Origin of the sequence: Streptomyces sp. NPDC091272 (genome assembly GCF_044757485.1) — a bacterium.
Taxonomy (GTDB): domain Bacteria; phylum Actinomycetota; class Actinomycetes; order Streptomycetales; family Streptomycetaceae; genus Streptomyces.
Window position 1 is genome coordinate 113,888 of sequence record NZ_JBIVVC010000010.1, and the last position, 176,072, is coordinate 289,959.

The following is a 176,072-nucleotide window of genomic DNA, read 5'->3' on the forward strand; positions in this document are numbered from 1 at the left end:
TTAAAGGTATGGACTCATGCGAGGTCGCTGACCTCACCGACGAACTCCAGCGCGCGGTCACCCGGATCTACCGTCGTGTGCAGGCCGAACTTCCGCACCGTCAGCTGCCCAACACGCAGCGATACGTACTCAGACACCTGATCAAGGACGGCCCGGCGACCGCCCGAGCGCTCAGCGACCGCGAACGGATCAGCCAGCCGGCGATGACCCAGACCATCAACGCACTGCAGGCGGCGGGCCTGGTGACCCGGAGCCCCGACCCCAGCGACGGCCGGAAGTTGCTGGTCTCGGCGACCGATGCCGCCCATGAGCTGAACAGCACGTCCCAACGCGTGAAGCACGCATGGCTCCACGAGCGGCTCTCCGAGCTCTCCGACGACGAGTTGCAGGCGCTGGACATCGCCAGACGAGTCTTCGACACGATGGCGGACTCGTGAGCGGCTGACCGAGCGAGGGTGCCGTGCTTGCGCAGGTACACCACAGATAACCAACGGGGTTTCTGCGCTGACGAGTTCAGACGTCGAACACCTCCCTCAGCGGCACCTGTGGTCAGGCCATGATGAGCGAACTCGCACATCTCCCCCGGCTGGATCCCGCGGTCGAGGAGGATTACATCCGGTCCGCTCCCGGCCTCGATCAGCGTCCGAAACTGCGCACCGTCGGCAGCCTGCACGACAACAGCGATGCCATGGGTCGACTCCTTGGCCGCGGCCATGGCCGCCCTCACAAGGGTCGGGCCGCCGGCAAGTACTGCGGTATTCATGAGTGGCCTTTCTTCTTCGAACGGCAGCCTTCCGTCGTCCGGTCGCAGACGTTCCGCAGTGTGGCCTCGCGGGTGTGCGAACACCTTCCGGGCCGGGACGGTCCTTGAGCGCGTCAGCTGTCGCGGGGAGCGTGGGGCAAGCGGATGGTGACGGTGGTCCCGACGCCCACTTCCGACTGCACATGTACCTGGCCGTGGTGTGCGTGCACGATGGCTTCCACGATGGCCAGGCCAAGCCCCGAGCCTCCGTAGGCACGGCTGCGGCTGGCCTCGGCGCGCCAGAAGCGTTCGAAGACGCGTGGCAGGTCCTGCGGGGAGATGCCAGGCCCGTTGTCGATGACGGACAGTTGTACGTCGTCCCGGTTGTGGACGAGTCGGACCAGTACGGCGGTGTGGGCGGGGGTGTGCTGGACGGCGTTGCCGACGAGGTTGTGGAGGGCCTGTTGCAGGCGATTGGCCTCGCCGACAACGGGAGCGGGGGGAGCGGGGTTCATGGTGATGTTGCGCTGCGGGTAGATGATCTGGGCATCCTCCACGACGCTCGCAGCCAGCGCGGTGAGGTCGAGGGCGTCCTGCTCGACCGGGCGGCCGGCGTCGAGGCGGGCGAGCAGGGCGAGGTCTTCGACGAGCAGGCGCATGCGGCCCACTTCGTTCTCGATGTGTTCGAGGGCTGTTTCCAGGCCCGGACCCGAGACGCCGCCCTGGCGGTGCAGGTCGAGCCAGCCGGAGATGGTGGACAGCGGGGTGCGCAGCTCGTGGGAGGTGTCGGCCGCGAGGGAGCGTACGGTCGCCTCCGCCCGTGCCTGCGCGTCGAAGGCCCGGTTGACGGCTTCGGCCAGCTGGTCGGCTTCGCTGCCGTTGCGTTTGGTCGGCAGCCGTTCCGTGAGATGGCCCTCGGCGATGGCGTCGGCGGTGCGCGCCATGCGGGCCAGCGGGCGCAGGCCCAGGCGCAGGACGAGGACGGCCAGTCCCAGCAGGAGCAGCAAAGCGGCTCCCACCAGGGCAAGTTGGCGTTGGATGAGGGCGCCTGTGGTGGCGTCGTCGACGGAGGTGTTGATGGTAAGGATGAGGGCGGCCGGCTTGACGAGGTCTTGGGCAGGGCCTCGGTCGACGACGAGCCCGGGACTGGCGATCCGGATGACGGCGAGGCTGTCCTGCTTGCCACGCCCGTCGTACCCGACGATGGTCCCGGTCGGCACGGTCGTGCTGAGCTCGGCGACCTGATGTGCTGCCGAGGCGGCGGAACCGGTGCGCAGCAGCACCTTGTTGTCCGCGTCCACGGCGACCAGGCCCATCGGGGGCCCCAGGAGACTGCCGAGCTGGTCGGCGTTGGCGGTCTGCGGGCCACGTTTGATGACCTCGGTCAAGCCATCGGCGCTGGTTCGGAGAGTCCGCTCGTAGCGTTTGTCCAGGTAGTCCTCCACGAGGATGGCGCTGATGACGGCGCTGGCCGTCAGACCGGATACGAGCAGGACGGCCAGGCCGGCGAGCAACCGAGAGCGAACACTGGAGAAGAACCAGGCACGTCGGCCGCGAAGTGTCACTTCTTACCCTGCTCTCGGAGGGTGTAGCCGACGCCGCGGACGGTGTGCAGCAGCGGGGTGTAGCCGTGGTCGATCTTGCGGCGGAGGTTGGAGACGAAGCGCTCGACCACGAGGGTGTCGCCGCCGAAGTCGTACTGCCAGACGGCTTCGAGGATCTGGGCGCGGGAGAGGACCTGGTCCTGGTGGCTCAGGAAGTAGCGCAGCAGGCGGTATTCGGTGGGTGAGAGTTCAACTGTGTGGCCTGCGCGGCGAACCTCGTGACGAAGATCGTCCATCGTAAGGTTCCCGCAGTTCAACGGTGCCGCCTCAGGGACAGAACTCCCACTGCGGGCCCGTCGGAGCAGTGCCTGCAGGCGGGCACCGACCTCGACCACGCTGAAGGGCTTGGTGACGTAGTCGTCCCCGCCCAGGCGCAGTCCCCGCACCCGGTCCTCGACCGCGTCACGTGCCGTGAGGAAGAGGACCGGTACGTCGATGGCGCGGGCGCGCAGCAGCTGGAGGATCTCGAAGCCGTCCGCCCCCGGGAGCATGACGTCCAGGACGATGACGTCGGGGAGTCGGCGGGCGACCTGTGCGAGGGCTTCGGTCAGGTCGCCCGCCACGTCGACCTCGAAGCCGGCGAAGCCGAGTGCCGAGATCAGCAGGCGCCTGATACCGGGGTCGTCATCGATCACCAGCACCCGGTCGGTGGCGCCCGGTGCGTCGACGGCGTTCATACGTACTCCTTGTACGGGCGGGGTGGGCAGCCCGACATCCACGGCTTCTGTCGGCGATGTGCTAAGTACGCACCAGTATCAGCGTAATGATTCATGGCGTCACACACCCACTGAGGTGGGAGTCTTGACGGGGACCTGCGGACCCGCGTCGGGTGCGTCGATCACTTCGACGTTCTCACCCTCGACGTCGAGATGGGGCAGGAGGCGGTCCAGGCGCCGGGGCAGCCACCAGGCGCGGTCGCCGAGCAGGGCCAGCACCGCCGGCACGAGGGTCATGCGGACCAGGAAGGCGTCCACCATGACGCCGAAGGCCAGGGCGAGCGCGATCGGCATGATGTCGGCGTTGTGCGAGAACAGGAAGCTGATGAAGACCGAGATCATGATGAGGGCGGCGGAGGTGACCACGCGGGCGGCATTGCGGCCTCCGGTGAGGATGGCGGCGTGGGCGTTGCGGTGGTGTACGTAGTCCTCTCGCATGGCGGACACGAGGAACACCTCGTAGTCCATGGCGAGGCCGAAGAGTACCGCCATGACGATGATGGGCATGAAGCTGGCCACCGGGCCCGTGCTTGCGACCCCCAGCAGTCCGGCCAGCCAGCCCCACTGGAAGACCGCCACGGTGGCTCCGAACGCGGTGCCGACCGAAAGCAGGAATCCGACGGTCGCCTTGATGGGGATGGCAACGGACCTGAACGCGATCATCAGCAGGAGTATGGAGAGTCCGACCACGACGATCGCGAAGGGGACGAGTGCGCCGCTGAGCTTTTCGGAGACGTCGATACTCACGGCGGTCAGTCCGGTGACGGCGACGTAACTGCCGCTCGACTCGGCCAGCGGCTTCATCTCGGTGCGCAGGTGCGACACCAGCTTGCTGGTCTCCTGAGTCCGCGGGCCGGTGTCAGGGATGATCTGGATGCGTGCGGCCGTCCTGTCCCCGGCGACATCGATACCGCTGATGTCCGCGATGCCCTTGACGTCCTGCAGTTCCTTCTCGACAGCGGAGGCCGTCGACCTGACAGTGGCCGCCTCGTCACCTTCGACCAGGATGACGAGCGGGCCGTTCGCCCCGGGTCCGAACGCGTCACTGACCATGTCGTATGCCTGGCGGCTCGACGTGTTGGTGGGGCTGTTGCCCTCGTCGGTGACGGCGAGCTTGAGCTGCAGAGCCGGAAGGGCCAGAGCGATGAGAGCCACGGTTCCGATCACCAGCGTCTTCACTGGCCGGCGCAGCACACCCGCGACCCAGCGCTCCCCCATGGGAGCCTGACCAGCGGATGCCGCTCCGCGGCCGCGGCCGCTACTCGTTCCAGGAATGACCTTGCGAAAGGTGCTGCCGAGTGGAGCGTAGACGTAGCCCAGCACGTGTATCGGACGGCTCAGCAAGCGGGGACGAAAACGCGACAGGCCCATGGACCGGCCCCTGCAACCGTGCGAGCGCTCACCGGCCACGTGCCGGTCACCCACGGGCGCACCATGCTTACGACCGCTCCTGGGCTTAGGGGTGAGCTTGCTACCGACCATGCCCAGCAGGACGGGCAGCAGCCCCAGCGCCAGGACGACGGCGACGGCGACGGCTCCCGCGGAGGCGAGTCCCATCGAGGTCAGCATCGGGACGCCGGCCACCGACAGGCCGGCCAGCGCGATGACCACCGTGGCGCCCGCGAACACCACTGCACTGCCCGCGGTCGCGTTGGCCTTGGCAATGGACTGCACAACCGGCATACCCGCAGCGAGCTGGGCCCGGTGACGCGAGACGATCAACAGGGCGTAGTCGATACCCACAGCGAGTCCCAGCATGATCGCCAGGGTCGGCGCGCTGTCGGTCACCCCGGCCACCGTGGCCGCGCTCGTCATGGCCGCCATGGTGGCGATGACGCCGAGGATGGCGGTGAGCAGCGGCAGCCCCGCGGCAAGCAGCGAACCAAAAGTGAGCACGAGAATGACCAGGGCCACACCCAGGCCCACCATCTCTGGCGGTCCGAAGGGCGATGTCGAGTACGCATAGGCGTCACCGCCGTAGGCCGCCTTGAAGCCTGCCCGCTCGGCCTGGCTCCCCGCCTTCTTGACCGCGTCAAGCGTGCCGACCGGCACGTCCTTGTCCTTCTTCGTGGTGAAGCTGATTTCCGCGACCGCGGTGCGCCCGTCCTTGGAGACCGTCCCGTCCTCGATCGGATCACTGACCTCCGTCACGCCGCGGACGTTTCCTGTCGCTGCCAACGTCGATGCCAGTGCCTTCCGCAGGGCGGGATCAGTCGCCTTCTGGCCGGAGGGGCTCTGGAACACGATCTGCGCGGACTGCACCTGCGGAGAGGGGAAATGGCGGTCCATCTTCGTCAGCGCGGTCTGCGCCGGCGACCCAGGGATGGAGCCACTGTCCTGGAAGGAGCCGGCGAGCGAAAACCCCAGGCCGATCACCGCGCAGAGCGCCACGAGCCATCCGACCAACATCGTTCGCCACCGTCGAGCGCCGAAAGCGCCCAGCCGGTACAAGAGCCTAGCCATGCCTGCATCCCTCATCGGTAGGTGGTGGAGATGCTGATCCTGCTCGGCGAACTTGACGGCAGCCCTACGGTGAACCTGACGGTTTCTTGATGATCGTCCTGCGGTCCCCTCAGGTTCGCAGCGGGCGCGTCCACCACAGCGTGGAGGTGCGCCAAGGACCGCTTCACGGCCTCCGCGCCGGCGTCGCCGCTCGTAACAGCCAAAGTGTCGGGCACCGCCGCAGAGCGCACCGCAGCGGTCTGGACACTTTCCCGCGGCAGCGGGCAACCCGGCCAGGCCCGTGTGCTGTTCGCGGGTAACGGGCGGCAGGCCATCACCGCCGCACTCGCGGTGCTGGTTCCCCGAGGGTGCCGTCTGGGCGTGGAGGAACTCACGTATCCGGTTCTCCGGTCCATCGCCGGCCGTCTGGGCATTACGGCGGTGCCGCTGGCCATGGACGGCCAGTGGGCTGCTCCCAGGAGCCGTGACCGCGGCGCACAGAAAGCACCGCTGTGTGCCGTATACGTGCAGCCGATTTCGCCCCCCTCTTCGTGACCATGGCGGCCCAGAGAAAAGCGGAACTCAGCACTGTGTTGCGGGAGTTGGATGCCAAGGCGGTTGAGGCGGTCATCACCGGTGGCCGGTCCCCGAAGCGGTATGGAGGTGCGGGCACCACTGCGGCAGCGCGGTCGACGGTTCAGGCCGCCCGTACCCACGTGTCCCGTGCCCGAGTCCTCGTCGCGGGGAGCGCCTCGTCGAGACTCGTCGAAACTCGTTGAGATCGGACTAGCGAACGGGGGCTGTCTCTCAGCCTTCTGTGCCGACGCCCTCGCGCATCGAGCCCTGCCGACGGGCGTTGCGTTCCCCGGGCACCATCTCTCGATCCGGGGGGAGTGCCCGCCCGGAGGGCGGGTGGAGGTCAGCCACGGGTCTTTTGCTCGGCGACCTCACCGGCGTAGGTGTTCATGGTCGTGCAGATCTCTTCGAGGAAGTGGGTGAAGGCGGCCAACTGCTGGGGCGGATAGGTATCGGCGAGGGCCGACATCCGCATGACGAGCGGGTCGAAGAAGCGGTCGACGAGGGCTTCCGCGCTGTCGGTGGAGTGAAGGGTCACCAGGCGTCGGTCGGCGCTGTCGCGGGCACGCCTGACGTGCCCGGCGGCTTCGAGGCGGTTGAGGAGGGAAGAGGTCGCGGCGGTGGTCAGTCCGATCCGCTGGCTGAGCTGTGTCTGGGTCAGCGGCCGGCCGCTGTCCTGGGCGCCGAGGATTTCGACGAGGGCGCTGGCGTCGGTGACGTGGAGCCCTGCCTGCGCGCCAAGCCGACGCCCCAGTTCGTTGAAGGCGATGCCATGGGCGCGCAGTCCCTCAAGGAGTCGGCTGTGTTCCGTCTGCGGACCCGGTGCGCTGCCGTCCATTCTGCCCTCTTCCTCAGCGGTCTCGATCACCCTCCGATCCTACGCCTATCTAACGGTTTGGCCCTGGAAAGATTTCACTGTCTACTAGTTCCACGCTGATACTGTTAGATCGTGGAACCAAATGAAGGGAAGGCCAGGGCTATGCAGAGCCAGGCAGTGGGGCCCCGCCAGTGGTGGGGCCTGGTCGGGATCGCACTCGGAGTCTCGATGATCGTGGTGGACACCACGATCGTGAACGTGATCACGCCGTCGGTGATCGACGACCTCAAGATCAATTCGACGCAGGCGCAATGGATCCAGGAGTCGTACGCGATAGTCTTCGCGGCGCTCCTGCTGATCTTCGGGCGCCTCGCGGACCTGCTCGGTGCCCGCCGGGTATTTGTGGTGGGGAGCGTCCTGTTCGGGGCGACGAGCCTGCTGGCGGGGCTCGCTTCCAGCGGTGAGGTCCTCATCCTCGCGCGGTTCCTGCAGGGAGCGGCCGGCGCGATGCTGTTGCCTACGTCGTTGTCACTCCTGAACCAGACCTTCACGGGCAAGGCCCGCGGGCAGGCGTTCGCGGTGTGGGGGTCGACGATCGGTGCGGCGACCGCAGTGGGTCCGGTCCTGGGCGGCTGGCTGTCGGAGCACGCGACCTGGCGGTGGGCCTTCGGGATCAACCTCCCGCTCGTGGCGGTGATCGTGGCTCTGACGCTTGCGTTCATCGCCCCCTCTCCGCGTACCAGCGGCCGGGTGGACGTGCCCGGCGCGGTGCTCTCCGCGCTGGGACTGGCGGCCATGGCCTTCGGCCTGGTCGAGGGGCGGACCTACGGCTGGGTGACCAGCACCGAGCCGTTCGACGTATTCGGACTGTCCTGGGACGGCGGGCTGTCGCCGGTCTTCGTGGCGCTCGCCACTGCGGTGATCCTGCTGGTCTGGTTCGTGCGACGGCAGGTGAACCTCAGCCGGTCCGAGGGTCGCGTCGAGCCGTTGATGAACACACGCCTGTTCTCGATCTCCTCCTTCCGTAACGGCAACATCGCCACCGTGATCATCGGGCTGGGTGAGTTCGGCATCATCGCGGTGCTGCCGCTGTGGCTGCAATTCACTCTCGACTACTCCGCCCTCCAGGCCGGTACGGCACTGCTGCCGCTCGCTCTGGGCAGCTTCTTCGCCAGCGGCATGAGCTTCGTCCTGGCCGAAAAGATGTCCGCGCTCGGCCTGGTCCGCATCGGTCTGGCCCTGGAAGCCGTGGCGCTGGCCGCGCTCGGCGTGGTCGCGGCCACCACGTCGGCACCCTGGTGGTCGATCGCGATCCCGCTGTTCGTCTACGGCATCGGCGTGGGCTTCGCGACGGCGCAGGTCACCAACGTCGTCCTCGCCGAAGTCCCCAACAGTGCCGCCGGTCAGGGGTCGGGCATCCAGTCCACCTTCCGCCAGGTCGGCTCCGCCCTCGGGATCGCGGTGCTGACCACAGTGTTCTTCTCCACGCTCAGCCAGCACGTGCGCTCCACGCTCACCGACGCACACATGTCCGCCGCACAAGCCAACCGGTACGCCGCAACCGTCACCGACAGCGCGGGCGCCGCCATCGCCCCGCTCGCGGCGAACCCTGCGACCGAGAGCGTCGCTCACGCCGCCCGCGAGGCCATGGCAAGCGGAGTCGCCCTGGGCTCCTACATCGCCGCGGGCCTCCTGGCCCTGGGCGTCCTCGCCACCCTGCTCATCCCCGCCCAGCGACCCCGGGCCACGAGCGAAGCCGAACCGGCCGAACAGCTCACCCACTGACACGTCACTGCCGCGGGGCCGGACGGCACGTCCCTCTCCAGCCCGGCGTCCGCCCGGCCCCGCGCTCCGCCCCGCGAAGGACACCGTGACCATGACCCCGGCCGACCCGTGCGGTGCCGCACAGCGGGTGATTCACATCGCAGGCACCCGCACACACAATCTCAAGAACATCAGCGTCGACATCCCCAAGCACGCACTCACCGTGTTCACCGGTGTCTCCCGCTCCGGTAAGAGCTCCCTGGTCTTCGGCACGATCGCCGCCGAGTCGCAACGCATGCTGAACGAGACCTACCCAGCTTTCGTCCAGGGCCTTCTGCCGCAGATGGAACGCCCGGACGTCGATGTCCTGGAAGGCGTCACCGCGGCGATCATCGTCAACCGCACGGGCAGCTCACGCTGGTCGGGGTCGACGCGGATTCGGTCACCGTCCCGGCAGCCCAGCTGGTCATGAGCGGGCGGGGCTTTCAGCGCCGCGGAAGCGGACCAAAGACTCTGCGGTGTCACCACCGCGACCTGTTTGAGTGGGAAGTCGTGCCCGTGATGTGTCGTAAACGATCAGCCCTGACCGTCTTCCCCGGGCGGGAGAAGGCCACCTCCGGCCAGAAAGTCAGCTTTTCATGCCTGCCCTTCCCCCAGACAGCCTGCTGAACGCCCGCCTCGTCGTGGATCTTTCGCCGGGTGCGGCGTGCGGTGGCCCGATCCTCGACGCGGACGCGCGGGCCTGTGCGCTGCTGGGCGACACAGCGGACGTGCTGCGGTCCTGTACCTTCGCCGACCTCGCCGTGCCCGACCAGGCGCAGGCCGCGATGCGGTTGCTGAGGGAGACCGCGTCGGCCACCGGCGCATCCGCGGCAGACGCCGTACCCACGCCGGAGGCGGTCACCAGGCGGCCCCTGGTACTCGGCGTGCGGGGTGAGCGGGTGCTGTGTGTGGTCACGGCGACCCGGGAACGGGCCGCCGACGGCCGGCTCGTCGCCACCGTCGAACTCACCCGCCCGGGACCCGGCTGGGAGAACTGGGCCGTACTGCACGCCGCGGCCGGTCTGCGCGGGCAGTCGGTGTGGGCGTACGACGAAGAGGCCGACCGGTTTCGGTGGATCTCCAACGACCTCGTGCACAGCCGCCACCACGCCGCGGGCCACCTTCCGCTGCAGACCGTCATGGATCAGCTGCACCCTGACGACGTGTCCGGGGTCGCCGAGGCGTTCTGGAAGCTGCGGCGCGGGGAGAGCGACTTGGTCGACATAAGCTTTCGTTACCCCGACGGCGAGGGCGGCTACCGGTGGCTCAGCTCGCTCTCCGGCATCATGCGGCTCGGTTTTGAGGGTCCGCGCCAGATCGTGGGGTCCACCGCGGACCACACGCACGCGGTGCGACGCAGGGAGGCCCTGGCGGAGGAGCACAGTCGGCAGAGCCGGCTGGTCCGTGAACTCGCGGCTGCTTTCATCGCGGCCAAGACGGAGGAGGAGCTCACCGAGGCGATCCTGCACAAGGTGGCGCCCGCGTTCGCCGGTACCGGAACCCTGCTGGCCTTCGTCGAGGAGGGACGCCGGCTGCGGGTCACCTTCGGGGACGGAATCGACCCCGCCATGGCCCACTCGCTGGACGGCATGGCGCTGGACGCGCCGAAACCGTTGGCCCACGCGATCCGGAAGAACCGCATGGAGGTCATCGACTCGCGGGCCGACTATCGAGCGGCATGGCCCCAGGCCCACCACCTGCTGGACGCGACGACGGCGGAGTCGTTCCTGATGGTTCCGTTCGCCGCCGAGGCGGACGTACCGCTGGGCGGTTGGGTCATCACGTACGACCGCCCGCACCGCACGACCGAACAGGAGCGGACGCTGCTGAACCTCACCGCGGAACTGGCCGGGCAGGCCTGGGCACGGATCCGGCTCAGCTCGGCGCGGGTGGAACTGGCCGGTGTGCTGCAACGCGACATGCTGCCCGCCGTGCTGCCGGCCACCGACGGCTACGAGATCGCGACCCGCTACCTGCCCGCCCACGAAGGGCTGGAGGTGGGTGGCGACTGGTACGACGTCATCGCCTTCCCGGACGGTTCGGTTGCCTGCATCATCGGCGACGTGCAGGGCCACAACATCCAGGCGGCGGCGCTGATGGGGCAGGTGCGCACGGCGATGCACGCGTACGCCTGGCAGGACCCCTCGCCCGACCGGGTGCTGCGCCGGACCAACGAACTGATGCTCCAGATGGGCACTCCCGGATTCGCCACCTGCCTGTACGTCCTGCTCGACCCCCAGGGACGCATCCGGTCGGCGCGCGCCGGTCACGTACCCCCCGTACGTCTCTCGGCGGGCGAGGCCTACACCGACGAGACGCCGGGAGCGCTGCCCCTGGGTGTCATGCAAGGCACGCGCTACCCGCTCTCCCGCGGTGTCCTGGCCGAGGGCGAAACCCTGGCCCTGTTCACCGACGGCGTGGTGGAGGGGCCCCAGCTCGGTGTGGACAGTGGCACGGCACTGGTCGCACGGGCCATGGAGGAGCTGCGGGGCCGGCCGGTCGAGGAGGTCGCCGACGCACTGATGAGCTGCGCGGTCTGCACCGAGCACCAGGACGACCGGGCGGTCCTGCTGGTCCGCCGTACGCAGCGGTCCCTTTGACGCCGCCGCGTGCCGGGGGGTGAGAAGAGGCGTCGGCGCGGAGTCGGAGAAAGGGGCGCAGCGCCTCCCGATGTCCGTCCCCAGCCCGGCCTGGTGGCGAGCGGGTTCGGCAGCCGTGGCGGAGTCCGGCCAGTAGGGCGAGGTACTGGGCGGCGTCCGCACGCGTCGGTCTACGTCAGGACGTCAGGACCGAGTGCGGGGCCCGGCCGGTGAGGGCGGAGGTCGCTGACGCGGACGCTCAGGCCGACGCCGCCCCCGGGCCGGTCCTGCCGGTCTCCGCGCTGCCCGGTGCGCGGGCATTGACCAGGACGAAGGCGGTCGCGGAAGCGGCGAGCATGATCAGGGCGGCCCAGCCGGTGGCCACCGTGAATCCGTGAACGACACCGGAGTTGACGATGTCGGTCTTCTCCTGCGGGGTCAGCCGGCCCGTCCGGGCCGCTCGGCTCAGGTGGGACGCCACGAAGGAGGCGGTGGCGGTGGTGGCGATCGTGTTGAGCAGCGCCGTGCCGACGGAACCGCCGATCTGCTGGGCGGTGTTGACGCTTGCGGAAGTGACGCCGGCGTCCTGCGGAGCCACGCCGGTGGTGGCCGTGGCCATGACCGGCATGAAGGTCAGTCCCAGCCCCAGACCCAGCAGCAGCATTCCTGGCAGGAGGTGTGCCGCGTAACTGGAGTGGGTGCCCAGGAAGGTGAGCGTGAACAGGCCTGCCGCACCGAGCAGGAGTCCGGGGCCCATGAGGAACCGCGGCGGTACACGGTTGAGGAGCCGGGCGGAAATCTGCGTCGATCCGATGATGATGGCCAGGGACATGGGCAGGAACGCGAAGCCGGTCTTCACCGGCGAGTAGCCGAGGATGTTCTGGAGGTAGTAGGTCATGAACAGGAACATCCCGAACATGCCGATGGTGGCCAGACCCATGGTGAGCATCGAGCCGCCCCTGTTGCGGTCCTTCACGATGTGCAGCGGAAGCAGGGGGTGCCGGGCCCGTGACTGCCACCAGGTGAACACCCCCAGCACCACAAGGCCTCCGAGGAGCAGCGTCAGCACCAACGGCGAGGTCCAGCCGCGCGACTCGGCTTCGCTGAGTGCGTAGACGACGGCAACGAGCCCGCCGCAGCCGAGGACCACCCCGGGGACGTCCAGGCTTGCCTCTCGGTGGCCTGCGGCGTCGTGGAGCAGGTAGAGCGCGCCGACGACTGCGACCACGGCGATGGGTACGTTGACGTACAGGCACCAGCGCCAGTCCAGGTACTCCGTGAGGATGCCGCCCAGCAGCAGGCCCAGGGCACCTCCGGCTCCCGCGATGGCGCCGTAGATGCCGAACGCCCTCGCGCGCTCCTTGCCGTCCGTGAAGGTCGTGGTGAGCAGTGACAGGGCGGACGGCGCGAGTACGGCTGCGAAGACGCCTTGCAGCGCCCGGGCCCCGAAGAGCATCGCGGGACCGGTGGCGGCCCCGCCGAGCGCCGATGCGGCGGCGAACCCCACCAGTCCGATGACGAACGTGCGCTTGCGCCCCACCAGGTCCGCGATCCGGCCGCCGAGGAGCAGCAGTCCGCCGAAGGCGAGGGTGTAGGCGGTGATGACCCACTGCCGGTTGCCGTTGGTGAGGCCCAGTTCGCGCTGGGCGGAGGGCAGGGCGATGTTCACGATGGTGGCGTCGAGTACGACCATCAGCTGAGCGAGCGCGATGACCGTCAGGGCCCACCAGCGGTGTGCGCCAGGGCCTCCGCCGGTGCTTGCAGGCTCACGCCGGACTGCGGAGGCTCCTGCTTCGTGGCTACTCACACCCCACACCACACCACGCCGGGGGTGATTCCGCCCGCGGAGATGTCCTTCCGGCACGAAGGGCCCCAGACCTCGCAGGGCTGGTACCAGGAGCTGATCCACCGGTGCTCGGGCGTCCGCGAAGGTGGAACTGGTTCAGGAGTCGATGCGTTCCCACCCGCGCCGGTCCGGGCGGGGTCCCAGCTGTCCCTGGTCCCGGCTGCGGTAGACGATGTAGGGGCGGAAGAGGTACTGGACCGGTGCGCTGAACATGTGGATCAGCCGGGTGAACGGGATCAACGCGATGAGCGTCAGCCCGATCACGACGTGGATCTGGTAGGTGAGCGGTACACCGTCCATGGCTGCCGCGTCGGGCTGCAGGACGAAGATGCTGCGCACCCAGGGCGCGATGGTCTCGCGGTAGTCGTAGCCGCTGCTCACCGAGGAGTTGGTGAGTTTCGCCCACATCCCCATCACGATCGCACCGAGCAGTACCAGGTACATGAGCTTGTCGTTGCGGGTGGTGGCCAGGAAGACCGGTCCGTTGGTGCGCCGGCGGTACAGGAGCAGGCCGATGCCCAGGACGGTCAGGACGCCCGCTGCGGTGCCGCCGAAGAGGGAGACCAGGTGGTAGTTGTGCTCGGAGAGTCCGGCCCACGCGGTCCAGGCTGTCGGCACGAACAGGCCCATGAGATGGCCGGCGAACACGAACAGGATGCCGTAGTGGAAGACCGGTGAGGCCACGCGGAGCAGTCTGGACTCGTAGAGCTGTGAGGAGCGCGTGGTCCAGCCGAACTTGTCGTAGCGGTAGCGCCAGACGGTGCCCGCGATCAGCAGTGCGATGACGACGTAGGGCAGGGCGCTCCACAGCAGGCGGTCCGCGATGCTCATGAGGGTTCTCCGGTCAGGACGGGCAGCAGGTCGAACTGTCCGTAGGGTTCCAGGCCGACGTCCTCACGCGGAGGACCGTTGCGGATCATGGCCATGGCAGCCGCACGGTCCCTGGGTGAGGGGCCGGGCAGGGTGGCGCACACCGCTTCGAGCAGTTTCACGTACGGGGTGTCGGCCTCGGTGAGGGCCAGCCGGAGAAGTTCCAGTCCCGGCCGGTGTTCGTGCAGGAGCTCCAGATGACCGGTGGCGGCGGCGAATTCGAGGACGGCGGGGAGGTAGTCCGGCAGTTCCTCGTCCGTGAATTCGAGTCCGTGCGCCCGGTAGACCTGTTTGAAACGCACGAGGGACATGCCGCGCCGGCGGGTGTCGCCGTCCGCCCACCAGCTGAGGTAGAGGCAGCGACGGTTCTTGAAGTCGAAGACCTGGACGTAGTGGGCGGCAAGCTCCTGCGGCGGTGTCGCGGCCGCGTGGGCGACGAAGTCGCGCAGGAGGGTGGCAGCCGGCACACGCAGGGGCGCCAGGGCGGCGTCCAGCATCGGCAGGTCCGCGCGGCGAGTCTCGTCCGGGTAGACGAGGCAGCGGGCGGCGGCCTGGTGCAGCAGGGCGGTTTCGCGACCGTCGTCCCGGCTCATCGGCTGGTCTCCTCGTCGTTGCCGGGCCGGTCGGTCCCGTCCGGGCGTTCCGGTCCGTCGGTGGCTTCGGGGTCCGTACGGGGGAAGAGGCCTGCGGGGCGCCCGTTGCCGTCCCAGTTGAGGAGGTTGACCCGGCCGCGCGTGCCCGAGGTGTCGGCGGACTCGTCGGCGCTCTGGCGGTCGCGCAGTGCGTGGAAGTTCTCGACGGCCACTGCGGGGACGGCGCCGGACGCCTCTCCGAAGGGGCCTGAGCCGCCCATGCCGGGGCCGTCCTCGAAGTCCAGGCTGCAGGTGTCCGGGACGGCGGACTCTTCGAGCCGCTTGGCGTCGCCCATGGCCGCGGTGGGGATGACGTAGCGGTCGTCGTACTTGGCGATCGCGAGCAGGCGGTACATCTCCTGGATCTCCCGGCCGCTCATCCCGACCGAGTGCGCGAGGTCGTCGTCGGGCTCGTCACCCAGGTTGATCGCGCGCATGTACGAGCGCATTGCCGCGAGTTTCTCCAACGAGGCACGCACCGGCCCCATGTCCCCGGCGGTGAAGATCTCCGCGAGGTATTCCAGCGGGATGCGCAGGGCGTCGATGGCGCCGAAGAGGTTGTTCGCGTCCTCGCCGTCGAAGCCGGTGTCGGAAAGGGCATCGACGACCGGGGAGAGCGGCGGGATGTACCAGACCATGGGCATGGTGCGGTATTCCGGGTGCAGGGGCAGTGCGACCTTGTACTTGCTGATCAGAGCGTGCACGGGGGAACGGCGGGCGGCTTCGATCCAGTCGTGACCGATGCCCGCGCGCTCGGCCTCCCGTCGCACCTCGGGGTCCTCCGGGTCGAGGAAGACGCCCAGTTGGGCCTCGTAGAGGTCCTTGTCCTCCGTGGTGGAGGCGGCCGCGGTGACCTTGTCCGCGTCGTAGAGGATGACGCCGAGGTAGCGCAGCCGTCCGACGCAGGTCTCCGAGCAGACGGTGGGCAGACCCACCTCCAGGCGCGGATAGCACAGGGTGCACTTCTCGGCCTTGCCGGTGCGGTGGTTGAAGTAGACCTTCTTGTACGGGCAGGCCGTGACGCACTGCCGCCAGCCTCGGCACTGGTCCTGGTCGACCAGGACGATGCCGTCCTCGCTGCGCTTGTACATCGCGCCGGACGGGCACGAGGCGACGCAGGAAGGGTTCAGGCAGTGTTCGCAGATCCGCGGCAGGTAGAACATGAAGGTCTGCTCGAAGGCGAACTGCACCCTTTCCGCGGCTTTCTCGCGGGTCCTGGCCACCATGGGGTCGAGGTCGCCGTGCTCGCTCGCGCCACCGAGGTTGTCGTCCCAGTTGGAGCTCCACTCGATCTTCATGGGTTTGCCCGAGATGAGGGAGCGGGGCTGCGCCACCGGGTAGTCGTCGCCGAGGGGCGCGTTGGTGAGGTTCTTGTAGTCGTAGGTCCAGGGTTCGTAGTAGTCCTTGATCTCGGGCATGACCGGGTTGGAGAAGATCGACGCGAGGCGTCTGAACCGGCCGCCCGAGGTCAGCTTGAGCTGACCGCGCCGGTTGAGTTCCCAGCCGCCGCGCCACTTGGCCTGGTCCTCGTAGCGCCGCGGGTATCCCTGTCCCGGCCGGGTCTCGACGTTGTTGAACCAGACGTACTCCATGCCGCTGCGGTTGGTCCACGCCTGCTTGCAGGTGACCGAGCAGGTATGACACCCGATGCACTTGTCGAGGTTCATGACCATCGCGATCTGAGCCATGATCCTCATCAGTACTGAACCTCCTGGCTGCGCCGCCGGATGACGGTCACTTCGTCGCGTTGGTTCCCGGTGGGACCCAGGTAGTTGAAGGCCCAGGAGAGTTGCGCGTAACCGCCGATGAGATGGCTGGGTTTGAGGATCAGCCGGGTCAGGGAGTTGTGGATGCCGCCCCGTCTGCCCGTGGCCTCGGCCTTGGGGACGTTGACGGTGCGCTCCTGGGCGTGGTGCATGTAGACGGTGCCGGCGGGCATCCGGTGCGAGACGACGGCCCGCGCCACGACGACTCCGTTGCGGTTGACCGCTTCGATCCACTCGTTGTCCTTGACGCCGATGGCTTCGGCGTCCTGCGGGGACATCCAGATGATCTGGCCGCCGCGCGAGAGCGACAGCATGAAGAGGTTGTCCTGGTACTCGGAGTGGATGGACCACTTGTTGTGCGGGGTCAGGTAGCGGACCGTCACCTCCTGGTGCCCGCCGGGGCCCAGGGCCGGTTCGCCGAACAGCCGGTGCATGTCCAGCGGCGGCCGGTAGATCGGCAGCGCCTCGCCGAGCTCGTGCATCCAGTCGTGGTCGAGGAAGAAGTGCTGGCGGCCGGTGAGGGTGTGCCACGGCTTGAGATGTTCGGTGTTGAGGGTGAACGCGGTGTAGCGCCGGCCGCCCGACTCACTTCCCGACCACTCGGGCGAGGTGATGACGGGGACTGGTGCGGCCTGCGTGTCGGCGTAGGAGACCCGCTTGCCCTCGTGCTCGGAGGCCAGGTGCGCCATCTCCTGCCCGGTGCGCTCCTCCAGCGTGCGGAAGCCCTGGGTGGCCAGCCGTCCGTTGGTGGTGCCCGACAGGGCCAGAATCGTGTTGGCGGTCTTGACGGCGGTGTCGAGCAGGGGGCGGCCGTCGGCGGGTCCGCCTCGTGCCGTGCCGTTCAGCCGGCCGAGGGACACGACCTCCTCGTCGGGCCGTAGCGCGATGCCCTTCGCCGGCAGCCCGAGCTCCTCCGCCAATGGTCCGAGCGCGGCCATCTTCGCCCCGACGGCCGTGTAGTCCCGCTCCACGACCGTCAGGCTCGGCATGGTCCTGCCCGGCACGGGTTCGCATTCGCACTTGCGCCAGTCCAGCATCACTCCCCCGGGCTGAGCGACCTCGCCCGGTGTGTCGTGTTGCAGCGCGGTGGCCACGAGGTCCCGGCGCGTGCCGAGGTGTGCGCGGGCCAGTTCACTGAGCCGCCCGGCCAGCGCGTGGAAGGCGTCGAAGTCGGTGCGCGCCTGCCACGGCGGGTCGACGGCGGGGGTGAAGGAGTGGACGAAGGGGTGCATGTCGGTGGTCGACAGGTCGTGCTTCTCGTACCACGTGGCGGCGGGCAGCACGACGTCGGACAGCAGGGTGGAGGAGGTCATTCGGAAATCCATGGACAGCAGGAGGTCGAGCTTCCCTTCCGGAGCCTGCTCGTGCCACTTCACGTCGCGCGGCCGTTCGTCCTCGGAGGCTTCCTCCGCGCGCAACGAGGAGTGCGTGCCCAGCAGGTGCTTGGTGAAGTACTCGGCCCCCTTGGCCGAGGAGCCGAGGAGGTTGGCGCGCCACAGGGTCAGGACGCGCGGCCAGTTCTGCGGCGCGTCGGGGTCCTCGCAGGCGAACCCCAGAGTGCCCGCCTTGAGCTCGTCCACGACGTGCTGGTCGGGCGTCTTGCCCGCCGCGTCCGCCTCGTCGGCCAGGTCGAGCGGGTTGCGGTCGAAAGTCGGGTAGGAGGGCATCCAGCCTGCTCGCGTGGACGCGGCCAGGACGTCCGCGCCGGTCATGCCCTCGAAGCGGCCTTCGCCCAGCGGGGAGGCCAGCACGTCCGCGGAGAAGCGGTCGTAGCGCCACTGGTCGGTGTTCAGGAACCAGTAGGCGGTGCCGATCATCTGGCGCGGCGGGCGGGACCAGTCGGCGCCCGACGCGAGGGTGGCCCAGCCCGTCACCGGCCGGCACTTCTCCTGGCCGACGTAGTGCGCCCAGCCGCCGCCGTTGCGCCCCTGGCAGCCCGTCAGTTGCAGCAGGGCGAGGAAGGCACGGTAGATGGTCTCGGAGTGGAACCAGTGATTGGTGCCGGCGCCCATGAGGATCATGCACCGGCCCTTGGACTTCTCCGCCGTCTGCGCGAACTCCCGCGCGATCTTGACGACCCGGGCGGCGGGCACCGAGGTGTGCACCTCCTGCCAGCCCGGGGTGCCGGGTGTCTCCGTGTCGTCGTAGCCGTCGGGCCACTGTCCGGGCAGCCCGTCACGGCCGACCCCGTACTGGGCGAGGAGGAGGTCGAAGACCGTGGTGACCAGCGGGCCGTCCTGCCCGCCGAGACGGGTGGCCGGTACGCCACGGCTGACCACGTCTCCCCGGCCCTGCCCGTGTTCACCGCCCTCGGTGTCGAACCGCGGCAGCAGCACCTCCACCCCGGCGGCGCGCCCGTCGCCGTACAGCGACAGCAGGGGGCTGATCTCCTGGAGGTCGAGGTTCCAGCTGCCCTTGCCCGAGTCGGTCCACCGGAACCCCAGGGACCCGTTGGGAACGGCCGGCCGGCCGGTCTTCTCGTCCAGGACCGCGGTCTTCCACTCGGCCCCCTCCTGCGTGTCCCCGAGGTCCGCCGAGCGCAGGAACTTGCCCGGGACCCACGCACCGTCCTTCTCCGTGAGGGTGATGAGGAACGGCAGGTCCGTGTACTGGCGTACGTAGTCGGTGAAGAAGGGGACCTGACGGTCGACGAAGAACTCCTTGAGCACCACATGCCCCATGGCCAGCGCGAGCGCGCCGTCGGTGCCGGGATGCGGGTGCAGCCACTCGTCGGCGAACTTGGCGTTGTCCGCGTAGTCAGGTGCGACCACCACGACCTTCTGGCCGCGGTAGCGGGCCTCTGCCATCCAGTGGGCGTCGGGGGTGCGGGTGACCGGGACGTTGGATCCCCACATCATCAGGTACGCCGCGTCCCACCAGTCGCCGGACTCCGGGACGTCGGTCTGGTCGCCGAACACCTGGGGGGAGGCGATCGGCAGGTCGGCGTACCAGTCGTAGAACGACAGCATGGGAGCGCCGATCAGGGACATGAACCGTGCGCCGGCGGCGTGCGACACCATCGACATCGCCGGGATCGGGGAGAATCCGGCCACCCGGTCGGGTCCGTGGGTCTTGATCGTGTGCACGTGCGCGGCGGCGACGATATCGACCGCCTCGTCCCAACTGGCCCTGACCAGTCCGCCCTTGCCCCGGGCCTGCTGGTAACGGCGGCGCCGGTCGGGGTCGGCCTGGATGTCGGCCCAGGCGAGTACCGGGTCACCGAGCCGGCCCAGCGCCTCCCGGTACATCTCCAGCAGGACACCCCGGATGTACGGGTAGCGGACCCGGGTGGGCGAGTACGTGTACCAGGAGAAGGCGGCACCGCGGGGGCAGCCGCGCGGCTCGTACTCGGGACTGTCCGGCCCCACCGACGGGTAGTCGGTCTGCTGGGTCTCCCAGGTGATGATGCCGTCCTTGACGTACACCTTCCAACGGCACGAGCCGGTGCAGTTCACGCCGTGCGTGGAGTTGACCACCTTGTCATGGCTCCAACGGTCCCGGTAGAAGACGTCTCCTTCGCGTCCCCCCTTGAGCTCCACACTGTGCAGGTCCGCCGCGGCGGTTCCCGGCCGGAAGAACCTCCCGGTCCTGAGCAGCAGCGCCCCTGGCTCTGACGTCTCGTCGGGCACGGCGGATCCTCCCTCGTGTGATGGGTGTCGCCCCCATCAGACAACTCCGCGGAACGCTCCGTGGACGTGTCCTGCCACACCGCTGGGCCATTTGGCGCAGTGACGGGCACCCGAGGCGGCCCGGCTGCCGGGTCCGCCTTGGGCCTGGGCGCGAGCGGGTGACATTTGCGCCCTTCGGTTGAGGCGCGCACCGCCGGGAAAGGGCCCGCCGGGGTGCCGCCCTCGGACGGGTGAGGTCCGCACTCCCGTCCCGGAGGGGGTAGTTCGCCTTGGCCGGTCCTGCACGGCCGGTTCCGCGCCCGGCTGCTCGTGGTTCCGACAACAACCCGCAGCACCTCTTCAGCGGGTTGCCGGCCGTAGCAGCCGACGCACGGCTCCGACCGCCACCACCACGAAGACGCTCAACGCAGGCCAGTAGAGAACCTCTCCGAGCGTCCACAGCCCGGGAATCCCCAGCGCCCCCGCCGTGGACAGTGCGGCCACGGCTGTCATGGCGAGCGGGAAGACCGTCGACCAGCGGCGGACGTCGTAGTGCGGGCGCGGCCAGCGCAGTTCGCAGAGGAGCAGGACCGCGTACCAGAACAGCGCCACACCTAGTGCCGCCAGGGTGATCACCCGCAGAGAGCTGTGCAGCACGCCCTGCCAAGATGGCTGGGTACCGGCTGTGACGACCACCAATTTGGAGCCTGCCAGCGCAGAAACAGCCATGGCTCCCGAGACGATCCAATGGTCGCCGGCCCCGGTCCTGAGCTGATGGAGGTCGAAGCGCCGCAGCACGAGCGCGTACAGAACGAGTCCGTCGGCAAAGAACGCGAGCGCGGGCCACAACAGCCAGCGCATTCCGGCGGCCCCCGCCACCACGCAGGCCAGTACGACGATCGCCTGCGTCGCCACGCAGACGAGGTAGGCGGCACCCGGCACCTTGTGCTCCCAGTGGCGCAGCACATGAACCATCAGCAACGGCCACAGCAGAACCGAGGCACAGAGCAGAGTCACCGACAGCGGTTGGTTGCCGAACAGCGCGATCCGCGTACCGAGGACGGCGGTCGCAGCAACGGTGGTCAGAGCGGGTGGTGTATCAGCCTCCTGCCGCCACTTGTTCCGTTCGTAGAGCAGGTGTCTGCCGAAGACCGCCGCGAGCACCGACCACGCCCCCAGCCCGAGGCAGAACAGCACCGCGGACGCCCACCGCGCCCCGAGCAGATGCAGGCCGACGGAGAGAATCGCGCTCGCCATGACAACAGCACCGGCGGCGGGCGGCAGTGCGTCGAGACCGCCGGCCGCACGGGCGGCGGCGCGGGTGAAGCGGGTCATGCTCGGCTCCTGAGGGCGGGCTGCGACGGCAGCTCGGCTCCTGATGGCGGGCTGCGACGGCGTGAGCACGTGCCTGTGATCAGTACCACGCACACGGCCCAGCGGCCGGGCCGCCCGGGCGGCGACGCGCGGTCCCGCCGCACTCGGCGGCCGGGCCGCCGTCAAGGGCCCCGCGGTCCGCCCGCCATTGGTGCCATCCCGTGGATTCGTCGCTGTCCTTCGCCGCGCCGCACAGGCCGGTCGGGGTCGCGTCAGTACTGTCCCGGCCGTGGACACACTCATCTTCGGCGGTCTGCTCGCTGCCTGGTTCGTGCTTCATCAGCAACGGGCGCGCGCCCTGCTGCTCGGTGTCTGGGCGCTCACGTTCGTGGCGGTGCTCTTCCTGCTGGCGCATCACATCACCAGCGGCCTCTCTCTGGGGCTGAGCTACTGACATGGCTTCCTCGACCACACCCACGGCCGTCCCCGGCCCCGTGGCGCACACGTTCCTCGGCACGATCCAGTACTGGTTCGCCTGTTTCTTCGCCGCCGGATGGACCGCGATCGTCTGCTGCGGTCTCGGCGTGCAGTTCCTCAGCTGGGACTACCCCTGCCCGCTGTGCATGATCCAGCGGATGTTCATGCTGCTCGCCGCGCTCGGAGCCGGGTACATCGTCCGAAGGGGCCTCACCGGCACCCTCTCCGGCAACGACTACATGATGGGCTGGGGACTGGCTCTCGTCGCCTGCATCGGCGGCGGCTTCACCGCCTGGCGTCAGACCATGCTGCACATCCTGCCGGGTGACAAGGGATACGGCGCACCGGTACTCGGTCTGCACATGTACGTCTGGGCGTGGATTCTCTTCATGGCCTCCGTCGTCGCGATCGGCGTCGTCATGGCACTCGCCCACCTGACCGCGGGACGTGACACCCCGGGGTCCAAGCCGTACCGCACGGTCGGCAACCTCGTCCTCTGGTTTCTCGCGCTGATCATCGCCGTGAACCTGGTGGCCGTCTTCCTTGAAGAGGGATTCCACTGGTTCCTTCCGGACGACCCGACGCGCTATCAGTTCTTCCACGACATCGGCCTTCTCGGCTGAGCCCGTGCTCCGAGCGGCACGGGGACCACGGTGAGCCGGGACCGAGCACCCGTACACCTGACTCCGTACGTGCACCTGACTCCGCACTGCACGACCCGTCCAGCGGGCACGTGCCTGCCGAACCGTCAGCAGCCCATTGGCCTCGGGGAGATCGTGACCTTCTGCCCTGCACGAGCGCGCGCCGATTCGCCGCGCGCCGAACACCCGTCCTCCGCCCCCCGCTCCCGCAGCACCCATGAATTCGGTGGGCCATGCGGCTGTTGAGCGGCGTCGTGGGAATCCTCGTCCTGGTCTTCGCGTTCACCTCGGTCACCCGGGACCTGATCACACCACGTGCCACGCGCTCCGCACTGCCCCGCGCGGTGCGCACCGTGGTGCGCTGCGGCTACCAGTTCATTGCCGACCGCACCTCGACGGAACAGTTCAAGGACCGGGTTCTCGCCCCCGCCTCACCGGTGGCGATGCTCGTCCTCCTGCTCATCTGGCTCACCCTCTTCGTCTTCGGTTACGGCCTGCTCGAATTCGCGCTGTCCCGCATGCCGCTCGACATCGCGCTGCGGGAGGCGGGTTCATCGGTACTCACCCTCGGCTTCGCGAGCGACGCGCGAAGTCAACTGACGTTCGTCGACTTCCTCGCGGCGGCCACGGGGCCCATCGTCATCGGGCTGCAGATCGGCTATCTCCCCACCTTCTACGCGGCCTACGCCCGACGGGAATCGGACGTCAGCATGCTCAGGTCGCGAACCGGCGTACCTGCGTGGGGACCGCAGCTTCTGGCGCGGCACGCGCAGCTGCACGCACTGGACACCCTTCCCGATCTGTTCAGGGACTGGGAACGCTGGTCCGCGGAGGTCGCCGAAAGCCATGCCAACCACCCGGCCCTGATCCACTTCCGCTCGCCCAGCTGGGAGCGGAACTGGCTGCTGAGCCTGCTGGCCGTACTCGACGCGGGAGCGCTCTACCTGGCCTTCAACCCGTCTGCCTCACCCCATCAGTTACGGGTGACCCTGCGCGCGGGGGCGACCTGTCTGCAGGAACTCGCCGACGAGGAGCACATCCCGTACAACTCCGGTCCCGGTCCTGGCGCGGATGACACGATCCGGCTGACCTACGGCGAATTTCTCCAGGGGGCTGCCCGGCTGCGCGAGCACGGCGTCCCCATGGAGCGAACTCCCGAGCAGGCCTGGACGCACTTTCGCAGCTGGCGGGCCCATTACGAGTCCGCCGCCTACGCCCTTGCTCTGCGCATCGACGCCGTTCCTGCCCCGTGGTCGGGCCCGCGCCGCCGGGTACGTGCGGGCGCCCGCGGTCGCCAGGGACGTTCGGCCCTGGTTTAGAAACGACGCATATCGTTTAAATACAGCTATGAACACTTCGCACGGCGCTGACGACCCCGGCCTGCACCGGGCCCTCGCCGTCCCTTCCCGCCGAAAGCTGCTCGCGCTGCTGCGGGAAGCGGCCGGCCCGCTGGGCGTGAGCGAGCTGGCAGAGGCCTCCGGCCTGTCCGTCGCCACCGTCCGACACCACCTGGCCGAGCTCGCCGACGCCGGCCTGGCCGTTTCGTCACCCTCCCCCGGTCCGGGAAGGGGCCGTCCCCGGCACCACTGGGCCCCTGGGCCGGGCGCCGCGCACGACGAGGCGCACCGGGACTTGGCCAGGGCCCTCGCCTGTGGATGGACCGGAGACGGACGCTCGGCCCGGGCCGCGGGCCGCGCCTGGGGAGAGAGACTGCCGCAGGTCGCGGGCGACGGTCCCACCGAGCGCACCCTCGCGGCCTCCGCGCGGATGGGCTTCGGTCCGGTCAGAGCCTCGGGGCCGCCAGGCGGAACCCGGGTGCTGCTCACCGCATGCCCCTACCGCGATCTCGCCCGAGCACGCCCCGACGTGATCTGCGCGCTGCACCAGGGTCTCCTCGACCACACCCTCCGGAGCACCGGCACCCGGGCGCTGCTACGTCCCTTCATCGCCCCGGACCTCTGCGCCGCAGAGCTCACCACCGCCTGACCGAAGAACCAGAAGGAGAAAGCCATGTTCCCCATCGCCATCGGCGACCAGTACGTACGCGGCGAGATGCCCGTGGCACGTATAGACCCGCTCGACGGACCCTTCACCCAGCTTGCCGCCGCCCGGATCCAACTCGTGCCCCAGACAGGGCTCGAAGCCCAGGTGTACGGCGAATCCGAAGTCCTCCTCACCGCAGTCGCCGGGGAGGTCGAGGTCGCCACTCCCGACCGTGGCGAGGTCCCTCTGGTACCGGGCGTCTGCGTGATGCTGCCGCGAGGGGAACCGTTCACCCTCGACAACCGTTCCACCGCCACCGCGACGCTCCTCGCCGTCCTCACCCGGTCGGACCTCGTCGACACCCTTCCCCGCACACACCTGGGCGAATGCCACGACCGCCACGATCACGCGCGCTCACCGCGCGGGCTCCACGCGGCGGCCTGACCCGCTGCTCTCTCTCCCCCCCGCTGACGCCCCGGGCCGGCCACCACACAGTGTGCCGGGGGCCGCGTCTCCCGCGACGCCCGGCGGGCACCAGGAACTGCGCCGCCAGGAACCGTCAGCGCATCAGGCGGAGTTCGCTGACGGTCGCCGGTGTGGTGGCTGATTCCGCGATGAGCCGCACCTCCCGCACAGCTCCCGGCGCGGCGACGGCCATACGCAGCGTGCCACTCTCCGGGGCTGCCGTGTCCGCGGTGAGGGGCCGCCAGCTTCCGTCCGGAGCGCGCCCTTCCAGCCGTACGCTGTCTGGACGCCCGGCCCCGAAGACCACCTCCGCGTGCGTGACACGGGACGGCTCGGCCAGCCGCACGGTCAGGGCGGACCTGGGCAGGGTGGCTGTCCAGGCGGTGGCCGTCGAGCCGTCGACCGCGGCCTCCGCATATCCGCCCGCCGTCTCGGAAACCGCGGAGGCAGGGCGGCAGCGAGCCAGGTTGTCCGTCGCGGCCAGATCCGGTCGACGGGTGGGAGTGGTGAGCGTGCCGCCCACCTTCAACGGATGCGCTCCGTCCGGCAGCCGCACGGTCATGGACGGCCCGGACCGCAAGGTGATGTCGGTCGTGCGCGCACCGACCCGCACCGCGAGGTCCCGCCCTTGCCAGGCGATGTGTTCGAGGCGCACCCCGTGGGACAGGCCGGGTGTCAGTACGGGGTCCAGGCGGAGCGCGTCAGCATCCCAGCGCAGACCGCCGATTGCGTAGGGCAGCGTCTGCAGGAAACCGCCCGCACCGGTCAGGAAGGTGAAGGCCGGCGCTCCCGCGTTGTCACCCGCCTTGTCGCCGCGCGCTTCGGAGAACTGCAGGAACGGCCCTTTCACGAAAGGCCGGTAGGAGCGTTCCAGGTAGGTGTCCGTCTGGCAGCCGTCCGCCCCGACCTGCGCGGCGATCACCGCGTGCGCCGAATCCGTCATCGCGGGGCCGTCCGGGTCGGTGACCGGTGCGTAGCGGTCGAGGTCGGCCTGTGCGGCAACCGGATCGGTGACGTATCCGTAGGGGTAAGTCAGCAGGACGGTGTCCGCCTGCTTGATCTTCTGGCCCTTGTATCCCGCGTACTCGGGGTGTGAGCCGTCGGCCTCCTGCGGCACGTACAGCTGCTCCGCCACCTCCTCCCAGGCGGTCGGCACCGGCTTGCCGAGGCGTCGGGCAGCCTGTGCGGCGTGCCGAAGGGCGACGATCGCGCCTCCGTTGGTGAGCGCATGGTCATCGACCCCGTGCGCGTACTCGTCCGCGCCGCTCACCTTGTTGACGTGATACTTGCCGTCCGCGCCCTTGACCGCGCGGTCGGCCCAGAAATCCGCGACCGCCGAGAGCACCGGGAATCCCCGTTCACGCAACCACTTCGCGTCACCGGTAGCTGCGTAGAACTGCCACTGCGCGAGCGCGATCTCGTTCTGCAGGTGGTCCTGGTAGTCCTTGCAGGGCCCGATTCCGCTGCACAGACCGCTCGGGCCGGCCGTCCAGGGCCAGACGCCGCCCTTGCGGCCGACGGCTGCGGCGTTGCGCCGGGCCTGGCCCAGGGTCCGGTAGCGGTACTCGACGACCGAGCGGGCGAGTTCGGGGTGCGTGGCGAGCAGGGCGGGGAACATCCAGGTGTCGGCGTCCCAGTAGATCTGCCCGGCGTAGTTGTCCGAGCTGAGACCGGACGGCCCCAGACTCCAGGGCTGGCCCGCCCGGACGCTCGAATACAGCGCATACAGGGCGGAGTTGGTGGACTTCTGAAGGTCGTCGCGGCCCGGCGTCAGCGGGGTGGGACGCCACAGCTCCGCCCACGCGGCGCGGTGTTCCCTCATCAGGCGCGGCAGCCCGGCCCGGCGGGCCTCGGTCACCGTGCCCCTCGCCGCGGTGGGCGTGGCGGCGACACCGATGTACTTCACCACCTCGTAGGTCCTGCCGGCCTCGACCTCGATCCCGACGCGCTCGCCCGCCGTCTGCGGGGTGCTCTGCGGCAACACCGCCTTCCGGTCGGCGAACCTGGTGCCGGGCCCCGCCACCAGGGCGGCAGTCTCGGTGATCCGCCGGCCACTGCCCTCGGCTGCGACGGTCACCTCCCCGGCGGAGCGGGCCACGGGGGTCGTTCGCCGGGCCCCCGCGCCGTCGAACAGCCCGCTCACGTCGAGCCGGCCGGACCAGGACGGAGTGACCCGCAGCCGCACGAGCCCCAGATTCTGGCGGGAGCGATGGCTGAGGACGTCATAGGCGACCCGGGTCGCGCGTCCCGCTCGCGGGGTCCACGTGTAGGTCGTGGAGACCGTGGCCCCGCGCAGGTCCAGGCTTTGACGGTAGCGGGAGATCCGCTCCACCGCCGTGCCCGGGGTGAGGGAATCGGCGCCGTCGGAGAGAGTGAGGGTGGACCAGGTGGGCAGGGCCGCGAGGAATTCGTCGTCGCCGCTGCGGTGATGGAACCCGGCGGCATGAGCGCCCGCGTACCGCTCGTCGTAGAGCGGCCAGCCGGTCTCTCCGAGCCCGCCCTGGTATCCGGTGCCGGTCGCGGGGAGCCGCTGGGAGAGATAGCCGTTACCGACATAAGGCTGCCTGCGGTAGTCCGCCGGAACGTACGCGCCGGTGCCCAACTCCCATACGGACTCGGTTTTCGGCCCCACCCGGTGTTCACCGACCGCGGCTGGAGTGCCGAGAGCCAGGAAGATCGCGAGTGCGGCAGCAGTGGTACGCGCCCAGAAGCCAGGTTGCGGAAACGTCATGGCTGCGACTGTCCACGGGGCCACGGATGCGCGTAAATGGACCGGCGCGGCGGGGACTTGGACTCTTTCCCGGCCTCGGCGATTTCAGCGCTCTCGGCGATCTCAGCGCCCTCGGCGACTCGGCGCCCTCGGCGACTCGGCGCCCTCGGCGACTCGGCGACTCGGCGACCCGGTGACCCGGTGACCCGGTGACCCGGTGACCCCGCCTGGCCGGCGGGGCCACCGGTATGAGCCGAAGGCTGCTTGGCCGTTCAGCCGGTGCCCGGCTGACGCTCACCGGCCCGGTGGGGTACGCCCGGAGTGCGCGCACGCACGCGGTCTTGGAGCGTTCAACGGCCTGTTACTTTCGGGCGGTTACGGTTCCGTCGTGGGTGTGGAGGGTGTAGGTGTAGCCGTGGGAGCGGGCTGTCGGGTGGGCGGTGTCGAGCTGGGCTATCCGAGTGCCGTGGAGGGTGATGGAGGCCTCCCACTGGCCCGGACGCGGCTCGCTGATGTGGGCCACCGCCCCTCCGGGCAGCTTCACGTCCCGGACAGCGACCCCGGAGGGCCTGGCGTTGCGAGCGGCGGAGTGCGCCTGTGCCTGCCTGGCCCGCTGCTCCTGCACCGGGCGCTGCTGACCCTGGCCGTGGATGCGGTGGGTCGGGGTGCCGCGGTCGTGGTGGACCGGAGCCGACTTGTCGTGGTGGACCGGGGCCGACTTGTGGTGGATGACCGGGCGGGGGACGTCCGACTCGCTGTGCCAGCCGGACGGCTCGGTGACACCGACGAAGCCGTTGGCCTGGTTGAGTGCGTAGGTGTAGCCGTGCACACGGGAGGTGGCGTGCGTGGAGTCCAGGCTGGCAACGGTGTGGCCGTTGCGGGTGACCTGTGCCTTCCACTTGCCGCCGCCGAGGTCCGTGACGTGAGCGATGCTGCCGTCGCTCAGGTGCATGTCCTGGCTCTGGGACGACGGGGAGCCGGCCGGGGCTGAGGCGGTCCGGCCGGGCACGCTGCCGGCGGGGGCCGGAGCAGCTACGGCGGCCGAGGCCAGACCGGTGACAGCACCCATCCCCAGGATCGAGGAGACCAGCACGGTGCGGAAGACTCGTGAGTTCGACATCTGAGTGCGACCTTTCCTGCGAACTACGTCGAGTAGGTACATACCGAACGTAGATCCCCGAAATGGACACAAGCAAGACTCGGAGGGGTCAATAGGTCGTTAAATCCAAGGGGCATGCCGACATGGGCTTTGCATTCGAAGGAACACTTGCGGTTCCCAGTAGTCTTTCTTTGGGATGCCGAGGTACCGTCGACGCGGACCGCGCGGTGGGGCGACGGCGGCCCCCTCGACAGCACCCAACCAGCACTGCACCCGCTGTGCCCACTACTCGGGGGACGCTCGACCTTCAACGGCCGCCCCCAGGAGCGGAGTTCGAGCCTGGCTCTGGCTACTCCGGCGTCGAACGTCGCGTCGCGCAGCCGCACATCGAAGCCCCCATGACGCGCAGCCGCTTCACCGCTCACATCGGCGCCGGCGAACGTCACGACATGCGCGTTGGCGCGACATGCGCGCTGACGGGGGCACCCCTAGGGTTCATCCCATGGAAATCAATGCCCTCGGGCCACTCGCTGACGAGCTGCTGGACAAGGCGTCCCAGGCGCACTCGGGGCGCAGCGGAAAGACCGTGTACGGCGGACACGGCAGCTCCCTGGGGCAGACTCTCATCGCGCTCACCGCCGGGACCACGCTCTCCGATCACGAGAATCCCGGGGAGGCGACCGTGCTCGTCGTCCGCGGACACGTCCGCCTGACCGTGCAGGACCGCGCCTGGGACGGCGTTCCGTACGACGTGCTGCCGGTCCCCGACGCAATCCACGGTCTCGAAGCCGTCGAGGACTCTGTCATCCTCCTCACCGTCGCACGCCAAATCTGAGCGACCCTCTTCGTCCTTGTCTTCGTCGTCACGCTCACACAGCTGACCGTGGCGCTCGCCCGCGACCTCTCTCCCGCCACCGCGAGCCGCGGTGCGTAGCCACCTCGCGCACCGCACGGTCCAACGGAGGACGCGGGGACGATGGTGCACACCTACTACACCCACCACGACGGCCACGGCGAACGGCAGTTCCCGCAAGACGACGGCCAGGTGGAGGCCCAGTCCTCCGGTGGCCAGACGGTCAAATTCCGGCACGATCCGCGCCGGCACGCTCGGCCCACAACGGCCGGCCGAAGCTTGCCCAGGTGGTTACGGCTTGCCCAGTGCACCGTGGACCCGGTCGGTGAAGAGCATCCCGTTGAGGTGGTCGGTCTCGTGCTGCAGGCAACGAGCGAGCCACCCGGTTGCTTCTACGGTGACGGGGGCGCCATGCAGATCGAGGCCGTCCACTACGGCGTACTCAGGTCGGGCGAGCACGGCGAAGAAGTCAGGCACCGAAAGGCAACCTTCATCGCCGTCCGCCACGCGCTGTCTGCCGAGTTCGACGGTGCGCAGAACCGGGTTCACGACGTGCCCAAGTTGCCGCTGTCCGTCGGCGTTCGGGCAGTCGTAGACGAAGACACGCCGGGGCACGCCGATTTGGTTGGCGGCCAAGCCCACGCCGTCCGCCGCGTACATGGTGGCGAACATGTCGTCGATGAGCTGCGTCAGGGCGGTGTCGAACGAGGCGACGGGCCGGCACGGCTGGTGCAGGACGGGGTTTCCCCGAAGGGTGATGTCGTGCACTCTTCCTGTGCGGGCCTGCTGTTCCACCTGTTGACCTGCCTTCTGCGCTTCGGGGCAACTTCGGTTACGTGTGTTTGCCTGTTCGTTCGGCCCAGCGTGTCGTGGCCGGTACCAGCAGTCCGGAGATCACGAAGAGGGCGGCCAGGACCAGCCATCCAAGCTTTCCTGCGCTGATGACTGCGATCAGGAGGATCGGGGCAGCCACGCTGGTCGCGGCGCGTCCGGTGGCCAGCATTCCTTGGTACTGACCGTGCGCATGAGCGGGCGCGAGTCTGAAGCTGAGACCCCATTCCCCCGAGACCTGATGCATCTCGCCCCAGGTGTGGGCGGTCATCGCCAGAATGAGTATGGCAGCGGCGAGCAGCGCGCCTACGTCGCTGCCGGCTGCTGCGTAGAGCAGGCAGGTGGCCGCCAGGAACACCCCGGCCCATCGCGAGGAGCGTGCCGCACCGGCCAGGCTGTCCCCGCGGGAGCTGGTTTTCAGTTGGAAGAGCACGACCAGGACGGTGTTCATGACGATCAGCGCGCTGAACATCCAGGCTGGGGCGTCGGTGTGCATGACGATCCACAGAGGGAGGGCGATTTCCATCAGCCCGCTGTTCAGTGCCAGAAGGGCGTTCAGCCCGGTGAAAGCCAGGAAGGGAAGGTCAGTGAGCACCAGGGACATGCGGGCGCGTTGTGGGTGGTCTGCGGCCGCAGGTCCCTTCGGGATACGGGTCAGGACCGCCGCTGAGGCGACGTACATCAGCGCGGCGCCGACGACGAGGGCCTGGTACGCGGTGCGGGTGTCGATGAAGAGGGCGATGCCGGCGGCGCCCGCACCGACGGAGATTCCGACGTTTGTCACCACTTGGAGGTGAGCACGAGCGCTCACCCGGTCGTCGGGTGCGGCGATGTCCGCGATCAGTGCTGGAAGCACCGTCCGGCAGCCTCGCTGAAGCACTCCCACGACGCAGGCGACGATGACGAAGAGCCAGAACGAGCGGACCCACAGGTAGCAGAGGATGGCCGGTATAACGCCTGTGGTCAGGAGCAGCAGGACACGGTGCGCGCCCTTCCGGTCGGCCACGTGCCCCAGCGGGATGGCGAACAGCAGGCCTGCCAGGCTCGCGATGGTGAGTCCGAGTCCTACCTCGACCAGGCTCAGCCCCACCACGCGTGTGAAGAACAGGGTGCTGACGGTAACGAACAGTCCGTCACCCATCGTCGTCAGGAGGGTGGAGAACGCCACCTTGCGCACCGGGCCCGCTGCCGGCACAGCGCGGGAGACGAGACGCTGCATACGGGATGCGGGTGCGGGAGCGGTCATCGGGCCGTCTGCTCCGTCGAATTCTCGGCGGTGAAGGTGACGGGCAGCGTGTCGAGGTACCGCATGGTCGCGGTGCGCCGACGGACCGGTTCTGCGGCAAGCCGCAGCGGGTTGGGGCGTCGCAGGAGGCTCTTGATCAGCGCCTGCAGGGTGACCTGGGTGAAGAGGTTGCCGACGCAGGTGTGCGGACCACGGCCAAAGGCCATGTGCTGGTTGGGCTTGCGGTCCAGGAGCAGTTCGTCGGGGTTGGCGAACTGGGCGGGGTCCCGGTTCGCCGCGCCGAAGAGCACCAGCACCACGTCGCCGCGTTCGATGACGGTGTCACCGATCGTGGTGGAGCGCGTGGCCATACGGCTCGTGCCCTGGACGGAGCAGTCGTACCGCATCAGCTCGTCGAAGCCAGTGGCGAAAAGGTCTGGATCCCGCAGCTTTTCCACTGATTCGGGGTGCTGCAGCAGTGCGAGCATCGCATTTCCGGCACCCGAGACTATCGAGCTGTATCCGGATTGGAAAACAACGCGCACAGTATTACGCACGAAATGGTCCGGTACCGCGACAGAATCCCGCTTGCTCGTCACGTCGGCCAGCATCCCGGGGTTCGGGTCGGCCTCGAACCAGGACTCGACCAGAGAACTCAACTGGGCTCGCGCTTCGATGCCCTGCTTGCGTAGCTCTGCGCGGACTTCGTCGTCAGGTTCCAACGCCGCGTCCATACTCCGGACAATGGTGTCGGAGATGCTGGAGAATGTGGAAAGTTCAGGGCATTGAATGCCCAGGAGGTCCGATATGGTAGCCAGTGCGAGCGGTGCGACGACTTCGGGAATGAGGTCGAATTCGGCCCTCTCGCTCAATTTGTCGAGCAGGGAATCGACCAGGGCCTCGCCCCGCGCGCCGATCGCGTCCAGGTCCCGGCCGCGGAGCGCGTTCATGAACAGGCTACGGAGCGGGGCATGCTCCGGCGGATCCAGGGTCTGCAGGCTCAGCCAGGGCTCGGAGACCGTTTCACCTGCTCGGCGCCAGTCCGTGGCGAACACCTCGGGGTTGAGCAATACCGACTGGCAGTCCTTGTAGCGCGTCAACACCCAGCACTCCATCTGGTCGTGCCAGGAGATCGGAGTCGTTGAGCGCAACTCCGCGTAGACCCGGTACGGGTCGGCGAGCGTCGCAGCGTCAAGAGGGTCATACCGCACCGAAGTGGTCATCGCTGTGCCCCAGCATTTCTCGGTTGGACGTCATTCTCTATATGAATGCACGCAGAGAGCCGGGCTCGGATAATCCCCGAGCCCGACTACTCAAACGCGGTCGCTGGATTCAGAACTGAGTTCTGTCCGCAGACTCGCAGGCGGTCACTGGATTCAGATCAAATATCTGTCCGTGACTCGCTGGAATTAGTCGTTGTAACGCATGCCGCCACCCCCGTTTTATCAGGCGAGTTGGACGTTTCCCCCCGCTCGTGATTACGAAGTTACACCCCGCAATGAGGGGTGTCCACGGAATTACAGCGTCGAGTTCCAGTCAGATAGCCGATTCGCGATGCCCATACGTCGATATGACCGATTCGGCTGAGGAATACCATTCGAACGATTCGCTCGGTAGATTGCCCTTCGCCCATACATGAATACGGGGCGTATACGGGCGAATACACGGCTCTCCCGCAGTCGCTACGCCAATCGCACGCACATCTCGGAACAAGGGGCTGCAAACCGGGCCTACCGGAGATTCGGCACGGTCACACGGTCACACAGACACACGCGGCGTCCGCCGCCCGCCCCCAAGCATCGACGACGAGGACGGAACCCACGGACAGCCAACGAGGCACCGCAGTCTCGGGCTTCGCGCGGGGACAGCGAACGAAGGACAGCGAACGAGGAGCTGCGCGCATGCTGATGTGGGGACTGGTGGACTTCCGCCTCAGTTCGCTGGTCGTCCTGGTCGTCCAGAGCGTCTGACAGCTGTCCGCGGACTGTGCGGTGTCTTCGTCGCGCTCACTTTGTGCGGATGCCATGCGTACACGGCGACGGCCGCTACCACCTCGACGGAGGCCGTGTCGTAGTCGGCGCATGAGGTGGTCGGGATCCCGCACGACACCGTGCACATCTCCGAGAAGTTCGCCTCGTCCGCAGCAACCAATACAGCGAGGAGGCCTGGGCGACCACTGCGGCGTAAGAGAGGTGGGCCGGCACGCTGGGCTCAGGTCTCGGCGTCGTGGTGCCGGTCGGGGGTGAGGAGGTAGGCGATCGCCATGTCGCCGAGCTCGTCGGCATAGCGGCGCCTGTCCGCCTCGTCGGTGGCGGCATCGGGGCGTACGGAGTTGTGGAAGCAGGCGCCTAGGAGGGCGCGTGCTGCGGTATCGAGGGCTTGCTGGGGCTGGGTGCGGCGGATCTGGTCGGTGTAGGGGTCGGCTGCTTCGAGCAGGAGACGGTGGAGTTCGGTGATGGTGCGGGCCCCTCGGTCCAGTGACCTGGTTCCGCGGCTGCGCAGGAGCTCGGGGAAGAGGCCGCTGTCGGCGAAGGACTGCAGCAGGGCGTGCGCGTAAGCGTGCATGACGCCGGCGAGCGAGGGCCGGGCCGTACGCAGCTGTTCGGCTACGTACTCCTCGCGGCGCTCCAGCATCCGCTCTGTGAGTGCGGTGATCAGCTGTTCCTTGTCCTCGAAGCGGCGGTAGATCGTGCCGACGGCGACGTTGGCGCGTTTGGCGACACCGGCGATCGTCATGTCCTCCAGGCCGGAGGTGGACGCGATCTCCTCGGCCGCCCGCAGGACGCGGCCCAGGGTCGCGGCGCTGCGGGCCTGCTGGGGTTCCCGGTGGAGCACTGGGCGCTCCGGCTCGTCGTTCATGTCCCGCAGGGTATCCGCGCGGTTCTCCGCGGGGTCTTTTGACAACTGGCGCACTCCTCGGCATATCCTCGTGATGCGAACGTGAATTCACATTCACATCCTATCGGAGGTTTCATCATGCCCGAGGACCAGATGACTACGCCTGTCACCGTGACGCTTCAGGCCGGACCGGCCGGCACCGGGAGCATCGACGACTTCGAGCTGTTCTACGCCCGCCGCGCAGTCAATCGCTTCCGGACGCTGCTGGGCCGCCAGGGGCTCCTCGACCTCCTGGCGGACGAGATCGCGGAAGGCAACGCCTTCCTGCGCGAGAGCGCCCGCGCCTCCGGCGGCGCCTTCAAGGGAGGTACCACCGTGCTCACGGCGGAGGGGTTGACCTCGGGTGAGTTCCTGGCCTGGATGGACAAGGCCTTCGCCGGCGACGAAAAGCCGCTTCTGGCGGCGCATCCCGAGCACTACCTGATGGGCACCGACGAGATCGGCGCACGCGTGGTGGAGAACATCGGCCCCCACGTCAGCGACTTCTACATGGGCGGCTGGGGCACCGACGCGCTCGACTGGGCCAAGGACGCGGCCGAGCTTCTCCCGGAGTCGGAGTTCCCGCGCAAGATGTCCTCCAACCTCTTCCTGGCCGACGGCACCGTCGTCGGCCGAGCCCTGATCCAGTTCGGTGACACGGCCGACGGCTTCACGGCAAACCTCACGGTGTACTTCCCCGTCACCTGCCCGGACGACGTCCTGGACCACCACCTGCGGCACTACGCCGTCGAGTTCCGGAACTGGATCACCGCCGCCGCGGCCGCCCGCACCTGAAACCCCCGGCCCGACGCCGGGGCGGTCCCTGCGTCCGGTCCCGGCGTCCGGTCCCCATCTCCACGGGACACGGGACCGCTTCGGTATGCAGCCCTGCCGGAGAATTCAGATTCGACCGAACAGCCAATTGCCTGCCGCGTCGGGGGCTTCGCTCGTGCAGAACTCGTGGATCGCCCGGGGTGCCCTTCCGTGGGCCTCTGACGGGCCGGGAGCATTCCTCCAGTCCAGCCGCGAGGGATCAGCGGGGGGCGACCGTGGTGGCCGGAGTACGTGTGGCGAGGAGGAGGTCCTCGTAGGTGTGATGGCGGCGGGTGGTGGTGCGGTGGTTCAGCAGGCCGGCCGCGCGATCGGGCTCGCCCGCATCGACGAGGGCGCGGGCGTATGTGTCCTGGATGATTTCGCGCTCCACCCGCACTCCGCCGATCCGTTCCGTTTTCTCTCCCAGGCCGCTCAGCAGGTCCACCGCCGCGTGGGGGCGGCCCGCCGTGACCTCTGCCAGCGCCTCGACCACGGGGGCCAGGACGTCGCGGTAGTCGGGTCGTTCGTCCGCGGCGGCCCGGCGGGCCAGGTCGTGCAGGTCGTCAGTGGCGGCCTCCACGGCCAGGGCCAGAGCGAGGTTGAAGGTGTGGAAGACCTCCGCCATCCCGCCCGGTGCGGCGAGCAGTTCCCTAACCTGTGCCGGATCGCTCTGGCCGGCCGGTGACTGGCCGACCAGGAGCAGGCGCCAGTTCGTCGCGGCCCGCATTCCGACATCCGTACGCGCCAGTGCTGCGTCCGCCCGTCGGCGCGCGTCCGGGAAGTCGCCGCAGGCGATGGACTGCAGTGCGGCATGCCAGTTCAAGTGCCGTGACTGCACCGCCTGGGGGTCCGCCCGGAGCCACTGGTCCAGGAATTCGGCCGAGGCGCGGCCGGATCCCAGCTCGTGCTCGGCGTGCGCGAGGGCGTGCGCGGCCACACCCGAGCGGGGATACAGGACCAACGCCTGCCCGGCCAGCTCGTGCGCCTCCCGCACCCGCCCCTGCTCCGCCCTGGCCGACGCCAGCCAGCTCATCCACGGCCAGCTCTCCGGGCCGGCCAGCGCCGCCTGCCGCTCCGTCAGAGCATCGCCGTGCGCACGGTAGGCGGCGTCCCCGCAGGAGGAGAACGCGCCCAGCAGGAGACCGGCCAGCTCGTCCGCGGGCCAGCGGGCGAAGTGCCCGACCAGGTGATCGGCCGTCAGCGAGTACTGCCGGTGGGTATGCAGGAACACTCCGTACACCAGACTCGCCTCCCGCTCACCGACAGCCAGCGCGTCCCGGTGCGCGATCACCAGCTGCTCCTTGAGCGCGGCATCACCCCAGCGGTCACCGGTCGCCAGTGCCAGCAGCGCCCGCGCCACACCACAGCCCGGATCCGAGCCGACCCACTGGCGCAGGAGAGTCAACGCCCGCCCGCTCAGGGCCAGCAGTGCATCCACCGCCCGCTCCTCCACGGACATGGCCGCCGCTGCCCCGCCCACCGTCGTCCGGCCGGTCACCCGCAGCTCACCGGCCCGTTCATAGGATTGCCCCGAACAGAGCTGTGCAGACGATGCCGCTGTTACCGCAGTGGTTGCGCGGCAGACTCAGCGGCAAACCAGCCTGGTTGCCGCTCGCTACCCCGCTCCCGGCCACCGTGGCGCCCGCAGCCCGAACACCGCCCTGGCTGACGCAGGTGTTGCCGAACACCGCGTTCCCGATCCCGATGACGCTCGCGTCAGCGGCACCAGCCGGAAGCAACGCGGCCCCGGCCACCGCACCCAGCAGCGCGGCCCGCACACCTACACGTCCCGCACCCCCGCTCGTACCTTGCGTCTCCACGCCCATGGCGCTCCTCCTTCGTCGGAACCGCATCCTGGCACCCGTACAGATCGCGCCCGGCCGGATGAGAACCCGGGCCGCAGTCCCACCAACGAGAAAACCCTGGTACCGACACGCAGACGCCCCGGGGTCTCTCTGAAACACGCGTCGACGAGAAGTGAAGGATCAGCCATCCCCGCGGGACCGGGCCCGACGCCACTGCCAGGAGCACGTCGCCGCGCCACGCCGGTGCCCTCGCATGGCGCGAACCTTGCCACTCGGCCCCTCCCCGAGGGACTGCGCGCCCCAGCCCCTCGTGAGGAGTCAGTCAGCGGTCCGTACCGGTTGTCCGTCCTTCATGACCAGGCGCGGGCGTCCGGTGGCGAGGATGTCGGTGAACGGGTCACCGTGCAGGGCCACCAGGTCAGCGGTGGCGCCCGGGGCCAGGCGTCCCAGGTCGGTACGGCCGAGGAGGTCGGCCGCCACGCTCGTGGCCGCGAGCAGGGCGCGCAGCGGGGTCAGGCCGTGTTGGACGAGGGTGGGGAACTCGCGCCAGTTGTCCCCGTGCTGGAACATGCCCGCGTCGGTTCCGAAGGCCAGCGTGACTGTCGAGCGGGCCGGGCGAAGGAGTCCCTGGCGCATCTGCTCGGCGTGGGCGCGGTAGTGCTCGCGGGTGGTGGGCCGGCCGATCCAGAAGTCGTCGTCGTCCAGATGGTCGAGGAAGTTGCACTGCACGAACATGGTCGGTACCAGGAACGTCCGCTCGCGCTCCATCAGGGCGTAGGTATCGGCTGTGGCCAGCGTGGCGTGTTCGACGCTCCGCACGCCGGCTCGCACGGCCCGTGCCACGGAATCGTCGTCGAAGGCATGGGCCGCGCACGGCAGTCCGAGGTCGCGGGCGGTGCTGACGAGGACGTCCATCTCCTCCTGCGAGTACTGGGTGCTGGAGGGGGTGCCGACCGGCGACGAGAAGCCCCCGCTCGCGGCGAACTTGATCCAGTCCGCGCCGTCCCGTGCCTGCTCACGCACCCGTCTGCGGATTTCCGCGGTGCCGTCGGCGACGCTGCCGATTTGCGTTCCGTACCGCTGGGTGAGTTCGGGCGCCTTGTCACCGTGGCCTCCGCGCGCGGAGATGATGTTGGGCGCGGCAAGTATCCGAGGCCCCGTCAGCAGGCCTTCGTTGATCGCCCGCCGCAGGGCGACGTTCAACGGCAGGTGAGCGCTGCCGAGGTCGCGGACGGTGGTGAAGCCGTTGTGCAGGAGTGTGCGCAGCGCCGGCAGCGCGGTCAGGGTCTGGTACCCGGCGCTCTCCTGTTCCGCGCTCTCGTCGAGGAGGTGGACGTGGCAGTCGATGAAGCCGGGCAGCAGAGTGCAACCGGGCAGCTCGACGACCGTGGTGTCCTCGTCGGGGAGCGGCGGTGGCTCGCCGTACAGCCGGACGACCTGTCCGTCGCGTACGAGGACCTGTGCTCCTTCCGTCGGTGTGTCGGAGCAGCCGTCCCACACCCGCGCGGGACGCAGCAGGAAGGAGCGGGAGACATGAGGGGGCATCTTCGGGGCCCTTTCTGGAGGCGTGGCCGGGCGGGGCGCTACCCGGGGGTGTCGGCACGTCAGAGGTCGAGCTGGATGGTGCGGCGCTACCCGGGGGGGGTGTCGGCACGTCAGACGTCGAGCTGGACGGGCTGGTAGTCCGGGTGCGCCCACAGGTCTCCCGGCCCCGGATTGCCGGGTTCCGCGGCGCCGCCCAGAAGGGTGAGGACGCCCCAGGCGGCGTTGATGCCCGAGGTGAGCGCGTGTTCGAGCCACCCCGGGGACCACGAGGTGTCGTCCCCCGCGAGGAAGAGCGCGTTGCGGGGCTCGCCGGGAACGGCGGGGCTGCCGCTGAAGTCCTTCATGAAGTGGTTGAAGAGGTCCCGCTGGTAGGGGTGCTCACCGGGACGCGAGAAACGCGCGATGCCGCGCACGTGCCGTTCCTTCTGCCAGGAACAGGTGACGGCCTCACCTTCGGCGAGCGCACTGCGCAGGGCGTCGGCCACGGCGGGATGGATGCGGATGAGGTCCCGCACGAACAGTTCCGCGCGTTCCTGTGCGCTGGAGGCGGAGACCTTGCCCGCGTCGTGGGACCAGGTGAAGCTCAGGTCCAGGACGCCCCGCCGGCCGCCTGGGCCGCGCGGCGGCCCGTAGTCGGAGGTATATGTGGCGCGTGGCAGCCGGTCGGTGAGGGTGACGCCGTCCAGGGTGGTGCCTTCCCAGAAGGGCTCGCGCACGACCAGTGCGGTCTTGGCCGCGTCCCAGTACGTCACCCGGCGCACCGCTCGCCACATCCGGGGCCCCAGGGGCGAGGAGCCGGAGGTGGTCGAACGCAGGTCGACGCCGGTCTCCAGCAGTTGGACCTGCGGTGTCCAGATGGCCGCGGCAAAGTGTTCGCTGCGGCCGTCGGCGTCATGGACGACGACACCCTGCTCGGCGTCGTCGGGGATGTCGAGGCGGTGCACAGCGGGCCGCGGGGACCCCCCGTTGGCTTCTTCCAGGCTGGTCGCGCGCCCGTCGGGCCCTGTGGTGCGATGGCTCCAGAATCCGTGTGCGAGCGCGCTGATTCCCTCGTGGGGACGATATTGGGTGGCGCCTTCCGAACTCAGCAGCAGCCGCAGGACTTCGACGGCGCTCAGTTCGAAGAAACAGTCCCAGGCGGCGGGTCCGATGCCTGCGGTTCCCAGTAGCCGCGCTTCCTCGTGGCTCAGCCCGGCCCCGCCATCCGTCTCGCGCAGCAGGCGGTAGAACGTCCAGGGCTCGTAGCGGGCGAGGATGGTCTGCCAGCGCCTTCGTACCGCGTGCACGTCCCGTGCGGCGGTCTCGCGGCGCAGCGCGAGGATTCCCATCCTCTCCAGCGTCTGCTCCCAGCGGGTGTGGGCCCGGTGGAACGCCTCGTGCTGCGGGTACAGATCGGTGATCTGCTCGGCGCTGTACTGCCGGCCGTCGACGTCCCACACCGTCAGTGGGGTGGTGCCCTTCTCGTAATTCTCCCGGAAGGGCTCCCAGTGCAGGCCGAACTCGGCGGCGTACGCGCGCAGTAACCGCGCCGAGTCGGGGAACCGCATACAGCCCAGTTCGACGACCGCACTGTCGGCCGGATCGAGGCGGACGCTGTGCATCCGTCCGCCCAGACGCCGGCCGCCGGGGCCGTCCGGTGAGGTCTGCGCCTCGTACAGCACGGGCCGGCAGCCGGCGCGCAGCAGTTCGTACGCAGCGGCCAGTCCGCTGCCCCCGGTGCCGATGACGGCGACCGGAGCGCCGAGACGGTTCACCGGGAGCCGGCCGATGCGCCGTCCGTCGGCGAGGTGGGCGGCGTAGTCGAACGGGAAGTCGACCACGAGGTCGCAGGCGGGGGGCTCCGTCGGACTCATGCGGGATTCCTCCGGTCAGGGCGGTGGGATGCGGATGCGGTCGGTGCGAGGGGATTGGATGCGGTCGGGGTGGTGGGGCTGCGGATGCGGTCGGGGCGGTGGGGTTGCGGATGCGGTCGGGGGGTGGCGCGAGGCGCCGGGTGGGCGTCGCGGGTCGGTAGCACCGCTACAGCGGTTACGGCAGTCCTTACGTCGTGCGTCGTGCCGCAGGTGTCGTGAGAGCCGGCCCATCACCCCGTCCGGCGGCGTCCGTGCGCCTCGGGCGGCCCCGGGGCGTGCTCACTCGTGCGCGGGGCGAAGTGCGGCTGCCCGATCGCAAGGTGTCGGGCAGCCGGCCCCCTCGTGGGTTCCTTGGCCTTCAGTTCGGCGTCTCGGCTCGCGGCGCGGATGCCGCGGGTGTCGTCATCGCCGGAAGTGCACGGTCGACGGTCGCTCCGGGACTTCCCTGGGTGCCGAAAGACCGTCAGTTTCCTCTCCGTCCGTGGACACGGCGAGGCTGTCGACGAGTGCGAGGTCTCCCAGCGCAGCGTGCACGGCGCGTTGGCGGTCGGCGCCGGTGCCGTGCGTGACGGAAGCGTCCAACCAAACGCTCACAGTGCGCCGTTCGCTGTCGGAGTGGTACCAGTCCTCGGTTCTCCCCCGCAGTTCTTGCACCCGCCGCGCCATGGTCGAGGCCCCCGCGCGACCCGACAGGTCCAGAGCTCGCCCCCGCACCCCCTCCTTGGCCGCCTGCCAGCAGGCGGCTGCCAGCAGGGTCCCGTCCACCTGCGGCACCGGCCTGCCCTGCCGTATGTCGTCGAGGGCCGCGGTCACCAGGGCGCGTACGACAAGCGCGTAGGCCACGGTCTCCCGAGCGGTCGGCATCACGTCGGCGAGGCGTACTTCCACCGTGGGAACGTGGCGGGACGGACGGGCGAACCAGAACAGCATCGCGGGGTCCAGGGCGGCCCCGCTCTCGGTGAGGCCCGACACCAACTCCTCGTAATGGGAAGCCGATTCGAGGTACGGGGGTGGTCCGGCGGTGGGCCAGCGTCCCCACACCGAGGTGCGCCAGGAGGCGTAACCGGTGTCCTCACCCCGCCAGACGGGCGAGTTGCAACTGAGGGCCAGCAGCACCGGCAGCCAGGGCCGCAGGTGATTGACCACCTGGACCGCCTCTTCGGGGTCCGGCACTCCCACGTGTACGTGGCAGGCGCACACCGCCTGATCATGGACCAGCGGTCCGAACCTGCGGGCCATGGAGCGATAGCGTGTGTCGTCCTGGAGCGGCGGCGGGCCGCCCTCTCCCAGTGGGGGGACGCCGCTCGCGACGAGCAGACATCCATGTCTGGCAGCCTCCTTGGACGCCCCGCGCCGCAGCCGGGACAGCTCGCGTGAGAGCTGGTCACCGTCGTGACAGACGGCGCTGACCGTCTCGATCATGGTCCGCGCGATCTCCGCCGCGACGTGCTCGGCGCCCAGCCGGTCCCGGCTCGTCCGGACCACCTGGGTGGCGCGATCCGCCGGAAGCCGGGTGCGGCGGTCAACGAGGAAGAACTCCTCCTCGACGCCGATCGTGGTGCCGTCACTCATGGGAGAACTTCATGGCTGCATCCTCCGCGCTCATGGGGCGAGACAGATATGACCATTGCCAGGTGATGTCTACCCCTGCCGGGGGACGTTCAAGTGGTTGCTGTCTTTCCGGTCGGGCAACTTGTCCGAGGGTTCTGCGCGAGATCGTTCACGGGATGGACCAATCGGCGTCTGCGAGGCGGTGAAGGCGAGCACTTTCGGCTGCCGTTCCGGTCACCCGCGCCCCAACCAACCGTGCACAACGGAGGCGACCACCGCAGGAAGAACACCGGAAACGGCCACCACCGGTGGGCACTGCTCCACAGCCACCGATTGTCCCCCGGCCGTCCGGGTCTGGGGCGGGTGGACGTCGAAATTGCGCCAGGCGTGTGCCAGTTGGTGGCCGGGATGCCTGACGGCGTGCAGGAGTTGCGGGGCCACGCAGACCTAGCCGTTGGGTCCTTGCGGCAGGGGGCGGGAGGAGTGCGGGGTTCCCGCCGCGGGCCGGGTCAGCCGCAGGCACTGGTGGTCACGCCCGTCGGACTGTCCCCGGACGGACAGGACCTCCGCGGTGATCCCGTCCCGGGTGAGGTGCGAAAGGAGTGCGGACAGGTCGGGGTAGGGGGTCTGTGCGCTCCCATGGCCGGCCCGCCCGCGCACCACAGCAACACCCATCGAGCCTCGACCCGCCCCGCCCGCTTCCGCGGGACCGGGCCGCAACGATCTTGGCGCTGGCGCGTTGAGCAGGAACCGGTGACCAACCGGACGACTGTCGACCACCGACCAAGGAGACTGACCTTCATGCGTCCCCTCGCCCACACCGCCGTCCTCACGATGGCAGCCGCAGGTGCACTCATCGGCGCGACCGGAACCGCCTCGGCGGACGCCGACGCACAGGGGGCCACCGGCAACGCGCCCGGCATCCTGTCCGGCAACCTGGACCAGATCCCCGTACACGTGGCGGTGAACGACTGCGGCAACACGCTGAACGTCGTCGGAATTCTCAACCCCGCCTTCGGGAACACCTGCGCCGCGGAGTAACAGGTCTGCTCGTCCGGCGGCCAGGACCGGCTTCCCCTCGGTGCCCTGGCCGCCAGACGTATGAACACAACCGGCCCTGCCTTGACGGGCCAAGGCCGGGGATTGTTCGGATGCGTCCGGCATGACGGCTGAGCGGCCGTGCCTTGCGGTGCCTTGGCTGCGCGACAGCGGCGTCACCGTTTCAGGTGACGAGAGTTACCTGCCCCGGTGCCTTTGCCGTTACGGTTCGGGCGATCTTGCCGGTGAACGCAGGGAAGCCGAATGGGAACGCCTGTCGAGGATGCGCAGTGGTTGGCCAGTGTTCTGGGGCGATGGGAAGGCGACAGTTCCCTCGCCCACCGCTATGTCGCGGCGGACCACGAGGTTGTTGAGGTTTCCCGCAGCGCACTGCTCGGGGCCGCGCGCGGACGCGCCGAGGCACTGGCGCGTTCCCGGGTGCTCCCTGGGGACCGAGTGGCTCTGGTCGCGCAGGAGCCGGCTCCCTTCGTTGCCGCCTTCCTCGGCGCCCTGTGGGCGGGGATGGTGCCGGTGCCGCTGCCGCCGCCGCCCATGGGCTGCAAGGAGGGGTGGCAGGAAGAGATCGCTGCGGCCCTGGACGTGGTGCAACCCACGGTGCTGGCGGCGTCCGAGGAGCACCTGCGGCTGTTGCCGCGAGTACGGCCGCTCTTCCTTGCGTACGAGCAACTGGACGTGGTCGCCTCCGGCGTGGTTCCTGCGGCGCCCTTTGATCCGGAGCGTGTCGCCTATCTGCAGTTCAGCAGCGGCAGCACCGGGCGTCCACGGGCGGTCGCGGCCACCTGCGCCTCGGTGACGGCCAACGCGCTGGGCATCATGGGCGCCCTGCGCGCGGGTCCCGAACGGGACCACGGCGTCAGCTGGCTGCCGCTCCACCACGACATGGGCCTGGTCGGTTTCGTCCTCGCACCGCTGACCATCGGACTGTCGGTGTCCCTGATGGCACCCAGCACCTTCATTCGGGATCCCGGCCTGTGGATGCGGACGATGTCCCGGACGCGAGGGACGATCACTGCCGCTCCCAACTTCGCCTACGCACTCGCGGCGCGCCGCTCCCGTCCGCAGGACGTGGCGGAGCTGGACCTCTCTGCCGTGCACAGCCTGCTGTGCGGGGGTGAACCGGTCAACAAGCGCTCGCTTGAGCACTTCACCGCCGTCCACGGGCCCGCCGGGCTGGACCCGGCCTCGGTGCGGTGCTGCTACGGGCTGGCCGAAGCCACGCTCGCCGTCACCTTCACCGAGCCCGGCGTCGGGGTGGTCGGTCGAGGTGTCAGCCGCTCGGTACTGCACGAGCAGGGGCGCGCACAACGCGCCGAGGGCGGGGAACCGGCGGTGGAAGTCGTCTCCTGCGGCCGCCCGTTGCCTGGGCACGAGGTGTTGGTCGCCGATGGAGGAGCGATGCCGTGTGCCGCGCGGGAAGTCGGCGAAGTCTGGGTTCGCGGCCCTTCCGTGGCCCGTGGGTACGTGGGCGACAACGCGGCCACCACGGAGACGTTCGGCCGGGACGGGTGGCTGCGCACAGGTGACCGGGGCTATCTCGACGACGACGGGGACCTGTATGTCACCGGGCGGTCCAAGGACGTCCTGGTGGTCAACGGACGCAATGTCGACCCCCAGCACGTCGAGTGGCTGGTCGAAACCGTCGCAGGCGTGCGTCCGCACGGGGCGGTGGCGTTCACACGTCCCGGTGTCGACACCGAGGAGGTGGTGGTGCTCGCCGTGTGCGGGGCCGACCGGGCTGCGGAATTGGCGGGCAGGGTGCGAGAGCTCGTAGCCCGACGACTGTCACTCCACGTCGCCGACGTCGTCGCTGTCGCACCGGGCGCGGTGGCGAGAACGACCTCGGGCAAGCCCCGGCGACAGCAGATGCGGGCACGCTACCTCGCGACACGGGCGGCATCCGCGGCCGCAACCGCAGTCGCAACCGCGGATGCGGCCGAACTGAACGGAAGCCTCGTATGACCACCGAGGACGAAATCCTGCGGGTGCTGCACCAGGCGTGCGAAAAGGTCACGGCGCAGCGGGTAGCGGGCATGAACGCCGACACGCAGGTCCACTCCCTGGGCCTGGATTCCGTTCAGCTCGTCGAAGTCGTCGTCATCGCGGAACAGCAACTGGGAGTACGGGTGCAGGACGCCGCACTCGGCCAGGCACGCACGGTCGCAGACATCTGCGCCGCACTCACGGCGTCCGCGTGCGTCGCACCTCGTCCCGGCCGGCGCCCTGCCGGGACGCTCCCCTCGGGAGGCCTCGTCGCCCCCGCTCCCCCGGCGGCACAACTTCCGCACCAGGCCGTAGGCCTGGCGGAACGGAGGCACGAGACACCCACCGGGCTCGCGAGGATCGCCGACGAGCTCGCGCAGCACGAGGTCAACAACCCCTACTTCACCGTGCACGACGGACTGACCGCCGCCACCATGCTCGTCGACGGCACCCCCATGACCAATTTCTCCTCCTTCGACTATCTGGGACTGGCAGCCGACCCCCTGGTGGCCGACGCTGCGAAAGCAGCCATCGACCGGTACGGCACCTCCGTCTCCGCCAGCCGCGCGGTGTCGGGCGAGCGCCCCGTCCACCTGCAACTGGAGGCAGCTCTCGCCGAACACGTGGGCACCGAAGACGCGTTGGTCTTCGTCGCGGGCCATGCGACGAACGTTTCCGTCCTGTCCCACCTTGCCGGACGCGACGATCTGATCGTCCACGACGAACTCGCCCACAACAGCATCGTGCAAGGGGCCCAGCTGTCCGGCGCCCGGCGCCGGTCGTTCCCGCACAACGACCTGGCAGCGCTCGACCACATTCTTGATGCGGAGCGCCCGCACCACCGCACTGCGATCGTCGCCGTCGAAGGTGTCTACAGCATGGACGGTGACCTCGCGGACCTCCCTGAACTGCTGCGGCTCTGCCGACGGCACCTGGCCAAGCTCTACCTGGACGAGGCGCACAGCGTGGGTGTGCTCGGCGGGCGCGGAGCCGGGGCGGCCGAGCACTGGCAGGTGCCGCCCCACGAGGTGGACGTGCACATGGGTACGTTGTCCAAGGCGTTGGCCAGCTGCGGCGGCTACATCGCCGGCAACCGTGAACTCATCACTCATCTTCGGCACACCGCACCCGGTTTCATCTACGGCACCGGCATCGCACCGAGCGCAGCGGCTGCCGCGCTTGCGGCCCTCGGCCAGCTGCGAGCACGGCCGCAACTGGCTGCCACGGCCCGCCGACGGGCCGATCTCTTTCGCACGCTGGCCCGGGAGAGGGGGCTGGACACGGGACGCAGTACGGACGGCTCCGGTGTGGTGCCGATCATCACGGGCGGGGCGGGCTGCGCGCTGCGGCTCGCCGACCGCATGCGCCGGCGCGGAATCAGTGTCGCGCCTTTCATCCCTCCCGCCGTCGAGGAGTCCCAGTCCCGGCTGCGATTCTTCGTCACCGCCGGCCACAGCGAGGAGCAGATCCGCGAGGCGGTCGCAGCCCTGGCCGTCGAACTGCCCCGGGCACGCACCCGAACAGAGCCCACCGACCGGGCCGCCGGTCTGTCCTGACAGCGGGACGGGAGACTTCCGTCGCTGGCGGGACAGGGGACTTCCGCTATTGGCGGACAGAGGACGTCCGCCGCCGGCGGGACAGAAGACGTCCGCCACTGGCAGGACAGAGGACTTCCGTTACTGGCGGGACAGATACCGAAGCCCCTGCCGCACCTCGATCGGAGGCCCCAGGGCAAGGTCGCGCCGGGCCTTGTCGTGGGAACACGTCCACCACTCGCAGGCGAGTTCCCTGGCCTTGTCGCGGGTCAGTGCGGGAGGAGCGCCACGCATCCTGCCCAGCGTCTGTGCTGCTGCGGACGCTGCCTTGACCACCGTCACGGGCACCGGTACCACGCGCGGAACGCGGCGCTGTCCCAGCGCCTGTGCGACCGCGCGGCCGAAGCTCCCCCAGGAGTGGGTGGCGCCGTCCGAGAGGTGGTAGATGCCGCGGGCCGGGTCGTCGGGGTGTACGCGGTCTCCGCGCTGTGCGGCGGCGAGAAGGGCGGAGCACACGTCGTCCACGTGCACCAGGGAAAATCCCCGCGCGCCGAAGCCTGCCTGGAGCAGCAACCCTGTACGGACCATCGGTCGCACCGACGGCATCAGCAAGGCGTCCCCCGGCCCGTACACGACGGGCGGGCGCACGATGGTGACAGGCATCGGACCGGCCCACGCGCGCGCAGCGAGTTCACCGGCGAGTTTGCTGCGCCCGTACCAAGAGACGGGCGCCGGGTGGTCCCGCTCGGTGCGAGGCCTGTCCCGTGAGGAGGGTCCCGCCGCCGCGAGGGAGGAGCACAGCACGAAGACCGGAGGCGAGGTCGCGGCGGCCGCCGCGCGCGCGAGCCTGTCGGCGCCCTGCGCGTTGCATCCCCAGTACTCCTGATGTGACAGCGCCCTGGTGACCCCTCCGAGGTGGATGACCACCTCCGCACCCCTGACCGCCTCGTCGAGGCCCTGGCCGCTCACCAGGTCACCCTGCACGGTGCGTACGCCGATCTTGTTGATCGCACCGGTGTCGGTCGTCGGCCGGACAAGCGCGGTCACGGTGCCGCCCGCGGCGACGAGGCGTCGGCAGAGCCGGCTTCCGACGAACCCGCTCGCACCCACCACCGTGTACCGGGTCCCCCGGGCCGGGGCGGGCGGCCTTGTGTGCGAGCTGTGCACGGGAACGTCAGACATGTACGGCTCCCTGCGCCGTGTGCGCCTCACGCACCGGGGACGGCGGACACGTCGGGATGATGCGGGTGTTGCGGTGGAAGGCCAGCAGGCTCAGCGCTGCCGCTGCCGCGAACCAGGCCAGCTGCAGCAGCAGGTAGGACGGGAGCGCGGTGGAGGAGAACCCCGCTGCGACGGCTGCCTGCATGGCCCCGTAAGAAGGCAGGAACCGCACGATGTCGTCGTCGGAGGATGCGCTGGCGACGGGGTTCTGCAAGATGATGTCCGTGACGGTCAACATCACGATCGCGAACATCCCTTCGACCTCGCGCCGCAGGAGTGATCCCAGAGCGACGCCGAACGCGCCGTACGTCAGCGCCGTACAGAACAGCGCGGCAGCCAGCATGCCCGGCTGGCGCGGCGACCAGAAGATGCACAGCAGTAGGGTCGCGTAACCCACGAGTGCCGCCGAGGCGAGCACCAGGCAGGCCACCTTGGCCAGCACGAGGAGGCCCCGGGGGAACCCGGCCATCACCAGACGCTGATCGAACGCACCGTTGGCGAACGTCGAGGCGAACATCATGAACCCGACGATCGCGGTGATCGCGTTCATCGCTCCGGTGATCTGGGTCAGCTCACTGCTACGCGCACTGAGCAGGTCGCCGGTCGCATGCAGCCGGAACCGCGCCGGTGCATCGCCCACGGTCAGATGTGCCAGCGTCACCCACAGGGGTACGAACACCAGCATCAGGACGACCGCCAGACGGTTGCGTCCGTGCTCCACCAGGGCGTAGCGCGTCGCGGTGAAAAACGTCGGAAAAGTCCGCACGGCTGAACCACTTCCTTCCTTGCCATCAGGCGACGGGCACCTGCGCCGAGGCCGGGCCGAGGCGGTTCACATGGAGAACGTCCAGTCGGCCACCGCGCTCAGTACCAACGAAGCGGGACCGGGATAAGCAACGCCAGAGCTGCCGTCGGGCGTTGTGCGTGCGTTGTGAAAGACGTGCCTTCTGCGTGCCTTGCGCGTGCTTTGTGCCCACGCGAATCGTTGAGTCAGCACTCCCTCATCGCCCGCCCCTGCACCGGTTCAATTAAGACGAGGACTCCTTGTGACCGTGACGACCGTCCCCCGCACCGGCGGGCTCGACATCACCGCCGTACGGACCCGGAGCGACCGGGCCGCCTTCCTGGAACTGCCTTACCAGCTGCACCGGGAGAGCGCCCACTGGGTCCCCCCGCTGCGACACGAGCAGCGGGCGTTGCTGAACCCCAGGAAGAACCCGTTCTTCGAGTACGGCCAGGCCGGACTCTTCCTCGCTCGCCGGCACGGGCGCCCCGTCGGCCGTATCGCGGCAGTCAGCAATCCCAGTCACACCGCTCATCACGGCGGCCGTGACGGCTTCTTCGGTCTCTTCGAATCCACCGACGACCTGGAGGTGGGGGAAGCGCTGTGCGCAGCCGCGGCGGGGTGGCTGCGTGAGCGGGGCCTGGAGACGATGCTCGGGCCCGTCGGATTCACCACCAACGACGAATGCGGGGTGCTCGTCGAGGGGTTCGCCGAACGTCCGGCGATCATGCTCCCCCACAATCCCCCGTACTATCCCGCCCTCCTGGAGTCCCTCGGGTTCGAGAAGGCCAAGGATCTGCTCGCGCACGAGTTCCCGACCACGCTCCACGAAGACCGGGGACTACAGCGTGCCGCCCGGTACATCACGCGGAACACCGCGCTGACGGTACGGCCGGTCGACCTCGGCCGCTTCGACGAGGAGAGCCGCCTCATCCGGGAGCTGTACAACTCGGCACTCGGCGACAACTGGGGGTTCAGCCCGGCGAGTCCTCGCGAGTTCACCGCGCTCGCACGCCGCCTCAGGCCTCTGTTGCGCGCGGATTTCACCCTGGTCGGCGAAATTGACGGCCGCCCCGCAGGCTTCGCCATCCTCCTGCCCGACCTCGCCCCCGCACTCGCTGCCGCCGGCGGCCGGCTCTTCTCCTACGGCGCCCCCGTGGGACTGCTGCGCCTGCTGCGCGCCAAGCGGCACCTCACGCGCGCCCGGCTGCCCGCCATGGGGGTGCGCAGGGAGGACCGCGGGCGGGGCCTGGAACTGCTGATGTACCTGGCGCTCTCGCGCGCGGCCCAGGCCCAGGGCCTGCACACCGCCGAGGCCTCGTGGGTTCTGGAGGACAACGCGCAGATCAACAGTGTGATGAAGCGCATCGGCGCCCGTACCGTCAAGCGCTACCGCATGTACACACGCGCCGTACTCCCGCCGCGGCCACCGGGCTGTGCGCACTCGTTCGCGCGCGACCACGCCCCAGGGTGACATCCCACCCGTACGCGCGGTGTTCGCGCTCTCGCGCCACAACGTGTCACCTGGCAGCAGTGCGCGACGCAGGTGTCTCCTCCCGTGCGCCTCTCGGGCCCGGATCGTCCGCGTGGATGACCCCGTCACGCAGATGGTGCAGGACGTCGAAGCGCCGACGGTCCGGCGCCAGGTGGGAAACCACCAGCACCGACCGGCCACGGTCGCGAAGGGTCGCGGCCAGGTCGAAGAACTGCTCGTGGGTCTGCCAGTCGAATCCCTGGTACGGCTCGTCGAGCACCAGCAACGGCGGATCGTGCATCAGCGCGAGCACCACATTGACCTTCTGCTGGGTCCCGCCGCTCAGGGCCCCCGCCCGTTCCCGCAGGAAGGCACCGCACCCCAGGATCTCCACCAGTTCGTACGCCCAGGACAAGTCGCGCAGACGATACGCGGCCTGGAAGAACCGCAGGTGCTGCTCAAGGCTGAGATGCGGGCTGAACACCGGCGCTTGGGGGCAGTACCCCAGCCGCCCACACCGCCGCACGGTTCCCCGGTCAGGAGCGAGCCGCCCCACCATGATCTTCAGCAGGGTCGACTTCCCCGCCCCGTTCTCACCCAGCAGACCCACGACGGAGCCTGGTGCGACGGACAGCGAAACCCCTCGCAACACCTGCCGCGGGCCGTAGGACTTCTCCACCTGGTCGACTCTCAAGAGACAGTCCTTCACTTACCGCGCTCCGCTCTTTCGACCGTCAACACCACGTCAACGATCCGGGGGCCGGACCGGCACTGTGCGGCAGAAGCATTGCCGGGACTCAGGTATCTCTGATCGTGTGCACGGCACCCGAGTGTGTTCCGTTCTTCCGCGGCAGCGACTGTGCATAACCTGACTGCGGCCCGGTACGAAGGCGAGCCGGGCACACGGAGCGGGAACGGGGCGTTCGCATGTGGCACGACCTGATGCACTCGGACGTCTCCTTCCTGGAGAAGGGCGCCCGCACTGTCCTCGTGTACCTCCTGGTGCTGGTCCTCCTGCGCCTGGGCGGGAAACGGGACCTGGCGCAACTGAACACCTTCGACCTGGTCGTCATGCTGTTGCTGGTGACCATCCTGCAGAACGCGGTCATCGGACCCGACGACTCGGTGGCCGGAGCCGCCTTCGGCGCGCTCGTGCTCATCCTCGCCAACGGCGTCATGGTGAAGGCCACGATGCTGTCGGACCGCTTCAGCCGTCTCGTGGAAGGCGTCCCGGTCACCCTGGTACGCAACGGCACCTGGCTGCCCCAGGCGATCAGCCGCACCAGGCTGCGTCGTTCGGACCTTGAGGTGGCCGTACGCAGCCAGGGCGGCGACGGAGGCATCGAGGCGGACGAGGTGACGCTCCAGCCCAGCGGCATGCTCCTGGTCACCCTCCGCAAGGGCGACCAGGCAGCCGACAAGAACGACGTCGCCCACCTGCGCGCCGAACTCGCAGACCTACGGGGCGAACTCGCCGCACTGCGCAGCGAACTCCGTTCGAGCTCTTGACGTCGACGCGCCGGCACGCATCGCGGCCTCCGCCATGGTGCCTGCGGGCATCGTGGCCTCCGCCATGGTGCCTGCGGGCATCGTGGCCTTCGCCGCCATCCTCACGGAGCCAGTCCCTGAGGGAAGCCGACACCCTTTCCAGCGCGAAGCGCGGTGCCGCGACCACCGCGACACGGACCGACACCCCGTCACCTGGTGGCCACCGACCCACCATTCCGCCCCCACGTGCAATTGCCCTTCCATTCCCGAGCGTTCGCCCACCCCTCGTTGTCCGTGTCCGGGCCGCCGGACGGGTCTACGCTATGGGCACGCCCTTGTCCGTACGCGGGAGGTACTTGTGGACGCACCGCACCGGCCGACCTACCCGCCCAGGACGGAGCCGCCACCCAAGCGGCCCCTGCCGCCGCCGGACCCGCCGCCGAAAGCCACCGCGTCGTGGATGCAGACACGGATCGCGGACCGGCGCGGCAAGAACTGGCCTCTCGAATCCCGGCCTTGGACACCGCGCGGTGCGAGCCGCCGGGTGGCGGAAGCCCTGCATGCCTGGGGGTACCAGCACTTCGACGAGGAGACGGTGCGCACGGTCGTCGAGCTGCTCGTGACGGCGGCCGTGGACGACGGGGGTGACCACCTCAGCGTTCACCTCGCCGACCACCAGGAGCACGCCATGGTGCTCGTCCTCAGCAGCGGCCCCCACGCCGACCGACCCGACGACGGTTCGCTCCTACGGGCCGTCGCCTCCCGAGGATCGGCGGACTGCGGGGTGGAGAACGCCGGAGACGGCCACCGCCGGTGGGCACTGCTCGACCTCGCGCCCCCCACCCCGGCGGCACTGCCCCGGCCTGCCACCCCCAGCACGGAGCGGTAACACCCACACGACCGAAATCCGTCCCACGAGGCGGGCACCCACCGCGGGTGCCCGCCGAGGGCGAGAGGTTGATCGACACAGCGGGGGGCACGGGGACTGTCAGACCGCGGTGCCAGCAGGCGGTCGACGACCCTGCTCGCGCGCAGCGTGGACTGCTCGGCATCCGCGACTACAACGGCCGGCCCGCCGGCCGTCAGCGACGCGTCGATCTGCGTGACCGTGCCGCGGCCTGTCCGGTGCCCGGTGCCCGGTGCTCGGTGTCGCGGGCCGCGCCCGCGCCTGCTCAGGCATCCGCGGGTATGCCGAGAACGCGGCGTGCCGTGCTCACGAGCGTGTGCCTGATGTCAGCGTCGGAACATCCGGAGGCTTTGAGCGTGGCGATGAGTTCGACCTGGAGTCCCCCCAGAAGCAGGTGAGCCGTGTAGACCGCCGACTGCGCCCGGAAGCCCGCCTGTTCCAGCAGGTCGCGCAGCACACCGTGAACCCACACGTAGTGCGGGGCCGCCAGCAGGCTCGTGCTGTTCATCTCGCGTGCCGCGATCAGGGCAGGGTTCTCCAGCTTGAAGTTCAGCAGCTGCTCCAGGATCGCCACGACCCGCTCGGCCGCCGGCACGCCGGGGCCGATCGGGGACCCGGCGCGGTGGAGCTCCTCGCGCCAGGGTTCCAGGCGCGCCGCGAACAGGGCGTCCAGCAGGCCGTCCCGGCTTCCGAAGGCCCGGAAGAGCGTTCCCTTGCCGACCCCGGCCGCTGCCGCGATGTCGTCCATCGTGACCGCGCCGGGGGTCCCGGAGGCAGCCAGCAGCTCGTCGACGGCTCCCAGGATGCGATCGCGGGGAACTGCGGGGCGCCCCCGCCGAGCCTTTTCGGACTGGGAGTCCGTAATGGTGGTACGCTTTTGAGGACTCATAGTCCGTAATTCTAGAGGAGCCCCCATGGACGACGAAGCGGAATTCCCCGTCTGGCTGGCGGAGGCCGCGATCGGCCTTGCCGACGGCGATGTCGACACCTGGCTGCGCATGTACGCCGATGACGCGGTCCACGAGTTCCCGTTCGCCGCGTCCGGCGACGTCCGCAGGCTCGAAGGCAAGCCCCAGATCCGTGCCTACATGGCAGCGATGGACGGCAGTGTGCAGTTCGGCGGCCTGGACGACATCACCGTGCGCGAGCTGGGTGAGGACGTGATGATCGAGGCCGAAGGACATCACTTCGACGCGGCCACCGGCGACCCCTTCGACATCCGCTACCTGTGGATCATCGAGCGGCGCGACGGCCTCGTGACCCGGCTGAAGGACTACATGGGGCCGCGGCGTCCCGCTGGTGAGGCAGCCTGATGCGCGTCTTCGTCACGGGCGGCACCGGCTTCATCGGTTCCGCGGTCGTACGCGACTTGATCGAGTCGGGGCACGAAGTCCTCGCCCTTGCCCGCTCGGAAGCTTCCGCCGCGACGCTTCGAGCGGCAGGGGCCACGGCGCACCCGGGCAGCCTGGAAGAGCCCGAGCGCGTGCGCGAGGGCGCCGCCCTCAGCGACGCGGTGATCCATACGGCGTTCGACAACAAGAGCATCGCCAGATTCCCCCACAACAGCCGCATCGAGCGCGCCGCCCTGCAGGCCGTCGCCGAGGTGTTCGCCGGCACGGACCGGCCCCTGGTCGCGGCCGGCGGATTCGCACCCGTCATCCCGTCCGGACCGGTCTTCACCGAGGACGACCCCGCTTCCACCAAAGCCGGCCCCGTCGGACGCAATGTCGAGCGCACGATCATGGGCCTGGCGGAATCGGGCGTCAACGCCTCGATCGTGCGGATGCCGTGCGTACACGGCGACGGCGACCGGTTCACGCTCCCGCGCTTCATCGAACTGGCCCGCAAGCACGGCACATCGGGTTACGTCGGCCAGGGCGAGAACCGCTTGCCGGCCGTGCACCACACGGATGCCGCTCGCGTGTTCCGGCTCGCGGTCGAGCGGGGCACCCGCGCCGGCCGCTACCACGCCGTCGCGGAAGAGGGCGTGCCCTACCGGTCGATCGCCGACATCATCGGCCGCCGTCTCGGAGTACCGGTGGTCAGCATGTCCCCGCTCAAGGCCCGCCGCCACTTCGGCCTGTACACGGCCTACGCGGAAGGAGACGGGCCCGCCTCCAGCGCCGCCACCCGCCAACTCCTCGGCTGGGCGCCCGAGGGACCGGGACTGCTGGAGGACCTCGACCGTCCGGAATACTTCACCAGCTGAGCACGTCGGCAAGCACACCCGCACGCCTGAGCCGCCCACACCCACAGCACCCATCCGGGAGGCGATGAGCCATACCGCGGGCAGGTAACCAGCCCGGTTCGTGCAGGGCTCGGTGACCTGCTGAACGCCACAGCGTCGGAGGAGCAGACCGCACCAGAATGTGTCGCGCTCGTACTGCCGACGAATGGCATGCAGCTCAATCGCCTCCAGGCGGCAGCATGCGGCGACGCTCTGACTCACCTCCTGTGGACTCGTTCGGCGTCATGCTCGCTCGGCAGCGACGACCCGGATGCGGCACAGAGCAGGTACCTCTCCCGGAGTCCCACGGAAGCGCTTCCGTCTACCAGGGTCACAGGGAGTGGACCAGAGCTCAGGCTCATGTTCATAGCCGGTGATCACTCGACGCAGGTGTACGGGTCGGTCCCGGCGAACCCGCAAGGTCCATGACCTCCTGGGCACCGCACAGTCCGGGTCTCAGACAGTCGGGACGAGCTTGCCCTGGAGGTGCCCGCCGTCGAGCAGCCGATGTGCGTCGTGAAGGCGCTCGAACGGGAATGTCTCCTGCACGTGGACCCGGAGCCTGCCCTGCTCGACGAGTGCCACGAGACCGCCCAGGGCGACCGGGTCGGGAGCGACCGCGATGCCGCTGAAGCGCATGTCGGCCGCCTCGTACTTGGCGACGAGCTCCACATCGTCCTCGGAGACCGCCGTTACCAGGTGGCCACCGGGGCGGAGTAGGTCGAGGGACCGCTCGACGCTGCGGCCGCCGATCGTGTCGAGGACGACGTCGACGTCGCGGAGCGCCCGGGTGAAGTCGACGGTCGTGTAGTCGTCACCTCGTCGGCGCCGAAGCTTTCGACGAACTTCCGCTTGCCGGCGCAGGCGGTCGTGATCACGTATGCGCCGAGCGCTTTCGCAATCTGGATGGCGACGTGGCCGACTCCGCCACCGCCGCCGTGGATGAGGACGCGGTCGCCCTCACTCACGTCAGCAAGGTCGACGAGGCCCTGCCACGCGGGCAGCCCGACCGCCGGCAACGCCGACGCCTCGACGTGCGAGAGCGAGGCGGGCTTGCGAGCCAGGTCCAGGGCCGGCGCCGACACGAGTTCGGCGTATGCGTTCGCCGCCCGCGGGAACAGCGGCATTCCGAACACCTCGTCGCCGGCCTTGAACCACCCCGTGTACGCCTTCTCGACGACGCCGCTGATGTCCCAGCCGAGGATGAACGGCGGCTGTCCGAGCAGCGGGAACTCGCCGGCACGAAGGCGCGCCTCCAACGGGTTCAGGCCGATCGCCTTGACGCGGACCAGTACCTCGGTCGGCAGGGGATGGGGCTCGGGTGCATCAACGATGGTGAGGACCTCGGGACCGCCGAGCGTCTGCTGGGTGATGGCTCGCATGACTTTCCTGTGCTTGAAGCGCTTGCAGGGGGAGAATCCACGCTAGATGTCCGACAGGAACCAGCAGGTACCTTTGGCCCCATGAGCGGTTTCGGTCCCGGTGACCCCTTTCTCTCCGACTGCCCGGCACGTCTGGTGGTCGAGCTGATCGGCGACATCTCCCGCAAGATGCTCACCCAGACGCTCCGTCGGCTCCAGGCGCACGGACTCGTCAGCCACCACGCCTACGCCGAGGTGCCGCCCCGGGTCGAGTACGAGCTCACCCCGCTCGGAGCGACGCTGATCGAGCCGATCCACATGCTGACCGAGCGGGGGAGGGCGAACGGCGACACAGTGCTCGATGCCCTCGGCGGCGATCCTGAGCAGGGCGTTTAGCAAAGAAGCCCTGGGCGCCGCCCGAGCTCATGCCGGCAGGGGCGAGGACAGCACGGGCGGCACCCCACCGGCGAGGAGTGACCGCTGCTGAGCGTTACTCGGGGCCGTTGCGGAAGTGAGTTGAGCAGGAGCCTTCCGATCATCTGTTCGTGGGTCCCGCTATGTCGTTGACTGGCGCCTTGGCGCTTTTCACGCTCTCGAAGCCGTCGCACACGCGTGGGCCCGCGTCGGCCCTGCGGACACGGCCGTCCCTCGTAACCGCTGAGTGCACGGTCATCGCGTGCCGCTTCCTGACGGGTCCTGCGCCGTGTCCCACGCGACGTCAACCGCCGTGACATGACACCGCCTCAGTCGCACAAGGCTGCCCTCTGCGCCTTTCCCAGTCCCTCACTACGCGGTACCGGCGGCTCCTCCTTCAGTTCCGCGCCGAGGTCGTAGACATTGGCGGCTAGGACCAGTTGTCGCTCACCGTCGGCCGTGGAGAGGGACACGCTGGTGAAGCCAGGGCCGGCGCCGTCGGTCTCCCAGGCGCTGACCTGCTTGGTGTCCGGTCCCGTACCGCAGGACACGTCCATGCGCTGCACGCCCAGTCCGTACGCCGGCGCTGCGGGGAACTGCACCGTCGTCACGAGTTCGCGCTGCTGGGCCGGGCGCAGCAGCTTGCCGGTGAACAGGGCCCGGTGGAAACGGGCCAGGTCGTCGACCGTGGAGATCATGGCACCTGCGGTCCAGTCGTACGACGGGCTGAACCGGGTCATATCGCGTCCCGCGAGGTCGTAACCGTGCAGATGGGGGCCGTGAATGGCCGGGTCGGTCACCGGGAAGGAGGTGTCCTTCAGGCCGAGCGGGCCAAGAATCCGCCGGTTGATTTCGGAGGGCGCGCTGTGACGGGTGGCTGCCTCGATCACCAAACCGGCGACCAGGTAGTTGGTGTTCGAGTACGCCCAGTGGTCGCCGGGCGCGAAGAGCGGCTTGTGCCGGACGGCGCGGGCGATCACCTCCCGAGGGGTGTAGACGTGGTCCCATTCGTGGCGCTCCAAGTAAGGGGCGAAGAACTCCGGCTCGTTGGTCGGGTCGTACATGCCTGAGGTGTGATTGAGCAGTTGCCGGACGCTGATGTCCTTGCCGGCGTTGCCGTTCCCCTGGACCACGCCGGGCAGCCACTTCTCCACACTGTCGTTGAGCGAGAGCCGTCCTTCGCCCTCCAGCTGCAGCAGTACCGTCGACACGAACGACTTGGTGTTACTGGCGATCCGGAACCGCTGGCCCGGCCGTGCTCGCTCACCCCTCGCCGTGTCCGCGAGCCCGGCCGCCATCCGTGACTCCAGCTCTCCGCGCCTGGCATACGCCACTACACCCGGGAAACCGTCCGCGACCGTCTGCTCGATCGCTTCCTCAAGGCCGGCGGGCGGCGGGGGCGACCCCCGTTCCGCCGCGACCGTCGGGAAGATCCCTGATACCGCCACCGCGCAAATCCCCGCCAACAGTGCTGCTGCCCCCGCACGTGCCTTCACCGATTGCTCCTGTTTCTGTTGCCTGTGCTGCTGTTGCTATTGCCGTTGCCGTTCCTGCTGCTGTCCCAGCGTGCCGGGCCGCCACTCCTGTGGCCCATCCTGCTGACGCCCGGCTTGATACGGGGGCGTTCCCCACCCCGTCCCGTCCCGCCGCTCGGTAAATCGAGCCTCCGGATGCAGAACAAAAGGTGCGGGCACGGGCGTCGTGGCCGGGCTCGCGCAGGTTCCGCGACGGCCGGCGTCCGCCACCGAACAACCGGTAATGCCCAAGCGGCTCAGCAACTGAAGGGAGGATCCGTGTCCGACGTCGCGACGGCCCGGGACAGCCGACGAGCGCGGACCCTGCTGCCCGTCCTGTGCGGAACGATCGTCCTGGAGGGCAGCGATGTCGCCATGCTGGCCGTTGCCGGGCCCACCATTCGCGCCGCTCTCGTACTCGGGAGGCCCGCGGCGCGACAAAGCCCTGCTGGTCTTCGCCAGCGCCGGCGCCGGCGGCTTCTCGCTATGCCTTGTCCCCGGCGGGCTACCGACCGAACTCGGTTGCCGCTGGGTGTTCTTCGCCCCGGTGATCCTGGTCGGCACCCTCCTGCTCGCGGCGCTCAGGCTGCCGCCGGCCGAGGTCCGCCCCGAGCCCGCACGGCAGGGGCTTCGACCTGGTCGGCGCGGCCACCGCCGCCGCGATGCTGCGGCTCGCCTACGGCATCGCCCGGCTCGAACACCGCGGCGAAGGGCTCGGGCTGACCCTCGGCGCGTTCTTCGGCTTCCAGTTCATCGTCACGCTCCACCTGCAAGAGCTGCGCGGCTGGTCCTCACTGCGGACTGCGATCGCGCTGTCGTCATGGGCTGTGACGCCGTGCTGGCACCCACCCTCACCCCCGCCTGGTGAACCATCACGGTGACAGCCGGGTGATCTTCGGCGGCTTCCCGTAGGCGGTAGCGGCCTGCGGACTCTTCCTGCCGGTCGGGCGGGGCTGGTCGTACGCAGTGATGTTTCCGAGCCTCGTCGTCGTGGGCACCGCATTCGCCCTCGCCCACGCTCCGCTCACCATCGCGGCGACCGACAGCGTGGCCAAGGAGGAACAGGGCTTGGCCGGCGGACTGCTGTGCACGTGCACCCCGTTCGGCTCAGCGTCGGGATTTCCGCGGTGACCGCGGTGTACGGGATCACCCTGGCCGACACCGACGGAAAAGCGCGCGGCGCCGACGGCCCGCAACGAGGTCAACGACAACACCCCACGCTAGAGGGTAGTTCCTACTGATACTTCGCCCTGCTCCGAAACTAGCAATGTTTCAAGGACGTACGGCAGTCCGCGACGGAGAGCCACCGAGTGCCGTCCGAGGCCCTCCGGAAGTTGGTCACGAGCTGGTGCGCGTTTTCGTTCTCAGGGCCCTGGACACTCAACTGCCAACTGTCTCGTGGGCTTCCTGAAGCTGGAGATGGGGAGATGGCTGCGTACCAACGACAGCGAACGCATCGCCCGGCGCCTGCTGGTATCCATCCCGGTCGACCTGGCCAGGGGCGGACCTGGCACAGGCACGGGTTCGACGGCGAATCCGGAAACGGTCAGGCGGTGACCTTGCCGAAGATGTGGTTGGCGGGAGCTTCGGGGTCGTTGCCGTAGAAGAACTCTTCGAGCGCCTGGTGGAACTCGTCGCGGTCCAGTCCGCCGGAGCCGTCGAGGTCCAGAGCGGCGAAGACCGCGGCGCAGTCCTCGCCGGGGACGGCGGCGACCGAGTCGAACATCTGCTGGAACTCGGCCTGGTCGATCTTGCCGTCTCCGTTGAGGTCGACGAGGTCGAAGAAGCAGTTGGTGACCGGCGCGATCTGCTGCGGGTAGAGCGCGCGGTCGGTCAGGACACTCTTGAAGCCGTCGGTCATCTCCCGCACGTCGACCTTCCCGTCACCGTCCTGATCCATCGGGGCGATGACGTTCGACCAGAACTGGTCCATCCCCTCGGTGAGCCGGCGGGCGGTCTCGGCGTCAGGGGTGGTGGCGCGGGCGCCGATGTAACGCTCGCTCATCCTGCGGACGTCGTGCTGGGTGATGAATCCGTCGCCGTCGACATCGGCGCCCCTGAACCACTGGCCGTACTTGAGTTCTTGCAGTGCAGTCATGACGACGGATTGTATTCAAGCGGTTACGGTGCCGCGAAGGTTCGAGGGCGGGCCGGACGCCCGGCCCGCCCTGCCAACCTGGCACCCGCAGCAATGAACACGGCAAACTCGCCTGCCCATGAGTCAGCTTCGTTTCAGTGTTCGAGGTGTGGTGGTGTGAAGGCGAGTACCTCCTCCACGGGTCCGTCGTAGACCTCGACGTCGACGAGCGCGCTGTGCGCACTGGGGCCCTGGGACAGGCGCGAGCACCCGCGGTCCCCGGTGAGGGTGTTCGGGTTGCCGTGCCGGTCCAAGGTTCCGCTCCGGCCCGGCTGGGCCGGGTCCCACCACGCTCCGGTGGACAGCTGAATGACGCCGGACATGACGGTGTCCGACAGGATGGCCCCCGCCAGGCAGCTGCCTCGGTCGTTGAAGACGCGCACGATCATGCCGTTCTCGATACCTCGTGATGCCGCGTCCTGGGGGTTGATCGTTACGGGCTCGCGGCCACGGATCTTTGACTTGAGGCTGTGGCCACCGTTGTCGTACTGGCTGTGCAGGCGGGAGGCGGGCTGGTTGGAGATCAGGTGCAGTGGGAAGCGGCCCGCGAGATCGGCGCGAAGCCATTCCACGGGTTCGAACCACGTCGGATGTCCGGTGCAGTCGTCGTAGCCGAACGAGTCGATCCTTTCGGAGAAGATCTCGATCCGGCCCGAAGGTGTTGTCAGGGGGAAGCTCTGCGGATCGGAGCGCAGTGCCTCGAAGCTGCCGGCAAACGGCCCCTTGAGCGCCGGCAGCTCCACACCGGTGGCGCTTTGCCAGAAGTCGTCGAATTCCGGCAGGGCTGCGTCGGAGCCAAGGCCGGCCCTTGTCTGTTCGTAGAGGTGGCGGACCCATTCGATCTCGGAGCGCGCCTCGGTGAACTCGCGCTCGTAGCCGAGCCGGGCGGCCAGGGCGGCGAAGATCTGGTGGTCGGTGCGTGCCTCGCCGGCCGGCTCGCGGACTTTCGGCATCGCGACGAGGTGGGGGTCGGAGAACCCCGCGGCGAAGTCGTCGCGCTCCAGGCTGGTCGCGACGGGGAGCACGATGTCGGCGAACTTCGCCGTGGTGTTCCACCAGGCCTCGTGGACCACCACCGTGTCCGGACGCTGCCAGGCACGGGTGAGACGGTGGAGGTCCTGGTGGTGGTGGAAGGGGTTTCCCCCGCACCAGTAGATCAGGCGCAGGTCCGGCAGGGTCAGGCGCCGGCCGTCGTAGTCGATGATCCTGCCCGGCTCCAGCAGGGTGTCGGCGATCCGGGCGACCGGGATGAAGTCGGCCACCGGGTTCGCCACCCGCGGCACCGATGCCACGGACGGCCGGCCCGGGGCGACACCGGTCGCGTCCATCGTCGCGTAACCCGAGCCCCAGCCGCCGCCGGGCCGCCCGAGCGAACCCGCCATGGCCGCCAGTACGACCGACATCCAGATCGGCTGCTCGCCGTGGTCCGCCCGCTGTATCGCGTAGTTGACCATGATGAGAGAACGTTGCGCGGACAGGCGTCGGGCGAGATCGGTGATCGTGTCGCGGCTGATGCCCGTGATTGCCGACGCCCAGCCGGCGTCCTTGACGACGTCGTCCAGGTCGCCGGTCAGGTACGAGGCGAAGCGGTCGAACCCCACGCAGCAGCGGGTGAGGAAGTCTTCGTCGTGCCATCCGTTGACCAGCATGGTGTGCGCGATACCGAGCATCAAGGCGGTGTCGGTGTTGGGGACGACCGGCAGCCACTCGGCGTCGAGGAAACCGGCGGTGTCGCTGCGGATGGGGCTGACGTTCACGAACCGCACCCCGGCCTCACGGCACTTGCGCTGCAGGTCCCGCGTCCGGTGCCGGGCCAGTCCGCCGGGGTTGATCTGGCTGTTCTTCAGGGCCAGCCCGCCGAACGCCACCACGAGCTCACAGTTCTCGGCTATCTCGTCCCACATGGGCATCCGGGACTGGTAGCTCCACGGAGCGCCGCCGATCACATGCGGAAGAATGACCTCAAGAGCTGCGGTGCTGTACGTGTTGCGCGAGTCCGTGTAGCCCCCGCCCAACGCCAGGAATCGCTGGAGCTGCCCCTGCGCGTTGTGGAACCCACCCGCACTGGCCCAGCCGTACGAGCCACCGAACACCGCGCTGTCCCCGTGCTGCGCACGCACCCGGCGAAGTTCCTCGCTCACCAGCGTGAGCGCGTCGTCCCAGCTCACCTCCACGAAGGCGTCCACGCCCCTGGCCGTGTCATCGGCGCGCGGCACACCATCGAGCCACCCCTTGCGCACCGCGGGCCGCAGCACACGCGCACTGTCCTCGGCAGCCGCCACCATGCCGGGCCCGATGGGCGAGGGCGCGGGGTCATCACCCCGGGGCTCGATGCGCACCAGCCGGCCCGAGTCGACCACGGCTACGAAACTCCCCCAGTGCGTCGCCACCGGCATGCGTCGTTCCACCGTGCATCAACTCCATCCCTGAAGTCTTTCCGGCTCTCGCGCAACGGCCGCTGCATCACAGAGGTTCCGCGTCAATCTGCGGTCCGCAGGACACAGGCTCCCCCTGACGGGCGCCGCCCAACCCTGACTGCGCGCACGAGTGCGCGCCCGCAGCCCGCTCCCCTTTACGGGCAACACATCCGCCGACCGCGCGTCAACGAGGATCACCGACCGTGAAACCGGTACCGACACTGCCCACGTACCGCCGGCCGCCGTTTCCCGGCGGTTCGCCCACCGGGAGCACCGGGATCCACCCCCTTCTCCACCCCCTTCTCCACCCCCGTCTCCACCCCCGTCTCCACCCACGGGTCCAGGAGCGAAAGGCCCTGTCGCGGCAGCCTTGAAGGCATGACAACAACCGACTGGCTCATCGACATCGCCCTCGTCCTCGTCGTCTTCCGGCAGCTGCGGGAAGGCCGTCTCGACCTGAAGACCTTCCTGATCCCGCTGGGCATCGTGGCCTTCGTGGCCCACAACTACCTCGATTCCATCCCCACCGCGGGCAACGACCTCCTGCTGGTGGGCGCCTTGGTGGGGCTGGGAGCAGCCCTGGGCATCGCCGGCGGCATCTACACCCGGATCCGTTCCGTCGACGGACACCTCTTGATCAAGGCGGGCGCGGTGTCGGCGGCCCTGTGGGTACTCGGCATGGGAGCCAGGATGGGCTTCCAGTTGTGGACCGAGCACGGCGGTGGCGCCGACGACGTGGCCCGGTTCAGCCTCGCGCACCACATCACCAGCGAACAGGCCTGGGTTGCGGCGTTCGTGCTGATGGCTCTCACCGAGGTGATCACCCGGCTCGCCACGATCTTCGTACGGAGCCGGATGACGGCCCACGCGAAGCCGGCCACGCGAGCCGCCCACAGCGTGTACGCCTCTGACCGCGCGGTCTGACCGTGAGCTATGGTCACGCCGTGCCGGAAACCGACAACGCATCAGGCCCCGGACCGACCCCACATCCGGAGCGGGACTCCCGGCCGTTCCCCGTGCGTGACTCCTGGGGGCACCGGGTCGCGACGGTCGGGGTCATCGTCGTCGGGGTCCTGACCATCCGGCCGCTGGGCGTCAGCGGCCGTGGGCTGGCGGTTCTCGCACTCGTCGTGCTCTGCAGCGTGGGACTGGCGGCCCGTGCCCTGCCCGCGGAAAAGGTGTCGAAGCGCGCCGCCGTGGTCTGGCTGACGCTCGCGATCGTCGCGGCGGCAGCCCTGGTCGGCGTCAGCAGCAGCGGGACCGGCTATCTCTTCGCCTTCTTCCTCTCCGGCCATGTCGGATACCGGTTGGAGACCAGGCCCGCCCTCCTGCTCGCGCTGCTCTGCAGCCTGCTGTGCGGCGGCGTACTTTACTTCCGGCTGGGCCCGGGTTACCACGAGTTGCCCTGGCTCCTCGGCCTGACCACGGGCGCCCCCGTGCTCGCCGGCATCGCCAGCCGCAACCGCCGACGCGCCATCGAGTCGGCGCTCGCGGCGGCGGCGTCCGCGGAACGGGCCGCCCGCGCCGAGGCGCAGGCCATCGTACTCACCGAACGCAGCCGGATCGCCCGGGACGTGCACGACGTCCTGGCACACTCCCTCGCCGGGATCAACATGCAGCTGGAGCTGGCGGACGCGCTCCTCGACATCGGCGACCTGGACCAGGTCCGCCAGGCCAACCACAAGGCGCACAGCATGGTCAAGGAGAGCCTCAAACAGGCCCAGTGGACCGTCCACGCCCTGCGCGAGGACGCCCTGCCGCTGCTGGAAAGCCTGACCGCGATGCTCGAATCCTCCGGGCATCGTGACGTCCTGACCGTCACCGGCACCGTTCGTCAGACACCGGCCCACGTCACGCAGAACCTGCTGCGGATCGCCCAGGAGGCACTGACGAACGCGGCCAGACACGCTCCCGGCGGCCAGGTCACGGCGGAGCTGTCCTACGCGGAGACATCGACCACGCTGAGGATCCGCAACGGTCCCGCCACCCGCGCGGTGCCGCATGATGTCGGCAGCGGGATGGGGCTGATCGGAATGCGCGAACGCGTCGCCCTGCTGAAGGGCACCATCACCGCCGGGCCGGTGACCGAAGGACCGGACCGGGGCGGCTGGCAAGTGGAGGCAGTGATCCCAGGATGAACGAACCGACCGACAAACAGGAGCCGTTGCGCGTGGTCGTCGCCGACGACCAGGCCGCGGTCCGCGAACCGCTGGCCGCGATGCTCGGACTCTCCGCGGGCATCGACGTCGTCGCCGCCGCGGCGGACGGGCATCAGGTGCTGGCCGCCGTGGCGACGTCGACCGACCGCCCGGTCGACGTCGTACTGATGGACCTGCGTATGCCGAACATGGACGGAATCGAGGCGACCCGGCGCCTGACCGAGCAACACCCGGAGGTGGCCGTGGTGGTACTGACCACCTTCGCCGACGACGAATCGATCCTGGCCGCGCTCGGCGCAGGCGCCCGCGGCTACCTGACCAAGAACGCGGTCCGTCAGGACATCGTCCGGGCCATCCGGGCCGCCGCCGCCGGCCAGTCCGTACTCGACCACCAGGTCCAGCAACGGCTGCTCGCCACCGCACGGGCCACGTCGCCGGCGCCCTCGCAGTCGCTGCCGTCGGACATCACTCCCCGCGAGCGCGAAGTGCTGACGTTGATCGGCCAGGGACTGCCGAACCGGGCGATCGCCGAGAGACTCTTCATCAGCGAGGCCACGGTCAAGACCCACATCAACAACCTCTTCGCCAAGGCCGGAATCCGCGACCGGGCCGAGGCCGTACGCCGCGCCATCTTCGCGGGTCTCGCCTGATCGGTCACGGCGTCGTCGGCACCGTGGAGCTGCTGGGGCGTGGTCTTGGCTCCGGCGTCCCGATGCTGATCGGGGGGGGCGGCTCGGAGATCGCGGGGCCCCACGGCGGTCTCCGCTACGACGGACCGGTCGCGAATTCGTAGGTGCTCACCTTCTTGCGCCAGGTGCTCAGGCCTTCCCGGGGAGGTGGGCGGCCAGGGCCCGCAGGCCCTCAAGGACCTCGTCCGCGGTGGGGGCGTTCTCGGGGTCCGTGAGGTGCTGCATCATCAGGCCGCCGACCAGCGCGAGTTGGACCGAGCCGAGGGTGCGGATCGTCGCCTCGGAGAGATCGGACTCGGGAGTGCCGGTGACCTCCCGGGCCATGCCGCTGCGGCCCTGTCGCAGCCCGGCGGCCATCTGTTCGCGCAGGTCAGTGTCGCGCTGCGCGCGCAGGACCGTCTCCAGGTTGGCCATCCGGAGGGTCTTGTCGGCGGAGAACGCCTCGATCAGCCTGCCCCACAGCGCGCCGAGGTCGGCGTCGCCGTGAGGAGTCGTGCCGGCGGTCTGGTCTCCCGCGTCGAGTGACGCGAACAGCGCCTCGTTGAGCAGGGCTTCCTTCGAGCCGAAGTGGTAACCGATGGCCGCCATGCCGACCCCAGGAGTCCGCATGAGCAGCACCAAGAAGTCCCGCGTCAACGCCCTTGCTTCGGCCGCCGCACTGGTGACGCTCGCCGCCACCGTGAGCGCAATCGGCGGCACGGCCCGGGCGGACTCCGGCAGCTCCGCCGCTCCCCTCCAGGTGGCAACCGCCGAGGGCGTCGTGCGGGGCAAGGCCGCAGGTGCGGTGCGTACCTTCCAGGGCATTCCGTACGCCGCCCCGCCCACCGGTTCGCGGAGGTGGAAGGGACCGCAGCCGGCGCAGCCCTGGGCGAAGACGTTGGACGCCCGGACCCCGGGGAGCGCCTGCGCGCAGCCGGACAGCCCACCCGTCTCGATCCCCGGCGGCGGTAGCGAGGCCTGCCTCCATCTGAATGTCACGACTCCGGCCGTGCGGACGGCAGGACAGCTGCCGGTCGTCGTCTGGATACACGGCGGCAGCTTCACGTACGGCGACGGAGCAAGCTACAAGGCTGCCGGACTCGCCGCCGCGCGGCAGGGCGCGGTGGTCGTGACGGTCAACTACCGGCTCGGGGCGTTCGGCTTCCTCTCCGCGCCCGGCCTGCGCGCACCTGCCAACCTCGGCCTCCTCGACCAGCAGGCCGCGCTGAAGTGGGTCAGGCGCAACGCCGCCGCCTTCGGGGGCAACCCTCGCAACGTCACACTCATGGGGCAGTCCGGCGGCGGATACAGCGTCTGCGCCCAGCTCGTGTCCCCCGGTGCCCGGGGGCTCTTCCACAAGGCGATCGTGCAGAGTGCGGGCTGCGTCGGCCCGGACGGCTCGTTCACCCGCACCCAGGCCGAGGCGAAGGGGCGCGCCGTCATCGAGGCCGCGGGCTGCAAGGACCCCCGTACGGTCGACCCCTGCCTGCGGCGTACCTCCACCGCCGGCCTCGTCCAGGCGAGCGGCGCCGCACCCGGCCCCGCCCCCGGCTCCGACCCCGACGCCGCGTCCGAGCACAACGGGTACCGCCCGATGGTGGACGGCAAGGTACTCCCCGAGGCCCCGGCGCAGGCCGTCACCGCCGGGCGGTTCGCCCGGGTGCCGGTGCTGCACGGCTCCACCCACGACGAGATGAGCGGGCCGGCCGGGCTCGTCGAAGCCACAACGGGTAACCCGCTGACCGCCGACAGGTACGCCGCCGAGGTCACCAAGAGGTTCAAGGAGAAGGCACCGGCCGTCCTCGCCGAGTACCCGGCCTCGGCATACCCCGCACCGGGCGCGGCACTCTCGGCGGTGCTGACCGACTCGGAGTGGTCGACCGCGGCGCTCGACACACAACGGGCGCTGGCCCGCCACACCTCGGTGCACGCATACGACTTCGCGGAGACCAGGTCTCCGTACTTCAGGAACGCGCCGAGGCCGAAGAGCTTCTCGCTCGGCACCGGCCACATGGTCGACCTGGCCTACCTCTTCGAGAACGACATCTACGAGTCGCTCGACGCCAGGCAGACCGCACTGTCCGACAAGGTGACCGCCTACTGGAGCCGCTTCGCCGCCACCGGGACGCCGAACGGGCCCGGCCTGCCCACCTGGAAGTCCTTCACACCCCGCACCCCGCGCGTGCAGTGGCTGGCGTCGAATCGCATCGGGGCCACCGACTTCGCGGCGGACCACCACCACACCTTCTGGAAGGCTCTCGCCACCTCGCGCGGCTAGCCGCCGGCGGACCGGTTCCGCGCACGGGAGGCAACCGCCGTCAGCCGGGCCACGCCTTGACGTCACCGCTCACGCATGTACGGACAGCGCGCGAAAGAAACTCCCCGTGATTCCGCACGCCCCGCCAACGATCGCTGCACACCCTCTGTGAACGGGAACACTTGCCTCGCAGTGTCGGCGCATGCAGAAGGAAGGGCGCAGAAATTCGGACTTCGGTCCTGCAGGCCGAGTTGAGGAGTCGTACCGTGTGGGTTCCTGTTCTGACGTCGAAAGATCTCGGAAAAACTCCCGAGCGCGTATTCTACTGGGGATCGCCCGTGGCTGTTTTCCGTGATGCCAAGGGGCGGGTCCGCGCACTGGAGGACAAGTGCAGCCATCGTGGCATTCCGTTGTCGCGTGGAACCGTGAAGGGCGACACCCTGCGGTGCGACTTCCACCATTTCCGGTTCGACGGACTGGGCCGTTGTGTCGACATACCCAGGGAGTTCGAAGCGAGTGAGGAGTTCAAAGCCCGTTGCGCCGTCCGCCGTTACTACACACGAGAAGCCCTCGGACTCGTCTGGATTTCCGTCGAGAACGACCCGGACGCACCCTTCCCCGTCGATCAGCGCCACCTGGAGAGAGGTGACTTCTACGCCTGCGGACAATTCAAGGTGAAAGGTGACGTCCGGGTCTGGATGGACCATTTTCTCGACATCCCGCACTGCCTCTGGACGCACGCGGAGACCGCCTACTGGGGTAAGCCGGAGCAGGCGGCAGAGCTTGAGTCGATGAACATCCGCATCACCCCGCGAAGCATTTTCCCGGTCACCGGGGCCGTCGACATGGTCTTCCGGGCCGAGAAGCAGCGGCCTGTCTCGTACGACTGGAAGATGGGGCTGATGTCCGCGACGTCCCTGGCGCTGCGCAAGGCACGCAAGCCACTCGGCCGGACGGACCCCTTCCACCTGGAGGTGGTGGCCGACCTGGCCACCCCCGTGTGCCAGGTCAGCCATATCTCGCTGGGGGCACTGGGGGTCAAGGTCACGGGGTGGACCTCCATCAACCCCACAGGAAACGGGGAGCTGGTCTATTTCTGGGGAGCCGCCGTGCAGGCCGCAAAGCGAGGGATCGGTCGACGGAAGTTCCTCAGGAAAACGGTCGCAGATTTCGCAGAACAACACCTCGGCGTCGAAGACGGACTGCTCCTGGCGGAGGCCGTTCATCTGGAGGACGACGAACTGAAGGAGACGAGGTTCGAGCCGACGGTGATGGCCATGCGAGGAATGTTCGCCCGGTACCAGAGCGAGAAGGCTCATCTCTACCCGGAGAACTCCCTGATGCGCAGCCTTAGGTACGGGGCAGCCCCGTCGGGTGCTCCAGAAATCTGACCGGGAGGACCTGGCATGCCGGAACGCAAGGTGCACGCCCAGAAACTCGTACAAGCCCCCGCATCCCGGATCTTCGACGTACTCGCCGACCCGAGGAATCACGCTCGTCTGAGCGGCGACGGGTCGGTGAGGGACGCGCACCCCGGGAATCCGGAACGGCTGTCCCACGGAGCGGTCTTCCGCATGCGTGTCCACATGGTGATTCCCTATTGGATCACCAACGAGGTGGTCCTCTTCGAGGAGAACCGCGCGATCGCCTGGAAGCACTATGCCGGGCACACCTGGCGGTGGACCCTCGACCCTCGTGGCCAGGAAAGCTGCCTCGTCACCGAGACGTTCGACTACTCCACCACCCTGACCCCCAACCTGTTCGCGGCCGCCCGCGTACCCCGAAGAAATCTCCGGAACATGGAACAGACGCTGGCCAGGCTCGCGAAATGGACGGAAGAAGCGCGGTAGCAGGCTCCACGGGCCCAACGCGCCCTCATGCTCTGCCCGGCGGGCCTTGCCCGGCGGGCCTTGCCCGGCGGGCCTTGCCCGGCGGGCCTTGCCGCGGCTGGGCACCGTTCGCACGCCGTCGACCTACCCGGTCACGTCGCGCGACGCGGGCGGGCGGTCACACGGTGAGGACGGGGCCCACCGCGTGATCTGCCGCGGGGCAGAACCACACCGCGGCCGGGCCGGTACGGGAGGGGTGCAGGCCCGATCCGTGGTCCGGGCACAGCGGCCAGATCAGTCGGTCCCGGTCGGCCAGCAGGCACTGAAAACCCTCCGCGGCCTCGACGACGATCGCGGGGGCGTCGACCCCGTGCACGGGCTCGTCGCCCACGCGGACCTCGCCGGTCGGTTCGTACGGCGTCGGCGCGTTGACGCGCACGGGGACCGGGACGGGGATCTGTCGCCCCGTCTGCCGGCGGACCGTGGCCGCCAAGGTGTCGACCGTGTGCTGGGCGAGGGCGCGCCGGCGCTCCATGAGCAGGGGAACGAAGTACGGGGGCGGCATCGCACCGTTGCTCTCGAAGGCCGACCGCAGGAACCCGCGGACCTCCTCCTTCTCCAGTTCGGCTTCGAGATCCAGGCCGAGGGACCGGTCGAGCAGGCGGACCCAGTTCTTGAAGTGCGCGTGCACGGTCTCTCCAGGTGGGGTCGTTCGCATACCAGCCGGGCTCCGCTTCGTCGGGCGGGCCTGGCTCGACCGTGCCGTAGGGCGCCTCAACAGCAGTATGTTGCATACTTGTTCGGACATGCTTCACATATTCAGCGGGTCACGCACGGGCCGGGGCGGGCAAGAGGCGTTCGTCACGGCCGCCGCGCTCATGCTCCTCACCGCCGGATGCGTCGGCGCCGGCGGCGGCGAGAACAAGAACCGTGACCCCGGGCCCACCTCCACCCCGTTCCGCGCGGCGGACCTCCGGCCGGGTACGCCACTCCCCCTGGTCGGCGTGACCTGGAAGTTCAGAGATACGCACGACGGCAGCGGTGACGGCAAAGCCGGGTTCGAGAACGGTGCCCGCATGGTCATCTCCAACGACTCCTCCGTACACGGGTACACCGGCTGCAACGACTTCACCGCCCGGGTGTCCTTCCCAGGCCTCACACCGGAACAGAAGGCACACCGCGAGGACGAGTCCCCGAATCCGATCGCCTTCCACGACGTGACCGTCGAGGGGAGTTCGAAGTGCCGCACGGAGCTCAGCGCCAGTCTCGAAGGGGTGCTCCTGGACACGCTCAAGACGCCCGGACTGACGTACTACCAGGAGCCGTACAAGAGCTTGCTGTCGATCAACACCCCGGGGGCCCTGGCCGCGACGTACATCAACGCCGAGGTCGCACCGCTCACCCCGGACGAGCTCGGCCCGCTCACCGGTACCAAGTGGTACCCGGACAAGCCCAATTGGCCGGTGGGCGAGGACACGGCGCCGTACTTCTGGATCGAGGAGAGCGGTGCGGTACGCGGGCACACCGGTTGCCGGGATTTCACCGCCCGCGCGGAGATCGACCCCGCCGGCCGTCGCCTGACGTTCTCGGAACCGCGCACGCAGGGGCAGCGCCGCTGCGGGGCCGAGGGGCAGACGTACGAGACGGCCTTCCTGCGGAGGTTCGATGAGGTCTTTTCGTACGAACACGAATTCCACCAGATCCTCATGCGGCGGGAGTCGGACCGGAAGATGTTCTTCGCCTACACTCCCGGGCCGCCGCAGACCAACGAGGATGCGGCCACCGGCACTTCACCCGCCGACAGGTGGCAGGACGACCACGAGCTGACCGGTCCCCGTTGGGCGGTGGACACGCTCGTCCCCGCGCCGGGGTCCGGAGGTGCGCGCATCCGCCCCGGGGCGGGCGCGTATCTGCGCATCGACGAACGAGGTTTCGTGATCGGCCACACCGGCTGCGAGGTGTTCACCGCACAGGCGAGCATCACGGCGGACCGGGTCGCCGTCCACGACGTGGCCGAGGTGACGGTGAACGCCGCCGGATGCTCCGAGCCCGACCGGACGGCCGGCCACGAGTTCCTCACCCGTTTCGCTTCCGGGTTCCGTTACGGGCGCGACGCCTCGGGCACGGGGTGGCAGGCCGAACCCCTCAGCGGCAGGCCAGGTTTCACTCTGGCCGCGCAGTGATCCCGCGACCCTGGGGTCCCGGGGTCCCGGGGTCCTGGGGTCCCGGGGTCCTGGGGTCCCGGGGTCCTGGGGTCCCGGCGAGCGAGATCCCGTGTTCCCGGCGGGCGGGATCCCGTGTTCCCGGTGAACGTACATCGGCCGGAGGCGGCCCCGGCCCTCACCGCCGTACGTACCCGTGGGCCGGGAAACGCGCAGGATCGTCGTGCATCACCCCCGTAACGAAATGATCCATTTCCTTGTGCGGGCCGCGTCCACGCCCGTGAAGTGGGCTGATGCACTTTCCGACAGCAGGCGGCCCGTTCCGCCACTTGCGTACGTGGTACGCCGTGGTGGCCTTCCTCGTAGTGGTGGCAGCGGTGGCGTTCCTCGTTCTTCGGCCGTCCGGTGACGCGCGGGCGGTGCCCAACAGTGCCTGTCGGGCGGTCGATTCGGTGCGTGGGTCCGCTCCCGCGGCGTCCTACCCCCGACACGGGCCGGGACCTCGACCTCGACGGTGACGGCTTCGCCGATCTGGTGCACGAGATCTCCGCGACGGAGAACTTCGACCTGTTCGTCGTGCCCGGCTCCCAGCAGGGACCTAACCCAAGCCGCACGACCGTCTTCGCCCACGACCAACTCGGTGTGCCGCACGACGTCCAGAGGGGCGACGACCCGGCGCAGCCCACGGTCGCCGATCTGGACGAGGACGGTCACCCCGACCTCGTCGTGAGCGGCGCAGCCCAGATCCTGTGGGGAGGCGCCGACGGCCCGCGGATCGGCGGGGCGCACGGGCGTGTGCCACTGCCGGGCAGCGGCTACAGCACCGCGCCGGTCGCCGGCGACTTCGACGGGGACGGGCACAGCGACCTCGCGGTGTTCAGGGGCTCGAACGAGGCTGCGGAACTGGTCGTGCTCAAGGGGCCGTTCAGGCGCTCCGGTGCCCCGGCCAGGACCGTGGAGATCCCCAGCCCGGTCCACAAGGGCGCATCACCCACGCTGGTCGCGGGGGACGCGAACGACGACCGCTCCACCGATCTCTCGCTCTACGGCTCTCCGTGGGATCCGCCCCTGCTGTTCACCGGCGGCGCCCGTACCGCCGGTGGCCTGAGCACGGAGCCCGAGCGGTTGCCGGAGGGCGAGAACGTCGTCTTCGGCGACTTCGACGGCGACGGGCGCCAGGACATCGCCATGGGTCGGAGCTTCGTCGACAGTTACGACGAGGTCGACACACCGCACCGGCGCGGCCAGGTCAGCGTCCGCTACGGGAAGGAGCCGGGGGTGTGGGTCACCATGGACGGCGGTGACTTCAAGGAGGGCTTCGGCGCGAGGCTCGCCGTCGGGGACCTGAACGGCGACGGCTGTGACGACCTGGCCGTACAGCTCACCAGGAAGAAGGAGGCGGGAGACGCCCGGATCGAGGTGTTGCGGGGCGGGTCCGAGCACGGCCTCGGATCGAAACCCTGGCGCTCCACCAAACCGTTCGTGCCGGGTGTCGGCGGCGTCGGTGGCCAGGGCGGCCCCGACGGCTCTGGCGGCCGCGACGGCTCTGGCGGCCCCGACGGCTCTGGCGGCCCCGGCAGCGGCACGCTCTTCGCCGTCCACGACTGGGACGGCGACGGCCGCGCGGAACTGACCCTTCTCGGCGAGGACAGGTGGTGGATCACCGACGGCACGGGTCGCGGCGAGAAATCCTTCCCGATCACCCCCAGCAAGGGTCAAAGCGGTTGATGATCATCAGCAGATAGGGTGTGCTCATGTCACGCGTACGGCTTGCCCTCGTCACGGCCCTCGTCGGAATCACAGCACTCGCTGCCTGCTCGTCGGGCAGCGACGTGCCCGACCCCGCGTCCGGCACGAAGGACGGCAACAAGCCTGGCGCGGCGCCCGCCCCGAAGCCGATCACCAAGACGCTCACCCAGGCGCAGCTCACGCAGGCCCTGCCCGGTGACGGCGAGATGCTGCCCGGCTGGTCGTTGCACGGCGACAAGGACGTGACCGACGGTCCGTACTGCAACGGCTCCGACAACGACTCCACTCCGCCGGGCTGGGTGCGCGGCGGTGACTCCTCGTACGAGTACAACGGCTCCACGAACAACATGGCCCACGTGGCCATCTGCCTCTTCGACTCGGCGGAGCACGCGCACACCGCCTACACGGGGTGGAAGGGCACCGAGACCGACAAGGAGCAGGCACCGAAGCCGTCGGTGGGTGACGAGAGTTCCCTCGTCGTCAACCCGGGTGCCAGCGAGGACACCGTGTACGGGTACGTCCGCTCGGGCCGGGCGAACATCCGCGTGCGGATCGAGGGCGGCACGGGAGATGACCCCTCGGGTGCGCAGGCCACGATGGCCGCGACGCTGAAGCGCCTCCAGCAGCTCCAGGACAACAAGGCTGCGACGGTGACGGCGCCTGACGAGCAGGTCACCGCGACGAACTAGGTCGGTGTCGCGCCGCGCACCTGAGTCGGTCGCCCGGGTCAGCGCTGCGGGCATTCCTGGGGGAGGTGGTTGCCGCGGCAGCGAGCCCCGCCCAGGAGGAGATGCCGTCCTCACTGTCGACGGCGCGCACTACCTCCCACCGACTGCCTCGTACGAGCCGTCTGCCCGGTTCCGGGGCCACGGGCGGTCTTGCCGGGAGTCAGCGGGCGAGTGAGACGGCGAACGGTTCGAAGCCGTGCCTGCGCAGGATGTGGGGCACGACAAGGATCATGGCCTCGGTGGCGCGGGCCGTGGTGATGCCGCCGAGGTCCTCGATCCGTTCGGGCTGCCAGCCGAGGTCGCCGAGCAGGCCGGTGACGGTCTTCTTCGCGTGTTCGTCGTCGCCTGAGAGGTAGGCGGTCGGTGGGGTGACGAGGGAGTCCGGCGCGGTCATGACCATGAAGAGCATGGTGTTGAGGGTCTTGACCACCTGGGTGTCGGGGAGCGTGGCCTGGAGCTTCTCGGCGAGGCTGCTGCCGGGATAGCACAGCTCGCCGGGCAGGCCGTCGTCGTCGTCACGGGTGGCGTTGGAGACGTCGACGAGGATCTTGCCGGCGAGTTCGGTGCGCAGGCCGGTGAGGCGGTCCAGGGAACTGTCGCCGGGAGTCGCGTTGATCACGATGTCAGCGGTACGGGCGGTGGTGCGCTGGTCGGCGAGGGGGACCCGCGGAACGGCGGGCGCCGAGGTGCCGGCAGCGGGATCCTCAGGACTGCGACCGGGACCACGCTCGGTTTCGCGAACGCCGAGGGTGACGTGGTGTCCGGCTGCGGAGAGCTTACGGGCGAGGTTGGCGCCGACGCGGCCGGCTCCCAGGATGCCGATGTGGGTCATGCGGTGATGCTCCTTGCGGTGTCGGGTGGGAGGGGTGGGCGGTTACGTCCGCTCAGGCGATCGTCGCCAGGACCTTGAGGGTTGCGGCGTGGATGCCGGGGGCGGCGGCCAGGAAGTCGCGGGAGGCGGTGGTCCAGGGGTCGCCGGCCAGGTCGGTGACGGTGCCTCCGGCCTCGGAGACCAGCAGGGCGCCGGCGACCAGGCCGGAGCGGACGTCGGAGAACTGCCAGAACGCGTCCATGCGTCCGGCGGCGACGTGGATGAGCTGCATCGTGGCGGGCACGGACACCCGCACGACCAGGCCGTTGATGAGCATGGCCGTGACGGAGTCGCCGATCCGCCGGAAGGTGCGCTCGTCCTCCCTTGGCCTGGCTTGACCGGTGCCGATGAGCGCGGCGTCCAGGCCGGTCTTGGCGGACACCGTCAGGGGGCGGTCGTTGAGGCGGGCGCCGCCGCCGGCTACCGCGGTGTAGGTGTCGCCGGTCAGCGGCAGGTGGACGACGGTGAGTACCGGCTGGTTGTCGCGGACCAGGGTGGCGGTGACGGCCCAGTCGTCCATGCCGTGCACGTGGTTGATGTTGCCCTCGGCGGGGTCGACGATCCACCACTCACCGGCCGGGAGCGCGCCGCCCGCCAGTTCGTCCTCCGCCCACCGGGCCCCCGGCCGGGCGGCAAGCAGCGGTTCGCGCAGTACGTCCAGCACCGCGCCGTCGTTGGCGTGGATCTCGTGCACGATCTCGTCGAGGCTCACGCCCCGGGCGTACGGGGTGTAGCGGTCCCGCAGCGTGGCACCGGCGGACTTGACCGCGGCCGTCACGTCGGACAGAAGCGTCGTGCCGGCGGCGAAGGGCCTGGCTGTACTCATGGTGGGCTCCCTGGAGTAACTCGAAGTGGGCTCTTGGCGGGGGAAGTTGTTCTGTCCCGCACTTCGAAGGTAGGCCGCCCGACCATTAACAACAAGTGCATGCTTGTCACTTGTAGAGTTACCGTCATGCAACTGGATTTGAACTTGCTCACGGCTCTGGACGCCCTGCTGGAAGAGGGCAGCGTCGCGGGCGCGGCAGCCCGGCTCCATGTCACCTCACCGGCGATGAGCCGCACCCTGGGCCGCCTGCGCAAGGCCACCGGGGACCAGATCCTGGTCCGCACCGGCCGCAGCATGATCCCCACCACCCGCGCGCTGGCCATGCGCGCCCAGGTGCATGTCCTCGTCCAGCAGGCTCACCAACTCCTGTCCGCGCAGCAGGACTTGGACCTGTCGACTCTGGACCGGGTGTTCACCGTGCGCTGGCACGACGCCCTGACCACGGCGTGCGGCACCGCCCTGGCCACGGCAGTCCACCGGCAGGCTCCCGGTGTGCGGCTGCGCCTGTCCGCCGAACCCGGGTCGGACGACGCCGAGCTGCGCCGGGGTGAGATCGACCTCGAATCGAGCTCCGGGCGGCCGACTCTCCCCGACATCCGCCACCGACTCGTCGGCAGGGACCGGCTGGTCGTCGCCGTACGCCCGGGGCACCCCCTCGCCGACACCCCGATGGGCCCGGAGAGTTACGCGGCGGCCGAACACCTCACCGTCTCGCGGCGCGGAAGCCTGCGCGACCCGATCGACAACGCCCTGACCGCGCTCGGCCTCGAACGGCGCGTCGTCGCCGCCGGACCCGCCGCGGCCTTTGCCCTGCAACTCGCCCTCGGCACCGACCTGGTGGTCACCCTTCCCGAAGCGGTGACCCGCACAGCACGCGAGCAACTCGGTTTGGTCACCCTGCCGTTGCCCCTGTCGTTGCCCGATGTCCCGCTGTACCTGCTGTGGCACCGGCGCCACGACGAGGACCGCGCCCACACCTGGCTGCGCGAAACGGCCGCGGAGACCGTCCAGGCACTGTTCACCCCGCCGACCACCTCCCCACAGCCCCTCGCCGGCCGGTCCGGGCAGTGACGGCGGCCCGGGGCCTCAAGAGCTGACGCCGTGGCCGTTGGAGCCCCGGTCGGTCAGGGGCGGGTCGCGACGGCCGCGGTGCGTGCGGCCGGCAGGTCGGGCAGCAGGTTCAGGAAGGGGGCGACTCCGGTCACCGTCAGGAGCCGTTCCAACTGGGCGGAGAGAGGGCCTGCGATGAACAGCCGGTGGCTGTGGTGGAGGCGCAGGAGAAGGTTCAGGAGGGCGGAGTCGGCGAAGCCAACGCCCCCGAGGTCCGCGATCACCGCCAGCCCGGTACGGGACGCCTCGTCGAACGCACGGGACGCCTCGTGGGAGTTGTCCAGGTCGAAGTCCCCGGTGAGCACGACTGTCGCTGCCACGTCGTCGATGTGGCAGCGGGCGTCTGACCTGTCGTCGGAAAACATCTGCCGATGGTCGCACAGGCGTGCGAAGGGGGTCGCGGGGAGGGCTGCCCCCCTCCGGCTACTTGGCGGGCAGCTTGAGCTTCTGGCCCACCGCGATCAGGTTCGGGTTCTCGATTTTGTTGAGCTTGGCGATCTCACCGTGGCGGTCGGCGTTGCCCAGCTTCGACTGCGCGATGGCGGACAGCGTGTCTCCCGGACGGACCGTGTGGAACGAGGCCGCGGAGCTGGCGGTGGCAGCCGGCGACGACGCCTTCTTCCGGGCGGCCGCGGGCTTCTTGGCCCCGGCCTTCGCGACTCCGTGCGAGGCGAGATAGGCCAGGGGGTCCGTATGGCCGTTGTACTCGTTCCGGGTGCGGGCCTCGAAGTGGAGGTGGGGCCCGGTGACGTTCCCAGTCACGCCGGACAGTCCGAGACGCTCCCCTGCGGACACCGCCTGCCCGGGCTTCACCGCGAGCGAGCTCAGATGCGCGTACAGCGTGAACCGGCCGTCGTCCATCCGTACGATCACCGCATTGCCGTAGGCGCCCTGGTCGCCCGCCGTGACCACCGTCCCGGGTCCCACACAGTCGACCGGCGTACCCGACGGCACCGCGAAGTCGACACCGGTGTGGAATCCGGCGGCCCAACCACCGGGCTGCCGGTACTCGGCGCTGATACGCCCCCTGCCGACGGGCATGTTCCAGGTGCCACTGCTCATGAATCCGTTGTAACCGCGTCGGACAGGTCCCGCATTTTCTCGGTGCCTCAGGGCCGCAGGGCGATCTCCACGAGTTCGGTCGCCACCCGTACGGCGCCCGTGCCGACGGCCAGGAACAGCACGGCGCGGCAGCGGTCCGCGAAGGAGCGGGCCAGGAGCAGGGTCAGCAGCACGCCCACGGCGATGTAGCTCCAGCGCCCCGGCCACCGCGGCGATCCCCCGGCGGGGCCGGGCCGGCAGGCCCGCGAGAAACGCCACCATCACCCGTGGGGCCCCGGAATTCACCAGGCTGTGCCAGCCACCGCTCAGGACGCTCTGACCCACGGACGTCAGCCCGCCACCGGGGAAACCAAGCACCGCCGCACCCAGCAGGATCGCCAGGACCGGACGCGAGCCTGTCGGCGAGGGGCCGACGAGCGTGCCTGCGCGAGGGGCGCCGTCCGAGGCCGCGTCGGCGGCGATGCTGCCCAGGCCCGACTGCTCGGTGTCCTGCGTTCCGGTGGCCCGTACAGAGCCGCCCCCTGACCAATCCGTCAGGGGGTCAGCTCCGAAGAAGCAGAAAAGGAGAGCGAAGTCCGGATGCGGCATCCGGAGATGGTGCGTCGGCGGGGCCCCGGCGGGGCCGGATCGGCACGACGGCGCGACGCCGCGAAAGGGTGGGAGTACAACTCCTACTCCGGGGCAAAGTACTACAAGAGTGATACTTCGGACGAATTTTCGAGATGGGGCGGTGGTCTGTGCCGGACGACAAGGAACTTCCCAACCCGACGGGCCGCACGATGACGGCAGTGCTGCACCGCACTGGTGACGAGCCCATCGGCGCTGCCCGGGAGGCCGCCGCATGCTTCCTGCACGAGGCCCAGCAGGAGCACGGCGTGGCCCTCTACGAGGAGACCGAACCCGTCGTCCGTCTGGTGGTCAGCGAGCTGATCACCAACGCCTACACCCACGCCCCCGGACAGTGCCGTCTCGATCTGGAGATCCGGGACGACACCATCGAGGTCAGCGTGTGGGACCACCACAGCCACCTGCCCACCCCGCTCGCCACGGACCCGGCGCGCGTGGGCGGTCACGGACTCGAAATCGTCCGCGCTCTCAGCAAGGCACTCACCATCAAGCCCGACAACGGCGGTAAGCGCATCAGCGCCAGCATCGCGCTCGCCGCGCCGCCCGCAGCCATGGCCAGCTGACCACGGGGGTAGCCGCGCAAGGCTAGGTGCCACCCGCTTCGGCGGCTGCCGTGAGCACGTTGAGTTCCGTCTCGGTCAGGTTGACCCTGGTGAACTCCGTCAGTGTGGAGAGTTGCTCGGTGGTGCGTGCGCTGGCGAGCGGTGCGACCACAGTGGGACGGGTGGCGAGCCAGGCGAGCGCGATCGCGGCCTGGCCCACGTCGTGGGCGGCGGCGACGGCATCCAGGGTGGTGAGCACCCTCTGTCCCTGGGGAGTGCCGAGGTACCGGGTGGCTTGCCCGCTTCGCACGCTGTTCACCACCCCACCGGGCCGGTACTTGCCGGTCAGGAACCCCTTGGCCAGGGCGAAGTACGGCACAGCGGCGAGTCCGTGCTCCCGTACCACGGCGGCCAGAGCGCCCTCGTACCGATCACGGACGACGAGGTTGTAGTGCGGCTGGACGGCGCAGTAGCGGGCCAGCCCTTCACGCCGGGAGAAGGCGAGGGCCTCCTGCAGCCGGTCGGCGGAGGTGTTGGAGGCGCCGATCTCGCGGACCTTCCCCGCGCTCACCATCCCGTCCAGCGCGGTCAGGAATTCCTCCACCGGAACGGTCTCGTCGTCCGTGTGCGTGTAGTACAGATCCAGGTGGTCGGTGCGCAGCCGCTTGAGGGAGGCTTCCACGGCCCGGGTGATGGTGGCGCCGGCGAGTCCCTTGAGTTCCGGATGGGCGCCCACCTTCGTGGCGACGACCATGTCCTGGCGATTGCCGCGCGACTCCATCCAGTTGCCGATGATCGTCTCGGACTCTCCCCCGGTGTGGCCGGTTTCCCACGCGGAGTAGACGTCGGCGGTGTCGATGAAGTTCCCTCCGGCCTCCGAGTAACGGTCGAGGAGGGCGAAGGATTGTGCTTCGTCGGCCGTCCAGCCGAAGACGTTGCCGCCCAGGGCGAGCGGTGCGACCCGTAGCGAACCGATCCGCTTTCTGTCGTGCAGGGGCACAGTGATTCTCCTTCTCCGGGACCTTCTGCGAAAGGGACGGGCGGGGCATCGTCGCGGCGGGTATGGGGGCGGGCGGCGGGCGCGGGGCTCACGCACGGCCGCCGCGCTCACGGTGTGCGCACGTACCGTCCGGGAGCGGGAGCCAACGGGGGGTGGTGCGCGCTTCCTGGCGGCCGGCTCCGCGTACCTGGTCCCGAGCGCAGGCCCAGCCATCGCGTCCAGGCCGGCCACCAGGATCCGGGTACGGGGCAGGAGCGGCCCCACCAGTCCTGGGGGTGGGCCGACAGCCGGGCCGGTCCGGTGCGGTAGAGGGCCCCGGGGCGCGGCGGGCTGATGACGCTGCCCGCGTGCCCGGACGGGATCAGGTGGAAGGCGACGTCACCGCCGAGCAGCCGGGCACTGCTGTACACCGTCTCCCACGGAACGATGTGGTCGCGTGAACCCGCCACCATGAAGGTGTCCTGGGTGACGGCCGCGAGATCGATGTCCCGGCCGTGGAGGCGGAGTTCGCCCCTGGCGAGGGTGTTGTGGGTCGCCATGTGCAGCGTCTGGTGGAAAAGGGTCCTGGGCACGTCGATCGCATCCTCGCTCCAGGCCCAGATGTCGAAGGGGTCCGGCCGCTCCCCCAGTAGCCAGCCGGCCACCAACGGCTGCCAGACGGTGTCCCTGGCACGCAGCAGGTCGAACAGGAGGCTGATCCTCCTGCCGTCGACCAGTCCCCCGCGCCGGGAGAGCAGACGGGTCAGGGCCCGCAGTTCCACGTCCGGTGGCTGCTCGGAGCCGGCCCGGTCCGGATGGTCCAGCGAGGACACCAACGACGTCAAAGTCGCCACCGGCCTTTCCCCGTCGGCCGCGTGCCAGGCCGCGGTGGCCGCCGCCAGCATCCCTCCCGCGCACACCCCCGCCAGGTGGGCGCTGGGCGAGGCGGTGATCTCGCGGACCACGTCCAGGGCGCGCAGTGGAATGCCCGCGAAGTACTCGTCCAGGCCAAGACCGGCCTGTGCGGGTCCGGGGTTGCGCAGGCTGACGGTGAAGACGGTGAAGCCCTCGCGGACCACCCACTCGACGAGGCTGCGTCCGGGGGCCAGGTCGTTGATGTAGTACTTGTTCACCCAGGCGGGGAGGAAGAGCAGGGGTACCTGACGGACCCGGGCGGTCTGCGGCTCGTACTGGATCAGTTCCATCAGGTCGTTGCGGTACACGACCTGGCCGGGGGTGGCGGCCAGGGTCTCCCCCAGCGTGAAGGCACCCGGTCGCATCTTGGCGGGGCGGCCACGGCGGTGGCGCAGATCGTCAAGAAGGTTGCCGGCGCCGCGGAACAGGCTCGTCCCGCGGGTGAGCGCGGCGCGGCGCAGTACGGCGGGGTTTCCGGCCAGGGTGTTGGTGGGTGCCGTCGCGTCGGTGAGGAGCGTCGCGAGCAGCCGTACCTGCTCGCGGCGGCGCGCCGTCAGGTACGGCGTCTCGGCCGCGGCGAGGACCAGCCGGCGCCAGGTCAGGTAGCCGGTCAGCAGTGCCCGGTAGCCGGGGTCGGTCACCCAGGCCGGGTCGTCGAACCGTCGGTCGTCGGGGTCGAGGTCGCGGTCGAGGTCGCGGTCGCGGTCGCGGTCGCGGTCAGGGCGGACACTGCCGAGCCGAGGACCTGCGAGCCGCCCCTGAAGGCCGCTCGGTGCCTTCGGGCGTTTCGCGCTCGGTGCCTTCACGCGTCTCTCGCTCGGTGCCTTCTGGCGTTTCTCGCTCGGTGCCTTCTGACGTTTCGCGCTCGGTGCCTTCACGCGCTTCTCCGGAGTCGCGTCCGCTTCGTCGTCGTAGGCGTAGGGTTCGCTGCCGCACGGACTCACCTGTCACCTCGTCTTTTCACTGCTTCGCGGTTCGGCTTTTCCTGCTTGACGGTTCGTCCTTTACTGCCTCCTGAATCTAGGCAGGGGTCGGCCGCGCGGGCAGGCGTGTTCGCGTTCGGTGGCAACGACCGGTCGTGGCGCATGCGCGCGCGGGGTGCGGCGGGGGTGCGGTCCGGGCGGGTGCCGCTCTCCCACCACCCCTGCCACACCCGCGCCTCACCTGCGACAACAGGCCTCCCTCACCCGCTCGGCAGGTGCCTCTGCGCGGGCATACCTTCGACGGCAGGCGATTCGCCGCCCCGCGGCGTTCCGGCCGGCATCCACGTCGACGACACACCGTATGGAGGGCTCCATGCACAGCACCATGCCCGACGTTCCGCTGAACATCGCCCGCGTCCTGCGCCACGGCTCCACCGTCCAGGGCTCGTCCACCGTGGCCACCTGGAACGGGGCGGAGTTCGAGCACACGTCGTACGCCGAGGTGGGACGGCGGGCCGGCCGCCTGGCGCACGCACTGCGCGACCGGCTGGGGGTACGAGCGGCAACCCGGCCGGGGAGCGCGCAGAGCGTCGTCGCCACCTTCATGTGGAACAACTCCCGTCATCTGGAGCTGTTCCTCGCCGTCCCCGCCATGGGCGCCGTCCTGCACTCCCTCAACGTACGCATGGCGCCCCAGCAGTTGGCCTACATCATCGACCACGCCGGCGACGAGGTGATCGTCGTGGACGCCGACCTCGCGGAGGTCCTGGCGGGCGTGCTGCCCCTGCTGTCCGGCAAGGTGCGTCACATCGTCGTCGCGGGGCCCGGTGGCCGCGAGGCACTGGCCGGCTTCGCGGGGGAGGTGCACGACTACGAGGAGCTGACGGCCACTCAGTCCCCCGACTATCCGTGGGAGGAGGGCCTCGACGAGCGCACCGCCGCGTCGATGTGCTACACCTCCGGCACCACCGGCGATCCCAAGGGGGTCGTCTACAGCCACCGGTCGATCTATCTGCACTGTCTCCAGGTCGCGGCGCCGAACCGCTACGACCTCACCTCGCGCGAAGTCCTTTTCCCCGTCGTCCCGATGTTCCACGTCAACGCATGGAGCATCCCGCACGCCGCGTTCCTCACCGGCGCCGGTCTGCTGATGGCGGACCGGTTCTCCGGAGCGGCGTCGTACGCACGGATGATCGTCCAGGGACGGCCGACCTTCGCCGCCGCCGTGCCCAGCGTCTGGGCCGCGCTATTACAGGAGTTGGACACCCGGTCGTACGACATCACCGGCCTGCGCCGTGGAGTGGCAGGCGGAGCGGCGTGTCCACCCGCTCTGATCTCCGCCTACAGTGACCGCCACTCGGTCGAGCTCCTGCACGCGTGGGGCATGTCCGAGACCTCCTCGCTGGTGAGCACGGCGTTGCCGCCCGCCGGGGCGGAGGACCGCGCGGCGTGGGCCTACCGCGTCAGCCAGGGGCAGTTCCCCGCGTCGGTGCGGTTCCGGCTCGCCGACGCGCAGGGCGCTTGCGTGCCGCACGACGGCAGGGCCACCGGTGAACTGCAGTTGCACGGCCCGTGCGTGACCGGCGCCTACTACGGTGGCGAGGGCTCGCCCGTGACCCGCCCCCCGGAGAACTTCACCACGGACGGCTGGCTGAGGACCGGCGATGTCGGACGGATATCCCCTGACGGCTATCTCACCCTCACCGACCGGGCCAAGGACATCGTCAAGTCCGGCGGCGAGTTCATCTCCACCGTGGAACTTGAGTCGCACCTGATGGAGCACCCGGCCGTGGCCGAGGCCGCTGTGGTCGCCGTGCCCGACGACCGCTGGGGTGAACGACCACTGGCGGCGGTGACACTGCGCGGGGGCGACGGGTGCCGGCCGGAAGACCTGCGGGACTTCCTGGCACGGCACGTCGAGGCGTGGACGGTCCCCGAACGTTGGACGGTCATGCCGGTGATCCCGAAGAACGCGGTGGGAAAGTACGACAAGCGCAGGATCCAGGAGGAGTACGCGACCGGACGGCTGGATGTCGTCCGTGTCGGCAAGGAGCCCCGCGAGGGATCCGGCGAGGAGCCCGGCAGGGGATCCGGCGAGGAGCCCGGCAGGGGATCCGGCGAGGGATCCATCCAGGAGTCCGGCGAGGGGACCGTCAAGGAGTCCGGCACGCCGTCGGCACTCGCGTAGGGCCCGCTCGGCGACGGCGGCGGAAGGCCTTGTGCCTGCCGCGCGCGCACGGCCGCCGTCGGGGTCCGCTCAAGAGGGTTCCCGGTCCGCGACCGCCGCCCGCCCTGCGCCCCGCGCCCCGCGCCCCCGACCCCAACCGTGGCTCCCGCGTCTGCGTGCTCGTGCGTGCGTATGCGCGTGCGTGCCTCTGTCTGCTTACGCGTCCGCTGTCTGTTTACGCGTACGCGTCCGCGCAGCCTCGCACGCGGGGGCCGCCACGAGTCCGACACCGCGAGAAAGGACACAGGTATGACCTCCATCCCCACAGACGGACGACCCACCGTTGTCGACCATCTGCTCGACCGGCTCAGCGCCCTGGGTGTGCGGCACGTGTTCGGCATGGCCGGCGACTACAACCTGAAGGTGCTCGACCGTGTGCTCGACCATCCGGACGTGCGGTGGATCGGCACCGCGAGCGAACTCGGTGCCGCCTACGCCGCCGACGCTTACGGGCGTACCCGCGGCTTCGGGGCCCTCCTCACCACGCTCGGTGTCGGCGAACTGAGTGCGATCAACGGTGTGGCCGGAGCGTACGCCGAGCGTGTTCCGCTGCTGCACATCGCCGTCGGGCCGACGCGGGCCACCGAGCGTGCCGGGGACGCCGTCCACCACACCATGGGGGACGGCGACTTCGACCGCTTCGCCCGCGCCCATCGCCACGTGGTGTGCGCCGACGCCGTTCTGCGGCCCGACAATGCCGCAGCCGAGATCGACCGGGTGCTGACCACCTGCCTGCGCGAGAGCAGGCCCGGATACCTGCGGGTGCCCAGGGACGTTGCCCTGGCGCCTCTCCCGCCGCACATTTCAACCACTTCCCTCGTGGGCCCAACCGCTGACACCGACGCCGACAGCGTCGAGGCCTTCCGCGCGGCGGCCCGTGCCCGGCTCGCCGTCCCTGGCAGCGTCGCTGTTCTGGCCGACTTCCTCGTGGACCGGTTCGGCGCACGGGACGAGCTGGCCGCGCTGCTGACGGCGAGCTCCTTCCCCAGCGCGACCCTGGGGACCGGCAGGACCGTCATCGACGCACGCACACGCGGTCATCTCGGCCTGTACGCGGGGGCCATGAGCGGGGAGCCGGTCCGGTCGGTCATCGACGACGCGGACCTCCTCATCCGCGCCGGAGTGCTGCTCGCCGACGCCAACACCGGCAAGTTCACGCACCGTTTCAACCCCCGCGAGGGCATCGACCTCCAGCCCCGGGAGGCGACGGTGGACGGCGTCGCCTTCCCGGGCGTACCGCTGGCCACGGCGCTGGCGGTACTGACGGAGCTGGTCGGCGCCCGCGCGGGTACGGCGGCCCCCGAGGGCGCGCCCGGTCCCGAGAGCGCACCCGGCCCCGGACGGCCGCCCGAGGACCCGGCAGGCACCCAGGCCGACCGCCGGCCCGCCACGGGCACGCCGGCCACGGGCACACCGGCCACGGGCACACCCGCTACGGGCAAACGCATCGTCACCGCCCTGCGTCGCCGCTGCCCGTTCGGACCCCGGCTGACCCAGGCGCAGCTGTGGAAGGCCGTCGGCGATGCGCTGGAACCGGGTCACAGCGTGGTCGCCGACGAGGGGACCCCCCTGTTCGGCGCCGGCGGCCTTCCCTTCCCGAGCGGCACCCGGTTCGTCGCGCAACCGTTGTGGGGCTCCATCGGCTACGGACTGCCCGCCCTGCTCGGCGTACAGCTCGCCGATCCTTCCCGGCGGGGGCTGCTGGTGATCGGCGACGGTGGCGCGCAGCCCACCGTCCAGGAGCTCGGCACCATCGGCCGGCACGGCCTCACGCCGGTCGTGCTCCTGGTCAACAATCACGGGTACACCGTGGAGCGGGTCCTCAACGGCGCGCGGGCGGTGTACAACGACGTCGCTCGCTGGGACTGGTCCCGGCTCCCCGCCGCGCTCGGCGTGCGAGACCCGCTCGTGCTCACCGTCCGCTCCCCGGCCGCGTTGCGGCGTGCGCTGGCTCGCGCCGCCGCCACCCCCGACCGGTTCGTCCTGATCGAGGCGATGACCGGCAGGCTCGACGTTCCGCCGGGCATGAAACGTCTGTCAGCCAACAGGCCGGACAGGACACGGTGGGTTCCCTGACGCCTCTTCGTGGCGGCCGGGGTTCCGTGCGGCCTCTTCGTAGCGGCCCGGGTCTCCTGAGGCCCCATCGTGGCGGCCGGGCGTCCGCAGACGTAGCCGGAGGCTCTCCAGCTCCTGGGAGCAGCGGACGGAGCGGACCGTGCTGAGCAGCTCGGCGGCGTGCAGTGCGCTGGTACGGCTGTCATCAGGCGATCCGAGTCGCAGCTGCACCGCGCCCAGGAGCAGCAGCCGCAACACCCGGCGGCGGGTTCGCTCCGGCGGGGTGCAGCGCAGTGCCTCCTGCGCCCACTGCGCTGCTTCCTGCGGCCGGTCGAGGTCCTGGTTGCAGCGGGCCAGTTGTTCGGCCACGTATCCGCGGTCGACCTGGCTGCCCGGACCCGGATCCTCGCCGGGTGCGCTGCGCTCCAGTTCCTGGAGTGCCTTCTCCGCGTTCGCGTCGCAGGCGCGCGGGTCGCCCATGAGGGCGTAACCACGTGCCTCGGCCGCGCGCGCGAGTATCTGGATCGCCGGGCCGCCCTCCTCGCGTGCTCCCTCCCTTGCCACGCGGGCGAGTTGGACCGTCTCGCGCGGGTTGCCCAGGGTGAGCGCCACCTGGCTCATTCCCGCCGCCAGCACATAGCCGCCGAACCTGCGGTCGTCCGCGGCCTGGGCCAGCCGCAGCGCCTGGATGTAGTAGCGCTGGGCGAGCCCGAGAAGCCCGGTGTCGGCCGCCATGTAGCCGGCGAGCTCCGTAAGCCTCGCCGCCGCGCCCAGCAACGGGCGCCCGGTGGCCTCCCCGTACGCACCGCCGAGCAGCCCCGCGACGACGCCGTCGAGGTAGCGCACCGTGACCATGCGCGTGTGACCACTGCCGAATCGGTGATCGAGGTCCGCGAACGCCTCGGCCATGGCCCGCACCGCTGCGACGTCCCCCGGGCCGACAGGGGTCGGGCCGTCGCCGGTGGGGGCGGGGTCCGGGTCGGCTATGAGCCAGTCGCGGCTGGACTGGACGAGCACGGAGGTTGCCAGTTTCTCCCCGGCCGGCGATGCGGCGGTGAAGTTGGCCTCGCTGCGCCACAGGGCGCACACCTGCTGGAGCGCGTCGGCGGCCTCGGCCTCGAAGCGCAGGCCGATGGCCGACGCGGCGCCCTGCTCCGTGCGCATGCCGATCTCCTCGGCGGTCACCACCCGGCCGAGCTTGCGTTCCAGTGCCTCGGCGATGATCACGGGCGCCCGGCCGCGCGGCTGTTGGCCGCGCAGCCACCGGGCCACCGACGTCTTGTCGTAGCGGAGGTCCAGTCCGCGCTCGGCGCCGCAGAGGTTGACCCGGCGGGCCAGCCCCGTGCTGGAACACCCCGCCTCCTCCATCACTGCCCGGAGCCTTTGGTTGGGCTCCCGGTTGCTACACGTTCGCACCGTCATGGATTTCCTTTTCTCTTGCTCCCCGAAACCGAAACCTGCTTGTACCGCCGCGGAATTACCGCACCCCGAACCGCACTCCGACATACGACATTTGAATGCATATCGGTGGTTGAGGACACGGGCTGCGCACAGCACGAAACAGGCCATTTATATTTCCCGCACGCGTGCTTCGAGTGGGACCGTGAAAATGCACCCGAAACACCTGCTGCTCCACCTCCACGAAGCGTCGCTCCACGGACAAAGGTTCGACGAGGGGGAATCCGATGGTTTTCCGACGAGGATGCTTTCAGTCACCACTCAGTGCACGCCAAGGCTGGGGCGGGGTCAATACGGCACCGGGGGTGCACCGGGGGAACTCCGCATGCATTCGGCGCACTCACACTTTCCCGGTGCCGCGTGCACGCCTACGGACAACGCGCGTGAAGCACAGGCGGCGCACGGCGATTCCGTTCGCCCCGAACCACGGAGAAAGACGCAAACAAAACACCTGCCGGCCCGCGGCCGCATTCCCGGGACTTAACCGGTTTCAAGCACCCCGGCCGGTCCCCCGCTCTCTCCGGGGGTGCCCCAAGTGGCCCCCCGCACCACCACTGCCCCGGTGCACGCCTGCCGGTGCTCCCGTGGCCCGTCCTACAGTCCTGAGGGCAGAGGAGGAACGGGCACGCCGCAAGCACCGCGGCGTCCCGCGCCGCGTGACCCGGACCGCGGAGCTCCCGTACCGCGTGACCCGGACCGCGGTCTCCCGTACCGCGTCATCCGGCGCCTCCGCCTCCACCTCCCGGTCCCGCATCGACCCGGCCCCATCCCCAAGACTCGGCCGCCGCCTCTCCCCAAGGCACGCCCGTATCCCTTGCGCGACAAGACAAGACGAGACGAGTCCAGACGAAAGAGCAGGAGACCGTGATGAAGACACCCACCGCCGCCACCGAGCAGATCTGGGAAGAACGCCGGACCGAGGTGGCCGGGACGTCGACCCGCTACCTGGAGAGCGGACGAGGCACCCCCGTCCTCCTGCTGCACGGCGAGGGCAGTGTCTCCGAGATCTGGTCCGAGGTTCTGGAGGGCCTGGCGGACACTCACCGGGTCGTCGCCGTGGACCTGCCGGGATTCGGCCACACCGAGAAACTGCCCCATGTCGACGCCGCCGCCCTGGCAGCCTTCGTCTGGAAGTTCGCCCAAGCGCTCGGCATGCGGAATCCTTCGGTTGTCGGGCACTCGCTGGGCGCCGCCGTCGCCGTGCACATGGCCCTCCAGCAGCCGTCCCAGGTGCCCGCGCTGGTGCTTGTCAGCTCCTCCGGGATGGGCCGTGTCCTCAGCCCGGTGCTGGCGCTCCAGGCGGGCACGCCGCTGGGTGACCTCACCGCGCTCGTCCCCCGGCTGCCACTCGGCCCGCAGCTGCTGGTGGCGTCGAGCGCGGTGATGGGAGCCTGCCGGCCCTGGCGGGTCTCGCCCGCCTGGTTCGCCAGCCAGGTCAAGTCGATCGCCGTGCCCGAGACGCTGAGGACCACCCTGCGCTTGCAGCGCTCGTCGGTCGGCCTTCTGGGCCAGCGGAACCTCCTGCTGGACAAGCTGTCCGAACTGCGTATGCCGACGCTGGTGGTCTGGGGCACCCAGGACCGCCTGGTGCCGTTCTGGCAGGCGTTCGGCGCGCGACGACGGCTCGGCCGCGGACGACTGAAGCTGATCGGCTGCTGCGGGCATCTCGTACCGCAGGAGGCGGCCGGCGAACTCCTCTCCGCCGTCCGCCCCTTCCTCGCGCGGGCGGGCGACCGGGCGGACAACGGCGCTGCCGAGAGGGGGCGGTGACCGTGCGCACGGACGCAGACGTGATCGTCGTGGGAGCGGGCCTGGCCGGGCTGGTCGCGACGTACGAGCTCGTACGTGCGGGCCGGCGCGTGCTCGTCGTCGAGCAGGAGAGCGAGGCCAACCTCGGCGGGCAGGCCCACTGGGCGGAAGGCGGCCTGTTCCTCGTGGACAGTCCCGAGCAGCGACGCCTGGGCATCAAGGACTCCTACCAGCTGGCGCTGTCCGACTGGCTGGCCTCGGCCGGGTTCGACCGCGCCCACGACGACCGGTGGGGACGTGAGTGGGCGCAGGCGTACGTGGGGTTCGCCGCCGGCGAGAAGCGCGACTACCTGCGTGGGCTCGGGCTGCGGTTCGCGCCCGTCGTCGGCTGGCCCGAACGGGGCACGGGGGCCGCCGGCGGGCACGGGAACTCCGTACCGCGCTTCCACATCGCCTGGGGCACCGGACCCGACCTCGTACGTGTCTTCCGCGAGCCGGTGCTCGACGCGGCCGAGCGCGGGCTGGTCACCTTCAAGTACCGCCACCGGGTCGACGAACTCGTCGTCGAGGGCGGCACGGTGACCGGGGTCTCGGGTGCGGTGCTGGCGCCCTCGCACGAGCCGCGGGGCGTCCCCTCCTCCCGCGAGGAGACCGGACACTTCGAACTGCGCGGGCAGGCGGTGCTCCTCACCACCGGCGGCATGGGCGGCAACCACGAACTGGTGCGCGCCCATTGGCCGGTCGAGCGGCTCGGCCCGGTGCCCTCGTCGCTGCTCAGCGGGGTGCCCGCACACGTCGACGGCCGGATGCTGGAGATCACCGAGCGGGCCGGAGGCTCCGTCGTCAACCTCGACCGGATGTGGAACTACCCCGAGGGCCTGGCGAACTGGTCCCCCGTCTGGCCCCGCCACGGGGTGCGGGTCATCCCCGGCCCCTCACCACTGTGGCTCACCGCCGAGGGGCGGCGCCTGCCCCCGCCCCTCTTCCCCGGCCACGCCAACACCCAGTCGCTGGGACACATCGCACGCACCGGCCACAGCCACTCGTGGTTCCTCATGAACCAGACCGTCGCGGACAAGGAGTTCGCCCTGTCCGGCTCCGAGCAGAACCCGGACCTGACCGGCAAGCACTACCTGAGGGCCCTCGCACCGAGCAGGAAGACCAGGTACGGGCCCGTCCGCGCCTTCCTCGACCGGGGCGAGGACATCGTGATCCGCCGGACCCTGTCCGCCCTGGTGGACGCCATGAACGCCCTGACACCCGACTCGCCCCTCGATATCGCGCGGGTGGAGCAAGAGGTGATCACCCGCGACCGGCAACTCGTCAACCACTATTGCAAGGACATGCAGTTGATGTCCGTGCGCAACGTGCGCAGGTACCTGCCGGAACGACTGACGCGCGTCGCAGCGCCGCACCGGCTGCTCGATCCCGCCCACGGACCGCTCATCGCCGTACGCCTGCGCCTGATGACGCGCAAGACCCTGGGCGGGGTCCAGACCACGCTGGACTCGCAGGTGCTGCGGCCGGACGGGCACGTCTTCGACGGCTTGTACGCGGCGGGAGAGGCCGCCGGGTTCGGCGGCGGGGGCGTCCACGGGTACCACGCGCTGGAGGGCAGCTTCCTCGGCGGATGCGTCTTCTCCGGCCGGACCGCCGGCCGGGCGCTCGCCAGGGACCTGCTGTAACCCACAGTCAGGACACATCCAGGCAACGGATCCAGGCGGCGATCTGGGCATCGATCCACGCATCGGTCCACGCATCGATCCAGGCATCGGAAAAGGAGCCTCACATGAGCACAACCGCCTTCAGCACCCCCACGGCCCACCTCGCTCACAACGCGTTCGAGCACGAACAACTCCTCGTGCACCAGGACCCGTTCTCGGGCCTGAAGGTCGTCATAGCCCTGCACTCCACGGCCATGGGACCCGCCCTGGGCGGGACCCGCTTCCTCGCCTACGCCCGCGACGAGGACGCCGTCAGCGACGCGCTGCAACTCTCCCGCGGCATGTCGTACAAGAACGCCCTGTCGGGAGTGGCCTACGGCGGTGGCAAGGCCGTCATCATCGGCGACCCGGCACGTGCCAAGACCGAGGAACTCCTGCTCGCGTACGGCCGATGTGTGGCCTCCCTGGGAGGGCGGTACATCACCGGGTGCGACGTAGGCACCTTCGTGACCGACATGGACGTCGTGGCCCGCACCTGCGAATGGGTGGCGGGCCGTTCGCCCCGTAGCGGCGGGGCCGGTGACTCCTCCATCCTGGCGGCGTTCGGTGTCTACCAGGCGATGCGGGCGGCAGCCCAGCACCGGTGGGGCGACGCCTCGCTGCGGGGCAAACTGGTCGGGGTCTGCGGAGTGGGAAAGGTGGGGCACCTGCTGGTGGGGCACCTGGTCAAGGAAGGCGCCCGCGTCACGGTCACCGACATCGACCGGACAGCGGTTCGCAAGGTGTCCGAGGAGTTCCCCACCGTCACGGTGGCGGCGGACACGGCGGCTCTGGTCCGCACCGAGGGCATGGACGTCTACGCCCCCTGCGCCCTGGGCGGCGCACTGGACCGGAGCACGGTCCCGGCGCTCACCGCCGAGGTGGTGTGCGGCGCCGCCAACAACCAACTGGCCTACGCCGAGGCGGACATCGACCTCGTCGGCCGCGGCGTGCTCTACGTTCCCGACTACGTCGCGAACGCCGGCGGGGCCATCCAGGCCGCCGGCGCCGTCGACGGCGCGGATTTCGAGAAGCGCCGCGCGCAGACGGAACGGATCTTCACCACCACGCTGACGGTCCTGCGGCACGCGGAGGCCAACGACCTGCCGCCGGGCGCCGCCGCGGACCGGATCGCCGAGGAACGCATCAACGCCGCGGCGCATGCGCGGGTACGGGACCGAGGGGCCACGGCGCGGTAGCGCGGCCCTGCTGCGGCACACAGGCCCGCGCGCCGCACGGCGTTGATCCCGTTCACGGCCGGCTTCGTACGGGAGAGCCGAAAGGGCCGGCTCCCCTCCGGGCCGGCCCTGTGACCTTCGGGCGGTCAGGCCGCCGCATTGAGGAGGAGTCCACCGTCGACGACCAGGGTCTGTCCGGTGATCCACCGCGCCTGGTCGGAGATCAGGAAGGCAGCGGCGTCCGCGACGTCCCGGGGCTCCCCCAGCCGGCCGGTGGGGTAGCGAGCCACGGCCTCCGCCTCGCGGTCCGCCAGGAGGCCGGCCGTGAACCTGGTGCGCACCACCGCGGGAGCGACGGCGTTGACCCGTACCGCGGGAGCGAACTCGTGGGCCAGTTGCAGGGTCAGGTTGATCATCGCTGCCTTGCTGATGCCGTACCCGCCGAGCGAGGGAGAGGCGCTGATTCCGGCCAGCGAGGCGATGTTGACGATCGTCCCGCCGTGTTCCCGCTGCCAGGCGTGCCAGGTCTGCTGGGCGAAACCGAGCGCGGAGACGACGTTGGTCTCGAAGACCTTGCGGACGACGTCCAGCGGGACGTCGGCGACGGGTCCGACCACCGGGTTGGTGCCGACGTTGTTGACCAGGTGGTCCACCCGGCCGAAGGCACGTACGGCCTGTTGTACCGCGTCGGCCCGGTGCTCCTCGTCGTGCGCCTTGCCCGCCACTCCGATCGCGCGTCCGGCACCGAGCCGCTCCACCGCCGCCTTCAGCGCCTGCTCGTCGCGCCCGGTAACGCAGACCAGATAGCCGCGCCCGACCAGTGCCTCCGCGATGCTGAAGCCGATGCCCCGGCTCCCGCCGGTGACCAGAGCCACCTCGTCGGCAGGGCGGGGGCCCTCGTCCGTGGCATGCCGCTCATCCATCCGTTTTCCGCCTTGTCGGTGAGTGCGTTGTCGGTCAGTGCCTTGCCGATGAGTGCTTTGTCGGTCAGTGCTTCGTCGGTCAGTGCGTTGTCGGTCAGTGCCTTGTCGGTCGGTGCCTTGTCGCATAGCGGCCGGGGGCGCTGTCGAGCGGAGGGTGGCGCAGGCTGCCAGGGAGGCGGGCGGGTACGGAGGGGCCGGAACGGTCCGCCAGCCACCGGCCCCAGCCCTCCCACCACGACTCGTCCCTCGGGACGGCTGTCCGAAGCCAGTCGCTGCTGTCGGGGGGCAGCGGGCCCTCGCGGGCCAGGTGCCTGGCGCCGGGCCGTGGGGGGTTGACGATCGCGCCCATGTGTCCGGAGGGCACGAGCCGGAAGGCACAGCCGTCACCGAACAGGCGTGCGCTGCGGTAGACGGTGTCCCAGGACACCAGGTGATCGCGTTCCGCGGCCACCACGAACGTGTCGGCCGCCGGGACCGCCGAGGGGCGTACGGGCGTACCGGCCAGGGTGAGCTCGTTCCTGGCCAGCCTGTCTTCCACGGTCATGCGCAGTGTCTGCTCGAAGACGGCACGCGGCATGTCGATGGTGTCCTCGCTCCACGCGAGCAGATCGAACCCGGGCGCCCGCTCCCCGTACAGCCAGCCGTCTGCCAGCGGGCCCCAGACCGTGGCGTCCCCTCGGAGCAGGTCGAAGAGCAGCCCGAGACGCCGGCCGCTGATCAGGTGCCGGTTCCGTGACAGCAGGCGGGACAGGACGGCGATCTCCACCGGGGAGGCGCTGCCCGACAGTGGGCCCGCGTCACCGGGGCCCGGAGCGGCCAGCGGGGAGTTCAGGAGGCTGAGCGAGGCAGCACGCGGTTGCCCGCTCCCCTTGAGCCGGGCGGCCAGGGAGAGAGCCAGGAGGCCGCCCGCGCAGACGCCGGTCAGATGGACCCGCGGCGAAGCGGTGAGCTCCTGGACAACTTCGAGCGCGGGCAGGAGGAGTTGCGTGAGGTAGGCGTCGAGGTCCGGCAGCACGCCACCGTTCCCGGGGTCGCGCAGACTCAGGCAGAACACCGTGTGACCACCGCGGACGAGGAACTCCACCAGACTGCGGTCGGGGGCCAGGTCGTAGATGTAGTACTTGTTGACCCAGGCCGGGATGAGGAACACGGGGACGGTACGGACGGTGGGGGTCTGCGGTGCGTACTGCAGCAGTTCCACGTACGTGTTGCGGTGCACCACCTTGCCCGGGGTGGCCGCCAGCGTCACGCCGAGGTGGAAGAGGCCTGGGCGCATCTTCGCGGGGCGTCCGTTCCTTCGGCACACGTCGTCCAGGAAGTTCCTGGCTCCGCGCACCGCACTGGCGCCCCTGCTGTCCCTCGCTCTGAGCAGCGCCTCGGAGTTGGTGAGCGGGAAGTTGGCCGGCGCCGACGCGTCCGACAGGAGTTGTGCGGCCACGCGCGCCTGTGCGCGGCGCGCGGCGGGCACCCAGGACGAGTCGGCCGCGGCCAGCAGTTGACGGCGTGCCAGCGCATGGCCCTGGGCGAGCAGCCGCCACGGCAGTGCGCCGGTCCGGAACGCGCCGGGCGTCGCCTTGTCGTTCTTGTCATTCGCGTACGGGTCGACCGGCGGGTCACAGGGGGTCACCGTTCGCCTCCCTTCGGCGCGGGCCCGATGACGGGCGGGTCCTGGTTGTGCTCACACCACGCTCCGAGTGGTGTGCTCACACCACGCTCCGGGCCAGTGCGCGGCCGGCGGACCGGCCGGAGAAGACGCAGCCGCCGAGGAAGCCGCCCTCAAGTGCGCTGTAGCCGTGTACGCCTCCGCCGCCGAACCCGGCCGCCTCACCCGCCGCGAACAGGCCTTCGAAGGTCTCGCCGTCGGGGCGGAGCACCTGGCAGTCCAGGTCGGTCTGGATGCCGCCCATCGTCTTGCGGGGCATCGGGCGCAGCCGGACCGCGTACAGCGGACCGTGCGCCGGGTCGAGCAGCCGGTGGGGCGGGGCGCTACGGGTGAGCCGCTCCGGCAGGAAGGCACGCGCGTTGCGCAGGGAGTGGAACTGCGCGTCCTTGGCGTAGGGGCGGACGAACTGCCGGTCCCGGGCCGTCACTTCGTACTCCACCCTGGTGTGTTCGAGGGGTGTGCCGGGCGTGAGGGCGTTCATGCCGTCCACGAGGGCGCGCAGGGTCGGCCGTACGACGACGTCCTCGCCGTGGTCGAGGAAGTCACGCACCGGGGGGATCAGACTCTTCTTGCGGTCCAGCAGCATGAGCAGCGGATTCTTGCCCGTCAGTGCGGGGTTGAGGTCGGAGCCGGAGAGCGCGAACTCCCTGTCCACCATCAGCTGGTTCATGAGGAACCAGCTGTGCTCGTGGCCGGCGAGGCCGAGGTGGGCCACCGCCCGCAGGTTGGCGTGGCCCGGCAGGTACGGAGGCAGGAGCCGCTGCCCCGCGGAGTTCAGCCAAAGGGGCGAGGGGCCGGGGATGAGCCGTACCCCGTGATCGGGCCACAGGGGGTCCCAGCGACCCAGGCCCTCCGGGTAGGTCCACATCCGGTCGAGGTTGACCAGCCGCCCGCCGGCCCGCTCGGTGATCTTCAGCATGCGCCCGTCGACGTGCACCGGCACCCCGCGGAGCAAGGTCCGTGGCGCGGGCCCCAGCCGGCCGGTGGGCCAGTGCTCGCGCACCATGTCGTGGTTGCCGCCCATCCCGCCGGCCGTGACGAGCACGGCCTGGGCGCGCAGCTCGAACTCGCCGGTCTCCTCACGTGAGGAAGGCCTGCCCCGAGGCCCGTCGGAGGGCACGAGCACCGCTCCCCGTACGCCGACGGCGACCCCGTTCTCCACGACGATCTCGTCCACGCGGTGGCGGTGCCTGAATTCGACGAGCCCGCGCGCGGCGGCGGCGAGCACCGGATCACGGAAGGCACGGACGAGGCCGGGACCGCTCCCCCAGGTGAAGTGGAACCGGGGTACCGAGTTTCCGGAACCGGTCGCACTGCCCACCCCTCGCTCGGTCCAGCCGACCAGAGGCGCCAGCCGCAGGCCGAGCCCGCGCAGGTAGTCGCGCTTCTCCCCTGCGGCGAAGGCCACGTACTTCTCGGCCCACCTGCGCCCCCACAGGTCCTGCTGCGGCCGGTCGAAGGCGGCCGACGCCATCCAGTCGGCCAGCGCGAGGTCGTGGCTGTCCTTGATCTTGACCCGTCGCTGTTCGGGGCTGTCGACCAGGAACAGGCCGCCTTCGGCCCAGAACGCCTGCCCTCCGACGTGCGCGTGGTTCTCCTGGTCCACGACGAGGACCCGGCGCCCGGCGCGCGTGAGTTCATGGGTGGCGACGAGCCCGGCGAGCCCGGCGCCTACCACGATGACGTCGGCGACCTCGTTCATCGCCGGCCGCCGTCGTCGGCTGCGACACGGCGCTCCCGTGGGCCGCCGGCAGCACCCGGGTGCGCCGGTCGGGCGTCGGACGCGGTCCGGTACTCCCGTCGACCGGCCCGTCCGTCGTGCGGCCCGGGGGCCTGCTCGCGGGAGGCGATGCGGTGCTCCGCGATGAGATCGGCGGCCCGGAGCGTGGAGACGCCGTCGGACTCCGCCTTGCCCAGCACTTCGAGTCCCACGTCGTAGATTGCCTCCGCCCGCTCGCGGCACTGCGAGGGGGTGAGTTCGTGCAGTTCGGCGGCGACCTGGATGACGCCGCCGGAGTTCACCACGTAGTCCGGCATGTAGAGCACGCCCCGCTCGGCGAGCCGCAGCTCCAGCCCCGGGCGGGCGAGTTGGTTGTTCGCGGCGCCACAGACGATGCGGGCGGTGAGCACGTCGGCAACCGTCTCGTCGACCGCTCCGCCGAGCGCGCAGGGGGCGTAGACGTCGAGTCCGGGCGTACTCACCAGTTCCCTGGTCGACGCGACGGCCCGCACACCGGGGTGACGGCGCAGCACCCGGTCGACGGCCTCCTGCCGTACGTCCGTGACGCTGACCGTCGCTCCCTGCTCCACCAGGTGGCCCACCAGCAGTCGGCCCACCTTCCCCACCCCGGCCACGCCCACCGAGCGCCCCCGCAGCGAGTCCACGCCCCACAGCCCCCGGGCCGCGGCCTGCATGCCGCGCAGCACGCCGTATGCCGTGAGGACGGACGAGTCGCCGACCCCGCCGTTGTGCTCCGACCTGCCGACGGTGAAGGGGCTGGTGCGGGCCACCACGTCCATGTCGGCGGACGCGGTTCCCGCGTCGCAGGCGGTGATGTAGCAGCCTTCGAGCGCGGCGACGCAGCGCCCGTACGCCAGCAGCAGCTCCTCCGTCTTGTCGCGCTCCGGATCGCCGATGATCACGGCTTTGCCGCCGCCGAGGTCCATGCCCGCCAGGGCGTTCTTGTAGGTCATGCCGCGGGACAGCCGCAGCGCGTCGGCGAGGGCGTCGTCGGTGGTGGCGTAGGGGTGGAAGCGGGTGCCGCCGAGTGCGGGGCCGAGGGTTGTGGAGTGGATCGCGATGACCGCGCGCAGGCCGGAGCCGGGGTCCTCGCACCACACCACCCTCTCGTGGTCCTTCGTCTCGGGCGTCGCCACGTCGGTCAGGATCGGGGCAGCAACCATGGCCCCTCCTTACTGTCGGACTTACTGACGGATTTCCGGTGGGCCGGTCGGGCTTCCGGTGAGGCTGGGGGTTTACGGGGAGGGGCGGTCCGGCTCCCCGTGGGGCTCTCGGGCTTCCGGGGGGGCTCTCGGGCTTCCGGGGGGCTCTCGGGCTTCCGGGGGGCTCTCGGGCTCCCCGTGGGACGGTCTGGCTCCCCCCGAGACCTCAGGTGCCGACCGGAAGCGTCCGCGCGGGCGCTCGGCGTGGGCCCAGCGTGGTGAAGGGGAGCGCGTCCCTGGCGAACAGGTCCCGCAGTGCTCGCTTGTCGAACTTCCCGATGGGGGTTTTCGGGATCTCCTCGACGGCCGCCCAGTGCTCGGGCAGCTGCCAGCTCTCGACCCGTTCACCGAGCCAGTCGCGGAGCTCGTCGAAGCCCGTTTCCCGGCTGTCGCGCAGGGCGACGACCGACAGCGGGCGCTCGCCCCAGCGGTCGTCGGGAACCGCGATCACCGCCGCTTCCCGCACCCGGTCATGGGCCATCAGCGTGCTCTCCAGCTCGACGCTGGAGATGAACTCGCCGCCCGACTTGATGACGTCCTTAGTCCTGTCGCTGAGCCGGAGGTACCCGTCGGGAGTGATGCTTCCTACGTCCCCCGTACGGAACCAGCCGTCGGCGCGGAAGCTGTCGGACGGCGTCTGCGGCGGGGCCTCGTGGCCCGCGTAGTACGCCCCGGTCACACCCGGTCCCGCGACTTCGAGCTCCCCCGTGGCGATCCCGTCGCAGGGCACCGGCGTACCGTCCTGGCCGACGAGCCGGTAGCGGACGGAGGCGGGGAACTGCCCCTGCGTCGTCCGGTACCGCCGGACCTGCTCCTCGCGCGCCGGGTCTTCCTCCCTGTCCGGCACCGGATCCACCGCGAGGGTGGCGAGCGACGACGTCTCGGTCATGCCCCAGGCGTGCAGGAGCGTGAGGGAGTGCCTGTCCCGGTAGGCGGCGAGGAGGGAAGGAGGGCAGGCGGCCCCTCCCACCACCCCCAGCCGGAGGCTGGAGACGTCGTACGGGTGGCGGTCCAGCTCCTCCAGGAGCGAGATCCAGACCGTCGGCACGCCCGCCGCCAGGGTGGGCCGCCCTGCTTCGATCATCCGCGCGACGGCCCGTGCCTGGGTGTGCCGGCCGGGCAGCAGCAGGCCGGCGCCGCTGAGCAGTGCGGCGTGCGGAATGCCCCACCCGTTGACGTGAAACATCGGGGCGAGCGGCAGGAGCCGTTCGGCGGCGGAGAGGTGGTAGCGGTCCGCCGCCGCCATCTGCAGCGCGTGGAGGTAGAGGGAGCGGTGGCTGTAGACAACTCCCTTGGGAGCACTCGTCGTTCCGGACGTGTAGCAGATGACGGCGGCGGTCCGCTCGTCCAGGTGCTGTTTCCACGGGTACCCGGCCGGGGCTGCGGCCAGCAGTTCCTCGTAGTCGTGCACCTCGGCCGCGCAGCCCTCCGGCGGTGACCAGGCCGGCCCGCCCGCGGCGGTGCGGGCGATCACGACATGGCGCACGCTCCCGGCGGTCAGGGGCAGCACCTTGGTGAGCAGTTCCAGCAGGTCCTCGTCGACCACCAGGACCTCGTCGCCCGCCTGGTCGATGGCGTGCGTCAACTGGCCGACGCTCATGCGCGGGTTCAACGGGTGCAGCACCGCACCCATCGCAGGTACCGCCCAGAAGAGCTCCACGTGCCGGTGGGTGTTCCACATCATGGTGGCCACCACGCTCTGCGGGTCCTCCAGCCGGTTCGCCGTGCGGACCCCCAACGCCGCCAGTCCTTGGGCCAGCCGGCTCGCCCTGCCGCCGAGTTGCCCGTAGGTCAACGGCTCGAAGCGCTCTCCCCGCCAGGTGGCCGCGGTGGCACGGGCATGCACGGTGGTGCCGTGGCACAGGAGCCGGCCGACGGTGAGCTGCACGTCCTGCATGGTGCTGCGCATGCGTGAATTCCTCTCATGGACTTTCGACGCGGGGTCATCCTCGCTTCGGCTTCGGGTCCTGCGCGGTGAGCAGTTCCGTCTTGCGCAGGAACTCGGCCAGCTGCTGCTGGACGGCGCGCCCGGACTCGTTGATCACCAGATGGCCGCTGCACGGCATGAGGTGAAGATCGCTGTGCGGGATCCGCCGTGCCGCGCGGACCCCGTGCCAGAACGGCACCATGCGGTCCTGCAGCCCCCAGAGCACCAGTACCGGCATGGAGAGTTCCGGCAGCCTGCCGAGGATGCTCTGGTGCTGGCCCCAGAGGCCGACGGTGGCGCGGAACGTCGACAGCGCGGTCCTCAGATCGCGGTAGGAGCTCGCGGCCTTCAGCTGCGACTTCCACCAGGACATCGGCAGTCGCCACGGCCGGGCGGCGCCCACGGCGGCCACTCCCGTCACGAGCAGCTGCGGTCCGCCGGGCACCGTGGCGAGCAGCGGTGTGAGGTCTCCCAGCGGAGTTCCGGCCTGGATCGCGGCCACCGGGCTGATGGCCCGGCCGAGGCCGCCGGCCGCGACCGCGACCACGCCCCGTACCTGCTCCGGCCGTTCGAGGGCCATCAGCAACGCCAGCAGGCCGCCGAAGGAGTGCCCGACGACGACGTGCCGGCCGAGGCCGGCGCTCTCCGCGAACCGCCACAGGAACGCGACGGTCGCCGCCGGGTCCTTCCTGTCCAGCGACGCGGTGTCGCCGTAGCCCGGAAGATCGACGGCCACGACCCGGTGCTCACCGGAGAGGGACTCGACCGTCTGCAGCCAGTTCCCGGAATTCGCCCCCGCGCCGTGCAGCAGGAGCACCGGGCTGCCCTTTCCGCTTTCGATGTAATGGGTGGCGGTGCCGTCCACATCGATGTGGTGATGAATGACGGGCGGTTTCTGATTGCGAGCCGAGGAAGGCGACATGACGATCCCTACTGTCGGGTGCGAAACTGTCGGACAGGGAAACTGTCGGGCGCGAATCTGCCACACCGCGAGGCAATTTCCCCTTCGGCACGAAAGACAATAGGGATTGCCGACCTGCGCACGCAATGAGTACTTTTTTGCGCGCTCGGAAGTCATGGGGGCGCAGACGGAGTCGTCACGGGGCGCGGGCGGTGCGCCCGGCGCACTCGTATCGACAGACGTGCGCCGTGGCGGGAGGATTTATCTCCCGCGCGCCCGACCGCACACCCCGCCCGCCGGTCGGATTCCTCCGGAACGAACCCAGAACGGCGCCCGGACGTAAACAACTTCTTTGGTACCCGTAGAAAGGTACTCGTTGCCAGGTGCCGCGGAGGACTTCTACCTTGAATTGCCACGGCAGAAAGCCCTCCCCCACTCCGACGGGTGCACCATGCGGCTGGTAAGGAATTTGATTTCGCACACGGCCTCGCAGGCCGGGATCCAGAACCCCCCAGGGACGGAAACCGGCCGGTGGGGAAGGAAGCGCCACTGGGTGCTCAGCAAGGACGGTTATCCGCTCGATGTGGAGGTGTGGGGCAGCGTGCCGCACACCGGGGAAGCCGTCGTCCCCCTCGTCGTCCTGCCGGCCAGCTGGGCCGCGTCCGCGAGCAGCTTCGCGTGGCTCCTGGCACGGCTGGCCGACTCCGGCTATCTGGCGGTCGCGTACACCCCGCGTGGTTTCCACAGCTCCGGCGGCCGTGTCGAGGGGGCATCCCACGCGGACGTGCAGGACTTCAGCACGGTCGTCGACTGGGTCGCCGAACACTATCCGGGGGCCGACACCCAGCGGGTGGCCGCCGTGGGCCTCTCCTACGGCGCGGGCATCAGTCTGCTCGCCGCCGCGTTCGACCCGCGCGTCGCCACCGTGGCCGCGATCGACGGGTGGGCCGATCTCGGCGCGGCCCTCATGGGCGGGGACACTCCCCGGCTGAGTACGGTCCTCCTGATCGCCGGCGCGCTCAGGGGCCGCCTCTCCACCGACGTCGCGGCCAAGTCCCTGCTGCTGTACAGCGGGTTGCGACGCGGCGAGGTCCGCGCCTGGGCGGACCGGCGTTCCGCCGGCCGGCACATCGAGCGGTTCGACCGTCCCGGACTGTCCGTGCTGCTCGCCGCCGGCTGGAACGACACGGTCCTCCGACCTGAGCAGGTCGTCGCCTTCCGGGAGGAGTTGCCCTGCCGCTCCCTGCTGCTGCTGCATCCCGACGACCATCCCGTGCTGCCCTGGGCGCAGTTGACCAGCGTCTCGGGGCGTGAGATCTGGCACCGCGTCAGCAGCTGGCTCGACTCCGAGATGCTGGGGCTGCCGGACGACTTCCCCAGGGAGGGGGTCGAGGTGCTGGGCGGCCCGGTCTGGCAGCGCCCGCCACCGAACCGCCCGGCGGGCCGCCACGCCGCACCGGCCCACCACCAGGTGTACGAACTGGGCCCCCCGCGGCGACTCGGCCCCGGTCGCATGGGCGCCAAGGGTTCCGCCTGGCGCGCGCGGCTGCGGGGGCTGGTGCCCTCCGGGGCGGTCGACCGCGTTCCCGTGCTGTCCCGGCTGGCCGAGCGCGTCACCGGCCACACCCCCTCGATCTTCTTCCCCCTCATCCCCGGTACGGCGGCTGCCTCGTGGACGACGACCGTGTTCGACCGGCCGAGGGAACTGCGCGGCTCCCCGGTGCTACGGGGCGCGGTCAGCTGCTCGGCGCGCAAGGTGACCCTGACGGCGCACCTCTACACGGTGGAGCCGTCCGGCATCGGCAGACTGTGCAGCCAGGGCGCGGTGACCCTGACCACCGGCGGGGAGGGGCCCGTCCCGTTCTCCCTCACCCTGCGCACCGCGGTGTGCGACGTGCCCGCCGGTCACCGGCTGGGGCTGGTCGTCGGGACCTGGGACGCCACCTGCCGCGGCTCGACGCGTCCGCTGAGCAAGGTGGTCCTGCACTCCTCGGAGGAGCTCCCGGCCTCGCTCACCGTGCCGCTGCACTGACGCCCGCGTATCGCCCCCATGACGCCCGCGCACCGCCCCGTGCCGGCATCGCTTCGCCCCCGTGCCCGCATCGCTTCGCCCCCGTGCCGGCATCGCTTCGCCCCCCGTGCCGACATCGCCTTATGCCGGAGCCGAACCGCAGGAGAGGCCCATGGACACGACCGCCGACGGAGAATCGCGTGCTCTCACCACATCGGAAGCACTCTTGTGGCAGGCCGAGGAGTCGGGCCACCGGCTCCCGGTGGTCGGTGTCGCGATGCTGGACGGCACTCCGGATATCGCCGCGCTGTCCCGGTCGGTGCAGCGGTGCGTCCGTCTTTACCCCTTGCTGAGCTGCCGGGTGACGGCTCCTCAGCTCCCGGTGTCGGCTCCGCGCTGGGAGCCGCTGGCGGAGATCGACCTCTCCTACCATCTGCGGCGCACGGCGCTGCCCGCGGGGACCGGCTGGGCCGGACTGCTCGGTTTGGCCCAGACGGCGGCGACATCCCCCTTCGACAGGAACCGCCCGCTCTGGGACGTGCTGCTCGTGGAAGGGGTGGACGGCGGGAGCGCCGCGCTGGTCATGCGCCTCCACCACGCGATGGTGGACGGGCTGCGCGCACTGGAACTGTTCTCGTCACTGTGCGACGAGGGGGCGCGCCGGCCTCGACCGGGCAGGCTGAGTCTCATCTCCCCGGCGGGGGGCGGGCCGGCCGTACCCGATCCGAGCCCCTTCCTCGGCATGCCGTCGCGGAACCCGTTCGGCGCGGCGGTGGTCGGCAGGGGTCAGCAGCTCGTGGCAACCGGGCTGCGCCGCGTGACGAGTGCGGGCGCCGGGCTGCGGGCCTCCCGGAACGGCCTCTGTCTTCCCGCCAAGCACTCCCCCGCCCTGCGCGGGCGCTCCCAGGACCGGAGGCTGCTGACGCTCAGCGCCCCGCAGGAAGACCTGCGCCGCTCGGGGCGGACCGTCGGCGGAACTTCCCATGACGCCTTCCTGGCGGCTGTCATCGGCGGCGTGCACCACTACCACCGCGCCACCGGCCTCAGTTGGGACCATATCCCCATGGCGGTGGCGGTCGCGCTCCCCGCGCGGGCCGACGAGGCCGTCAACCGCTTCTCCGGAGTGCGGCTGGCGGGCGCCACGGGAGAGGAGGACCCGCGTCGGCGCCTGGAGCAGATCCACCGCGCGATGCGTGCGACGAGAGCCCTGCCCGCGATCGATCCCGACGGGCTCGGCCCGATCTCATCGATGCTGGCGGCCGCGCCGGTGAAGGCCGTTCGGATATTGACCGACGTCGTCACGGAGAGCGACGCGCATTGCACTTACGTACCAGGACCCGAGGAACGCAGGAACATCGCGGGAGCGGGCGTCACCAAACTATTCGCCTTTGCGCCCGCAGTGAACAGTGCATTCTCGGCAGCAATGTGCTCATACGACGCAACGTGCGCCATCGGGGTGAATGTTGACCCGAGAGCAGTAAAAGACGTCGAGCTGCTACACAGTTCCCTTCGAACAGGCTTGGAAGAAGTCCTGTTCCTCGGTGGCAAGTGACATCTCAAACCTTCGCCATCACTCGAATCCATATATGCGCCTACTTTGAACCGGCGCGAAAGGAATATCATCAGTGGAAACGCAGGGTGTTCGCCCCCCTTGGGAACCGACGGACCAAGCCGACCCCAACAGGCAGAGTCTCGACGACCTCCTCACCGCTGTCGGGAGGCTGGCGGAGACCGTCGAGCAACTGCACTCCAACCTCGCTCACTTGATGCCGCCCGGAGCACGCCTCGCCGATCGGGTCCCCCCGCCGGCCACCTGCCCGGACGACCGCGGGACGTCCGCTCCGGAGCAGCCCTGCGTCCCGGAACCGGCGCTCAGCCCGCAGGAGATGCGGGTACTCCAGCTCACCAGCCGCGGCTTGTCCAACCGGCGGATCGCGCGCGAACTGGGCCTGTCCGAACAGACGGTCAAGAACTACATGTCCGCGGTGTTCCGGAAGATCGGGGTCCAGAGCAGGACCGAGGCCGCCTACTACTGGTCCCGCAGGAACGGGCAGCTCCCGGACCGTACTCCGTGACCCCCGGCTCCCGGTACGCGTTCCGGCGGCCGGTAACGGTACCTAGGTACCTGACTGCCACCGCGCATTTCTTGGAAGAATGGAAGAGCAACGTGAAAGGGGAGGACATGGAAGCGCCGGTCGACATCCCGCTGACTGCACCACACTTGACGAAGGACAAGGAACAGACGTCTCAACCGGAAGAAATCGCGGTGCGAGCGGTCGAGGCCCCACGTTCTGATGTGTGGGTGCTGAGTCACCGAAAGAACGGCGGGCGTCAGGCGTTCTTACCCGACGCCGAGTCCCTCGAAAAGCTCGACACCAGCAAGTGGAATGTGACCGGTATCCTTCCGGGGGTCTTCCCGGAATGGCTCGGTGACCCCGGATTCACGGAGCACCACGGTGTGCGATTCCCTTATGTGGTGGGCGAGATGGCCAACGGGATCGCCACCACGGACATGGTCGTCGCGGCGGCGCGCGGTGGCTTCCTCGGGGTGTTCGGCGCCGCCGGGCTGACCGTGCGGCAGACCGAGGAGGGCGTGGGACGCATTCGGCGGGAGCTCGGCCCGGGGCCCGGGTGGGCCGTCAACCTCATCCACAGCCCCACCGAACCCGGCGTGGAGCGCGGCGTCGTGGACATGCTGTTGCGCGAGCGCGTCCCCAGCGTGTCGGTCTCCGCCTTCATGGAGCTCACCCCTTCCGTGGTGCGGCTGGCGCTGTCCGGGATCAGTGAGCGTCCCGACGGTTCGGTGCACAGGCCCGTACGCCTCATGGCCAAGGTCTCCAGGCCGGAGACCGCCACCGCCTTCATGTCCCCCGCGCCGGCCGCCCTGCTGGAACGCCTGAGGGGTCAGGGGCTGTTGAGCGAGGACGAGGCGCGACTGGCCGCGCGGATCCCGGTGGCCGAGGACATCACGGCAGAGGCCGACAGCGGGGGCCATACCGACAACCGGCCCCTCACCGCGCTGCTGCCGAGGCTGCTGGCACTGCGCGACAGTGTCGCCCGACTGCACGGCTGCACCGTGCGGGTGGGAGCCGCGGGCGGCCTCGGCACGCCGCACGCGGTGGCCGCCGCCTTCGCCACGGGCGCCGCCTACGTGGTCACCGGCTCGGTCAACCAGACCGCCCGCGAGTCCGGCATCTCCGAGCAGGCCCGCACCATGCTGGCCGCCGCCGACCTTCCCGACATGGTCATGGCACCGGCGGCGGACATGTTCGAACTCGGGGTCCAGGTTCAGGTTCTCGGGAAGGGAACCATGTTCGCCCGGCGGGCGCGGCTGTTGTACCGGCTCTACGACCAGCACGACGCTCTGGAACAGCTCGACGAGAAGACCCGCGCCCGGCTGGAACGCGACGTCTTCAGGGCTCCGCTCGCCGACGTGTGGGCACAGACCGAGAAGTTCTGGTCCGAGCGCGACCCGGGCGAGATCGAGCGGGCCGCCGCCGATCCCAAACACCGTATGGCGCTGCTGTTCCGGTGGTACCTGGGCCAGTCGAGCCACTGGGCCATCCGCGGCGAGAAGGACCGGACGCTGGACTACCAGCTGTGGTGCGGCCCCGCGCTCGGCGCGTTCAACCAATGGGTCTCGGGGAGTTTCCTGGCGAACACGGCGGAACGCTCGGTGGTCCAGGTGGGCCTCAACCTGCTGGAAGGCGCCGCCTCGCACACCCGCGCCCAGCAACTGCGCAGCCACGGCGTCCGATTGCCGGCCCGCGCGTTCTCCTTCCGGCCCCGGCCACTGAGGCAGTCGGCGTAACCGGCACATCCGCACGGCCGCCCGGCCCTGCGCCACAGAGCGCCAGTGCCGGAGCACACGGACAACCGAGGGCGCGGACGGCCCCCTGAGGGCTCGGACGGACAGCTGACGTCCCGGACGACCGGAGCACACCGGCCGGCCCCGCCGCACCGGGGCCCGCCCCCCCGTACGTCCCGCGGTTCTGCCGCGCCCGCCCCTCCCGTACATCCCGCGGGTTCTGCCCGCGCCCGCCCCTCCCGTACGTCCCGCGGGTTCTGCCCGCGCCCGCCCCTCCCGTACGTCCTGAACGCCGAATTCTTCGCAGTCCCGCGAGGTGCCCCGGCCGGCCTCCAGCGCCGCCCGCCCTCGTCCTCGGCCCGCACCGCTCGGCACGGCCGACACGTGAGCATTCGCCCCCACGACGGGGGACTCACCCGCCGCGCCCGGACACCGGTGCGCACCCGCAACCGCACACCCGTCAGTGACATCCGGCCCCTCGCGGGCCTTCATCCCCTACGGAGCTCCCATGCCCGCCGCCTCAGTACCGGACGCCCCCGCCGCCTCTCCGCCACTCTCCGCCCCGCTCGACATCGCCGTGGTCGGCGTCAGCGCGCTGGTGCCGGGCTCCCAGTCGGTGACAGGCTTCTGGCGCACCGTCGCCTCCGGCCGCGACCTCATGCGGGAAGTACCCCCTTCCCACTGGCTCGTCGACGACTACTACGACTCGGACCCCGACGCCCCCGACCGCACCTACGCCACCCGGGGCGCCTTCCTGGACCCCGTGGACTTCCACCCCATGGCGTACGGCATCCCGCCGAAGATGATCCCGGCGACGGACACGACCCAGCTGCTCGCGCTGATGACCGCCGAACTGGCGCTGTCCGACGCCTTCGGGAAGGACCTGTCCTCCCTCGACAAGACGCGTACCGGTGTCATCCTCGGCGCTTCGGGCCTGGAGCAGCTCTCCGAGATGGGGTACCGGCTGCAACGGCCCGTCTGGCGCAAGGCGATGCGCGAGCACGGAATGGACGACGCGGAGGCCGACCGGCTCTGCGACGCCATCGCGGACCACTACACGCCCTGGCAGGAAGCCAGCTTCCCCGGACTGCTCAGCAATGTCGTCGCGGGCCGCATCGCCAACCGGTTCGATCTCAACGGCCCCAACTGCACCGTGGACGCGGCGTGCGCCGGGTCGCTCGCCGCCCTCTCCATGGCGGTGAGCGAACTCCAGCTGGGCAAGTGCGACACCGTGCTCACCGGTGGGGTGGACACGTTCAACGGCATCGCCATGTACATGTGCTTCAGCAAGACTCCGGCGCTCTCCCGCTCCGGTGACTGCCGGCCGCTCTCGGACACGGCCGACGGGACGATGCTCGGCGAGGGGCTCGTCATGTTCGCCCTGCGGCGGCTGGCCGACGCGCAGCGGGACGGCAACCCCGTGTACGCCGTGCTCAAGGGAATCGGTTCGTCGTCGGACGGCCGAGGGGGCGCGATCTACGCGCCGGTCCCCCGGGGCCAGAAGATCGCTCTGGAACGCGCCTACCAGCAGGCCGGCTACGGCCCCTCGACCGTGGAACTCGTCGAGGCGCACGGCACGGGCACCAAGGCCGGTGACGCCGCCGAACTCACCGCCCTGATCGACGTGTTCGGCCAGGACCGGCCCGAGGGCCGGGACGACGAGCCGTGGTGCGCCGTCGGCTCGGTCAAGTCCCAGCTCGGCCACACCAAGTCGGCCGCCGGCGCGGTGGGCCTCCTCAAGGCGGTGCTCGCACTGCACCAGGGTGCGATCCCTCCGACCATCAAGGTGTCGGCGCCCAGTGAACTCCTGGCGGAGCGGCGCAGCCCGCTGTACGCCAGCACGGAACTGCGGCCCTGGGTGCGTGACTCCCGCCACCCACGGCGGGCATCGGTGTCCAGCTTCGGGTTCGGCGGCAGCAACTTCCATGTGACGGCGGAGGAGTACCGGCCCGACCGGCAGCGGTCGGCGACGCCGATGCTGCGGACCACGTCGAGCGAACTGCTCCTGCTCGGCGCCGGCTCCAGCGAGGAACTGGCCGCGGCGGCCCTCAAGCTCTCCGGTTCCACCGCGCCCCTCGCCGAGGACGCGCGGGCCGGCCAGCTCTCGTTCGACGCCGGCCTGCCCTACCGGCTGGCGGTCCTGGCGTCGGACCGCGCCCAGGCGGTGGAGCGGCTGCGCTCGCTGGCCGAACATCTCCGCGACGCGCCGGAGCGCAGCGTCTCGCACCCCGGCCGTGCGCACTACGCGGGACCGGTCACCGAGCCGGGCAGGATCGCCTTCCTCTTCTCCGGTCAGGGCAGTCAGTACGTGGGGATGGGTGCGGCTCTCGCCCTGCACAGCCCACAGGCGCTCGCGGTCTGGGACCAGGCCGCCGACTGGGGCGCCGAGCTCGGCTGCGCCCCGCACCGGCTGGTGTTCCCGCCGCCGGCCGTCGGCAAGGACGCGGTCCGCCGGCAGGCGCGGGAGCTGGCGCAGACCGACAACGCCCAGCCCGCGCTGGCCGTTCAGTGCCTCGCCCAGCTGTCTGTACTGACGTCGCTCGGTCTGCGTCCCGACTGCACCGGTGGACACAGCTTCGGCGAGCTCGTCGCCCTGCACGCAGCCGGGGTCTACGACGGGTCCACCCTTTTCCGGCTGGCGGTGCGCCGGGGTGAGCTCATGGCGGAGGCGGGCGCGGCGCAGCCGGGGGGAATGCTGGCCGTCGAATGCTCGGCCGACCGGCTGCTGAGCCTCCTGGGGCCGCAACTGCCCGAGGGACTGTGGCTGGTGAGCCACAACGCGCCCGAGCAGGTGGTACTGGCCGGGGAGCACGCGGCCGTCCAGGCCGCGGCGGACGCGCTCGGCAAATCCGGTGTGCCCGCCACCAGGCTGGCCACCGGCGCCGCCTTCCACAGCCCCGCCGTCGCCGCGGCCGCGACTCCCTTCGACGCCTTCCTCGACGTCACGGCCCTGCGTCCGCCGCGCATCGACGTGTGGTCCAACGCGAACGCGCAGCTGTACCCACGCGAGCCCGGTGCGGTACGGCGGCTGCTCGGGTCCCAGATGGTGTCCCCGGTCCGGTTCGCGGAACAGGTGGAGGCCATGTGGCTCAGCGGGGTGCGCGACTTCGTCGAGCTCGGTGCGGGCGGCGCCCTGACCCGCCTCGTCTCCCGCAATCTCGGTGACCGGCCGCACCTGGCCGTCGCGGTCGACCAGCGGGGCAGCGACGGGTTCGCCGCCCTGCAGGACGCCCTGGCCCGTCTCACCGTGCACCGGGCCCGGCCGCTCGACCTCACGGCGCTGTGGGCCCCGTTCGCGGACGCGTCCGCGGCGCCCACGGGGAAGCCCGCGGGGCGCGGGCCCACCGTGGCCATCCGCGGCAGCAACTACGGCAAGCCGTACCCGCCTGCCGGCTCGGCGAGGGACCGCCGTGCCGCGCGTCCGCAGCAGGCCGCGGTCGGCGCCGCCACCGGCGGCTCCCGGTCGACGGCTTCCTGACCGCCCCTCCCCCGCGTCCGCAACCGACCGACCCGGCAGGAGGTGGCTGTGCCGCCCTGATGCGCTCTGCCGCCCTGAGGTGCTGTGCCGCCCTGATGCGCTTGACCGGCGCCCCGGTGTGCGATTCCCGGCACCACCCTCACTCGCGTTCCCGTCCCACCTCACACCCGTCCACACCACTCACGGAGTTCTCATGACTTCTCTCTCGCACCACGGCATCTCCCCCTACGCCAACGGCAACGGCGCTGCCGGCCCCGCGGACAGCGGTGACCGCGCGGTCATGAGCGACCTGGTCAGCCAGATCACGTCGCTCCAGGAGCAGCACAGGTCAACGCTCGCGACCCTGGACCGGCTGAACGCCCTGGTCACGGAGGTCTCCGACCGTACGGCTCACGCCCCGGCTCGCGACGAAGCAGCTGCTGCGTCGGCGTCCTACGGCACGGCGACCGCTCCGGCTCCCCAGGGCGCGGAGCAGCCGCAGACCGGGACCGTACCGTCCGCACCCTCCGGCGAGCAGCACATGGCCCCGCCTCCCGGGGTCGCCGTCGCCGCCGCCCACTCCCCGGCCCCGCCCGTGGCCAGTACCCCTGCTCCCCCTGCCTCCGCGGACACGGAAGCCGCAGTAACCACTGACCCCACCGACGCCACTGACGCCACGGCAGCGGGTACGACGGACTTCCTCCCGCTCCTGCTGAAGGTGATCGCCGACGTCACGGGCTATCCCGAGGACGCGCTCACCGAGGACATGTCCCTGGAGGAGGAGCTGGGCATCGACTCCATCAAGCGGGTGCAGATCCTCGCCATCGTCCGTGACCAGGTCGCGGGGCTCGACGACGCGGACGGGGCGGAGATGGCCCGGCTGCGTACCATCGCCGACGTCGCCGGCCGCCTCGGGGAGCTCACCGGCGCCACGGGCGGGCAGAATTCGTGAACGACGCCGGGGAGCACCTCACCCCGAACGAGCTGACGCGGCTGGTCCTCGTACCCCGCCCGCAACAACCGCCCGGCTTCGCAGTGCCCGGCCTGTCGGGGCGCGTACTCGTCACCGATGACGCGCACGGTGTCGCCGACGCGGTCGTCAAGGCCCTGACCGATCGCGGAGTACGGGCCGAGACGGTGCACGGCCTGCCGGCCGAACTGCCCCCAGACACCGGCTGTCTGATCGTGCTGGACGCCCTGCGCGAGGTTGCCTGCCCGGCGAAGGCGTCGCCCGCGCTCCACGGTGAACTGCTGAGGCAGCTCGGGCTGCTGGCCCGCGGGTCCGCGGGCGTCGGCTCGGTGGTACTGGTCCAGGACGGCGGCGGGGACTTCGGGCTCTCCGGCCGCCAGGGCGCGCACGCCTGGCTGAACGGCGGGGCGGCGCTCGCACGGACCGCCGACCGCGAGTGGCCGCAGACCCTCGTCAAGGCCGTCGATCTGGAGCGCACCGGACGCTCGTCCGCCGAAGCCGGCCGTGCTCTCGTGCAGGAACTCCTGCTCGGCGGCGCCGAGAGTGATGTGGCGCTCGCCGCCGACGGCGAACGGTACGTCAGGGCGTTCGTGCCCGCTCCTGCCGTCACCCCGGGTCGTGGCTCCGCCGTCAACGCGGCCTCCTTCCTGGTGGTGACGGGCGGGGCCCGCGGGATCACCGCGGACTGCCTGGCCGCGCTGGCGGCCGGGCGCTCGCCACGGCTGCTGCTGCTGGGCCGTACCGCCCTGGTGTCGGAGGACTCCAGGCTCGCCGCGCTGACCGACGAACCTTCGCTGATCAGGGCCCTGTTGGAGTACGACAGGTCGGCGGGGACGACACGGCCGCTGCCGCAGGTGCGGGCGGCTGCCGCGCGGGTGCTCGCCTCGCGGGAGATTCGCGCCACGTTGCTGAGGCTGGAACGGGCCGGGGCAGCCGTACGTTACCGGGCCGTCGACGTCAGGGATGCCGAGGCCTTGCAGGCCTGCCTGCGCGAGGCACGGGCCGATTGGGGGCCGGTGACCGGCCTCGTGCACGCGGCGGGAGTGATCGCGGACAAGGCGGTGGCGGAGAAGACTCCCGAGCAGTTCGCGCGGGTCTTCACCACCAAGGTCGCCGGCTTGCGCAATCTGCTCGACGCCACCGCGGACGACCCCCTGCGGACCGTGTGCCTCTTCTCGTCGGTCAGCGCCGTGGTGGGTAACCCCGGCCAGAGCGACTACGCGATGGCCAACGCGGTCATGGACCAGCTGGCTCCCCACCTCGCCGAGGAACGGCCGACCGCACACGTGGTGTCCATGGCCTGGGGGGCCTGGTGCGGCGGCATGGTGGGGCCGCAGCTGCAGGAGCACTTCGCCCAGCAGCAGGTGGCGCTGATCCCGGTGGAGGAAGGCGCCCGTGCGTTCGCGGCGGAGCTGGTCGCCGGATCGGGGCCCGCGCACGTGGTGCTGGTGCCCGACGAACGACAGGTCCGTCGCTGGGGCGGGCCGTCGGAACCGCCCGGCGAAGGGCCCGAGGCGGCCCCGTTCACCGCCCCGTTGCTGACCCACGGCTCCGTCCAGCCGGAACTCGCGGACCACACGATCCTGGGCAGGACCATCGTCCCGGTGGCCACCGCGGTCGAGTGGATGGCACGCGCCGTCGTCCCGCCGGGGAGCCGCAACGGCGCCTTCGTGCTCCGGGACCTCCAGGTGCGGAGCAAGCTCGCGCTGGACAGCTATCCGCGGGCGGAGTGGCTCGGCGTCGAGCGTGCGCCCGCACCCGGTGGGGGTTACGCACTGCGGCTGGGCAGACCGGGCAGCCATCCGCAGTTCACGGCGGTGGCGAGGGCCGGTGCGCTGCCGCCGCGGGGGGCTCCGCAGGAGCGGCCGGGCCTCGCGGAGGGCGCCGGCAGGCCCGCCCCGTACGGCGGCGAGAGCCTGTTCCACGGGCCCAGGTTCCAGGTACTCCACGAGATCACCTACTGCGCTCCCGACGGAGCCCGGGGCGCCGTGCACGGACTGTGCGAGATGGGCTGGGACACGGGAGAGCCGTGGCGGACCGACCCCGCCCTGGTCGACGGCGCGCTCCAGCTCGCCCTGTTGTGGGGCCAGGAGGCCATGGGCCGGGCATGCCTGCCGGTCGGCGTGGACCGGTGCGAGGTGTACCGCCCGGGTGCGGCGTCCGGTCCTGTCACCTGCCGGGTGACGGCGTGCCGCGCCGATTCCGTGCGCGCCGAGTGCGACGCGGTCCTGCTCGAGCCCGACGGCGGGCTGCGCGCAGCCCTGGACGGCATCCAGCTCGTCGCCCGCCCGCGGTGAACCTCCCGCGTTCCGTACGGGACCCGGCTCGTCGGCCGCCCACGGCAAACGACTCCCGTTCCGTACGGGACCCGGCTCGTCGGCCGCCCACGGTGAACGACTCGCGTTCCGTACGGGCCTCGGTCACGGCGCCCTGTAGCGGCCCCGCGCGCACCACCTCCGACCGGATTTTTCCGGCTTACCGGCCCCCGCTCGACGAACGAGGCTATTCATGAGTTTTGCGCCGATCGCCGTGGTAGGGCGCGGCTGCGTCCTGCCGGGCGCGCTCGACCCTGCCGCGCTGTGGCAGACGGTGGTGTCAGGTTCCTGTGCCATCACCCCTGTCCCACAAGGGCGATGGGGCCTCGACCCCACTTCGCTCCGCTCCCGGGTACGGCCCTCCCAGGACCGCGTCTGCAACGACGTGGGCGGTTACGTGCAGGGCTTCGACCGGATCTTCCGCCCCTCGGAGATCGGCTGGAGCGACGACGAGGCGGCGCGCCTCTCGCCGCTGTTCAGCTGGACCGCCCATGCCGTCGACGCGGCGCTGACCGCCGTACCCGGTGCGAGGAACAGCCCCAGGAGCGGACTGGTCATGGGCAACCTCTCCTACCCCACCTACGAGTTGGCCCAGCAGGTCATGGACCACCGGCGGACGGGACGGCTGCCCACGGGCTCCGGCCACCAGCCTGCCACCGATCCGCGCAACGCCTTCTGCTTCGGCCAACCCGCCGCGCAGACAGCCAAGTTGTTCGGTCTGGGCGCGGGGGCGCTCACTCTCGACGCCGCGTGCGCGTCCTCGCTCTACGCCGTCAAGATCGCCTGCGACCGGCTCCAGGACGACGAGGCGGACGTCATGGTCGCGGGCGGGGCGAGCTACGCGGACAACCTGTTCCTCCATGTGGGCTTCACCGCGCTCTCCGCCCTCAGCCTGGAGGGGCGGAGCCGGCCGCTCGACCAGGCGTCGGACGGCCTGGTGCCCGCCGAAGGGGCCGCGTTCGTCACCCTCGTACGGCTGGCGGACGCGCTCGCCGAGGGCCTGCCCGTGCTCAGTGTCGTACGGGGCGTCGGCTGGGCCAACAACGGCCGTCGCGGCAGTTTCGTCGCTCCGAACGAGGACGCCCAGGACTTCGTGATGCGGCAGGCCTACCAACAGGCGGAGCTGGCGCCCGAGGACGTGGGCCTCCTGGAGTTCCACGCCACCGGCACCCCGCTCGGGGACACCGCGGAGATCCACAGCACGGCCCGCGTGTTCGCCGGCGCGGACAGCCTTCCCATCGGTGCGGCCAAGGCCAACTTCGGCCACACCCTGACCACTTCGGGGATGGTGGGGCTGCTCAAACTGACAGCGGCCCTGGCGGAGGGCGTCATTCCGCCGGTGTGCGGGGTGCGGACGCCGTCCGGCGCGCTGGAGGACAGCCCGTTCCGGCTGCCGTCCGAGCCAGAGCCGTGGACAGGGCCGCGGCTCGCCGGGCTCAGCGCCTTCGGGTTCGGCGGAAACAACGCACACCTCGTACTCGAAGGCCCGCCCGCCGACCGCTCGGCGCCCACCGGACACCCGCCCGCTCGAACTCGGCCGCCGCAGGCCGCGCACCCCACGACGCGCGCGGTGACTCCCCGCCCGCACCTGCCCCAGCAGAGAGGACCCGTGATGCCCACAGAACCGGACCGCGCAGTGCACTCCGACCCCGTGCCTCCCGCCCGCGATTCCGCCGCCCAGCCCGACGCCCCGCGCCGGGGGGCGTCCGAGAGCGGCCCGCCCGGGTCGGCCGACATCGCGGTGGTCGGCCTGGGCGCGCGCGTGGCGAGCGGCCGGTCGGTCGAGGACCTGGTGCGCCGCCTCGCCACCGGCGACCGGGACCGCTCCACGGCTCCGGCGCAGGTCGAACTCGCGCTCCAGGGACTGCACTTCCCGCCCACCGACTACGCCGAGGGCCTGCCCCACCACGCCCTGCTCATGAGCGCCTGCCAGGAGGCGACGGCCGGGATCCGGCTGCCGCGGGCGCACACGCTGGTGCTGGTGGGCGTGGAGGCGACGCCGGAAACCGTCAAGTACCGGCGGCGCTGGAACACGCTGTACGCCGAAGGCACCGACACGGCCGCACCGGACGCGGCAGCCGAGGACCCCGGCACCGGAGCAGGGCCCGCCCAGGCCGGACGCACGGCCCCTGGCGCGCCCGGCGAGGCCTCCGGCACGGAACCGGGCGGCGCAGGGTCCGGGCCGCTCACGGCGAACACCGTGCTGCGGCACACCGCGGCCACGCTCGCCAACCAGATCAACGTCTCCCTGGACCTCACCAGCAGTGGTTTCGCGATGTCGGACCGGGAGGCGTCGGGCCTGGCCGCACTGCGGCTGGCCGCGCGCTCGATCCGGGCGGGCGAGAGCGACGCCGCGATCGTCGGGGCGGTGGCGACTCCCGACGAACCGTTCCACCGCGACGTGCTGACGGCGCTCGACCGGCCGGCGGAACCGGTCGACGCGGCCGTGGTACTCGTACTGAAGCGCGCCGACCTGGCCGCGCGCGACGGGGACCACGTACTCGCCCTGCTGCCCGACGCCCCCGCTCCGGCCACCGTCGCACCCGAGGTGCTGAACGCCGACGCGGACGCCGCTCCGCTGACGGTGGGGGACGTCCCGGCCCACCAGGACTCGCGGCGCACCGCCCTGGACGTGGCCGAACTCCTCGGCCACGCGGACTGCGCCCACGCCCTGGTGTCCGTCGCCGTCGCCGTGGTCTGCCTCGACCGCGCACTGCTGCCCCGGCCCGGCACGGCTGCCTGTCCGTGGCTGGGGGAACGCGTGGCGGACGTCGTGGTGCGGCCGGCCGGGACGGGCGAGACCCACCGCCTGCGGCTGCGGGCGGCGGCAGTTGCGCCTCGTGCCGTTCTCACCGAGCCGCCCCCGCGGCTGCACGTCTACCGGGGGTCCGGAACGGCCACGCTCCTGGACAACGCGTCCGCCTACCACGAGGGCGGGGACGGCCCCGCGCGGCTCGTCGTCCAGGCCCAGGGGGAGAGTCAGCTGTGCGCACGGGTGGCGGACGCGACCCGCTGGCTGCGTGAGGGCGGGGTGCGCCCGGTGGGGGTGCACCATCGGGAGAAGCCGCTGGAGGGCACGGTCGCCTTCGTCTACACCGGCGGCGCGGCGGCCTACCCGGAGATGGGCCGGTCACTGATGCTGGCGCTGCCCGGCTCCCTGAGCGCGCTCGCGGAGCGCTGCGGCGGACCGCTGGGGCCGTTGGTGCAGTGGCTGTTCGACCGGGACCACGCCGGGGAACTGACCGCCATGCAGCGGATCTGGGCGGCGTCCACCCTGAGCGCGGTGCACACGTCGCTCAGCCGCGACGTGCTGGGATTGCGGCCGAGGGACGTCATCGGCTACTCGTCGGGCGCGACAAGTGCGTTGATCGCGCTCGGGTACTGGCAGCGGCTTGAGTCACTGATCGCCGACTCCGTCACCGACCCGTTGTTCGCGGGCGCGCTGACCGGCCCGTGCACCACCGTGCGCGCCCAGTGGCGCAGGAGGGGAATCACTGGCGAACGGTGGGCGACCCATGTGGTCGGGGCGTCGCGCAAGCAGGTGGAGGAGGCGCTGGCCGGCGAGGAGGCCGTGCACCTCGGTGCGGTCAACAGCCCGCACAGCTGCACGATCGGCGGCGAGGAGGCCGGCTGCGAGCGGGTGCTGAAGCGGCTGCGGCCCAAGTACGCCTTCCGCCTGGCGTACGACGTGGCGGTGCACGCGCCCGAGGTGAAGGAGGTCGCGGCGGCCTGGCGGGCCTTCCACCACCGTCCGCTCAGCCCGCTGCCCGGCGTCTCCTTCTACGCCTGCGACACAGGCACTCCTCTGTCACCGACCGAGGACTCCCTGGCCGACGCGCTGACGGCGCAGGCCACCGGCACCGTGGAATTCGCGGAAGCCGTGTCCGAGGCCTACGCGCGCGGTGCTCGCGTGTTCGTGGAGCACGGCCCCAAGCAGGTCTGCACGAACTGGATCGGCGAGACGCTGCAGGGCAGGGAGCACCTCGCGGTGGCAATGGACGCGTCGCCGGAGCGCTCCCTCACCCAGGTGTTCGACGTCACCGCGCAGTTGGTCGCGGCCGGGCTGGAGGTGGACCACCAGGCTCTGACCGCGCAGTTCTCGCCACCGCCCACCCACCTCGCCACGGCCGCCCGAACCGTTCTCGTATCGACGGGAGGGTCACGGCCCCGGGCGGACGAACAGAAGCAGGACGGCGGTACCGAGCGGGACAGCGGTGCCGAGCGGGACCGCGGTACCGAGCAGAACCGCGGTACCGAGCAGAACCGCGGTGCCGAGCGGGACCGCGGTGTCGAGCGGGACCGCGGTGTCGAGCAGAACCACGGTGCCGAGCGGGACCGCGGTACCGAGCAGAACCACGGTACCGAGCGGGACCGGGCACCCGCGCCACAGCCCTCGCCCGCCCGCGCGACACCCCGCCCCACCACCGCGCACGCGCGCGAACACGCCACCGCAACGGCACCCGCACCCGCGAACCGCCCCGGGCCCGCGAATCAACCTGAGCCCGCGACAGCCACCGCCCCGACGGCCACCGTCTCCACCGCAACACCGCTCGCACCAACGACCACCGCCACACCCCCCGCCCCAACGACCACCACCCCCAACGCGCCCGGGTCCCCCACCGCCGACACGTCCGAGCCCGCCAGCACCAAAAACACACCACAACCCTTCCCCCCGGGCGCACCCACCCCCGAGCCCCCTCACCGGCCCGCCGCACCAGGCGCCTCGCCGGTTCTGTTCGACCGGTCGCAGCTCGAATACCTTGCCGAGAAGCCGGTGTCACACCTGTTCGGCCGGCAGTTCCGCGTGCAGGACGGCCGCCGTCGGCAGACCCGGCTGCCCAAAGCGCCCATGCTGCTCGTCGACCGCGTCACCTCCATCGACGCCGAGCCGGGCACCATGGGCACCGGGGTGATCTGGACGCAGACCGACGTCACGCCCGACGCCTGGTACCTCGATCCCGCCGGGCGCATGCCTCCGGCGCTGATGGTGGAGGCGGGACAGGCCGACCTCCTGCTGATCAGCTGGCTCGGCGTGAACCTCGGTCCCGTCGACGACCGTGTCTACCGGCTGCTGGGCTGCGACCTGAGTTTCCACGGGCCGCTCCCCACGCCCGGCGAGACACTCACCTACCGCATCGAGATCACCGGACACGCCGAACACGCGGGTGTGCGCCTCTTCTTCTTCCAGTACGACTGCTGGGTGGAGGACGAGCTGCGGATCCGGGTACGCAACGGCCAGGCGGGCTTCTTCACCGACGAGGAGCTGGCGGATTCCGCGGGCATCCTGTGGCAGCCGTCGGAGCTGCCCCCGGCCGTCAGGCCGGGGCCGCTGCCGCCGGACGGAGAAGCGCCGCGGGCGTTCTCGGCCGGCCAGGTGCGGGCCTTCACACAGGGCAGCCCGGCCGACTGCTTCGGACCCGAGTGGGAACTCACGCGCACCCACCTGCGGACCCCGCGCACCAGCGGAGGTTACCTCCAACTCTTCGACGAGGTAACGGACTTCGCTCCGCGGGGCGGGCCCACCGGGGCGGGCTACCTGCGCGCCGAACTCGACCTCACCCGCACCGACTGGTTCTTCGACGGGCACTTCCACGAGGACCCGTGCATGCCGGGCACCCTGATGCTCGAAGGCGGGTACCAGGCCATGGCCTTCCACCTGGCCGCCCTCGGCCTCACCACCTCCCGGGACGGCTGGCGCTTCGAGCCCGTACGGGAGGAGACGTCGCCCATGCGGTGCCGGGGGCAGGCGGTGCCGGGCAACTCGCTCCTGGTCTACGAACTCTTCGTCACCGAGGTGGAGGACGGACCGGAGCCCGTGCTCCGTGCCGACCTGCTGTGCACCGTCGACGGCAGGGCGTCCTTCCACGCCTCGGGGCTCGCCCTGCGGCTGGTCCCCGACACCCCGCTCGCCCACTGGCAGGGCCAGGCACGCGCGCTGCCGGCGGAGCAGTGCCCCCCGATGCCCGTGGACCCGCGCGAGTTGGCCGTGGTGGAGCCTCAGGGTGCGGCGTACGTGCTGGAGGGCAGGCCGCTGGACCGCGAGTACATGCTGGGCCTGGTCTGGGGGGCGGCGGGTGAGTACTTGGGGCCGGCTTTCGTCGGCGACGACGACGGCCGCAGGATCCCACGGCTGCCGGGGCCGCCGTACCTGTGCATGGACCGCGTCGTGGCGCTCGGGGCGCAGGCCGCTCGGCCGACGGAAGGCAGCTGGACTGAGGTCGAGTTCGACCTGCGCCCGGACGCCTGGTACTGGCGGGAGAGCGGCGGCACCCTCCCGTCGGCCGTCCTCATGGAGATCGCCCTGCAACCCTGCGGCTGGCTCGCCCAGTTCACCGGCTGCGCCCCGAACAACGGGCGCGATCTGCACTTCCGCAACCTGGACGGCGCCACGACACTCCTGGCGGCCGTGGACCAAGGCGCCCGGACGGTACGCACCCGGGTCAAGCTCACCGGGCACACCGTGGCCAACGACATGGTGCTCACCTTCTTCGACGTGGAGTGTCTCGCCGACGGCGTGCCGGTACTGCGCTGCACCACCAGCTTCGGGTACTTCCCGGCCGGCGCCTTCGAGTCCGGGGGTGGTCTGCCCGCGCCCGCCTCCGCCGACGGCACGGCGCAGCAGGACGCGCCCGACGGGCCCGCCCCCGTCGACCTCACGACCCGGCCCGAGGCGTACTGCGAAGGCCCTCTGACCATCGGGCACCGTCGCCTTGTGGTGCCCCAGCAGGCCACCCACCGCGACGTCCACGGAGGCGCGGCCGGACTGGGCAGCATCCACGGCGAGAAGAACGTCAGCGCCGACGACTGGTACTTCAAGGCGCACTTCTTCCAGGACCCCGTGCAACCGGGCTCACTCGGCGTGGAAGGCCTGTACCAGCTGCTGCGCGTCCTGCTGATCGACAAGGACTTCGGTGCCGGAATGCGCGCACCGCGCTTCGAGGCGGTGAACATCGGCAAGCCGCTGACGTGGAAGTACCGGGGACAGGTCACCCCCGCGTCGCAGCGTGTCCACTTCCGGGTGGAGATCACCGAGACGGGTGAGACGGCGCAGGGGCGCTACGCCGTCGCCGACGGCTGGCTCGCCGTGGACGGCAAGTGGGCCTACCACGTCAAGAACATCACCCTGCTCGTGCTGGACACCGAAGCTCCCACGCTGCCGGGCCACTTCGCCGCCAGGACCCTCGACCCGGCCGTCGACACCTGGCTCCGCGACCACCGGCCGACCTTCGCCGACCCTTCGGTACCCGGCACCGTGATCGCCGACCTCCTGGCCTCGGCCGCCGAGCGGCACACCGGCCGCCCCTGCCACTCGCTGGAGGACCTGGTGCTCGACACCTGGGTGGTGGTGCGCGGCCCGCGTCCCCTGCTGACCGAGGTACGGGCCACGAAGGACGGCGCCGACGTCGAACTGCTGGCCTGGCGCGACGCGGGGCGGCCCGCGCTCTCCCGGTACGAGCGGGTCGCACGGGCGAAGGCCCGCCACGAACCGCCGCCCCCGCCCGCGGCCCCCGTGCCCCTGTCCGGCTCCCGCCCGGTGCTCTCGTTGCCCTACAAGGCGGGCCACCTCTTCCACGGACCCGCGTTCCACTCACTGGTCGCACTGCGCATGGCGGACACCGGCAGCAGCGGGGTGCTCGACGCGCGCCGGTGCACGGTGCCGGAGAGCACCCTGCACCCGGGCCTCCTGGACGGGGCGCTGCACATCGTCCCGTTCCAGCAACTGGAGAGGTGGGACCCCCGGATCCCGCCCGGTCACGTCGGCTATCCCCGCCGGTTCGTGCACCTGCACCGGTACGCGGCCCTCCCGACGGACGGCGCGGTGCGCGCCGAGGCACGGTACGCGGGCCTCGCGGACGACGACACGGCCCGGCCGATGCTCGACCTCGGGCTCTACCGGGGCCGGAGCCCGCTGATCACCATGCGGCTGGAGGTGCGTCTGCTGGACCTGGGACGGCTGGCCCAGCACCCCTTCGAGGACCGCGTGGCCTTCCTGCGCGGGGACGCCAACCTGCCCGGCGAGGGTCTCAGCAGGGTGCGCGGCCCCGTCACCGAACTGGCCGTCGACGACCTGCGGTCCATCGACTGGTTCCCCCGTACGATGACGCACGTCTTCGGGCTGCCGGACGGCACGACGAAGCAGGAGCTCCCCCGCGCGGTCGCGGTACGGGAGCACGTCGCCCGGCGCAGCGCGATCCACCCCCGCCTGGTGACCGACGCCGCGACGGGGGCCCACGCCCCGAACCTGCCCATGACCACGCACCACCTCTCCGTGCGGCGCGCCGACGGGAGTGTGCGCGTCCGCGACGCCGCTCCCCCCTCGCTCGACCTCACCCGCCCCGCCGCGTGGTGGGCGGCGCAGAACGGCGCCGACTGGCCGGCCCTGGACCTGCTGTCAGGACTGATCCACGGCTTCCTCGGCGGCGTGTGCCTGTCGCAGGACCTGGTCGGGCCGCGCCGGCCGGCCCGCGCCCCCTCCCCCGGGCGGCTCTATCTCTGCGGCCCGCACCAGGAGCCCGCCCCGCTGGTCCTCGCGGCGGTCAACTCCGCCCTGCGCGGGCAGAACACGCTGCTTCCCACGCCCTCTCACGCCACTCGGGGACTGCTGAGCCTCCTCTACGACGCCCCGGGCACCCGCATCGACATGCGCCGCTGTCCGTGCGCGTCGGACAGGGCCTCCTTGACGCAGCGGGTGCTGACCCATCTCGCGCACGGCGCCGACGTGGTCGTGCCAGCCGGCCGTGAGCGGTCGGACGGCGAGCAGTGGCGGACGGTGCTCGGCGAGGCCGTCCGCGCCGGGGTGCCCGTACACCCGGTCTTCTTCCGGCCGGTGCGGTGCGCCGACGGGCTGGAGGAACACGTCGCCCTCGGCGCCCTGCGCGTCGCCACGACGCACCATGTGGCGACGGCCCTTCCCCCTGCCGCGCTCCGCGAGGACGCGACCGCCGCCGTGGCGGCAGCGTTGTCGGCGCTCGCCCTGGTCCCCCCGCCGCCCGCGGTCGTCGTCTCCGCCGCGCTGGACGACGCGCGGGGCCGTGCGGCCCGGTTCGCGGCACCCGGGGGCCTCGATGCGGACGACGCGCTGCTCCTGGCACTCGTACGGGGGCTGCCGCGGCCGACGGGAACCTTCGACGCCGTGCTCGCCCGGAACTTCTCGGGGCCCGACACGGCCTGGACGCACGGAGTCCGCAGCCGATTCGCGGGCCTGGACACGGGCGAGGCGCGAACCCGAGAGGGCGGGACACCCGCGCTCGGTGGACTGGTCTCACAACCCGTGTGACGCCCGGCCGCCAGGCCACCCGCACGCGCCCGTCGCACGCACGCCCCGCGCCCTCGGCGAACACGCCGTTCCGGCACTCGCGTTCCCGACCCCACCCGGCGAACAGGAAGAAGCACCGCATGTTCAACCGCCGACGCACAGCCCTGGTGGACGCCGTCCTGCGGCACCCCCAGGCGTCCCGCGAGATCCGCGCACTGTCCATGCGCACCGGCGCCGACGCCGTCGACGCGCGCCGCCGCGTGCGGCGGTGCCTGCGCGAGTTGGTGGCCACGCGGGGGGCGCCGTGGACCGACCTCTTCGCGCGTGCCATGCGCCGCGCACTCGTGCCCCTCTGGCGGGTGGAGATCCTCGACGAGGACCGGCGGATGCTGCGCGGACCGGCCGCGAGCGACGCCTGCCTGATCTTCCTCCCGCAGCACCAGGCGTACATGGACCCGCTGTTCGTCTCCCAGGCCCTGCGGGACTGCGGCAGGCCCCGGCCGCTCTGGTTCGCCGGTGACAATCTGCGGCTTCCCCTCCTCGCCCCGCTCGCCGCCCGTGCCGGAGTGGTCTTCCTGCGCCGCGCCTCGCCCGCCGACGAGGACTACCGCAGCGCGCTGCGGCTCTATCTGCGCCATCTCGTCGACAGCGGCGAGACGCTGGAGTGGTACCAGGAGGGCGGCAGGTCCCGTACGGGGCTGCCGGGCCCGCCCCGGTACGGGCTGCTGGAGCACACCGTGGCCGCGGTGCGCGACAACCCGGGCAAGCAGGTCTGGCTCGTCCCCGTCGCCCTGTCCAGCTCCGTCCTGCCGGACGCGGCCGTGCTCGCCGGGGAGGAGCTGGGGCAGCCCAAACGCCCCGAATCCCTGCGCTGGTTCTGGCGTTACGTCCGCGCGCAGCGCCGGACCCGGGGGGTGGTCCAGGTGCGGTTCGCGCCCCCGCTGTCGGTCGGTGCCTACGTCGGGCACCGGGGCGGTGCGCTCACCGACGCCTCCGGCGCACGGGTCCTGGCGCGGGAGGTGCGCCGCGCACTCTGCCAGGTCACTCCCGTCACCGGGCAGGCGCTGGTGGCTCTCGCCGTGTCGGCGGCGGGACCGGGCTGCACGACCGCGCAGGTGCACCGGATGACGCAACCGCTCCTGGAGGCGGTGGAACGGTCGGGCGCCCCGACACTCGACACCCAGCACCTGCGTACCGAGCGGGGCGTACGGGAGATCCTGCTCCGGCTGCGGGACGTGGGGGCGGTGTCGCTCAGGGGGGTCGACGCGTCCCCACCGGATGCGTCCCTGCCGGTCGCGTCCCCGCCCGATGCGTCCCTGCCGGTCGCGTCCCCGCCGGTCGCGTCCCCGCCGGTCGCGTCCCCGCCCGATGCGTCCCCGCCGGTCGCGTCCCCGCCCGATGCGGAGGACACCGTCCCGGGGCAGCGGCCGGCGGCTCCGGGCGACAGCGCGCGGGCGCGCGCACTGTCCCGCCCCGCGACGGCCCCCGTGCTGCACAGGCGCGTCCACGAACACCGTGCGGTGGCCACCCTGTACCGCAACCAGGGCATCCACTGGCTGTGGCCGCGAGCCGCGGCGGAGGTCGCCGCGCTCCGTGCCTCCCGGGTGGAGACCGCGGGCGCGTGGGACACGGCCGTACAGGAACTGCGGGGTGTGCTGAGCGCCACCGCGACCGGGACCGGGCTCGGTGTCGAGCCGGGCCTCCTGGCGACGGCGGTGGTCGAGTTGAAGCGGCTCGCCACGCCCACGAGCGGCGCGGACGAGAGCCCGTGGACGTTCCCGGCCCCGCTCGTTCCCGCGGGGTCGCTCATCGCGCCCGCCGTGCTGGCGGACGTGTCGGCGGGACAGCTCCTGGCGTTCCAGGAACTGGCACAGCAGCCCCACGGCCTTCCCGTCGACGTCGACCTGGTGCTCACCCGCGTGCTCGCCCGCGCCAGGTCCTGGGCGGACAGTGCCGTGGGCCTCCCACCGGTCCCGCCGCGCGCTCCGGGTTTCTACCGGTCCCTGTTGCTGGACGTGCGGCGGTCGGGGCTGCTGGAGCCCGGTCTCGAAGCGGCTCAGCGACGCCGGTACGCACATACCGAGGCCCGCCAGCTCCACGCCGACCTGCTGACGCTCGCCCGGCAGCGCGCGGACGCGGACGCGGCCCCCGAGTCCGGCCTGCCCCACGGAGGACCCCGATGACCAGGCCGACCCCCCTCACCACGCCGGCCACACTCACCAGGCGCGAACTGCTGGATGCCATCGACAAGTCGCCCCCCGGCCCCGCCACCGGGGCCTATTTCGACTTCGACGGCACCCTGATCCGAGGCCACTCCTCCTGGGCCTTCTGCGTCAACCGGCTGCGCCACGGGGAGTGGCCCGCCGAGGCCTGGCACGCGCTGACCTCCGCGCCGCCGCACCGCGTCGCCGCCGACCTGTGGCGGGCCCGCTCGGGCGTGGAAACCCGCGCCGCCGCCCGGCTGGGCGCCGCGGCGGCCGCCTGCTGGCACGGGCGTACCGAGGACGAACTGGCGGTGCTGAGCGAACGGGTCTTCGTGGAGGAGATCGCCCCGACGATCGACCGCGACATGTGGGCACTGGTCCGTGCCCACCAGGCCCGCGGACACTCGGTATGTGTGGCAACCGCGGCGAGCCACAGCCAAGTGGCGCCGCTGGCACGGGCGTTGGGGGTCTCCGAACTTCTCTGCACCCCCGTCCCGGTGAAGGGCGGGCGCGTGGTCACCGACACACCGCCACCCTTGTGCTCGGGAACGGACAAGCTGGAGGCCGTACAGGCGCACGCACGCCGCCGCGGCGTGGAGCTGGCGGACAGCTACGCGTACTGCGACGGCTACGAGGACCTTCCTCTGCTCGGGGCGGTCGGCCGGCCCAGGGTCGTGCGCCCCAAGGCCGCCCTGTCGGCGGAGGCGGTGAACAGGGGCTGGCCCGCGGTACTGGTCGACGGCGCCCGGGGCTCGGCCCTCGGCCGGGTACGGGCGACGGTGGCCGCCGCGGGCGCGGCAACACTCGCTCTCGCTGCCGCGGCGGGCGCCGCGGGTGCCGGGTGCGAGCCACGTGCCGTCACCGCCGGCACCAAGCGGCTGGGCAGCGCCCTGGTCCTGCGGGCCGCGGGCGTGGAGGTGGTGGTCCGGGACGGGGGCGGACCCGCCCCCGCCGGGCCCGCGGTGTACGTGGCCAACCACACCAGCCCGCTGGACCCCCTTGTGCTGGCACGGCTCGTCGAGGGCGACTGGTGCGCCGTGGCGAAGCGCGAGTTGGGCCGCGTCCCGGTGATGGGGGCGTGTCTGCGGTTCGCGGACACGCTGTTCGTCGACCGTGACGGGCCACCCCGGTCGGCCGAGTTCCTGGACGCCGCGGCGGGTCGGCTGGCCTCGGGCCGCTCCGTCGTCGTACTCCCGGAAGGCACGCGGTCGTTGACCCCAGACGTCGGGCCGTTCCGCAGCGGTGCGTTTCGCATCGCCGCGCGCGCCGGCGTACCGGTGGTTCCCATCGCGATCCACAACGCCACGGACGTGATGACCCGGAAGGGGCTCACCCTGGGGCCCGGCCGGATCGAGGTCACCATCCTGCCCCCGGTGGACACCCGCGACTGGGACCCCGCACAGATCCGTACGGAGGCCGACCGGGTGCGCCAGTCACTGGTGGAAGCCCTGCGCGCCTGAGGTGCGGCGCCCCGAGTACCAGTAAAAAAGTACTCGTTGTGAGGGATGAGAATTTCCCCTAGCGTCGTGATATCGGGATATCACGATCAGAATGTTCGGAATTCCCGAAGCAGCAGGAGGAAAAGTGTTTCTGCGCGGCCGTAGCCCCATCTTCTGGCTACTCTTCATCACCACTCTTTACCTGATTCTCACCGTCCCGGAATCATTTGCCGAAGCGACGCAGAATCTATTCTCCGGCCTCGTCGACTTCCTTCGGGCTACCCGGCGCTACTTCGAGCAGCTCAGTTCATGACCCATAGGTGCGAGGAAATTCATGGCCTCGCGGGCAAGCTCATGACCCCCGGTTGCAAGAATTCGTGACCCCCGGTCGCGAGAAAAAGGGTTTCCATGTCCGTACGACAGATGATCACCGCGTTCGTGGTCTCCTTGGCCGGGTTGCTGACCGCCGTGGGGTACCGGATCCAGCACCCGGCGCCGGCCTCCCCGCAGGGCGTCACCATCGTTCTCCCCACGACGGCGAGCACCGGAGGGCCTGCCTGGCCGACAAGGCCTCCTGAACCGCCCTCACCGGCGGCTACGGCCCCCGGCGGGACACCTTCAGCATCCGCGAGTCCACCCACCTCCCGTGAACCGCAAGGTGCCGCTCCCTCGCAGGAGACACCTCGCGGCACGCACTCGCCTCCGGTTTCCCTGCCGGTCGCACTCGCTGATCCGTCGCCCGCCGGCGCTTCCTGCGCACCGGCCGGACAGCCCTCCGGGGCCCCGGAACTGGTGGCACGGACACCGGCGGAACCGGGCCGGCAGGACAGCGGGCCGAACGCCACGCCGGACAACACCGGGACGGGAGTGGGTGAGGACTGCCTACCGGTGCTGGAGCCGTGCGAGCGGACGCCGCCCGTCTGCGGCACGCCTGTCGCCTCCGGCCCTGCCTCCCGTACCGCCTCACCGTATTCGGCCACGTCCGGCCCGGCCGGAATTCCGGCGCCGGGCGCCCCGACCGAAGCCGACACCTGCGCGGGTTCCGCACGTACGGGGCGGTGAGACCTACCGCCGAATCGGGCGGTCGTGGCATCGAACAGCAAGCATCCCGGGCTCAATCGTCACAGTTTGGGTGGTTCCCTGTGAAGTACCGAGCAGCAGATGTCCAACCGGCGCGCGACTACGGGTTCTTCGGTCCCGATTCGGTCTCGTGGCGGGTCTGGGGCCATATCGGGAGCACCTTGATGGGGTTCTCGCGGTCGGTCACGATGGAACAGCTCGACCTCGGCCTGGCCGCCGCCACCGCCGGGACCGGCAAGATCATCAACAATCCCCGCGGTCGCGCCGCCAACACCCTGCAGTACTTCTACACGGTCATCGCAGGCGATTCCGCTGCCGCCACCGTGTCCTCGGCCACGCTCGTCAGGATCCACCTTCGGTTCGGTCAGGGGGTCGAGCCGCTGTCGGGCCTGCGCTACGACGCCAACAGTCCCCGCAGCCAGATGTGGATCCTGCTCTGCGCATGGCACTCCAGGCTCGTCTGTTACGAGCAGTTCGGGCCCGGCAAGCTCTCCGAGGAGGACGAGAACCGCTACTGGGCAGAGTGCGCCGTGTTTTCCGAGCTCCAGACCGTCGACTCCGCAGCGGTACCACGGAACCGGGCCGAGGTGGAACTCTACTTCCAGCAGAAAAGAGGCCATGCGGCCGTCAGCGAGGTGTCGCGGAACGCCATGCACCACATGGTGGATTTCAGGGAGATCGCTCCCCCGGTTCCGCGGTATCTCCTGCCACTGGAATGGCTGCTGGCCGGAGTCGGACGTGCCGCCGTCATTTCCTCGCTTCCTGGCTGGGCCCGAAAACTGGGCGGTTTTCGTCAGCCCCGGATCGTCGGATCCCTGGCCACAGGCCTCTGCCGGTTCCTCTTCCGTCGCCTGGAGAAGAAGCCCGCCGCCAAATTGCGGGTGATCGGGTCGATCGCACCTACCGCGGCCAGGGTGATGGCACCGGTGCTGTTCAAGGTTCCCGCCGAGCGGGAGGTGGTCCTCACTCCGGGAGAAGCCTTCGCCCACTACGGAATCGACCCGCCGGCGGAGCTACGCGCACAGCTCTCCCCTCAGGAGGGCTGGACGATCGCCCCCTTCCCTCCACCTGACGGCCCTGCCGGGCACACCCCACGGTCCGAAGCGGGCCCACAAGGTCTTACGGGAGTCGACGATGGTCCAGGCTGACGGGTTCTTCGCCTACGCGACCGGAGCCGCACTGGCTCTGTGCGTGCGCCGATCCGCATACCCCCGGCACACCGTGCACGCGGGGCGCGACGCTGAGGGTGCCCGGCCCCCCGTACACGCGCGGCGCGACGCGGAGGGCGCCCGTGGCGGGGCGCACCATTTCGCAGTGGCCCTCGCGTACTTCGCACTGCTTTTCGTCCCGTGCGAGCTGTGGCTGCTGTGGAGGTTCCCGGGCTGGGAGACCATGTACGCGGGCATCACCATGACAGGCTGGCCCACTGCCCTGTTCGCGGCGTCCCTGCTCGTCCTCGGGATGCTCGGTTTCACGGTCACGCGACGGCTGGTCCGCCGCGGCCGCACGCGGTTGGCGCTCGTTCAGGGCGCGGCGAGCTGCTCCCTGTTCGTCTTCGTCATGGTCCACGGCTGGGACGGGAGCGGGTACCAGAGGTTCCTGGAGACCGACCCTCGCGTCTTTCACCGGTGGGGCGAGGCGGATGACGTCCTCGACCACGTGTGGCTGTGGCTCGGCACCGAACTGGCCCTGACGCTCGGGATCATGGCGGTGGTGGCCGGGACCACGGGGCTGGTCATCGGCTCCCGCTGGTTCGCCGGAACCGATGGTCGTCCGCCGAAAGGCACCTGGGGCGTACGAGGAGGCCGCCGCTCAAGCACGTTGTTCGCCCTCAGCCTCGGCGGCACCCTCACGGCGCTCGCCGTTGCCTGGGCCGCGATCGCCTTCTGTCTGTTCAACCTGTTCGGCGGCGCACTGGGTGGCGCGGTCGCGGCGGTGGTGTTCCTGGTTACGACCGTGCCCCGCCGGGGAGTTCTGGCGCACCTGGCCCGCCGGCTGGACCCGGAGACCCGCGCAGAGGGCGCGAAGCCCGAGGCGTGAGCGGAGCCCGCCTGCCTGCGGCACTCTCGGTTCCGCTCGTCGCGGGAGGGCTCTTCGCGCCCGCCGTACCGCCCCCGCCGATTTCGAGGCCGCTCAGGTGATTCAGTCGATACAGAACTCGTTGCCCTCGATGTCCTGCATCGGGATGCACGAGTCATCGCCGTCGTACAGCGTCTGCACGTGGACCGCCCCGAGCGGGACCAGCCGTGCGCACTCGGCCTCCAGCACGGCGAGGCGCTCCTCGCCCACGAGCCCGGTGCCGACCCGCACGTCGAGATGGACCCGGTTCTTGACGGCCTTCCCCTCGGGGACGCGCTGGAAGTACAGCCGGGGGCCGACGCCCGAAGGGTCGACGCAGGCGAACCAGGCGTCCCGTTCCTCCGGAGGCTGCGCGCCCTTGAACTCGTCCCACGTGGCGAACCCCTCCGGCGGGGGCGGAACGACGTAACCCAGCACCTCGCACCAGAAACGGGCCAACCGCTCGGGTTCCGCGCAGTCGAAGGTGACCTGGAACTGCCTGATCGATGACATCGGCGCACCGTAGCAAAGGGGTTCAGCTGCCCGGTTCCCCGGGGGGGGCGAGCTCGGTCACCGGACAACCCTTGGTCGGCTACGGGACACCGCCGCCCACCAGTTACGCATGGGGAACGCCTGTGCCCCGCCTGATTCTGCGCCGGACCCGCCGGGGTCTGACATGCTCCGTACGTGGGGGATTGCGCAGAGCGTCTTGACGACGGGCTGACCGTGCGACACGGCCGGAACGACATTCCGCCTGCCTGCATCCTCACCCTGACCGGCACCGCCGAGGCATGGAACGCCGAAGCCCTGGCCGGTCATTTCGAGCGCACCGCGGCCGAGGGGACGGCGCTCGTGGTGGACCTCAGCGGCCTGCTCTTCGGCGGCTGGGACCTCGTCGGGCTCCTGCTGCACGCCCGTACGCAGCGTCCCGTCGTACTGGTGGGCCCGCTCGGGGCACACCTGGCGGGCCGGTTGGCGCTCACGGGCGCCGGGGCCCTCTTCGCCGTGGCGCCCTCGATCGCCGAGGCCCTGGCCGTCCCGGCCGCTCCCTGACGCCACCCGCCGCACCGGGGAGCAGCTCGGTCAGGCGGTGCGTGCGCCGTCGGGACCGTGCGCAGCGGCCGGCAGCAGGGTGGGGCCGGGGGTGACGGAGCGCAGTGCGGGCCGGCCGGTCAGGGCGCGGTGGAGGGTGTCCAGGGTGGTGCTCAGGCTGGAGTGCTCGACTGCGGGCAGCCCGTCAAGGGCCTCTGCCAGCAGGTGTTCGCGGCGTTGGCGGACACGGCCCAGATGGGCGCGGCCCGCGGGGGTGAGCGTGAGGGTGACTTCGCGGCCGCTGTCGGGGTGCGGGTGGCGCTGGACGAAGCCGAGGGCCTGGAGGCGGTCGACGAGCCGGCACACGGAGGGCGGCGCGGCGGCGAGCCGGCGGCCGAGGGTGCGCATGGGGATGTGGTCCTGGCCGTCGATGACGCACATCGCCCGCAGTTGCGGGGCGGGCACCAAAGGGGCGGGGATGTCGTGGCGGGCCTGCTCGAAGAGCAGGTCGAGGAGTTCGGCGAGGCGGGCGGTCTGGTGGGCGGTGTGGGCGCGGGAGTTGGCGGTGTGAGCGTGATCGGTGCGCTCGTTCATTACGGGTTCCCGTCCGGAGGAAGCGGGGTTTTCTGCGGGGCGGAGGCGGTTCTGGGTGACGGGTTCAGGCTGTGGTCTCCGGTTCTGCGGGTCGCGGCGTCGGCCCGCCGGCTGGGTTGTGGGCGGATATCGCCTCCTCCGCGCCGTGCGGGGCGGACTGCTGTTCCCGGCGGGCGGCTGCCGGGTCGAGGTAGGCGAGGGCCCCGGTGATCGTCAGGACCCGTTCCAGGGCCGGGGTGCGGGCATCGAGGTGGAGGGTGACGCGGGCAGCGGTGGTGCGGCGGTGGAGCATCAGCAGGACGGAGAGGCCCATCGAGTCCAGGCCGTCGAGATGCGTGAAGTCCAGGTGCAGGTCCCTGATGCCGGGGTGGGCGGTGAGGAGTCCGGTGGCCTCGTCGAGGAACTCGTCGGCGTTGTCGTGGCACAGATACCCGTGCACGGCCAGGTGCAGGGACTCCCCGTCCGTCGCGGGGTCCGTGGCCAGGCGCAGGAACGGTTCGAAGGAGTGCGGCGGTCTCATGCGTGCTCCCCGGCGAGGTCGGCGGTGTCCGTACGGGTGAGACGCCCGCAAGCCTGCTTCAGCATGTCCGTGGCGCGGGGGAAGTCCCGGAGTTCCACGCCCAGCAGGTGCAGGGCCGGGATCAGCGAACGGGCGGGCACCCGGCGGGCGGTGAGGATACGGGCCGTCCAGGCGAGGAAGACGGTGAAGAGTTCGGCGTCGTCCACGTAGAGGGCGGTGCCCAGGAAGTCGACGATGTGCGCGATGTCCTCGGCGGTGTGCCCCCGCTGGGCGGGCGTGTAGGTGCGCATGGCGGGGAAGCGGTCTTCCAGACCGTCCATGACGGTGCGCACCAGCTGGGGGCGGGTGCGGGTGACCATCGTGTATTCCTGGTCGCCCAGGTGCGGCAGGTCGTCGATGGGCTGGTGCGCCTGGGCGGGACGCCGCAACGGGCCCTGGTCGAGGCGGTCCGCGGCTGCTCCCGCGTCCGGCGCCCACGCGTCCGCGCCGAGGAGCGTGGCGTACTGGCCGTGCTCCCCGAAGGCGGCCCCGCCCACCAGCACGGGGGTGCCGGTGGCCTGGACCGCGGTGATCGCCGCATGGGCGGTCGGCAGCCGCGTCGCGATCGAGCTGGAGAGGGCTACCAGATCCGGGCCGGCCCGGTGGACGTGCTCGATCAGGTGCTCGGTCGTCACCTGGGCGCCGAGGTAGTCCACCGTCCACCCGCGCAGTTTGAGGACCTCGGCCAGCAGCCGGGCGGGCAGACCGTGCCACTCGCCGTCCACGCACGCCACGACCACCTTGCCCTTCCGCTCCGGTCCGCCCACGGCGGAGACCTGGTACGAAAGGGCGGCGATGGCCCGGTCGTTGATCGCGGACGCGGCGTGCTCCTGCGCGACGGTGAGCCGGTTGGCCGCCCACTCCTCCCCCACCCGGTGCTGGACGGGGGCGATCAGGTCGAGCAGTACGCTCTGCGCCGGGACGCCCTGGGCGAGGGCGTCGAAGACGGTACGGGTCGCCTCGTGCTCGTCGCCGGCCGCCACCGCCCGCCACAGCAACTCCTGCCGCCGCGAAGGGGGAAGGAGGGTGGTGCTGGTCATGCCGTGAACCTGCCTTTGGTGTGTCCGCCCACCATGCTCAGGTGACGGGACTTCGGAGCGGCGATGATCATGACCGCCATGTCGTCGTGCCGGCCCGAGCCGACCCACTGGGAGGCGAGCATCTGCACGTGCTCGACGACCGCCTCGGCCGGCATTCCCGCACACCGTGACAGTGCTTCCTGGAAGCGTTCGTCGCCGAACATCTCCCCGCCCATCGGGCCGCCCCTGGCCTCGACGAACCCGTCGGTGAACAGCGCGCAGAAGTCTCCCGGCGCCAACACCTCGTCGGCGGTGGTGGCGTGGGCCCCGGGGAACGCGCCGACCAGGGTGCCGCGCGACGTTCCTTCCTCGACCGTGCCGTCGGCGCGCACGATGAGCACCGGCGGATGCCCGGCGCTGGTCACCCGCAGCCGCACCGCTCCGGCTTCGCGCACCGCGGAGGCCATGACCAGGGTGGCGAAGCGGGTGTGGTGGGAATCCAGCAGGGCGCCGTTGAGAAGTTCCAGCATGCGCTGGTGGTCGCCCGCCATCGGCAGCAGCGCGTGCAGGGTGTTGCGGATCTTGCCCGTCAGCACGGCTGCCTCCAGGCCCTTGCCGCACACGTCACCGAGCACCGCGAAGGAGGGTTCGCCCTCGACGCTCGCGGGGTGCACGTCGTAGAAGTCGCCGCCGATCCGGTCCCGGTCCTTCGACGGCCGGTACCCGCCGGCGAACTCCACCCCGGAGATCTGGTGCAGCACCGGCGGCAGCAACTCCCGCATCAGTACCTGCGACACGCTGGACTGCTCCGCGTACATGCGGGCCGCCGACATCGCCGCCCCCGAACGTGCCGCGAACAGCCGGGCGAACACCTCCTCCTCCTCGCTGAACGCTGCCACCCCGCTGCGCCGCAGCAGGATCAGCGCGCCCGCGGGCACCCCGTGGCCCGGCAGCGGTGTCACGACGATCGAACCCACCTCGCCGAACCCCTCGGGGATCAGCCAGCCGGGAGCGGCCACCGGGTCGATCCAGCGGGAGGGCACCGGCGGGAACCCCTGCAACGCCTCGGCCAGACCGGGCACCTCGTGCGGGTCGATGGCCCAGCGGTCCCGGTGCGGCTGTCCGCCGCGCAGACATGTCACGACCGGCAGCCGGTGGCCGCTGCCCGGGGCGATCACCACGGCCGCGTCCGCGAGATGCTCGGCCGCCAGTTGCGCCGTCACATCCATGCACCGCTCCAGATTCAGCGAGGACAGCAGGGCGTTGGACGCCTCCGCCAGGAAAGCGGTCCGCTCCCGCTCCATGCGCAGCGACTGACGGGCCAGCCGGTGGTCGGTGTCGTCCAGCAGCCACCACACCACATCCCCGTCCTCCTGGAGCGTGGGATGGGCCTCGTAGGAGCGGTCGGCGATCTGCCCGGAGGCCACCTCGTCGTCGTCCGGGCCCGCAACCGTCCTGCGGTCGTGCGCACCGGCCAGCCAGGCAGGCGCACACTCCGCCAGCGGCACCCCGCAGCCCGCCGCGGGAAACAGCCCCAGGGCATAGGTGTTGGCGTGCCGGACCGTGCCGGCCCGGTCCACGATCAGGACGGGGTAGGGCACGGACGTCCACGCCAGTGACGCCGGAGCGGCCTCGCTCACCGCGTGTTCCTGCCGAGTGGAAGTCACAAGCACCAGGGCCCGCGAAGCGAACCCCTCACCTTCAATCAGTCGAGAGAACGTTCAATCAGCTGAGAGAACGTTGCCGTCCGGCAACCATCCACCACCGGTCGTCCTTCTGGCAAGCCACGTCTCACCCGGTTGCCCCCGAGCAGGCAGAACACCCGCGCCTTCACCCGACGGGGCACGGGAACACCACACCGAGCACTCACCGCAAAGAGCGACACGGATACGAAAGGCCCAGGTCACACCCTTGCACCTCCCCCACAGCGCCTAGCGACCGAACACCGCGGCCCCCAGGACCGGCCAACGGTGAAGAGACCGGGGAGAAGTTGAGCAGCCGCGGACACATACCGGGCCGGGCCCGACCGCGAGGCCTGTGCCGAGTACTGCTCACGCAGGCCCGGGTGTCCGTCGCACGGGTGCCGATCACCTGTCGGCAGAACGGCAACCCGCGCTCCCGGAGCGGCCGGACAGCCCGTCCGCCTCGGTCCGCGGCGCGGGGACCGGACGGCGATCCTGCTGAGCAGTCATGTTCCGCGTCACCCCGCGGCGGCGGACGGACTCCGCGGACACAAAACGGCTGTTGCGTCGCGCCCCCGGCTGATGAGAATGAGCCGGTGAAACGCATACGCACGATGATGAGCGCCCTGACCCTGCTCGTGGCCGGATCGGTGGGTCTGGTCGCCCCCGCGCCGGCGTCCGCCGCGGAAGCTCCGCGATCCTCGACCGGCCAGCGCTGGGCCCTCCAGATCACGAATGGGGTCACGGGCCAGGACTACTACGTGGCCGCCGAGTTGAGCGCCGAGCTCGACACGACCCAGAAGGGAAGGCTGCGGGCCATGACACCGGCGTCCTCGCCGTCCGCGATCGGCTCACGGGAGACTTTCACCCTGCACACCGCCGACAACGGCGCGACCGTGTCCCTGCGCAACGAGGACAACGGCCTCTACGTCTCGACCGAGAAGAACTACGCCACCCCCTACACAACGATGCTGCGGGCACGCGCGGCCTCCATCGGCACCAGCTCGACGGCCTACGAGAAGTTCCAGCTCGTGAAGGACCCGCAGGTGGCCGGGGCCTACAACCTGAAGGCCAGGGCGAACCAGCAGTACGTGTCGGCTCGCTTCAGCCGCGCCGTCGGCGAAGGCCCGGGGATGCTCCTGGCCGCGACCGAGGCAGCCACCGGATCGTGGGAACGCGTGCGGCTGGTGGAGGTGCCGGGCACGGGCCAGTACGGAGACACGGCAAACCCACCTGCGACCGCGAACAGCCCGGCGGGAACCGTCAGGAACGTCGTGTCGTGGAACGCCTGCTCCAACCACAACGCGGACTGTCTCCTCTCCGACGCGACCGTGGCCACCGTCGGTAACACCGTCGCCGCGCGGGCCGCCGCCGCCGATGCCGACGTGATGTTCGTGCAGGAGTTCTGCGAGAAGTCCGCCGTCCCGCTGGAGAGCAGCCTGGAAGACCGTGCGGTGGGCGGCCTGGCCGACTGGGACGTGCGCTTCACCCCCACGTACCGCAAGCTCACCGGCACCGGCGTCCTGGCCCAGAAACAGTGCGCGAACTCGAACGGCGCGGACCGGGGCGCGTACGGCACGGCCGTCGCGGTCCCGAGTGAGAACACCTGGTACCGCTCCGTGGTGCTGCCCTCGCGGGACACCGCGGAACAGCGCCCGATGCTGTGCGCAACGGTGCCTTCGCAGGGCACTGCCTACTGCGGCGGCCACTTCAGTGCCGGCCTCACCGGCGACGACGTGGAGGAGAAGCCCGCGAACCCTCACCCCACCGGGTACTTCAGGAATCTGCAGGCGCAGCGGGCCTTCGCGGAGGCCTCGACGCTGCGGGCCCAAGGCTACGAGGTCGTCTTCGGCGGCGACCTGAACGCCACCCCGCCCGACGCGCCACAGGGCCCCGGCTCGGCCCCGGCATCGGTGCTCGCCCCGCTCTACCACCAGCCGGGAGCTGCCGACGACCGCTTCGAGGAGTGCGACCAGCAGGCCCACGGCGGCTCGCGCACCGGAGCCCCCACGCATGTGAGCCCGTCGTCCAGCCTCAAGCTCGACTACGTGTTCGGCCCGCAGAGCGCCGACTACGCCTGCTCGATCACCACCACGACCCAGTCGGACCACTACCTGATCCGCGCCGCGGTGAGCTTCCACTGAGCCCGCCGCACCACCGCGTGCCGCCGTCCGTCGCTCAGGCCGGTGGGTCGGCGACGGCGGTCACCGCGTCGTCAACGGTGGGATAGATCCCGCCTGCCAGGTGGGTGTTCAGCGGGTGGTGGGCGATCTGTTGCGCGACGTCGGCCCGTACGCGTGCCAGGACCAGGGAGATGCCCCGACGGGCGAGTTCGCCGCGGAGCTCGTCGAGGGAGTCCATGACCGGCAGACCGAGCTGGAAGCTGCTGGTGAGGTCCAGCACCACGGCGTGGGGGGCCGGGTCGGCGGCAGCGACGCGGTCCTGGACGGCGAGGGCGACGCGGTTGATGTTGCCGAAGAAGAGACTGCCGTCGGGGCGCACCACCAGCACGCCCGGAGTGGCTCGGGCCCCGGCGTGGTCGTCGGCCGCGAAGAGGCGGGTGCCGGGCACGCGGCCCAGGACGGACACGTGGCGGCGGGAGGCGGCGGCGATGAACAGGACCAGGGAGAGCGCCACCGCCAGCAGCAGACCGGGGAGGAGATCGAAGAGCAGGACGCCGAACAGTGCGGTGAGCGCCACCCACAGGCTGCGCCGGTCCCGGGCCAGGTACCGGCGCAGTTCGCCGGTACGCAGGAAGCCCCGGACGGCCACGATGACGATGGCGCCCAGTACGGGCTCGGGCAGGTCGGTGAAGAGCGGAGTCAGGAAGGCGCCGGTGAGCAGGATGAGCACGGCGGCGACGACCGACACCATCGGGCTGCGCCCGCCCGCCCCGGCAGCCGCGGCGCTGCGCGACGCACTGCCGGAGACGACGAAACCGCGGACGAGTCCGACCAAAATATTACTGAGGCCGACGGCGGCCATCTCGCGGTTGGCGTCGACCTGCTGGCCGTTCTCGCGGGCGAACCTGTTGGCGATGCTGAAGGCTTCGGCGAAGACCACCAGGGCGACGCCGAGCGCCCCGCCGGCCAGTGCGATCCAGTCGGCGGCCGCCACGCCGGGCAGTCGGGGTACCGGGATCGCGGAGGGGATCTTCCCCACGACCTCCACCCCCTTGTCCTCCAGCCGCACGGCCGCGGAGAGGATCAGCGCCAGCACGAGGACGACGAGGGCCGCCGGCAGGCGGGGCATGAAGTGTTCCAGAAGGAACAGCAGGGCCAGTGCGCCCGCTCCCACCGCCAGGGTCACCAGCGACCAGTCCGCAATCTTCGACAGCACCGTCCACAGCCGCTCGAAGAAGTTGCCCTCGCCGCCGGACACTCCGACGATCTTGGCGGCCTGGCGCACCACGATCGTCAGGGCCATGCCGAACAGGAAGCCCAACAGGGCGGGTTCGGCGAGGAAGTTGGTGATGAACCCGAGCCTGGCCAGACCCGCCACCAGCAGGATGGCGCCCACGATGACGGCCAGTGCGGCGGAGAGCCCGGCCGCGTCCTTGGCCTCACTGCTGAGGGCCGAGACCGTCGCGGCCGACAGCACGGCGGCTGCCGAGGTGGCGCCGACGATGAGGAAGTTCGACCGCCCGACGAGTGCGTAGACCAGCAGGGCCACGGGGGCTGCGTAGAACGCGTTCTGCGGTGGCACCCCGGCGATCTGCGCGTAGGCCACGCACTCGGGAACGATCAGCGCCCAGGCGGTCAGCGCGCCCAGCGTGTCGCCGCGCAACCACCCCTTGTCGTATCGGCTCAGCCACCCGGCGACGGGCCAGGTCCGCCGGTGGGCGGCGGGGGCGTGCTGCGGGCCGGTGGGGCGTTCCATCGCGGCGGCTCCAGGATTCGGACGGCGGGTGGAGACGCCCGACCGCACCCGTCCCGGGAGGCGACCCGGGGGACGGACGCGGGCGGGCCGTTCGGCGTGGCTGGGGCAGAACGTGGGGCAGAACGCCTCCTCAGTACATCGCTCCTTGTTCCGTTGCGCGAGCTGATGATCACGGCCGGGCCGGGCCGCCCCGCGCTGTGCCCACCCGGCCACCCCGGGCGCGTGGCGCCCCATCTGCGGCGGCCCCCGTCACCCGTCCGGCCCAGTCCCGGGTGTCGCCAGGCCCGGAGTGGCCGAAGACTGACGTACCGGCCTGATCAGGTCATTCGCCGGATGAAGGAGTGCTTCGTGGCGCAGTCAGCTTCCCCGCACCGCTCCCTGGGCGAGTGGCCCCGAGGTGATGCCGGCGGCGGCCGGCCCCGTCGTCAACCTCATGTGGCCGCGCCGGTGCCCCCGTCCAGGAGAGTCGCGTGACGACGACACCAGGCATGCTCCCCGAGGAAGCCCGCACCACCGCCGCCGAGGCGTGGATCTGGGGATATCCGCTGCTGGAGAACTACCGCACGATGTACCCCCAGGCCATCGACCTCGACGATCGCCGGTCGGTCGGGGGGTTCGGCCGGTTCCGGCACTACTCCGAACCGTTCACCCCCGCCAACACGGACGTGGTGACGCCCAACAACGACACCCCGTACTCCTGGGCCTGGCTGGATCTGCGGAGCGAGCCGTGGGTGGTGTCCGTGCCCGCGATCGACCGGTACTACGTCCTTCCCTTCCACGACCTGGACACGTCCTACGTGGGATTCGTCGGGGCCCGCACCACGGGTCAGGACGCCGGTGACTACCTGCTGGCGGGTCCCGGCCACGAGGGCGACGCCCCGGCCGGCATGTCCGGGGTGCTGCGCGCGGACACCCACCTCGTGGGGGTCCTGGGCCGCACCTACCTGGCGGGCGCCGACGACGTCGACGCCCTGCGGGAAATCCAGCAGCAGTACCGGCTGCGCCCGCTGTCCGAGTTCGAGGGCAGGCAGCCCCCGCCCGCCGCCGCCGAACCCGTGTGGCCCGCCTGGGACGAATCCGCCCTGGACGGACCGGAGTTCTTCGCCCTCCTGGACTTTCTGCTGGGCTTCTTCCCGGTCCTGGACCAGGACCGGGACCTGCGGGCACGGCTCACCGCTCTGGGCGTCGACGGCCGGGGCCGGTTCGAACCGTCCTCCCTCGCGCCGCAACTGCTGGATGCCCTCGTCGAGGGCATCCTCGACGCGCGGACGGCCCTGGAGGAGGCCAAGCGGGACGCCACGGACTCCACCGGCTGGTTCGGCACCCGTGCCGAGCACGGCGCCGACTACCTGACCCGAGCGGTCGGCGTGTCCAAGGGCCTCTACGGGCTGCCCTCCGCGGAGGCCTGGTACTCCGGCTGGGCCCAGGACGACCAGGGCAACCGGCCGCCGGACGCGTCGGCCCGCGACCACACTGTCCACTTCCCCGCCGGAAAGCTGCCACCGGCCCGCTTCTTCTGGTCCGCCACCATGTACCGCCTCCCCGAAAGGCTCCTGGTCGACAACCCCGCCGACCGGTACTCAATCGGCGACCGAACGCCGGGCCTCGTCTACGACGAGGACGGGGGACTCACCCTGTACGTGTGCCGGGACCGCCCCCAGGACCCGAAGGAAGCCGCCAACTGGCTGCCGGCACCGGACGGCCCCTTCACCATCGCCGTCCGCGTTTACGGACCGGACGCCTCCGTGCTCGGCCACAGCTGGACGATGCCCGAACTCGCCGTACGGCAGTGAGCGTACGGACCTGACCTGCCCCCGCCCGAGCCTCGGACCCGGCAGCCGGTCGCACCACCAGGACGCCACACAGCTCGGACCCGGCAGCCGGTCGCACCACCAGGACGCCACACAGAGCGAACGAGACAGGTGAGCACATGACCGCCGAGGCCCAGCCCCCTCCTGCCGACCCATTCGCCACGGAAGGCGACCTCCCGCGCCGCGAGGACCTGGGGCACATCTTCGACGAGCTCGACCACCAGATGGCCTGCCAGGCCTACCTGTGGGCGCTGCCCCTGGTCGCCTACGCGCAGTGGCAGAAGGTCCACCGGGAGACCTTCGGTGCAGGCCCCTGCGACCTGGTCCGCTACCTCTCCTACCAGGACCGGCTCGGTCTCATCACGGCCAACGCCACCACCCCCTACATCCTCAACTTCATCGACCTGTCGGAAACCGGCCCGCTGGTGATCGAACTGCCTGCCGGGCCCACGGCAGGCGGGGTGTCCGACTTCTGGCAGCGGGAGATCGGCGTCATGGGGGAAATGGGCCCCGACAAGGGCGCGGGAGGCCGCTACCTGATCGTGCCGCCCGGCCAACAACCGCCGGCCGACGCCGGAGACCTGCGCGTCCTCGTCTCCACCGGCGTCAACATCATGTTCGGGTTCCGCACCCTGGACCCCGACCCGGAACGAGCCCAGGCCCTGGTCGACGCGGTACGCATCCACCCCCGTGCGGCGGACCCCGACGAGAACCCGACCCGGCTGGTGTCACCGCAGGGACGGCCGTGGTCCGGGGACCAGCCCCGCGGACTCGAATACTGGGAACGGCTGTACGGCATCTACCAGACGGAGATCGTCGACGAACGCGACCGCTTCTACCTCGCGATGCTCCGCCAGCTCGGGATCGTCAAGGGTGAGCCCTTCACCCCCGACGAACGGCTCACCAGGATCCTGGAGCGCGCGAGCGCCGTCGGCGAACGGATGGCCCAGGCCAACAGCTTCGCCAAGCGATTTGCCGGCGCCCGCTACTGGCCCGACCGCCAGTGGGACCTCGTGCTGATGCTCGACCGCTCCGACCAGAGGGCCGAGCACCACGACCAACTCCTTGAACGCGCGGCCTGGTTCTACGAGGCCGTCAGCTTCTCGGCCGCCATGAAGTCGCAGACCCCCGGACTCGGCCAGGCCTACCTCGCCACCTACACCGACGCGCACGGTCAGTGGCTCGACGGCGCGAAGTCCTACACGCTGCACGTCCCGGCGAACCCGCCCGCCAAGCTGTTCTGGTCCGCCACCGTCTACGACATCACCACCCGCTGCCTGATCGACAACCCCCAGCAGCGCGGTGACCGTGGCTCACGCGACCGCGACCTCCAGTACAACGACGACGGCTCGGTGGACCTCGTCTTCGGCCCCGAACCCCCGAGCGGACCGGTGGGCGAGTCGAACTGGGTGCAGACCGTTCCCGGCCGGCACTGGTTCTCCTACTTCCGCTTCTACGGCCCGCTGGAACCCTACTTCGACCGCACCTGGTGCCTGGGAGACATCACCCCCCTCTGACGCCCCCTCGCCGCGCCCGGAATTCCGGCCGAGGCCGCTCCGGAACCGTGCACCCCACCCCCGGCAGGAGGAATCCATGGGCAACGCCATCGGACAGATGCTCACCTCGGCAGTGGGCATCGCCATCAGTCCCGTTCCGCTGATCGCCGTCGTCCTGATGCTCGCCACACCACGCGCCAAGGTGAACGGCACCGCCTTTCTGCTGGGTTGGCTCGTCGCTCTCGCCGCCGTCACCACCGTGGTGGTCCTGGCGGGCTCCGGCGCCGGAGCCAATGACGGCGGCTCCCCGGCCGGCTGGACGTACTGGCTGAAGCTGGTGCTCGGCCTCCTCTTCCTCCTCATGGCCGCCAAGCAGTGGAGAACCCGGCCGCGCGAAGGCGACGCGCACGAACTGCCTTCCTGGATGCGGGCGGTCGACAAGTTCACCCCGGCCAAGGCGGTCGGACTGGGCGCCCTGCTGGCAGCCGCGAACCCGAAGAACCTGGTGCTCGCCGTCGGCGGAGCCGCCTCCATCGCCGGCAGCCCGGCGAGCACCGGCGGCAAGACGGTCGCGGCCGCGCTGTTCGTCGTGATCGGCTCCCTCTGCGTCCTGGTACCCCTGCTGGTGTACGTCTTCGGCGGTGCCAGGTCCGCGCGGGTGCTACAGGAATGGAAGGCGTGGATGGGACAGCACAACGCCGCGATCATGACAGTGCTCCTGACCGTGCTCGGCGCGAAGTACGTGGGGGACGCCATCAGCGGGCTCACCAACTGAACTCCCGCGCTGTTCACCTTGAACCCCGCCGGCCGAGCGAACCGGTCACCTTGGACCCCGAGCACACCGCCCGCACCGGCGGCTGTACCGCCGCCTCGCCACAGCACTCTGGCCCGGCCGCACCTCAGCGTCCGGTGTGGTCCAGGATCGCTGCGGCGAGCGGCCGGTGCACCGCACGGGGGAGTGCGTGCCCCATGCCGGGAACCTCGATGACGCGTGCGCCCTGGATCGTCTGGGCCAGGTGGTCGGGGTGCGGCGGCGGGAAGACCTGTTCGGCGGGGGCGGAGATGACGAGGGTGGGCACCGTGGTCCGGGCGAGCTGCTCGGTGCGAGTCAGGCCGGAGACGTCGGCGCGGGCATGCGCGGTGCTGGTGGCGTGGTGCCCGGTGTGCTCGACGATCCGCTGCTCCAGGGCGCGGGCGTGTTCCGTGTCGAAGGGAAGCTGGTCCCCACCCAGGACCCGCCAGTGCTCGACCCGCCGGGCCAACTCCGCCTCCAGGCCGTGGTCCGTCACGGGACGGGACCACATCTCCAACAAGTGGGGTGCGACACCGGGGAGTTCCTCGGGCGGGATCACGGTCCCGTCCGGCTGGATGTACGGGGCGGTACTCAGCGCACTCGTGCCGATCAGTGTCGCGCTGAGCAGCCGGTCGGGGTGATCCGCGACGAGGAGTTGGGTGAGTATCCCTCCCATCGACATACCCACCACGTGGGCGCGTTCGATGCCGAGACCGTCCAGCACCGAGAGGGCGTCTTCCGCGAGTTGCCCGAGGGGACAGGGCCGTTGGTCGAACGCCCAGGTGGAGCGGCCGGTGTCGCGGTGGTCGTAGCGGATCACCTGGTGGCGGGGGGTGAGCATGTCCACCAGCTCGTCCGGCCAGCCCAGGCCCGGCGCCTGCGCTCCCATGATCAGCAGCAGCGGAGATGCGTCCGGGTCGCCGCGCGTCTCCGTCCAGAGGCGCACGCCGGGTGCTGCGTCGATGAAGCGTTCCACGGTGTCCTCCGAAAGGTGTGCGAGCGAGACGAGACGTACCGTATCGCATTGTGGCCGACCGTTCGCGAGTTCGGACCGACCGGCGGGGGCGCCCGAGCCCTTCCGGTCGGGACCGGGTCACCGGCGCGCGCGATGCCGTGAGCAGAGCCCCCAGCAGTACGTCATCCGTGCCGGTCCTGCCGCAGATCGAGCAGCATGGTGTCGGCCTGGTCGTGGCTCTCGACCACCTGGTAGCCCTCCACTCGGTAGAGCGCGGCAGCGGGATTGGTGCGTTCCACGCTGAGGCTGAGGTAATCCAAGCCGTGCTGCCGGGCGGTGTTGGCCAGCGCCCGCAGCAGCGCGCGGCCCACGCCGCGCCCCCTGCGGTCGGCGGCCACGCCGATCGTCACCTCGGGGATGTCGGCGCGGACGAAGCCGTAGGCCGGCTCGGCCTCGGTGAAGAACCTCAGCCATGCCGCACCGACGGCGCGCCCGTCGGCCTCGGCCGCCACCACACCGAGGTCGGTGCCCCGCGGCCAACCGCTGACGTAGCGCGCGTTCTCCGGTGCGGCCAGGGTGTCCGCCCGGCTCCACCCCGGCCGGCTGGGCGTGTTGGCCGCCGCAACGAGCATGTCCTGCAGGAACGGTGCGTCGGCGGTCGTCGCCGTACGTATCACGAAGGCGTTCATGGCCCCGAGTGTTGGGGGCGCGCGAGGTTCGTCGCAACCGGGTTGATCCGCGGCCCCCCGAGCGTTCGGCTCCCGGCCCGGGCCCCGGCCCGGCGCTCCCACCGCCACCGTCCGGGCCGACGACGGCGCCGCGCACAGCGCCGAGTTCGGCCCGGCAGCCGACTGGTGGACCACCTCCACGACCGCGGGTGCGGCTGAACCTGCGGGCGGGCACGGGCAACCGCGTCACCATCGCCAATCCGTCGGGCTGGGCCCCCGACATCGACCGGATCACCGTCGACCGACCGGCCACGTAGCCCGGCCGGTCACGGGCCGGCAGGTGGTCTGCGCGGCCGCGGGACCGCCGGGAGCAGTTCCCACAACGGGCGCGCCCCGCAGGCCCACACGGCGAGGGTGTGGCGGTCGACGACGTGCAGTCGCTGCTGCTGGGCGAAGGTGACCGCGGGCGCGGTCACCCGCCCGTTCGTCACGATGACCGCGACATCGGCGTGATGGACCGGGCGTGCGGTCCCGTTGAGGACCTGGAGGTCGGGTGTGCCCACTGCGGCTCCGGCGGCGCCGTGACGCCGGTGTTTGCACTGGATGACCCACAGTCTGCCGTAGGGGTCGGTGGCCTTGACGTCGGCGCCCTGGTCCCCGCCACCGCCCACCCGGACCGCGTCCCGGCACCCGTCCCGGTGCATCAGATCCCGTACGGCGTCCTCGAACCGGGAGTGGTGGAGCGCGTCCAGTTGCGGCATCGCGTACCGCAGCGCCCGCACCCGTACCGCCTCTTCGCGGGCCCGCTGCTGCCGGCGGTACAACCAGGCTCCCCCGGCCGCCGCCGCCGTCAGGCCGAGGACGACGAGTAGCCACCGGTTCGCCAGCAACCAGTTGACGGCCGACACCACCAGGCCCGCCCCCACGACGACGGCAGCGACCACGCCGATCAACTGGTCGCTCTGCCGCTGCCGTCGCATGCCGGGCCTCCGTGTCCGTGGCCTTGAGCCGGTACGCCGGCCGGCGGCGGGCCGCCTTCGGCGGGCGGGGGCGCTCACTGGCTGCCCTGGGTGACACCCTGCGCGAGCTGCTCCAGGAAGTCCCCGATGCCCTGCCCGACGGGGGTGGGCGCGATCAGGATGCCCAGGAGCAGGACGATCAGGGCTGTCGTCCGCTCCTCGACGCGGCTGCGGGCCTGCGTGCGCCGCCGCAGCCGGAAGAACACGACGACGGCGAGCAGCACCGCCACGTTGATGGTCAGAATCACCCAGGCCCTCCCCCACTACCCGTCGGGTCACCCGCGACGGCGCAGCCTTGCTGCGGCTCTCCTGTGTAGCGGCGCGCGGGGGGTGGTAACGGTGAGTTTCAGGTAAATGGCACAAAGTAATATGTGGGCCGTCCGAATACCCGCCGTCGGAATGCGCGCGCCGCAGAGGACCGTCCGACTGCCGTTCGAGCGCCACAGGTCCCCGCGACCGCCGCCAGGTGCCCACGACCCCCGCAGGTGCCCACGACCTCCGTGACCCCCGCAGGTCCCCAGGACCTGCGCTCAGGCCGGCTCCTCGACGGAGTGCGAGTCGGTGAGGGTGAGGGCGCCGCCGACCGCGATCAGGCCGACGAGCACTGCCAGCACTGCGTAGGTGACACGCTCGCCGTGGAAGAAGGACTGCACGAGGCCGCTGCTCCACACGCCCGAAGGCAGCTGGGTGGTGACCAGGGCGGCGATCATCGTCCCGACGACGGCGGTGCCGACGCTGGTCCCGACCTCCTGGGCCGTGTCGTTCAGCGCGGTGCCGATCGAGGTGCGGTTGGCCGGCATCGCCTCGACCAGGGCGATGGCGCAGATCGTCATGACGGTACGCAGACCGATGGTCAGCACCACCATGCACACCGCGATCGCGGCGTACCCGTTGCCGACGCCCCAGGCGAGTCCGGCCAGCGCGAACGTCATGCAGGCCGCGCCCACCAGGCAGGCGACGCGGTGGCCGAACCTCGCCGCGAGCCACTCCGACAGGGGGGTCGCGAAGATCATGGTCACGATGATCGGCAGGTTCGCCAGACCGGCCCGCACGGGGCTCCACCCGTAGGCGTACTGGAAGTGCAGGATGAGGCCGAACATCACGCCCGCCATCGCGACGGACGTGCCGACCTGTGCGATGGCCGCGCCCCGGACAGTGCCGTTGGAGAAGACCTTGAGGTCCAGCATGGGCGCCTTGCTGCGCCGCTCGTGCCACACGAACGCGATGCCCGCGGCGGCGGAACCGAGGATCGAGGCGAGCGTGGGCACGGAGAGCCAACCGTGCTCGATGCCGCTGGTCAGCGCGTAGCAGGCGAGGCCGATGGTGAGGACGCTGAGGACGGCGCCTGGCAGGTCGAGCTTGTCCTTGGTGAGGTCTTCGGGCCGGTCGGCCGCGACGCCGAAGCGCACACCGATGCCCGCGATCAGCGCGATCGGTGCGTTGATCACCAGCAGCCACTGCCAGCTCACATGAGCGAGCGCGGTGCCGCCGAGCACCGGACCGAGGACGAATCCGGACATGCCCACGATGATCATCAGGGTCATCGCGCGCATCCGCAGCGCCTGGTCGTCGAACAACCGGAAGACGAGCGAGTTGGTGATGGGCGCCATGGCCGCGGCGGCGATGCCCAGCGCGGCACGCAGTGCGATGAGCTGGCCGCCGGAGTTGACGGCGACCACCCCCAGGCTCACCAGCCCGAAGACGGCGAGGCCGACCAGCAGCACGCGTCGGCGCCCTAGGCGGTCGGCCATGGACCCCGCGGTCAGCAGGAGGCCGCCGAAGGTCAGCGAGTAGGCGCCGGTGACCCACTGCAGGGTGGTCGTGCCGCTGCCGAGATCGCGGCCGATGGTGGGCAACGCGATCGACAGCAGCGTGTTGTCGACCATCTCGACGAAGAAGGCCAGGCAGAGCGCGGCCAGGGGTATCCAGGCCGCGCGTAGCGAGGGATAGGTACGGGACGAAACGGGCTCAGCGGTGACGGCAGTCATGGCGGACCTCCTCTCTGAACGTCGCCGGGACATCGCACGACGCTCAACGTAGAACGCGATTCGATGAACGAACAGCGTTCGATGATGGAACCTGGTTCTACAGTAGAACGTCGTTCGATGACGGCGCAAGTTGTGATTGGATGGACGTCATGACGTCCCCGCGAACTCGTCCAGGTGAAGGCCCCTCCCGAGGTCGCAGGCGTGCCTCGCACTCCATGGAGGCCGTACTCACGGCGGCCGTGGCGCTGCTCGACGAGGCCGGCGGATCCGCACTGACCTTCCGCGCCCTCGCCACCCGGCTCGGCACCGGTGTCGGCACCATCTACTGGTACGTCGCCAACAAGGACGAGCTGCTCGACCGCGCCACCGACCACGCGATCGGCGGTGTACTCACCGCGGTCCAGGCGCAACCGGCCGGCGACGACCCGATCGCGGATCTGCGCGCGATGGCTGTCGCCCTGTTCGACGCGATCGTGGACCGGCCGTGGCTGTCGGCCTACTTCATGCGCAACACCGATGTCCAGGGCAACTCGCTGCGGCTGTACGAAGAACTCGGGCAGCAGACCCTCCGTCTCGACCTCACCTCGCGCCAGCGGTTCCATGCCGTCTCGGCGATCACGGGCGTCGTGGTCGGCGCCGCCGCCGACCTCGGCGTGGAAGTCCCGGAGGAATTGCTGGCCGGCGAGGTGAACCGTGACGAGTACCTCGACCGCTTCGCCGAGTCGTGGCGCGCGCTGGACGCGGCCGAATTCCCCTTCGTCCACCAGATCGCCGAAGACTTCGCCGGCCACGACGACAGGGACCAGTTCCTCGCCGCCCTGGACCTGACCCTCGCGGGCCTCCGTCTCCAGGCGGAGGGCTGACACCTGCCGCAGACTCCAACCTGGCACCTGCTCCTGCTCCAGACTCCAACCTGACACCTGCCGCAGCCTCCGACCCGGGGGGGGGCGGCCGGCCCGCCGTCGGCCTTGCCCCGTCGTTCAGCGTCCGGCGCCTGCGGCATCACGCAGTCGAGCGCTCGGGCAGAGGTAGAAGAGTTCGGGATCTCCCTCGTCGAGGCCGTGAACCAGACCGGTCGGTTGCCAGCCGGCGCGTTGCAGCAGCCGCTGCACGGGGTGGTTGGAGACGTTGGTCGAGGTGAACAGCTTCGTGGTGGTGCACGCCCTCTCGACGGCCGTGAGCAGCCGAGCGCCCACACCTCGCCGGCGGGCGCCGGGGGCGACCGTCAGCATGGTGAGGAACCCCTGCTCGAAGAAGCTGTACTCCAGCACGCCGTAGCCCAGAGGGCGGCCGGCCGGGTCTCGGGCCACAAGGACCGCACCCTGTGCGCACCAGCGCCGGATGCCGGCTCGTCGAGCCTGGTCGCCAGCTGCCGCGACCGGATCGAGCTCGGCCAACGCGGTCCAGTCCGACGGGTCCGCACGGTCCACTCGCTGCCCGCTGAGGTTCTCGGCATTCATGGGATGCATCGTCGCAGCGCGGAAGCGCCCGGCGCTCGCCCATTACGCGCGGGTCAGCGACCGCGGCGTGCGTGGCCTTCGGTTGCGTGCCAGGCCTGGTCTCCCGCCCCTCTTGCCGTCCTCCCACCTGTACCAAAGTCGTACCACCACCCCTACCCGGGTCGAATACGGACGGACCACCAGGCGGATGTGCGGGCCGCGGCCACCGGACCAGACTCGTTCACGTGCTGGGACAGCCGGACACACGGCGCGACGCGCGATGAGGGCCGGACCGGCCGGTTCGACACACGGCGCGATGCGCGGCGAGGGCCGGACCGGCCGGTTCGACACACGGCGCGATGCGCGGCGAGGGCCGGACCGGCCGGTTCGTTCGACCTCGACCCGCGGCTGCGGCTGCGGCTGCGGCTGCGGCTGCGGCTGCGGCTGCGGCGGGCGTTCTCCGGTTTCCCGGGCCTTCCACACCTTCCAGGAGGACATCAGATGAAACGAGTTCTGCCTCTCGCCCTCGCCACGGTCGTGGTGGCGACGGCGGCGGTGACGGCCACGACCGCGCTGGGGCAATCCGCGACAGAACCCCGGACCCCCGCGGCAGCCCCGGACGCCCCGGACGCCCCGGACGGCCTGCGATGGGGCCCGTGCCCCGAGGATGCCGGCGCACCCGGGCTCGCCCGGCTCCAGTGCTCGACACTCGACGTCCCGCTGGACTACCGAGATCCGGACGGCCGGCAGATCAAGATCGCGGTTTCCCGGCTCGCCAGCAAGAAGCCCTCGCAGCGTCGTGGCGTGCTGCTGACCGATCCGGGCGGCCCCGGCGCCACCGGCCTCGACTTCCCGGGTGTCCTCGCCGCCACGGGGCTGCCGCAGCAGGTGCTGGACGCCTACGACGTGATCGGTTTCGACCCGCGCGGCGTCGGCCGCAGCACGCCGGTGACCTGCGACCTGACGAAGGAGCAGCAGGCCAGGGGCAACTTCCCGCCGTACGCGCACTCCGCGGCCGACGTCGCCCGGGAGGCGGGGAACGCGCGGAGGATCGCCGAGCAGTGCGCGAACTCGAAGACGTCCTGGATGCTGCCGCACACCACCACGGCGAACACCGCGCGGGACATGGACCGGATCCGGGCGGCACTGGGCGAGCGGAAGCTCTCGTACCTCGGTCACTCGTACGGCACCTACCTCGGTGCGGTGTACACGACGCTGTTCCCCCGGCGCAGCGACCGGATCGTGCTCGACAGCAACGTGGGCCCCGGCGGCTACGACGTCACCGCCATGCGGATGTTCGGCCGTGGACTGGAGGACCGGTTCCCGGACTTCGAGAAGTTCGCCGTCGCACACCCCGAGTACGAGCTGGGCACCACCCGGGAGCAGGTGAGGGCCAAGTTCTTCGAGCTCGCCGGCCGGCTGGACAGGAAGCCGGCCCACGGCATCGACGGGACGATGTTCCGTGCCCTCACGTTCGGCAGCCTCTACGGTGACGGAGCCATGCCGCATCTGGCCGAGGTCTGGCAGGCGCTCGACACGAACCGGAAGCCGCCGCCGGAGCCGCCGGTGCCGAACGCGGAGAACTTCATGTCCTCGCGCTTCTACGTGGTCTGCGGTGACACGCGTTGGCCGAAGGAGGTACGGGAGTACCAGCGCAACGTCTCGGTCGACCGGCTGCAGTACCCGATGCTGGGCGCGTCGTCGGCCGGCATCGGTCCGTGCGCGTTCTGGCCGGACGAGCGGGTCGAGCCGCCGGTGCGGATCAGTGACCGCGGCCCGGCGAACGTACTCATGGTGCAGAACGAGCGCGACCCGGGATCACCGCTGGTGGGCGCCCAGAAGCTGCGGCGGGCATTCGGTAACCGGGCCGTCATGGTGACGGCCGACCAGGGCGGACACGGCATCTACCCCTGGGGTCGAAACACCTGCGCCAACGACTCGGCGACCACGTTTCTGACCACCGGGAACCGGCCCGCACGGGACCTCGCCTGCGCGGCCCGGCCGGCCAGGTAGAGCCGGCGGCCGGGCGGAACCGCCTCGTCCACCGGGCGCGGTGGGCCGGGCCAGGAGGTGGCGGGCAGGCTGGTGACGCCCAGATGCAGGAGCATGCCGAGGATGTCCTCGACGAAGTCCCCTTCGGCGATCCTGCCGTCACGGAGGCGGTAGATCCCCACGCCGTCCCACCGCGCGGACCTGTGAGTGGCGGGCATGCGCATGAACGGGCCGGTGTTGCTCCCCGCTGTTGGTGAACAGGGCGACGACCGTGTCGCCGTCGGCCAGGAGCCGGGGTCGAGCGAACCGACGGTGAACGGGGCGACGGTACGGCAGTTCACCGACGTCGTCGCGGGCTCCTCTCCGAACAGCGCGCGGCCGTGGCCAACGTCATCGACATCGCCGCACTCGTGCGCCGGCTTGCGCGGGCGCGCGACCGGCGCACGAAAAGGGGTCCCAACACGCCTTGATGCCGCTGCGTTTCCCGCTTTGTCATGGAAGTTGGTTACGGGAGGCAATTGCTGGGAATTCATGTGCTGAGCGCATTATCAGTGGCCCCGTCGGCTTGTCCACGTCACCTTTAACAGTCCCCATCCGCGGGTGCGCGCTGCGCCGGAATGTCAGGACCCCCTATGCCTCGCCGTGCAATTCCCCTGTCCGTGACACCGCCACAGCCGCCCGGTACACCCACCACTGCGAAAAGAGAAATGCCACTCGGCGGGCAAGAACTCACGCTCGGCGTGGAGGAGGAGTTCATCCTCGCCGACCGGCACACCCGCCACGCCGTGCGCCGCGGGGCGGCGGTGGTCGGAGCCGCGCAGGGTGTGTGCGGTTCCGCGCACGTGGAGCCGGAGATGGCACAGGCGCAGGTGGAGTGCGTGGGCGCGGTGTGCCGGGACCGGGACGAACTGCTTGCCGAGCTGCTCCGGTTGCGCCGCGGTGCGGCCGCTTCGGCTGCCGCCCACGGATGCTTGCTCGTCGCCAGCGGCACCTCGATTCTGGGCGATCCGGGACCGGCACCCATTCTCGACAAACCCCGGTACGCGCGGATCGGCGAACGTTTCGGTCTCCTGGTGGAACAGCAATGTGTGAATGCCTGCCATGTGCACGTGGGAGTTCCTGACCGGGAAGAGGCGGTTCAGGTGGCCAATTACCTCCGCCTGTGGACCCCGGCGCTTCTGGCGCTTTCGGCCAACTCCCCTTTCTGGCTGGGCACCGACAGTTCGTACGCCAGCTGGCGCTCGACGCTGTGGGGCAGATGGCCGACCTCGGGCCCGCCGCCGTACCTGCGTTCGGTCTCCCACTACGAGAACGTGGTGGACCAACTCGTCGACACCGGAGCGGCGTTGGACCCGGCGATGCTGTACTGGCATGTCCGCCCCTCCCGGCATGTGCCCACGGTCGAGGTGCGGGTCGCGGACGTGATGCCGGACGCGGTGGCCACGACGGCGTTCGCCCTGCTGGTACGCGCCCTGGCCACGGACGCGCTGATCAAGGTGCGGGCCGGCCGGGCCGCGCCGCCGGTCGACGACGTCGTTCTGCGTGCGGCCTGCTGGCAGGCCTCCCGGGAGGGAGCACGAGGCCGGATCCTCGACACCGTCGCGGGCACCGCCGATGTCTCCGTATCGCTGCCCGTGTGGGCCCAGTTGGCCGGGGTGCGCGCCCCTGTCGGTGACGCTCTCGACATGTTCGGTGACCGGCCCGCGGTACTGCGCTGGCTGCACTCGGTGCGACGGCACGGCACAGGTGCCGACCGCCAGCGCGCGGCGCGGGCGGGGCCGGGCGGGTTCGCCGCTGTCGTCGACTGCGTGAGCGTCTCGCCGGCTGCGCCACCCGTGCCCGCCTCTTGACCTGCCGGCCCTCCCCCTCGAAGCCGAAGCCGAAGAGAGAACCCGAGCGAAGTCCGAGAGATCCCCGCGCGAAAGGTGATCGCCAGATGTCCGAGAACATCCTGTCCGGCCGGGCCCTCCTGCCCACCCACATGTACTTCACCACCGCGACCGGGGAGCACCCCCGCGAACTGCAGGCGCACGACCTGATGTACATGGAAGCGGGGCTGGGCCGGGTCAACCGGGTCCAGGTGAGTAGCAGGGTCCCTCCGGGTTGCACTCTGATCCCCGCTGAGCTCGGCGGCCGGCTTCTCCAGGACGGCCAGATCCTGTTCGCCATCCAGGCGCTCGCCCGCACGAACGAACCAGGCGCGCGCATCGCGACCGCCGTCGGCGTGGCCGTCCCCGAAGACGGGTCGGTGGGTTGCGTGGCCGAGGTGCACGAGGACGACTCACAGGGGAAGAACGCCCAGGAAGCCCGGGACAAGGCGGTGCAGATGGCATTGACCGCCATGGCGCTGGAGTGGGGCGATCCACACTTCGACGCCCTGGCCGCCTACAGTCCCGGCGCGCAGGAGTACCTCATCGACGGGCGCAGGGTGTTCGTCCACAGTGCTGCCGCCGAGGCGACCGGACCGGCGAACGGAGACTTCGTCAAGATCGTCGCCGCTCTGGTCTTCCTGTTCTGATCGCAGAGTTGAGGCAGGTACACATGTCTGAATCCGACCCTCCTGACGTGCTCCTGTGCCCCGCGCAGGTGTGGGACGGCGCCGAAGACGAGCCCAAGGCCGGTCTGCTGGTACGTACCCGGGGCGACGAGATCGTCGAACTCGGCACGGAACTGGAACCGGGGCCGGCGACCCAGGTGGTGCCGCTCCCGGGACTGACGCTGCTGCCGGGCTTCATCGACTGCCACGTCCACCTCATCGATGACGAACTCGACACCGACACGCCCGGGTACCAGCTGCTCAACGCCGTTCCGCTCCTGCGCACGCTGCTCGATCACGGCTTCACCACCGTACGGGATCTGGGCTCGGCGGACGGCGCCCTCAACGTGGCGCTGCAACGGGCCGTCGAGGACGGGCTGGTCCCGGGACCTCGCGTGTTCGTGGCCCCCAACATCCTCTCCGCGCGCGGTGGCCACGGGGACAAGACACCGGCCCTGGCCGAGCGGTACGGGCTGGAGGTGGGCACCGTTGCCGACGGCGCCGACGGGGTACGCCGGCTCGTGCGCGAGCAGAGCCGCTACGGAGCCGACTGGGTCAAGTTCGCGGCTGGCGGCGGTTTCTCCTCACCCGCCGACGACCCGCTGCACTCCGGCTACACACAGGAGGAGATGAACGCGCTCGTGGCGACGGCCACGGACCGAGGGCTGCCCTGCGCCGCCCACGCCTTCTCGGACGAGTCCGTGCAACGGGCCGTACGGGCCGGAGTCCGTAGCATCGAGCACGGATGCCTGGCCGGTGCGGAAACCCTCGCGATGATCGCCGAGGCCGGGGTGTATCTGGTACCCACCCAGTACGCCCAGTCCTACTACCTGGACCGCTTGGACGACGACGAGTTCTGGCGCGACAAGGCGGACTATTTGCGCGCCGCCTACCGACGCCACGCCGACACACTGCGCGCCGGCGCGTCGCTCCCCGCTGCCAGCGGTGCCCGCATCGCCTTCGGGACCGACGCGGGAATGTTCCCCCACGCGGAGAACTGGCGCGAGTTCGCCGCCCTCGTGAAGAACGGCATGACCCCCCTGCGCGCCCTGCGTTCCGCCACCACCACCGCGGCGCGACTGCTGCGACAGCCCCGCCTGGGACGCATCGCGACCGGCCTGGCCGCCGACCTCGTCGCGGTGGCCGGCGACCCGCTGACCGACATCGGGGCCACCGGGCGGGTCCGGTTCGTCATGTCACGCGGCCGCGTCCACCGCGCCTGAGGCTCCGCCCGCCGCATCTGTGTTCCGCGGCGGGCCAGGTGGAGCCCCCCACGTGACTCACCCGCCGGCCTTCAGGCCCGCATGCCGCCGTCGACCCGCAGGACGGTGCCGGTCACGTAGGACGAACGGTCGCTGAGGAGCCAGGCGGCGGCCTGGGCGATCTCGTCGGGCTCGGCAGCACGCCGCAGTGGGGTCTTCGCGTTGAGCCGGTCGATGACGCCGGGCGTGTTCGCTTCCCAGGCACGGATCATCTCGGTCAGCGTGGTGCCGGGGGCGATCGCGTTGACCCGGATGCCCTCCGGGCCGTAAGTGACGGCAGCCGACTCGGTGAGGCTGTTGAGCGCCCGCTTCGTCGCACCGTAGGCGGGCAGCTCGGGGTTGCCCCGCAGGCTGCCGACGCTGGAGTTGTTGACGATGGCGCCCGTTCCCGCGGTGGCGCGGATGGCGGCGACCTCGGCGACCATGGCCAGCCACGGGCCCTTGAGGTTCACGGCGTAGATGTGGTCGAAGTCGGCCTCGGTGACCTGGTCCATGGGGCCGGGAGGGATTCCCGTCGCGGCGTTGTTGAAGGCGACGTCGAGCCTGCCGTACAACTCCACGGCGCGGTCGACGGCCGCACGCACGCCGGCCGCGTCCGAGATGTCGCACACCGCGTAGTCCGCGGTGCCGCCTGCCGCCCGGACTTCCTCGGTCACCGCCTTCAACTCGTGCTCCGTCCGGGCCGCGAGCAGCACCTTGGCACCCTCCCGGGCGAACAGCCGGGCGGCTGCGGCGCCGATACCTCGGCCGGCTCCCGTGATGAAGGCGACCTTTCCGGCCAACAGGCCTGACTCGGTAGTGCTTTGAGGCGTGCTGGCCGTAGGTGTGTTGTCCATGGGAGTGATTCTGCACCGGGCGGTGGTGGTGATGGATGAGGGGTGAGGTCGTACCGGTGGTCCGCTCCGGCCCCCTGACGGCGGACGAACGGCGCCGCGGCCAGGGGTGGCCGCGGCGCCGTTCGACACACCCGGGCCGGGCAGAGCGGTGAGTAGCACGAGAACATCGCTCGGCGGGGCGGGGGGGGTCAGGGGATTCAGAGGATGGTGATGGTGATGGGCCCCGCGCTGCTGGTCAGGCCCGTGGGGCTGAGGCACGCGGTGATGTCGGTGCTGAGGAGGGTGATGGTGTTGATGACTGTCTTGCCGGCGTAGTCACCCGAGGTGACCTGCCCGGTGAGAACCAGAACGGTGATGCCATTGGGTCGTAGCGAGACACCTCCGGTGAAGTTGAACTTGCTGTCGGTGGTGCCCGCGTTGACCCAGTCGATCTTTCCGGTCCCGCTGGAGTTGCCGCCGAGGCAGTTGAGGGGGCCGCTGCCGTTGAAGGTCACGGCTCCGGCGGTGTGGTTCAGGTCGAGCGACACGCACGGGCCCACGGTGCCGGTCGCGCTGAGGGAGACGTTCGGGGCCGGGGTGGACGGGTACTTCAGGCCGGGCGAGTAACTGATGGTCTCGGTGCCGAGCGGGCAGGTGACCAGATCGACCGACGCGTGCGCGGTACCGGCACCGGGCAGCACGAGCGCCGCCGCGGCCAGGGCCAGCGCGGACACAGTGGTGGTCGCGCGCCGTCTGAGCGAAGTGAGGGCCATGGGGGAACCTCCGGGGTTGATGGGCGGGGCCGGTCGTGTGGCGATGCCCCGCCTGTCGAACAGCAAGCTCGTAGGAATGTCTGGGGGGACGCCGTACGAGCCTGCTGCGGTAATCCCGAGTGTGGGCCGGGGGTTCACCGGTTGCCTAGAGGTGTGCGCCGCGTCCAGGAGCGCACCGAGTACACCCCGTGCGCGCTCGGCGTCCCCGTGCGCACTTCACATCCCGTGCGCACTCGACGTCCCCTGTGTGCCGTTGGGGCCGCGGCCCTGAACGGACGGCACGCCGCGGCCGGCCGACGGCTCCCGTCAGGCCGGGTGGTGGTCGGCGACGGCGTTGAGCTCGATACCGTGCTCAAGCAGGCACTTCAGCGCGCACAGGACCGTGGTGAAGCCACCGACGGTGTCGTTGACCCAGCGGACGGTGTCATCCTTCGAGCCCTGGAATCCTGTCTCGGTCACCTCGACGAAGGTGCTCCCGGCCGCGCGTGGGGTGCACCGCAACTCGACCGTGGTCGGCTGCTCGTAGTTGCCCCACTGGAACCGGATCAGCCGCCCCTCCTCCACCTCTTCGACCCGGACCTCGGCCGAGGCACCGTAGCGCTCCCACTCCCAGCGCACCTCGGCCCCCGCGACCATCGGCCCACTGCTCCCGCTGTACCAGAACCGGGTGGCGACCGCGGGGTCGACGAATGCCTGCACCACCTCTTCCGCGGGCTTGTGGATGATCATGCATGCGTACGCGGCGGGATCGCTCGTGAGCGGAGGTGTCTCCATACGTACGATCATGCGCTGCCTCCGTCCGTCCCGGACCGAGGCTCGCGGGGACGGGGAGACGGCTGCCCTGACGTCAGGCGTCGAAGCGGCGGCGGGCCGCTTCGATGTGGCTGAGGTGCTGGTGCGTCCAGCCGCACATTCCGTCGACCGTCGCCCGCAGGCCCTGGCCCGACTCGTTGAGGGTGTATTCGACCCGCGGCGGCACGGTGGGATGCACTGTGCGCTCGACCAGCCCGTTGCGCTCCAGCATGCGCAGGTTCTGCGTGAGCATCTTGTGGCTGATGCCTTCGACCTTGTTCCGCAGCTCGCCGAAACGCAGGGTGCCCTCGCCCAGGGCCTCAATGATCAGGAACGCCCACTTGTTGGCGACATCGGAGAAGATCTCCCGCGCCAACGAGTCCGCGCGCCGCAGGTCCGCCTCCTCGGGCAGGTCCGCCTCCTCGGGCAGGTCCCCGAACTGCTTGGTCACCATAAGGTTCCCCAGTTACTAGAAAGTGCGTTCTTCCAGGTCAGGCTCCACTCTCCTATGGTGCCTTGGTAACCACAAGAGACCACGGGCGTCCCCGTAGGACGAGAGTCCACGGACGCGCACGAACAGGAGGCGGACAACATGGCCATCACCCTGGTGAATCCCGACGGATTGCCGCAGATCCCGGTGTACCGGCAGGTGTCGATCGCGACCGGGTCGAAGCTGGTGTTCCTCGCCGGGCAGGTCGCCTGGGACGCCGAGGGGAACACGGTCGGGGAAGGCGACCTGGCCACCCAGGTCGAGCAGTGCTATCTCAACGTCGGTACCGCGCTGGCCGCGGCCGGCGCCTCCTTCGACGACGTGGCGAAGCTGACCGTCTACGTGGTCGACTGGACCCCTGACAAGATGCCGCTGTTCCTGGAGGGAGTGGCGCGCGCCTCCGCGGTACTGGGCATCACCCCGATGGCGCCCGGCACGCTGATCGGCGTGGCGGCGCTGGACGTACCTGAGCATCTCGTGGAGGTCGAGGCCACCGCGGTCATCGACTGAGCAGTTGTATGGCGCGCGTACCGGCGGCCGGCCTCAAAGAGCGAATTGATGAATCGTCAGGACCCAGTGGACACTGACTCCTTTGCAATCGGCGTCAGTTGGGCCCGGCCCCCGGTTATTCTTCGGCGTCAGCATGCGAATCAAGGGATGCCACCGTGACAGAACCGTCCTCCCCGCCCGGAGCCAAGGACACGCCTCGTGCCCACGGTCTGGGTCCCCGTGCGGCTGCGGCGCTGGTGTTCGGGTCATCGGCCGCGGTCCTGGTGGTCGAGATCGTCGCCCTGCGCCTGCTTGCTCCGTATCTCGGACTCACTCTTGAGACCAGCACGATGGTGATCGGAATCGCCCTGGCCGCCATCGCCTTCGGCTCCTGGCTGGGCGGGCTGGTCGCCGACCGCATCCAGCCACGTCGGCTCCTGGGACCCGCACTGGGAGTGTCGGGAGCGGCCGTGGCGCTCACCCCCGCCGCGCTGCGCGCCTCCGCGGAGTGGGCACCTGCGTTGCTCCTGCTGATCGCGTCGCTGACCATTCTCGTGCCGGGCGCACTGCTCTCCGCGGTGACGCCGATCGTGACGAAGCTGCGTCTCACGACGCTCGCCGAGACCGGAACCGTGGTCGGCCGCCTGTCCGGGGTCGGCACCGTCGGTGCCATCGTCGGCACCGTCCTCACCGGCTTCGTCCTCATCTCCCGGTGGCCGGTCAGCGGCATCCTGATCGGCCTCGGCGCGCTGCTGCTGGGCGGGTCGGCGCTGGTCGAGTGGAGAACGCGGGGCTGGACCGGCGCCCCCGCGCTTGCCCTCGTGGTCGTCGCGGGCGGTCTGGCCACCACGGTGGTGCCCGGCAGCTGCGACACCGAGACCAGGTACCACTGCGTACAGGTCACCGCGGACCCGGGTCGCGAGGGCGGCCGCACACTCGTACTGGACGGCGTGCGGCACTCCTACGTCGACATCGACGACCCGACGTTCCTGGAGTTCACGTATGTGCGCGCCCTCGCGTCGGTGGTCGATGCCGCCTTTCCCGAGGGTGAACCCCTGACGGCCCATCACCTGGGCGGCGGCGGGCTGACGTTCCCCCGCTACCTCGCGGCCACGCGGCCCGGGACGCGCAGCGTCGTCTCCGAGATCGACGGCGGAGTCGTACGGGTCGACCGCGAGCGGCTCGGTCTGCGGCCGGGTTCCGGGATCGAGGTACGCACCGAGGACGGCAGGCTCGGCCTGCGGCGGCTGGAGGCCGGCAGCCGTGACGTCGTCGTCGGTGACGCTTTCGGCGGCGTCAGCGTGCCGTGGCCCCTCACCACCGCCGAAGCGATGGCCGACGTGCGGCGCGTGCTCACCGAGGACGGGCTGTACGTCGCCAACCTCATCGACCACGGTGAACTGGCTTTCGCACGTGCGAAAGTAGCCACCCTCAGCGAGACCTTCGAGCACGTCTCCCTCATCGGTGAACCGGCCGACATCGGTGTGCGACCTGGCGGCGTCGCGGAAGGCGGCAACCTGCTGGTGCTCGCCTCCCAGCGGCCCGTCGACCTGCCCGCCGCCCAGGCGGCGCTGGACGCCCGGCAGACCGGCTGGAAGATCACCACCGGCGCCGCCCTCACCTCCTGGGTCGGTGACGCCCGACGGCTCACCGACGACTACGCACCCGTCGACCAGCTCCTGCGGCCCAGCCGGTAGCACAGACCCGGCCGCGGCCGGGTCGACAATGGCCGACACGCCGCGTCACACCTCGACGGGTGTGGGATTCCCAACGTCCGTCAGCTGCTTCGCAGTTCAGGCACACGTGCCATCATGCCCGCCTACGCAGTGACGGGGGACGACCGTACCGGGTGGCCCCCGTGGCGGAAAGGGGCAGGGTGTGGCGGGAATTGGCGGCGGGGACGAGGCCCGCTCGGGAGCTGTGACGACCCGGTTCAACGACCGGGTGCGGGTGACCCGGCCCTGGCGGCAGGAGCTGCGGCCGTACGTGCACTGCTATGACGGTTACCGGGTGGCGGCGGCGACCTCGTACCGGGTGCGGCTCGTCCCCAGGGGGCGGGCCGTCGTAGTGATCAATCTCGGGGAGCCGTTCGCCCAGGTGTTCCGGCTCAGTGAGGCGGACCCCGGTGTGCGCGTGGTCGGCTCGCTCGTCGCCGGGCTGGAGGACGGGCCCCGGGTGTGCGACCACCCGGGCGGTCAGGAGGCGATTCGCCTCGAACTGACTCCTCTCGGCGCGTACCGGCTTTTCGGCGTGCCCATGCGGGAGTTGACGAACACCGTGACCGAACTGCGGGACGTGCTCGGCCCCGAGGCGGACGAACTGGTGGAACGGATGTCGGCGACCCCGGACTGGGCCCGCCGGTTCGATCTGCTGGACGCCGCGTTGCTGACCCGGCTGGACGGCGGCCCCGACCCCTCCCCCGAGGTCGCGCATGCCTGGCGACTGCTCACACGTTCGGCGGGAACGATCCCCGTGGCCCGCATCGCCACCGAAGTGGGCTGGAGTCACGGCCACTTGGTACGCCGTTTTACCCAACAGGTCGGGCTGACACCGAAGATGTCGGCCCGGGTGCTGCGTTTTCACCGGTCGGTGGAGCTGCTGTCCCGCGAGGGTACGGACCTCGGGGACTTGGCTGCCACCTGTGGCTTCTACGACCAGGCCCATCTCAACCGGGAGTTCCGCGCCCTGGCCGGTGTCACCCCTCTCGGAATGGCGGCTGCGCGCCGTGTGGAGGGCGCCCACGAGCTGTGAGCGACGAAGACGACGGAGACGGCGACGGCGACGGCGACGGCCGAACCGGGCAGCGACATCAAATTTTTCCAAGCCGAGCCGCCTCCCCCGTCCCTAAGGTCCCTGAGCAGTGCGCAGTCGTTGCGTACGGCCACATCAGGGGGATACGTATGTCGCTGCCGAATCCGAGGTCGGGCAACCAGCCCGCGCGTCGCGGCCGGTGGGAGCGCTTCAAGCTGACGCGCCCGTTCTCGTCCCGGGACCTGGCCGGTCTCTGGGGCTCGATCCTGGGCGTGCTGGCCCTCGCCCTTCTGCTGGGTTGGGCGCTCGACATGAAGGGCGGTGTGGTGATCGTCGCGGCGATCCCGTTCATCTCGTCCTGGTTCGACTCACGTCGCATCCTGTTCCAGTTCGACGCGGCCGGCGTGCGGGTCGCCGACGTGCTGCTGCCCTGGAGTGACGTCACTCAGTTCGTCGTGGCGAATCCCGAGGGTGCCGAGCAGGTGCTGATCGGCGTACGGCTGCGTCAGGGGGCGGTGGTGCCGGCCGGCGCGGGGGGCCGGCCGGCACATCCGGCGATGCCCGCGCCGCTGTACGTGTCCGTGCAGCGCCACAAGTTCGACCTGGCCAAGATGCTCACCAAGGCACGCAAGTACGCCCCGTCCCACCTCCAGGTGGTGGTGGCCGAGCCGACGGGAGAGCGGGTGGCGTCCTGAGCCGTGGCGGCTCCCGCGCCGTGGGACGCCCGCGGCCGTCACCGTGTCCGAACCACACCAGCTGCACCTGGAGATCAGCCCGATGAGCTACGACCAGCCCGGACCGTACGGCGGACAGCCTCAGCAGCCCGGACCGTACGAGCAGGGCCCGCCGCACCAGCCCGGACTGTACGGCCAGGGTGGGCCGCAGTACCCGGGCCCCTACGGCCAGGTACCACCGGTTCCCCAGGGCGCGCCCTCGCAGGGTTACGGCCCTCCGCAACAAGGCCCGCCGGACGCGTACGGTCCGCCTCAGCAGCCCGGTCACCTCGACCCCCAGGCCCCGCCTGCGCCCGGTGCAGGTGGCGGCAAGAAGGCCTGGCTCGTCGTGGGCGCCGTGGTGGCACTCGCCGTGACGGGTGGCGGTATCTGGTACCTCACCGCGGGCAGCGACGAGGGCTCCGGTCCGAAGAACGACGGACCGCACCGGCTCACGGCTCCGGCCGAGGTGCTGGGCGGCAAGTACAAGAGCGTGACCAAGAAGGCGGACGAGCCGCGGCCCCTTGACGCGTCCAAGGCGAATTACCTGGCCGGCACCGGCATCTCCGCGGACTCCCGATCGGTCGTCAACGTGTACTCGGCCGCCACCGAACTGCACGATGCGCCACGGGCGGAGGGCCTCACGTTCCTCGGTGTCCACGGCGAGGTGGCGGACCCCGCGAGGACGCTCGACGCCGTGTTCGCCGAGCTGAGGCAGCGGCCGAACGGCAACTTCCTGGGGGCGGCCCAGGCGGTGGCACCCGACGGGTTGGACGGCGCCGTGATGAAGTGCCAGAAGTCCGAGCGCGAGACCCCCGCCCTGCCCCTGCACCGGCAGCCGACCGTGACTTGCGTCTGGGCCGACCACAGCACCGTTGGCGTGGTCACGCCCAGCAAACCCGACGCTGTGTACTCCGTGGAGGAGGCCGCCCAACTGGCCGCCGATCTTCGCAAGGCGGTACGAGTGGCGGGCCGGTAAGCCGTCGGGCGCGCGCCATGGTCCCGCCCGTGATCCGGGCCCGTCACCAGCAGCCCCGCCCGGGACTGCAAGGGTCAAGCCCCTGCCCACCACCGGGCACAGGACCAGGACGAAGTGGGCGGTACGGGACCTGCCGCAGCAGGGTGAACCGGGAGTAGATTGGGTGGAGGGCCCCTCCGGAAGGGCGATGCGATGCCGTGGTTCGTCTGGCTGCTAGCGGCCTCGGCACTGGGTGCCGTGGAGTTCCTCACCCTGACGCTGGTGTTCGGCCTGCTCGCCGGGGCCGCGCTGGTGGCCGCCGTGGTGGCGGGGATCGGGGTCGGTCTGCTCGGCCAGCTCGTCGCGTTCGTCGTGGCGGCGGCTGCGGGGCTGGTCGTCCTCCGTCCCGTGGCGCTGCGGTACGTGGCACGCCAGCCGCTCACCCGCGACGGCAGCGACGCGCTGGTGGGCAGGCGTGCGGAGGTGGTGCAGGAGGTCACCGCGACCCGGGGGCTCATCAAGCTCGCCGGCGAGGACTGGTCCGCCCGAGCCCTGGACGAGACTCTCGTGATTCCGGCCGGATCGCTGGTGGACGTCATGGAGATCGAGGGCGCGACGGCCGTCGTCCACCCCCGCGAGCTTCTCCCGTAGGGCTCGCCCGTAGCAATGGAGGACGCAGTGGATCCCGTGCTCATCCCCATCCTCGTGGCGGCCCTCGTCGTCGTCCTCCTCGCGGCGTCCGCCGTGCGGATCGTCCCGCAGGCGCGTCGCTACAACGTCGAGCGGTTCGGCCGCTACCTCCGGACCCTGCAGCCCGGACTGAACCTGGTGCTGCCGGTGGCCGACCGCATCAACACCAAGCTCGACGTGCGGGAGCAGGTCTACTCCTCCGACCCCAAGCCGGTGATCACCGAGGACAACCTCGTGGTGAACATCGACACCGTGCTCTACTACCAGATCACCGATCCGCGTGCGGCGGCCTACGAGGTCGCCGACTACCTCCAGGCGATCGACCAGCTCACGGTGACCACCCTGCGCAACGTCATCGGCAGTCTGGACCTGGAAGGCACGCTCACCTCGCGCGAGGAGATCAACGCCCGCCTGAGGGCCGTCCTCGACGACGCCACCGGCAAGTGGGGGATCCGGGTCAACCGCGTCGAGATCAAGGCCATCGATCCGCCGCAGAGCATCAAGGAGGCGATGGAGAAGCAGATGCGGGCCGAGCGGGACAAGCGCGCGGCCATCCTGCACGCGGAGGGTGAGCGGCAGGCCAAGATCCTCACGGCGGAGGGCACGAAGCAGAAGGACATCCTGGAGGCGCAGGGCACGCAGCAGGCCATGGTCCTGCGGGCGGACGGCGAGGCGAAGGCGGTGGAGCTCGTCTTCCAGTCCGTCCACCGCAACAACGCGGACCCGAAGGTCCTGGCCTACAAGTACCTGGAGACGCTCCCGCACCTGGCGGGCAGTGACAACAACACCTTCTGGGTGATCCCGGGAGAGCTGACCGAGGCGATCCGGACCGTCACCGGCGCCTTCGGCGACCGGTCGGGCAGCGGTCCCTCCCCGGCGCCTCCCCCCTCCGTACGGCCGGACCCGGCGGCCACCGGCGACGACACGCCGGACGCGGCACCCGCTCCGGGGCCGGCGGCGGGCCCGACGGGTTCGCTCGACGCCGCGGCGGTCGCCGACGAGGCGGTGAAGCAGGCTGACGCCGCGGTGAGCCAGGCCAAGGCGGAAGCGGCCGAGGCGGCGAAGTCGCCACGGCGCACCTGACCGCACGCCACGCCATGTCTGACCGCACACACGCGTGCCGTCGCCCAGGAGCCGCTCCCCCGTACGGCTACCGCTGCCGCTCCTCCTGCGCGCCGTCGCGCCCCGGCGCACCGTACGGGACGGCGCGCGCCTCGGCTCGCGCGGCCGCGGTCCGTGCCTGCACGAGCTGCCCGATGCGGGGCCCCAGCCTGCGTTTGAGGTCACGCAGGGCAGGCAGGCGGCCGACCGCCCGGTCGAGGTGGTAGTAGAGCTGCGGGGGCACGTGCGGCAACAGGGGGGAGTGCCGCTGGCCCAGCAGGGCGAACATCCGGGAGGGCGGCAGCTGGATGTAGCGCGGGAGGTTCTCGTACCACTGGGCACTGAGGCGGGCCGCGCTCTGTGTCGCGAGCAGCGCGGACTTCCGTTCCTGTTCGTAACGGCGCAGCGCCTCGGACCGTTCGGGCTCGGAGTGCACCGCGGCGGCGAGGGCGATGGCGTCCTCGATCGCCAGCGTGGTCCCCGCGCCGATGGAGTAGTGCGTGGTGTGCGCGGCGTCGCCGACCAGGACGAGGTTCCCGTGGTGCCACCGGTCGTTCGTCAGCGTGCGGAAGGTCTGCCAGCGGATGCGCCCGTCGGCCTCGGCGCGGCCCATCAGCGGGTGGCCCCCCAGTGGTTGGGCGAACAGTCGCTCCAGCAGCGCCAGTGCGTCTGCCTCGGGCGCCGTGTCCAGGCCGAGTCCGCGGTGCGTCTCGGGCGAGCACTCCACGATGAAGGTGCTGCGGTCCGCACCGAACCCGTAGGCGTAGCACCAGATCCAGCCGTGCGGCGTCTCCACGAAGCTGAAGGTGAAGGCGTCGAAGCGCTTGGTGGTGCCCAGCCAGATGTAGGTGTTGCGGCCGCCGGCCTGCCGGGGACGGAAGTGGTCGGCGAAACGGTCACGCAGCGCACTGCGGACCCCGTCCCCTGCGACGACCAGGTCGGCGTCGGGCAGCGGGTCGTCCGGCGTCCACTCACGCTCGAACTCGATCCGGGCACCGAGCGCCCTGGCCCTCTCGGTGAGGATGTCGAGCAGGCGGTGGCGGCTGATGGCGAACCCGTCGTCACCGTCGCACACCGTGGTGTCTCCCCCGACATGGGCGACCCCGCCGCTCCAGCGGACCGAACCGGCCAGGATGGCCTCCGCGCTCTCCGGGTCGCAGACCCGGAGCCGGTCGAGCAGGCCGCCCCAGTACGTCACCCCCCAGCCGTACGTTGACCCGGCGGCATTGCGTTCGTACACCGTGACCTCGTGCGCCGGGTCCTGTCGTTTCATCAGAATCGCGAAGTACAGACCGGCAGGCCCGCCTCCGACACATACGACCCTCACAAGCACTCCCCGAAGTAACCACAGGTGTTCGATCGACGACGCAGAGTAGCAAGAACATCCCGTTCCACAGCGCCACCTGACCCCTTCCGGGCGGGGTGCCGCGCGTGTGTGCGATTGAAACGACCGCATGCCGGAGACGCGCGGGTACTTGGACCCGGCCGCGGTCGGCAGGCGCCATATGACGGCGCGCGGAATCTTGACTGTTTGTACGTGCGCGTCCGATGTGGTTTTAATCGGCCACCTGAGAAGGTGCACTCATATTTTTCGTCCGATCGAACCCGGAGTACTCACATGCGGAAGTCAACAAGTGCTGCGACGCGCGACACTTGGCGCCCTCCGAGCTGCGCCGTGAATATCTTCATACAATTCTGATCGACTGCCTCGCGGAGGCGCAGGTGAAATAGGCGAGATATCGTCCCCCGCGGGCTAGCATGCAAAACACGGGAGCGCCGGGCCAGTTGGGCGCAACGAGATTTCCGGACACCTGCACCTCTGACAACGGCCTCCCGTCGAGAATTCGTTCCCCCACACCTGTCACGCGACGAGCTGCGCCAGGCGATCGCGCGCGAGTCGCGGGTACCGCCGCGCCTGACCTACGACCGGAGGCGGTGCCGACTCCGTGGGCGGGCCCCACCCGGGACGGTCCGGGCCCGTCGGACAGGTCCGCCCCTCCCGCGCATGCGACCACCGGCGAGCGGGCGCGTCACCCCGTCGGAAAGCCACAGATTCCCTCGCGCGCGCCGGCGTGAGCCCAGTGGCAACACATCCGCGCCAGTTCAACTTCCACGCACAGAGGGAGCCGCCCGTGATGCAGGAACACAGGACAGGGAGCAGCCGGCTGACGGTTCTTCACCTGGTCCAGCCCGTGGACGGCGGAGTCGCCCGGGTGGTCGTCGACCTCGTCAGGTCCCAGGTGCAGAAAGGGGTACGCGCGCTCGTGGCATGTCCGCCGGACGGCCCGCTCCCCGGACAGGCGGCCGATGCCGGGGCGGACGTACTGCGCTGGCCCGCCGGCCGCGCACCCGGCCCCGGGCTCGCCTCCGAGGTGCTGACCGCAGCCGGGCTGATCCGCAGGAGCGCCCCCGACGTCCTGCACGCGCACAGCGCCAAGGCCGGGCTCGCCGGCCGGCTCGCGGTGCGGGGCCGGGTGCCGACGGTGTTCCAGCCGCATGCGTGGTCCTTCGACGCGGTGGACGGGCGCCCCGCGGAGCTGGTCCGGCGCTGGGAGCGCTACGGCGCCCGGTGGAGCACCCGGACCTTGTGCGTCAGCGAGGCCGAGCGGCGCGCCGGGGAGGCGGCCGGCATCTCCTCCCGCTGGGCGGTGATCCGCAACGGCATCGACCTCGATCGGTTCGGTGCCGGAGAGGCAGACGGAGACGGAGACGGCCACGGGGATGGGGACGGCGACGGTCACGGGGGTGGGGAGAGCGTCGGCGCGCGCACCCGTGCCGAGGCCCGCTCCGAGGAACCTCTGCTCGCCGCGTTGCCTCCCGCCACCCCCCTGGTGGTGTGCGTGGGGCGGCTGTGCCGGCAGAAGGGGCAGGACGTCCTGCTGCGGGCCTGGCCGGAGATCTCCCGTCGCGTCCCCGGTGCGCGGCTGGTGCTGGTGGGCGACGGCCCGGACGCGGAACGGCTGCGCGGCTCGGCGCCGCCCGGTGTCCTGTTCGCCGGGGCAGTCGCGGACACCCGACCGTGGCTGCGCGCTGCCGACGTCGCCGTACTCCCCTCGCGCTGGGAGGGGATGGCGCTCGCTCCCCTCGAAGCAATGGCCTGCGGCACGCCCGTCGTGGTGAGCGACGTCAGCGGCGCCCGGGAGAGCCTGCCCCCGGGCCAGCGGTCCCACTGCCTCGTACCGCCGCGGGAGCCCGCGGCGCTGACCGACGCCCTCGTTGCCCTGCTGTCCGACCGGGCCCTCCGGGAGGAGCTGGGAGCGCGGGCCCGGACCCATGCCCGCACCGCGCACGACGTACGGGCCACCGCGGCGGCGGTCCTCGATCTCTACCGGGACGTCCTCGGACCACCCCGACCCTCGACGAGCCCGCCCCGACCCTCGACGAGGGAGTACATCCAGCCATGACGACAGAGAGCGCTCCCGCGCCGCAGGCCTCCCCGGCTACGGCCCTGTTCAGCTCGGCGCTGCTGCACGCGCCGCGCCGATCCGCGCGGGGCCGGGCCGCCCCGCCGGCCCGTCGGGCCTCCCACGGGCGCGGGCACCTCGCCGCTCTGCTCACCGGGGACGCGGCCGCCCTGACCACCGCCCTGGTGCTGGCCCCCGACGTGGCCAGGCCATGGCTCGCGGTCGTCGTGCTCGTCGCCGCCCAACTCCTGCTGCTGGCCCACCGCGGCCTCTACCGTCCGCGGCTCTCCCCGTCCGCGCTCGCGGAACTGCCCACGCTGTTCGGCATCGCGCTGCTCCAGTGGTGCGCCACCACCGAGGCCTTCACGGCGTACGACTCCCGGTACGCGGCCGAATGGACGACGACGGTGTGCGCCGCCGCCGCGCAGGCGCTGCTGCTCTGCGGCGGGCGGGCCGGGAACTACCAGCTGAACCGCCGGCGGCTGGCCCGCCACCCCGAGTCGACGCTGATCGTCGGCGGCGGCCCGCTCGCCGAGCGCATCACCGTGGCCCTGTACGGGCGCCCCGAGTACGGCATACGGCCGGTGGGCCAGACCGACGCCGCGACCGACGACCCGCCGTCGGACACCGCGCCGCTGCCCGTCCTCACCACCACGGAGGAGGTCGGCCGGGCCGTCGTACAGGCAGACGTGCGGCACGCCGTCTTCACCCGGCCGTACGCCCCCGACCTGGAGACCGAGGCGCTGGTCGAGCTGCTCGACGGACACGGCTGCAGGCTCTGGGTCGTCGACGGCCCGGCCCCGGCATCCCCCGGGCCGGGTACGACCACGGGCTCCGACCACCTGTGGGGCTTCGCCGTACGGCCTCTCGGCGTGCCCGGCACCCCGGTGGCGCGGACGGTCAAGCGGGCGATGGACATCGTCCTGGCCGGCGTCGCGCTGGTGCTGGCCGCGCCCGTGATCGGTGCCTGCGCGCTCGCCGTCCGGCTCTCCGACGGCCCCGGTGTCCTGTTCCGTCAGGAGCGCATCGGGCTGCACGGACGCCCCTTCGTCCTGCTGAAGTTCCGTTCCCTGCGGCCCGCGGACGAGCACGAGTCGGCCACTCGCTGGAGCGTGGCCCTCGACCGCCGGATGAGCCCGGTCGGCAGCCTGCTGCGGCGCACCTCGCTCGACGAGCTGCCACAGCTGTGGAACGTACTGCGCGGCGACATGAGCATGGTCGGCCCGCGTCCCGAACGGCCCTTCTTCGTCACCAAGTTCGGCCAGACCTACCCCGGCTACCGGGCACGCCATCGGGTACCGGTCGGCATCACCGGCCTCGCCCAGGTGAACGGGCTGCGCGGCAACACCTCCATCGAGGACCGGGCCCGCTTCGACAACCACTACATCGAGACCTGGACGCTCTGGCAGGACCTGTGCATCCTCGTGCGCACCACCGCCTCCCTGTTCCGGCTCGGAGGCAGTTGAGCATGAACGTCACCCGGGCCGCCGCCACCGCGCCCCCGTTCACCGTGCCCCCTCGTGCCGTCGGCGCGTTACGGGCGGTGGCGCGCCGGTGGCCGCTGCTGCCTGTCCTCGCCACCGTGCTGCTGCTGGCCGCCCCCGTCCAGGGCGAGGAGTCGGGGGCTGCCGCGCACGTCACCCCGGCCGACCTGGCGTCGGGTGTCATGGTGCTCTGCGCGCTGGTCCGTGTGCTGCGCCTCCGGCAGCGGCCGTTGACCACGGCGGCGGTCGTCGTCCTCGGCGGTCCCGTGGTGGGGCTGGCGATCGCCACGGTCAGCTCGGCCGACCTCCCGCTCAGCCTCACCGGCTTCGTGCGCTACCTCCAGGTGTTCGTCCTGGTGCCGCTGGCCGTGGTCCTCCTGGTCCGCGACGCGCAGGGCTTCAGGATCGTCACAGGATGCCTCGCGGTGCTCGCGCTCGTCCAAGGCGTCATCGGTGTCCACCAGTACGCGACCGGCACCGGCGCGTCGTACATGGGCGAGGACATCCGCGCGGTCGGGACCTTCGGGCCCGCCGACGTGATGGGCATGGCCACCGTGGTCGCCTACGGGCTGCTCGCAGCCGCGGCGCTCGCCCTGCGCACCCCCGCCGACGCGCCGCCCTGGCTGCGGCCGGCGGCGACGGCCGCGGCAGCCGGGCTCGTCGTACCGCTGGCGCTGTCCTTCAGCCGCGGGGCGTGGATCGCCACGGTGCTCGCGGCGATCGCGGTACTGCTGCTGGCCGGCCGGCGTCTGGCGATGCGCACCCTGGCGGTCCTGGTGCCCGCATCGGTGGTGCTGGTCGCGGGCTTCGGCGTCGGCTCCGAGATGATCTCGCAGCGCCTCACCAGCATCACGCAGGTGACCGACGCCCCCGACCGCTCCGTCAACGACCGGTACACCATGTGGGCCGCCGCGACCAGCATGTGGCGGGAGCAGCCTGCCACCGGCGTCGGCCTCAAGGGTTTTCCCGCGAACCGCGACGGCCACGCGTCGATCGGGCTTTCCTCGGGCAGCGACACGGCCGGCGCGGGCCGCGCCTTCGAGAAGCAGCCGCTGCTCTCGCCGCACAACATGTATCTGCTCGTGCTCAGCGAGCAGGGGCTGATCGGCGTCACCGCCTTCGTCGGCAGCTGGGCGGCGGTGCTGGTGGGCGGCGTGCGACGACTGCTGCCCGGCCGGGGGCGGGCCGTGGTGGCCGCCGACTGCGGACTGGTCGCCGTGGGGCTGACGATCTGGCAGATCGTCGACTTCCTGTACGCCGACATCGGCGGTCCCTCGACGGTCCTCACCGGGATCGTCTTCGGACTGGCCGCCTGGTGGGCGCTGTCAGCACCGGCCGGCCAGGCGAGGGAAGCCGTGACGCGGCTGTCGGCCGGCGTCCGGACGCCGGACCCGGCGGTGTGGCCGCCAGGCGGCCGGGACCGGCGGGCGTCCGGCCCGGGGGCGAACACCGCCGCACGGCCGTCGGCCGGTCCGGAGGCGGACACCACCGCGCCACCGTCAGCCGGCCAAGCACCGGACACCGCCGAACGGCCGTCAGCAGGCCCGGCCCCGGACACCGCCGCGCCACCGCCAGCCGGCCAAGCACCGGACACCGCCGAACGGCCGTCAGCAGGCCCGGCCCCGGACACCGCCGCATCACCGTCGGCCAATCCGGGGGCGGACACCGCCGCGCCGCCACCAGCCGACCAAGCACCGGACACCACCGCACAGCCGTCGGCCGCCCAAGCACCGGACACCGCCCCGCCGTCGTCGCCCGCCCGGGTCGTCCACGTACCGGCTCCGGCGGAAGCGCGGGAAGACAGGTGAGCGACACCAGGGCCGGTACGAACCCGCCCGACGAGGTGCGTCCCGGCGCCGCCGCGCCCGTCCTCCCCGCCAAGGCCGAACCGCCCCGGCTCGGCAGGCTGCTCGTCCGCGCCGCCTGGGCCACCGCCGTGCTGACCGCGGCCGGTTCCCTGTTGGGCCTGGTACGTGACCAGACCATCGCGCACCTCTTCGGCGCGGGCGTCGAGAGCGACGCCTTCCTGATCGCGTGGACCGTGCCCGAGATGGCCTCGACGCTGCTCATCGAGGACGCGATGGCGCTGCTGCTGATCCCGGCCTTCAGCCACGCCCTCACACGCCGTGCCGCCGGGGCCGCCGACGACGACGGTCCCGGGCAGGACCCGGTCCGCGCGCTGGTCACCGCGACCTTCCCGCGTCTCTTCGGACTGCTGGCCTGTGTCGCCGCGCTGCTGATGGTCGGGGCGCCCTGGGTCGTCCGGATCCTCGCCCCCGGGTTCGAGGACCCCCGGCTCGCCGTCGACTGCACCCGCCTCACCGCGATCACCGTCCTCACCTTCGCCCTCACCGGCTACTGCAGTGCGGGGCTGCGCGCACACGGCAGGTTCCTGGCGCCGGCCGGGGTCTACGTCGCCTACAACGTCGGCATCATCGCCACGATGCTCGCCCTGCACGCGGTGTGGGGGGTTCGCGCCGCCGCCGCCGGGGTGGCCCTGGGCAGTCTGCTGATGATCCTGGTCCAACTGCCGGGGTTCGCCCGGCTGGTGTTCCCGGTACGCCCCCGCCGGAGCACCCCGCGACCGTCGGGCACGGTGCGCCCCCGCCGGAGCACCCTTCGGTCGTCGGGCGTGGTGCGCCCCCGCCGGAGCATCCCGCGACCGTCAGGCACCGCGCGCCCCCGCCGGAGCACCCCGCGGCCGTCGGCCACCGCGCGCCTCCGCAGGAGCATCCCGCGACCGGCCGGCCGGCCGCGGGCCGCGACCGTCCGGCACCTGGGCATCGCCCTCCTGATGCCCGTCATCCTCTTCACCCTCAGCCGGCAGTCGCAGGTCCTGGTCGAGCGTTTCTACGCGTCCGGGCTGCCCGCCGGGGCGATCTCCCACCTGAACTACGCGCAGAAGGTCGCGCAGATGCCGATGGTGCTGTCGCTGATGATCTGCACGGTGACCTTCCCCGCGGTCGCGCAGGCCATGGCGCGCGGCGACCTGGAACGCGCGCGCCGCCGGGTCGAACGCGATCTGGGCATGGCCGGGACCATCGTGCTGCTCGGCACCGCCGTGGTACTCGGCTACGCCCCGCAGATGATCGAGGTGCTCTTCCAGCGCGGCGCGTTCGGCGCCCAGGACACCGTGGCCACCGCCACTGCCATGCGGGTGTACTCGCTGGGCCTGCTCGGCCACTGCCTGGTGGGCGCCCTCGGCCGGCCGTTCTTCTCCGCCGGCCGCCCCACCTGGTACCCGGCCGCCGCCATGGGCGCCGGGCTCGTGGTGACCACCGCGGCGGGCGCGCTCACCGTGAGCCCCTGGGGCGTCTACGGAATCGCCGCGGCCAACGCCGTGGGAATCAGCACCACCGCCCTGCTGCTGCTCGCCGGTATCGGCTCGCGCGTGCTCCCGATCGACGTACGCGCGGTCAGCGTCGCGCTCGGCCGGCTGACGGTCGCGGCGGCGGCAGCCGCCGCCGCTGGGTGGCTGGTCGGCCCGCTGGTGGCCGACCCGCTGCTGAGCCTGGCCGCCGGCTGCCTCCTGGCCCCCGTCACTTTCGTCCTCACGGGGCTGGCGGTCAAAGCCCCCGAAGTCGTCCACCTGCTGGCTCTCACCCGACAGAGGTTCTGCCATGACCGCTGACCCGGCCCGGGGCGTCCACCGGACCACCCCTCACCCCCGTCCCCACTCCCACTCCCCCTCCCCGACGGCCGCACCTCCGTGGATCCTGATGTACCACTCGGTGGCCGATCCCCGGGACGACCCGTACGGCATCACCGTCGCCGCCGACCGCCTCGACCACCAACTGAGCTGGCTGCGCCGCCGTGGGCTGACCGGTGTCGGTGTCGCCGCCCTGCTGCGCGCGCACGCCGCAGGTCACGCGCGCGGCCTGGTCGGCCTGACCTTCGACGACGGCTACGCGGACTTCCTGCACGAGGCACTGCCCACCCTGCGGCGGCACGCGTGCACCGCGACCGTCTTCGTCCTGCCCGGCAGGCCCGGTGGCTCCAACGAGTGGGACCCGCTCGGCCCGCGAAGACCGCTGCTGACCGAGAGCGCCGTGCGCCAGATCGCCGAGGCGGGGATGGAGATCGGTTCGCACGGACTCGTCCACCGCGACCTGACCCAAGTGAGCGACGACGAACTGCGGCTGGAGACACGGCGCAGCCGAAGGCTGATCGAGCGCGTCACGGGCGAGGCCCCGAGCGGCTTCTGCTACCCGTACGGCGCCATCGACCAGCGGGTCGCCACCGCGGTGCGCGACGCGGGTTACTCGTACGGCTGCGCCATCGACCCGGGTTCGCTGACCGGTGCCTACGCCCTGCCCCGTACGCACATCAGCCAGGCCGACCGCGCCGCACACCTCTGGGCGAAGAGGCTGCGCCCTCGCCGCGGGCGCCTGACGCCACCCGAGCCCGAGCCCGTGGGCGTGCCGCGGTCCGCACGGGTCGGCGGCGGGCGATGAGGGCACTGCACGTGATCACCGGCCTCGGCGTGGGCGGCGCCGAACAGCAGTTGCGGCTGGTGCTGCGGCATCTCCCGGCGCACTGCGACGTGGTGACCCTGACCAACCCCGGACCGGTCGCCGACGGGCTGCGCGCGGACGGGGTGCACGTCACCCATCTGGGGATGCACGGCAACCGTGACCTGACGGCGCTCCCGCGGCTGGTCCGGCTGATCCGCCGGGGCAGGTACGACCTGGTCCACACGCACCTCTACCGCGCCTGCGTGTACGGCCGGATCGCGGCGCGGCTGGCGGGCGTGCGGACCTGCGTCGCCACCGAACACTCCCTGGGCCGGGCGGAGATCGAGGGACGTCCGCTCGGCCGCGGCACCCGCGCGCTGTACCTGGCCACCGAACGGCTGGGTTCCGCGACCGTCGCGGTCTCCGGCACCGTCGCCGCACGCCTGCGCGAATGGGGCGTTCCCGCCTCGCGCATCCATGTCGTGCCCAACGGGATCGACGCCGCCCTCTTCCGCCACGACGCCGGGAGCCGCGCGTCCACCCGTGCGGCTCTCGGAGTGCCGCAGGACGCCTTCGTGGTCGGTGGGGTGGGCCGGCTGGTACCGGGAAAGCGCTTCGACGTGCTGGTGCGTGCGGTGGCCGCGCTGCCCGGCGCACAGCTCCTGCTGGCAGGTGACGGCCCCGAGCGGGAGTCCCTGCGGTCCCTGGCAGCACGGCTGGAGGCCGCGGACCGCGTTCATCTGCTCGGCGAGCGCGACTGCGCGGGCACCGCCGCGGCGCCCGGCGTGCCCGCCCTGCTCGGCGCCATGGACGTCTTCGTCTCCACCTCCCGCGAGGAGGCCTTCGGATTGGCCGCCGTGGAGGCGCTGGCCGCCGGGCTGCCGGTCCTGCACAGCGACTGTCCCGCGATCGAGGATCTGCCCGCCGGTCACGCGCCCGGCGCCCGGCGCATCAGCGGCGACGTCGCCGAACTGACCGCCGCCCTGCGCGCCACGAGAGAGACCGGGGCGCCCCGGCTGGTTCCGCCGCAGGCCGTGCACCACTACGACATCGCGCAGAGCGGCGCCCGGCTCATGGACGTCTACGCGCACGCCCTTGCCCCTTCGACCTCAACCGGGAGAGACCGCCCATGACCGAGACGCCCGAGCAGCAGCACACCGCGCCCGGAAGGATGCGCCGACTCGTGCCGTGGTCCGTGCCGTTGCCCCTGCCCGCCTGGTGGCCCGTACCCGCGTGCGCACTCCTCGGCGCCCTGTTCGCGGGCACCTACGGGATGCTGCAGGAGCCGGAGTACCGGTCCACCGGCTATCTCATCGCCTCGCCCGTCGCGGGGGCCACTCCCGACTCCGCGCTCGGCTACGCGCAGGCGTACGGGCGGATCACCACCAGCGACTCCACCCTCGCCTACGCGAGCGCGACAGCCGGTGTCCCCGCGACGTCGCTGCGCGCCATGGTGCAGACCGAGACCTCTCCGGACTCGCCGATGATCGCGATCACCGGCACGTCCGACCGCCCGGCGCGGGCCGCCGACATCGCCAACGCCGTGGCGGACGCCCTCCTCACGAGCAGCAACGGCATGTCGAAGAGCACCGGGGTCAAACTCGTCAACTTCTCCCGGGCGGTCGCACCCCTCGCCTCCGCAACCCAGTCCGTGCCCCTCACCGCGGCGGTGGGCGTCTGTGCCGGCGGGCTCGTCGGAGGGCTCGTCCTGCTCGTGCGGCCCCGGCGCCGCTGGGCGCCCGGCACCTCCGTACCGGCTCCGGCGCACTCCCCCGGCCGACTCGGCGCCGACCGGGAGCGGGTGTGAGCGACATGAACCGCGACACCCTGCGCGTCTCCCTCTGCCGCGACCCGGACGACTTCGCGCAACTGCGCACCGGGTGGGACGCCCTGCACCGCCGCTGCGCCGCGGCCACGCCCTTCCAGAGCCACGCCTGGCTGCACTCCTGGTGGCTCTCGTACGCCGCCGGAGGCCGGCTCCGTACGGTACTCGTCCGCCGCGGGGACCGGCTGGTCGGCGCGGCACCGCTGATGCTCGTCCACCGGCCGATGCCCCTGCTCGTCCCGGTCGGCCTCGGCATCTCCGACTACTTCGACGTGCTGGTCGACGACGACGGGGCGCAGGAGACCCTGCGCGCCCTGCGGCACGGCCTGGGCCGCGCCGCCCCGCACGCGGTGATCGACCTGCGAGAGGTACGTCCCGGAGCGGTGGCGGAGGAGCTGTACGAGAGCTGGTCCGGCGCCCGTGACCGCCTCCAGGACTCCACCTGTCTTGAGCTGCCCGCCACGCCGATCGACGAGCTCACCAAACGGATGTCGGGCAGCCGGGCGCAGCGCGTCCGCGCCAAGCTCCGCAAGATCGACGCCATGGGAATCGAGGGCCGTGCGGTCGCCGAGCACGAGGTGCCCGGCGCGGTCGGCCACCTGCTGCGGCTGCACGAACTCCAGTGGCAGGGCAGGGGGGTCAACGTCGAACATCTGCGGCCGAGGTTCGCCGCCCACCTGGAGCGGGCGGCCCGGCGCATGGTGCGGGACGGGGACGCGGCGGTCACCGAGTTCCGCATGGGCGGGGAGGTCGTCGCGGCGAAGATGACCGTGCACTCCGGCAGTCTGGTCGGCGGGTACCTCTACGGCGCCGACCCGGTGCTCAGGGAGAAGAAGGTCGACGTGGTGGCCATGCTGCTGCGCCACGACGCGCACCTGGCGGCGGACTCCGGGGGCAGCGTGCTCAGCCTGCTGCGGGGCTCGGAGACGTACAAGGAGCACTGGCGTCCCCGGTCGGTGACCAACAGCAGACTGCTGCTGGCGCGCCCGGAGCTCCGGCCGCTGCTGCGACTGCGCACCACGCAGGTGGCGTCGCGGCAGTGGGCCGCCAGGACCGTCGTCGAGCGGATGCCCGCCGCACGCGACTGGCGGACCCGTCTGAACAGCTGGCGGGCGAACGGCCACGCGTACTGAACCGTCCGCCGGCACCGGAACCGTCCACCGGCACCGGGAGGCCTCGCCGTGTCACATCGGCGAGAGCCTCCCGGGCGGGACGGAACTAGGTCGTTTCTGATGGCTCTTGGTGGGCTGGGTGGATCTTTCGGTCGGGTGGGAAGTGGCTTCGTATGGTGCGACGACATGAACTCACCGACG

Annotated in this window: 137 protein-coding genes and 4 pseudogenes; 77 read left to right on the forward strand and 64 right to left on the reverse strand. The window is 70.8% G+C overall.

Going from position 1 to position 176,072, the window contains the following annotated elements:
- Positions 1-8: 8 nt before the first annotated feature.
- Complete coding sequence (locus ACIQM4_RS25650) at positions 9-437, forward strand: MarR family winged helix-turn-helix transcriptional regulator (RefSeq protein ID WP_401595922.1); 429 nt, start codon at positions 9-11, stop codon at positions 435-437.
- A 119-nt stretch (positions 438-556) separates the two neighbouring features.
- Complete coding sequence (locus tag ACIQM4_RS25655) at positions 557-871, forward strand: hypothetical protein (protein WP_401595925.1); 315 nt, start codon at positions 557-559, stop codon at positions 869-871.
- A gap of 5 nt (positions 872-876) precedes the next feature.
- Here ACIQM4_RS25655 and ACIQM4_RS25660 read toward each other — a convergent pair whose 3' ends face one another.
- The 4 genes from ACIQM4_RS25660 to ACIQM4_RS25675 form a co-directional block, all read right to left on the reverse strand.
- The gene (locus ACIQM4_RS25660) at positions 877-2,256 is read right to left on the reverse strand and encodes a sensor histidine kinase (protein WP_401595928.1); all 1,380 of its coding nucleotides are present in this window, start codon (positions 2,254-2,256) and stop codon (positions 877-879) included.
- 47 nt (positions 2,257-2,303) lie between these two features.
- The gene (locus ACIQM4_RS25665; protein ID WP_401595930.1) at positions 2,304-3,023 is read right to left on the reverse strand and encodes a response regulator transcription factor; all 720 of its coding nucleotides are present in this window, start codon (positions 3,021-3,023) and stop codon (positions 2,304-2,306) included.
- Positions 3,024-3,122: 99 nt separating this feature from the next.
- A complete protein-coding gene (locus tag ACIQM4_RS25670) occupies positions 3,123-5,471 on the reverse strand; it encodes an MMPL family transporter (protein WP_401595932.1) in 2,349 nt (782 codons plus the stop codon).
- A gap of 952 nt (positions 5,472-6,423) precedes the next feature.
- Positions 6,424-6,948: a MarR family winged helix-turn-helix transcriptional regulator gene (locus ACIQM4_RS25675; RefSeq protein WP_401595934.1), complete on the reverse strand. Its 525-nt coding sequence runs from the start codon at positions 6,946-6,948 to the stop codon at positions 6,424-6,426.
- Between the two features lie 111 nt (positions 6,949-7,059).
- Between ACIQM4_RS25675 and ACIQM4_RS25680 the strand changes: the two genes are divergently transcribed.
- The 3 genes and pseudogenes from ACIQM4_RS25680 (at position 7,060) to ACIQM4_RS25690 (ending at position 11,303) form a co-directional block, all read left to right on the forward strand.
- A complete protein-coding gene (locus ACIQM4_RS25680) occupies positions 7,060-8,682 on the forward strand; it encodes a DHA2 family efflux MFS transporter permease subunit (protein WP_401595937.1) in 1,623 nt (540 codons plus the stop codon).
- A 91-nt stretch (positions 8,683-8,773) separates the two neighbouring features.
- A pseudogene (locus ACIQM4_RS25685) lies at positions 8,774-9,064 on the forward strand (excinuclease ABC subunit UvrA); the annotation flags it as partial.
- 235 nt (positions 9,065-9,299) lie between these two features.
- Entirely contained in the window at positions 9,300-11,303 is a 2,004-nt protein-coding gene (locus ACIQM4_RS25690) for a SpoIIE family protein phosphatase (protein WP_401595939.1), read from the forward strand.
- 238 nt (positions 11,304-11,541) lie between these two features.
- Here the strand turns inward: ACIQM4_RS25690 and ACIQM4_RS25695 are convergent, their stop codons facing one another.
- From ACIQM4_RS25695 to ACIQM4_RS25720, 6 genes are all read right to left on the reverse strand, one after another.
- Complete coding sequence (locus tag ACIQM4_RS25695) at positions 11,542-12,975, reverse strand: MFS transporter (RefSeq protein ID WP_401596265.1); 1,434 nt, start codon at positions 12,973-12,975, stop codon at positions 11,542-11,544.
- Positions 12,976-13,224: 249 nt separating this feature from the next.
- Complete coding sequence (gene narI, locus ACIQM4_RS25700; RefSeq protein WP_401595942.1) at positions 13,225-13,959, reverse strand: respiratory nitrate reductase subunit gamma; 735 nt, start codon at positions 13,957-13,959, stop codon at positions 13,225-13,227.
- Positions 13,956-14,591 (reverse strand): nitrate reductase molybdenum cofactor assembly chaperone, encoded by a 636-nt coding sequence (gene narJ / locus ACIQM4_RS25705; protein WP_401595946.1) that lies wholly within the window; start codon positions 14,589-14,591, stop codon positions 13,956-13,958. Before narJ ends, narI begins: the two co-directional genes overlap by 4 nt.
- Positions 14,588-16,327, reverse strand: coding sequence for a nitrate reductase subunit beta (gene narH / locus ACIQM4_RS25710; RefSeq protein WP_401595949.1), 1,740 nt, complete (start codon positions 16,325-16,327; stop codon positions 14,588-14,590). The genes narJ and narH overlap by 4 nt, the downstream gene beginning before the upstream one ends.
- A complete protein-coding gene (locus ACIQM4_RS25715; RefSeq protein WP_401595951.1) occupies positions 16,327-20,025 on the reverse strand; it encodes a nitrate reductase subunit alpha in 3,699 nt (1,232 codons plus the stop codon). The genes narH and ACIQM4_RS25715 overlap by 1 nt, the downstream gene beginning before the upstream one ends.
- A gap of 339 nt (positions 20,026-20,364) precedes the next feature.
- Entirely contained in the window at positions 20,365-21,339 is a 975-nt protein-coding gene (locus ACIQM4_RS25720; protein WP_401595953.1) for a tellurite resistance/C4-dicarboxylate transporter family protein, read from the reverse strand.
- 268 nt (positions 21,340-21,607) lie between these two features.
- Here ACIQM4_RS25720 and ACIQM4_RS25725 point away from each other — a divergent pair, with 268 nt between their 5' ends.
- The 5 genes from ACIQM4_RS25725 to ACIQM4_RS25745 all read left to right on the forward strand — a co-directional run bounded on the left by ACIQM4_RS25725 (position 21,608) and on the right by ACIQM4_RS25745 (position 24,863).
- Positions 21,608-21,772: a DUF5993 family protein gene (locus ACIQM4_RS25725; RefSeq protein ID WP_401595954.1), complete on the forward strand. Its 165-nt coding sequence runs from the start codon at positions 21,608-21,610 to the stop codon at positions 21,770-21,772.
- Position 21,773: 1 nt separating this feature from the next.
- A complete protein-coding gene (locus ACIQM4_RS25730; RefSeq protein WP_401595957.1) occupies positions 21,774-22,418 on the forward strand; it encodes a disulfide bond formation protein B in 645 nt (214 codons plus the stop codon).
- Between the two features lie 251 nt (positions 22,419-22,669).
- Positions 22,670-23,755: a hypothetical protein gene (locus tag ACIQM4_RS25735; RefSeq protein WP_401595959.1), complete on the forward strand. Its 1,086-nt coding sequence runs from the start codon at positions 22,670-22,672 to the stop codon at positions 23,753-23,755.
- 28 nt (positions 23,756-23,783) lie between these two features.
- On the forward strand, positions 23,784-24,422 hold the full coding sequence (locus tag ACIQM4_RS25740; RefSeq protein ID WP_401595961.1) for a helix-turn-helix transcriptional regulator: 639 nt from the start codon (positions 23,784-23,786) through the stop codon (positions 24,420-24,422).
- A gap of 24 nt (positions 24,423-24,446) precedes the next feature.
- The gene (locus tag ACIQM4_RS25745) at positions 24,447-24,863 is read left to right on the forward strand and encodes a hypothetical protein (protein WP_401595963.1); all 417 of its coding nucleotides are present in this window, start codon (positions 24,447-24,449) and stop codon (positions 24,861-24,863) included.
- A gap of 115 nt (positions 24,864-24,978) precedes the next feature.
- On the opposite strand, the gene ACIQM4_RS25750 is transcribed toward ACIQM4_RS25745, so the two are convergent.
- Entirely contained in the window at positions 24,979-27,615 is a 2,637-nt protein-coding gene (locus ACIQM4_RS25750) for a glycosyl hydrolase family 65 protein (RefSeq protein WP_401595965.1), read from the reverse strand.
- 340 nt (positions 27,616-27,955) lie between these two features.
- On the reverse strand, positions 27,956-28,714 hold the full coding sequence (locus ACIQM4_RS25755) for a hypothetical protein (protein ID WP_401595967.1): 759 nt from the start codon (positions 28,712-28,714) through the stop codon (positions 27,956-27,958).
- A 481-nt stretch (positions 28,715-29,195) separates the two neighbouring features.
- Between ACIQM4_RS25755 and ACIQM4_RS25760 the strand changes: the two genes are divergently transcribed.
- Entirely contained in the window at positions 29,196-29,528 is a 333-nt protein-coding gene (locus tag ACIQM4_RS25760; RefSeq protein ID WP_401595968.1) for a LuxR family transcriptional regulator, read from the forward strand.
- A gap of 309 nt (positions 29,529-29,837) precedes the next feature.
- Here the strand turns inward: ACIQM4_RS25760 and def are convergent, their stop codons facing one another.
- From def to ACIQM4_RS25780, 4 genes are all read right to left on the reverse strand, one after another.
- Positions 29,838-30,314, reverse strand: a complete 477-nt coding sequence (def, locus tag ACIQM4_RS25765) for a peptide deformylase (protein ID WP_401595970.1) — start codon at positions 30,312-30,314, stop codon at positions 29,838-29,840.
- 64 nt (positions 30,315-30,378) lie between these two features.
- Entirely contained in the window at positions 30,379-31,623 is a 1,245-nt protein-coding gene (locus ACIQM4_RS25770; RefSeq protein WP_401595972.1) for an MFS transporter, read from the reverse strand.
- Entirely contained in the window at positions 31,620-32,825 is a 1,206-nt protein-coding gene (locus tag ACIQM4_RS25775; RefSeq protein ID WP_401595974.1) for a cytochrome P450, read from the reverse strand. Before ACIQM4_RS25775 ends, ACIQM4_RS25770 begins: the two co-directional genes overlap by 4 nt.
- 988 nt (positions 32,826-33,813) lie before the next feature.
- Positions 33,814-34,461 carry a TetR/AcrR family transcriptional regulator gene (locus ACIQM4_RS25780; RefSeq protein ID WP_401595977.1) on the reverse strand — a complete coding sequence of 216 codons (648 nt, stop codon included), beginning with the start codon at positions 34,459-34,461 and terminating at the stop codon, positions 33,814-33,816.
- A gap of 132 nt (positions 34,462-34,593) precedes the next feature.
- On the opposite strand from ACIQM4_RS25780, the gene ACIQM4_RS25785 reads away from it, so the two are divergent.
- Positions 34,594-35,274 (forward strand): hypothetical protein, encoded by a 681-nt coding sequence (locus ACIQM4_RS25785; RefSeq protein ID WP_401595978.1) that lies wholly within the window; start codon positions 34,594-34,596, stop codon positions 35,272-35,274.
- 238 nt (positions 35,275-35,512) lie between these two features.
- On the opposite strand, the gene ACIQM4_RS25790 is transcribed toward ACIQM4_RS25785, so the two are convergent.
- The 6 genes from ACIQM4_RS25790 to ACIQM4_RS25815 all read right to left on the reverse strand — a co-directional run bounded on the left by ACIQM4_RS25790 (position 35,513) and on the right by ACIQM4_RS25815 (position 42,721).
- A complete protein-coding gene (locus ACIQM4_RS25790) occupies positions 35,513-36,730 on the reverse strand; it encodes a hypothetical protein (protein ID WP_401595980.1) in 1,218 nt (405 codons plus the stop codon).
- A 79-nt stretch (positions 36,731-36,809) separates the two neighbouring features.
- Entirely contained in the window at positions 36,810-37,118 is a 309-nt protein-coding gene (locus tag ACIQM4_RS25795; RefSeq protein WP_401595982.1) for a chaplin family protein, read from the reverse strand.
- A 297-nt stretch (positions 37,119-37,415) separates the two neighbouring features.
- Positions 37,416-38,642 carry an amidohydrolase family protein gene (locus ACIQM4_RS25800; RefSeq protein ID WP_401595985.1) on the reverse strand — a complete coding sequence of 409 codons (1,227 nt, stop codon included), beginning with the start codon at positions 38,640-38,642 and terminating at the stop codon, positions 37,416-37,418.
- Positions 38,643-38,752: 110 nt separating this feature from the next.
- On the reverse strand, positions 38,753-40,495 hold the full coding sequence (locus ACIQM4_RS25805) for a flavin monoamine oxidase family protein (protein WP_401595988.1): 1,743 nt from the start codon (positions 40,493-40,495) through the stop codon (positions 38,753-38,755).
- Between the two features lie 402 nt (positions 40,496-40,897).
- Positions 40,898-42,067 (reverse strand): glutamate--cysteine ligase, encoded by a 1,170-nt coding sequence (locus ACIQM4_RS25810; protein ID WP_401595990.1) that lies wholly within the window; start codon positions 42,065-42,067, stop codon positions 40,898-40,900.
- A 426-nt stretch (positions 42,068-42,493) separates the two neighbouring features.
- Positions 42,494-42,721 carry a hypothetical protein gene (locus tag ACIQM4_RS25815; protein ID WP_401595992.1) on the reverse strand — a complete coding sequence of 76 codons (228 nt, stop codon included), beginning with the start codon at positions 42,719-42,721 and terminating at the stop codon, positions 42,494-42,496.
- A gap of 126 nt (positions 42,722-42,847) precedes the next feature.
- Between ACIQM4_RS25815 and ACIQM4_RS25820 the strand changes: the two genes are divergently transcribed.
- The 3 genes from ACIQM4_RS25820 to ACIQM4_RS25830 all read left to right on the forward strand — a co-directional run bounded on the left by ACIQM4_RS25820 (position 42,848) and on the right by ACIQM4_RS25830 (position 46,641).
- Complete coding sequence (locus tag ACIQM4_RS25820) at positions 42,848-43,087, forward strand: chaplin (RefSeq protein ID WP_401595994.1); 240 nt, start codon at positions 42,848-42,850, stop codon at positions 43,085-43,087.
- 291 nt (positions 43,088-43,378) lie between these two features.
- On the forward strand, positions 43,379-45,064 hold the full coding sequence (locus ACIQM4_RS25825) for an AMP-binding protein (protein ID WP_401595996.1): 1,686 nt from the start codon (positions 43,379-43,381) through the stop codon (positions 45,062-45,064).
- Complete coding sequence (locus ACIQM4_RS25830; RefSeq protein WP_401595998.1) at positions 45,061-46,641, forward strand: aminotransferase class I/II-fold pyridoxal phosphate-dependent enzyme; 1,581 nt, start codon at positions 45,061-45,063, stop codon at positions 46,639-46,641. Before ACIQM4_RS25825 ends, ACIQM4_RS25830 begins: the two co-directional genes overlap by 4 nt.
- 120 nt (positions 46,642-46,761) lie before the next feature.
- On the opposite strand, the gene ACIQM4_RS25835 is transcribed toward ACIQM4_RS25830, so the two are convergent.
- Together ACIQM4_RS25835 and ACIQM4_RS25840 are read right to left on the reverse strand one after the other, a co-directional pair.
- A complete protein-coding gene (locus ACIQM4_RS25835) occupies positions 46,762-47,802 on the reverse strand; it encodes an NAD-dependent epimerase/dehydratase family protein (RefSeq protein ID WP_401596000.1) in 1,041 nt (346 codons plus the stop codon).
- A complete protein-coding gene (locus ACIQM4_RS25840; protein WP_401596002.1) occupies positions 47,795-48,607 on the reverse strand; it encodes an ABC transporter permease in 813 nt (270 codons plus the stop codon). Before ACIQM4_RS25840 ends, ACIQM4_RS25835 begins: the two co-directional genes overlap by 8 nt.
- Before the next feature lie 286 nt (positions 48,608-48,893).
- Here ACIQM4_RS25840 and ACIQM4_RS25845 point away from each other — a divergent pair, with 286 nt between their 5' ends.
- Positions 48,894-50,099, forward strand: a complete 1,206-nt coding sequence (locus tag ACIQM4_RS25845; protein ID WP_401596005.1) for a hypothetical protein — start codon at positions 48,894-48,896, stop codon at positions 50,097-50,099.
- Between the two features lie 46 nt (positions 50,100-50,145).
- Here ACIQM4_RS25845 and ACIQM4_RS25850 read toward each other — a convergent pair whose 3' ends face one another.
- Positions 50,146-50,793 (reverse strand): ABC transporter ATP-binding protein, encoded by a 648-nt coding sequence (locus tag ACIQM4_RS25850; RefSeq protein ID WP_401596007.1) that lies wholly within the window; start codon positions 50,791-50,793, stop codon positions 50,146-50,148.
- A 233-nt stretch (positions 50,794-51,026) separates the two neighbouring features.
- Between ACIQM4_RS25850 and ACIQM4_RS25855 the strand changes: the two genes are divergently transcribed.
- The gene (locus tag ACIQM4_RS25855) at positions 51,027-51,608 is read left to right on the forward strand and encodes a DUF421 domain-containing protein (protein WP_401596010.1); all 582 of its coding nucleotides are present in this window, start codon (positions 51,027-51,029) and stop codon (positions 51,606-51,608) included.
- Between the two features lie 439 nt (positions 51,609-52,047).
- Entirely contained in the window at positions 52,048-52,476 is a 429-nt protein-coding gene (locus ACIQM4_RS25860) for a hypothetical protein (protein ID WP_401596013.1), read from the forward strand.
- A gap of 283 nt (positions 52,477-52,759) precedes the next feature.
- On the opposite strand, the gene ACIQM4_RS25865 is transcribed toward ACIQM4_RS25860, so the two are convergent.
- Positions 52,760-53,383, reverse strand: coding sequence for a TetR/AcrR family transcriptional regulator (locus tag ACIQM4_RS25865; protein WP_401596015.1), 624 nt, complete (start codon positions 53,381-53,383; stop codon positions 52,760-52,762).
- Positions 53,384-53,408: 25 nt separating this feature from the next.
- On the opposite strand from ACIQM4_RS25865, the gene ACIQM4_RS25870 reads away from it, so the two are divergent.
- Together ACIQM4_RS25870 and ACIQM4_RS25875 are read left to right on the forward strand one after the other, a co-directional pair.
- On the forward strand, positions 53,409-53,807 hold the full coding sequence (locus ACIQM4_RS25870) for a nuclear transport factor 2 family protein (RefSeq protein ID WP_401596018.1): 399 nt from the start codon (positions 53,409-53,411) through the stop codon (positions 53,805-53,807).
- On the forward strand, positions 53,807-54,703 hold the full coding sequence (locus tag ACIQM4_RS25875; RefSeq protein ID WP_401596021.1) for an SDR family oxidoreductase: 897 nt from the start codon (positions 53,807-53,809) through the stop codon (positions 54,701-54,703). The genes ACIQM4_RS25870 and ACIQM4_RS25875 overlap by 1 nt, the downstream gene beginning before the upstream one ends.
- 474 nt (positions 54,704-55,177) lie before the next feature.
- Here ACIQM4_RS25875 and ACIQM4_RS25880 read toward each other — a convergent pair.
- A pseudogene (locus ACIQM4_RS25880) lies at positions 55,178-56,103 on the reverse strand (NADP-dependent oxidoreductase).
- Between the two features lie 81 nt (positions 56,104-56,184).
- Here ACIQM4_RS25880 and ACIQM4_RS25885 point away from each other — a divergent pair.
- On the forward strand, positions 56,185-56,478 hold the full coding sequence (locus ACIQM4_RS25885) for a winged helix-turn-helix transcriptional regulator (RefSeq protein WP_401596023.1): 294 nt from the start codon (positions 56,185-56,187) through the stop codon (positions 56,476-56,478).
- A gap of 347 nt (positions 56,479-56,825) precedes the next feature.
- On the opposite strand, the gene ACIQM4_RS25890 is transcribed toward ACIQM4_RS25885, so the two are convergent.
- Positions 56,826-57,944 carry a serine hydrolase domain-containing protein gene (locus ACIQM4_RS25890; protein WP_401596026.1) on the reverse strand — a complete coding sequence of 373 codons (1,119 nt, stop codon included), beginning with the start codon at positions 57,942-57,944 and terminating at the stop codon, positions 56,826-56,828.
- A gap of 728 nt (positions 57,945-58,672) precedes the next feature.
- Here ACIQM4_RS25890 and ACIQM4_RS25895 point away from each other — a divergent pair.
- Together ACIQM4_RS25895 and ACIQM4_RS25900 are read left to right on the forward strand one after the other, a co-directional pair.
- A complete protein-coding gene (locus tag ACIQM4_RS25895) occupies positions 58,673-58,891 on the forward strand; it encodes a hypothetical protein (protein ID WP_401596028.1) in 219 nt (72 codons plus the stop codon).
- Between the two features lie 109 nt (positions 58,892-59,000).
- On the forward strand, positions 59,001-59,141 hold the full coding sequence (locus ACIQM4_RS25900) for a hypothetical protein (RefSeq protein WP_401596030.1): 141 nt from the start codon (positions 59,001-59,003) through the stop codon (positions 59,139-59,141).
- A 415-nt stretch (positions 59,142-59,556) separates the two neighbouring features.
- Here ACIQM4_RS25900 and ACIQM4_RS25905 read toward each other — a convergent pair whose 3' ends face one another.
- Together ACIQM4_RS25905 and ACIQM4_RS25910 are read right to left on the reverse strand one after the other, a co-directional pair.
- Positions 59,557-60,108 (reverse strand): EF-hand domain-containing protein, encoded by a 552-nt coding sequence (locus ACIQM4_RS25905; protein ID WP_401596032.1) that lies wholly within the window; start codon positions 60,106-60,108, stop codon positions 59,557-59,559.
- A gap of 134 nt (positions 60,109-60,242) precedes the next feature.
- Positions 60,243-62,555, reverse strand: a complete 2,313-nt coding sequence (locus tag ACIQM4_RS25910; RefSeq protein ID WP_401596035.1) for a molybdopterin-dependent oxidoreductase — start codon at positions 62,553-62,555, stop codon at positions 60,243-60,245.
- 387 nt (positions 62,556-62,942) lie between these two features.
- Here ACIQM4_RS25910 and ACIQM4_RS25915 point away from each other — a divergent pair, with 387 nt between their 5' ends.
- The 3 genes from ACIQM4_RS25915 to ACIQM4_RS25925 are packed head-to-tail and all read left to right on the forward strand — an operon-like array spanning position 62,943 to position 65,373.
- Positions 62,943-63,488, forward strand: a complete 546-nt coding sequence (locus ACIQM4_RS25915) for a hypothetical protein (RefSeq protein WP_401596038.1) — start codon at positions 62,943-62,945, stop codon at positions 63,486-63,488.
- 20 nt (positions 63,489-63,508) lie between these two features.
- Positions 63,509-64,702, forward strand: coding sequence for a sensor histidine kinase (locus ACIQM4_RS25920; RefSeq protein WP_401596041.1), 1,194 nt, complete (start codon positions 63,509-63,511; stop codon positions 64,700-64,702).
- Positions 64,699-65,373, forward strand: a complete 675-nt coding sequence (locus tag ACIQM4_RS25925; protein ID WP_401596044.1) for a response regulator — start codon at positions 64,699-64,701, stop codon at positions 65,371-65,373. Before ACIQM4_RS25920 ends, ACIQM4_RS25925 begins: the two co-directional genes overlap by 4 nt.
- A gap of 168 nt (positions 65,374-65,541) precedes the next feature.
- Here ACIQM4_RS25925 and ACIQM4_RS25930 read toward each other — a convergent pair whose 3' ends face one another.
- Entirely contained in the window at positions 65,542-66,021 is a 480-nt protein-coding gene (locus ACIQM4_RS25930; RefSeq protein ID WP_401596046.1) for a TetR family transcriptional regulator, read from the reverse strand.
- Between ACIQM4_RS25930 and ACIQM4_RS25935 the strand changes: the two genes are divergently transcribed.
- The 3 genes from ACIQM4_RS25935 (at position 66,020) to ACIQM4_RS25945 (ending at position 69,498) form a co-directional block, all read left to right on the forward strand.
- On the forward strand, positions 66,020-67,669 hold the full coding sequence (locus tag ACIQM4_RS25935; RefSeq protein WP_401596049.1) for a carboxylesterase/lipase family protein: 1,650 nt from the start codon (positions 66,020-66,022) through the stop codon (positions 67,667-67,669). The genes ACIQM4_RS25930 and ACIQM4_RS25935 overlap by 2 nt on opposite strands.
- Positions 67,670-67,914: 245 nt before the next feature.
- The gene (locus ACIQM4_RS25940; RefSeq protein WP_401596052.1) at positions 67,915-69,039 is read left to right on the forward strand and encodes a Rieske 2Fe-2S domain-containing protein; all 1,125 of its coding nucleotides are present in this window, start codon (positions 67,915-67,917) and stop codon (positions 69,037-69,039) included.
- A 15-nt stretch (positions 69,040-69,054) separates the two neighbouring features.
- Positions 69,055-69,498, forward strand: a complete 444-nt coding sequence (locus ACIQM4_RS25945; RefSeq protein ID WP_401596055.1) for an SRPBCC family protein — start codon at positions 69,055-69,057, stop codon at positions 69,496-69,498.
- 157 nt (positions 69,499-69,655) lie between these two features.
- On the opposite strand, the gene ACIQM4_RS25950 is transcribed toward ACIQM4_RS25945, so the two are convergent.
- Positions 69,656-70,195: a hypothetical protein gene (locus ACIQM4_RS25950; RefSeq protein WP_401596058.1), complete on the reverse strand. Its 540-nt coding sequence runs from the start codon at positions 70,193-70,195 to the stop codon at positions 69,656-69,658.
- 88 nt (positions 70,196-70,283) lie between these two features.
- Between ACIQM4_RS25950 and ACIQM4_RS25955 the strand changes: the two genes are divergently transcribed.
- The 3 genes from ACIQM4_RS25955 (at position 70,284) to ACIQM4_RS25965 (ending at position 74,077) form a co-directional block, all read left to right on the forward strand.
- Positions 70,284-71,660 carry an META domain-containing protein gene (locus ACIQM4_RS25955; protein WP_401596060.1) on the forward strand — a complete coding sequence of 459 codons (1,377 nt, stop codon included), beginning with the start codon at positions 70,284-70,286 and terminating at the stop codon, positions 71,658-71,660.
- A gap of 435 nt (positions 71,661-72,095) precedes the next feature.
- The gene (locus ACIQM4_RS25960) at positions 72,096-73,367 is read left to right on the forward strand and encodes an FG-GAP and VCBS repeat-containing protein (protein WP_401596062.1); all 1,272 of its coding nucleotides are present in this window, start codon (positions 72,096-72,098) and stop codon (positions 73,365-73,367) included.
- A gap of 26 nt (positions 73,368-73,393) precedes the next feature.
- On the forward strand, positions 73,394-74,077 hold the full coding sequence (locus ACIQM4_RS25965) for a hypothetical protein (protein ID WP_401596064.1): 684 nt from the start codon (positions 73,394-73,396) through the stop codon (positions 74,075-74,077).
- 199 nt (positions 74,078-74,276) lie between these two features.
- On the opposite strand, the gene ACIQM4_RS25970 is transcribed toward ACIQM4_RS25965, so the two are convergent.
- Positions 74,277-74,948, reverse strand: a complete 672-nt coding sequence (locus ACIQM4_RS25970) for an NADPH-dependent F420 reductase (RefSeq protein ID WP_401596066.1) — start codon at positions 74,946-74,948, stop codon at positions 74,277-74,279.
- A 52-nt stretch (positions 74,949-75,000) separates the two neighbouring features.
- Positions 75,001-75,813: an inositol monophosphatase family protein gene (locus tag ACIQM4_RS25975; RefSeq protein WP_401596068.1), complete on the reverse strand. Its 813-nt coding sequence runs from the start codon at positions 75,811-75,813 to the stop codon at positions 75,001-75,003.
- Between the two features lie 126 nt (positions 75,814-75,939).
- Between ACIQM4_RS25975 and ACIQM4_RS25980 the strand changes: the two genes are divergently transcribed.
- Positions 75,940-76,884: a LysR family transcriptional regulator gene (locus tag ACIQM4_RS25980; RefSeq protein ID WP_401596070.1), complete on the forward strand. Its 945-nt coding sequence runs from the start codon at positions 75,940-75,942 to the stop codon at positions 76,882-76,884.
- A gap of 53 nt (positions 76,885-76,937) precedes the next feature.
- On the opposite strand, the gene ACIQM4_RS25985 is transcribed toward ACIQM4_RS25980, so the two are convergent.
- The 4 genes and pseudogenes from ACIQM4_RS25985 to ACIQM4_RS26000 all read right to left on the reverse strand — a co-directional run.
- Positions 76,938-77,288 (reverse strand): STAS domain-containing protein, encoded by a 351-nt coding sequence (locus tag ACIQM4_RS25985; protein ID WP_401596072.1) that lies wholly within the window; start codon positions 77,286-77,288, stop codon positions 76,938-76,940.
- Positions 77,289-77,346: 58 nt separating this feature from the next.
- Complete coding sequence (locus tag ACIQM4_RS25990; RefSeq protein ID WP_401596267.1) at positions 77,347-77,985, reverse strand: peptidoglycan DD-metalloendopeptidase family protein; 639 nt, start codon at positions 77,983-77,985, stop codon at positions 77,347-77,349.
- Between the two features lie 47 nt (positions 77,986-78,032).
- Positions 78,033-78,164 (reverse strand): hypothetical protein, encoded by a 132-nt coding sequence (locus tag ACIQM4_RS25995; protein WP_401596281.1) that lies wholly within the window; start codon positions 78,162-78,164, stop codon positions 78,033-78,035.
- 25 nt (positions 78,165-78,189) lie between these two features.
- Positions 78,190-78,828 (reverse strand): annotated as a pseudogene (locus ACIQM4_RS26000) (DUF6518 family protein); the annotation flags it as partial.
- On the opposite strand from ACIQM4_RS26000, the gene ACIQM4_RS26005 reads away from it, so the two are divergent.
- Positions 78,723-79,175, forward strand: coding sequence for an ATP-binding protein (locus ACIQM4_RS26005; protein ID WP_401596074.1), 453 nt, complete (start codon positions 78,723-78,725; stop codon positions 79,173-79,175). The pseudogene ACIQM4_RS26000 and the gene ACIQM4_RS26005 sit on opposite strands and share 106 nt — an antisense overlap.
- Positions 79,176-79,197: 22 nt before the next feature.
- On the opposite strand, the gene ACIQM4_RS26010 is transcribed toward ACIQM4_RS26005, so the two are convergent.
- Entirely contained in the window at positions 79,198-80,154 is a 957-nt protein-coding gene (locus ACIQM4_RS26010) for an aldo/keto reductase (protein WP_401596077.1), read from the reverse strand.
- A 107-nt stretch (positions 80,155-80,261) separates the two neighbouring features.
- Entirely contained in the window at positions 80,262-81,854 is a 1,593-nt protein-coding gene (locus tag ACIQM4_RS26015) for a PHA/PHB synthase family protein (RefSeq protein WP_401596080.1), read from the reverse strand.
- 490 nt (positions 81,855-82,344) lie between these two features.
- Between ACIQM4_RS26015 and ACIQM4_RS26020 the strand changes: the two genes are divergently transcribed.
- Both ACIQM4_RS26020 and ACIQM4_RS26025 read left to right on the forward strand, forming a co-directional pair.
- Positions 82,345-84,159, forward strand: coding sequence for a long-chain-fatty-acid--CoA ligase (locus ACIQM4_RS26020; RefSeq protein ID WP_401596082.1), 1,815 nt, complete (start codon positions 82,345-82,347; stop codon positions 84,157-84,159).
- A 288-nt stretch (positions 84,160-84,447) separates the two neighbouring features.
- Entirely contained in the window at positions 84,448-86,274 is a 1,827-nt protein-coding gene (locus tag ACIQM4_RS26025) for a thiamine pyrophosphate-binding protein (RefSeq protein ID WP_401596085.1), read from the forward strand.
- Here ACIQM4_RS26025 and ACIQM4_RS26030 read toward each other — a convergent pair.
- The gene (locus tag ACIQM4_RS26030) at positions 86,236-87,675 is read right to left on the reverse strand and encodes a transcriptional regulator (RefSeq protein WP_401596087.1); all 1,440 of its coding nucleotides are present in this window, start codon (positions 87,673-87,675) and stop codon (positions 86,236-86,238) included. The two genes, ACIQM4_RS26025 and ACIQM4_RS26030, sit on opposite strands and share 39 nt — an antisense overlap.
- Positions 87,676-88,578: 903 nt before the next feature.
- Here ACIQM4_RS26030 and ACIQM4_RS26035 point away from each other — a divergent pair.
- The 3 genes from ACIQM4_RS26035 to ACIQM4_RS26045 all read left to right on the forward strand — a co-directional run bounded on the left by ACIQM4_RS26035 (position 88,579) and on the right by ACIQM4_RS26045 (position 92,362).
- Positions 88,579-89,481, forward strand: a complete 903-nt coding sequence (locus ACIQM4_RS26035) for an alpha/beta hydrolase (protein ID WP_401596090.1) — start codon at positions 88,579-88,581, stop codon at positions 89,479-89,481.
- 2 nt (positions 89,482-89,483) lie between these two features.
- Positions 89,484-91,145 carry an FAD-binding dehydrogenase gene (locus tag ACIQM4_RS26040; protein ID WP_401596093.1) on the forward strand — a complete coding sequence of 554 codons (1,662 nt, stop codon included), beginning with the start codon at positions 89,484-89,486 and terminating at the stop codon, positions 91,143-91,145.
- A gap of 104 nt (positions 91,146-91,249) precedes the next feature.
- Positions 91,250-92,362, forward strand: a complete 1,113-nt coding sequence (locus ACIQM4_RS26045; RefSeq protein ID WP_401596096.1) for a Glu/Leu/Phe/Val dehydrogenase dimerization domain-containing protein — start codon at positions 91,250-91,252, stop codon at positions 92,360-92,362.
- A 125-nt stretch (positions 92,363-92,487) separates the two neighbouring features.
- Here ACIQM4_RS26045 and ACIQM4_RS26050 read toward each other — a convergent pair whose 3' ends face one another.
- The 6 genes from ACIQM4_RS26050 to ACIQM4_RS26075 all read right to left on the reverse strand — a co-directional run bounded on the left by ACIQM4_RS26050 (position 92,488) and on the right by ACIQM4_RS26075 (position 100,719).
- The gene (locus tag ACIQM4_RS26050) at positions 92,488-93,264 is read right to left on the reverse strand and encodes an SDR family oxidoreductase (RefSeq protein WP_401596099.1); all 777 of its coding nucleotides are present in this window, start codon (positions 93,262-93,264) and stop codon (positions 92,488-92,490) included.
- A 94-nt stretch (positions 93,265-93,358) separates the two neighbouring features.
- A complete protein-coding gene (locus tag ACIQM4_RS26055) occupies positions 93,359-94,891 on the reverse strand; it encodes a PHA/PHB synthase family protein (protein WP_401596101.1) in 1,533 nt (510 codons plus the stop codon).
- Positions 94,892-94,967: 76 nt separating this feature from the next.
- Positions 94,968-96,629 carry an FAD-binding dehydrogenase gene (locus ACIQM4_RS26060; RefSeq protein ID WP_401596104.1) on the reverse strand — a complete coding sequence of 554 codons (1,662 nt, stop codon included), beginning with the start codon at positions 96,627-96,629 and terminating at the stop codon, positions 94,968-94,970.
- Positions 96,626-97,831 (reverse strand): Leu/Phe/Val dehydrogenase, encoded by a 1,206-nt coding sequence (locus tag ACIQM4_RS26065; RefSeq protein ID WP_401596107.1) that lies wholly within the window; start codon positions 97,829-97,831, stop codon positions 96,626-96,628. The genes ACIQM4_RS26060 and ACIQM4_RS26065 overlap by 4 nt, the downstream gene beginning before the upstream one ends.
- A 205-nt stretch (positions 97,832-98,036) precedes the next feature.
- Positions 98,037-99,779: a long-chain-fatty-acid--CoA ligase gene (locus ACIQM4_RS26070; RefSeq protein ID WP_401596110.1), complete on the reverse strand. Its 1,743-nt coding sequence runs from the start codon at positions 99,777-99,779 to the stop codon at positions 98,037-98,039.
- Positions 99,780-99,813: 34 nt separating this feature from the next.
- Positions 99,814-100,719 (reverse strand): alpha/beta fold hydrolase, encoded by a 906-nt coding sequence (locus tag ACIQM4_RS26075; protein ID WP_401596113.1) that lies wholly within the window; start codon positions 100,717-100,719, stop codon positions 99,814-99,816.
- Positions 100,720-101,251: 532 nt separating this feature from the next.
- On the opposite strand from ACIQM4_RS26075, the gene ACIQM4_RS26080 reads away from it, so the two are divergent.
- From ACIQM4_RS26080 to ACIQM4_RS26140, 13 genes are all read left to right on the forward strand, one after another.
- Positions 101,252-102,730, forward strand: a complete 1,479-nt coding sequence (locus ACIQM4_RS26080; RefSeq protein WP_401596116.1) for a CocE/NonD family hydrolase — start codon at positions 101,252-101,254, stop codon at positions 102,728-102,730.
- A 151-nt stretch (positions 102,731-102,881) separates the two neighbouring features.
- Entirely contained in the window at positions 102,882-104,261 is a 1,380-nt protein-coding gene (locus tag ACIQM4_RS26085; protein WP_401596118.1) for a wax ester/triacylglycerol synthase domain-containing protein, read from the forward strand.
- 73 nt (positions 104,262-104,334) lie between these two features.
- Entirely contained in the window at positions 104,335-104,784 is a 450-nt protein-coding gene (locus ACIQM4_RS26090) for a response regulator transcription factor (protein WP_401596121.1), read from the forward strand.
- 107 nt (positions 104,785-104,891) lie between these two features.
- A complete protein-coding gene (locus ACIQM4_RS26095) occupies positions 104,892-106,520 on the forward strand; it encodes a PfaD family polyunsaturated fatty acid/polyketide biosynthesis protein (RefSeq protein WP_401596269.1) in 1,629 nt (542 codons plus the stop codon).
- 505 nt (positions 106,521-107,025) lie between these two features.
- Complete coding sequence (locus ACIQM4_RS26100) at positions 107,026-109,995, forward strand: beta-ketoacyl synthase N-terminal-like domain-containing protein (RefSeq protein ID WP_401596124.1); 2,970 nt, start codon at positions 107,026-107,028, stop codon at positions 109,993-109,995.
- Positions 109,996-110,188: 193 nt separating this feature from the next.
- On the forward strand, positions 110,189-110,926 hold the full coding sequence (locus tag ACIQM4_RS26105; protein ID WP_401596126.1) for a phosphopantetheine-binding protein: 738 nt from the start codon (positions 110,189-110,191) through the stop codon (positions 110,924-110,926).
- Positions 110,923-113,241: an SDR family NAD(P)-dependent oxidoreductase gene (locus ACIQM4_RS26110; protein WP_401596129.1), complete on the forward strand. Its 2,319-nt coding sequence runs from the start codon at positions 110,923-110,925 to the stop codon at positions 113,239-113,241. Before ACIQM4_RS26105 ends, ACIQM4_RS26110 begins: the two co-directional genes overlap by 4 nt.
- A 211-nt stretch (positions 113,242-113,452) precedes the next feature.
- Positions 113,453-122,536 (forward strand): beta-ketoacyl synthase N-terminal-like domain-containing protein, encoded by a 9,084-nt coding sequence (locus ACIQM4_RS26115; RefSeq protein WP_401596131.1) that lies wholly within the window; start codon positions 113,453-113,455, stop codon positions 122,534-122,536.
- Positions 122,537-122,655: 119 nt separating this feature from the next.
- Positions 122,656-124,698, forward strand: a complete 2,043-nt coding sequence (locus ACIQM4_RS26120) for a 1-acyl-sn-glycerol-3-phosphate acyltransferase (RefSeq protein ID WP_401596134.1) — start codon at positions 122,656-122,658, stop codon at positions 124,696-124,698.
- Positions 124,695-126,179 carry an HAD-IB family hydrolase gene (locus tag ACIQM4_RS26125; protein ID WP_401596137.1) on the forward strand — a complete coding sequence of 495 codons (1,485 nt, stop codon included), beginning with the start codon at positions 124,695-124,697 and terminating at the stop codon, positions 126,177-126,179. The genes ACIQM4_RS26120 and ACIQM4_RS26125 overlap by 4 nt, the downstream gene beginning before the upstream one ends.
- 91 nt (positions 126,180-126,270) lie before the next feature.
- Positions 126,271-126,471: a hypothetical protein gene (locus tag ACIQM4_RS26130; protein WP_401596140.1), complete on the forward strand. Its 201-nt coding sequence runs from the start codon at positions 126,271-126,273 to the stop codon at positions 126,469-126,471.
- Between the two features lie 829 nt (positions 126,472-127,300).
- Positions 127,301-128,386 (forward strand): oxygenase MpaB family protein, encoded by a 1,086-nt coding sequence (locus ACIQM4_RS26135; RefSeq protein WP_401596272.1) that lies wholly within the window; start codon positions 127,301-127,303, stop codon positions 128,384-128,386.
- The gene (locus tag ACIQM4_RS26140) at positions 128,373-129,278 is read left to right on the forward strand and encodes a hypothetical protein (protein ID WP_401596142.1); all 906 of its coding nucleotides are present in this window, start codon (positions 128,373-128,375) and stop codon (positions 129,276-129,278) included. Before ACIQM4_RS26135 ends, ACIQM4_RS26140 begins: the two co-directional genes overlap by 14 nt.
- Positions 129,279-129,380: 102 nt before the next feature.
- Here ACIQM4_RS26140 and ACIQM4_RS26145 read toward each other — a convergent pair whose 3' ends face one another.
- The gene (locus ACIQM4_RS26145; protein WP_401596145.1) at positions 129,381-129,809 is read right to left on the reverse strand and encodes a VOC family protein; all 429 of its coding nucleotides are present in this window, start codon (positions 129,807-129,809) and stop codon (positions 129,381-129,383) included.
- 174 nt (positions 129,810-129,983) lie between these two features.
- Between ACIQM4_RS26145 and ACIQM4_RS26150 the strand changes: the two genes are divergently transcribed.
- The gene (locus ACIQM4_RS26150) at positions 129,984-130,349 is read left to right on the forward strand and encodes an anti-sigma factor antagonist (RefSeq protein ID WP_401596147.1); all 366 of its coding nucleotides are present in this window, start codon (positions 129,984-129,986) and stop codon (positions 130,347-130,349) included.
- 30 nt (positions 130,350-130,379) lie between these two features.
- Here the strand turns inward: ACIQM4_RS26150 and ACIQM4_RS26155 are convergent, their stop codons facing one another.
- From ACIQM4_RS26155 to ACIQM4_RS26170, 4 genes are all read right to left on the reverse strand, one after another.
- Positions 130,380-130,922 carry a MarR family winged helix-turn-helix transcriptional regulator gene (locus tag ACIQM4_RS26155; RefSeq protein WP_401596149.1) on the reverse strand — a complete coding sequence of 181 codons (543 nt, stop codon included), beginning with the start codon at positions 130,920-130,922 and terminating at the stop codon, positions 130,380-130,382.
- A 64-nt stretch (positions 130,923-130,986) separates the two neighbouring features.
- Positions 130,987-131,442, reverse strand: coding sequence for an STAS domain-containing protein (locus ACIQM4_RS26160; RefSeq protein WP_401596152.1), 456 nt, complete (start codon positions 131,440-131,442; stop codon positions 130,987-130,989).
- Positions 131,439-132,521 (reverse strand): B12-binding domain-containing protein, encoded by a 1,083-nt coding sequence (locus tag ACIQM4_RS26165; protein ID WP_401596155.1) that lies wholly within the window; start codon positions 132,519-132,521, stop codon positions 131,439-131,441. Before ACIQM4_RS26165 ends, ACIQM4_RS26160 begins: the two co-directional genes overlap by 4 nt.
- Positions 132,518-134,140 (reverse strand): PP2C family protein-serine/threonine phosphatase, encoded by a 1,623-nt coding sequence (locus tag ACIQM4_RS26170; RefSeq protein ID WP_401596157.1) that lies wholly within the window; start codon positions 134,138-134,140, stop codon positions 132,518-132,520. Before ACIQM4_RS26170 ends, ACIQM4_RS26165 begins: the two co-directional genes overlap by 4 nt.
- A 638-nt stretch (positions 134,141-134,778) precedes the next feature.
- On the opposite strand from ACIQM4_RS26170, the gene ACIQM4_RS26175 reads away from it, so the two are divergent.
- Positions 134,779-136,326 (forward strand): fascin domain-containing protein, encoded by a 1,548-nt coding sequence (locus ACIQM4_RS26175; RefSeq protein ID WP_401596159.1) that lies wholly within the window; start codon positions 134,779-134,781, stop codon positions 136,324-136,326.
- Positions 136,327-136,360: 34 nt separating this feature from the next.
- Here ACIQM4_RS26175 and ACIQM4_RS26180 read toward each other — a convergent pair whose 3' ends face one another.
- The gene (locus tag ACIQM4_RS26180) at positions 136,361-138,061 is read right to left on the reverse strand and encodes a SulP family inorganic anion transporter (RefSeq protein WP_401596162.1); all 1,701 of its coding nucleotides are present in this window, start codon (positions 138,059-138,061) and stop codon (positions 136,361-136,363) included.
- Between the two features lie 470 nt (positions 138,062-138,531).
- Between ACIQM4_RS26180 and ACIQM4_RS26185 the strand changes: the two genes are divergently transcribed.
- The 3 genes from ACIQM4_RS26185 (at position 138,532) to ACIQM4_RS26195 (ending at position 142,143) form a co-directional block, all read left to right on the forward strand.
- Complete coding sequence (locus ACIQM4_RS26185; RefSeq protein ID WP_401596165.1) at positions 138,532-139,854, forward strand: DUF1254 domain-containing protein; 1,323 nt, start codon at positions 138,532-138,534, stop codon at positions 139,852-139,854.
- 137 nt (positions 139,855-139,991) lie between these two features.
- Positions 139,992-141,389 carry a DUF1254 domain-containing protein gene (locus ACIQM4_RS26190; RefSeq protein WP_401596167.1) on the forward strand — a complete coding sequence of 466 codons (1,398 nt, stop codon included), beginning with the start codon at positions 139,992-139,994 and terminating at the stop codon, positions 141,387-141,389.
- A gap of 76 nt (positions 141,390-141,465) precedes the next feature.
- Positions 141,466-142,143, forward strand: coding sequence for a GAP family protein (locus tag ACIQM4_RS26195; RefSeq protein WP_401596169.1), 678 nt, complete (start codon positions 141,466-141,468; stop codon positions 142,141-142,143).
- Between the two features lie 124 nt (positions 142,144-142,267).
- Here ACIQM4_RS26195 and ACIQM4_RS26200 read toward each other — a convergent pair whose 3' ends face one another.
- From ACIQM4_RS26200 to ACIQM4_RS26220, 5 genes are all read right to left on the reverse strand, one after another.
- Positions 142,268-143,137: an alpha/beta fold hydrolase gene (locus tag ACIQM4_RS26200; protein WP_401596172.1), complete on the reverse strand. Its 870-nt coding sequence runs from the start codon at positions 143,135-143,137 to the stop codon at positions 142,268-142,270.
- Between the two features lie 161 nt (positions 143,138-143,298).
- The gene (locus ACIQM4_RS26205) at positions 143,299-143,805 is read right to left on the reverse strand and encodes a GNAT family N-acetyltransferase (protein ID WP_401596175.1); all 507 of its coding nucleotides are present in this window, start codon (positions 143,803-143,805) and stop codon (positions 143,299-143,301) included.
- Positions 143,806-144,110: 305 nt separating this feature from the next.
- On the reverse strand, positions 144,111-144,764 hold the full coding sequence (locus ACIQM4_RS26210) for a restriction endonuclease (protein ID WP_401596177.1): 654 nt from the start codon (positions 144,762-144,764) through the stop codon (positions 144,111-144,113).
- Between the two features lie 74 nt (positions 144,765-144,838).
- Complete coding sequence (locus ACIQM4_RS26215) at positions 144,839-145,048, reverse strand: hypothetical protein (protein WP_401596274.1); 210 nt, start codon at positions 145,046-145,048, stop codon at positions 144,839-144,841.
- Between the two features lie 285 nt (positions 145,049-145,333).
- Complete coding sequence (locus ACIQM4_RS26220; protein WP_401596179.1) at positions 145,334-146,791, reverse strand: MFS transporter; 1,458 nt, start codon at positions 146,789-146,791, stop codon at positions 145,334-145,336.
- Between the two features lie 215 nt (positions 146,792-147,006).
- Here ACIQM4_RS26220 and ACIQM4_RS26225 point away from each other — a divergent pair, with 215 nt between their 5' ends.
- Positions 147,007-147,654, forward strand: a complete 648-nt coding sequence (locus tag ACIQM4_RS26225) for a TetR/AcrR family transcriptional regulator (RefSeq protein WP_401596182.1) — start codon at positions 147,007-147,009, stop codon at positions 147,652-147,654.
- A 117-nt stretch (positions 147,655-147,771) separates the two neighbouring features.
- Here ACIQM4_RS26225 and ACIQM4_RS26230 read toward each other — a convergent pair whose 3' ends face one another.
- Positions 147,772-148,251, reverse strand: coding sequence for a GNAT family N-acetyltransferase (locus tag ACIQM4_RS26230; RefSeq protein ID WP_401596184.1), 480 nt, complete (start codon positions 148,249-148,251; stop codon positions 147,772-147,774).
- A 480-nt stretch (positions 148,252-148,731) separates the two neighbouring features.
- On the opposite strand from ACIQM4_RS26230, the gene ACIQM4_RS26235 reads away from it, so the two are divergent.
- The 4 genes from ACIQM4_RS26235 to ACIQM4_RS26250 all read left to right on the forward strand — a co-directional run bounded on the left by ACIQM4_RS26235 (position 148,732) and on the right by ACIQM4_RS26250 (position 153,981).
- Entirely contained in the window at positions 148,732-150,243 is a 1,512-nt protein-coding gene (locus ACIQM4_RS26235) for an alpha/beta hydrolase (protein ID WP_401596186.1), read from the forward strand.
- A 686-nt stretch (positions 150,244-150,929) separates the two neighbouring features.
- Complete coding sequence (locus ACIQM4_RS26240) at positions 150,930-152,072, forward strand: glutamate--cysteine ligase (protein WP_401596189.1); 1,143 nt, start codon at positions 150,930-150,932, stop codon at positions 152,070-152,072.
- Positions 152,073-152,158: 86 nt separating this feature from the next.
- Positions 152,159-152,740 carry a pyruvoyl-dependent arginine decarboxylase gene (locus ACIQM4_RS26245; protein ID WP_401596192.1) on the forward strand — a complete coding sequence of 194 codons (582 nt, stop codon included), beginning with the start codon at positions 152,159-152,161 and terminating at the stop codon, positions 152,738-152,740.
- Between the two features lie 23 nt (positions 152,741-152,763).
- A complete protein-coding gene (locus ACIQM4_RS26250) occupies positions 152,764-153,981 on the forward strand; it encodes an amidohydrolase family protein (RefSeq protein ID WP_401596195.1) in 1,218 nt (405 codons plus the stop codon).
- A gap of 71 nt (positions 153,982-154,052) precedes the next feature.
- On the opposite strand, the gene ACIQM4_RS26255 is transcribed toward ACIQM4_RS26250, so the two are convergent.
- From ACIQM4_RS26255 to ACIQM4_RS26270, 4 genes are all read right to left on the reverse strand, one after another.
- Positions 154,053-154,856 (reverse strand): SDR family NAD(P)-dependent oxidoreductase, encoded by an 804-nt coding sequence (locus tag ACIQM4_RS26255; protein ID WP_401596197.1) that lies wholly within the window; start codon positions 154,854-154,856, stop codon positions 154,053-154,055.
- A 197-nt stretch (positions 154,857-155,053) separates the two neighbouring features.
- Positions 155,054-155,608: a hypothetical protein gene (locus ACIQM4_RS26260; protein WP_401596200.1), complete on the reverse strand. Its 555-nt coding sequence runs from the start codon at positions 155,606-155,608 to the stop codon at positions 155,054-155,056.
- A 306-nt stretch (positions 155,609-155,914) separates the two neighbouring features.
- On the reverse strand, positions 155,915-156,394 hold the full coding sequence (locus ACIQM4_RS26265) for an SRPBCC domain-containing protein (protein WP_401596202.1): 480 nt from the start codon (positions 156,392-156,394) through the stop codon (positions 155,915-155,917).
- Positions 156,395-156,455: 61 nt separating this feature from the next.
- Positions 156,456-156,854, reverse strand: coding sequence for a winged helix-turn-helix transcriptional regulator (locus ACIQM4_RS26270; RefSeq protein ID WP_401596205.1), 399 nt, complete (start codon positions 156,852-156,854; stop codon positions 156,456-156,458).
- Between the two features lie 138 nt (positions 156,855-156,992).
- On the opposite strand from ACIQM4_RS26270, the gene ACIQM4_RS26275 reads away from it, so the two are divergent.
- From ACIQM4_RS26275 to ACIQM4_RS26305, 7 genes are all read left to right on the forward strand, one after another.
- Complete coding sequence (locus tag ACIQM4_RS26275; RefSeq protein WP_401596208.1) at positions 156,993-157,400, forward strand: RidA family protein; 408 nt, start codon at positions 156,993-156,995, stop codon at positions 157,398-157,400.
- 155 nt (positions 157,401-157,555) lie between these two features.
- Complete coding sequence (locus ACIQM4_RS26280) at positions 157,556-159,076, forward strand: fused MFS/spermidine synthase (protein WP_401596210.1); 1,521 nt, start codon at positions 157,556-157,558, stop codon at positions 159,074-159,076.
- Positions 159,077-159,257: 181 nt separating this feature from the next.
- On the forward strand, positions 159,258-160,130 hold the full coding sequence (locus ACIQM4_RS26285) for a helix-turn-helix domain-containing protein (RefSeq protein ID WP_401596212.1): 873 nt from the start codon (positions 159,258-159,260) through the stop codon (positions 160,128-160,130).
- A gap of 149 nt (positions 160,131-160,279) precedes the next feature.
- Complete coding sequence (locus ACIQM4_RS26290) at positions 160,280-160,825, forward strand: hypothetical protein (RefSeq protein ID WP_401596215.1); 546 nt, start codon at positions 160,280-160,282, stop codon at positions 160,823-160,825.
- Between the two features lie 43 nt (positions 160,826-160,868).
- Entirely contained in the window at positions 160,869-161,822 is a 954-nt protein-coding gene (locus tag ACIQM4_RS26295; RefSeq protein ID WP_401596218.1) for a hypothetical protein, read from the forward strand.
- Positions 161,823-162,014: 192 nt separating this feature from the next.
- Entirely contained in the window at positions 162,015-162,452 is a 438-nt protein-coding gene (locus ACIQM4_RS26300) for an NfeD family protein (protein WP_401596221.1), read from the forward strand.
- Positions 162,453-162,479: 27 nt separating this feature from the next.
- Positions 162,480-163,574, forward strand: coding sequence for an SPFH domain-containing protein (locus ACIQM4_RS26305; protein WP_401596223.1), 1,095 nt, complete (start codon positions 162,480-162,482; stop codon positions 163,572-163,574).
- Positions 163,575-163,641: 67 nt separating this feature from the next.
- On the opposite strand, the gene ACIQM4_RS26310 is transcribed toward ACIQM4_RS26305, so the two are convergent.
- The gene (locus ACIQM4_RS26310; protein WP_401596226.1) at positions 163,642-164,919 is read right to left on the reverse strand and encodes an FAD-dependent monooxygenase; all 1,278 of its coding nucleotides are present in this window, start codon (positions 164,917-164,919) and stop codon (positions 163,642-163,644) included.
- Positions 164,920-165,724: 805 nt separating this feature from the next.
- On the opposite strand from ACIQM4_RS26310, the gene ACIQM4_RS26315 reads away from it, so the two are divergent.
- The 8 genes and pseudogenes from ACIQM4_RS26315 to ACIQM4_RS26350 all read left to right on the forward strand — a co-directional run bounded on the left by ACIQM4_RS26315 (position 165,725) and on the right by ACIQM4_RS26350 (position 175,892).
- The gene (locus tag ACIQM4_RS26315; RefSeq protein WP_401596229.1) at positions 165,725-166,996 is read left to right on the forward strand and encodes a glycosyltransferase family 4 protein; all 1,272 of its coding nucleotides are present in this window, start codon (positions 165,725-165,727) and stop codon (positions 166,994-166,996) included.
- Positions 166,993-168,462: a sugar transferase gene (locus ACIQM4_RS26320; protein WP_401596232.1), complete on the forward strand. Its 1,470-nt coding sequence runs from the start codon at positions 166,993-166,995 to the stop codon at positions 168,460-168,462. The genes ACIQM4_RS26315 and ACIQM4_RS26320 overlap by 4 nt, the downstream gene beginning before the upstream one ends.
- Before the next feature lie 2 nt (positions 168,463-168,464).
- Positions 168,465-169,814 (forward strand): annotated as a pseudogene (locus tag ACIQM4_RS26325) (O-antigen ligase family protein); the annotation flags it as partial.
- A 470-nt stretch (positions 169,815-170,284) separates the two neighbouring features.
- Complete coding sequence (locus ACIQM4_RS26330; RefSeq protein ID WP_401596234.1) at positions 170,285-172,111, forward strand: lipid II flippase MurJ; 1,827 nt, start codon at positions 170,285-170,287, stop codon at positions 172,109-172,111.
- Positions 172,101-172,934 carry a polysaccharide deacetylase family protein gene (locus ACIQM4_RS26335; RefSeq protein WP_401596237.1) on the forward strand — a complete coding sequence of 278 codons (834 nt, stop codon included), beginning with the start codon at positions 172,101-172,103 and terminating at the stop codon, positions 172,932-172,934. Before ACIQM4_RS26330 ends, ACIQM4_RS26335 begins: the two co-directional genes overlap by 11 nt.
- Positions 172,931-174,067 (forward strand): glycosyltransferase, encoded by a 1,137-nt coding sequence (locus ACIQM4_RS26340; RefSeq protein WP_401596239.1) that lies wholly within the window; start codon positions 172,931-172,933, stop codon positions 174,065-174,067. The genes ACIQM4_RS26335 and ACIQM4_RS26340 overlap by 4 nt, the downstream gene beginning before the upstream one ends.
- Entirely contained in the window at positions 174,064-174,741 is a 678-nt protein-coding gene (locus tag ACIQM4_RS26345; RefSeq protein ID WP_401596242.1) for a lipopolysaccharide biosynthesis protein, read from the forward strand. Before ACIQM4_RS26340 ends, ACIQM4_RS26345 begins: the two co-directional genes overlap by 4 nt.
- A gap of 5 nt (positions 174,742-174,746) precedes the next feature.
- Positions 174,747-175,892, forward strand: coding sequence for a GNAT family N-acetyltransferase (locus ACIQM4_RS26350; protein ID WP_401596275.1), 1,146 nt, complete (start codon positions 174,747-174,749; stop codon positions 175,890-175,892).
- Positions 175,893-176,072 lie beyond the last annotated feature (180 nt).

Bases quoted from the DNA above. Each gene is read 5' to 3' on its own strand.
- ACIQM4_RS25835 (WP_401596000.1), bottom strand. From the start codon at position 47,802: ATGTCTGACGTTCCCGTGCACAGCTCGCACACAAGGCCGCCCGCCCCG.
- narJ (WP_401595946.1), bottom strand. From the start codon at position 14,591: ATGAGCCGGGACGACGGTCGCGAAACCGCCCTGCTGCACCAGGCCGCC.
- ACIQM4_RS25740 (WP_401595961.1), top strand. From the start codon at position 23,784: ATGAACACTTCGCACGGCGCTGACGACCCCGGCCTGCACCGGGCCCTC.
- ACIQM4_RS25680 (WP_401595937.1), top strand. From the start codon at position 7,060: ATGCAGAGCCAGGCAGTGGGGCCCCGCCAGTGGTGGGGCCTGGTCGGG.
- ACIQM4_RS25800 (WP_401595985.1), bottom strand. From the start codon at position 38,642: ATGCCCCCTCATGTCTCCCGCTCCTTCCTGCTGCGTCCCGCGCGGGTG.
- ACIQM4_RS25865 (WP_401596015.1), bottom strand. From the start codon at position 53,383: ATGAGTCCTCAAAAGCGTACCACCATTACGGACTCCCAGTCCGAAAAG.
- ACIQM4_RS26025 (WP_401596085.1), top strand. From the start codon at position 84,448: ATGACCTCCATCCCCACAGACGGACGACCCACCGTTGTCGACCATCTG.
- ACIQM4_RS25785 (WP_401595978.1), top strand. From the start codon at position 34,594: ATGACTACGCCTGTCACCGTGACGCTTCAGGCCGGACCGGCCGGCACC.
- ACIQM4_RS26100 (WP_401596124.1), top strand. From the start codon at position 107,026: ATGCCCGCCGCCTCAGTACCGGACGCCCCCGCCGCCTCTCCGCCACTC.
- ACIQM4_RS25720 (WP_401595953.1), bottom strand. From the start codon at position 21,339: ATGACCCGCTTCACCCGCGCCGCCGCCCGTGCGGCCGGCGGTCTCGAC.
- ACIQM4_RS26260 (WP_401596200.1), bottom strand. From the start codon at position 155,608: ATGGCCCTCACTTCGCTCAGACGGCGCGCGACCACCACTGTGTCCGCG.
- ACIQM4_RS25690 (WP_401595939.1), top strand. From the start codon at position 9,300: ATGCCTGCCCTTCCCCCAGACAGCCTGCTGAACGCCCGCCTCGTCGTG.
- ACIQM4_RS26120 (WP_401596134.1), top strand. From the start codon at position 122,656: ATGTTCAACCGCCGACGCACAGCCCTGGTGGACGCCGTCCTGCGGCAC.
- ACIQM4_RS26225 (WP_401596182.1), top strand. From the start codon at position 147,007: ATGGAGGCCGTACTCACGGCGGCCGTGGCGCTGCTCGACGAGGCCGGC.
- ACIQM4_RS25735 (WP_401595959.1), top strand. From the start codon at position 22,670: ATGCGGCTGTTGAGCGGCGTCGTGGGAATCCTCGTCCTGGTCTTCGCG.
- ACIQM4_RS25810 (WP_401595990.1), bottom strand. From the start codon at position 42,067: ATGAGTGACGGCACCACGATCGGCGTCGAGGAGGAGTTCTTCCTCGTT.
- ACIQM4_RS26085 (WP_401596118.1), top strand. From the start codon at position 102,882: ATGGACACGACCGCCGACGGAGAATCGCGTGCTCTCACCACATCGGAA.
- ACIQM4_RS25805 (WP_401595988.1), bottom strand. From the start codon at position 40,495: ATGAGTCCGACGGAGCCCCCCGCCTGCGACCTCGTGGTCGACTTCCCG.
- ACIQM4_RS26050 (WP_401596099.1), bottom strand. From the start codon at position 93,264: ATGGATGAGCGGCATGCCACGGACGAGGGCCCCCGCCCTGCCGACGAG.
- ACIQM4_RS26035 (WP_401596090.1), top strand. From the start codon at position 88,579: ATGAAGACACCCACCGCCGCCACCGAGCAGATCTGGGAAGAACGCCGG.
- ACIQM4_RS26240 (WP_401596189.1), top strand. From the start codon at position 150,930: ATGCCACTCGGCGGGCAAGAACTCACGCTCGGCGTGGAGGAGGAGTTC.
- ACIQM4_RS25745 (WP_401595963.1), top strand. From the start codon at position 24,447: ATGTTCCCCATCGCCATCGGCGACCAGTACGTACGCGGCGAGATGCCC.
- ACIQM4_RS26205 (WP_401596175.1), bottom strand. From the start codon at position 143,805: ATGAACGCCTTCGTGATACGTACGGCGACGACCGCCGACGCACCGTTC.
- ACIQM4_RS26210 (WP_401596177.1), bottom strand. From the start codon at position 144,764: ATGCGACGGCAGCGGCAGAGCGACCAGTTGATCGGCGTGGTCGCTGCC.
- ACIQM4_RS25970 (WP_401596066.1), bottom strand. From the start codon at position 74,948: ATGACCCACATCGGCATCCTGGGAGCCGGCCGCGTCGGCGCCAACCTC.
- ACIQM4_RS25770 (WP_401595972.1), bottom strand. From the start codon at position 31,623: ATGACCGCTCCCGCACCCGCATCCCGTATGCAGCGTCTCGTCTCCCGC.
- ACIQM4_RS25650 (WP_401595922.1), top strand. From the start codon at position 9: ATGGACTCATGCGAGGTCGCTGACCTCACCGACGAACTCCAGCGCGCG.
- ACIQM4_RS26320 (WP_401596232.1), top strand. From the start codon at position 166,993: ATGACGACAGAGAGCGCTCCCGCGCCGCAGGCCTCCCCGGCTACGGCC.
- ACIQM4_RS26125 (WP_401596137.1), top strand. From the start codon at position 124,695: ATGACCAGGCCGACCCCCCTCACCACGCCGGCCACACTCACCAGGCGC.
- ACIQM4_RS26045 (WP_401596096.1), top strand. From the start codon at position 91,250: ATGAGCACAACCGCCTTCAGCACCCCCACGGCCCACCTCGCTCACAAC.
- ACIQM4_RS25985 (WP_401596072.1), bottom strand. From the start codon at position 77,288: ATGTTTTCCGACGACAGGTCAGACGCCCGCTGCCACATCGACGACGTG.
- ACIQM4_RS25965 (WP_401596064.1), top strand. From the start codon at position 73,394: ATGTCACGCGTACGGCTTGCCCTCGTCACGGCCCTCGTCGGAATCACA.
- ACIQM4_RS25830 (WP_401595998.1), top strand. From the start codon at position 45,061: ATGACCACCGAGGACGAAATCCTGCGGGTGCTGCACCAGGCGTGCGAA.
- ACIQM4_RS25875 (WP_401596021.1), top strand. From the start codon at position 53,807: ATGCGCGTCTTCGTCACGGGCGGCACCGGCTTCATCGGTTCCGCGGTC.
- ACIQM4_RS26095 (WP_401596269.1), top strand. From the start codon at position 104,892: ATGGAAGCGCCGGTCGACATCCCGCTGACTGCACCACACTTGACGAAG.
- ACIQM4_RS25905 (WP_401596032.1), bottom strand. From the start codon at position 60,108: ATGACTGCACTGCAAGAACTCAAGTACGGCCAGTGGTTCAGGGGCGCC.
- ACIQM4_RS25815 (WP_401595992.1), bottom strand. From the start codon at position 42,721: ATGGGTGTTGCTGTGGTGCGCGGGCGGGCCGGCCATGGGAGCGCACAG.
- ACIQM4_RS25955 (WP_401596060.1), top strand. From the start codon at position 70,284: ATGCTTCACATATTCAGCGGGTCACGCACGGGCCGGGGCGGGCAAGAG.
- ACIQM4_RS26270 (WP_401596205.1), bottom strand. From the start codon at position 156,854: ATGGTGACCAAGCAGTTCGGGGACCTGCCCGAGGAGGCGGACCTGCCC.
- ACIQM4_RS25795 (WP_401595982.1), bottom strand. From the start codon at position 37,118: ATGGGCGTGGAGACGCAAGGTACGAGCGGGGGTGCGGGACGTGTAGGT.
- ACIQM4_RS25670 (WP_401595932.1), bottom strand. From the start codon at position 5,471: ATGTTGGTCGGATGGCTCGTGGCGCTCTGCGCGGTGATCGGCCTGGGG.
- ACIQM4_RS25760 (WP_401595968.1), top strand. From the start codon at position 29,196: ATGGAAATCAATGCCCTCGGGCCACTCGCTGACGAGCTGCTGGACAAG.
- ACIQM4_RS26255 (WP_401596197.1), bottom strand. From the start codon at position 154,856: ATGGACAACACACCTACGGCCAGCACGCCTCAAAGCACTACCGAGTCA.
- ACIQM4_RS26105 (WP_401596126.1), top strand. From the start codon at position 110,189: ATGACTTCTCTCTCGCACCACGGCATCTCCCCCTACGCCAACGGCAAC.
- ACIQM4_RS25860 (WP_401596013.1), top strand. From the start codon at position 52,048: ATGCAGACACGGATCGCGGACCGGCGCGGCAAGAACTGGCCTCTCGAA.
- ACIQM4_RS26230 (WP_401596184.1), bottom strand. From the start codon at position 148,251: ATGAATGCCGAGAACCTCAGCGGGCAGCGAGTGGACCGTGCGGACCCG.
- ACIQM4_RS26060 (WP_401596104.1), bottom strand. From the start codon at position 96,629: ATGAACGAGGTCGCCGACGTCATCGTGGTAGGCGCCGGGCTCGCCGGG.
- ACIQM4_RS26245 (WP_401596192.1), top strand. From the start codon at position 152,159: ATGTCCGAGAACATCCTGTCCGGCCGGGCCCTCCTGCCCACCCACATG.
- ACIQM4_RS25895 (WP_401596028.1), top strand. From the start codon at position 58,673: ATGCTGCGGCTCGCCTACGGCATCGCCCGGCTCGAACACCGCGGCGAA.
- ACIQM4_RS26265 (WP_401596202.1), bottom strand. From the start codon at position 156,394: ATGATCGTACGTATGGAGACACCTCCGCTCACGAGCGATCCCGCCGCG.
- ACIQM4_RS26070 (WP_401596110.1), bottom strand. From the start codon at position 99,779: ATGCGCAGCACCATGCAGGACGTGCAGCTCACCGTCGGCCGGCTCCTG.
- ACIQM4_RS26300 (WP_401596221.1), top strand. From the start codon at position 162,015: ATGCCGTGGTTCGTCTGGCTGCTAGCGGCCTCGGCACTGGGTGCCGTG.
- ACIQM4_RS25925 (WP_401596044.1), top strand. From the start codon at position 64,699: ATGAACGAACCGACCGACAAACAGGAGCCGTTGCGCGTGGTCGTCGCC.
- ACIQM4_RS26155 (WP_401596149.1), bottom strand. From the start codon at position 130,922: ATGAACGAGCGCACCGATCACGCTCACACCGCCAACTCCCGCGCCCAC.
- ACIQM4_RS25755 (WP_401595967.1), bottom strand. From the start codon at position 28,714: ATGTCGAACTCACGAGTCTTCCGCACCGTGCTGGTCTCCTCGATCCTG.
- ACIQM4_RS26275 (WP_401596208.1), top strand. From the start codon at position 156,993: ATGGCCATCACCCTGGTGAATCCCGACGGATTGCCGCAGATCCCGGTG.
- ACIQM4_RS25665 (WP_401595930.1), bottom strand. From the start codon at position 3,023: ATGAACGCCGTCGACGCACCGGGCGCCACCGACCGGGTGCTGGTGATC.
- ACIQM4_RS25655 (WP_401595925.1), top strand. From the start codon at position 557: ATGATGAGCGAACTCGCACATCTCCCCCGGCTGGATCCCGCGGTCGAG.
- ACIQM4_RS25990 (WP_401596267.1), bottom strand. From the start codon at position 77,985: ATGAGCAGTGGCACCTGGAACATGCCCGTCGGCAGGGGGCGTATCAGC.
- ACIQM4_RS26130 (WP_401596140.1), top strand. From the start codon at position 126,271: ATGTTCGGAATTCCCGAAGCAGCAGGAGGAAAAGTGTTTCTGCGCGGC.
- ACIQM4_RS26235 (WP_401596186.1), top strand. From the start codon at position 148,732: ATGAAACGAGTTCTGCCTCTCGCCCTCGCCACGGTCGTGGTGGCGACG.
- ACIQM4_RS26290 (WP_401596215.1), top strand. From the start codon at position 160,280: ATGTCGCTGCCGAATCCGAGGTCGGGCAACCAGCCCGCGCGTCGCGGC.
- ACIQM4_RS26020 (WP_401596082.1), top strand. From the start codon at position 82,345: ATGCACAGCACCATGCCCGACGTTCCGCTGAACATCGCCCGCGTCCTG.
- ACIQM4_RS25945 (WP_401596055.1), top strand. From the start codon at position 69,055: ATGCCGGAACGCAAGGTGCACGCCCAGAAACTCGTACAAGCCCCCGCA.
- ACIQM4_RS25950 (WP_401596058.1), bottom strand. From the start codon at position 70,195: ATGCGAACGACCCCACCTGGAGAGACCGTGCACGCGCACTTCAAGAAC.
- ACIQM4_RS26250 (WP_401596195.1), top strand. From the start codon at position 152,764: ATGTCTGAATCCGACCCTCCTGACGTGCTCCTGTGCCCCGCGCAGGTG.
- ACIQM4_RS25730 (WP_401595957.1), top strand. From the start codon at position 21,774: ATGGCTTCCTCGACCACACCCACGGCCGTCCCCGGCCCCGTGGCGCAC.
- ACIQM4_RS26065 (WP_401596107.1), bottom strand. From the start codon at position 97,831: ATGGTTGCTGCCCCGATCCTGACCGACGTGGCGACGCCCGAGACGAAG.
- ACIQM4_RS25915 (WP_401596038.1), top strand. From the start codon at position 62,943: ATGACAACAACCGACTGGCTCATCGACATCGCCCTCGTCCTCGTCGTC.
- ACIQM4_RS26030 (WP_401596087.1), bottom strand. From the start codon at position 87,675: ATGACGGTGCGAACGTGTAGCAACCGGGAGCCCAACCAAAGGCTCCGG.
- ACIQM4_RS25885 (WP_401596023.1), top strand. From the start codon at position 56,185: ATGAGCGGTTTCGGTCCCGGTGACCCCTTTCTCTCCGACTGCCCGGCA.
- ACIQM4_RS25695 (WP_401596265.1), bottom strand. From the start codon at position 12,975: ATGGTCGTACTCGACGCCACCATCGTGAACATCGCCCTGCCCTCCGCC.
- ACIQM4_RS26345 (WP_401596242.1), top strand. From the start codon at position 174,064: ATGACCGAGACGCCCGAGCAGCAGCACACCGCGCCCGGAAGGATGCGC.
- ACIQM4_RS25975 (WP_401596068.1), bottom strand. From the start codon at position 75,813: ATGAGTACAGCCAGGCCCTTCGCCGCCGGCACGACGCTTCTGTCCGAC.
- ACIQM4_RS25855 (WP_401596010.1), top strand. From the start codon at position 51,027: ATGTGGCACGACCTGATGCACTCGGACGTCTCCTTCCTGGAGAAGGGC.
- ACIQM4_RS25780 (WP_401595977.1), bottom strand. From the start codon at position 34,461: ATGAACGACGAGCCGGAGCGCCCAGTGCTCCACCGGGAACCCCAGCAG.
- ACIQM4_RS26195 (WP_401596169.1), top strand. From the start codon at position 141,466: ATGGGCAACGCCATCGGACAGATGCTCACCTCGGCAGTGGGCATCGCC.
- ACIQM4_RS26140 (WP_401596142.1), top strand. From the start codon at position 128,373: ATGGTCCAGGCTGACGGGTTCTTCGCCTACGCGACCGGAGCCGCACTG.
- ACIQM4_RS25930 (WP_401596046.1), bottom strand. From the start codon at position 66,021: ATGCGGACTCCTGGGGTCGGCATGGCGGCCATCGGTTACCACTTCGGC.
- ACIQM4_RS26190 (WP_401596167.1), top strand. From the start codon at position 139,992: ATGACCGCCGAGGCCCAGCCCCCTCCTGCCGACCCATTCGCCACGGAA.
- ACIQM4_RS26075 (WP_401596113.1), bottom strand. From the start codon at position 100,719: ATGTCGCCTTCCTCGGCTCGCAATCAGAAACCGCCCGTCATTCATCAC.
- ACIQM4_RS25820 (WP_401595994.1), top strand. From the start codon at position 42,848: ATGCGTCCCCTCGCCCACACCGCCGTCCTCACGATGGCAGCCGCAGGT.
- ACIQM4_RS25980 (WP_401596070.1), top strand. From the start codon at position 75,940: ATGCAACTGGATTTGAACTTGCTCACGGCTCTGGACGCCCTGCTGGAA.
- ACIQM4_RS25870 (WP_401596018.1), top strand. From the start codon at position 53,409: ATGGACGACGAAGCGGAATTCCCCGTCTGGCTGGCGGAGGCCGCGATC.
- narH (WP_401595949.1), bottom strand. From the start codon at position 16,327: ATGAGGATCATGGCTCAGATCGCGATGGTCATGAACCTCGACAAGTGC.
- ACIQM4_RS26160 (WP_401596152.1), bottom strand. From the start codon at position 131,442: ATGAGACCGCCGCACTCCTTCGAACCGTTCCTGCGCCTGGCCACGGAC.
- ACIQM4_RS26115 (WP_401596131.1), top strand. From the start codon at position 113,453: ATGAGTTTTGCGCCGATCGCCGTGGTAGGGCGCGGCTGCGTCCTGCCG.
- narI (WP_401595942.1), bottom strand. From the start codon at position 13,959: ATGAGCATCGCGGACCGCCTGCTGTGGAGCGCCCTGCCCTACGTCGTC.
- ACIQM4_RS26145 (WP_401596145.1), bottom strand. From the start codon at position 129,809: ATGTCATCGATCAGGCAGTTCCAGGTCACCTTCGACTGCGCGGAACCC.
- ACIQM4_RS26180 (WP_401596162.1), bottom strand. From the start codon at position 138,061: ATGGAACGCCCCACCGGCCCGCAGCACGCCCCCGCCGCCCACCGGCGG.
- ACIQM4_RS26165 (WP_401596155.1), bottom strand. From the start codon at position 132,521: ATGACCAGCACCACCCTCCTTCCCCCTTCGCGGCGGCAGGAGTTGCTG.
- ACIQM4_RS26335 (WP_401596237.1), top strand. From the start codon at position 172,101: ATGACCGCTGACCCGGCCCGGGGCGTCCACCGGACCACCCCTCACCCC.
- ACIQM4_RS26220 (WP_401596179.1), bottom strand. From the start codon at position 146,791: ATGACTGCCGTCACCGCTGAGCCCGTTTCGTCCCGTACCTATCCCTCG.
- ACIQM4_RS25935 (WP_401596049.1), top strand. From the start codon at position 66,020: ATGAGCAGCACCAAGAAGTCCCGCGTCAACGCCCTTGCTTCGGCCGCC.
- ACIQM4_RS26340 (WP_401596239.1), top strand. From the start codon at position 172,931: ATGAGGGCACTGCACGTGATCACCGGCCTCGGCGTGGGCGGCGCCGAA.
- ACIQM4_RS26350 (WP_401596275.1), top strand. From the start codon at position 174,747: ATGAACCGCGACACCCTGCGCGTCTCCCTCTGCCGCGACCCGGACGAC.
- ACIQM4_RS25775 (WP_401595974.1), bottom strand. From the start codon at position 32,825: ATGACCACTTCGGTGCGGTATGACCCTCTTGACGCTGCGACGCTCGCC.
- ACIQM4_RS25750 (WP_401595965.1), bottom strand. From the start codon at position 27,615: ATGACGTTTCCGCAACCTGGCTTCTGGGCGCGTACCACTGCTGCCGCA.